We start from the raw sequence: 165,567 nt of genomic DNA on the forward strand, positions 1-165,567 counted from the left end.
CCCTAACCGGCGCTGTTTGGCATCTGTGGCGCGTTCTCCTTCCACCTTCGCCCAAGATGTCCCGCCCGCACCGGCAACGTCAATGGCGGAAACACCGGCTTCCATCAGTTTCTTCGCCATTGCTGCTGAGATGCCGTTCCCAACTTCTTTGGCAATTACAGGAATTGATATATCACTGCATAATTCGTTGATTTTGTCAAGCAATCCTCTAAAGTTTGTATCTCCGTTACTTTGAACGCACTCTTGCAGGGGATTGATGTGCAGAATTAGCGCATCTGCCTCTAATAAGTCGATGACACGCCGGCATTCATCAATGCCGTAGGTGTAGTTAAGTTGTACTGCACCTAAATTGGCAAACAAAAGAATATCAGGAGCAACAGATCGCACCGCAAAGGTGTCAGCAACTTGGGGATTTTCCACCGCCACCCGCTGAGAACCGACGCCCATCGCAATGTTATAATGCTGAGCGACTTCTGCTAAGCGATAATTAATCGTCTTTGCCAACTCTGTGCCGCCGGTCATGGAAGAAATCAGTAGGGGTGCACTCAGTTGTTTACCGAGAAATGTGGTTGTTAAATCAATTTCACTGCGGTCAAGTTCTGGTAAACAACAGTGAGTAAAACGGTAGCGTTCCAGTCCGGTTGTTTGGTGAAATTGTACGTCTTCCTCTAAACAGATCCGCAGGTGATCTGCCTTGCGATTTTGAGTTTCTGCCGGCAAGTTCATTAGATTTGGGATTTCGGATGGGGAATTTTCGATTGTTAAGTCGCTCATTAGTTGCCTGGATTTTGGATTTTAATCAGTATCGCCTAACCTAAAATCGAATGAGTTCCACTCCATCCCGTCCATCCATCTCTTGCAGATAAACTTTAACTTGTTCTTCCTTCGCTGTTGGAAGTTTTTTGCCGGTGAAGTCTGGCTGAATCGGCAACTCACGATGACCGCGATCTACTAATACCGCAAACCAAATCGCTGCCGGCCTACCATATTCACTCACCGCATTTAAAGCAGCTCGCACGGTGCGGCCTTTATAAATCACATCATCCACCAATACCACAGTCTTGCCGGTGAGATCGAAGGGAATTTCTGTTTTCGCCGGCGTTCTCATGCCAATTTGATCTAAGTCATCTCTGTAAAACGTAATATCTAATGCACCCACCGGCACGGATACTTGTTCAAGCGCTTGAATTTGACGTGCCAGCAGTTCGGCAAGATAAACGCCTCTGGTATAAATTCCCATTAACACCAGTTGGGAAGGATGTCCAGACTTTTCGACGATTTGGGAAGCTAAGCGAGTAATAGTGCGGCGCAGTTCGTCTGCTGTAAGGATCTCGACAATGTTGGAAGGCATAGGAAAATTTTAGATTTTAAATGAAGCTGCAAGGGCAAGGATTAACCAAATTAAAAAACAATAACGGGTTAATTTTAAAGCTTGGTGAATCGATTTTGGGGTAATGGGGTGAACCGGCAACCCTAATAACGGTTTTGGTTTGGCAACTCCCCGATAGTAGTTGATTCCTCCGAGTTGAACACCTAAAACTGCTGCATAGGCGCACTCACTCCAGCCTGAATTCGGACTGGGATCTTTTGTTGCATCCTGCCGGCACATTTTCCAAATATAGCGGGGTTTGCCAGAAATGAGTCCGAGGGTGAGTACCGTTAGCCGGCAGGGTAGCCAAGTCAGAACGTCTTCTAGCCGCGCACTAAACCATCCTAAATGAAGAAATGGTTCTTCTTTATACCCCACCATTGAATCAAGGGTACTGGCGGCTTTGTAAGCCAAGGCGAACGGGACAGCAGCCGATGCCGATATCACTGTTCCCACGATGGCATAAAATAGCGGAGCCATGACGCCATCTACAGCATTTTCGCTGACGGTTTCCAAGATGGCACGGAGAATTTCTGGTTCGGATAAATTTTGTGTATCCCTTCCCACGTAATAACTCAAGCGTTCCCGTGCTTTGGGGAGATCACCGACATTGAGGGGTTGCAAAACGTCTTCAGCGGCTGCTCTTAAACTGCGACCGGCAAAACAACTGGCGAGAAGAATACTTTCTAATGTTATCCCGACAAGGGGATGCAGCCGATGAGCGCCGTCAATGATTAACCAACTTACAACGGCGGTGCCGGTGATTAAACCGATGGCTAAAATTACCCCAGCCAGCCGGCGCATCAGGGGTGTCTGAGAAATTTTTAAGGCGATTTCACTGTAACGCTGAATTATCCAGCCCATAACCCGCACTGGATGCGGCCATCCCCACGGATCACCGATGAGATAATCTAAGAAGGCTGCCGGTGGCAAAACCGCAGCCGTAAAAGGCAACCGAGGCGCACTCAGGAAGCTAGAAAAAAGGCTGAAGTATGAAGCGTCAAATTTCAAAATAGTCACAATACTTGTCAAATTTTAGAATTTATGATTTTTACACTTCTTGCTGCAATCAGCAACCCCGCTATTAAGAGAATGGGCTGCCGCCATCAGATGTAAAATTTTTGCTAAAATATTGCCTTACTATCCATCTAATTCATAAAAAACAAACTAAATAAATTCAATATCTGCTGTTAACAACTATAAGCTTGTACAGCAATCTATGTTTGTTGAAAAATAGAGTTAAATCGGATAAAATAGGTTGATTTGCAAGCAATGAGCCAAAAAGATTTGCATGACTACGTTCTCGCTCATCGAGATAACAAAAAAGCTTTTTATGCTTATGTAAAGAAAATACATAAAGAAGTCAACTGGATTGAAATCCCGGCTTTAGAATCATTTTCGAGTAGGTTCTTAGGCATGAGATAATGCAGCCCAACACAGCCTCACACTACAATAATCAAACCGGCACCGGCACCGAGAAGATTCAACAGTGGGGCTTAACGACACAAATGCCTGAACAAACTCAACAGTGGCAAGTACAGCCACCGGCACAACCACCCGCCTGGTTACTTCAAGAAATCAGACGCCACGTCCCCGAATCAGCCGGCCACTATGCCGCCCAACTTCTGTGGCAGCGAGGAATTCGAGACCCCAAACAGCTAGCCGGCTTTTTAAATCCGCAAGCATTTCAACCGGCAAGTCCCTTTGAATTCGGGCAAGAAATGCACTCGGCGGTTGAGCGATTGCAACAAGCCAGAAATAACGGGGAAAAAGTTACCATTTGGGGAGACTTTGATGCAGATGGCGTCACCTCAACCGCAGTTTTGTGGGATGGACTTGGCCAGTTTTTTACCCAAAATGACCGGCTAACTTACTACATTCCCAACCGGCTAACCGAATCTCACGGACTCAATATTCAGGGGATTAACACCCTCGCCGAATCTAGAACTCAGTTAATCGTAACCTGTGACACCGGCAGCACAAATTTAGCAGAAATTGAGTATGCGAACCAACTGGGAATTGATGTTATCGTCACCGATCACCACACATTACCGGCAGATCGTCCCCCAGTCGTCGCCATTATCAACCCCCGCTATTTGCCTGTCGGCCATCAAATGGAACATCTCTCAGGCGTGGCAGTGGCATATAAGCTAGTAGAAGCCCTTTATTTAACATTGCCGGCAGTTCCCCAACAGCCATTAGAAAACTTACTCGACTTAGTTGCTATTGGTCTAATTGCGGATCTCGTGCAGCTTTCCGGTGAGTGCCGGTATTTGGCAAAGCAGGGAATTCAACGCTTGCAAAAGCAGCTAACAGAACGAACGCGGCCAGGAGTTGCCAAACTCCTAGAATTATGCAAGCGTAGCGGGGATCGCCCCACAGATATTTCCTTTGGAATTGGCCCGCGAATTAATGCTGTCAGCCGCATTCACGGAGATGCTTCATTTTGTGTGGAATTGCTCACCAGCCAAAATCAGCAACGCTGCGAGCACTTGGCAATGGAAACAGAATTAGCCAATACCAGGCGGCAATCTTTGCAAAAAGAAGTAACCCAGCAAGTGAAATTGCGGCTAGAACAAATGGATCTCTCCACAACCAGTGTCATTGTCTTAGTGGATGAGCAATGGGCGGCTGGTGTGCTGGGTTTAGTTGCCGGTCAAGTGGCACAAGAATACGGGCGTCCCACTGTCCTGTTGAGTTCAGTAGGAATGGAGGCAGAGGGAGAGGAGGAATCGGCGAACAGCCGCAACCTCGGCTCAGCACTCCATCTCGCACGGGGTTCTGCGCGTTCTGTCAATCAAATCGATTTGTACCAGTTGGTGAAAGCTCAAGCACATCTGTTGCACCGATTTGGAGGTCATCCATTTGCAGCAGGCTTGAGCTTGCCGGTGGGGAATATTCCGTTATTTATAGAGGCCATCAACCGACAGCTACGGGAACAGATCGCAACATTAGGAGTGCCGGTGTTACAGGCAGATTTAGTGGTGTCGGTGGCAGATTTAGGCCAACCATTATTTCGTGAGTTGAAACTTTTAGAACCTTGTGGCATGGGGAATCCTGCCCCAAAATTGTTAATTCAAAACTGCTGGTTTGAAAAAACTTGGCACCGCAACAATCAAGATTTAAAAGGGCGAAAAGTTCAGTATATTAAAACCGAGTTTGAAATTTGGGATAACTCAACAAATGTTGGATTTCCTGGCCTCTGGTGGGGACATTACAAAGAAGAAGTTCCTCAAGGCCGGTGTAATGCAATTGTTGAACTTGATTACAACACTTATAAAAATCGCTATGAGGTACGGTTGCTGGCGGTGCAATCCTGTGAAGCTAGCACCATTCAGGATACCGGCGGAATGTCTCTTCAAATTTTGGACTGGCGGGATGCGTCAATTTCTCAAATTACCAGTTCTGAATATAAAACAGAAGTTTTACCAATATCTCAGTGCCCAACGAGCTGGGATGAATTGCAAGTTTGGTTTCGACAGGCAATGTACCGGCAACAAAGCAACCAAGGAGAACTGCCGGCGCTTGCACTTGCCTATCCACCCCCACAAACGCTGTCACCTCTTCAAATTTGGCAACAATTGGTTGGAGTGGCTAAATATCTCAGTCGCACGGATCTGTTAGTCAGCCGGCGTCAACTGTGCGAGAAATTAAGTTTGAGTGATTATACATTACATTTGGGATTAGAAACTTTAGCCAAAGTAAATTTTGAAGTAATTTACCTGGCGCAAAACTTGCGAATTTCCCAGCACACTCAAGCTTTTGCAGCCGTTGCCGATGCCAAAGTTTCCGGTGCTATTGAGCAATTTCTGGCTGCTGTTCAAGAAGAACAATTCCGCCGGCAGTATTTTTATGAAGTGCCGGTTTCAACCGTTCAAGCAATCGCCAATTCCATTGCCGATGATCCCTTAGATTCCCACACCTAAATGCCTTTAACAATCCCCTACTGGCTCAGACACGCCTGATACTCACCTCACACTTGAAACCCTGACGATTCCACTTTTGCATATCTATAGATGTGAGCGGGATAACTGCCGGACATTGTGGCTGTTTGAAGTGACTGATAACGGCCCAAATTCCGCCGCGAGTAACGTCTAAGCCGGTTTTTAGCCATGACTCGCGATTTCCTGGAATGCCTTTTTCATATACCAGATCAAACTCAACCCAAATTCCGTGAGTACCTAACATAATCTGCGCCAGCCATTTTGCCCTCGGTAGATGAGTGATAGAGGTAATGAGTTTGACTTTATGAACCTGCCATTGCTGCAAGATGGGGAGAGAAAAATAAAAGTTGTCAAATGTAGACTGGGCGCACTTTTCTAAAAATACTTGTTGTATAGGAGCCTTGACTTGTTGAAAGATTAACCAAGTACAGGGATCTCGCGATCCTTGAGAAATCAAAACCGGCATTTGGGGATTGAGTTTGGCGAGTTCAGCCGCATAGATTTCTCGGTGAATACTTCCTCCCAAAACAAGCGTGGCATCCACCGGGCCGGTTTTAGCTGTTTGGAGAGCGATGTTATTGTTATACAGCCATCTGCCGGTGATCACGGTTAACGCCACCAGGCACAACAGTAAAGCCCACAAAATGAAACGCAAAACTTTTCGGGAAGCCAAGTTTTTCCAATAGCCTTGTGCTTGATTTAGCTTGCCTCTATTTTTTGGATTCATTTTCGCTTAATTACTGAAAGCACATCTGTCCCCATCCAGAAATTTTGCAGCAATAAAGCAAAGAAATATCATTTCGACTTAGAAGGCTTCTTTTTGGGAGGAATAAAGTAAATTTCTCCTTGATCATTGCGTTTGATCTGACCGCCTAGCTTGTAAATTTCTTGTTTAGCTCGCTCTTGAACTCTTTTATCTACTGCTTGGGAGTAAACCTCAGCCCAAGATCGAAACCGCACCTCAATGCTGTCAGGATCTTGTCTGAGAAACTCTGCGGTGTTCAGGTACAAGGGCGCCAGAGGACTGTAAGGAGTTCCCTGCACCCACTCAGCCGCCTTCTCGTGGGATTGAATCGCGCCCGGAATATCGCCGATCAGCAGTAGTTGATCAAGTCCTTTAAATCGCCATACGAGAAAGGCAGTGGAATTGAGCTTAGGGGAGAGAACCTTAGTTCCCCGGTTCATATATTGGACAGCCAGCTTTGGTTGGCCGAGATAGAAGGAAACGCTGCTAGAAAGATAGGGATAAACCTCAGCAAATCGGGGATCTCGCTGGGTAATCAGGTCAAAATAGTCAGCACTGAGGGAATAGCCGGTTTGAGTTCGCGCCTCATCATCCCCAAAATATTGCAGAAAGTTAATGAATGCCCAATCAGCAATTAAATTATCAAAACCCAAGGTCGGTAAACGTTTGAGCATTTGTAGCCGTAACCCTTCTTCTTGTTCAGCCTGTTTGGGATTTGCGGCTTTTTGCCCGGCGCGATCTAGCTGAGTCCACTGCATGGCAATCACCCCAGCCAAGGCGGCGGCAGTAATTGCCACATTTGCCAGCAGCTTCCACTTTTTGAAAGAGAGGTTGTTAGAGCTTAGTTCCACGGCGCATCCAGCTTTCTCCTGTGAAGACATCCTGTTAAAGGCTATTTTAGCTACACTAGAACGAGTAAGTTTTGATGGAGTTTGGGTTTGACTTTATAAATTTACCGGCTGATTGGCGGTTAGATTAACAGAAAGTGTGTAGCACCGGCATCGAAACCCTAGTGACTAAAGCCCTTTTTTTTAAATAATTGGGGCAATCTTGCAAACTGTCACAGAATTGCGTTATTTCTTGGCGCTGCTTGGGTATCTTGAAACTAAGAGTTTCAGGAGTAACGTATCCGGGGAATGCACTCACTGCCCGCTGTTTTGCCGCTGTTTCTCTTACCCAAGCTAAATGCGACCGCTGTTTGCGTCTGTTCCCGCTCAGCTTGATCGGGATGCTTCACTTCTTCCCTGACGCGATTACTAATGCATCTCGCTGTTACAGCGGCTTATTAGTTGTGATACTCAACTCGTTTTAGCCAACACAAAATGAATTTATTCCCAAGACGCTTCCTATTGCCCCAAGCCGGCCTATTTGGTGGGGCGCTCGCTGCAACTGCTACTTTATCTTTATTTGTTCCTGGTCTCAATAGCTCTGTGCGCGCCGCACTACAGGATAGCCCAAAAACGGTTTTAGATGAAGCGTGGCAAATTGTTAACCGTGACTATGTTGATGGCACGTTTAATCAAGTTGATTGGCAGAAAACCCGGCAAGAGCTGTTAAACAAAAACTATACATCTCGCGAACAGGCTTATGAAGCCTTGAAGACAGCGCTAGAGCAGTTGCAAGACCCCTACACCCGGTTTATGGACCCGGAGCAATATGAGGCGCTGACAAGCCAAACCTCGGGAGAACTGTCTGGGGTTGGTTTGCGGCTAGAATTGGATGAGAAAACTAAGGCGATTGCAGTTGTAGAACCGATTGAGAATTCGCCAGCAGTGAGAGCCGGCCTTCAAGTCGCCGATAAGATTTTGGCAATTGATGGCAAAACCACCCAAGGCATGAGCGTAGAAGAAGCGGCCAAGCTGATCCGGGGTCAGGTGGGGACTGAGGTAACGCTGCAAGTTTCACGGGAAGGCCGGGGTGTGTTTGATGTGAGCATGACGCGAGCTCGGATTGAACTGCCAGCGGTCCGTTACACCATGAAACAGGAAGGCAACAAGCGGGTAGGGTATATCCGTTTGCAAGAGTTTAGCAGCCATGCGGCAGAGCAAATGCACCGGGCGATTGAAAATCTCAGCGCTCAAAAAGCGGATGCTTTTGTGCTGGATCTGCGAGGAAACCCAGGTGGGTTGCTGTATGCGAGTATTGATATTGCTCGGATGTGGATGGAGAAGGGTTCAATTGTTCGCACTGTGGACCGTGTAGGACACAACGAGGAAATGAGCGCCAATCGCACCGCTTTGACGAATTTGCCGCTAGCAGTTTTGGTGGATGGTAATTCTGCGAGTGCCAGTGAAATTTTATCGGGTGCGCTGAAAGATAATGGACGCGCCACGATTATTGGGGATCAAACGTTTGGTAAGGCGTTAGTGCAGTCGGTTCATTCCCTGTCGGATGGTTCCGGTTTGGCTGTGACGATTGCTCACTACTACACGCCGAATGGAACGGATATCAGCCATAAAGGCATTACCCCGGATATCAAAGTTGAGATCAGCGACGCTCAAAAGCAAAAGTTAGCTACTAATCCAACTGCGATTGGCTCGAAAGACGATCCGATCTATACTCGTGCGGTCGCTGTCTTGCAAGCTCAGCTTCCCAATAAGCCGGTTGCTGCTCAGTAGAAAATTAAGGTAAAAAGGCAAAAGCAATAAAAATTATGCGATTGCGTCGGATGAGTGCCGGTGTGGTCGCATTTTTATGGGGGCAAAAATAAGAGTGTGATTGCATTCACCTGTCAAAAAATAAAAAGGCAAAAGTTAAGGAATAAATCCGAGCTTTTGCCTTTTATGTTTTAGATGAGTGCCGGTTATTGCAGCGCCGGCACCAAGCTCACAATCATTTGGATGTGCTCGGCAAACGCAGTCGTAAAGTGATGCGTCATCGGCAAACTATCCACCACCAAGCCGGCGCATAAAAGCATCAGGTAGAGGATAGAAAACTTAAACAGCGATTTCGCTACAACCCGATCCCCAGCATTGTGGGATAACTGCCAAGCCTTCTTCGCAAAAATCGCTCCTAGAAAAATCGCAATGCCGGCATAAACCGCACCCGCCGCATGAAGCGGATAAACCAACAACAGCGTCACCGGCAGCAATAACAGCGTATACAGCCAAATCTGACGCGCCGTTGTTTCATCCCCCTTAACCACCGGCAGCATGGGCACACCCACAGCCGCATAGTCATCACGAATCATCATGGCTAAAGCCCAGAAATGAGGCGGCGTCCACAGGAAAATGATCAGGAACAGTATCCAAGCCCCCCAGCTGAGATCACCTGTCACCGCCGCCCAACCCACCAAAGGCGGAATCGCGCCGGCAGCACCACCAATCACAATATTTTGCGTGCTGTGACGTTTCAGCCAATGAGTGTAAATCAGGACATAAAACACGATCCCAGACATTGCCAACAGCGCCGCTAATAAATTAGCAAAAACGGTGAGCAAGGTGAAAGAAAGACTTGCCAAAACAATCGCAAATAACAGCGCATCCCGAGGCTTGATCCGCCCGGAAGGAAGAGGACGCCAGCGCGTGCGCTCCATGATATAGTCGATGTCGCTGTCGTAAAGACAATTGATCGTATTCGCAGAGGCAGCCGACAAAGCCCCGCCGGATATCGTCACCAATAATAGTAGGGGATCGACTTGTCCTTTAGCCGCTACCCACATTCCCGCCGCTGTCGTGATCAGCAGCAGTAGAATAATTCGAGGCTTTGTTAGCTGATAATAACTTTGAATGACTTGTAAAAAGTTCTGATGATGGCGCTCAACATTTGTCCCAATGATTTCTTGCATGGATTCCTTTCCTTCCAGCCATCAGCCATTCAAGTTTCCGATTTTGGATTTTCGCTCAATCTAACCTTTAAAATCTAAAATCTAAAATTCCATTCGGCTGATAGCTGATAATTAAATTCACAACTCAAGACGCTTCTGATCTGCGTTCATAAAACTCAAAAATTTCTGCGCGATCGCGCAAAGCCAAAGCCGAGAACGCAACCAGCACTCCTAGCAAGGCCGCACCTGTGGCTTGGTGAGCGACGGTGAGCGGTTCTACCTGGAGGTGTAAGCGGAAGGTAGCCACGCCCAAAGCGATTTGCCATACTAACAAACCACCGGCCCAATTGGCTAGCTGGCGCAGGGTGGGGTGCAGTGCCGGCGTCCGCCATGATAGAAATACCAAAGCCAGTGTAGCAAGGCTGGCTGGCACCACACCGGCAATGTGGCTGTTCATCACTAAACACAATTGGCCGGCACCAAAGCACTGGTGCAAAGCCCATTGAGAGCCAACCAATCCGCCTAAAATGCTTTGCAAATATACCAGAATTGCAGCGCTCAACCCTACCCAAGGCAACTTCCCAACCGTGCCAATCGCGCGATAGGGCATTAAGGATACGCCGATTGCGAGTAGGGTGATGAAAAACAGGAGGGCACATCCTAGGTGAGCAGTAACGATGTCGAACCGCAGAAGTTCTGTTACCGTTAGTCCTCCCAAAACGCCCTGGAAAATAATTAAGCCGAGGGCGAAGGTGGATGCCCAGGGAAGCCAAGCAGGGAGGACTCGCCGATCCCACCAGGATAAGCCGGCCAACCCTATCGCACCGCAGCCGATCGCAGCAGCATCAAGCCGGTGAAACCACTCCAGAAACACTTGAAAATTCATTTGTGCCGTCGGCACTAACTCTCCATAACACAGGGGCCAGTCGGGGCAGGCAAGTCCCGCATTCATCACCCGCGTTGCACTGCCGACGGCCATCAAAAGCAGGGTCGCAATGGCTAGCTTCCAGACAAGGCGACGAATGCGTTCTGCCGATTGAGATTGTGTTGTAGAGGTGGCTGCGTCTTGATGCAGGATAGAGTTGGCCATGCGCTGTACCTCAGTTTTGATGGGAAATCAAGGTTAATCGAATACTGAGCGTTCGCTCATTTTTAAATCGACTCGTGACTTTTGCTAGGGTCGATCCTAGCAATTACTTTAATCATCCTGACTCCCATTCGCACTGGCTTTAGGAATTTCTTCCGATTGTTAGAAGCAATCACCCTTATATTACTTTTGCTTTAGAAAACTAAATAGATATTAACAAATCGCTATAATTTGGGGTGGGTCTTGCTGAAGACACCCAGCCGGCATGATTCTAAAGAAATCCCAAAAGGTGTCCAATGACAGCGAATTTGAATCATCACCTGCTTTAACGTAGGGATGTAAGCGGAACCAAAAAGTTGATGGCGACTGAGGTCTGTAACTAAACTGCAAGGCGTGACAAAGCACGCGCTTAGAGGCTGAATGCTGTTAGGCTCTAGCTAAGAGCCAACGTTTAAGAAATTTTGTCTGGAGGTTCCAAACCACCGTGAACATCCCAAACTCCATCCTCACCATGCTGGCCGGCATCGGACTGACCCTCGTCAGCCTATGGTACGGCCAGAACCACGGTTTACTGCCGGTGGCAGCCTCCGAAGAAGCCACCCATGTGGACAACTTGTTCAACACGATGATGACCATTTCCACCGGCCTGTTTTTGCTGGTGCAGGGAGTGCTGGTCATCGCTGCGGTTAAATATCGCCGGCGCAAGGATGACAACACCGACGGGCCGCCGATTCATGGCAACATTCCCCTAGAAATTCTCTGGACAGCGATCCCCGCTGTCATTGTGCTGGGCATCTCTGTTTACAGCTTTGAAATTTACAACGAAATGGGCGGCCTTGATCCCATGTCGTCCCACGATCACACGCTGAATGTCGCCCACAATATGCCCGGGGCGGCGATTGCAGCCCCCTTACCAGGAACGGAAGAAACCGCTTCACAGCCACAGCAAGCGCCTGAGCAAAAACTGATCGCCCTAGGCGTCGGCGCTTCCCCAGCGCATGAAGGCACCACAGCAGACGTGGTTGTCAATGTCACAGGCCTTCAGTTTGCCTGGATTTTCAGCTACCCCGACAGTGGCGTCACCTCTGGTGAGTTGCACGTGCCGGCCAATCGTGAAGTCCAGCTCAATATCGCTGCTAATGATGTGCTGCACGCGCTGTGGCTTCCCGAACTGCGCCTGAAACAAGATGCGATCCCCGGACGCACAACCGAGTTACGGTTCACGCCGGCCAAAGTCGGTGAGTACCCCGTGATCTGCGCTGAACTGTGCGGTAGCTACCACGGCGCGATGAAAAGTCGGCTAATTGTCCACACACCGGAAGAATTCGACAGTTGGGTTAAAAGCCAGCAAGAAGTTGCCAACCGCGAAGTGCTTGAACAAGCCGTGGCGGTTAATCCTGCCAACTTGTCTGAGGGCGAGTATTTGGCTCCCTATGCTGAAGACATGGGCGTTAACCCGCAAATACTGGAGCAGCTGCGCTCATCTCACGATCACGCCGCTCACAATTTTTAACGTTTTGTCATTTGTCATTTGTGATGGGTTGGTTGCCTCTGACCGATAACTAATGACCAATGACCCTACCTTTAGGTTGGCGTAGCCTTGACCAATGACCAATGACAACTTATGACTCAACAAGTACAGCTGCAAGAAAGTGCTAATCTTCCTGCTCGCGGTGAAGAACCGGGGCAAAGGAAGTGGCAAGATTACTTCACCTTTAATGGTGACCACAAGGTGATCGGGATTCAATACCTGGTCACGACGTTTATTTTTTACTTGATAGGTGGGATGCTGGCAACAGCGGTTCGCACAGAACTCGCCACCCCTGATGCTGATTTTGTCAGCCCGGAGCTTTACAACAGCCTGTTTACAGTCCACGCCACGATCATGATTTTCCTGTGGATCGTGCCGGCTGGAGCGGGATTTGCAAACTATATCCTTCCCTTGATGATTGGGGCGAAGGACATGGCTTTCCCAAAGTTAAATGCTTTAGCCTTTTGGATTATTCCACCGGCTGGTATTTTACTGCTGAGCAGTTTCTTGGTGGGCGCACCGGGGGCCGGCTGGACTTCTTACCCGCCCCTGAGCTTAATCAGTGGCAAAGCCGGTGAAGAAATTTGGATTCTCAGCCTTCTTTTGTTAGGAACTTCTTCAATTTTGGGCGCGGTGAATTTTGTTGTCACCATCTTCAAAATGCGAATTCCTGGCATGGGATTTAATCAAATGCCGCTGTTTTGCTGGGCGATGCTGGCAACTTCGGCACTGATTTTAATTGCGACGCCGGTTTTGGCAGCAGCTTTAATTTTGCTGTCCTTTGACTTGTTAGCAGGAACCGCATTTTTTAACCCAACCGGCGGGGGAGATCCGATTGTTTACCAGCATATGTTCTGGTTCTACTCCCACCCTGCTGTTTACATCATGATCCTGCCGTTTTTTGGCGTGCTCTCGGAAGTTATCCCTGTCAACTCCCGCAAGCCAATTTTCGGTTATAAAGCCATCGCCTACTCCAGTCTGGCGATTAGCTTTTTGGGCTTGATTGTTTGGGCGCACCATATGTTTACCAGTGGCACTCCTGGCTGGTTGCGGATGTTTTTTATGATCACCACGATGGTGATCGCTGTGCCCACCGGCATTAAGATATTTAGCTGGTTGGCCACCCTCTGGGGCGGTAAACTGCGGCTGAATAGTGCGCTGCTGTTTGCGATGGGTTTCATATCAACCTTTGTGTTGGGCGGGATCACCGGCGTTATGGTGGCTTCGGTTCCCTTCGATATTCACGTTCACGACACCTATTTTGTCGTTGCTCACCTGCACTACGTTCTCTTTGGCGGCAGTGTATTTGGTATTTACTCAGCTTTCTATCATTGGTTCCCGAAAATGACGGGACGGATGATGAACGAAACCTGGGGTCGCATTCATTTTGCCCTGACGTATATTGGCTTTAATGTTACTTTCTTGCCAATGCACGTTTTAGGTTTACAAGGAATGCCCCGGCGGGTGGCAATGTATGACCCAAAATTTGCCACACTGAATCTGGTTTGCAGCATTGGTGCCTATCTGCTGGCAGTGTCTACGTTCCCGTTTATTATCAATGCGATTTGGAGCTGGTCGAAAGGTCCGAAAGCCGGTGATAATCCTTGGGATGCGCTGACGCTGGAGTGGATGACAACTTCACCGCCACCGATTGAGAATTTTGACGCAACGCCGGTGTTGGCAACCGGCCCTTATGACTACGGTATGGGTAATCGCGACACGCAAGTGGGTGTGCCTTTTTCGGATGCGAAAGACCCAGCTTTGTCTGCCGGCCCGAGTTCTGCATTGCGTGCCGATCCCGATCCTGCGGTTGCCGCTCATCCAGATGACCGTCAAGGAGAAAGTCAAAACCGCGAATAGTTAGCTTTTAACTATCAGTTGTCAGTTGTTTTTATGACTGACAACTTCCTGAAGTTTGTACCTCTATTGGCATTAGAGTTTCATGCAAAGTCCAACAATCGATCCAGCGAAAGCTGAACTCAATTATCACCACAGCACTGAGGCGAAAGCCGATCACCACGAAGAACATCACGATTTTCGGATGTGGGGGGTGTTTGTCTTTCTGTGTGCGGAAGGAATGATCTTTTTCGGCTTGTTTGCCGCTTATTTGATCTATAAGGCAATGTCGCCGGTTTGGCCGCCGGAAGGCATCGAGCGAGAATTATTGGTGCCGGGAATTAACACCGTTATTCTGATTTCTAGCAGTTTTGTGATGAACAAAGGCAATACTGCAATTAAGAAGAATGATGTGGCCGGTTTGCGGCTTTGGGCGGCGGTCACTGCCCTGATGGGCGTCGTTTTCTTAGCCGGCCAGGTTTATGAATACAGCAATTTAGCCTTTGGTTTGACCAGCAATTTATACGCCAGCTCGTTTTATGTGATGACCGGCTTTCACGGTTTACACGTTTGCTTTGGTGTAATCCTAATTTTAGGGATGTTATGGCGTTCTCGCCTCCCCAATCACTACTCCAGTGAAAATCATTTTGGTGTGGAAGCCGCTGAAGTTTACTGGCACTTTGTTGATGTGATCTGGGTGATTTTGTTTGTGCTGCTGTATCTTCTCTAACTTGTTTATTCGGCATTGTTGCTGAGTGTTTCACCCCCAATTTGGGGGTTTTTTATTAGTTGAAGTGTAGCGGCAGAAGGGTGGAGAGTTGTTGCTATTTATGATTTAAATAAAATTAATAAGTTTATACAATGGCTGATTCTATTTCTAAAAATGAACATTAAAGCAATAGGGTAAATATTGATTTTGCCTAATAGAAATTAAAATTTGCTTCAAGTGACAGAAAAGCAAGAGTGTAAGGGTTCATCCTTAGGAAATATACTGGCGAGATGTGGAATACTTTCGTTCTGGTGCCGTCAAGAGCCGGTTGGGCATACGCCATCGATAAGTCAGGGCACTAATCATTAATTGAGAACAGAGACATAGAAAACGCTTGACGAGTAAAGCCAGGGTTGCATCAGCTACAAATTTCAGAATGTAAGATAGATAACAAGTGCCTGCGCTAAACTTAGATATGTCCCTTCCTGCTGTCTTACACCCAGAAGTTGTTGCGTTTATTCGTAAAATTCCCAAAAGTACCCTTCAGGAACAGATTTGGAATTGCATTCAAAAATTAAGACAGCAGCAATTTGACACCGGCTTACGCGTAAAAAAGCTCAAAGGGACTTCTAAGCGAGTTTGGGAAGCGAGAATTACCCAAGCAAGCCGGCTGATTTTTACCTACGAAAAATCGAGAAGTCCTGAAACGGGAAGCGCACAAGTTTATATTGCGGTTCAAGATATCTGTCTAGATCATGATGACGTTTCCCGAATTGCCAAAGCCAGAAAACGCACCCCTGATACAGAATGGCTGAATACTGAATTAATCGAAACAATAGGGAATATAGAAGGCGAAAGCAAAGCGTTTGATGCTGCCGAAATCTATGCGATCAAAAGCGCGATTGCTGAAGATTTAGCCCTGCCAACTGATTTTAAAGATGAACTTCTCAGTAATATTCCTTGGCAAGTTATCGAATCAGAAGCAGCATGGCATCAAGCCGTTATCCAGCAAAACGCTGAGTTGCCTCTGGAACTGACTCCAGAAGAATATCAACTGGTGAGATTGCCGGGAAATCTTCTGCTATCTGGGAGTGCCGGCACTGGTAAAACCACGGTTGCCCTTTATCGATTGCTCCAAAGTTTACAAGATTTTCCTTCGGAGAAACGTTTATATATTGCCTATAATCCCTTGCTAGTTAATAGCGCCCGCGAGCAATTTAAGCAGTTGGTGGGAAATAGTGTTGCGGAAGCTGACACCCTTTTTCAGTTTAAAACCATGCGGGATTTGAGCCTATAAATCCTTGAAAGCGCGGGACAATCCTATCTGGCTGAAGATGAAGTAAATTTCCATGCTTTCTGGCTAATTTATCGGGCGCACCCCAAACGAAAACAATACCCAACTGCTTTGGTGTGGGATGAAATTCGTAGCGTTATTAAAGGCTCTCAAGTGTCTGCTAATGCAGAAATGATGAGTGAAAAAGAGTATGAGAAGCTTAGCAAAAAAAGTGGCAGTGTCATTCCTCAAAATCAACGCCGGGAGTTTTATCAATTAGCTGAGTGGTATCAGAAAAAACTGAAACAGGATGGGCGGTTTGATGAAATTGATCTGGCGCGAAAAATCTTGCAAGTTCTGAGACAGAATGTGGCAGAGCGCTATCAGGTAATTGTTTGTGATGAAGTGCAGGATTTCACGAAATTGCAATTAGAACTATTATTGCAGTTAGGTGTGCCGGGAGGTCATTTATTTTTCGCCGGCGATTTACATCAAATGATCAGTCCCAGTGGATTTCGCTGAGAAGAACTTAAACAAAAGTTTTAACGGCGCAATCAAGAGGTTGTTGAACAAACCTTACAGTTTAATTTTCGTATTGTTGGCAATCTGGTAACTTTAGCCAATCAATTGCTGAAACTGCGCTCGAAATTTCTGAAACTTCCGCTAGTCAGTATTTCTGATCGTTATGATGTGGCAACCAGTTTAGCAGAGCCAGCCGGTTTGCAAAGAGATGAAAGCCAAAATCGCTTTTCTGGAGAGCCGGCTAGAGTCATTGCTGCACCCGTGGAAGCACTCAAGCAAACTTTGAAAGCGTTAAATCCTGGCGGTGCTATCTTGGTAAGAACCGATGAAGATAAAGATAAATTCTCTACAAGTTTTGAATCAAGTCTAGTCTTTACTGTTGAAGAAGCAAAAGGACTAGAATTTGATACGGTTTTTTTGATAGAATTCTTTGTGCCGGCACAAGAAATGTGGGATAGATTTTTTCGCAATGCTTCTGTTACCGAAAAAGAAATTCCCCAATTTCAGTTAGAACTAAATCTGCTTTATGTTGCTGTTACCCGTGCCCGACGCATCTTAAATATTTGGAAATCCACACTTCCCCAACTTTGGAGCCAACCCGAATTATCAGATTGCATCTTGCCCCTCAACCCTGAGTTAGTTCAGCAATCCCGGGTGGAACCTACTGCAGAAAGTTGGCGGCAACGAGGACTTTATTATCTAAAAGCAGAGTTTTACCAGCAAGCCATTAAATGTTTTGAAAAAGCCGGCGATGTTTTAGAGTTGCACAAAGCAAAAGCTAAAATGCTCGCGCAGCAGCGCCAGTATGCTGAAGCTTGCTGAAATGTTTGTTGAATTACAGGAATGGGCAACTGCTGCCTGGATGTTTGAAAAGCTAAAGCAGTGGACAAGCAGCTAAATTGTGGGCTAAGGCGGGCAATTTCAATAAACAGCAACTCTGTGAAATTTATGCACTAGAAGCTGTCCAAAAGTGGGAAGAAGCTGCTGAAAAATGGGAAGAACTTGCTCAACCTGAAAATGCCAAGCATTGCTGGCTAAAAAGTAACAGTGATCGGGCGATTGCTCGTTCTAGTTTAGGTGAACCTCATGCAGCAATTGAAGATTTAAATCAGGCAATTCTTCTAAATCCAAAGTTGGCAGCAGCCTACAACAACCGACGTGCTGTTCGTCGAGATTTAAAAGACACTCTAGGAGCGCTTGAGGATTAGAATCAAGCAATTAAAATTAATCCTAATTATGCTGATGCCTACTACAATCGAGGGGTGTCTCGTTCTGTTCTTGGCGATGTTGAAGGAGCGATTGAAGATTGGCAAGAGTCTGGAAAAATTAATCCTAAAAATCCTTTAGCTTATTACAACCTGGGAGTGAGTAAAATTCAAGAAGAAAATTACTTGGGGGCGCTAGAATATTATACTCAGGCGTTAAATAGCGCTCCCGATTTTGCTGAAGCTTACTTTGAGCGAGGGGTTACGCTTGATAAGCTTGGAAAGGTTGAGGAAGCCATTCAAGATTTCCATAAAGCTGCCAAAATTTACACTCGGCGCAAAAATATGGATCGCCACGAAGAAGCAATCGCTAATATTAAAAAGCTTCAGGGTGAGACGGCGGAATTAAACGAGCCGGCAGCTTAAAATAGGGATTAAATAGAAGGGCTGTTGGGTTTTGGTTGATTTGCAAGGTGCTTAAAAACTAAAGAATTTTGCTGGAAGTTTTAGAAATCCATCTAAACCTCGAAAATTAACTCGGACTCAGGTTAGTTAGCGATTCTGTGAATTAACAATTAATACCAAATCCTTTTTGGTATAACTCTTTTTACCCAAGCCAAAACCTTTGCTCCAAGAGGATTTTGTCAATCTGCAAGGTGTCTATCATAACCGGATTTGGTATAAAACCGTGACACCGGCATCTTGATCCAAACAAAACAAAAACCCCCAACCGGCAAGCGGCTGAGGGAAAAAACAGATTAGTAGAGTGTGCAGCGCACACCCCACTCACAACTCACTTCTAGCGCTTGTAAGGCACTACATTTTCGCCGAAATAGCGAGCATATTCAGCGCCGTTAACCAGTGCGGAAACGGCAGCCGGTAGCCCTTGAGCGCTCATTAGCTGCTCAGACTCCTGAACTTCCTCAGCACTCGGCATCCGTCCTAACAAGTGCCGACACAGCAACTCAGCAGACTTTGTAGCCGGGAAAGGCTTAACAAAGCGACCGTGATATGCGTCAGAGCTAGTTAGAGATTGGACAAACTCACGTACCGAAATTTCACCGGCACGCAGTTGAGCTTCCGCTTCAACTAAGCGGAACTCTACAGGGATTTCTTCGCTGTAGACATCCATCACCTGCCGGTAGATAGCCTCAATGGCCAAATTCATTTCCGTAGCATCGGTGCCTGGGGTAACGCGGTAAATCCGCGCTGCTTTGCTCACTGTTGTCGGCTTGACACTGGCAGCGGCAACCGAGCGGCCAACCCCAACCACATCAGGCTTTGGGGGCATGGAAGCCAATGCTTGCGCCGTCAGCGGCATCTTCGCAGCCACATCTCCACTAGAGAGATACGGCTCAAAAGACGGCACTACCAGATCGTCATTCTGCTTAGTGAGCTGGTTGTACAGCCGTTCCGTATTCGGGAAGTTGGCAGCAGGCAGGGTGGGGAAGCGGCGGTAAGGCACCACATCCTCGTTAAACACCTCCAGATACTCCATGCTATTCACCATTGCACCGATGAAGCCACGGATACCTTGAGAGGCCAAAATTTGGTTGTATTTGCGAATTTCTACCTGATCGCGGGGAGCGCGGCCCAAGAAATGCTTGGTGCCGAGTTCAATCACCTTCGTATTCGGATAAGGCGCGTAGAACTCACGGATGTAAAGGCTAGAACAACCCAACCCTTCAATAAACTCCTTAACGGTGATTTCCCCATTCCCCAGTCTGCTTTCCAGAACGCTGAATTCGTTCTTGATGATATAGGGGTTGAGATCGCGCTCGAAGATTTGCCGGTAGGCTGCTTGAATTAGGGTATTCAGCGCCACCTTGTCACCGCGATTTTCGAGCTTGAAGACCTTGGTTTGCTCACGCCGCTTTTGGACACCTTGGCTGACGCGATTTTCGATATCGGTTGCCGCACGTTGTGGCACAGCACCGAGTTCGAGATAGCGAGCCGTTTCTTCAACTTCCACCTTGAGGTTCTTATCGCCAATGCTGCCAACGCGCGTTGAACGCAGCGATTGACCGGCAGGCGTCACATAGCGCTCATAAGGAACCGTATCTTCCCCAAAGGCTTCCTCGTATTCCTTGCTATCGATAATCGCATCAACCAGAGCGTAGAAACCCTTCTTGGCGCAAATATCGAAGTAGGTATTGAGTTCTTGACGCCCGTAAGTCGGACGACCTAACAGCCGGCGGTGGATGTACTCAACCGCTTTACACACATAAAGCGATGTCCAGTACAAATTGCGGAATATATCCGACTTAGCCAAGGCGCGGATAAACTCCCGCATTGTGATGTCGCCGTTTTCCAGCTTAATTTCTGCTAACTTCTGGCGCTGACCTTCGTAAAGATCGCGGCCAAACACTTGCAGGTAAGCAGCGCGAATCACCGCTTGGGTCGAGCTTTCCGAGTATTTAACGCTGACACCTTGGACGGGGCGCACACCGCCACGTTTGCCATACTGGTTTTGGCCGCTGGGGATTTGATCCAGCTTGAACACCTTGGGACCCAAGGAACCAGGATTATTACCCCGTGCTGCGGGATTGCTCAATTGGTTTTCAATACCGGCACCGCGACGGATCAGGATGCGGCGAGTATCTTTACCAAACGGTGCAGGACTGCTGCTGGGGTTGCGCGTTTCTTTCGGGAAAATCGCACCGAACTGAATTTCCAAGGGGTCATTCCCACTACCATACGGGTGTTGGTCGGGTAGGGGCTGGTCGTAGGATGCAAACAGCGTGATAAACTGCGGCACCTTGCGGTATGGGGCGCTGTAGTTAAACAAATCGAACTGTGGACCCCAGTTGCGGCATTCTTGGGCTTCTTGACCCAGACCCCGCAGATAAGGCACAGTTTCTTCACCGAAGTAGTCAGAGTATTCTTGAGAATCGATCAAAGCGTCGATCAGCGCTGACAGACCGCCATCAGACACGATGGAGAAGTATTTTTGCACTTCTTCACGCGAAGATGGGGCACGACCTAAAATGTGGCGGAATGCCAATTCTAGGGCGCGGCTGTTGATAAACGGTAAGAAGAACTGGCTGCGGTAAAGCGGTGATTTAGCCAGCCGGCGGATAAACTCCTTCATGGAGATATCGCCGTTCTTGACTTTGGATTCGAGATCCGATATGCCTTGGCCGTATGCACGGGTGATGTCGCGCTCAAAGACTTGCCGGTAGGCTGCTTTGACGACGTCTTGCTTTTCCACACCAGACAAACCGGGCTTCATGACGAATTTTTGCCGGCGTTCTGCTGCGTTGAAGTAAGTCTGAGGCAGTTGCAAACCTTGCTGGTCATTAGAAGGGCGCTGCCGCACTTTGTCGGAAGGCGTCGGGGCTTTAAATTCTGTAATCGCCACCTCAAAGTATTGGTTGACGATGCTCCGTGCTTCCTCATCTTGCTTGAAATAACCCAAGGCTGCCGCCCGCATCTCTTGCATGGCTACGATGGTGGCAGCAGTAGAGCAGGCGTTTTCAATGATTTCCCGCAAGCCTCGGGTGTTCACTGCGATGATATTCGGGTCGCCGGCTACGATTGCATAGGTAATGTAGCGCAAGAACCAGCTCAAATCCCGCAGGGATTTGGTCATGTTGCTCGGCCCATAGCGCGAAATGTTGATCGGCTGGAACCCAAGGGGTGCCGGCCCACCGCTTGAGGCGCTAAACAACCCTCGCAAGCCTTCAAAAAAACCGCCCTTGGTGTCCACATACGTGACGTTTCCCAAGGCCGAATTTGGCCGAGTGTCCCCTGCGTTCGCCGCTCTCACGACGTTCTCCTGCTGCTGTGGCTTCTCTAAGTAAGCCATCGGAGAACCCCCCGTGAAAATACGGTTGGCAGCACGGGATACAATCAGTTCTGCATTCTTGGTTAGCGTCTCGGAAATATCCAGACGCTTCGCTCCTGATTTGAAATAGCTTTGCAGTTCAGTCAGTTCGCCCCGCTGCAGGAAGCGGTCTTGTTGTTCCGCTTGCGAAATGGTTGCGACTGGTACTGTTTGATATAGTTGTGGACGCGCCACTGAGCTTCCACCACTTGCTTTTACACTCATTCGATTTCAAAAGCTCCCAATAGTAATGATTACTGCGTTCGTTCAACTGCCACGCTAGTGTGCCACTTCGGAAGTCTTCAGGCTGAAGGAGCTACGCCGCCCGGCCACCTCTTCCCCTCGACCCCGCACCCCGCAGGGTGTTTCCGAGGAGGATGAATCTTGGAGAAGGCTGAAGGATTTCCGTGCTTTGCGTCCCCGTCCTTTTTAGGCGAAGCCTTCCCGAAGGGTTAGCTCAGGTCGGATAATTTTTTCTGCCTTCGGCCTGCTAGGTAAGATTTCTCCCCCGCCCTTGCCTTTTACCTTCCAAAACTGACTGCCCAATAGCCAATCAGCCCAGTCTTTAGATTAAAACGATTCGGTCTCATCACCCCGTTTTGTTAAAAATTGTGTCGAAATTATTTGCTTGTTACTTGGCGTCATCATATTAGATTGCCGTGTATTTTCTGAGAAGTGCTATAAGTTTTGTAACAAACCATCCGATTGTGCCGAATGCTGTAAGATCCGGTTGAACACGGTAACTAAGCCAAAAGATAAAAAAAGCTCAAAAAAATACTGTATCTACCTTACAGCATTTTGTATACCGCAAACATTCAAGTGCTACTGCTCCAAATCTCTTATCCCAACTTCCAAAAATCTAGACAGGGAATTCTTAGAGAATAGTCATTTAGTTTGCCAAAATCAAAGACTGAGACAGATAGGTTCAGCTCCGGCTTTATATCAATTAAAAGTAAAAAAGTAGACCTGAGAGAAAGGCAGCGATGCTTAAATCATTATTCACGTTTTCTCTATGTGTCCTGTCAGGGTTAGCCGGCGCAGTGGCGATCAGGCAGGCTGCTGTAGCTGATTTCCCCAAGACAAACTCTGGAGAAGTTTATATCAACTTCCCAGGTGCAACCGGCTACCCCATAAAAAGCGGCACAATGGTTGTCCCCGATCAGGACACTAGCCAAGCAGCCGCCGGCAGCCGGTTGAGCCGGTATGATGTTCAGATGGGCCGGATGATTGCACTCACGGCTTATTGGTGCGGTGAGGCTGACGACAATGGGGTTGAAGGGGTGGAGTGGAATTATATCGCCGATGGTGGCGAAGTTTTTATGGGCCGGTTTTCAATTCGCTGCAATCAGGCTCAAAATATTCTCAGCACTTATGGCGTTAAGCAACCAGAGCAAATCCGCATTCACTATCGGGGAAATCCGAGAGATGTGTCTGTGGCGTTTTTGGATTTGAATGAAGCGGAAATGTCCAAGTTTCAAGCGTTGGTGCAAACGTTTCGCCCACAATGCCTGGAAGATTCTCAAATTTGTCCGGGCGATCGTATGGAGTAAGCAGAGATTTCTGGCAAAAGAGTTTTTTTAACTACAGATAAACACAGATGTCTTGCCGGTTGGAGTGATAGGTATTGGCGATTGAGGATTTTTTTAAGGGGTTTAATAGCGCGGTGGTGATAGATTCGGTAAACTCGTGTAGCCGCAATTTTCCTCACTATGTCAGATTCTCAGGCGATTAGCGCTGCTGTTAGCAGGCTCTACGATACTTATCCATTTCCGCCGGAACCCCTTTTGGATGAACCGCCACCAGGGTACAACTGGCGCTGGACTTGGCCGGCTGCTTATAATTTTTGCACCGGCATGAAACCGCAAAATCTCGGTATTCGCATTTTGGATGCTGGCTGCGGTACAGGTGTTGGCACAGAATACTTAGTTCACCTCAACCCGCAGGCACACGTCACCGGCATTGATTTAAGTGCCGGCGCTTTGGAAGTTGCAAAAGAGCGTTGCCGGCGATCTGGTGCAGATCGGGTGGAGTTTCATCACCTCAGTCTGTATGATGTCGCGCAACTGGAGGGTGAGTTTGACTTAATTAACTGTGTTGGCGTCTTGCACCACTTACCCGATCCAATTCGCGGTATCAAGGCGCTGGCTTCTAAATTGGCTCCCGGCGGCTTGCTGCACATTTTTGTGTATGCTGAGTTGGGCCGGTGGGAAATCCAGCTCATGCAGAAGGCGATCTCGCTACTGCAAGGTGACAACCGCGGCGACTATAAAGATGGTGTTAAAGTCGGACGTCAGGTTTTTGCTTCTTTGCCTGAACATAACAGACTTGCCAAGCGAGAAAAAGAACGCTGGTCGATGGAAAATCAGCGGGATGAGTGCTTTGCGGATATGTATGTCCATCCGCAAGAGATTGACTACAACGTTGAGACGCTGTTTGAGCTGATTGATGCTGCCGGTTTAGAGTTCATTGGTTTCTCGAATCCAGACTACTGGAATTTAGAGCGACTTTTGGGGAAAGAAGCCGAGTTAATCAAGCGTGCTGAACAATTGGGTGAACGCGAACGTTACCGGCTGATTGAACTATTAGATCCAGAAGTGACTCATTACGAGTTTTTCTTAGGCCGAACGCCGGTTTCCAAGGCAGACTGGACATCTGATGAGACACTTTCATCAGCTATTCCAGAGGTAAGTCCCTGTGTCCAAGGTTGGCCCAGTGAGCAAGTATTTGATTACAACTATCAGATAGTTACTTTGTCGCCCGCAGAGTTTGCATTTTTGCAAGCTTGTGACGGCAGCCGAACGGTGGGGGATATTTTGACTTCTGTCGAGTTGGGGTTAGAGGGAGTGCGATCACTCCAGAAGAAACAACTGGTTTTGCTGACTGCCGGTTAAAACGTTAAGGCGCGATTATTCAAAAAGCGGTAATGCTGTGTGCCGGTTGGAATCGCGCCAACGTCTTCAAGTCTTGAAATACATCAGCGAATCATTAAGACATCAAGCTTGCAGATGTGCCGGTGTTGTGGGCATCAGTCAATTTCATTTCAGCCATTTCTTCAAGCCGGTAAGCAGCACGGTTCGTAAGCAAACAGTTTCGGAAATTTACAGGCATGATACCGAACCCCTACAGAGCGAACGAAACAACTATGTTTTTGTACACTAAGCTATCTAACGGCTCAAATCGTCGGCGGCAAGTACCCTAAAACTAAGCACGAGATATTCCGTCCTTCCGCTGCGCCGCAGACTCTTGATTACTTCAATAAAAACCGTAGTCTGTCATCCTTTGGATTAATGCCCCAAGTCTTTAATGTTGGTAAGGGATTTCCACCATTGCCGCCCAATCTTTGAATTTTTTGCTGTTCGCAGTCTAAGAAGTAAGCATCAGAATAGTATCGAGTAGGAACTTGAGGCTTACAGAACAGAATGTCATCTTTAGTTCGGATAAATAAAGGTTCTCTAGCATCATTGTCATCCTTTCCCATCCACTGCTCAAAAGCTTCTGATGGAGGCACATTTATAGAGTGGTCTGACTGTCCAGATAGTCTCATAGCCAGCGTCACCTTATCCGCTAATTCAACTGTAGTAGATGTCCAGAATCCCTTGCCAAGCATAGATTCTACTCGCCACTGCATATTTAATGTTGCATCGTTACAACCGTACAATCCTAAGCAAACAGCTTTGGATAATTCTTGAGCTTTACCATGCAAATCATCAAACGATGGATAGCTTGAAGCTGCTAAATGCTGAGCGCCACGAAAAAGAGCCAAGGTATAGAGAGATTCAAAAGTTCTTGGTGGATTATTACTATACAACTCTGGCATATAGCAACACCAGTTCTGCACGCGATCATCTTTGGATAGTGTTTCAATGAGCCTCAGAGTTTCTTCAAAACAAGCTGTTGAACCACCACCGTTAAAGTTACTTGTAGCTGGATGCTCTCCGTACGACCAAGGATGAGCTTGTCTAGGTTGTAGAAAAATCCAGTCCACATCCAGTGGGTGATGAGGATTCGGAAAAATCGCAAATAGCCAGTCTACAGTGTGTCCTCTATTTATAACGTCAAAGGCTGTATTTTTTCTATACCATCATTAATAACCGCTACAAAAGGAAACCAGCCATCCTCTATCATTTTTTTAAAGTTACTACTTTTTTCTAGAAATAGATACTGACTAAGATAAGCAAGCCTCCGATAATAGCATCCCATTTCTTTCAGAGCTAATTGACCGTTAAGATTTCCACTCAAATCAAAAAATAGATCAAAATTCCAGTTCTCACGGAATAGCCAAACAATTCTGTCTCCATCTTCTGGGTTCAAATCAATCACAATATCCTGAAAGAAGACTCCAACAATATCCGCCAAGTTGTTTTTGAAAACAGCTCGATATGGCTCAACAGGTGTTTTAGGAATAGCTGTTACACCAAAAGGAAACTTTTGATAGACATAAGCCTTATTATCAGGTTTTATAATTACTAAGATAGAATTAAGTGATGAACTAGGATCTACTCCAAGAATTGGAGATAATAGTTGTGTGGCAAATAGAGGAAAGTCTTCATCTAAAGAAGAAGTGAACATTTTCTGAATCACTTTTCCTTCTTTTCCAGGCAAGATTGTTTCGGCAGCAAGTCCAAATAACTGAAAATCGTTAATGATTTTAGGCTCATAGACCCCTTGCACTTGCATGATTTTATGTTTAGCCACAATGAACCTCCGATTGCTGTACCCCTAATAATTTTTGGGTAGCTAAGGACTCAGCATTATAATAACGTTTCTGTTGAATAGCTGCCGATTAGATAACGTCTTTTTGTTTCATGATGTTTCAGCCAGATTGTGTAGGAAAACTTGATATTTTGCATCTAACCGACCTGACCCGCAAAATAGATTTATTTATAAAAGTAGATTTTTTACATTCGCTTACAAACACACCCAGACAGGTACAGATAAGCCATCTGTGTTTATCTGTGTGCATCTGTGGTTTTAAATTCTTTTTCCAAAAATAAATGGGCTAATGGCGTAGACAGATTTGCTCAAGGCTACACCGGCTCCCAGTTGAGATAATACCCAAAGCCCCTGCAACCACCTCATGGGCCAATTACGCCTCGTGCCGGCAAGAAAGCAGCCTGGAGTGTATGAAGGCTAACCGGCACACCGGCTTTAAGCACGTAACACGCTTTGGATATGAGAAGCGCGTCCTGTCTGAGGCGGTTCTGCGCCGACCAAAAATGAAGAAAAATATTACAAAATATTAAGCTGTGATCGAGAGTGTAAACCTCATGCTGCAAAATATCCGTATTTGCAAAAGGTAGCTGGCGTCTGAAGTGTTGTGGGTGTCGCTTTCCCTTAAACTATTTGAGGGACATCTGGGGAAACTCAGAACGGGCCGGTTCCAGCAACTCTGACAACCGTAACGGCTGACACCCTTGCAAAAGAAACCCGGCAAACGACTGGCAAAAGCCAGATTCACTCTTATTTGGGAGGCAATCATTAAATGAGTATCGTCACGAAGTCCATCGTGAATGCAGATGCTGAGGCCCGTTATCTCAGCCCTGGTGAATTAGATCGGATCAAAGGTTTCGTCACCACCGGCGAACGTCGCGTCCGCATCGCCCAAATCTTGACCGAATCCCGCGAGCGCATCGTCAAGCAAGCCGGCGACCAACTGTTCCAAAAGCGTCCTGATGTCGTCTCTCCCGGTGGCAACGCCTACGGCGAAGAAATGACTGCTACCTGCTTGCGTGACTTGGACTACTATCTGCGTTTGGTCACCTACGGAATCGTCGCCGGTGATGTCACCCCCATCGAAGAAATCGGTGTTGTGGGCGTTCGCGAAATGTACAAGTCCCTCGGCACCCCCATTGATGGTGTTGTCGAAGGCGTCCGTGCAATGAAAGGTGCTGCCACCGCTCTGCTGTCTGGGGAAGATGCCTCTGAAGCTTCTGCATACTTCGACTACCTGATCGGTGCCATGCAGTAAGGTTTACCCCTACTGACAATTTGAACGAACGAACATTAGGCAGTGTAAGGAACAATAAACAATGCAAGACGCAATTACCGCAGTTATTAACTCTTCCGACGTTCAAGGTAAGTACCTTGACAACAGCGCTCTGGACAAGCTGAAAGGCTACTTCCAAACCGGCGAACTGCGCGTCCGCGCCGCCACCACCATCAGCGCCAACGCCTCCACCATCGTCAAAGAAGCAGTTGCCAAGTCTCTGCTGTACTCTGACATCACCCGTCCCGGTGGAAATATGTACACCACCCGTCGCTATGCAGCTTGCATCCGCGACCTCGACTACTACCTCCGCTATTCCACCTATGCCATGCTGGCCGGCGATCCTTCCATCTTGGATGAGCGCGTCCTCAATGGCTTGAAAGAAACCTACAACTCCCTGGGCGTGCCCATCGGTGCAACTGTACAAGCTATCCAAGCCATGAAAGAAGTCACCGCCGGCTTGGTGGGTCCTGATGCCGGTAAAGAAATGGGTGTCTACTTCGACTACATCAGCTCTGGCTTGAGCTAATAGCTGAGTCGGAGAGTCTGAATCAGAGAGTCCTGAGTTAAAAAAACTCAAAACTCGCTCATTCACAACTCAAAACTCTCATATTGTAAGGTCAGGGAAGTCCAGAGTGAGTGCTAGCTTGTCAAAGGCTTATTCACACCAATCAATGAGTTTTAACGATCTAACATTGACTCTTGATCTCCCGACCTTCAATACACTTCTCACCCCTGCGTGAATATTGGTAGTGAGAAGAAGGCCGAAATTATCGTAAAATACAAAATGTTCGTGGAAGCCGACGCCACGGATCTCAGCGATAAGCAGACAGGCACTACCTCAGATGGCGAGAGCCGGCGCTCATCGCATAGAAAAGACTCCACCGCACTCATCTCCCACTCGTACGGGTTCTGACCTGTTCCAGTGATTCAGGGCGTGTGTCAGCCGTCCGGCGATGTGTCAGACAGCCAAAATAGAATCATCATTAGCAGTGTTCTAAGTTGCGGCAGAGTCTAGGCGCAAGTTCCCGCTAAAATTACGAAGCAAGTTAGCGGTGAATAGTTGACATTAGATATTTGAATTCAGATTCCAAATTTTTCGCACCCCCCTCAGGAGAAACCATCCCATGAGAATGTTCAAAGTTACAGCCTGCGTTCCCAGCCAGACTCGTATCCGCACTCAGCGGGAATTGCAAAACACCTACTTCACAAAGTTAGTTCCCTACGATAACTGGTTTCGTGAACAGCAACGCATCATGAAAATGGGTGGCAAAATCATCAAAGTTCAGTTGGCAACTGGCAAACCAGGCACAAACGCCGGTTTACTCTAATTGCCGTTTAGATGGCATAAGGCATCTAAAAAGAGGTCGCAGCGGCCTCTTTTTTATTAGCATCATTCGCTTTAACTAAAAAACTTCCGGCTAGATAAGTTTTATAATAAATTCTAAAAATTTCTAAAATTCAACAGATTAATGATTAATAATTAAATACTAATTAAACGGATTTATAAAATTTACAAAAGGGAGCGAGTTTTAGCATTCACAGGTAAGACCTACTTATGTGCTAAAAAGTTCTAGTACCGCACCCAAAATAGCGACGCTCGTGGATATAAGCCGCTTGATTCCCATTTTCGATCCCTCCGTGCAGGAATGGGCTTGGGAAGCCCGTTTGCTGCGGTGGTTAACATTCCTGTGGTTGTTTGTGGGGTTAGTAGTGCTGTTCTCCGCCTCCTACCCCAGCGCCCATGATGATTATGGGGATGGGCTGTACTACGTCAAAAGGCAGCTAGTTGCGGTTGTGGTGGGCTTAATTGGCTTCAATATCCTGGTACACTCTCCCCTGCGTTATGTTTTGGGGATAGCCAACTGGTTTGTCATCCTGCTGTTGGGGTTGATTTGGTTGACTTTAGTGCCGGGACTGGGAAACACCGTTAATGGCGCGACCCGCTGGCTTGCTCTTGGGCCGGTGCCGGTTCAACCCTCGGAATTTATCAAACCCTTCCTAGTGCTGCAAAGCGCCCGCATTTTTGGACAGTGGAAAGGGATACCCAAGGCTGTTCGCATCACGTGGTTGGGAATTTTTGCAACGGTACTCTTAGGCATTTTGATGCAGCCAAACCTGAGTACAACAGCACTGTGCGGCATGACTTTGTGGTTAATTGCCCTTGCCGCCGGCATCCCCATCGCTCAACTGGGGGGAACTGCGTTTGCAGGGCTAATGCTGGCTACTTTAAGTATCACGCTAAAAGAATATCAGCGCCGGCGGATCATGTCGTTCCTCAATCCTTGGCACGATGCGATGGGGGATGGCTATCAGCTAAGTCAAAGTTTGCTGGCAGTGGGTTCTGGTGGCCCCTGGGGCACCGGCTATGGACTGTCCCAACAAAAGCTATTTTACCTACCTATTCAGTACAGCGATTTTATCTTTTCCGTCTTTGCTGAAGAGTTTGGCCTAATTGGTTGCTTACTGCTGTTGCTGTTGCTGGTAGCCTTTGGGACACTTGCCCTGAGAGTTGCTTTCAAAGCTAGCAACATCATGCACCAGCTCGTTGCAATTGGCACGATGGTGCTGCTGGTGGGGCAATCTCTCCTGAATATAGGCGTTGCCACCGGCGCTTTACCGACCACCGGCTTACCGCTACCGATGTTCAGTTATGGTGGCAGTTCGATGGTTGCGAGTTTGCTAATTGCCGGCTTGTTGGTGCGCGTAGCGCGAGAAAGTAGTGGTGCAGAGGTACTGTCTTTAGAAGAACGCCGTGTTCGCCGTCGTCGGCTGCGTTAGCCGGCAGAACAAAATAGCTTGAGAAAAAGTAGATTGTTGCCCACTGCGTCATGCGAGGTTGCCGATGTCTGCCGGCACTCCTATATTTCTCCCTCACAACTGGTCTGGATCTACCCCCATTTCTCGCAATCGAGCTTCCAGAACTTCCCGCCGCCGGCGTTCTTCCTCTAATAATGCCTCTGCCTGATTAGCTCGTTGTTGTTCTTGCTCTTTTTTTTGCATCAATTCCACATAAGAAGCAAATCGCTCCCCATCAGGCCGGTAAATCTGCAAATCTCCCTCAGAAATCTCAAATCTTACCTCTAACCTCGGACTCACCCACCCGATTATCTCCTCAATCACTTCTAACTGATTTTCCCTTCGCACCCAGCCACATAAATCTACTTTTTCAGGATCGTATAAATAATATTCTTCAACTTGATAGTGGTTATAAAACTCCTGTTTCTTTGCCATTTCTTTGATTGTATTTCCGGGAGATAATATCTCAAACACGACTTGCGGCGGGATATTCTCTTCCACCCACTGCTTATAGGAACCTCTATCTCCTTTTGGCCGGCCAAATACCACCATCACATCGGGGGCGGTGCAAATTGTGTTATTTCCCTCCACCGGATACCACAACAAATCGCCGGCAGTAAATACATTCGCATCGTCTTTGAAAAGTGCGTCGATTCCCCCTTGAATTGTCACAATCAAGCGGTATTGTTTCGTATTGTCTGCCATTGGTTTCCCGTCGCTGTCTGGGTAGATGATCTCTGGTTGTGCCGGCACTTGCACTTCTTGTACCATGCTGCCTTCTCTCCTTTATTTTTTTCTATTATTATTTTATCCAATTGCTCTTTAACTTCTCAACATTTTCACGAATTCAGTGAGATTATTGAACATTTTAAAAATTTAATAATGGATAATTTATCAAGATTTCTGGAGAGAATTTCACCCATTGATATAAGAGATGTGAGTGTTCAAGTTCAAGAAATATTTCCACCGGCAGCTACATAGCATTTCTCAAACAGCGTGCGTGAGTTACAATGCAAGCTGTTTGGGCATTTTACCGGCAGCATGATAGAAACACTTCAAACCCAGCTATATCAACTCCAGCAACTCGCAGATCAACTCGTCTCAACCCAGCTAACCCACCTTAGCTGGATGAGTGTCGGCATCATCTTCATCGCCGGCTTGCTCACTAGCCTCACGCCCTGTATGCTCTCCATGTTGCCAATTACCATTGGCTACATCGGCGGATACGAAGCCAAAACCCGTATCCAAGCTGCCGCACAATCAACTTGGTTTTCCCTCGGACTTGCTACGACGCTTGCCGCTTTGGGAATCCTCGCTGCAGTTGCCGGCCAAGTTTATGGTCAAGTTGGCATTGGCTTACCCATTATTGTTAGCATCATCGCTATCATCATGGGGCTAAACTTACTCGAAGCATTACCTCTACAATTACCCTCCTTCGGTGGCATGGAGTGGATTTCCAAAGATTTACCAGAAGGCGTGAGATCCTATCTAATCGGATTAACTTTTGGTATCGTTGCTTCTCCTTGTAGTACGCCAGTTCTTGCAACCTTACTTGCCTGGATTTCCACTACAAAAGATCCAATTTTAGGCAGTGTTTTACTGCTTTTCTACACAGCCGGCTACGTTGCTCCCTTGATAATAGCCGGCACCTTCACCGCGAGTATTAAAAAACTTCTAGAATTACGCCGATGGTCTGCTTGGATCACACCCGTCAGCGGTGCGTTATTAGTCGGATTTGGGGTATTTTCCTTGCTGTTTCGTCTGGTGCCGGCAGCCTGATGATTTGTTATTTTTCCTTGACAATTCGACGCATTTGTCCTTGACAAGCTAAAAATAATAGACAACTATAAAAAACAAGTTAATCGAACTTCACGCCAGAGCAATTCACAGACCAAAACTCATGGAATCCGTAAAAGAGTATTTGTCGAGTCTGACTGATAGCGAATTGAGGCCCACTGCATTACGCGTGGCTTTAGTAGTGGGTTCGATTTTGTTTAGCATCAATCACGGTTGGGCACTCACACAGGGTCAAATGAGCCGAGATCGTTGGGTAGCGGCTTCTATGACTTATATCGTTCCCTACATGGTCAATGTCCACGGCCAGTATATCAGTCGCACTCGCCGGCAAAAGCCCGTCACATCGCTCAAAACTTGATCGTGAGTGCGTCAACCCTTGATAAATCTCTGCGAATCGCTCATTGTTAAAGAGTTAAGGCTATAACTTTTCTACAATTAACAATAAGCAAATCGCAACAGAGGTAGACTGTGACGGCAGGACCGACAGATTCATTTTTAACAAAAATATTGCATTGGGGCACACTGCCAACCCGTTTTTTCCGGAAGGAGGTGTTGCCTCTGATAGCTGATTTGCGGCTGGCAATTCTATTGTTGTTAGCGATAGCCGCTTTTAGCATCTCCGGCACCGTCATTGAGCAAGGTCAATCTCTGGCGTTTTATCAAGCCAATTATCCCGAAAATCCCGCCCTGTTTGGCTTCCTAAGTTGGAAAGTGCTGCTCGCTATTGGACTTGACCACGTTTACCGGACTTGGTGGTTTTTGTCAATCCTGATTTTATTTGGGTCGAGCTTAACCGCCTGCACCTTCACCCGCCAATTTCCCGCCCTAACAGCAGCCCGCCGGTGGAAATTTTACGATTTGCCTCGTCAGTTTGAAAAATTAGCCCTCAGCGCTCAAATTGACACGGCTGTGGAAATGCGAAATACCGCGTCTCTAAATTCCTTAGAAGAGTTGTTGCAAAGCCGGCGCTATCGGGTGTTTCGGGAAGGCGAAACGCTTTATGCCCGTAAAGGAATAGTCGGACGTATTGGCCCGATTGTCGTCCACGCCAGTATGCTGATCATTCTCGCCGGCTCGATTTTGGGCGCGATGACCGGCTTCATGGCTCAAGAACTCGTTCCCAGCGGCAATAGCTTTCACATCAATAATATTGTCGATGCCGGCCCGTGGGCAGCGCCGCAAATTCCCAAAGATTGGTCAGTGCGAGTCAATCGCTTCTGGATTAATTACACACCCGATGGCAACATCGACCAATTTTACTCGGATCTCTCAGTCTTAGACCGGCAGGAACAGGAAGTTGATCGCCAAACGATTCACGTCAACAAACCTTTGCGGTACAAAGGCGTGACAATGTACCAAACCGATTGGGGAATTGCCGGCATTCAAGTGCAAGTCAACAAAAGCCCAATCTTGCAATTACCAATGGCTCAACTCGATTCCAAAGGGCAAGGGCGCATCTGGGGAACCTGGATTCCTACCAAGCCAGATTTTAGTGAAGGCGTATCCCTTTTAGCGCGAGACTTGCAAGGAACACTGCTGATTTACGATGCCAAAGGTCAACTCAGCACCACACTCCGCGCCGGCATGGCAACAGAAATCAATGGTGTCACCCTGAAAATCGTTCAAGTCATCGGCAGCACCGGCTTGCAAATTAAAGCCGATCCAGGCATCCCTCTCGTCTACACCGGCTTCGGTTTGCTCATGCTAGGCGTCATGATGAGTTACGTCTCCCACTCCCAAGTTTGGGCGCTGCAAAAAGACGGTCAACTTTACGTTGGCGGCAGAACCAACCGCGCTCAAGTTGCGTTTGAGCGCGAAGTGGTGGAAGTTTTAGATCGGCTTTCCGCAACCGAGGAAACCCGTCAAGTTGTTGTAGTTTAAACACAAAAAACAGAGGAACGCAACAGAAGTTATTTCTGTGCGTTCCTTTGCGTTGAAATTGCTACTTTGTTATGCCTCAACCGGCTTCTGATGATGCACTTCTATAACCGTGTGAACGTTGCCGCGAGGTGAAAAATCTCCCTTAATTGTGACCTCAAGCGGATCACAAGCGGCAACGAAATCATCCAAGATTTGATTCACCGATTCTTCGTGAGAGATGTAGCGATCACGGTAGCTGTTAATATACAGCTTGATCGCTTTGAGTTCCACCACAGATTGATCGGGTACATAAGTGATGTGGATCGTGGCGAAGTCTGGATAGCCAGAAAACGGACATTTGCAGGTAAACTCTGGCAAAGTAATGTTGATGTTGTACCGGCGTCCCACTCGTGGGTTGGGGAAAACAATCAGGTTTCCCTCGGCAATATTGCGTTCGCCGTACTTCATTTCGGGAGTTTGAGTGCCGGTGCTAGATTCCGGCGATAAATCTTGTTGGGTTAGGGAATGGCTCATATTGATTTTGAATTTTGGCTGGGCGGATTTTAGATGTAAATTTGACCGTTGTGAACAATCTCTAGCTTAGCTTTTAGCTTTTAATTAAGGCAATTAAAAATTATTAATTTTCCTGATTATTGCTCATAATTTATAAATCGCCTTTACTCCCTAGTTTCAATTATACAGTAATTAACAATTGCTTGTTGTCAGCAAAAATATAGAAGCTTTCAGGAACGCTAAGAAAACTTGTTTGATGATCTGAAACTTAAAGCAAATTTAAAAAAATATCTGAAGTTAATACCCAATATTACGAATTGTTTGACAATCTTGGCAATAACGGGCCGGCTTTAATAAATTTGACCAGGAGAAACCCATCAACGAAATACCGAACATTAAAATTAACTGCGCCTCAAGAAATCAGGAATCGACAAAACCGGCTGTGTAGTTCATCCAAACTAAATCTGAAAGGAGTTCACGATGAAAGATCGGCTTAATGCCTTATTCCAAGTCATTTTTTGGCTTTGGAATCTTACCTTTCTGTTGCTGACTTACCTAGGAATACTGCCCTTAATAGGGCCGGCATTGATCGAGGCAACCTTCACCGGCTTGATTCCCAGTGAATTCCTTATCACCCTCATTGCCCTAATTGCAGTGCCAACTGCCTGCACAGCCATGGGAGGGTGGCGTTTTCACAATCAACCCCTACAGCTAATGCGTCTATTTTATGGCGTAGAAGCACCGCTGTTTGCCCTGTGCCTGCTCCGCTTCTTTATTTTGCGCGAACTCACCCCTGCCAGCACCTTAATACTTGGCACCTTAGTTGTGTGTGTCGCAGCTTTCCTCCTCGAACTCCTCTATGGCTATGCTGAACGTCATCCAGCACTCGCTTGGGCGCAACTGATCGCCCACAGCTTGATGCTGATCGTCGGCCTCTATGCCGGCCTTTTGCTGCTATTTTATGCTGTGCCGGCAGCCCCTTTTGTCGTATTCGGTGTCTTCGGATTTTTAGGCGAACTTTGGCGAATACTCACTTCAGAACCCCTGCTTTTTTTAAACTACGCCTTTACCGCCTTTCTCCTGGTTCTCCTGTTTGGCATTACTTGTACCTTATTTCTTGCCATGCCCTCATTATTGGCAAGTTCCTACATTCAATCTGGCTATCGCATTTTACTCACCTTTGCCGGCCAAAATGGGCGAACCCGCGCTTTTGCCGGCTCTCTAGGCGTCGTCACAGCCTGGATGATCTTATTCATCTCATTTCAACAACAGCCACAAATACAGGCATTTGAACTACTAGATAAGCCGGCTGCGACTGACAACACGAGAGCAGAACTTGTAGCCAAATCCGATACCATTCGCACCGGCTTACTCAACGCTTACTTGTCTTCCTACCGCTATCTCAGCACAATCCAAGAAAGTAACCAGATTCGGGTGATGTATGAAAAGACCTTTAATACCCCTCAACCCGTCTCACAATTTTTACAAGATAGCTACAATCGGCTGATGTCACCGTTTTTGTACAACGGCTCTCGCCAAGATATCAAAAAAGCTGAAAAACTCTACGCCGATTTTTTTGACAAACCCATTCAAAAAGGCGAACAAGAAGCAGTTCTTCACGCCTTAAAATCTACCGTCAATCGGGACGAAGCCAAAGCAGGACTTCTGAATATTGGTCAGAAAAAAGTTTGGCTGCAAACCCAAGAAGTCACCGTAAAACCTCACGGCGATTGGGCAGATGTAGAACTTTACGAAGTCTATAAAAACCAAACGACAGATGTTGAAGAAGTTCTTTATTACTTCTCACTACCAGAAAGCGCCGTTCTAACCGGCGTCTGGTTGGGTGATACAAATGATCGAGCCAAGCGTTTCCCCTTCACCGTTTCACCTCGTGGGGCTGCTCAAAAAGTCTATAACCAACAAGTAAACCGCGCTCGGCCTGTCGATCCAGCACTTCTCGAACAAGTGGGGCCACGCCATTACCGGCTGCGAGCATTTCCAGTTCCCGCACCATTAACAACTTGGGAGCGTAACAACTCAACCCAGCGTCCAACCGAAATGAATTTGTGGCTGACTTATCAAGTGATACGAGAAGAAAAGGGTTGGCCACTGCCAGTTTTAGGAGAAAAACGGAATATCTTTTGGACGAAAAATACTCAGCGCATCCGCAATGGACAAACGGTTAAAGATTTCCAAGATAGCTGGCTAGAAGCTTATTTGCCGGCAGATGGACAGGACAAGCCGGCATCCCATCAAGTTAATTTACCAGATGGCTCCCGCATTACCGCAAAGCCGTTAGCAGAAAAAGATTACACTTTGCCTCAAGGGAAGCGCTTTGCAGTTGTTGTCGATACTTCGCGCAGTATGGCTGCTCATACTCAGCAGCTAAGCGAGACATTCAAGTGGTTAAAAGATCGGGGTTTTGCTGATAATAACGCTGCCAATAATGATGCAGATTTATATATAACTGCATCCACAGGTAAGCAACCCCAGCGCATCGACGATCTGCAAAAATTTGATGTAGGGAAGATGCCGCTTTATGGCACACTCCAACTGAAGGAAATGCTGCGGCAATTTGTACAATTGCGAGGCGATATTGCCTACGATGGCATTTTAGTTGTGACGGATGAAGGCAGTTATGAACTATCCGATGACAGTAAAGAAGTGCCGGTGATGCCGGCACCGGCATGGATGGTGCATTTAGGCGCAATGCCACCGGCTTATGATGATGCCACGTTAAAAGCTATTCAAGATAGCGGTGGAGGCGTTGCTACCAACCTGCCAGAAGTCTTAGAACGAATGGCAACCAAAGCCGCTTTAGGGCCATCTGCGGTGAGTGTGGTGGATGGTTATGCCTGGGTTAGGGAAAAGCCGGTGAGTGAAACCCCTAAGCCACAACCAGGAAACAAAGCTAAGGCGACACCAGAAAACAAAGCTCAGACGGCTTCAAACACCGGCTTTGAACCCCTAGCCGCGCGGCAGTTAGTTTTAGGGTTGAGCAAGACGATCAAGGGAAACGAAATTTCTCAACTTGATGCGATTCATGCAATCGCTAAAAACTTCAAGATAGTCACTCCCTACTCGTCGATGATTGTATTGGTCAACGATGAGCAACGCAAAGCGCTCAAAGAAGCTGAAGCCGATCTCAACCGTTTTGATCGGCAAGTGGAAGATGGGAATGAGCAGTTGGAGACACCAAACAATCCTTTAAACGCCAGTGTCCCTGAACCTGGAACAGTTATCGGTTTAGCTGCCGGCACAGTGATGTTGATTGTCGCGCGTCAACGACGCCGGTTCAAGTCACGGATATAAGTCCGTGAACTTCCCCCTCCTGTAACGAGGTGGAAGCTGAATAAATTTTTGTTTTTGTAAGGGGGAAGCAAGGTTCCCCCTTTCTTATTCCTTGCACAGAAGGGACCAGGGGAACACTCAGTTAGTTTTGCATTCAAGCCCAAGCCACTATATCTTAGAGATTTGTAGCGAATTGCTTGACGAATTGCGGTTCGGCTTGTTCTAATCTGAGTCATAGTTTTATAGACCGACTCTGCGTAAAAGCACTTCTGCTCAACTTCAGATGTTCCATTAAATTCTTAATCGTTTATGCGAAATGCAACCGCCTCTGGCAACTCGATGCCAACCGAACCCCAATCCTACTCTCCTTCTGTCCCCATTACCATCTACCGACAAATGGCAGCAGAGTTGGAAGCAACCAAGGCTCAGATGGACTCTGTCAACGCTCACAACCAGCACTTGCTCCAAGAAAATCAGCAGTTGCGTCTAGAAATTGACAAAGTTGTTCAATCAACCTATCGCTTGCAACAGGTTGTCCACTCATTCCAGGCTTACACGCCAACGGTTGCACCGCGCACTGCCGGTAACTCGACATTTGGGATGCAGCCTCCTTACCCAAGCCAGAGTTCTCATGGGGTTCCTTCTGCCGGCGCTGAGAGTGTGATGAACAACCCATTCCCGGTATTTGATCCGGATGCTGCGAACTCAGCCTTTGCACAGCCTTTGTTTACAGAACAACAAGAAGTTCGCCCTCGTCGCGGCCCGAAACCAAGACGTTCTTCTGATATGGGTGGAGTGTGGTTGGCTGTTACGATTTTTTTAATTGTGGTCGCTGCGTTTGGTGCCGGCTACTGGATTGTGCGTCCAATGTTGCTTAAGCGCTAGCCTCAATGTGCGAGTGAGAAGTCACAAGTTTCTTAAATTTTTAAGCACTTTTCACTTCTCACTTTGCGAATTTTTCTGCGTCAAAAGTTCATAAGTTGGGTTGAGGGACGAACCCTTTGCTTCACTTCGCCAAACATAGATTTTTACTCATTTTTGTTTAATTAATAAAACAATTAAATTTAAATAAAATGCTCAACTGATTTCACCCATCAACAAATTAATAAAAGCTCAAATATCTGAAACTTTCTGATAGCGTTCTCAGCACCGAATCCGAGCTAAGCACCCTCAATCAAAATACAAACAATCTCCCAGGCGAACACAGAGTTTTGAAAAAGCTCAACAACCCTTATCTTCTAATCTCAGCCATTCCTAAAAAAAGCAGAAAAAAGTTGGGTTCAGCTATGCGCCAAACCCAACTTCTTATCAGATATCAAGCTCAAAGGGTTATATTAACCTTGCGCCTCATCCTCTAATTAATTACACCGGCTTTAAGAGGAAGGGTCGAATAAGTTTCGGAACAAACAGGCTCTTCCATACCCATCTCTGGATAAAAGCCACGCGGGGTCTCTCGCATTGTTACCTGCTCAGCTTGAAGAGCGTCTTTGAGCACCTGCATCGCCAGTTTAGGCTCTCCTGCCCCACAGAAGAATAAATCAGCAGCAAAATATCCATATTCTGGCCAAGTATGGATGGCGATATGAGATTCAGCCAACGTGGCTGTTGCCGTGACACCGTGTGGACTGAACTGGTGAACACACATATCAATGAGAGTAGCGCCTCCAGCTGAAATCGCATCTATTAGGGCGCGGCGGATGCGTTCAGGATCGTTGAGAAGCTCTGCAGGGCACTGCCAAGCATCAACAACCAGATGGGTTCCCATTTGTTTCATTCTATCTGTAACACTCCACCCAAGTACATCGCAAACCTTTTAATCATAGCAGAATTTTAAATACTGCTCAAGGCGAAACTTAACTTTACAAACTCCATCCGCGATTAAGTTCATATAAAATTTTAATTTCTCCTGCGACAGCGCAAAAGTTGTGTTAAAAAAGGCGACCGTTAAGAAAACAATCGCCCTGACTTCTAACAGCAATCAGCCGGTCTAACTGTGAGTGGCTCCGTTCGGTAAGATTGCTCCACCAAGAATGGCCTCATGCAAGCAAGCACCACTCAGGTTTGCTCCTATCAAATTAGTTCCAGTCAGATTCGCCTGAGTTAAGTTAGCACCGCTGAGATAGGTTAGCAGCAAGCCGGCTCCACAAAGATTTGCCCGACTCAGGTTGGCATCCCGCAAGTCTGCTTCCAGTAGATTCGCGCCCGATAAATTCGCGCCTGAGAGATTGGCTAAACGCAAATCGGCTCGCGTCATTTCTGCACCACTGAGGTTTGTCCCACTTAGCAACAGTCCGCTCAGATTTGATCCAGTCAAGTTGCAACCGCGCAAGTCTACACCCCTGAGATTGGCTCCATTAAGATTCGCCATACTGAGATCGGCCCCGCTGAGATTAGCTCCACTCAGGTTCGCCCCACTTAAGTCAGCCTGCCGCAGATCCGCCTCAGTCAAATTTACCTGAGTGAGATTGGCACCCTTCAAATTGGCGCGACTCAAATAAGCCCGAATCATACTCGCTCTACTCAAGTTAGCCTCTGTCAAGTTAGCTTCACTGAACACAGCCCGATTTAGGTTTGCCCGACTGCCATTAACTCCAATTAAAATCGCTCGGCTTAAAGCGGCTGAAATCCAAACACTCTCGGTTAGGTTCGCTCCACTTAAATCCGCACCGACAAAGCTGGCACCTGTGAGAATGCTGTGGCTCAGGTCTGTTTTGTGCATGATAGCCCCACTCAGGCTAGACCCACTCAAGTCAGCTTGGATCATAATTGCCCCGCTCAGAATAGACCGGCACAGATTGGTTTCAATCATTTTTGCTTGAGACAGAATAGCCCCACTCAGATCAGCCTCGCTCAAGTTGGTGCCGACAAGTGTAGCCATTGTTAAGTTAGCAGCTTTGAGATTGGCTCCTTTAAGATTGGTTCGATTCAAATTAACCGCTCTGAAGTTGGCTCGCTGCAACTGCGCTCCTCGAAAATCTCGTTCTCCTTGTGCGTGGCGACTTAAAAGTTCATGAGCACTCACAAGTTCATTAGTATTCATAATTGATTTGCCTGATTTATCTTAATGTTTTGGACGTTCCAGGCTCTACATCAACTTTTTTGAAAAAGTTCATGTCTGAGTCAAACAATGGTTCAAAAAAAATGATTTCACTCGATGATGCCGCTGAACACTTCTAGTGTTGATGCCGGCCAAAAGCAGTGCAAAGACATCCATTAATCTCAACACTGTTTTGCCGGTTGCATCAAAATTTAGCAGTCATGCCGCTAGCAGGCACACCGACACTGATCTAGACCGCTAGGTGTATTCTGCTCTCCTAGCGGCAATTAAACATTCACGTCTTGGCATCCAGTGCTTGTGTTGCCGATTCGCACTCATGCAAGCTTTAAAGTCCTGTTGTTTTAAGCTTTAGTAAAAAGGTTATTTGCAACGGCACGGGGGCCGCCCAAATCAATCTGGACAATTATTTGGGATGTTTGTGGGGTTTCAAACCCCTCCTGCAAAACCGGCTGAATTCAGCCCCTGTCACCTCCCCTATCTTTTGCCGTCCAGGTGTTACCAAACAGGAAAAACTGATCTAGGAAAACATTGACTAAGTTAACTGGCCACTGCCGGTTTAACCGAGTTTGCGCCTCCTGATATGCACCCATTCTCTGGAGTCGCAAAAAAAGGCACCTCGCTCCTTTGAGCTTTGCCTCAGCATTCAGCAAGTCACACTGCCCATGACAGACGCCCTTTGACTCACCTTTAGCCGGCTTGCAAGCCCCCACCGGCACCCATAGCCGGTGCGCTTTGCCCACGCTTTGCGAACGAGCTTGACCTAGAACATCAGAAATTGACCGCCCCATCTTGGCAGGCGGTGATAGCTGTGGTCTGGTACGTGCCCCTTGCTCTTCCGTCAGGCGTACTCGGCGCATGGGGATATGGTAGCTCACCTCGTGTGGAGTGCAGAAGTTAACGACTCCATAATAAATAAAGATAATCGCTGCTGGCTTATCGACGCAAGCTCGCCACAGCAAAAAAGTCCCTCAACCGCTCTCGCTGTAGCCCCGGATTGCAAAACCTCACACTGGCTTGCTGAATCTTAAATTAATCCTAAGGAAAACCTTAAATTAATTTTTTTCTATCTAAAAACATTAAACTTTTATTTAAGCGATTGATTAGCGTGTTTCCTGACAAGTATTTCCTATTCTGTCGCTAGATTCGGTAAGCGATCCAGACTCAAAAACTGGCACAAGCTGAGTCCAAATTGCCACCTGCTAGACCTAAAAAATCCTTGAATGCAATTAAACTCATTGTCAGAAAAAAGACATATTCTGCGCGTTTCTGTCTTGTTAATCATAAGTGCAACCGGCTATAGAAGAAAAATACCTGGGTGAGCTGGCTTGCTGGCAGCACTGAAAATAGACATTTGATGAATTGCCATCGCGGTTGCAAATCAAAAGCAATCGAATAATTTAGATGTGCTAATGGACAAACCCGATCCGAGTAAAAATATTATGAACGAACTAGCCTTGACAGAGTCGGAATTAAAAGCCTTTTTCAACCTGTCATCAGATGTATTTTGTACGATCGGGCCGCACGGGTATTTCCAGACAGTCAACTGGGCGTGGGAAAGAATTTTAGGATGGACATCGGCAGACTGGCGTGAACAGCCTTGGATCGAGTTCGTACATCCGGATGATATAGCAGCCAGCTTAAGTGCGCTAGAAAAGTGTAGCACCGGCAGCATTTGCCACTTTGAAAATCGCTATCGCAACAAAACCGGCCTGTATCTGTGGCTGTCTTGGAGCGTCATGAGAGATGAAAATCAAATTCTTTATGCCAACGCCAGCGATATCACCGGCAGCAAACGATTAAAGCGGCAATTATCCGGACTTCAAGAACGCCTCAACGCATTTTTTGCCGCCGCCCCTGTCGGCTTAGCAATTTTAGACAAACAGTTGCGCTTTGTTCAAATTAATCAAACCCTAGCACAGCTCAATGGGATGCCGGTGAGCAAACATCTTGGCAAAACCTACCGGCAAGTCACGCCCCAACTCGCACCGGCTGTTGAGCCACTGCTGAAGAGAATACTCGCCAGTAATACCAACCTGATCAAAAGTGAACTCACCAGTGAATCCCTCAGCGATATTCAGCAAAAGCGTCACTGGCAAACCTCGATCTTTTCCATCGAAGACGGCGAAGGGGAACTCAGTGGCATTGGCACCATTGTCATGGAAATTACGGAAGTCAAGCAAGTCGAAGAACAGCTGCGTCACCGGCTTGCCATTGAAGAAATGATCGCCCGCATTTCCAAATTGTTCGTCTCGCCTCAAGTTAAACTCAATCAAGTTCTCCAACTGCTGGGAGAAGTGATCTGCGCCTCCCGCGCTCACATCTATCAAATTACCGAAGACGGCTGCAGAATGGACAGAACCTTTGAATGGCGTGCTGCCACAACTCAAGGGCAAATTGAGCCACTTCGCACGCTCAACACTGCCGAGTTTCCTTGGTGGATGCGGCAACTTAAGAGCCGGCAAATCATCATCATTCCAGATACGCTCACCATGCCGGCAGAAGCGGCTGCCGAACAAGAAATGTTGCGAACGCAACATATCCGCTCCCTGTTAGCCGTTCCCATCTATTCCACCACCGGCACGCTCATCGGCTTCATGGGATTTGATGACACCCAAAAAAAACGCACATGGTTGGCTGAAGATGTGCGGGCGCTACAAATTGTGAGTGAGATGATAGCCTGCGACTGGGCGCGAAAGCAGGCAGAAACAGAACTGCACCAAGTTAACCGCACACTTAGAGTCTTAAGCGCCTGCAACCAGGCAGTCGTCCGCGCCACCGAGGAAACCGAGTTACTAGACGATATCTGCCGGCTGATCGTAGAAGTGGGCGGTTATACTTCTGCGTGGGTAAGTGAGGAGAAAAAGCTCTTACCGGCTTCAGAAAAGCCAAGCAGTTCGGCCATTTATACCAGCCAACCTATGATTGTCAAAAATAACCCAAACACCCTTGATGACACAGCATCGAACTGGGAAGGGCACGATCGCAGCGATGCCGCACTTATTTCTCTGCCATTGATTGCCGGTGAACGCACGTTGGGAGCGCTTAACATTTACGCAGATCGAGCCGATGCCTTCGATGATGAAGAGTTACAACTACTAACAGAACTTGCCAGAGATTTAGCCTATGGCATCGTGTCACTGCGAACGCAAATTGAACACCGGCAAACCGAGGAAGCCCTTCGCAAAAGTGAAGCAGTGAATCGAGCTATTCTGACTGCCATCCCGGATGCCATGTTTCGCAGTACCAAAGATGGTACTTATATCGACTTCATTCCAGCGCAAAACTTCGAGATGTTAGCCCCTCCCCAGGCGTTTTTGGGCAAAAAAGTATCGCAAGTGTTGCCGGCTCAACTAGCAGAACAATTCACCCATAGCATCGAGCAAGTTCTGCAAACCGGCGAGACAGATATCCTGGAATACCAGCTGATGCAAAATGGCCTGATGCGGCATTACGAAGCGCGAACGGTTGTGAGCGGATATGATGAAGTTCTGTCAATGGTGCGCGACATTACCGAGAGCAAGCGTACCCAAGCAGCGCTGCAAGACTCAGAAGAACTTCATCGCATCACACTCAGCAACATTTCCGATGCCCTCTTCATCACCGATGACACCGGCACGTTGATCTATGTCGGTCCCAGTATTGCCCACACATTCAACTACTCTGTGTCAGAAGCTTATGCGTTAGGCAACGTTGCTAAGTTGCTGGGCGAGAATTTGTTCGATGTAAATCAGCTGGACAGCTTGGGAGAAATCCGCAATATTGAGCGCCAGATTAAAGATAAGTTCGGCAATTCCCATTTCATGCTTGTCAGTGTCAAGCGCGTTTCCATCAAACAAGGAACTGTGCTCTATACCTGCCGGGACATTACTGAGCGCAAACAGACAAAGCAAGCGCTTTTGCGCGTTAGAGCAGCCGTTGAAAGTGCCGGCGATGCGATTGCGATTTTTGATATTGCCGACACGCCGGTTTACCTTAATCCAGCGTTTGCCGAGCTATTTGAATACAGTTGCGAACAGCTAAAAGCAGCTGGAGGATCGGCAGTCGTTTTTGCTGAACCCTCCCTGGCAACTCAAGTATTTGATCGCGTCAGAAAGGGTAATTCTTGGCGGGGTGAAGTGCAGATGCACAGCCGCACCGGCACTCGTCATCCGGTTTTGCTTCGCGCTGACGCCATTAAGGATGAAACCGGCCAAATCGCCGGACTATTAGGGATTTTTACCGATATTTCCCAACGAGTCCGAGCAGAAGCCGCCTTGCGGCAAAGTGAGCGGCGCTTGAGTGCGGTGCTGGAGAATATGCCGGTGATGATGGATGCCTTTGATATATCGGGGAATATTATCGTTTGGAACCGCGAATGCGAACGAGTCACCGGCTACCAGGCATCGGAGATGGTTGGCAACCCGCAATGGCTAGAAATCTTGTGTCCAGATCCCGCCTATCGCGCCCTCATGATGGCCGAATGGCAACAACGTGGCAACAATTATCGAGACTGGGAGTGGAAATTTACCTGTAAAGATGGCAGTGTGAGAACGGTTGCGTGGTCTAACGTTTCTGAACAGGTTCCCCTTCCGGGATGGGTGGCTTGGGGTATTGGAGTGGACGTTACCGAGCGTCAACAAGCGGAAGCGGAAATTCGCCGGCTCAATGATGAACTTGAACAGCGAGTCATTGAACGCACGCGAGCACTGCAAGCCACCAACCAAGAGCTAGAAGCTTTTAGTTACTCAGTCTCTCACGATTTGCGAGCGCCCCTGCGGAGTATTAACGGCTTCAGTCAGGCGCTTTTAGAAGACTATGGGGAAACCCTAGATGCCACCGGCAAAGATTACCTCAGTCGTGTCTGTGCTGCCACTGCTCGAATGGGTCAGCTAATTGATGATTTACTGAGCTTGTCCCGTGTGACGCGCCGGGAACTTCATTTTTCACCCGTAAATTTAACCACTGTTGCCCAGAATGTGGCAGCAGAACTGCTGAGGACACAACCGCAACGCCCAGTCGAGTTTAAAATCGCAGAAGACCTCTTTACCAGTGGGGACGCTCAACTGCTGCGGGTGATGTTAGAAAACTTGCTGGGCAATGCCTGGAAGTTTACCAGCAAGCGCCCCCATGCTCGCATCGAATTTGGGGTTTGTCCGCTTTCCTGCGTTCCAGTTCTCCCCGCCATTGCGAATGACAACGGAGAAATAAGCCTTTGCCAATCGGTGTATTTTGTCCGCGACGATGGTGCCGGTTTTGATATGGCTTATGCAGATAAACTTTTTGGCCCTTTCCAGCGGCTTCATGCAATGGCTGATTTTGAAGGCACCGGCATTGGACTCGCAACAGTTCAGCGCATTATTCATCTTCACGGCGGTTTTGTCTGGGCTGAATCTGCGGTGGAGCAAGGCGCAACGTTTTATTTTACCTTGCAATGTGGGGTGTAAAGTCTGTGGAGATTGCCGCAATTGAAGGGAGATAAAATTTTCTGCCGGCAATGAATGAGTTGAGCAACATTAATTGTTTGGTCTTACTGAAGCTAAGACAGGGCAAGGAGTGAAGTTGTTATCCGTCAGGCAAAGCAGCTTTTGATCATGCCTGAAGCTCAACTCCACTCTCTAATCGCCTTTATTTGTGTAGAGTTTCTATTCAACGTTAACGCCCTCTGGCAGACGCGCACTTTCTAAATTGGCACTTTCCAGTGCTTGACTGGCGACATCAGCTTGCCGTAAATCGGCACTTAGCAAGTTAGCGTTATCAAGATTGGCATTGATCAGGTTGGCACCGATAAGGTTGGCGAATGACAGGTTGGCTTTCGAGAAGTTGACTTCCCTGAGATTTGCTTGATTCAATGACGCACTATTTAAATAGCTTTTGCTGAAATTCGCGCCCTCTAAATTTGCGTTCGTTAAATCCGCACCTTCTAAATTGGCAGATTCAAACGTCGCACCCTTAAGATTTGCCCCTCTTAAATCTGCGCCAATTAAGTGAGCACCGTTTAAATTAGCGCCGCTCAGATCGCATTGCTGACACAAATTTGTTTCCCGCAACTGTTTGACATGGGCGGGATTTTCTGCTTGCGCCGGCACTGCTAAACATAGCGTGAATATAAATGCTGTGGCATTTAAAATTACAGATTTCATTTGCCGAACCTCTCAGTGTTTGATAAATTTACTATGAGGCAATGCGAGTAAGTACAATGTAATCGAAATCTCAGGCAACTTGTGATAAAACGGATCAGGCTAAGTGAGCGAAGTCAGAAAGGGCTAGTGATTTAAATCAACTTTCTTAGTGTGATGACGCTCTGTTTATAATCAGATGATTTAGTTTCACCCAATCTTTCAGCCGCAAAGCACGCTTTCTTCACTTCGTATTCTGAGTTTTTCCGGCGCTTGCAAGAAGTTGTTAGTGAGTTGTCTATACAGTAGCCGATGGCGTATTCTCGACTCCACCGTCCGCACCCTTTTTAAAGAATTACCTCAAATCCATTCGTTAAGCATCAAGAGCGCTCTGTGCGGTCAAAACTGCGAGGAGTGCTTGTATGCCTTGCGTTTGGATTACTTCCACTATATTCAATTTGTTAAGGGGTAAGCCTTGACCCTTAGGTAGATTTAAGACTGAACTAAAGTTAAAGTTGATAACGTTTCGATCCCCGACTCTGTTTTAATCCCTAATCGCTGTGATATCCGCTACAGAGGCTACCTCCAACCCAGGAAAATTAGTAAAAACAAGTGAAAAAGAGAAATGAGTGGAACCTTTTTCCAGTAAAATGACTTTAGGTAACCGTGCTATTTCTAAGAGAAGTTCAAGACTTAATTGCTTAACAAAAAATGTGCTAACTCACAAAAACCCTCGGCTTCTACACCGGCAGTAATATAAGCCGGCAGATAGGTGAGTTCAGCGACATACTCCAATACATTCGCCACGCCCACAGAATGGGGAAAGATCGCACCATCAAATAAACTGGCATCATTCGGACTGTCACCCACCGTCACCACTTGCGCCGGCAGATATTGGGGAAAGTCATTCTGCAACACTTGCAGCACAGCCGCCGCTTTATCTTGTTCCAAGGGTTTGATGTGGCACTGCACAGAACTATAGGTAAAACCCCAACCCATCTGCCGGCATAACTCAGCAATCTGTTGTAAATCTGCCGGCGTCAGTCCCGCCACATCAAATGTCCAATCAGTAATCCGGAAACGATTGTCAACTGACTCCTGAATTCTGGGAAACCTAACTTTAAGTGAGTTAAACACCTGAGCCAACCTGTGCCGGTGTTCGGCAAGATCGGGAATCAGGGTTAAAGCCACCGGCACATCACAGCCGGCGCGATAAAATAACCCACCATTTTCCGCAATCGCACCGGCAACCGGCATTAAGCTACTTAGCCCACTCACCCAACCCGCAGAACGTCCCGTCACAATTAATACAGGAATGCCGGCAGCCGCTAAATTCTCTAACGCTTGTAGCAAATTTGGGGTAAACTTACCCCGCCATGTAAGCGTGCCATCCATATCAGTTGCAACAAAACGAATATTTCTAAACAAACCACCAGCTACAGCCTGAGATAAAGTGACAAAAGGCATGGCTATCCTCGCTCATCGCACGCTTGTTTATGGCTCAACTTTCACCAGATCAGCGCAATTATCTGTATCTTCAAGAAGCTGCAAGGGCCGGCATCCACAAGCCGATCTTGGCAGCACTTTACGCAGCGCACAACCAACCCACCCTGGCGGATGACGAAACCGGCTTAGGTGTCTCGCCGGCTAATCGGATTGCGCTGGAACAAGTCAGAACCCTAGGCGAACAAATTTACTATGCCGCCAATACGATCCGCAGTCTGAGTGAAAGTTTGGTTGCCCAGGGGTGGGCAGCCTCAGACTTATGGCACGCTGAAAAAGGTCGCTACACAGATCGCTTTATTCAAACCCTTGCTGTCGGCTACGCAGCGCCCGCCACTGATTCTACCGCTGCGCGGTTAGAAGCCTGTGACAAACAAAAATTGTTGCAAGCTTATGTGGAAGATTTCAAAATAGATTGTGAGATTGAAGACTTCCCGGAAAGTCAAGCTTATGTAGATCAAGCGCTGTTGGCACTGGTGAGTGAACTTTCCCGATATTACAACGGCTTGCCGGCTCAGCGCGATGCTTTGCTGGAAACAGCCCGGATTTGGAGCCGGTTGGACACGCGCGAAGCCACGATTGCCAAACTTCCTCAAGTGATTGCCTCTCTTAATATCCCGCAATCTGCGGATGCCTACGCTGAAAACTCCGATGAGTCCTATTTAGACGGGACTCTGCTGCAATTTGTCGAACAACTATCTCCCAACTACAGCGGCTACCCCCATCAACGAGAAGGACTGCTGCGACTGGTTCAAGTGTGGCGTCAGCTGGATTCCCGTGAAGAAGCCATTGTTTCTCTGAAAAAAAATACCTCTCCCGAACCTTTCCTCAAAATCCTCGATCCCGCCTTAATCGCCTTTGCGGGGCGTATTCCCCAGTATTATCGAGGTCAAGCCCATCAACGCAACGCCGTTACAGAAGCCGTCCGTATTTGGCGACAACTCGATTCGCGCACCGCAGCACTGATAAGTTTGGGAATTAAGGCGGAAAATTTAGAAGCCGGTAAAAGCGATCCCGCAGTTTTGGTGAAAGCCGCAGCGCAACTGGATCGAGAACTGCTGGCATTTGCGCGCCGGCTGTCAATTGAGTATAAGGAAGCGGATCACCAGCGAGAAGCCTTGATCGTCCTGGTTCAACGCTGGCGGCAAATGAGTACCAAAACTCAAGCGATTACATCATTATTTGATGACTTAAAACAAATGAATTTGGCACGTCGCGGCAGCCTGGAAGCTGCACCCGCGCCCTTAGTAATTGTGCCTAAGCCTCCTGAACGGTGGACTCCCAAAAACATTCAAATGTATGCCCCGATTATCCCAGATGGTTACTTTACCTGGGCAGAAGCCACCCACGGCGGCACGCGAATGCCGCCTGACCAAGCTACAGTAGATGCCATGATCCGCATCGCCAAACTCGCTCAGCGGGCGCGAGATCGCATTGGCCGGCCTTTGCGGATTACCAGTTGGTATCGTCCTGCTGAAATTAATCGCCGTGTGGGTGGGGTTTCTAACAGCCGGCATATCGTTGGAGATGCCATTGATTTTTATTGCGAGGGTCTCACGGGCAATCAACTTTACTGGTTTCTAGATCCCTGGTGGCCGGGAGGATTAGGCCGGTATTCCCGCTTTCCCTATCTCAGTCACATTGACGCTCGTAACTACCGATCGCGGTGGCTAAATTAGGATAGTGCTATGCAAGCTAGTTCTAATGTTGCAAAGCTATCGGTTTCCCAATCGATTTTAGATAAAAATAACCCTTAAATATTAACGGTGCGCCCTTATGTCAGTCTCAATCATCCTTGTTGATCCCTTGTTAGCGCAAGCCCCTGTTAAGCCGGCGGCTAAGGTGCAAAAACAATCTGCCTCTGTTAAACCGCCGGCTAAGGTGGAAAAACAATCTGCCGACCAAATGTGGATGGGGGTGTCTGGAGGACTTTTGTTTTTGCTGCTCGCTTTAGCCATCTTTGCCAAGCTGCAAATCGGTAACCTGAACAAAAAACTTAGGATGGAAGATTTTAAAAGTCGAGAGATGCAAAAGAAATACAAGCTGGCTCTCGGAACCCTCACGAAAATGGAAAAAAACCCAGACTTGGTTCACTCACGTGAGTTTAACTTAGATTATCTCAGAATGCGGATGGCAGAGGAAACGTTCCACTTTGCCATTGTTAATCAAATTAAAGTCAAGGTTAAAGATAAAATTTCTTTAGCCTTGCGTCCCACGCAAGAAACACGGGGGATGGGGCGTCAAGTTGATGAATTGTTTGATGTGGAATATGAAACCGGCGAAGGTGCGAAAATCACCAAGCGAGTTTTATTCCGCATTGAAATTAAATTAACAAAATTACCCACCCAACCGACCTCGGTAACCATTGGTCAAATTATTGACTGTATTGAAACCTACCTCAGCACATCCGAGGATCATGATACGTGGCAGCCAACGATTCAAGGTCGGGTTGCTTATATCCATTGGGATCAAAAGGCTAAACCTACGCCTATGCTGGTGCTAGAACAATCGAATGAAGGCGTCAACGTGACCTTCCGCACCCAACGACGCACAACCCCAACCTCCACCTCCGATCAGTCAGAAACCGAACAAATGCCTACCACAGGGCCGCAAACTTCTATCTCAACAGGGCGTCGTTCAACTTCTATAACCGGCGCACAGAAAACCTCTGGAAAGCCGGGTAAAACCGGCATCAACCCTCCCAAAAGCGACCAAACTTCCGGAAAAACTAGCGGGAAAAATGCCAAAACCGGCAAGCGTTAAGCATTAAATCTTAAAAACGAGATTTTTTTCTGCGGGTTTAGTTATTTTTAAATAACGTGCTTTCTACAGCTTGAGCGATACTTTCCTCCTGTCGCTATTTTTCTGTTTTTAGAAAAGATAAAACCTCCGGCTGGTTTGGAGACTGACACGGGGCGGGGATAATACTGTTTTTGCCATAGTCTTTTTATCAGAGGGATCAAGGGATCTACTACTTGCGATAGATAAGGCGGTTAATCACTTCGCTACTTGCGCTAGTGGTCTAGTGCCCAATGGATATGGTTTTATAAACTAAGTTAAATTGGCCGGCCAGCTTAAGTCTTGAACTAGGCTTGTTTGCTCAGCCGGCTGAATGATCAGATTAACTGTGACTCTCGGCTACCCAAAGCCAGTTAGGTGAAATCTCTTAGTTCTAAAACGATTTCCAGGGCATCTTTTATGCAAACCAGCAGCAAACAACACAAACGCGGAACCCTAGTTTCCTTAGAATTGATGAACCTTAACATTCACTTGCCGGAATTCCAGATGGGCTATAGAGATGGGTACACTCACCAATCCCAGCAATCGGATAATGCAGACTACAAAGTCGGCTATCTTCACGGTACGAGAGATCGAGTCTTCTATCGTGACTGTTAATCTAAAGCCGGCAAATTAAATGGCTGAAAGACTGGAAAGCAACAAATTTAAGATCACAGTCAATCAGCCACACTCAAACGTTGCCGGCTGTTCATATTTTTAAAATTATGATCAATCATAAAAATTATGCCTTAGATTTATGCTTTACCCGCAATGCCGGCAATTAGCTCACGATAGTTCTTTGACTTCCTTGAGAACAATTTGATAGTCTGCTTCGACCTCAATCCAATGAGTCTTAATGTAGGAAAAAGCCGCATTGATTTGCTTCTCACTCAAGTCAAACAAAGAACTTATAAACTTCGGGGCTAAGCTATCACCTTGGCAGGATAATCAGGCAATTTGAAGCGTACTCAGATGGGATAGCTTCACTTTCTGTTCTCCTGCAGAGTCAAACAAGATTGCAAATTTTACACAGCAGCCGGCATCGCGGTAATGACAAGTAATAACCTGTCGCTAACCTATCAGCAAGTAATTTGACGATATGCTGTAAGCAATCTCAAGGGGGATAGAGCAGATGTCGGGTGAGTTGACACTGATTGTCGAAATGGTGACAGTCTTAGGGGCTGCAACAACTGGGGGGTATTTCGCAAGCCGGTTACAACAGCCGGCATTGCTGGGATATCTATTGGGTGGTATTGTTGTCGGGCCGGCAGGATTGAAACTGATCTCTGCTGAAGGGGATATCCAGGTGCTATCTGAAGTTGGAGTAGCCCTGTTGCTATTTGCTTTAGGCGTTGAATTTTCGCTAAAAGAGCTGTTACGCGTTCGGAAAATAGCGCTGGGAGGGGGTTCCCTCCAAATCATTCTCACCATTCTTTTAGGCGGGGGACTCGCTTACCTGACGGGTTGGGTTGATACCGTTGCGACAGCAATTTTCCTCGGTGCAGTTCTTTCCCTCTCCTCTACCGCCGTTGTCCTCAAAAGTTTGATTGAGCGCAATGAAGTTCAGACGGCTCATGGTCAAGTGATGCTGGCAATCCTGATTGTACAAGATTTGGGTTTAGGACTGATGCTTGCAGTCCTTCCCGCCTTGACTCAACCAACCGAGGCGATTGGGATTGCGATTGCTAATGCGTTGTTGAAAGCCGTCCTTTTTATCGCTGGGGCAATTCTCGCGGGACGTTGGATCATCCCGTTTTTTATCCGCCTACTCGCTCAAACCGGCTCTCAAGAACTGTTTCTGCTGGGTATTTTAGTGCTTTGTTTAGGAATTGCCCTGTTTACCTCTGCCATTGGTTTAGGGATTGCAATGGGTGCATTTGTGGCAGGATTAATGATTTCTAATATTGAGTATGCCGATCATGCCCTGGATCGCATTCTGCCGATGCGAGATGTCTTTGCAACGCTGTTTTTTGCATCTATTGGAATATTAATTGATCCGGGTTTCTTGTTTGCCAATATCTGGATATTAACTGGATTAGTTGCGATTACGATGATTGGCAAAGCAACCATTGTGGCAATTATTGTTAACTTGTTTGGCTATCCCCTGAAAACAGCGTTAACAGTCGGGCTGGGCATCAATCAAATTGGGGAATTTTCCTTTGTATTAGCCGGCGTGGCTCAGAGTCAAGGACTTTTTTCAGAGAGACTTTATGGGCTGACTGTGGGAACAACGGCTGCGACTTTATTGATTACTCCTTTTTTACTGAAGGCAACACCCTCTTGGCTGCAGTGGTTGGAACAATTTCCCAGAATCAGTTCTCTCTTGCAATCGAACAATTCGCTTCACTTGGTTGAGTTTGAGGAAGAATTGACGAATCATGTGGTGGTGGCTGGGTATGGCAGAGTCGGGCAACCGCTGGTGCGAATGCTTTATTTTCAGGGACATCAAATTCTGGTGATTGATAATAATGAGGCATCTCTGCAAACGCTGCGAGAGCGAAAAATTCCTTACCTATTTGGAGATGCTTCGAGTCAGATGGTACTGGAAAAAGCGAATCTCAAAAAAGCAAAAGCAATGGCAATCGCGTTGCCAGATCCGATGGCAACCCGATTAACATTAAAGCGTGCCTTGAGTCTTGCCCCAGACTTAGATATTACGGTTCGTGCTCATATTAATGACGAAATTGATTCACTCTACCAATTAGGTGCTCAAGAAGTTGTTCAGCCTGAGTTTGAAGCATCTTTGGAAATGGGGGCACATCTGCTATTAAATCTTGGAGATTCGACGTATGATGTGCAGCAAGTTGTTAATCGTTATCGCAGTGGACGGTATCGGGATATTTTGCCAGAAAGGGCGGAATATTGGGGCGCGACTAATTTGGAGGCGGCAATTGAAGGATTACAACGAAACTGGTATGTGGTTCATCCAGACTCGCCTTTGCAGGGACTGACCCTTGCTCAATCTAAAGTGCGCCGGTTAACGGGTGCGACGATTATGGCAATTGAACGCAATAAGCAGCTTTATCGCTATCCGACAGGTGAAGTGATGCTGGAAGCCGGTGATCGATTATTGGTTGTGGCTAATCCTAAAGAGCATATTATATTTGCAAACCTGCTGAAAGGGGAACCTTAGGTGTTTTTAACATGGAGTTGACCTATTGTTCTCCTGATCTCCTTGAATGAGCATCTGAAATCGGCTATCTTCTCGGATGCTGTCAAAGTCAGATTCGGTTGCTGCCATTTGCCGATATTTGTCAGGGTTGAGTTGAATAGCCTGTTGGAGGTTTTTGAGGGCTAAGTCAGCGTTACCTTGTAAGGCGTAGCACCAAGCTTTGTTGTACCAAGCATAATGATAGTCCGGTTTAATGTTAACAGCTTTGTCATAGGAGGCAATCGCTTCTTCAGTGCGTCCTAAATTAGATAAGGCATAGCCCCGGTTGTTCCAGATCTCATGAGAGTCCGGTTTAATTTCAAGTGCTTTGTCGAAGGAAGCAATCGCTTCTTCATAGCGTCCTAAATTAGATAAAACAGCGCCCCGGTTGTACCAGGCTTCATGATCGCCCGGTTTAATTTCAAGTGCTTTGTCAAAGAAAGTAATCGCTTCTTCATAGCGTCCTAAATCATCTAAGGCACTACCCAGCCCGTACCAGGCTTTATGATCGTCCGGTTTAATTTTAACTACTTTATCGAAGGAATCAATCGCTTCTTCATAGCGTCCTAAATTAGATAAAACAGCGCCCCGGTTGTACCAGGCTTCATGATCGCCCGGTTTAATTTCAAGTGCTTTGTCAAAGAAAGCAATTGCTTCTTCAGCGCGTTCTAAATTACCTAAGACAGCGCACCTGATGTAACAGTCTTCATGCTTATCCGATGCAATTTCAATTGCTTTACTGATAATATCAATCGCTTCTTCAGTGCTTTTTGCATCAATAGAGAGTAATAATCTTCTAACAAAATACGCCAAATAAACTGCATCTTTAGAAGTTTGAGATAAAGTTTTTATTTCAATAAATTTTGCCTTTTGTTGTTGGTGACGAGGAAATTCAAAAAAACCAGAACGCCAGTCAAAAAAGTCGGGTGCGCGTTGAATGAAATACTTACTCCCAAATAAAGGCAACAGAAAGACAAAACAAACTGGAAAATGATCGCGGAGACGTTCCCGTTGCTGGTTCAGGTTCATTAAAACTCGCGGCACCCCTTCCCAACTATAGGAATATCGCTTTGAACTATCCCACCCACTTAATGCTTGATTCTGCTCATACTCATAAAAAGAATGCTCTAAGCCCTGAACGAATAAAATATTAATTTGTTCTCGATTTTGTAAATTTTTGACAACTTCATAAAAATTTTCAACAGCTTCTTTGAGCTGCAAAACTTCAATTGATTTTTGCGGAAGATCCCGTCTAACTTCCTCAATGAGTTTATTTCCTCGTGCCAGAGAACATTCCACAAACAGTAAGGCAAAGCCTTGGGTTCGCTTCAGCGTTCTGAGCAAAGCTTGATATTCTTCTTCTTCATCCGATTCTAAATCTTCATCCCATTCTGTCAGATCCATATTCATGATGGCAATTTCTTACAAGCGTTTTGAAATTCCTCAATGCCTTTAATCAGAGGATGAATATCGCTCCAGCGATGTAGTTCATCCTCACTGTCAAAATATTTATATTCTAAAAGACACCGATTAAATAACAACTTCCGGTATTTATGATCATTACGAATCTGCTTTGATTTTGCAACTTCTGCAAGCAGCATCCATTGGTCATCTTCAACCGTTCTGCGGTAAGTATCCCGTGCTTTTGTGATAGCCCTTTGCACAGCTTTTTTAGAAATTGGTAAGTCGCTTGTTTGCTCAATAGCCGATTTCATTAATAACAATAGATTTCGTACATGACCCCCACTCATTAAACATAATGCTTCCAGAGTTTTGGCACTATCAAAAATCTCAGTTTCCAGACATCGAGTTGGGGCAAACTGTCTAACTCGTTTCTCAATAACTTCCTTTATTTTGAGATAGCCAGGTTCATAAATTTGGCCCTCTGGAGTGTGCAGCATAATCATTGGCAACACTTGGGGATCGCTATAAATATCTCGTAAGTCTGCTGCACGACTGGAATACAGCAAAGAAATTGGCACTGTATAAACCAAATGACAATCTAATGCTTTGAGTTGTTCGTTACGATCTAAAAAGATTTCTTCATGATTGTTACGACCATTTTCATGAAAAATGGGGACAATTCGGTCTAAATTATCAGCAATCACGGCGAGTTGTTCATACCCAGAGGGTAAGTGTTTTTTAGCCTCATTAATAAATTGATTTAAGGCTTCAATTAATGTCACCGTATGGGGATTTACTTTTTCACGAATTTGATATCGTAAATCTGGAACACGTTTTAAATTACCTGTAATCTTTGCAAATAGTGCAATTTGACCTTCTACATTCAAACTTTCAAACTTAATTTCTGTCACTGCTAAATCTTTTAGCTCTTGCCAGCGAGATTTAAGCCACTCTAGTAATGGACTTGGGTTTGCCGTTTCCTTTAAATCTTCTAATAAATGCCGCGTACAAGCTAATAAAATATCTACATACTGAGCATCTTCTGGATGAATATCTTCCTCATCTGCTGCAAAATAAATTACCTTAATTTTATTTTCTTCTAAAAATTTTTTCAATCTCAGTAATTCCGTAGATTTACCTGCGCCCCGATGCCCTCCGTAAAGCTGGCACGTCATCCGGTTTGATCGCCGGATGCTGTTACCCAAGTCTTTCCGAATATCACCATCCCCCCGTACTTCTTCACAGTCCACATACACTGGATCGCCCGGTTGCAAAGGTTTATCTGGATCGAAAGCATTGTAGAGATTATCGAGTAATTCTTGATTATTAGTCATGAATAGCAAGCATAGAGTTTCTCAAATTTTACCCTGCCGGATTGAAATCCTGGTAGGGGCGGTTAGTCAGGACGGTGGGAAACCACATCTACACAAACCAAACTGGGTGCATCCCAGATTTACCCAAATATTGGGAGTAGGAGCATCTTGCTCCCTAAGTTGCCAACGGTTAATATGCCGGCGCGGATCTCAAAAAGCTAGCGCAGAGGGGTGCCGATTGCCTTTTAGGGGAATGAGTGCAGATTAGAAAGCGATTTGAGCGAAGTATTTTTTGTAATTAATAGCAAAGTGACCTCGCCGCTGTTGGCTTTAGATCCTCAGCTTCTTTTGCACAGATATATCTTAACTTTTTCTTCAGCCTCTTTTGGCAAATACATTCACCTCCACTCCAACAACTGCTCAACTGGATAACATTCGTCTATACAAGCTTACTAAATCAACTCTTTGAGACAAAGCAAGTGAGCTATAGCGCGAAATCGTTTGTTCAGTTTCTGGAAGATACAAACTCAAACCACAGAATTCTTTAATTTTAGAATTTTTTGAAAGGCGACGGTAAAGTTTTCCTCCTGTCTTGTAATGCGTAATAACTGATGAACGCAGAAATTCAGAAAACTCAGTCAACTCTTTTTGAGCTTGATTGTTGCTTCTTGAGAGATAGTCAAGTAAAACAAGTGCATCACAATGCTGTTCATCAAAATAGGGATAAGTTGAGAGTTCTGATAGCTTAACATCTGGTATCGGCTTATCCAAAATCTGCTGAACCACCCGTGAGAGTTTTTCTGGGAGATACTTAACAACTTGATTATCTACCAGAGTCAGCGTGTGGTACATATCAGCTCGCTCAGAATCCATAATCGCTATGGCTACTTCACGTCCATCAATCGATAATTTTTTTAGGCAATAAAAAAAACCTTCATAATAGTAATTTGGTGCGCCAAGATTAAGCTGAGAGGCAAGGGTATAGCGAGCGCAATTCCTAGCTTCGTACACAACTTCGAGTGTAGCTTTGTTACAGTTTTGAAAGAAAAGCAGCTCAACCCGTCCATTAGTCGATTGGTTAAAGCTGCTCACTGCATTAGCAAACTCGTCAACTCTCATCCAAGTTTGGGTTTGAGTCGTTGCTCTGTGGTCATCAGGACTAACTTCGTTAATCCTTCCCCCATGACCAACAATAATAACAGCCCAATGCTCTGCTTCAAACGTTTGATTTGCCCAAGCAAGGTACGCTGAAAAAGCAGATGCGTCGCTACTATCTTCCCCTTCTATATCAATCTCATTTATAGCTCCCTTTACAAGTAAGCGCCGGCGCATTTTTGGAGCGCCCCAGTAGTCTGACTGAACAACTACCACAACTTCAGAATTTTGTGTGCCATGACTTAGCATTTCAACGATTGGCTCACCAAAACTTGAAAGGTTGTTATCGTATGGCATCCAATACAAAACTACCCATTTATGGTGTGACTTAGTTTGGGAAGAGTTGGCACTCATAGCAAAGGTTAAATCCCTGCCGGCAACCCCAGCAAAACAAGCTGAACCCATTGCAATATATCGGCAGAAACTTCTTCGTTTCATAATGTAAAAAATAAGAACTTGGGCTTTGCAGTCTGTTGAAGCTAAATTAATATCGAATGCCAACAGGTAATGTTTCGGTTACTGCCCCACCGATAGATTAAGCGCTGCAACGATCTCTTTCATCGGCTGTAGATACATTTTTGCCCCAAACTGATCCTCTCTATAAGCGCTGTGCAACCAGATTGTTAGACATCAGGAACCAGCGGCAAGCGACGAATACGAATCCGGCTTGGCTCAACCGTAACTGCTGATCCTTGTGCCAACTCTTCCTCGCACTCAGCAATTACCATCAGCATCAGATCCGTTAATGCTTGGGCGCGTAACCTTTCAATCCGAATGCGAATGATCGAGGGAGAAGTTGCTTCATCAAGTGCTAGCAATGTATGAAAATCTGCATCGAGTGTAACAAGCACACGTTCCTCTTCCCCAGATATCTGGATGATTTCGGCATCTTCGGCTTCAAACATCCCAATTTCACTAACATGGATAGTATCGATGCCGGCATTCCGTAATAATGCTGTCGCAGAAAGGGGCAATCCCTGATCAAGCAACAGCTTCATCGCAGTTGGGTAGTTCAACGATTCGATCATCAAGATAAGAAGATACAAAAATTAGGGCTTGCCGGATATCTTCATCCTCTAGTTCTGGAAACTCTTGATGTAGTTCTTCTCGATCCGGATAAGTCGCTAGTAGCTCAATTACCCGACGAACAGTAAGGCGAAGATTACGAATACAGGGTTGCCCATTCATCCGGTTTGGGTTACTCGTAATACGATCCAGTTTCATTAGAGTAATTCCAATGTTTCATAATTATCTTAACCCTTAGCGAGCTTAAGCAATGCCTGAAAGAGAGGCTACACACATCCATTTCCCTAGGGGCAATCAAAGACTGCTGATACACTCAATGCGATTGATCAGCTTTTGAAGCCGGCATCCAATCCAGCGCCGTTTCTTGCCCAACAAAATTTAAAGCCGATGGCCGGATTTGAACCGGCGACCGTTCGATTACGAATCGAATGCTCTACCCCTGAGCTACACCGGCACGCACAATATTTAAGTATAGCATGATTGCTGGAATTTGTATCCAGCAATCAGCCAACAAATTTAAGTCGTCAAGGCAGCCTCTGTTTGGTTCGCGCCCATTGCGCCAGAACCGATTGCCCCGGAATAGACCAAGCCTCGCTGCATATCCAGCGTCAGAATGGCCCCATCCCGAATCACTCGCGTGGCATTCTTCACGCCCACAATCACCGGCAAGCCCAGCCGCAAACCGATAACCGCCGCGTGAGAAGTCATGCTCTCATCTTCAGTAATCACTGCTGCCGCCTTACGCATCGCCTCGACAAAATCAGCACTGGTGCGGGGGACAACCAAAATTTCCCCCGGGTTAAACGTCCCAATTTCCCCAGAACTGTGAGCCACCCGCGCCCGACCGCTGACAGCCCCATGCCCGATGCCGGTGCCCCGTCCTAGCACGGCAGTCACCACCTCAACTTTAACCAAATCCGTTGAGCCAGAAACCCCTTGCAACGTGCCGGCGGTCATCACCACCAAATCCCCATCAGAGAGCAATAGCTTCTCCTGAGCCACATTCAGCGCCGCTTGGAACGTCTGAGCCGTTGACGGCAAATCGAGAACCAACAACGGCTTCACACCCCACACCAACTGCAACTGCCGCGCCACATCCACATGAGGCGTCACCGCTAAAATCGGCGTTGTGGGACGGAACTTGGAGACATTACGGGCAGTTGAGCCGGTTTTGGTGAGGGTCATAATTGCCGAGGCCGTCAACTGCTCAGCAATTTGGCCCACCGCCTGACTGATGGCATTGGGAATCGACCGGCCGGTTGCTTCTATCTTGCCCATATTGGATCTGATTTGCTCTCGCTCAATCCGCATGGCAATTCGGGCCATCGTCTCCACAGCAGCAATTGGATATTTGCCCACCGCTGTTTCATTGGAGAGCATCACGGCATCCGTGCCATCAAGAATTGCATTCGCCACATCGGAAATCTCAGCCCGCGTCGGTCGAGGGCTGTTAACCATGCTATCTAACATCTGGGTGGCAGTGATCACAGGAATGCCCAAACGGTTAGAGGTGGCGATCAACCGCTTCTGTAGAATTGGCACGTCCTCCGCCGGCAGTTCCACCCCCAAGTCACCTCTGGCAACCATCACGCCATTACTCAGGGACAAAATCGCTTCCATCTGTTCGATGGCTTCGTGCTTTTCAATCTTGACAATCACCGGCACCTGCTTGCCGGCATTAGAAATAATTTCTTTGATTTCCAGCACATCTTCCGGGTTACGCACAAAACTCAGCGCCACCCAGTCCACACCTTGATCCAAACCGAACAGCAAATCCTGCCGGTCTTTATCCGTTAACGCCTTAATCGATAAGTAAACGCCCGGAAAATTAACACCTTTGTTGTTAGAAAGCGGGCCACCAACCACCACACGACAGTGCAGCTCATGGGCAGCGCGATCCACTTTTTCCACCCGCATTTCGACTCTGCCATCATCCAGCATAATCACCGCGCCAGCCGGCACTTCATCAGCCAGTGGCTCATAAGTCACCGAAGAAATATGCTGGGTGCCAGGGACTTGGCGACTGGTCAAAATGAAGGGATCGCCTTTTTCCAGCACGATTGGGCCGGTTTCAAAGCGCCCCAAACGAATTTTCGGGCCTTGCAAGTCTTGCAAAATGCCCACCGGCTGGTTGAGTTCAAACGACAGCTGCCGGATTAAGCGAATACTGCGCTGATGATCGTCGTGACTACCGTGGGAAAAATTAAGTCTTAGGGTTGTAGCACCGGCTTCTATTAACGCCCGCAGCACCTCTGGGCTACTTGTGGCAGGGCCAATGGTGGCGACAATTTTAGTCCGACGCAGGGAGTTTCGCAATTGCATGAATTCAAGTCCAGGGGGGGTAGATATAGAGTCGAAAGGTTCCCCTAATATTTGGCTAGTTTCTCATTATCAACCACACAGTTGATGCACTGGCAACAATTTATGCGGTTCTTGAGGGCAACAGCCTGCCGGTGGTTCCTCTCGATAGGGTGGGAAATCGAATTGGCTGACTTAACTGACAATCCTTGAGTTCTGACTCTCTTGGCAGCAGTGTTAAAATTTGTTAGGTAAATAGATGTACCAAATTTTTGGTCATCAACTCCACACATAAGCAACTTAGGGTTTACCCATAAACTCAAAGAATGCTCAACTTAAACTGGGTTGGCTGAGTTAGTGCAAATAACATTTTTAGGAACGAGTTCCGGTGTCCCGACACGCTCTCGCAACGTTTCGAGCGTCGCCTTGCGTTTGCCCCAACGGGCTGAAGTTTGGCTATTTGACTGCGGGGAAGGCACCCAGCACCAAATTCTTCGCAGTGATATCAAAATCAGCCAACTAACCCGCATTTTTATCACCCATATGCACGGTGACCACATTTTCGGTTTGATGGGACTACTGGCTAGTGTAGGACTTGCCGGTAATCCCAACCGAATTGATATTTATGGGCCAACCGGCTTAGAAGATTATCTCAGAGCTTGCCAGCGTTATTCTCATACTCATTTTTCTTACCCGATTAAAGTCCACAAGTCTCAGCCGGGATTACTCTATGAAGATGAAGAGTACACGGTGAGCTGCGGGCGCTTGGAACACCGTGTCACTGCCTATGGCTACCGGGTGACAGAAAAAGACCGGCCCGGGCATTTTAATGTCGAACAAGCTAAGGCGCTGGGTATTCCCTCTGGCCCTATTTACGGCCAACTGAAACGCGGAGAAACTGTGACGCTGCCGGATGGGCGAAAAATTAATGGCGCTGAACTTTGTGGGCCGGAACAAGTGGGTCGCAAAATTGCCTACTGTACTGACACGGTTTATTGTGAGGGGGCCGTCGAACTGGCACGGGATGCAGACGTTTTAATTCACGAAGCCACGTTTTCTCATCAAGATGCTCAGATGGCGATTGATCGCTTGCACTCAACTTCCACAATGGCGGCGCAAGTAGCTTTGGGGGCGCAGGCTAAGCAATTGCTGATGACTCATTTCAGCCCTCGTTACGCCCCTGGCAATAATATTGTGCTGGACGATTTGCTGCAAGAAGCCCGCGCTATTTTTCCGAATACGGCAATGGCTTCTGATTTCTTCACCTATGAGGTGCCGCGCCGGCAGTCTCTAGAATTGGCGGCAACCAAAAACTCCTTGTAATAATCATTGCCTCGGATTATCACCCGATGTGTTTGCCGGCACATTCATTTGACATTGTCAGTGTTTAATTGATTCGCCCTTCTGAAATAAAACTTAACAAATCTGCCTTCAGGGAGATCCAACAACCCGACTCTGTAGCTTATTAGGTAGAGATGCTTAAAAAAATACGTTCAGAGCGAGTCAGAGGAAACACCATGCGATTACTGCTCGGCGGACTGATTGTAAGCTTGGGATTGTGGGCAATGCCGGCACAAGCCCAAGTCTCAGATGCTCAAGTCGGGGCACTCGTAGAAGCCTTGCGGCAGGCAGCGCCCGATACTGGCACCGCAAATGATGGACTTTACAGCGCTTGGCAAATCAAGCCAGAGAATATCCCCCGGTGGTCGAGACTTTGCATCGGCAGGGAACTCACACCGACACAGTTTGAAACGAGTCCGGTGACAGCGCGCGGCATTTTGGTCTGTGTCATGCGAGATGTATTAAAAGACGAGTACCAAGCCGGCGGCCAAAATGAGTCAACTGCAGTGCTTCGCGCCGCCTCGTGGTGGATGACCGGCGACCCGACCCAGTACAGCAGCGCCACAATTTCCCCATACACCCAAAGAGTTCTGCAATTCTACCAGCAGCAACGCGCTCAAACACCGGCTAATTCAAATCCCACAGCGCCGGCTAACGCAAATCCCACAGCAGCGCCGGCAAACGCGAACCCAACAGCAGCGCCAGCAAACGCAAATCCTACAGCACCGGCCAATTCAAATCCCACAGCGCCGGCTAACACGAACCCAACAAGGCCGGCTAATTCAAATCCCACAGCGCCAGCAAACTCAAATCCCACAGCACCAGCTAACGCAAATCCCAACGCGAACCCAACAAGGCCGGCTAATTCAAATCCCACAGCGCCAGCAAACTCAAATCCTACAGCGCCGGCTAACGCAAATCCTAACGCGAACCCAACAAGGCCGGCTAATTCAAATCCCACAGCGCCAGCCAATTCAAATCCCACAGCGCCAGCTAACGCGAACCCAACAGCGCCGGCTAATTCAAATCCCACAGCGCCAGCTAACGCAAATCCCAACGCGAACCCAACAGGGCCGACCAATTCAAATCCCACAGCGCCGGCCAATTCAAATCCTACAGCGCCAGCTAACGCAAATCCCACAGCGCCAGCTAACGCAAATCCCAGCGCAAATCCCACAGGGCCGGCTAACCAACTACGCTAAAACATTGGAGGTGATCACACCGGCGATCGCCTCTCAAGCTAGTTATCTAGAACTGCCTTAATTACCATTACCGGGCAGGAAGTAACGCAACCGCCATTGACCTTGGGAACGCACAAAGCTCACCCGGTAATCATTTTCCTCATCATAGACGTACTGGTTCAAAATCCAGCCCTGCTGACCGTTCCGCAGCCTCACCGGCGTCCAACCGCTGAGTGGATCAGCTTGCATTCTTTCCGCCGTACATACCGGCAAACTGTTATAACCCTGAGAGTCAAACGCAACATAATCGTTAGACACAGAACCGATAATTCGGCCCCCCATTCCCGGCTCAGCTCGGACGTTAACATTTTGCCCGATAATCGCCAAGTGGCCGATATTAGGCCGATCAGGTCGGATCGACTGCTTCACCGGCTTGATATCTGGGCACACCCACACACTCGATCTCGGTTCGTTTTCAGGAATCTGCGCTTGGGAGTCAATGCCACATCCTTGATTCACCGCCTTGGTCATGTAACTCCAGAATTTAGACTGGTTGTTGTTAATGTTGTAGCTGTCCAGATTAAGCGTACCCCCGTAACTCCATTGAGTTTGGGGCATGACAAGTGCCTGAACAAATTCTGTATCTGTCCTCTGAATGGCATCTCCTAGGCGCTGGCGGAACTGGGAGAATTCACTTGCTTGAGACCTATTCTCTGACGAATTCTCCACAACTGCTATAAACGGTTCAGGGATTGGCTCTTCTGCCTTCGATACGGGTTTCAGGGTTTGAGCCTTCGGCGTTAGTTCTGTCGTGGTGCGGTAGGCAACACTTGCCATCGTGCTTGCAGCCATCGTTACCGCAGCAACCAGTGCGATCATCAAAATATGGTAGCGTTTCATCTTAGTTTTTTATGGAAGTAAATTGGGAGAAGTGCAGCCATCTTGTCCCATGCCATTGACTCTGGAATTCCTGAACGGTTGGAGCCGGCTGCTCCCCTATTCCTTAATAAAGGTATGCAATTTATCTAAGAAACGACTTCACCCACATTTCTCACCCAATCGGGTGATTTTTAAATTCTTAAAATGTGCAGTATTTGCTAAAAATGTTTTTATGACGTCAGATCTACTATCTAAAGAAACAAAAGTTCTTGCGATTTTCAAAACTTTTATTAACCGATTAGCTATGAATACTCTAATTTTCGCGCCAAGGTATTCGTATTTACACGGTAAAAGGATTTGAAGGTAATTTTTATAGCAGTGTTTGCTCGGTTTACTGCCGGCTAAAATTTGCAACCGACGCTAAACCGATTTAGGTGAGTGATCTTATTTTCTTTAAAAAGATTAAGATATTTTAATTTTTTAGAAAATTAACCCTGATTTCAATATTAATCTTTATTTTAGAATTAGATTAGTTTAAAATATAATGTCATTCTGTATCCAGAATGCAAAGTTCACTTCCTATATTCTTAGAAACTAGCAAAGTGGGTAAAGTACAGAAGCATCGGCTCTGAGTAAAGAGGTAGATACTTTAAACTGTCTCCTCAGGAGAAAAACGTGGTTGCCAACAACTTTTTTTTCAAGCCGGCCCTAAGTTCAGTGAACTTCTCATCCGCCCTTGAAACTACGTTTAAACGATCAAAACCTTTTTTCAATCTTTAAAAATCAGGCTTAGCAACAACTGACAGAATCCCAAGGCATAGTGGGTAGGAGCTGACACAGGCTCTCTATCTAATCATCTATAATAAAAGTTACACGAGCCGAATATAACATAACTTAGAGAAAAAAAGGCATCTCAAGTTTTCTCAAGTAAAGATGCACAAAAATAGTGATAACTCCTTAAAGCAAGCGAATTCAAATATCAATTGGCCAAGTCTTCAAATGACAAACAATGACGAATTATTAAAATTACATCAGCGGATAGCCGAGTTAGAGCAGACATTACTTGATCGCCGGCAGGTGGAGGACGCGCTGCATCAACGTGTGGAAACCTACGAACAGATTCTGGACGCTTTGCCTAATTTGGTAACGTGCAAAGACGCGGAATCTCGCCTGCTCTATGCCAACAAAGCATTTGGCGATTTTTATGGATTGACATGGGAACAACTTCGCAGTGCTGATTTAACAGCCGATCTCTTCAATAATAGTGACTTTACCCAAGAGTCGATTGTGGATGACACTTATATACTGGAAACCGGGCAAATAATTCACATCCCGGAAGACGCTGTCACCCGTTCCGATGGGCAAGTCCATTTGTTTAATACGATTAAAGTTCCTATTTTTAATGATGAAGGAAAAGTTGTCAGGATTGTTGACTCTTCTCACAAAATTTTAGCGACAAAACACCTAGAAACAGCGCTGGCAGAGATCAGTGCAGAGCCAGCAATTGGGGAGAATGAGCAGACAGCCCAATTAACCAATACAATCACTTATTTGAGTAGCCAGATTATTGAGCGCAAGCAGGCGGAAGAATCGCTTCAATCTCTGATCGCAGCAACTGCCTCAGTAACGAGCAAAGAATTTTATCCGGTATTTGCACAGTATCTCGCACAAGCGCTTGGGGTTCGCTACGTTATCGTGGCAGAAGCATCAGCCTGGGAGGGAGAGACGCCGGTTAGAGCCAAAGTTATTTCATTTTGGGCGACTGATCAGCTAGGGGAGAACTTTGAGTATGACTTAGTAAATACTCCTTGCGAAAGCATCTTTAGAAAAGAAACTCTGCAGGAAAAACAAGGAATTAGTTGCTACTCGCAAAATGTGCAATCATTCTTCCCTAAAGGTGAAGCATTGGCTGCTTTAGGCGGGGAGTCTTTCTTGGGAGTTGCCCTTATAGATTCAACCTCAGGTAAGTCAATTGGTCATATTTGCTTTATTGATGATAAACCCCTGATGCAAGAGGAACGGGCTAAAGCAATTATGGCTATTTTTGCCGCAAGGGTGACAGCAGAAATGGAGCGTCAACGGGCTGAGGAAGCTTTACAGCAATCACAAATGCAATTGCAACTCTCCCACCAAAAATTAGAAGATTATAACCGAACGTTAGAAGAAAAAGTGGAAGAGAGAACGCAACAGTTGCAGGAGCAAAATGCGCTTTTGCAACGACAGATTTGCGAACGGCAAAAAGCCGAAGAAGCTGCTCAATCTGCCAACCAGGCGAAAAGCCGCTTCCTTGCCAGCATGAGTCATGAACTGCGAACTCCTCTTAATGGCATCTTGGGTTACGCCCAAATTCTCAAACGAGATCAAACATTAAACGAGCAGCAAAAACATGGTTTAGGCATTATTCATCAGTGTGGTGAACACTTATTAACTCTGATTAACGATATCTTAGATATTTCTAAAATTGAAGCTCAGAAAATGGAACTTCATCCCAGTAATTTTCATTTTCTAGAATTTTTAGAAGGAATTGTAGAAATTTTTCGGGTTCGGGCTGAACAAAAAGGAATATCCTTGAGATACGAGCAACACGAATCACTGCCGGCAGGCGTCCAGGGAGATGAAAAACGGTTGCGGCAAATATTAATTAACTTACTCGGTAATGCCATAAAGTTTACTGATGCCGGTGAAGTTGCATTTCAAGTCAGCTATCAGGAAGACAAAATTCGCTTTCTGGTAAAAGACACCGGCATTGGGATGACACCTGAACAATTAGAAGAGATATTTTTGCCATTTCATCAAGTCGGACATTCTCATCGGCAAATAGAAGGAACCGGCTTGGGGCTGGCAATTACTCATCAATTAGTCCAAATGATGGGCGGCGAACTTAAAGTGAACAGTGTTTTAAATCAAGGCAGCGTATTTTACTTTGATTTAAACTTGCCAGAAGTTTCGGACTGGGTCTATTTCACCCAAGGAGATGAAGGAAAAATTATTGCGTATAAAGGCACTAAACAAAAAATTTTGGTAGCAGATGACCATGAAGAAATTAGAGCGCTTATGGTGAATATGCTCTCGCATTTGGGATTTGAAATATTGGAAGCTACCGATGGTCAAGAATGTTTAAACAAAGCGCTTGAAGTTAAGCCGGATCTGATTTTAATGGATTTGATGATGCCGGTGATGAGCGGTTTAGAAGCGACTCGTCGGTTACGAAATTTAACAGAACTCGCCGGCACGATCATCATTGCGACATCTGCCAGTGTTTTTGACTTCAACCGGCAAAAAAGTTTAGAGTCCGGTTGCAATGATTTTCTACCTAAGCCCATCCTCATTCAGGAGCTTTTAGAAAAATTACGGGTTCACTTGGCACTAGAATGGGTTTATGAAGAGAGAAGTGCTGCATCTGAGGTGAAATCCCCTTCGCCGACAATCGCGCCGGCAGAAGCTCTCATTGCTCCCTCAGCCGAAGAATTGGCTGTCCTGTTCGATCTTGCAATGATGGGCGATCTGAGAGGCATTATGGAGCGAGCCACTCAGTTAGAGGAAATGAATGAGGATTGGGTGCCATTTGCATCAAACTTGCGTCAATTAGCCAAAGGTTTTAAAGAGAAAAAGATTCTCTATCTGATCGAACAGTATATGAATCCGCAAAAAGTGTGAGAACTTCCATTTAGTTTATCCTCTTACGAGGGCTAGCTTAAAAATATTTAGGTTTATATCGGCTGAAGTTTACTGCGCGTCTGTGGACTTCTAGCAGCCGTTCTTAAAGAATTCGCATTGCCAGCCCCTCTCTACAGGATGAAAAGGCAGGAAGCTATCAAGGGCAAATCGCGAATGTTTAGTTTTATTTAGGTTTTGAGAATTTATATCTTCAGTGGGAATTCTAAAAAAACAACCGATTATGCAATGCTTTGGTTGCACTTGAGTTCTTTTATAAAAACAGTATCAGCACCGGCACTAACCGGGTGCATCGGGCAACAAAACACCCTTCTGTTTAAACCTTGAACTGATTAATGTAGCAAATCTTAACTGAAAATTTGGCTAACTTTAGCGTCCGCCAAGCAAAACTCGAAAATCAAAATTGTTCGCCATTGATAGGATTCTGTAGCCCCAGAGGAGGAAAGCTTGTGAGTGATGAAGTCAAGCCGGCAAAACCAAGAAACTGCCGGACAGAGGGCAAACAAATGGGGCTGGTTGCGGATTTGCCCCAAAGCTGGCATCGCACAGTTTTTCTCTTCCTCGCCTCCTGTGTGCCGGTGCTAATTTACTGGGGTTTAGGGCTAGTCGAGTTTTATCACACTTCTATCCGTTCACACCGACTGAGTGAGGTGTGTCAGTTTAAACCCGATATAATTTTTATAAACTTGGTGATGCGAGTAATCAACAGATTAACAGCTACCCAGCAGATGAGCTTGTTGGCGACATTCAACGGAGTTACCATTATTGCCCTTTCGGCTCGCGTTTTTGATTTCGAGCAGCAGCAGAGCCGGCACGCTGGTGATCACGGTTTTCTCTCCAAACCAGTGGTAAAAACCGATCTTTTAGAAACATTGCGTTCGCACTTAATGTTGGAATGGGTTTATCAAAAGCGAGAAAGCTCTAGCGTTTTTTCTTCTCTAGACTCAGGATTTGACAAGCAGCAATCAAGCGTCGCTTCGCCGGCACAGAAAGTTTCAGTGACGCTTGTACCCGCCTTCAGAGGCATTGTAGAGCGAGCTACCCGACGAGAGGCGAGGGATTATCAGCAAAGGCTGCCGGCTGTCACCCATCTTCGCCAACTCGTCAAAGGCTTTAAAGCGCAACAAATTTTAGAGTGTGTGACCTAATATTCGAGGCATCAATGAGTACAGACAGTTCCCGTAAAAATGTCATTTTAATTGTCGATGACACGCCGATAAATTTAGAGATGCTCTTTGATTTTTTAGTCAGTGCTGACTTTAAAGTTTTAGTTGCTTGTGATGGAGAAAGCGCAATTGAAAAAGCCCAATACGCTTTGCCAGATCTAATTTTGTTGGATGTCGTGATGCCGGACATCAATGGATTTGAAGCTTGCCGCCGGCTCAAAGCAGATGCCTCCACACGAGATATTCCCGTGATTTTTATGACCGCGCTTTCTGAGCCGGTGCAGAGAGTAGAAGGTTTAAGTTTGGGGGCAGTTGATTATATTACCAAACCGCTTCAACATGAAGAAGTTTTAGCGCGGATTAAGATTCATTTGAGCCTCCGTAATCTCTATAAAACCCTTCAAACGCAAAATCTGCGTCTAGAACAGGAAATTCAAGAACGCTTGCGCTCAGAAGAAAAAATTCGCGAACAAGCTGCCTTGCTGGATATCACAACCGATGCGATTATTGTGCGAGATTTAAATTACCAGATTCTCTATTGGAATCAAGGAGCGGAACGCCTTTATAAATGGAAAGCAGAAGAAGCGCTTGGCAAGAATGCCAAGGAACTTTTGTATCGAGCCGGTGTATCTCAGCCTCAAGATAACCTTAAAATCTTAGCTGACAAAGGAGAGTGGCAGGGTGAGTTGTATCAAGTCACAAAAGAGAGTAAGGATATCATTGTTTCGAGCCGCTGGACTTTAGTGCGCGATCCAGAGGGCAAGCCTAAATCTATTCTGACTGTTAATACTGATATTACAGAAAAAAAACAACTAGAAGCGCAGTTTCTCCGGGCGCAGCGGATGGAAAGTATCGGCACCCTGGCAAGCGGCATCGCTCACGATCTCAATAACGCCTTAACGCCTATTTTGGGCGCTGTTCAACTCCTAGCACACAAGATTCCGGACGAGCAAAGCCAACGGCTGCTAACAATTTTAGAGAAAAATACTAAGCGAAGTGCTGAATTTGTTAAACAAGTGCTGTCTTTTGCACGCGGGGTTGAAGGCGAACGCACCACGCTACAAGTGGGGTACTTGATTTTAGAAATTGAACAGATTGCTAAACAGACATTTTCCAGAGCAATTGAGATTTTTACAGATATTCCACTGTTGGATTTGTGGACGATATCGGGCGATGCCACTCAACTTCATCAGGTGTTACTGAACCTTTGCGTTAACGCTCGTGATGCCATGCCTAGAGGTGGAACTTTAGAAATTTCTGCCAGAAATATTTGGATTGATGAAAATTTTGCTCGCCTGAATATTGAGGCTAAAGTTGGGCCTTATATTGTGATGACTGTGTCTGATACGGGAATGGGAATTCCTAAAGAAATTATTGATAGAATTTATGAGCCATTTTTTACAACAAAAAAAATTGGAAAAGGCACTGGCTTAGGTCTTTCAACCGTAATAGGAATTGTTAAAAGTCACGGCGGTTTTATCAACCTGGTTAGTGAGTTAGGGATTGGCACAGAGTTCAAGGTGTACTTACCGGCAACCGATGTAGCAGCAACGGAATCTACACAAGATAATCCCCATGAAATTCCCTCTGGGCACGGAGAATTAATTCTTGTCGTTGATGATGAAGATTCAATTCGCGATATTACTAAAATTGCCCTGGAAGCCTATGGTTACAAAGTAATTTTGGCAAGTGATGGTGTTGAAGCGGTAGCGCTGTATGCCCAACACCAGGAAGAAATTAGTGTGGTATTAGTCGATATTATGATGCCGGTGATGGATGGAACCACTACGATCCGCACGTTGCAAAAAATGAACCCCCAGGTCAAAATTATTGCGGTTAGCGGGCTGATGTCAAGCACTAAGAAAATTGAAGTCAGCGGCAAAAGCGTCAAAAGTATTTTGCCAAAGCCTTATAGCTCTGAGGAATTGCTATTAAAATTACACAGTGTTATCAATAGTTAAAAATGTAAAAATATTTATAGATTTCCTAATTGGGGAGAGGAGGATCGTAGAATGAAAGAAATGTGAACAAGAAATTACGAAGCAAAAATGACTTTGCAACTGACCCGATTGAGCCAAAAGCTTAGAGTTGAACAGAATTTTTATTTTTTCAATAAACGTGGTGTCATAAATGAAGACTGAAAATGCCAAAAAAAGCGTTATCTTACTCGTGGATGACACGCCCACAAATTTAGGGGTATTGTTCGATTTTTTAGCAGATTCTGGCTTTAAAGTCTTAGTTGCTTGTGATGGAGAAAGCGCGATAGAGAAAGCAGAGTACGCATTGCCAGACCTGATTTTGCTGGATGTCGTGATGCCGGGGATAGATGGATTTGAAACTTGCCGCCGGCTCAAAACGAATGAGGCAACGAAAGATATTCCAATTATTTTTATGACGGCGCTTTCTGACACAACGGATAAGGTCAGAGGTTTGAATCTTGGCGCGGTAGATTACATTACCAAGCCGTTTCAGCAAGAAGAGGTTTTAGCGCGCGTGACGGTTCAGATGAGCCTGTGCAACTTAGCGAAAAAACTTCAGGCTCAAAATGAGTCTTTGCAGCACGAAATAAAAGAGCGAGCGGCTGCAGAACGAGCACTTTTAAATCTCACATTGGAATTAGAACAACGGGTAGAGCAAAGGACATCTGCGCTTTCTGAAGCGAATCGGCTGCTAACCCAATTTAATGAGCGCTTGCAACAGGAAATTCAAGAGCGTCTCAGTGCAGAGGCGGCTTTGCTGCAATCAGAAGCGCAATTGCGAACCCAGGCACATGATATAGAAACAGCTTTAGTTGAACTTCAACAGGCGCAATCCCAACTGATTCAAAGCGAAAAAATGTCAAGTTTGGGGCAGTTGGTTGCTGGCGTTGCTCATGAAATTAATAACCCCGTTAGCTTCATTTTCGGGAATCTCGATCACGCGAATCTCTATAGCTCTAGCCTGCTTGAGCTTTTGCATCTTTACCAAGCGCACTATCCAGAACCGGCTCTTGAAATTCAAGATAAAATATCAGAAATTGACCTAGATTTTTTAATTGAAGATCTGCCAAAGCTGCTGGCTTCCATGAAAATAGGGGCAGAACGCATCCGCGAGATTGTTTTGTCTCTACGGAAGTTTTCCAGGCTGGATGAATCGGATATGAAGCCGGTTGATATTCATGAAGGACTTGAAAATACCCTGCTAATTTTGCAAAATCGCATTCGAGATAAGGTGGGGCATTCAGGTCTTTTAATTGTTAAAGATTATGGGAATTTGCCGCAAGTTGAGTGTTACGCCGGCCAGTTGAACCAAGTATTTATGAATATCTTGAGTAACGCTCTTGATGCGCTAGATGAGTATGATCGCAAGCGCCCAGTAGAAGAGATTATACATAATCTCAGTACCATTCGGATTCATACGGCAGTTATCAACCCAGATCGAGTGACGATTCAGATTTCTGATAATGGGCCTGGGATGACTGAAGACGTGTGCCGCAGGTTGTTTGATCCTTTCTTTACGACGAAACCTGTCGGTTCTGGTACAGGTTTGGGGCTATCAATTAGCTATCAAATTGTCGTCAAAAAACACGGGGGCACCTTAAAGTGCGTTTCCAAACCGGGTGAGGGATCGCTGTTCTCGATTGAGATCCCCATTCATCAGCAAGCAGTGCGAACCGTACTCAGCCAAAGCAAAACCACCCAAAATCAACAACCTCTGGTTTCTAGCCCCAGAGAGTGACAAAATAATAGGTCTAACGATTGCTTGAGCTGGAAAAAGAGCTATGACCATCCATTCCCTACAACGTGCGTTCGACCAAGGCAGGGCGCTTAAAATTATCAGTGGTTTAACCAATTTTGACGCCGAGCGCGTGGCTGCCACGGTTCGGGCTGCAGAGTTGGGCGGCGCGACGTTTGTGGATATTGCCGCCGATGCAAATTTGGTGCGGTTGGCGCGTCAGTTGACAAGTTTGCCGATTTGCGTGTCCGCAGTGGAACCGGCAAAATTTGTGCCGGCAGTAGAAGCCGGTGCCGATTTGATTGAAATTGGCAACTTTGATGCGTTCTACGCCCAAGGACGCCGGTTTGAGGCAGCAGAAGTGTTGCAACTCACTCAGGAAACCCGTTCCTTGCTGCCTCACATTACCCTGTCTGTAACCGTGCCCCATATTCTGGCGCTAGACGAGCAAGTAAAACTGGCAGAAGAACTCGTCAAAGCCGGCGCTGATATTATCCAAACAGAAGGCGGCACCAGCAGCGCCCCCACCCACGCCGGCACCTTGGGATTGATTGAAAAAGCCGGCCCCACATTGGCAGCCGCTTATGAGATTTCTCGGGTTGTCTCCGTGCCGGTGTTATGCGCCTCCGGCATTTCCAACGTCACAGCACCCTTAGCCGTTGCTGCCGGTGCTGCCGGTGTTGGCGTTGGTTCTGCAATCAATCGCCTTGACAGCGAAGTTGCCATGATTGCAGCAGTTCGCAGCTTAGTTGAAGCATTGGCAACCGTGAGCCGGTCGTCGATCTACGCTTAATCTAACTTCTGAAGTTGTAGAGGCAAACTCAACTTTGTCTCTACAACTTTTCATTTGTTATTTATTTAAAATTAGTCATCACATCTTTCATTTATCTGTGTTTATCTGTGTTTACCAGTGGTTAAAAAAATCTTCCCTCTTCATCTATAAAACACACCTTACACACAGTTGAAATTATCACACCGGCAGCACTTCAGGACGCCACAAATACTCCCGCAAATTAACTTTTCCTTCAGCGCTAAACTTTATTCCTTCTTCTTCCAACAGCGTTTGCTGTAAGCAGTCCGTGCCATATCGCAAAGGCGACTGAGATATCTCTCCCTTAGCATTAATCACCCGATGCCAGGGAATATCTGACGAACGCATATCAACCCGATAAAGCGCATATCCCACCAAACGCGCTTTTCCGTAAAGTTCTGCCAAATCTGCCACTTGTCCGTAAGTTGCTACCCGACCATGCGGGATTTTGCGGACAATGTCATAAATATTATCGTAAGTAGACATTGGCTTTTCCTTTCCTACTTATCGCTGTGAATCTCGCATTTCCTGCCGGCGCATTGGCATCTCATCAATTTGATTAAAAATCACCTCTGGCGCAACCGGCTTCTGATCGCGACGCTTTGCAGTGCCATCTTTACCAATCAGGATAACCCGGAATTCTTCAGGAGCAACGTTAAATTCAGAACGCAAATTAGCAGCATCCGCTTCATTTAGTGTTTGCGTTTCTGCCTGACTAGTGTATTGTGCTAATAGTTCAATGGCGATTAAATCTCGCTCTTGGAAATCGGCAACTGTTTTTTGAATAAGTTGCATCTGCCGTTGGTAGTCGGGATTGTCTTTTGAAGGTGCAAAGATTAGCAAAAGCCGGTTTTTCCACTGGTATGTATTGAGATTGAATGCCATGTTGCTATTTTTTGCAGTTGCCACTAAATTTGTTGCCGGCGGCATTGAGATGGAGGTTTGCGGCATTAATGTGCCGGCTGCCGGTATCAGCATTAGTCCCAGAATTAACCAACGAGTCAGCATAATCAGCTATTTAGACTTTAACAATTCGCTTCAGCTTCTAGCCTAACGCACTTTTTTTATGATGATAATCATTAACTGAACTGGGAATGCCCAGAAGTCTTATTCTTTCGTGCCGGGTTCCTTTCTCCTGGGAAATAGTTATTTGAGCAAAGAACGATTACAATTGCAATATTCGCCTAAACGTGCATGAATTTGACCCAAAAAATATTTTAATAGGACAGACTTAATCATGAGTGCTTTAACTCTACAATTACCGCCGGTTCTTAAACTGACTGACGAGCAGTTTGAACAACTTGCTGCGGCTAACCAAGACTTGCAACTAGAACTCACAGCTAAAGGAGAACTGATTATCATGCCCCCCACAGGAGGAGAAACCGGCAACCGGAATCTGGATATAGAAGGACAGCTTTGGCTTTGGAACCGGCAAACAAAGCTAGGAAAAGCGTTTAATTCTTCGACTGGATTTAAACTTCCGAATGGTGCAACTCGTTCTCCTGATGCTTCCTGGGTGATACAGGAACGATGGGACGTTCTAACTCAGCAGCAACGCAAGAAATTTCTGCCGTTGTGCCCTGACTTTGCAATTGAACTGGTTTCGGAAACGGATGATGTGGAAGAAACCCGGAAAAAAATGCAGGAGTATATTAGTAATGGGCTGCGTTTGGGGTGGTTGATTAATCCCAAAATTCGCCAAGTAGAAATTTATCGCCAAAATCGAGACGTTGAGGTTTTAGATTCTCCGGCTACGTTATCGGGTGAAGATATTTTGCCGGCATTTATTTTAGATTTACAAGCAATTTTTGAATAAATGGATAGTTGAGTGGGATGCACTACAGCAAGATTCTCAGAGGCAGACAAGTCAGGCTAAATTAAGCTAAAATTCAATTCCAAAAACAAGGACTGATGCACCGCTGATTGAACGGCAAAGCGCGCATATAATAACCATACATGAATACACTGCTAGGGGGTAAATTATGGCAATTCTCACCATCGATAACCTACCAGATGATTTATTGGAGCAAATTCAGAAACTTGCGAACCAAAACCATCAACCTATTAACGAACAAGTCATCAACTTATTAAAACAAGCCCTACAAAAGCCCCAACCTCCTCTCAAATTCCTCATCTCCCCTGAAACAGATCCCACTTGGGAAGAACGCCGTAAAGCTACCCCGCAACTACTCGCTGAAATTGAGCAGCGGCTAGAACAGCGTCGTGTTGACAATGCTAATGTTGAATGGCCAGATAGCACGGCTTTACTTAGAGAGGATCGGGATAGATGACAACTCCTTTACGATGCGTCGTTGATGCGAGTGTGGGAATTAAGCAATTTGTTCCCGATCCCTTATCCTCAAAAGTTAAGCAACTGTTCGCCCACCTCGCCATTCCTGGGACAGAATTCTTTATCCCAGACCTGTTTTATATCGAAACAGCTAACATCCTTTGGAAATATGTTCGTGCAAGACTTTACGCTGCTGCGGATGTTCCGGCAGACTTAACCACCCTAAAAGGTATGTCTTTGCGCGTCATTTCCACGGCTGAGTTAATGGAAGAAGCGGTTAATATTGCCATAAATTACGGAATTTCTGCCTACGATGCCTCTTATGTTGCTCTTTCCCAGCGAGTCACGGCACCAGTGTTAACTTTAGATCAGAAGCTAGTGAATTCCTTAGCAATTGCACCTTATGATGTGCGGTTGTTTACTGACTTCTCTATTCCACCCTTGCCCTAATTTATGCCTCAGCAATGCCAAAGATAAAGGCAATTTTTGCCGCCGGCACCCATAACCGAAAAATAAATTGGGTAGCTGATAACCTGTGAGGCAAAATGCCACGATCATCAGCTACCCAAAGATTAGTCAAGCCGACATTATCTGGAAGTACCCTCGGCAATTTTCACAACCGGCACAACGTCCGACTGTGCAACCTTAGGAATTAAAAATCTCTTCGCATAAATCTGGGGATTTGCTTCTGCGATTTGGATATAAGATTGGCGAACCTGAGTGTTTACTGCAACTGTTTTGACATCGTACATTTGCATTCCCATATTTGGGTAGATGCCAAGGCCGATAATTAATACGAGAAAACAAGCTGCAATAAATACTTCACGAGGTCTGGCATCGGTAAATTCTGAATCGATAGGCAAGCTACAATTTGTACCAAAGCAAACCGGCGCTTGATTTCCTTGATTCTTCAAATCTACATCTGTTAGATCGCAGTTTGGTGCAATGTCGCAGGTGGGTATTTCACCAGAATTGTAAAAGACTTGTCGCAGCATCGAAAGCAGATAAACCGGCGTAAGAATGACTCCCACTGCCGCGAGTAAAACCGTTACGGTGCGGAAGGTTGAGCTGTAGATGTCGCTGGTTGTGATGCCAACGAAAACGGAGAGTTCACCGACAAAGCCACTCATTCCGGGTAATGCCAAGGATGCCATTACACCCATTGTAAATAGGGCAAAAACTGTGGGCATAGCTTGAGCAATTCCGCCCATTTCTTTCATTGCCATTGTGTGCGTGCGATCGTAAGTCACGCCGGCTAAAAAGAAGAGTAAGGAAGCAATCAAACCGTGGGAAATCATTTGCAGCATTGCGCCGTTGATTCCCAAGTCGGTAAAGGAGGCAATTCCCAACAGGACAAATCCCATGTGAGAAACCGACGAATAGGCGAGGCGACGCTTCATATTCGTCTGGGCAAACGAGTTTAGCGCACCGTAGACAATATTGATCACGCCTAGAATCGCTAAGATTGGCGCAAAGTAAACGTGTGCGTCAGAAAGCAGTCCTAAGTTGAGGCGAATTAAGCCATATCCGCCCATCTTCAGCAGGACGCCGGCTAATACCATTGAGACGGGAGAGGATGCTTCGCCGTGTGCATCCGGTAGCCAGGTGTGCAGGGGGAAAACAGCCAGCTTGACACCAAAGGCAATCAGCAAGCCGGCATAAAGCAGCAATTCTAAACCTAGTGGGTAATCCTTCAAGCCGAGTTCCACCATATCGAAGGTGAAATGATCGCCGGTGAATGCCATTCCCAAGCCGGCAACCAAAATAAAAATAGAAGCAGCAGCCGTATAAATTAAGAATTTCATCGCAGCGTACTGACGCTTTTGCCCTCCCCAAATCGAGACGAGGAGGTAGACGGGAATCAGTTCGACTTCCCACATAATGAATAGCAGCATTACGTCTTGCGCGACGAATACCCCGATCTGTGCCGAGTACAGCACCAGCATCAGGAAATAGAACAGGCGGGGTTTAAGATCGACTTGCCACGCTGCAAAAATCGAGAGTGTCGTGACTAATCCTGCCAGAAGCACTAGCGGGGCAGAAACGCCATCGACGGAAACTGACCAGTTTATGCCTAACTGAGGCACCCAGGCATATTGCTCGACGAGTTGAAATGCAGCGCTGCTGGGATTGTAATGATTCCAGAATACAAAGCACATTAAGGCAAAATCTGCAACAGCTACGCCCAGTGCATACCACCGCACGCGCTTGCCATCTTTATCGGGGAGAAAGGGGATTAGCATTGCCGCAACGAGTGGCAGCAGGACTATTGCAGTCAGCCAGGGAAATCGATCCGCTATCATGTGAGTCGCAAAAAATTAAGAATTTCTCAATGTCCTTATCTTATGCAACTTTGTAACATTTATTTATAAATATTTCCCCTAGTTAAGTATAAGTGGATCTACAGAGATAGCCGCTAAGAGCGCTGACGCGCGGAAGGAGGCTAACGCAGACGAGAGCGCCGGCTACCCTCCTCTACCTTGTGGCCTCTGCCTTCTGCTAAGACATTTGCGGACTGGATTAAATCATTGTTGTAGTTGAAGGGAATTGGCATTTTCTGAACCTAGACTTAATACAAATGATAGAGTAAGCACTTCGCCCCATGAATGAGAGCCGATTACAAGCATGTCTAAATTTAATCCAACAACTGCAAAGTTGCCCCAGTGGGGAAAGAGAGCAGATATTAGCAGATAACGAACACCTAATCGATAAATGGTTCCTGCTAGCCTATGAATTCCAGGCGGAAATGATGGCGAAGGAAGGGCAGGAAAATGGGGCAAATTTTTTTAGAAATTTGGTAGCACAGATAAGGGAAAAGGTGCCAGATTCGCTTGAATTTCCCGAAATTTACCGATTCTTGATACAGATACTCCTGACTACTTCAGACAGCAACCACAACTCCGCCGAAGTGTATCCCCTGCTGGAAGCGAACCTGGAAAAGCTAAATCCCATCTTCGCTCAACTGTTGCGTGATTGGGCCACCCAAACGCCGACGGCAGTCGAATCAACACAGGCACACATTAACGCAGTAAATATTGTCAACTTCAGCATCCTGATTCAACAATTCCCATTAGGCAGCAAGTCAAGCAATTTAGAAATTGCGATTGCGGGATATAAAGTTGGGTTGAGCGTCTTTACCCGTTTAGACTACCCCAACGAATGGGCAATGACTCAAACTAATCTGGGAACTGCCTACAGCGACCCAATTCTCGCCGCCGACAAACCCCAAAACATTAAATCCGCTATTGCCTGTCATAAAAAAGCTTTGCAAGTTTATAAAAGACAAGCATTCTCCCAACAATGGGCAATGACTCAAAATAATCTGGGAACTGCTTACTATTCCCCATTTCTCGGCGGCGACAGATCTCAAAACCTCAAATCTGCCATTGGCTGTTTTAAAAAAGCTTTGCAAGTTTATAAAAAACAAGCCTTTCCCCAACAATGGGCAAAGACTCAACACAATTTGGGAACTGCCTATAGTGAGTTAATTTTCGGCCGCGACAAACCTCAAAACATCAAATCCGCCATTGCCTGTTTTAAAAAAGCTTTGCAAGTTTATAACGGGCAAGACTTCCCAGAAAATCATGCAGAAATTTTATTTAATTTAGGGTGTACTTATCAAGAAAACCGCAAGTTTGAGCAAGCTTACAATACCTTTGTTTCTGCTATTTATAGCGTAGAATTTCTGCGAAGTGAAATTTACTCTGGAGATGAACGTAAGAAAAAACTAGCGGAAGAATGGAATAAACTTTACCGGCGCATGGTGGAAGTTTGCCTGGAGTTGGGCAAGTACACCGAAGCTATTGAATATGTGGAACGCAGCAAAGCACGTAACCTCGTGGAACTCCTTGCTATCCGCGACTTGTATCCCAAAGGGCAAATTCCTGAAGACGTGCGAACTCAACTGCAACACTTGCGGCAAAAAATTGAAGTGGAAAATCGCCGTCTCGCTGCCGACTCTAACCCCAACAACAGCCACCTCAACTACTTAAGGGAAGAATACAATCGACTGTTTCCCTTTCAACCCATCGATTATCCCCACATTCAAGAACTGCTAGATAATCGCACGGCAATTATTGAGTGGTATCTTCTGGGGGATGCGTTTCTCACCTTCGTGATAGCACCTGATTCAGTTTCCTCTGAAAAAAAATCTATATCTCATTTAAGAGGGACAGCAGGATCACTCAAAGTTTTACAATTCTTCAAAACCGACTTCGATGCTTTAATCGCTTGGGGAAATAATTACCTCAACCACTATCTAAGAAATAAAGAAGAATGGAAATATAAATTAGCTGCCCGCCTTCAGGAACTCGCGCTGATTTTGCATCTTGATGAGATTCTGGCTTGTCTTGCTCCAACGATTGATCAATTAGTTTTGGTTCCTCATCTCTTCATGCACGTGTTCCCCCTTCATGCGTTGCAAGGCACAAGGCAAAAGTCAAAAGGCAAAAGTAAAGAAGTGGAGACAGTTACCGGCTGCCTGCTTGACTTATTCGCTGGTGGAGTGAAATACGCCCCCAGTTGCCAACTGCTACAACAAGCACAAAGCCGACAACGCTCCAACTTAGATCGCCTCTTTGCCATCCAAAACCCCACTGAGGATCTTTACTTCACCGACATTGAAGTAGAATCGATCCAGCTACACTTCAATGCCGGTGAAGTTTGGAAAAAAAAGGATGCTTGCAAAACCAAATTTGAGCAATTACAAAACGCTTACCTGCCACAAACTCACTGCGCCCACTTTTCCTGCCACGGCTACTTTAACTTTAAAAATCCCCTGCTTTCCGCTCTGCTGCTGGCTAACTGCTATATTCCTATGCCAGAAAAACCCGATCCCAAACGCCATTTACCACTACAGGAGGGCCGCGCAATCGATCTGGCTCAATGTCTCACCCTCGCAGATATAATTTCCCTCGATTTAAGTGCTTGCCGGCTGGTTTTCCTCTCTGCCTGCGAAACCGGCATTACAGACTTATACTCCACGAGTGACGAATATATTAGCCTCTTGAGCGGCTTTTTGATTGCCGGTTCCCCTAGCGTGGTAGGTTCTCTATGGAAAGTCAATGACTTATCCACCGCCCTTTTAACCATCCGGTTTTACCAAAATCTCAAAGCCGGTTTGTCTGTAACCCTTGCCCTGAATACTGCCCAAATCTGGCTGCGGGATGCGACCAAAGAGAAGTTGCAGGAGTGGACGAGTCAACTATCACTTAATTCCGCTCAAAGAATACAGATCAAAGCTTTTTTGTATAAGATTGAATCTAATACCAAGCCCTTTGAGTCGCCTTACTTCTGGGCGGCATTTTGTGCGATCGGGCAGTAGGAGTTTAGCTATGTCATTCCACGAACAAAATCTCGCAGCATTCATTGAGTTATTAATCGACAAGCGCTCGTCGAGGCTATTTTCTCCGCAAGATCGGGCGGAACTCATGCAGTTAATAGATCCGTTACCGGACGATATTGAACAACTCTCAATCGCAATCGCCGATTGGTATGAAAATCGAGCGAGCATCCTTGACGCGCAACTAGAACTGCTCAACGATCTATCACGTGGGGCGATAAGGATAAACGGTGATAAAGCCCCAGGCAGCATTCAAGGCAATGTTCCCGAACCCAACCCTAAACTCAACAAACAAATGCTGGGAAATAGCATTCAAAACAGTTATGGTAAACAATCCCCGCCTGACAAAAATCGCTGATGAAAAATCCTCAATCGACTGAAAAAGTCAACAATCCTAAACTCACGCTATACGCTTTTCATTTGCGGAATAATTTGGCATTGGGTTTCGAGGAGCCGGTTGAAACGGCAAATCTTTTGTGGACAAAGTGTGAGGAGTTAGGAGAAAAATTACAAGTTCCTCGCCTCCAATTTCTGAGAGAACGCCTCACAAAAGAATGGGGAAGTTCTATTGGTGTTTCTCCCCATAACGAAAAACAGCCCAGTGACTATTTAGAACTTTTACCTATCAATGAATATGGAAAAAGATTACTTCATTTTTCCCCAATTACAGAATCAACTGATTTGAAAATGAGGGGAGAAATTTATGCGCTACAAATTCATGATACCTATGCAATTGATCTAACTCTACGTTATCCTTATCAAAATATAGACCTTGCGAAAATCCACAATCTAAATTACAAGGATTGCTTACTTTCCAATCAAATTCAAGCCTCTCTCGGACAAACTTTAGTTTTATTTACTCAACCTGCTAGTTCCATACAAAATTCCGAAACCTTGGCTAAAAACTGTGTAGAATTTCTGCTATCACCCTTTGAGGCAAACAAGCTTTTAAAGACTGCTCCTTATGCAGGTAAATTTTTAGGCAGCCCCATCTTTGAATATGAGAGTGGCGACGATAACCCAAGCCAAAATTTACACTTACTCATTTGGTTAAACTCTGACCCTGAAACTGAATCACTAGAAGCACAAGGTGATTACTGCCAACGGCTGATCAATCTCTTATATTGCCGCAGCAGAATCCTTTATACCTATTTTCAATCTCGTCAGTGCAATCAAAAAGCTCGCAGCATCTACAAAATTATAGAAACGAAATTTCAAGACTTTAAGAACCCACCTTCAACCTCAAATGAAAGATTAAAACAGTTTAAACAGTTATTAACAGAAATGCCTCAGCAAGCTTTTGATTATGCTAATCATTTACGAGATTTTGAAATTTATATTAACACCCTAGAAACAAACGCAAAAAACTACCGAGCCTGCCTTGAGAGATTGCAAGAAATTAGCTTAAAAGATAAAGATAACTTGGACTTCTTACAAAAGTTTTTAACTCGGACTGAAACGATGCTAATAGAACAAATCCGAGTAGACTTAGGTTATTTGATGCCAGCTCAAAAACTTTTCGATCAAATGATTTCTACGGTTCGAGGTATTGTTGAAATTGAACAAGCAGAAAGGGAAAAATCACTAGAAAGAACGATTCAAATTTTAGGAACAGGACTCGGTGCCGGCGGGATTATCGCTTCTGCAATTTCCGGTCATATTACCGTGCCGATGGTCTGGCCAAATCACCCAAAAGCTGATGAAATTCACCCAGCAATTCATACGACTGTGTGGAGTTTAGTTGCGTTTTTAGCCTTTGCAGGATTCACTGCTGCGATTAACGGTTGGTTTGCTGATAGGTTAGCTAAAAGAAAGCGGCAACAGCAAGAAAAATCTGCAAAGAAGCCGACAGGCATATGACGAATTAATCACAATTTTTCTAACTTAATTCTATTGTTACCGCTGAAACCATGCCGTTAAAGCCAAAGCTAACCCGTCAGCAGCATCATCAGGTTTCGGTAAAGTTTCTAAATTTAATTCCCTGGCAACGGCTTCTTGCACTTCCAATTTATCCGCATTGCCATAGCCGGTGAGTGCTTGCTTAACCTGTGCCGGCGTATATTCAACTAAAGGCACTTCACACTGCGCGATCACTAACATCACCACACCCCGCGCCTGTGCAACCAAAATTGTATTTGCCATGCGATAAAAAAAGAACTTTTCAATCGCAATTAAATCGGGTTGCAATTGTTTGATGACGGTGTGCAAGTCTTCATAAATGGTACAGAGTCGCCGCCCAATTTCCTCACCGGCAGGCGTCTGAATGACTCCAAAATCTAATGCAGAAACCGTGCCGGCAATGTTTCCGCCGGCAGCCGGTTCACAGCAAATTGCCCCAAATCCTAATTTGGCTAACCCTGGATCTATGCCGAGGATTCGCTTTTGCATGGGTTGTTATGGTTGAGTTTTTTAACCGCAGATAAACACAGATAAAAGCGTGATATTTGTGTGATCTGCGGTTGTTTTCTTAGCGTTTGCCGGCACCGTTTGCTTGTGCAACTTTTTCGTCTGCCGGTTCTGCTAATCCAAATACGCGGCAGAAAACTTTTTGCACTTTGTAGCCTGAATCAATCGATTCTAAAGGATCTTTCCGCAGCCGGTGACGCAGGCAAAGTGTAACCACTTGGCGGATATCATCAACCGTGACTTCTGTGCGTCCTTCAAAGGCAGCTAATGCTTTGGCAGCGCGATTTGTGACTAAATCTCCGCGCAATCCGTCCACATCTAATTCTGAGCAAACTTGCGAAATTTGCACCCGAAAGTCATAGTCAATTTGCACCGATTTAAGCAACTCTTGGGCATCTGCAAGCCGTTGTTGCAGGGCTTCTTGTTCATGCCGGTGCTTTTCTAAAAACTCTTGAGGATTTTGGTCAAAACCTGAGCGTTCCTCGACAATTTGCACGCGCAAGGTGGGATCTTTTACGGTGCGAATTTCTGCGTGCATCCCAAAGCGATCCAGCAATTGCGGACGCAATTCCCCTTCTTCTGGGTTGCCAGAACCCACAAGCACAAAACGGGCAGGGTGACGAATCGAAATGCCTTCCCGTTCTACGGTATTCCAACCTGAAGCGGCTGAATCTAAGAGCACATCGACTAAGTGATCGTCCAGCAAGTTGACTTCATCGACATAGAGGATGCCGCGATTGGCTTTTGCCAGTAACCCCGGTTCAAAAGCTTTCACGCCTTCAGACAGGGCTTTTTCAATATCAATGGTGCCGCAAACCCGGTCTTCTGTTGCGCCCAATGGTAAATCCACCATTTGCACTTTGCGATTTGCCACCGGCACGTTTTCTTCACGCCCCAGCCGTTCTCGCACGGCATCGCTCATCAAATCTGGATCGCTGGGATGGCTGTTGAACGGATCGTCTGCCACAACTTCAATTTCTGGCAGCAAGTCAGCGAGCGCCCGGATGGTGGTCGATTTGCCGGTGCCGCGATCTCCCATAATCATCACCCCACCGATTTTGGGGTCAATTACATTCAACAACAGTGCAAGCTTCATCTCTTCTTGGCCAACGATGGCGGTGAAGGGAAAAACGGCACGACGAGCAGTTAAGTTCGAGACAGGGCTGGCTTGTGCGGTCAGAGTCATAACGATTTTAGATTTTGAATGCGCGAATTTTTGATCTTATCTAAATTTGGCAGAACCTATAATAGGAAATAGTTTCAGCCGGCAGCAACGAGCCTCAAAAATAATAGTTATTAACCAAATTTGAGATCACGAGATTTCCGAGACGTTCAGCACTTTCAGATTGCCGTCTCTCATTTTACAGCCCAGCGTCAGGCCATTATCATGTACCCGCAAGATTAACCAACTTTCTCTAAAGCCGGCACGCCCAAAAGCCGGTTAATGCCGGTAATCCTTTTGCTGCCATACCCAACTGCCCTAAAATTCGCTAGGTGGCAACCGCGATATCTTTAGATGAAGACCCTGATCATCGGCTGCCGCCCCCTAACCCACAACCGCATTTCCAGATAAATTTATGAGCAGTAATTCCCCCATCCCTGTTGTTGTCAATGGTGCCGCCGGCAAAATGGGCCGCGAAGTGATCAAGGCAGTTGCTGAAGCGCCGGATATGACGTTGCTGGGCGCAATTGACCGAAATCCAGAATACTTCGGTCAAGATGCCGGTGAATTGGCCGGTATTGAACCCTTAGAAGTTCCCATCACCAACGATCTCGAATCGATGCTAGCTTTTGCCGCCCAGCAAAAAGAGATTGGCGTCATGGTAGATTTTACCCACCCGAAAACGGTGTATGATAACGTCCGCTCTGCGATCGCTTATGGCGTCAAGCCCGTGGTTGGCACCACCGGCTTAAGTCCAGAAAAACTGCAAGACCTCACTGAATTTGCCGATAAAGCCAGCACCGGCTGCCTGATTATCCCGAATTTCTCCATCGGCATGGTTTTGCTGCAACAAGCTGCCGTTCAGGCATCCCAGTATTTTGACCATGTAGAAATTATCGAACTACACCACAACCAAAAAGCCGACGCCCCCAGTGGCACAGCGATTCAAACCGCCCAATTACTCGCAGAATTAGGTAAAACGTTCAACCCGCCCCAAGTAGAGGAAAGCGAAAAACTTGCCGGTGCCAGAGGCAGTACCGCAGACGAAGGCATCCGCATCCACAGCATCCGCCTCCCTGGTTTAATTGCTCACCAAGAGGTGATTTTCGGGGCTGCCGGTCAAGTTTACACCCTGCGTCACGACACCAGCGATCGCGCTTGCTATATGCCCGGTGTCTTACTCGCCATTCGCAAAGTCCTCCAGCTCAAATCCCTCGTTTATGGTTTAGAAAAGATCCTTTAAGAGGATGTTTGAAACGTGATCATTGCAACCCGAACCGCCCCCTAAATCCCCCAATTCTGGGGGACTTTGAAGCGTAAGTCCTTAATCACCGACACAGGACACAGAACCAGGGACACCGGACAGAAGACACAACCCATGCTCATCCCAATAACTCGCAAAACCTTTGAACAGCTCATCCCCGCCGTTGCCACCGGCGCTCAATATGCTTACTATTCCGGCAAGTTTCCAGATTTCTTAAAGCGGCTGTTAATTTCTGTGGTTGCCGTCGTGGTGATTTCGCTGCTGGGACTTGCACTCGGCAACGGCGGTGGCGGCGGCCTGGTATTTTTATTAGGGATCACCGCAAGCCTTTACTGGCTGTGGGGTCCCGTTGCTGTGGCTAGTTTCCGCAATGTTGAATGCCGGCGTTATCAGTATGCTGGATTTTGGCAAGGACGAGTTCTGGATGTTTATTTCACAGATGATTTAATCGGTCAAGAGGAAACCGTCAATACAAGAGGAGACCTCGTGATCGTGGAAAATCGAGAGCGCCGGCTGAATTTAGAAGTCGGAGATAAAACGGGGTTTTCCACCCAAATGCAAGTGCCCCTGCGTAAAGAACACGAAAAGATCGTTAAAGGTCAAGTGGCGCTGATGTTGGTAATGTCCAATCAACCGGATTTAAGCCGAATTTCCAAATACTCAGACATTTACATTCCCAATAAGAATATTTGGGTGAGTGACTATCCTTACCTGCGGCGGGATGAGTTTATCGATATCAGCCGGCAGTTACGCGAAGCCAAGCGCAAGCGGCAATCAGGGACTAGGGATAGGGACTAGGGATGAGGGATGAATTGCACTCAATGCCCAATCCCCCATGCCCCATGCTCCATGCCCATTCCCTATATCTCATGACATTGCTGTATTCGTCTCTTGACCGTATGCCTGCCATGCCAGATCTACCAGTCCGTTAACAATGGCAACTGCAACCACCGCACTGCCTTTACGTCCCTCAATGCGAATGTGAGGAACTAGGGAGTCATTGAGACGCCCTTTTGCAACATCCACATCCACAAATCCAGAGGGCGTGCCAATAACTAGAGCCGGCCTGATTTCCTCGGCTTCAATTAATTCAACGAGTGTCGTCAAAGCCGTTTGCGCCTGTCCCACCACAAAAATTCCCTCTGGATAGCGTCTGGCTAGGGTTTCAATGCCCCAAGCCGCACGCGTTCTTTCTTTTTGAGGCCGCGTAATGGCTTCCATGCTGCAATACACGGGATTGGCAAAGGTCGTCTGAATCAGGGGTGCAATGCCAACCTGCACCATTGGCACATCCACCACAATAGTCGTGCGGGCCGCTAATGCTGCGGCACCGGCTTGCAGGGCTTGCTCAGAAAAGCCGATCAAAGACTTGTATTCAAAATCGGCGGTTGCGTAAATCACCCGACGCACAATTTCGTACTCTGCCGGTGAAAAAACGTGATCGCCTATTTCTCGATCAATAATTCCCAGACTTTGGGCGTCGCTTATATGCCATTCCATCTTGAATCGCGGCATGAAACTCGCGTTAAACCCTGCCGGGTTATAACGGCAGAGGGATGCCGTACCTCCAAACTAAAGTTTACGCGATTCCTTCGCAAAAGCTACACACTAACCCTACAGGATATACTTTTTGCTTAAATACGGTAGGTTATGGCTGTGGCTAAGACAATGTAGCGCCGGCGTCCCTGCCTGCCTTTTAAAGCCGGTGAAAGACTGATTAACTGATCAGTTTTCAGCAGCTCAAGTCATTCGGGACGCTCGGATCTACAGAGAGAGAAATCCTTTGCCGGTCTTGTGCGCCACACTGCCTCTAGGTTTCAGAATTTGCAGAAGACTGTCTTAGCATCGGCGTTAGGTAAGCCACCAAGGCACCCAGAACAAACCCAATAATATTGCGGAATAAAGGCAGCCACTCCGAGGTACGGGTGATCACCGGCCCGATCCCAAAAGCGATGAACAAGATGCCCCACAGCGGCGAGAAAATTAACGCCCACTGCCATGCAAATACTTTTCCATCACGGGGTTGAGCGGCAAATCCGCAGATAATCCCACCCAGTACGGAAGTAATCAGGGTGAGAATCCATTGCTCTCTAGGCAATCCCGGCACAACCCGACAGCCACCCTGACGCAAACAAGTTTCTATCGACGCTAAAGATTGAAGGATCGCTTGATCTTCGCCCTCCTCCCTGACAAAGAACTGATTGCCGAAGCGCGTTTGCAACTCGATCCAGAAAGTGCGCGGCAGCAGGGGGTAAAGTTCATCACCAACGTTAAAATTCAGCAAATTGCCGCCACGCGGATCGGCAACGAGCAGAACGCTTTTATTATCTAGATTCCAAAACTTTTTCACCGCACGACCCGGTGTCCGGTCATATTGAGTTAAAACTCTCAGTTTCCAGCCGGTTTCGGCTTCAAATTGCTCTAAGTCTTTGTCTAGTGTTGCTTCCTGATTGTCGGTGAGAGATTTGGCCAAATCAATCACGGCTGTCTGAGTGTCGGGCAGCAAGTCGGGATTTTCGTAAGCATAAGCAGCCGGTGCAAATGCCCAAACCGATAGAGCCAGGATGAATGCAGTGACAGATATTAAAAGTCTTTGAGGAAAACGTATTTGCATGGGAAGTTCTAAAGGAATCTCTAAGGTGGACGCTAATGCTTTGTTTTAAAGGTTAATAGAAAGATAACATTTCTTTACACTATTTTAATTTAGTCTCAAACACAGAACCCCGGCAAAATGCCGAAGCGCCCTAGATGCGGCAGAATTAAGAGCATTCCCATGCCCCACACCCTATGTCCGACGCCCAAAGATTTCGCACTTATCGCACCGTGATCCTTATCCTCTCGCTCCTGATGGTTCCTTTGGGATTGGCGACGAAGGTGTATCAAGGGCCATTCAGCGGATGGGTCTATGATTATGCCGGCGATGTTGTTTACGAAGCCTTCTGGATCTTGGTGGGAGTTTTCATTTGGCCCAAAGTGCTGCCGATGAAGGTCGCATCCGCAGTCTTTATCATCACCTCAGGGATCGAGTTCCTCCAGTTGTGGCAGCCGGCCTTTTTGCAAGCCTTTCGCGCAACAACTCTGGGCAAACTTCTGCTAGGTACAACCTTTGTTTGGTGGGATTTCCCGCACTACTTTATCGGATGTCTTCTCACCTGGTTGGCCGTGCGATATCTCAAATCGAAGCTTGTGCCGGTACGGGAAGAAACAACACCCACAAGCCGGTAGAGAAGCTCACTTTTCACAGCATTATTCAGATTGCTGTGGGAAAATGGCAGTTGTCCAGAACCTTCATGTTATTACTCGAATGTTGGAGCCAATTGTAGAAAATGTATAGGAAACAGGGGACATTGTACATGGACATAAATTTTGACCAATCAGAGTATGAGCTTCGTTGCGAGTGGGGTGAGCAAGGCGTTGTTAAGTTAGCTCCAGTTAGTGATGTAGTGGTCATTGTCGATATTTTGTCTTTTTCAACCTGCGTTGACATCGCAACTAATAATGGAGCCATAATCTTTCCCTACCGATGGAAGGATAAATCAGCCGTCGATTATGCTTTGTCTGTAAATGCAGAACTGGCAAGTTTTAACCGCAAATTAAAAGAAAGCTACTCGCTTTCACCTGTCTCCCTGATTGATATTCCGGCTGGAACTAAGCTTGTCTTGCCTTCACCCAATGGTGCCACTCTTACTTTGAACACAGGATCTACGACGACACTAGCCGGGTGCTTGCGAAACAGCAAAGCGATCGCACAGTTTGCGATGGCTCATGGAACTAGGATTGCTATTGTCCCAGCTGGTGAGCGGTGGCCTGATGGGAGTTTACGACCTGCTTTGGAAGACCTAATTGGAGCAGGTGCAATTCTCAACTTCTTGGATGGACAATTATCACCGGAGGCAGAAGCCGCTGTGGCAGTATTTCGCCGCTGGGAAGATGATCTTCTTACAGCTCTGAGAAGATGTAGTTCGGGTAAAGAGTTAACAGTGCGAGGATTTCCACAGGACATCGAGCTTGCTGCTGCGTTTAATGTCAGTAACTCTGTTCCCTTATTCACTCATAACGCTTATGTTAAAAGATTGGCCTAAAGAGTCTCAATCAAGAAGGATTCGAGAGAAGTAGTATTATAATTTTGCGCTTTTTGTAAAGTAATTTTACTGAATTGGCGTTCTAGCTGCCGGAGATTTTAACAAAAAATCTTTAGTTGTTAAGTGTAAAATCAATTAAAAATGTCATTAATATATTATTTTAAATTAAACTAAAATATCCTATCATTTGTCGAGTAAATAACATTAAAAATTTCTATTTTATTCTATCACCGCAAACGCCCCTTCAAAAAATCAAGCCCCCCTTTTTAAGGGGGGCTGAGGGGATCTTGAAAGGAAGGTTTCGAGAAAACTTCCTATCGGTAATCTTGCCTTTGAATATCTCGTAAACGAGCTTCAGGACGCTTAAACCGATCCATTTGCGCTTCAAAAAACGCCCGATTTGCCAGTAGGTGTTCTGGATCTGGATCGTCTAAAGGATGAAGCGTTGCAGTGCGTAATGCTTGAATCACCGCAGAGGTGACGCAATACATGGAACGCTGAAAAGTGATACCTAATTGGATTAACATATCTTCTTCACCTCGACAGTGCTGGCGATAGTAATCCACAAGGTAAGGGGGGAGGAAATGCAGCATATCCTGCATTAAAAGTGTGGGTGGGATGCCGGCAGTCCCCACGGGAAACACATCAGCATAAAGAATCCCATAATGGAAATCTTTCTGATCTTCTGGGACTTGGTTAGCTTGAGCATTGTAAGACTTTGTACCCCGGAAAGGGGCAGTCCGGTAAAACACCGCTTCTACATAAGGTAATGCAGCTTCGTACAGCCAGATAAACCCTTTAGATTTGGGGATAATTTCGTACATTTCACCGCGAATATAAACGTGGTGATAAATCGGACGACCGGCAACGGCAAAAATTCCATTAACCAGAAAATTCATCGCTTCTGGAACGCTGGTAATCTTTCCTTCATCATAAAGGTCAGACATTTCAAAAAAAACCGGAGCCATCACTTCCCAGAACAAGCCTAAATTGCTGTAATAAGACAGTTGCCGCACTTGTTCAATAAACATTTCTGGGAACAGTTTATACAGCCCCAGCATCACCGGATTGCCTTTGAAATAAGCTTTAATTGCCCGATCTGCATTAGCTTTATATTCATCGGTATCGAGATAAGGATCGAATTTACCGCCCATATCTCTGTGCCAAAACATGGCTCGCATACAAGCTTCGGCAAATTCCATATTCACCCGATCATGTAACAGGTGGCGAAATAACCGAGGCATTTTTGTCTTTATTTCCCCTTTTTCCATGAACTCTAAAAGTTCAGGATGAGCGGTGGCTTCTCCGCGCCAAACTCGCAAATCTGCATCGTCACCGGCATAGTGGTTATGCAGTTCTAAATACTCTTTTGGTAGGAAGTATTTAAAGAAGGGAAATGGGTCTAAAAATACGCGTTCTGCAATATAAAGTAAGTCGCGCCAGTAGAAATCCATCGGCACTGCATAAGCTTTATAAATGCCGATGATTTGCATGAGGTTTTCTGGGGTATCTGGTAGCATTGCCCCACCGGCTTCTAGGCGGTGGATGATGTTGGCAAATTCATGCTGGGAGGGCGGCAGTTTGGTAGCTTGTTGGGGAGGAGTTTGTACCATTGTTCTTTTCTCTTAAGTATAAGTTTCGATTTTTTAACCGCAGATGGACGCAGATTAACGCAGATGAAGATAACGTTTGTGGGTTGAGAGACAAATTTGATGGTTTTTGGATGGTTGTGAGAGGATTAGCTTTCTGTTGTTGGGGATGGAGAGTTTAGTTCATGGCGTAAGTTAATGGCGTGGTGGATACTTAGAACGTCATGTTTCCAGATGGGTAAAATTAGGGTCATGGCTATTTCTTCTAAGCTATGGATAATGCCAACAATGATGGCAAGCCAAAGGGTAATTCCTGCGTAATCAAAGCCGAACCAAGCAATTGTTGCAATGAAAAGAGTGATGCCCCAAATTTTGGCTGAGTAGGTGTGGTAGCTAGCAGGTTTGCCGTATTTGAGAAAGTTAACGATCCACCACATTAACTGTGCAAAAACTACGCTTAGCAATGGAATGCGGAAGGCTATGACTAAATCTTTGTGTACTAACCATGCGCTACTAAATACGCAGGCATAAAGGCAAAGATCGGCCCAACTATCCGCCTGACGTAAGCCGGCTGTGCTGATTTTGAGGCGTCTGGCAATGATGCCATCAAAGATATCTGATAGAAAGGCTGCCACGAAGCCGGCAATAAACCAAATGCTTGTTTGACCATCAAGTGCATCCCAAAGCAGAAATGGGCCAATTAGAAAGCGGAAAACAACCAGTGCGGCAGGAATGGAATTCATCACAGAGGTCGGTTTAGTAATGGGTAATAATAATTCTGACTATTACCGATTACTGGGAGGTTTTCCGAGACTGTAACATTGCTAAAAGTCGGGGGTGCCGGCAGATAGCTTTGTCCGTTGAAAACCCTGTTTTGTGATGACTCTGTTTCTGCAAAAATTACTTTTCTGGGTGAGCGTTTATGGCGATTTCTTGATGGCTATTATTTGAAATCGCTGCAACCATTGCTGTGGTTGTGGGTTCACTCCAGCGTACTAACCAATTCGGTTGAATTCCTAGTAAGATAATGGTAACAGCTAACACTAAAGCTGGAATGCGTTCTGGCCATTTAATTTTGGGATAGTAAGCCAAGTTGTTATCCAGTTTCCCAAAGCAAGTACGGTTCAGCAAAATGACAAAGTAGACGGCGGTTAAACCGGAGGCAATAACGCACAAAAGTGTGGGTACGGGAAAGACGGGGAAACTGCCTTGAAAGACGAGAAATTCTGCGATAAACCCGACGAGTCCAGGGATGCCGGCACTCGCCATTCCTCCTAAAATTAACAATCCACTCACTAGCGGTAAACCGCGAATGGGATTCATTAAGCCGTTGAGCAAATCTAATTCGCGGGTGCCGACTTTGTCCTCAATAACGCCAACCAAGTAAAAGAGAATTGCCAGAATTAAACCGTGGGCAACCATTTGGGAAACACATCCGAGAAGGCTAAGGGGAGTGCCGGCAGCCGCAGCGACTAAAATATAGCCCATGTGGCCGATGGAACTGTAAGCCACCATGCGTTTGATGTCTTTTTGAGCAATCGCGCTGAGTGCGCCATAAAGAACACTAACGACTCCAATAATTGATAGCCCTGGTGCTACAATTGTCCAAGTTTCAGGAAACAGTTGCAATCCAAACCGAACTAATCCATAAGCGCCTAACTTGGCGAGAATTCCACCGAGAAGAATTGCTATTGGCGGCGAAGCTTCAACATAAGCATCAGGCAACCAGGTATGCAGGGGAACCAGTGGAATTTTGATGCCAAAACCGATTAGCAGAAGGGTCAGCAGGATCAGTTGTGTCCTTAAAGGTAATCCTTGGGTGAGGATTGCCTCAAAATCAAAACTGGTAGAGTCACTCAGCCAAGTCATCCCCAAAAATGCTGCGAGAATTAAAATTCCCGATACGGCTGTGTAGATGAGAAATTTCATGCCGGCATAGCCGCGTTTGGAACCGCCCCAAATCGCAATCAAAAGATATAGGGGAATTAATTCCAACTCGTAAAATAAAACAAACAACAACAAATTTTGAGCGGCAAAAGCCCCAGCAATGCTGGCATTGACAAGAAAAATCAAAGAATAGTAAAGCCGGGGACGTTCTATGCCTTCGCCATTACCGTAAATAGCAACCCAGGTCAGCAGTCCGCTTAAAGCCAGCAACGGAAAAGATAAGCCATCAACCCCTAAGTTGTAGCTCAAACCTAATTGAGGAATCCAGGGTAAATACTCCTGAAATTGCAGCCCGGAAACGGTTAAACTAAACTGACTTCCCAACCAGAAAGTCCACAATAGGATAGCAGAAGCGATTGCTACTGCGATAAAACGCACCCGATTTGCATTGAGGTTTCCCGGTAACAATCCGACAATAGCAGCACCCACTACGGGCAGCCAGATCAGCGTGCTAAGCATAAAGTATCCTTTGTTCTTTGTCTGCTTGTCTTTTGTTAATCGTTAATGGCTAATTGTTTATTGAAAATTAATAATTAGCCATTAATTAATGAATCTATGTTTCTAACTAACTAGACTTACAACCCCCGTATCTAAATCATAATAAGCGCCCACAACTTTCAGTTTGTTTTCTTGAATTAACTGAGAAATAACAGGAGATGATTTCAGTCGCTCAGCTTGAAGCATCACATTTGCCTTACTGGCATTTTCTAGCCGATCACCAGATTTTCCTTCAGTCTCTTCTACTGCTGGTTTAATTGCATCAAGCAAGCTAGCTATTTGACCGGGAACTTGAGCGCCTTTGATCGTTGCTTCTACGGCTCCACATCTTTTATGGCCGACTACTACAATCACTTTTGTTCCTAAGACTAAGCTGCCAAATTCTAGACTGCCAATTTCCTCTGGTGTGGCAACATTACCTGCCACGCGGCAGACAAATAAATCGCCTAATCCTTGGTCAAAAATAATTTCTGAAGGGAACCGGGAATCCGCACAGCCAAGAATTGCGGCAAACGGCTTTTGACCTTTTGCAACTTCTGCAAGGCGTTCAAAGTCTTGGTTGGGGCTTTGGCGTTTTTTGTTAACAAAACGTTGGTTTCCTTCCATTAACTTTTCCAGAGACTGATCGGGAGTTAAGTCAGTTTTTTGTGCGACTGCCGGCTCTGGAAAGGTCAATTTGGAACCCAGTTGAGCAGCTAAGACCCCGGTGCCGACGGCCCCGGCACCTAACTTAATTAAATTTCTTCTTGACAAATTGTTCGTCTTAGCCTTTCTAGTCATTGTCCTTCTCTTCCTTCGAAATGTTTAAGATTTACCGAGCAAATTTGGGAAAGGTGTTAATAAAAGCATTCCGGTTGGGTGCCGATTGATGACTTTTTATAAACACCTTCAAAGACTCACAATTCTCATCCGATGGGCGATTGTTGATCAATCGGCCATCATGAATGAAAAATGAGACAGTAAGAATGGCCAGCCCATGAGAAGTCCTAAAACAGCGACTCCCACAAGAATTGTTAGGGCGTAAAACTGAGTCTGCCCGGAAACATTGTACTTTAAACCTTGACCGCTGAAAACTGTAGCTAAGCCCACCAAATTCACAAAACCATCAACGATATAGCGGTCAATCCAGGAAATAGTCTTGGAGACTAAATCAACCGCAAATACAATAGTCAGACGATACAGTTTTGCAGTGTAAAGGTCGTAAGCAAAAAAGTCTTGCAGTGCTTTTGAAGGCAATTGTACCGGCTTTTGCCAACTGTTATTCAGATAAATGAGTGACCCTGCACCGCAACCGAGTACGGTAGATAAAATTAGCAAACCGGCAGCTAATTGATTGACAATTGCCCAATCTGGTAACAGTGACCAATTCAGTAGCAACAAGGGAACGTGTAAGGTGAAGCCCGTCAAAATCAGCATCGGCAACATCATTGGCCAGTGAACTTCAGGCGATCGCACCGTCATTTGCTTGGGTTTGCCGGCAAAAATTAAACCAAACTCGCGGGTGACACTGAAGGCAGTTAAAGCATTAACTGTAAGCAAAACCCCAACTAACCACGGTTCCCTCTCCCACAAGTGATCAACCATTTGCAGCAGCGACCAGAAACCTCCTAAAGGCGGCATTGCAACCAAACCGGCAGCGCCAACTATATAGCACAATGCAGTAATAGGCCGGCGCGACCAAAGGCCCCCATATTGTGTGAGATCCTGAGTGATACTGTTCCAAACTATGGTGCCGGTGCTCATCACCAACAAAGCCATCGCTACCGCATAGGTGAACAGCAATCCCAGCGCGGTTTCGTCTTGCTGAGTTCCCACGGCGATAAACACCAAACCCATGTAGGCGCTAACCGAATAGGAAAGCGACCGCTTAATATCAATCTGGGCGATCGCAATTAAAGAGGCCCCCACCGCAGTCACCGAACCAATGAAGATGATGGCAATGGATGCCACCGGCGATAGCGCTAAAACCGGCTGCAGTTTAATCAGCACCCAAGCGCCGGTTGATACCACGACAGAATTCCGCAAAATCGTGCTGGGGACTGGCCCTTCCATCGCTTCATCTAGCCACAAATGCAACGGAAATTGAGCGCATTTACCTAGAGGGCCGGCAATTAAAGCCAGACTTAATAAGGTGGCAACCGTGGGGTCTAATGTGGCTGTTTTAGCCCATTCTGCTAATTCGGTATAGTTCCAAGTTCCGGCGATGGGCAACAAAGCCACGACTCCCATCAGCAGAACTAAATCACCCACCCGCTTGGTTAAAAAAGCATCGCGGGCACCTGTCACTACGAGAGACTGGTTAAACCACAACCCAACGAGTAAATAGGTTCCGAGGGTGAGGACTTCCAAAATTACATAGCTAAAGAATAAAGAGTTGCACAGGGCTAAACCGCACATCCCGGCTTCAAACAGTCCTAGCAACGCATAGAACCGTGCCCAGCCCCAGTCCATCTCCATGTAACCGACGGCGTAGATTTGGGCTAATAAATTTAACCCGGTTACCAACGCCATTGCCCCAATACTGACGACTGAGATTTCAAGGTCAATTGAGAGATTTAAACCGGCAGCACTTAGCCAGCTAAAAGATATCTCTTGTGGCCCATAATTCCAGGCTGCCGGTAGTGCAATTACACTGTGAGCGAATGCTGAGAATGTCATTAAAGCATTGAGATAGCCTGCCGGTCGTGGGCCGGTGCGGCGGATAATTCCCGGCGACCAAAGCGCACCGATTACCGCACCTATTAAGGCATAACAAGGGACAAACCAAACGCTCTGGAGGAGGAAATTACTCATCCACATTGCCTCTCAAATTTAAACAACAATTCTGCCCAAAGCACAGCCGGCCTGAAGTTCCACAGTTAACCCAGACATCTTGGCGAGTGCAAATTAATGTTTCTTTAATATTTCTATAATAGATTAACTTCAGATCGCTTCACTTGATCTTTTTGATCTCAAGGAATAAGCGATGGTAACAGTAATTTTTATTTATGATCGGGAATAAATACTTACGCTGGAGAGAGGCTCAAACGCGCCTGCTCAGCAGATCATTTGCTTGAACAATTGCTGGCATCGATTTTTATCTATAGAACCGACACAATTTTATTCAAATCTACTTTACTGCTTAAGCTGGTTGGGAAGTCAATAACTAGATTAAAAAAATTACAATAAATTTACATAAAGTGGCAAATAACTAATCTAAAACTTAATTGAACGGCGCAACTGTCACCGGCAGAGGCACGTCAGAGAATAAAGCAGAGTGCCCTCCCTCCATTCAAGTGCTGAGTGCTGAGTCAATTAGAGAGTGCTTTTAGTAGTGAAGGAGTGATTAACGCCTACTTGTATCTATTCCAATGCTGAGTTCTCAGTCAATTCGGGAGTGTTATTTTCCATCACCGACTACAACCCAAAATCTCCAAATCCCCGCGCTGCCGGCTCAAACCCAGTGATCAATAGACAAAGCAGACAAACACGCCGGCATCGGCAGTCTCAATCTCTGGGTAACCAATGGCACAACCAAAACCCGGACAGTGCCTATATATATAGAAAGACTGAATAGCGCCTATATATAGAAAGACTGAATTAAGAAACACGCCACACAACCGCAATTCCCCGCCTCTTGCTGCGGCATAGTAGCCGGGGAAATTGCCCCAACGTCTGATTTTTCTAACGGGTACATCGATCTCAAACCTCAACACGGTTGTGTGTGGGGTCATCCAGTTGTCAACCGCAGGGAGTGATTCATGCCAGACTTAATTCCTGAACAGCAATCTCAGCTTAACGGTCATTACCCGCAAGCCGCATCGCCTGATCTGCAACGAACCCAAGTACAAACCCCTGATGAAAATCTGGTTATTGAAGATGACACAAACTCAGATTATTTAGAACCGCACGGTATGAATTCGCTGGAGAAATTCGTTTTAGTGATTGCGCTCATTTTGCTATTCGTTGCCACAGTCAACGCCGGCATTGCGATTTATCGCATTGAACATCAAAACCAGCAAGAACTCCAGCAATAAAATTCCCCAGATTAAATAACGATTTACCAAGGACTGCCTACGATTGTAAAAGCCGCCCAGTAATAAGGATGAGATAAATTCGCATCACCCACCTTAGACAGTTCAGCCGGCAGAGGCACCCCTGAAGCCAAACCGGGAACGCGTAATTGAGCATTTTCTAAAAGAATCTCACCGTTCAGCATGGCAATTTGTGCCTGTCTCAGCGCCTCAGCTTTCAGCAGGACTTGATCCACTTGCCGGTAAAACTCAAGCATCAACGCCAAGCTGCCAAGATCACTCACGTACCACAGACTCGCCACAGCCGTTTTCACTCCACTTTGCACCGCCAAGTCGGCAAAACCCAACTCTGCCTGCTCATCTCCCAACGCAGTCCGACAAGCTCTCAGCACCAGTAAATCTTCCTGGGAACCATTCAATTTCAACTGTCGCAGCTCAAGCAGAGAATATCCTTAGATAGCCCGCTTTGATCGCCCTCGCCATTTACCGTATACTAAACGTTAAATCGACGAATTTTAAGCGACTAATCCGAAATTGTACTTCTAATCCGTAGCGTTGAAGTTTTGGCTTAGCAAAAAAACATTTCACAAAATTGCCTCTATTAGCACACTAAATCCATGCGTGAACAGGGGGGTATCTCATGCTTGTAAATATATATGGGGATTTAATTAAAAGATCCGGATAGTAATAACTTGTGTTAGAAGGGACTGAGAGTTTTTGAGAGGTTATTAAACAATGGTCAGGGATGTACGGTCTTACGATATTATCGGTTATGGCGATGAAGTTCCAGGCGTTCTAGCTTTGGTAGCGGCTGCTAGGGAATATCGTCGTAGAACGAATCGGTATCCGCGAGTTCTGTTAATGTCAAAAGGCAGCTTACAAGAGGGGATTGGGGGTCATTTAGTTAGAGGGGGGCTTGCTTATTTAGATAGAAGTCAGGTTAGCAGAGAACTGCAAAAATCTTTAGGTCTAGATACCTTTGGTTCACCGCCGACACTCTATAGAGAATTCTTGCAAAGATCCGGTGTAATAGGAATTGGGCTTGACCCCCGTAAAGCGAATGCAGCACTTAAAGAAATGCTGTTACAAGCTGGGGTCGATCTGCTCAGTAAAGTAGAAATTCAGGCAGTCAGTAAAGAAGGTCAAAAGATAGCAAGTATAACGACCTCTAGGGGGACGATCTATTCCGCAAAACAATTCATTGATGCAACAGTTAATGCGGAATTAGCGCAAGTTGCCGGCGTGAAAAAACTGAAAGGATTTCAAACCTTTGGGTTGCCTGAATCTGAACTTCCAGTTAGCCTAGTTTTTGAAACGCAAGGACTCAGTGTCAGACGGCTAAAAGAACTCGATTATACCTATCTCAAACGCTTCACCAATCTTGGCGATACCCAGGCTCAAAAATATCTGCTGCACGCTGCCGGCATGAATGCCAAGCTAGCAGAACAACTAAGGTTGGAAATGATAGAGCCTAGGGGTAATCTTAGAACACTTTGGGGGGGTCATGATTATATCGATGTGCGTTCGCCGGCGCTCTCTATAGCCTATCATTCATTCAGAGGAACGAAGCTGTCTTTTAGTGAGACAGGGATTATTTTAGATGAGGGAAATATAGCTATCCTTCCCGGTGAAAGACTGTCTTGGAATGCGCTTTTATTTGCCGTCACCGGCAGTGAAGCAGAAAGCTTAGCCAGAAGTGGCGGTAAACCTACGCCTAAAATGCTAGAAGAAATGTCTTTTGTCGCAACTTGGCTGAAGAGTTTGGGCGCGACTTCTGTCACTTCTGCCTCAGAACTTTATATCAGACACGCTGGCAATGTCACGGGAGTTGTAGAACCGCTAACCGGCGCAAAAATGCTCATGGGTGGCGTTCCAGAAAGTGAAGCTTTGGCGTCCTTTGCTTATCACTTTGATGTGCGCGGCGGCATTAAAGGAATGGGTGAGAAAGCCAAATCTCAAGGGTGGATGAATAGCCTCAGCTTTAAGCCTCCCGTGTTTAATGTTGGCATCCGGCACGCATTAATTAAAAATGTTCCTAATCTTGCCGTTGTCAGTCCGGGTTCTGGGTTTGAAGGGTTTTCTTCTTCTGCCGGCAGAATTGTTGAATTTAATGCCGCAGTCGGTCAAGGAGTGGGAATTGCGGCGATTAATGCCCTCCTCACGGGTAAAAACATGGCAGATGTGTCTAACCGAGAAGTCAGGCAAGTATTGGCTGAAACAGGCCAACTTCCTCGAATTTATGGCAGAGCACATCCTCAGGATGGATTCCTATTAGCGCAATTTGAATCGCTCGTGACAGGCGGCGCTGTTGTTGCCTAATTTAATGCCGATTTCTCGTATCCTAGGGGCGTTTTTATATCGCCCCTAGGATACGAGAGAAACCAAAAACTCAAAACTTAAGCTGCCGGCTTGCCACTTCCGACCATAGTAGGACGCTGCACCGGCGTTCGGAACAACCGTTTAAAAGCCGCCTCACGTTGAGCCGGTTTTTCTTTTGCCCAACTAGACAAACTTTCGTAGAAAAAGAACGACACCCCAGCTAACCCGCGCTCGCGAACAGCCTTCACTTGAGCTTGAATTTGTTCAAGGGGAATTGCGCGGCCTTTAAGACCTGTTAAAATGCCAATTCCTACAGGTACATGAGTATTGGCAAGCTGAATTTCTTCCCGATCTAACTCAGCAATAAATCGGTCGAGTTCGTTTCGATAGACTTGTACAACAATTTCTTCGACGAATCCCTTTCTTTCCCAAGTAAACCAGTCTTGTAAATGAGCCGGTAAAGCGTAATGCAAAGGATTGGGAGACACAGAAACAATACAATTTGGTTTCCGGGCTTTTACAGCTTGAAAAACTTGCCCCATAAAATCATTGATTTTATCAGCACGCCAGCGTACCCAGAAAGTTTCTTTAGGGTCAGTCGAAGGATCTTGACCAATTTCTTTTTTGTACATCTCAACCGTATAAGCATCGTAGCCAAATTCATTGGGCAACCCAAAATGGTCATCGAGTTGAATTCCGTCTACGTCGTAATTGGTGACAATTTCCGCAACTAAATCGATGATAAATTTCTGAACTTCTGGGTGAAAAGGATTCAACCAAACCCGCTGATGTATGCCTTCTTTCCAAGTCTTGGAACCGTCACGTCGGCTCGTTAACCAATCAGGATGGCGTTTAGCTAATTCAGAATCTGCCGGTGCCATAAACCCAAATTCAAACCAAGGCATAACTGTTAATTTTTTTTGATGCCCTAGTTCGATAACTTCCTTGAGCATATCTCGTTTTTCCACCTCCCAACTTGGGTCAAGAGATGCCTCTAAAGGCGTCACTAACCTCATGGAACTTCCGGTGGCTTTTTCTGCAACCTTGCTAGGATAAAGCGTATAACCCCAATTCCAAACTACTGGATAAATTGTGTTAAAATTCAGCTCAGCAAGACGTTGCACCGCTTTGGAAAGGTTTGCACGAGAAAATAGAACTTCACTGTCAATATTCGTCAGCCAAACCCCTCGAATTTCTCCATTTCTATTACTTGAACTGCCTCCAGCAGGAGTGGCTGGAATTGGCCTACCGGCCTGCGCGATATACTGCGAAGGAACTCCTCCTGAAATTCCCAGCGCTTGACATAAAAAACTTGCCACATCAGCTCGGCTTGCTAGCTGATTAGGGTTAAGTTTTTTAACATCAGGATAGTTGACAACAAGCTGTTTTTCTGTTGCAGAAGCAATGGCGGTTTTGGCATAGTCAGGAATTGCCGCAGCATCAGAAAACGCTGCCTGCAAAGTGTCAGATGCAGACCGAGCCGGCGCATATTTTAAGCCACTTGCTAGAGCGACTAAAGCTTGAACGCGGGGAATATTTTCAGCCGGCTTAAAAATCTGACCCGGATAACCGGAAAGAAAGCCGGTTTTGTAAGCACTGCGAATCGCACTGGCAGCCCAATGATTTGCCGGCACATCCACAAATTCAGAGCCGGTTCTGACAGCCGCTGCATTATGATAAACCGTGTCAACCATTGCTGCAAACTCAGCCCTGTTTACAGGTGCATCTGGCTTAAAACTGCCATCGGGATAACCATTAATCACCCGCTTTTGTGACAATTGTTCAATACACGGTTGTGCCCAATGCCCCTGAACATCTTTTAACCTTGATTGAGCAGATGCAGGAATTTGCGCTCCCGCAACTGTGACAAACAAAGCCAGCAAAAATGCAAATCCAAACCACCCTTTCCGAAAGTTAAACATCGTGTTAATTGCAAACTCCTCTCGTTAATATCCCAAATTTCTGGTTAAGCTCACCACTTTTTCAATGTAGTCGTCAGGGCGAAGCATTCGGGTTAATAATCTTTATTTAATTCGAGCCATTATAGATTGATCCGAATGCTATGCCCTATTGGGCACACTGCGCTATCGCCTCTAACGCCAAACTTGAACGCCTCTACCTGACAATGTACTGGCAAAAACCTCACCGTTCGGGCTAAACGCAAATGGCCCTCCACCCGGTTCAATGGTTTGTAGAACTCGCCCCGTTGCCAAACTCCACAAAACTGCCTGATTTCTACCGGCACCACCAGGCGGTTGAAGATAAACATAACCCGCGAGGATCTGCCCATCTGGACTCAACTGGGAAACCCAAGCACGTTGGTAAGCCGGCTCGTTACTCAAAGGAATCACCCGACCGGCCTTTAAATCCCACATTCTTAACGCTTGAACACTCTTTGGATCTTCAGCTTGGGCAAGACAGTCATAACCGCAAGTGCTGGCGAGGGTTTGGCCACCGGCAACAAAGGCAAGCGTTCCCACCGCCCCTCCATTATCTAACGTGCGAAGCGCTTGGCCGGTTCCGAGATTCCATACTTTAATGGTTTTATCTTGACTGCCACTAGCAACGGTTTTACCATCTGGCGATATCTTCACCGCCGTTACTGTGCCTGAATGCCCCGTTAAGGTGCGGAGGAGTTGGCCGGTTTGCAAGTTCCATAGTTTGACGGTTTTATCGGAACTGCCGCTAGCAAGGGTTTTGCCATCCGCACTAAAAGCGATTGTCCGAACCGCGTAGGTGTGTCCGGTGAGGGTAGACACTTCTGCGCCGGTTTGTACGTTCCAGATTTTAATCGTTTTGTTAGACAAGCCGGCAGCGACAGTCTTCCCATCTGGACTGAAGGCAATTGACCAAATAATATCGCCGGTTAAGCCTGCTTCAGGCTCCTGGGAGGAAGCTTCAAAAGAGTGACCGGCTCTCCCTTTAAACAAGGTACGCACCAACTGGCCGGTTTGCAAATCCCAGAGGGAAAGGGTACTCTCATTGCCGCCACCGGCTCGCTCCTGGTTGTGGCTACCAATGGCCAAAATTTGGTTATCGGGACTAATAGCCAGTGAGGTTATTGCCGTGTACAGATTGTTGGAGATCGCGCTATCCAAGGGCAGTGTGTGTACCAGTTTCGCTTGCTCCCACGCTTTCCCTGCCTCTGTTGTAGTTGCCTGGGCAATATACTGTGCCGGCAGTGTAGACGGGGAGTTGCCGGCTAAAGCTTGGCACAAAAACGTTGCCACATCTGCGCGAGTGGCTTGCTGGTTTGGCTTCAGTGAGCGCACACTGGGATAATTCACTGCTAGACGCTTCTCAGTGGCAGCAGCGACAGCATTTAAAGCATAGTTTGGGATGTCTGCGCTATCTTCAAACGTTGCATTTAAGGTGAGAGGGGCAAACCGGCTTGGCTGATATTTCAATCCATTTGCCAGTGCGACTAACACTTGCACGCGAGGAATATTTTGGTTGGGATTAAATACTTGATTGGGATAACCAGAAAGAAAGCCGGTTCGATACGCTTGGCGAATTGCAGAGTAAGCCCAGTTACTTGAACTGACATCGTTAAAGGAACTGGCATCGCGCACCGGCGCAGTATTTGAGTATGCCTTATTAATCAAAGCAGCAAACTCGGCTCTCGTCACCGGCGCATTGGGGCGAAAGCTGCCATCAGGGTAGCCGGCAATTACCTGCTGAGTTGTTAGCTGTTCAATACAAGGTTTTGCCCAGTGATTTTGGATGTCTGCAAATTTGGTTTGAGCGGATGTGGGGACACTCATCAGTGCCGGCGTGACGCTCAAGGTTAGGAGAAAAGCCGATTTACTCAACTTCATAAATAGTGTTGTGCGAAATCGAATGCAACGGTTTTGTATCATCAATAACGGCTTGTGTTTAAAGCCGGCTGTTAGGAGGTTGTTAAGATAGCAACTATTTTCCGCAGCTTTTACCCAATACCCGGTAATAAAGCAGTTATGTCTTCACCGCAAACAATCAGAACGATTCCTTGGTTGTGGCTCATAGGAGTGTTCCTAATTTACACCCTGATAGGTCGGTTTACAGCTTCGCATTGGGCAGTTACTTTGGCTTGGAGTTGGAGTTTATCTTGGGCTGTAATGGCGACTTGGGCTGCGAGTTTGGCATTAGCTTGGACTTCGATGTGGGCTTCGGCTCTCGTGTCGAGAGGGGTTTGGTTTTTGGTTTTTGCTGTGCTTTCGGCTTTGTTTTGGTTTGGAATTGGGATTTTGTCTTTGACGGGATTCTATTTTATAGACTACCTTTGGCCTTTGATTACAATTTGGATGTTATTTTGGGTGTTTGCTGCGGCTTGGGCTGTTGCTGCGGCAGGAAAAGATTTAAGGCAGTTCTTTAGCAAGGTTCACACGTTTCTCATTTTGGCCGGCACGTCTTGGTTAGGGTTGCTTTTGGGAGGTTTCTTGCGAACTTTATTTAGTGGATATCGATAATTTGGAATCAGAAGAGTTGGATTTTTTTAACCGCAGATAAACGCAGATGTTAGCGAATATCTGCTGTTAGGTAGCAGATGAGCGCAGATAGTTTATCTGTGGTTAATAGAATTATCTTGGATGGGATTTTGCAAGAGTTTCTGTGATGCCGGCTTAAAGTTTACATAATTCTGCAAACTGTGGAAATTCTTTCCCTCTTACCCAACCGATGGTTACTGGAAGATGTCCAATCGGCGGGTTTTTAAAGTTGGGTTGCATTCCGTCTTTATATTCCAACTTTTGGCTTTGCCGATTGAGTTCTTTATCAACCAGTCTTTTAAATTTTTGCCCTTTTAGATTTCCCCAGCCAACGTTGCTGTACATTCTTTGCCAATCTTGTCCCTGCTTTTTATAAATAATTTGCTGAGCGCTAAAGCCTAATTTTTTATCACTGGCTTCTCTCCACGCCTTATCGATTTTTCTTAATTCAGCGCAAGGTAAACTTTCGATTTCTGTATAATCTAGATAACCCCGTGATTGCGATTTTCCTCCACCTAGCTTCAGAACCAATTCATACGTTTCTCGATCTGCTGCTTTCCATTTTTTTTGCCGTAAAGAGTTTTTAAGGTTAGTTAGGTTTAAAACTGGCTTTATCGGCTTTAGCTTTGGAGCATCTGGCATATTAACAGACATAGAATCTGCGGCAACAATGACTCTGGTAGGATGTTCAGTTAAAGATTTGAGAGCCGGCGATAAAATGATTGTAAAAATTAAACATCCCAAAATTGTGGCCAATCCGAGCCGTTTCCATTTATAATTTCCTAGCTTCGACTTTTTAATCGTTGCTCTGTTAGCCACAAATTCAGGTTGATAAAAATTACTTTTGTCCTGAATAAAAGTTTCTGAAGGTTTTACCTGTTTTGGAACTGCCGGCTCGAAAGACTGCGAGTTTAATTCGGTATAATTGCCGGTGAAACCTGCGTCTGTCCTGTTTTTTGAAAAACCTTCTTGAGCTGGGAGAGTTGCAGGAATTGCTGCCGACACTTCGCTAGATAATTCTGAAGAATCGACATTTAATTGTTTAAGTTTTTCAGCTTTAATTTGCTCTTCTAAAAGGGATTGTTTTCTCACCTCATTTTGAATCAACTTATTCAAAAGGACTCTGAAATAAGTTACTCCAATTGTTCCCACCATTAAACCTAGAAGGGCTAGGGCTAAGTAAACGAAGATAGCATTCCCTGAAAAGTCCATAATTTCCCCGTTTAATAGATTTTACAAAAAAGACAGTTACTATTCCGTTTCAATTAAAGCAAAAAAGGAGACTGTAAAAGTTTTTAGCCGGCAACTTAACTCAATACTTCACATTGCAACTGACGCCAGGATTCTAAACGCCACTTGGCAAAGCGTTTCCATTTGTCCATCAAGGCTTCATGAGCTAAATCAACCCATTCGTCTTCGTTAATCACGAGCAAGTTTGCTTCAATCAAACGATCAAGTAGATCGCTGATGAGTTGCCGGCTGGCTGAATTGGTGCCGGCAAGTTCTAATAACTGAGATTTAGGGACGCGTCGCCGTATATCCTTAATATTTGTCCCAAAAGACACTAAGTTCAAGAAAATTCGCTTGAGCCAATCTTGCTCCTGCTGTGTCAAACTTTGATAAAATTGTTCGGCATATTGGTCAATCGCTCCTAAAACACCTCCTAACTGTCGGTCCTTATTTAATGTTAGCTGGTGACTTTGTTGATCTCGTTCTTCCCAAAGTTGGGTAAGGGTAAACTGCAATAGCGGTAAATAGTTTTTCTCTTTCGTAATATCTTGCAGTATTGTTTCTAGTAACCCGGATTCTAACTCATAACCTTGAAGAATTGCCGGTGCTGTAATCGCTTGCTCTAAATCTTTTCCAACTAAAGGCGGGATATAAACAGCCCAATCTTGTATAAGTTGAATCAAAGAGGGTTCGTGCAAGCAAAGTGCGATAAAATCTGCCTGCATCGTAATCACAATTGCAAGCTGTCTGGAGGAAATTTCAGCAACTTGAGTTAACAGTTGAATAAAGCGATTGCGGGTTGCCGGCTCAGAACAAACTGCAAACACTTCTTCAAAGCGATCTACGACTAATAAAACCCGTTCTGAAATCGGCAGATGTTTCATTAACCAGTCTAAATCGGGCGCTTTGTCAACTAGAGAATCAACTTTTTCGGCATCGCTTGCCGGCAGCAATTGGGAAAAGGTGCGTTTTAATTCTGCAACTGGCTCATTCCCCGGCAGCATTTCTAACACTCGCCAGCTACTTGTTTCTAATAAAGGAATCAAGCCGGCTTGAATCACTGAAGATTTGCCACTTCCCGAAGCTCCAATCACCGGCACAAAATTAGCAACCTCCAGCTTTTGCCGGATCATTTGAATCACCTCCCGGCGTCCGAAAAAGAAGTCGGCACTCGTGCGATCAAACGGCAGCAATCCTTGATACGGACACGTTTCACCGGCAGCCGGTGGTGTCTGCTTGGGCGGGTAGCTAACGATACTCAGCGAACGACCTGAACTCATCCAGATTGGTTGTTGATACTCACCTTCTTCTCTATGGAGGTTGATATCTTCCAGCTTGCGCGAAATAAAGCCAAACAGCTCATCAATGCTAACTTGTCCATCACTGCCGGCATTCTCTGGCAGCAATCCTTCCAGCAAAGCTGTCGTAAAAGCGCTGTATCCCTTGCCGTAGCTTCTGGCAACATCAACATTCGCAAAGCTGCGGCAAGCGGCAATTAAATGACAATCTGGCTTATAAGTAAAAACACTCAGGGTTTTTCTAATGGAATCGCCTTCTAAAAAGTAATCGGCGTGGCAGCAATCCAGCAGAACCACTAAACTGCTCAGATCGGCTTGAGAAATTACATAATTAAGGCTGTCAAGGGCAACGCCATGTTGCTGTGCGACAATTTGCTTGCCCTCCATTTTGATCGTGCAGTCGGAGGCGGCGAGATAGCCTTTCTGCCGATCAAGTTCATCAAAGACAGTGATGCCATGACCGCTAAAGTAAATTAGCGCATCACTTCCTGCAGCTTGCTTTTGCAGAAATTCTAGCAGGACGCGCCCCAACTGTTTGCCGGTGACTCGCTCTTGCGCGACTTCATAGCATTCTTTTTCCGGATTCCAGCGCTTTGGTAAGCGTTCGACTTGGAAATCCCCATGCTTTTCCAGTCGTTGTGCAACCGCTTCTGCATCCCGGATCGGCTTTGTCAGGCTGGGTAAGCCGTCATAATCAGTAATCCCAACGACCAACGCATACCGCGTCATAACTACCCCTCATTGGCTGTTCGCGAGTAATAAGCACGACTTCTCTTTCCCCGATATGCAAATGCCACTCCCAAGTGCATTTTAACGGCACTGAGCAAATTTGAAGCATTCCAGATATTTTGCCTCCAGGGCAAAGGGTTACTCAGTTTTAAATTTGATCCCAAATCTTCTGGAAATTTCTAATAACTGTAAACTTGTGTAAAGTTTAGCGTTCAGTTTTGACTATGATCTCCCGCCGCACGTTCTTGAGCGTTTTGTTTGCCAGTTGCCTGACTTTATTAAGTTGGCTCAATTTTGTGCCCGCTGCCACTGCCCTTGGAGGTAAGTTGCCTGCTATGAATCAGCCGGCACCTGAATTCACCCTGCCGACGAACACGGGCGATGGTGAGGTTTCTTTGTCTGATTATCGCGGTCAGTGGGTCGTGCTTTATTTCTATCCCAAGGATTTTACCTCTGGCTGCACGTTGGAGGCACGCCGGTTTCAGCAAGACTTACCCAAATATGTCGATAAAAACGCTCAAATCTTGGGAGTGAGTGCGGATTCTGTTGATTCTCACGCGGAATTTTGCGATTCTGAAGGGCTGAAATTTCCGCTGTTAGCAGATGCCGGCGGCAGTGTCAGCAAAGCCTATGGCTCTTGGAACACCTTTCTCTCGATGCGTCATTCGTTTATTATTGACCCAGAGGGCATCCTGCGCGAAACCTTTGTTGATGTCAGACCGGCCATTCACAGCACCGAGGTTTTAGCTCGCCTCGACGAATTACAAGGCGCTGCTTCATAATAACGGGCATAGGGCAAGGCTTCGCCAACCTAAAGGTATGGGCATTAACCAACGCTCAATATTTTGATTGAAGCTTGATGACCCTTGCCCATGAGTTATTAGCAAGTTCGCAATTAGCTATGGATTTTGAACTTCAACCCCAGCCGCCTGCAGCGCCAGAAATGCCGGAGTTTGCTGAACCTCCCATTCCTGAGTCTTTGGAGTTGCGGCTGCCAGATTCCGATGAAGTGCTATCACTCAAAGCGGTTGAGGGATTGGAACTCGCTGTTAAACCCGTGCCGGTGAGCGTAACTTTAGAGAGAAACTCGACAGCGGCGAAAGCGTTTCTCTCTGAGCTGGCCCAAATTGACCGTAAAAGCATTTCCGATCAGGAACTACAGCCGGCTCGCATTCAAATAGGCTTGACTTTTGTTGGGTTTAGTGCATTGGCGATGGTTCTGTTGCTGTTGCATATCAGCAGCCTGCATCCAGGTTACAGCCTGGTAGAACGAATTGAGGCGTACTGGTATCAATACATTTGGTTTGTTTGCATGGGGGTTGCCGGCATGATGATGTTGGGAAGGGAGTCACTTCGGCAGCCGGTGATCGAGCGCCCCGATTCAGATCAGCCAAAACCTGAGTAATTTTAGCGCTGTTTAGCCGGCATATTGATACATGGAAATCTTAATTGTTGAGGATGAACTTGAAATTGCACGGCTAATACAGCATTCTCTAGAAGCAGAAGGTTTTTCCTGCCGTAGTTGTCGAGATGGCCTTAGTGCATTGCAGACGTTTCGAGAGCAACCGCCAGATTTGATTGTTTTAGACTTAATGATTCCGGGCTTGGATGGCTTGGAAGTATGCGCTCGAATTCGCCAAAAACCCGGCGAGAAAGACCCTTATATTTTGATGCTGACAGCTAAAGGTGAGGAAATTGATCGCGTCATTGGCTTATCCACCGGCGCTGATGATTATTTAGTGAAACCCTTTAGTCCAAGGGAATTGGTGGCTAGGGTTAGAGCACTATTGCGGCGTAGTATGCGGCAAACCGGCCAGACGCAAATTTACCGCACCCAACATTTCACAGTCGATGTAGACCGGCACACAGCCAGCCGGCATCTCACTGCCGATGAATCGGAAAGTTTAGATTTAACGACATTAGAATTTAATTTACTCACGACTTTTATCAGTTATCCGGGTCGGGTTTGGAATCGATCTCAGCTCATTGAGAAATTGTGGGGCGATGACTTTTTTGGAGATGAGCGAGTTGTTGATACTCATGTGGCAAGATTGCGTAAAAAAATTGAACCTGACCCAGCCAATCCGACTTTTATTAAAACGGTAACTGGTGTCGGTTATAAGTTTGAAGATTTAGCCTAAAGATATGAATGAGTTTTGGGTAAAAGTATCTGACAAATAAAAGGATTCACCTATTGGTAGTCAGAATCAATAATTGTGTCTAAAGTTAGTCTGCACTCACGCTTATTTTTATCACACCTCCTCGTGATGATGGTTGGGGTAGGCAGCTTTGTTGCGATTGCTAAAGTGTCTTCCCCTCGCTTTTTTGTTAGGCAACTTGAACAATTAGAAGGGCCGGGATTTACTTTACGCTATGCTCGAACTCAACTGATTCAAGGGTTTGATGTTGCCTGGAACCGGGGCACATTTTGGGCAGTGCTGGTAGGTGCTACGGCTGCCGGCGGCTTGAGTTATTGGGTGGCTAAACGGATTACCCAGCCTTTAACCCAAATCGAACAAATTACTCAAAAGTTTGCCGCCGGCAATTTGGATGAACGGATGCCGGCTAGTGAAATTCCAGAACTCAACCAATTGGGTGCCAGTTTTAACCGCATGGCGTCGAGTTTAGAAGGGGTGGAACAGCGACGCCGGCAATTAATTGGAGACTTAAGTCATGAGTTGCGGACTCCGCTAACCGTCATGCGGGGTTATTTAGAAGAGTTAGCCGATGGCAGAATTGACCCGTCTCCAGAAATTTACTTGCGACTGGTAACAGAAACACGGCGTTTAGAGCGGTTAGTTAACGATTTGCAAGAACTTTCTAAGGCTGAGGCTGGGTATTTGCCGATTAATCTTCAGCCGGTGAATTTGTATCCGTTATTAAAATCACTGGTAGAAAAATTTGCTGATCAACTGCTCGAAGATGGGCCGGTTTTGCAATTAGATTGTGCCGTGCAAGTGTTGCCGGCGTTAGCAGATATTGACCGCACCGAGCAAATTATGGTCAACTTGTTGGGTAACGCACTACGTCATACCACAGTCGGCTCTATTACTGTTCGTGCTTGGAATGAAACCGGCAAAGTTTGGATAGAGGTGATCGACACCGGCACCGGCATCGCACCCGAAGATTTGCCTCATGTTTTTGAGCGATTCTGGCGGGCTGATCGGTCGCGTTCTCGCCATTCTGGTGGCACCGGCATCGGTTTGGCGATTTCCCGCCGGCTGGTTGAGTTGCAAGGAGGTCAGATTCAGGTAGAAAGTCGGTTGGGAAAAGGAAGTATTTTCCGATTTTTCCTCCCCCAACCTTAAATACGTTGGGCTATAAACAAATCCTAAAAATTGCTTTGTGAATTAATCTCTACAACAGATCGACACAAAGTTTTCATACACCTGTCATATTGGGGTGTTAATTTACACCTGAAGGGGTAACAAGAGAGCTAGAAGATAAAGCAGATCTGAAGGGGTAACAAGAGAACTATAAGATAGAGCAGATAATGGTTTCTGCCCTTATACCTCGTTGATAAAAGTGGCGTTTATGGGAGGATTTACTGGTTAATTCTGTAGCCCATTGGTGATATTCTTCCAAGTTTTTTACCCAGATTTCTCCATCTAACCCAACACCAAAGGTGCTGCGTCTTCGAGAGATTCTCCCGGATTCTTTGGGACGACAGACATATTTTTGTCCCTGATGTCTGTTGATTTGACCCCCGGACATGGTTGAGTGTAAATAAGCCAGAGACATCACCAAAATCATTGCGTTCAATCGCTCTCCTCTTAATCCAGTACTTTCTAGGTTATAGCCCCACTTTTACAGTCTCGGAACATCTCTATGCCTAACAGCAGGCTTCGCCAACAATGCCCATTCTTCTTTTCTACACTTGGATGGCAACCGTTAAGCTTCCCAGATTTGTCAAAATAAACTAAGGCCCTTTTGTGATTTGACCCCGGGAGTTTCTTTTCCATTTCGCTGCTAGGGCAAATCCTGAAACTGGCTCGGTTTTCCGGATTCTCTTCCCTTGATAATATAAAGCAACGCCCGGTTTAATTGATAACTCATCCAATCGCTGCCAAATTTGATTTTCGACTTCCACACACGTATTCTTTTTCAACTTTAAGCAAAAGCCGACATTCCTTGTCTGGAGATATTCAGCTAAATCTAGGGAAGAAAACTCTCGGTCTCCTAACCCCACTATTTCATATTCTTTGAATATTGCTAAAACTGGGGCAAGTACACTTTCTTGTTCCTCGAAGTTACTATTGCCTAAGTGGGGCAGTAATCTCCAAGCTAAGGGAATGGCTCTTGTTGACCAAATCACGCTCACCATCAGCAAGTTGATATTTTTCCACTGGCTGCGGTCAATCGCTAGGTATAACTTCTGTTTCGACTTTTTTGGCACCGAGTTCTCAAGCCAATCACTAATGATGGGCCACAGTAAGCGACTGATTGTTAAGCCCGCTAAGTCCAAGAATTTTTGTAACTTTCTGCGCCGGCCTTCACAAGTTATTCACAGTGGAAAGACTCTCGCTATGGTTTCTAGTCTGACTTCTTTTTCGGCTTGAATGATGTTGATTAGAATTAGCAACATCAGGAACTGGGCGAGGCCCAGTTGCTTCTCGAGATGCTCGTGATAAAATTGCATTAGTATTTTTTTGATTTTTGGGTTTGCTTGTCACTATAGCCGACACATCTTTTTTTGTTGAACAAGCTCTGAGCCTTTTGTGTCAAGGTTTCAGCTTCCTTGTTACCTCCCAGTGTGGATAGCAACGCTTTAAACACCCAATCTATCATTATTGTCGGATAGTTATAATACAATTTTAGTTCTGATGAGGCTGGAGAGATTACTAAAGCTTCTAAAGCCGGCTACATTCTTAGCTATTAGCCTAAAAAATCATTAATTACATCACTAAATTTTCTAATAATTAGAGAAATGAGCGCCTTCTTATATAAGTTTTGCTTTTTTTATTCTATTAAACTTAAGTTTAGGCATTATTAAACGCAGAATATTATTTTGAAAATTTTAGTACAACTCAACTTAAAAAAATTTTTTAATTATTAGATAAATTTAAGTAGTATTTAAAACCTTGCTTTCCTAGATTTTTGAAGATTTAGGTCTAAAAATATCATGTTAACTTTCTTTGATGAATGTTACAGTTCCTTACAATTTTTTCGCTTTAGTCCTAAAGATTGATGCGAGTAAAGGCATTAGAACGAAAGAATATTCCTGTAGCGAGAAATAAATTTACATCCTTCTCATAAGCCGGTTTATGCCAGCTCTAACATTAAACACGGACTAGACAGGGAAGCTGAAGAGCAGGCAAATCTGGTCATTGTCCCGCTCGTTTACAAAAGTAGAAATTGCTAAGTTCATAAGCAATCTCTAGGATAGCAAACTATTTGTAGCGGTTGCTTATTATTCCTTGGCAAAGTTTTTATCTTAAGGTTCGTTTCGTATAGATAAGCGAACCGAAATCAATTTAGCTGTGTATTTGATAGGAAAATCAACCAATGAGGATTGATAACAAACCAGTTATTCATAAAGCCAACACATCCTATGTGCTAATGCTGGCACTGGTGGCGGCTATTGGCGGCTTTTTGTTTGGTTTTGATACGGCTGTGATTAATGGTGCAGTAGGAGCTTTGGGAAGAGCTTTTCAGGCGAATAGTGTGGAAGTAGGATTGGCAGTTTCCTCGGCATTACTGGGTTCGGCGGCGGGAGCTTTTTTCGCCGGCCAACTCGCTGATCGTTACGGGCGGGTAAAAACCATGATCGTTGCCGCCGGCCTGTTTTTGCTCAGCGCCATCGGTTCCGGGATTGCCTTTGGTATTTGGGATTTCATGTTTTGGCGATTGGTGGGCGGCTTAGCTGTGGGTGCTGCCAGCGTAATTGCCCCTGCCTATATTGCTGAAGTCTCACCGGCACATCTACGCGGACGGCTGGGTTCTCTCCAGCAGTTGGCGATCGTTACCGGCATCTTCGTCGCCTTACTAAGCGATTACTTCATCGCTGTGGGTGCCGGTTCTGCTGATGCTCCTTTTTGGTTTGGAGTGCCGGCTTGGCGTTGGATGTTCTGGACTGAAGTACCACCGGCTATCCTCTACGCGGTTGGGGCGCTGATGATTCCAGAATCACCCCGCTATTTGGTTGCACAAGGACGGGAAGCGGAAGCGGGGGCTGTTTTAGCGCGGGTTCTAGGTGGGGATGTTCAGGCTAAAATCGTGGAGATCCGGCAGACAGTCTTGCGGGAACGCAAGCCCCAAATGTCCGATCTTGTAGGCCGGCATGGTCTTCTGTCCATTGTCTGGATCGGTACTGGGCTATCCGTCTTTCAACAGTTGGTGGGGATTAACGTGATTTTCTACTACAGCAGTGTGCTGTGGCAAGCAGTGGGTTTTTCCGAGCAAAATTCCCTCTGGATTACTGTAATTACCAGTATCACCAATATTGTAACGACGCTGATAGCGATCGCTTTTGTAGACAAGTTTGGACGCAAACCTCTGCTGATCTTGGGTTCGATTGGCATGACGCTGACCCTAGGAACACTCGCGACAGTCTTTGGCAGTGCGACACTAGACGCTGCCGGCAACCCCGCCTTAACTGGAAACGCCGGCATTATTGCCCTGCTAGCTGCTAACCTCTACGTCTTTTGCTTTGGCTTCTCTTGGGGTCCCGTGGTTTGGGTGATGTTAGGAGAGATGTTTAACAATAGAATTCGAGGTGCTGCCCTATCCGTTGCTGCTACTGCCCAATGGATTGCCAACTTTGTCGTCTCTACGAGCTTTCCCCCTCTCAAGGAGGTGGGATTGGGTTTTGCTTATGGTTTATATACGACTGCTGCCGCGATTTCTCTATTCTTTGTAATCTTTTTGATTAAGGAAACGAAGGGTAAAGAACTGGAAGAAATGTAATAAAAGCCGGCTTCCAGTTAACAGAAAATACCATTGTCGGATTGGGGATAATTTTACTTAGATAAGTTCCCCAATCCGTTGTTGTGTTTGCGGTCAAGTTACAATATCAGCTATCCGTAGCGGAGGTGCCATGATGAGCCGGCTACAAGCTAAATTACAAATTGATACTTGGGTGAATGCCACTTGGGAGGAATACCTTCTGGTTATCAGCGATCCTGCCTATGAAAAAGCTAGAGGCTATTACTATAACGGACGCATGAGGTTGGAAATGTCTCCACTTGGTAATCCCCATTCCCGCGATCATTTTATTGTTATTGCGGCGATTGCTCTGTTTGCAAGTATTCGGGGCATCGACTTGGACGGACACGACAACTGTACTTACCGCAAAGCCGGCAGTGAGGAAGCGCAACCGGATGTCTCGTTTTATCTGGGTGAGAATGCAGAGATTGTACCTTGGGAAGCAACCATCATCGATCTGGATACTTACCCAACCCCAGATTTAGTGATTGAAGTTGCTTATTCTTCTCTGGCTGATGACAAAGGGGAGAAACGTTTACTTTACGAATCACTTGGAGTTCGTGAGTATTGGATTATTGACGTGCAAAATGTTCAAGTAATTGCATTTGAGATTCAAAATCGAGGCAGTCGCAGAATTGAGCAATCTCAGGTGCTTGCCGGGTTAGAAATTGCGGTTTTAGAGGAAGCTTTTCGACGGAGCCGACAAATGAATCATGGTAAAGTAAGTGCCTGGTTGCTGTCTCAGTTTCAATCTTGATGACTGCTGCGGTTTATCCTCTGCATCTATGAGCGCGGTTGCTCATCACTGAAACTCCTGCTTCTGCCTACTGACTGTTGTTAGATTAATTGTTTAAATAGATCAGCTAAGAATAGAACTGCAAAAATTACTGAAAACCTATGAGCCATGAGACTGGAGTATCAATCACCAAGCCTGTTGGAGTTTTGAAGAAATCCATCAAGGTCAATTTCAGAGATATATTCAAAGCACTGGGTAAAGCTGGAGTTGATGCTAGCTTTGGCAAGTGGGACAGCCTTGCAGGAGACGGAATCGAGGTTCTTGCAGCACTGGGACTGTCGGCAGGAGTTGGTGAAATTGCTTGGTTGCTAGTCTACCGCTCACTACTTCAGGCAATGCAGAATTTGGTGGAAGAGAAGACAGAGCTGGAGAGTGAGCGATTTAATGTTAAGGCGTTACACCAGCAGGTTAACGCAGCTTTAGAGAACAGCAGCCTAACTATCAACAAGAAATTTTTTGACCAGCCTGAAAAAGATTCTCTCCTTAATGCAGTGCAGCCTCCCTTTGTGGAGTGGCTACAGAGTTCTGGACTGAGTGAAGCAGAGGCACAGGCGCTCAGTTATCGGTTACCGATTTACTTTGCAATGGCGCTACATAATGAATGGGGTAATCGCCCGAAAGATTATGCAGCACTCAAAGAAAAACTGGATACTCCCTTTATCCAGGCTAATGAGCGAGCACAAGGAAGGTTGCGCTACTCAACCTGGCTTCAGAAGCAGGTGGAAGAGCCGATGTTTTTGGAAGCCTTCAGTTTGAAACAGGTCTATGTGCCACTACGAGCCTACTACAGCCGCAAATGTGAAGGTCATAAAGGCGATGAATTAGAAGCACGAATTAGAGGGAGTAGGGAAGAGGATAAAATTGTTGTTGATTTGGCAAACGAACTAGAAGACTGGCTTACCAAGCCTAAGAAAGATGATGCGATTCGGTTGATTAGTGGCGATCCAGGGAGTGGTAAGTCCTCCTTTGCCAAGTTTTTTGCTGCAAAGCAGGCAGAAAAAGGAACAATTCCTGTTTTGTTTATTCCACTACATCATTTTGAGCCATCAGATGATCTAGTCGATGCCGTAGGGCGATTTGTAAAAGCAGATGGGTTTCTTCCTCACAATCCGCTTGATTCAGAGACTGGCGAGTCTCGCTTGCTAATTATTTTTGATGGATTAGATGAACTTGCCATGCAGGGCAGGGTTGCCGAAAAAACTGCTCAAGACTTCGTGCGAGAAGTTCAACGAAAAGTTGAACGGTTCAATATGCGTGAGCCTCGCTTGCAGGTATTGATTAGTGGTCGCCAACTGGTTGTTCAAGCAAACAGTACCGACTTTCGTAAAGAGGGGCAAATTTTCCATGTTTTGCCTTACTTTATTTCAGAAAATGATCGCAAGGGCTATGTTGATAGGGAAGAGCTTTTAAAACAGGATCAGCGGCAGCTCTGGTGGCAGTATTACGGTAAGGCAAGTGGTTTGGGGTATGAGGGCTTACCTCCTGAACTAGACAAGGGCAATCTGACCGAAATTACTGCTCAACCGCTGCTGAATTATTTGGTTGCTCTCAGTCTCAAGCGAGGCAAACTTGGATTTTCTGAAGAGACAAACCTAAATGTAATTTATGATGACTTGCTGAAAGCAATCTATGAACGTGGTTGGGAAGGACATCAACATGCCGCAACTCAAGGAATCGAAGAAAAGGATTTTGTTCGCATCCTAGAAGAAGTTGCCTTAGCTGCGTGGCATGGAGATGGGCGAATAACTACTGTTCGAGCTATCGAAACGCATTGCGACAATAGTGGCTTAAAGAATCTACTACAGCGGTTCCAGGAAGGATTTAAGGAAGATTCTAAAGCTAGTGTGACGCGACTACTCACGGCTTTCTACTTCCGGCAAAGTGGCTATAAGGAAGGGGAGAAAACTTTTGAATTCACTCACAAAAGCTTTGGTGAATATCTGACGGCAAAACGCATTGTTCGAGAAGTTCGCCTCATCCATAAAAAACTTCAGGATCGGAAGCGTGATCCTGATGATGGTTGGGATGAACGTGACGCTTTACATCGCTGGGCATTACTCTGTGGCTCCTCTAGAATGGATGAATATTTATTCAACTTTGTTCTGGATGAAATGCGGTTGCAAAATTTACCAGATGCAGATGAATGGCAGGAAACCTTTTGTCATCTGATTGGATTTATGCTGCGACATGGAATGCCAATGGAACGGCTAAATCCTAGACCTGAGTTTCAAGAGGAGAATCAACAAGCACGTAATGCAGAGGAAGCATTACTAGCTGTTTTAAATAGCTGTGCACGTATAACTGAAAAAATTTCGAGGATTGAAGGATTATCTCTAATATCGTTTGGTTCACTGATTTCAAGAATTCAACAACAAAGGTTTGGGCCTAAAAATTCACTTATTTTTGATTGTCTTAGCTTTTTAGATTTAAGTAATTACCTTTTCGATATGCGCGATTTTTATCGTGCAAATTTGCAAAAATCCGCTTTTATTGGCTCTAACTTACATTATGCAATGCTTTTTGGGGCAAATCTTTATGAATCAAATTTAACACGTACTCAACTGCCGTGGGCAAATCTCGAAAATGCTAATCTCGAAAGAGCGAATCTTTCAGAGGCTAATCTCGAAGGAGCGAATCTTTCAGATGCTAGTCTTAAAGAAGCGAATCTTTCAGATGCTAATCTTGAAAGAGCGAATCTTTCAGATGCTAGTCTTGAAGGAGCGAATCTTTCAGATGCTAATCTTGAAGGAGCGAATCTGACAGAAGCAAATCTCGAAGGAGCGAATCTTTCAAAGGCTAATCTCGAAGGAGCTAATCTTTCAGATGCTAATCTCGAAGGAGCTAATCTTTCAGATGCTAATCTCGAAGGAGCAAATCTCGAAGGAGCAAATCTCGAAGGAGCAAATCTCGAAGGAGCAAATCTCGAAGGAGCAAATCTCGAAGGAGCAAATCTGAGAGAAGCAAATATCGAGGGAACAGATTTAAAGGGGTTAATTTGAAAAATGCTAAATTGAAAGGGGCTAATTTGAAGGAGCTATTCCTGAAGAGTTCCGTCGCAAAGATCGTATTTCAAAGGCAAATTTTGAAGAAGCAAGTCTAAATGAAGCAATATTTAAAAGCAAAGTGATTATTAGATCGAACGAAAAATCAGATTAAGATTCTGGAGAAATTTAATATTAGGTGTTGTCTAAACTAATGTACATGGGCAGTTTCCTATTCGGAGGTGCTATGTGAGTGTATTGAAAAAGATGACGGGAATGGTACTCGCAATTGTAAATGAACAGAACGATTAGTTGTGTAAGTTGGTTTAGGCTGCACGTTAGTACAGGTAAAAAGTCTCCTGAACCAGCAAAGTTGAACGCACTTTTGTTTGATGTTAGGTGAAGCACTCCCCAAGCATTAACCGTAGCGAATGAGCGAACACGAAAATTTGACCACCGCAACAGGTTGTCCAATTGCTGATAACCAGAATTCGCTAACCGCCGGCCCTCGTGATCCCTTGTTGATGCAAGATGTGCAGCTTCTAGAGCAGATGCAGCACTTCAACCGGGAGCGAATTCCAGAACGGGTGGTTCACACCAAGGGATCTGGAGCCTACGGAACGTTCACCGTAGCTAAGGCAATTCCTGAATATATGAAAGCAAAGTTTCTCTCGGAAGTGGGTAAGCAAACGGAAGTCTTTCTGCGCTTCTCAACCGTCGCCGGCGAAAAAGGTGCAGCAGATACAGACAACTGTGAAGCAGTTAGGTGCAGCGATTTGTTATGCTGCAAGCTGGGCGGTTTGAGCGGTGCAGCATCAAATCGTGTCTGAGCGAGAAAGATTTATATTTTCATGAAAAAGCTAAAAAATCAATTTAGCCACCTCACGGCAATCGAAAGAATTAATCTATCATTTCCCGCACAGTTGTTATTGGATAAAAATCTAATTAAAGGTAAAGCCTTAGATTTTGGCTGTGGCTTCGGTAATGACGTTAAATTACTGCAACAAAAAGGATTTGATGTTACCGGCTACGATCCTTATTATTTTCCCCAACACCCTATTGACAAATTTGACACAATCATTTGTTTTTATGTCTTAAACGTTTTGTTTCCTGAAGAACAAGCGAACGTTCTCATGGAAGTCTCACATTTATTGAAGCCGGGAGGGAAAGCTTATTATGCAGTCAGAAGAGATTTAAAAAAAGAAGGCTTTCGAGAACATTACGTTCACAAAAAGCCTACCTATCAGTGTATGGTCAAGCTTCCTTTTAAATCAATTCATTCAGATGAGTATTGTGAAATTTATGAATACATTCATTATAACTATCAAAGAAACTCAGAGAATAAGTGCATATTCTGCAATCCCTATAAAAGTCTAACGCTGGTAACAGAATCAGCCACCGCTTATGCCATGTTTGATGGTTATCCCGTAAGTAAGGGTCATGTTTTAGTTGTCCCCAAGCGCCATATCACCAATTATTTTGAACTACCATTTAAAGAGCAATCGGCTTGCTGGTTTATGGTCAACAAAGTTCAAGAAATTTTAACTGAGCAATTTCATCCCGCCGGCTTTAATGTGGGAATGAACATTAATCGAGCTGCCGGCCAGATGATGATGCACGCGAATATTCATATTATCCCTCGTTACCCAGGTGATGCCGGCACTGCTAAAAGTGGCATGAGAAATGTGATTCCTAAGAAAAATTAGAAATAAAAAATATTGCTTTGAGCTAAGTAAACCGGCAACGGCAGTCCTGAAAGCCATAACCTACACTAGAAGGCAGAAGTATTTAGATAATGACCTGGTTAAACTGCGTATGAAGGCCGCTCCTCGTCCGAATTGGCTGCTCAAGGGCATTATCATTTTGCTGCTAGCGCTCGCTTACTACTTTACTGCTGAATTAGGACGAAGACTGGCTTCCACTCCCCAAAATGTTACTCCAGTTTGGCCGCCTGATGGCTTTGCCTCCGCCGGCATCTTAATATTTGGATATTGGGTTTGGCCGGGTGTTTGGCTTGGCTCGTTTCTCGCTAATGTTTGGGCTTTCTTTGATAAATCCAGTACGATTGCCGGCGTAATTTCTATTGCGAAAGCATCAAGTATTGGCATTGGTACAACTTTAGGAACCCTACTCGGAGGATTTCTCCTGCGGCGCTCAATAGGAAACCGCAATCCCCTCAATCATCCGCAAGATGTGTTCAAGTTGATCTTCTTCACCGGCATGGTAGGGCCAATGGTAAATGCGAGTGCCGGCGTCATCACGCTTTGTTTAGCCGGCAATGTGCCTTGGGCAATTTTCCCAACCGTTTGGCTAACTTGGTGGATATCTAATGTTGCGGGAATTTTAATTTTTACACCGTTCTTAATTTGCTGGAGTTACGCCTTACCCAGCTCCAAACAGCAAATAAGTGCCGGCTGGCAGCGAATTAAAAAATTTAGAAAGCTATTTAACTCCAACTTTCTCCTGAAATTCACCAAATCTTTAGCCGGTCAACGCGTTGGTGAAGCAATTCTTCTACCTGGATTCGTGTTAGCCCTTAGTTTAATTCCTTTCTGGCAAGGCACACCTGTAGAATATATGCTGATTCCCGTCTTAGTCTTAGCAGCATTTCGCTTTGGGCAAAGAGGGGCTACTTTACTGATTGTTTTAGTTGCAGCCGTCGCAGTTTTGGGAACCGTTAACGGTCAGGGTTCCTTTGTGCGAGAAAACTTTAACGACTCTCTTGTACTTCTGCAATCATTTATTGGGGTTATTGTCTTAACCACGCTAACACTAACTGCTGTAATTACCCAGCAACGCAAAGCAGAAAATACCCTGCGTCAGTCAGAAGCAGACATCCGTCAAAAATCCCACGATTTGGAATATGCGCTGAGCGAACTCAAACGCACACAAGTGCAATTAATTCAAGGCGAAAAAATGTCGATTTTAGGTCAACTGGTTGCCGGAGTTGCTCACGAAATCAATAACCCAGTTAATTTCATCACCGGCAATCTTGACCACGCCAATGATTATATTGAGGACTTGCTCGATTTAATCGATTTATACCAAGAACACTATCCCCATCCAGTTCAAGCAATTGAAGATAAAACTGAGGAAATTGACCTTGATTTTTTACTCGAAGATTTACCCAAACTGCTTTCTTCAATGAAGATAGGAGCGGATCGCATTTGCAAAATTGTCGTTTCCCTCCGGACTTTCTCGCGAATTGATGAAGCTGAATTTAAAGCCGTTGATATTCACGCCGGCATCGATAGTACCTTACTGATTTTGGAAAGCCGGCTCAAAGCGAAACCGGAACGCCCAGCAATTCAAATTATTAAAGAATATGGCAATTTATCACTCGTTGAATGTTATCCTGGACAACTCAATCAAGTCTTCATGAATATTCTAGTGAATGCGATTGATGCCCTAGAAGAACGGGATAAAGAGCGAGCATTTGCAGAGATTCAACAACTGCCTAGTGAAATTTGCATCAGTACCAAAATCACGAGCGAGCATCGAGTTGCGATTAAAATTTCCGATAATGGGTCAGGAATCCCCGAACAGGTCAAACAACGAATTTTTGAACCATTTTTTACAACCAAACCTGCCGGCAAAGGGACAGGAATGGGAATGTCAATTAGCTATCAAATTATTACCGAAGCGCATGGCGGGCTGCTTAAATGTCATTCATGGCCAGGAAAGGGGACAGAATTTGTGATTGAAATTCCCTTGCAAAAGCAGCAACCCAACGACAAAACTTTACAAAGCTAATCACCGGCCTGTTAATCGGTTTTCCCAATATTATACCGCTTACAGAATTAGGATAATTCTGCTTTTGGTAGGGTAACAATCAATACCTTAATATCCCTTATCCGTCTGCTTTCTTTAACTCAAGCGCTGGCGAAGCCACAAAGCAAACAGAGGCAGAGCCAGTCGGTAGCCTTGTTCAGAACCATAAATCAAGCCTTTGTGCTGCAATCCCGCGATCGCGCCTTGGAGACTGCCCCCTCTGGATAAGTAATGCTTGTGAATGTAATCTCGACTTTGTGGCTTGTCAGTCGGGTCTAACGCCAGAGACTCCAACAGATGCGCCTGATTGGCTGGTAGCAGCATCAGTAACGACTCGAAGACCATTGATAAGTCGGCTAGTAATTCTTGGATAGCCTGCTGCACGTGCCAATCGCGAATTAGCCCGTCAGACACTCGTGCCGACTTGAGGCGTCGCACCAGTGCCGAAGCATCGCCTAAGTGTCCCTGCACCGCATTGACAAAGAGTTCCAGCGCTTGCGATCGCGGATCGAACCTCAGCGCTTCAGTATGCAAGACTTCCTGAACCCAAGCAGCAACCACATCATCAGCTAAGGGAGCCAGCTGCACGATTTCCAAATTATTGCCCAGTTCATCGGGATGAATGCAGGTTTCTGCGATTGTTGCCACCAGTACATAACTCACCTGAGTCTGACGCTCAATCTCTTTCCGCAAAAATTTTTCCCAAACCCCATTGCGATCCCAAGAGCGGATATGGGGAAAGCTTTCTAAAATCAGCACCACTGGTTCGCCGGAAGATTCCGCTAAACTCTGCAGGAGAGGGAGTAAGCGCTCAAATGCTCTCCATTGCTGCTCTTGGCTCTGAGTCCGAACAGGTTTGAGCCGCTGTCTGCCACTTCCTTCGTCGTTCAGCACGAATAATTCCGCTGCCTTGCGTTCAATCCACTCTGCTATCAGCGCTTGAGCAGCTGCACTTTGAAAAGCCTGCTCTATGCTCTCGCACAGCAGTTGCACGAAGCGCTGACCATCGGTAACCCGAATGCAGTCAACCTCCAGGATTTTAACTCCAACTTCCTGAGCCGCCCGCCGCACCAGAGTTCGCCGTCCGCTTCCCGGCACTCCAGCAATTAGTAGGTCGCCATCACGGGCTAAAACTTGGGTAATTCGCTGGAATTGCGCTTGCCGGCCAACTAATTCAAACGGTGCAGATATATCCAAAAGATTGACTATATCGGTGGGCGAGTCAGGGCTAAAGTTAAGCATTGATTTGCCAATCGGTTCTCTTATCCGGCTATTGCGTGTTTCATCCTACCCGATCTCAAGCTCAAACCAACGGCTTGGTATGGCATGAGTCTATCGTTTCCCTTGGCACTTTTCAATAGTGTTGATATGTGCTAGCACTATTAAAAAGTGCTATATATGTTTTGGCACCGTTTATTAGGTATTTACTCATAGGCAATTCCCGTGTTAGAAGCATTTGTCTTCGCAACAATCTTGTGCGGATTTCTCGGCATTATCCTTAAAAAGAACCTAGTTATGAAGATCATTTCTATGGATGTCATGAGCACAGGCGTTATCGCCTATTACGTGCTGATTGCATCGCGAGATGGTTTATTCACGCCCATTATTTCAGACGCCGCAAAAGGGGATTACGCCGATCCGGTCCCCCAGGCGGTCATCTTGACAGGGATTGTGATTGGCTTTTCGATTCAGTGCTTAATGCTGGTCGGTGTCATGAAGTTGGCACGGGATAATCCCACCCTGGAAACCAACGAGATCGAGAAGAGCAATACCCCATGAATACCATTACCCTGGCATGGATCGCACTACCATTTTTCTTGGGGTTCACCATTTATCTGTTCCCCAAACTTGACAAAACCCTCGCATTGTTCACCGCATTTGCCTCTGCTGCCTATGCGTTGCAGCTATTTGTCGAACAGTCGCCACTGAAACTAGAGTTACTCGATCATTTCAGCGTCACATTAATAGTCGATCAGTTAAGCGGCTACTTTATCTTGACCAATGCGCTGGTAACAGCCGCAGTCATCCTCTACTGTTGGCACAGCGATAAGACGACTTTCTTTTATGCACAAGCCATCATTTTGCATGGCAGCCTCAATGCCGCGTTCGCCTGTGCCGACTTTATCAGTTTATACGTGGCGCTAGAGGTCAGCGGGATTGCCGCGTTTCTCTTGATTACCTATACTCGCACCGATCGCTCGATTTGGGTTGGCTTGCGCTATCTGTTTATCAGCAACACGGCAATGCTGTTTTATCTGGTGGGCGCGGTGCTTGCCTATCAGACCAATCATTCGTTTAGTTTTGCAAGTTTGCGCGGGGCACCTCCAGAGGCGCTAGCCCTGATCTTTCTGGGACTCTTAATTAAAGGGGGAATCTTTGTATCGGGATTGTGGCTACCGTTGACCCACTCGGAATCGGAGACGCCGGTATCGGCATTGCTGTCGGGAGTTGTGGTCAAAGCCGGCGTCTATCCGCTAGTGCGTTGTGCGCTAATGGTGGATGAACTCGATCCACTCATCCGGATTTTCGGAGTAGGGACAGCCCTGCTAGGTGTGTTCTATGCCGTCTTTGAAAAGGATGCCAAGCGGATGCTGGCGTTTCACACGGTTTCGCAGTTAGGCTTTATCCTCGCTGCCCCAGCCGTAGGTGGCTTTTATGCACTGACTCACGGCTTGGTCAAATCGGCACTCTTCCTGATTGCAGGTGCTTTACCGAGCCGAAACTTCAAGGAACTCCAAAACAGGCCGATCAATACAACAGTCTGGATTGCTCTGGTCATTGCCAGTTTCTCGATCTCAGGCTTTCCCTTGTTGTCCGGCTTTGGGGCGAAGGTGTTGACGACGAAAAATTTACTGCCCTGGCAAGCGATCGCCATGAACGTTGCGGCTTTAGGAACAGCAATCTCGTTTGCCAAATTCATATTCTTGCCGCATAAAGCGGACGGCGAGGAGGTAGTAAAGCCCGGTTTCTGGCCGGCAACGATCCTGCTGCTCGGTGGTCTGTTTGCGGCAAACGTTGTCTATTACGAGGCGTATACCCTTGAGAATATCGTGAAACCACTGGCAACTATCGGCCTGGGTTGGTTAGCGTATCTTTTGATTTTCAAGCGATCCGTACTCAAGCTGCCCCGTGTTATGGAGCAATTTGAGCATCTGATCGGTGGGATGAGTCTAATGTTAATCCTGCTCTTCTGGATGGTAATGGCATGATTGGCTATCTGAATCTGATATTGCGACTGACCATCTGGTTTTTGCTCACCGCTAATCTGAGTCCGGCAAATATCATCATCGGTGTCAGCATCGCACTTCTATTACCAGGACGCCCCAAAGCCCCAGGACGATTGAAGGACTGGCTGCGGGCGCTGTGGGAAACCCTCGTGGCGATTCCGCAGGCATATATGGAAGCCTTTGAAATGATCGTCCGTCCCCATAATTACGAAGAGGTGACGATGGAACAAGTCAAACCCGGACGGACACCTGGACTCATCTTTCTGGATATCTTTCTGATCACCTTTACGCCCAAAACCATTGTCTTGAAGTACCACGAAAATGGCTGGTACGAAGTCCACTGGGTACGAAGGAGGAGAAAAGCATGAACTTGGCACTGAACTGGGCACTGGTTGCAATGATTCTGGCTCTGCTCATACCCATGTACGAGGCTTGGCAGGATGATGATATTTGGCAAAAGATGTTGGCATTTGCCAGTGTTGCTACCAAAGCATCAATCATACTCCTGGTTGTATCGGTCTTACGGGATGATTGGATGCTCGGTGTTGTAGGCGTCATCATCCTGAGTGTGGGTAATGCCGGATTAATGTTGTTGGCACAAATCCTTAAACGCCTGAATGAAGTATGATCACCGCACTTAGTTACACCTGCATCGGTATAGGAATTTTCTTCTGGTTTTGGGGAACCTTCCCCCTAATCGGAGATCGCTCGGTATTATTCAAGCTGCATACTCTTTCGGTTGCAGATACGCTCGGCTCGATGCTGATCATGGTCGGACTGCTGCTTCCAAAAGTACCTAGCGAATGGCCATTGCTCATCCTTGGCATTATCACTTTAGCAATCTGGAATACAGTGCTGGGGTATGTGTTGGCATACGGTTCCAGCAGTGGAGGGAATCAATCATGAATGATAGCTATATCTATGTCATAACCGCGCTGATGCCGTTGTCCGCGCTCATGCTGCTACTTCAGACCAATCCATACCATGCCCTGGTAATCCAGGGAATACAGGGAGCGGTAGCAACATTAGTATTTGCGGTTTTAGGGGCGGCGGATGTTGCTTTGACGCAAGCTTTGATGGGTACGCTGCTTGCGATTACGCTTTATGCGATCGCAGTGCGTTCATCCCTGGTGATGCGTCTTGGTGTACTCGAAGACGGGGCGAGCAAGACAGATGACGAGTCCCATTTAGGGCAACTGATGAATGAGTTACGAACAATTTTCGGCAAACACTATATGCGTCTTGAGGTAGTCCCGTACACGAATACACAGGCTTTGCACCGGGCGCTGATGGATAAAGAAATCCATGCGACCTGTGCCAGACGAGAATACGATAATCAAGACCTCGTAGCGAGTCAGGACGAACAGCAACCCTATCACACCACAACTAGGGTTCAACGCCTCTATGAGATCATGCGAACCGAACTTTCGTCACCAGCAATAAACCTAACCTATGTAAATGCACCGGATTCAGGGGAGAAACATCTATGAAATGGGTCTACATTGCGGCGGGAATAGCGCTGTTCGTCAAATTCCTCGTGATGCCGAATCCGGCACCGGACTTATCGCTGTCGATTGTCCAAACGCTTGTACAAGAGAGCGGAGTACCTAATGCAGTTACGGCTGTCATTCTCAGGAATCGGTTATATGACACGATCTTTGAAGTGGTGGTATTTACAATCGCGGTAATGGGTGCCCATTATCTACTGGCGAACGAACGACCATTCTGCGCGATCTATCAGTTCACCGATCAACCCTCGATTATTATGGCGCGTCTGGGAGCAACCATTGCCGCGTTAGTGGGTATCGAACTGGCGATTCGGGGACATCTGAGTCCTGGCGGTGGTTTTGCAGCCGGCGTGGCGGGTGGAACGGCGATCGGCCTTGTTGCGATTACCTCATCAACCGAGTGGATGCAGGAGATTTATAAGCGCTGGCACGCTGCTACATGGGAAAAGATTTCGGTTCTTATTTTCATTGTCTTGTCGGTTATCACTCTAGCCGGCTTAGAATTACCGCACGGAGAATTAGGCACTCTTTTCAGCGGCGGAGTTATTCCCCTGCTCAATATTTTAGTGGCAATAAAAGTCGCGTTGGGTTCTTGGGCAGCAATTTTGGTTTTTATTCATTATCGAGGATTGTTGTGAGAGATGGAATGCTGGGGAATGACACTCAGCAATTCTCATTTGCAATTCCATCCAATTCCTATCAGCGCTTTGCTCAAGCAGTGCTGGAATGACGCGAACCAACCCTAGTTTTTTCTTAACCTCAAGTAGCGATCAGACTGCCGGCATAGAGGGATGAAGGGATGCAATAATCGGTGATTCTGTGGAAAAATTGGGGAGGATCGCCCTACTACTAAAGACTTCCAAATTAAGGAAGTGGCAATAATTGCAACAGAAGCGATCACTCTTCTGGGCCTAAATTAAAGTGACTTTTCCCGTATCCAAATCATACCGGCCTCCAACAACTTTGAGTTTTTCATCCAGTAATCGTTGAGTGATGATCGCTGAATTATGTTTTAATTTCTCAATTTGATAATGAACATTGGCAGTCACGGCGTTATCAACCGGATCACCGGCTTCATCTTTGATCTTGGCAAGTGCCGGTTTAATTGCTTTAACAAAAGAACCAATCTGACCTGGAAGCGCTTCCCCCTCTACAGCAGCAGTGACAGCACCGCAGCGTTCATGACCTAAAACCATGATCAGAGGCGTGCCCAGCATCGCCACAGCGTATTCCAGACTGCCCAGCACCTCGGGAGTCACGATATTACCGGCAACGCGGATATCAAATAAATCACCGAGTCCTTCATCAAACAAAATTTCTGGAGAAACTCGTGAATCCGCACAGGTTAACAGCGTTGCAAAAGGGTGTTGTCCTTGGGCAATTTCTTTAATTCGTGCCGGCGATTGATCGGGATGCGTACCCTTTTCTTGGACAAATCGTTGATTGCCGTCCATTAACCGTTTTAGGGCAGCATCAGGACTAGGAGACTCAAGAACAGCAGCGTTCGCCCGGTCTGATTGCAAGTTCCAGAATGCACTGCCGGCAACAGCAGCCATCAGTGCGATTCCACCTTTGCCGGTTAAATTCAAGAAATTGCGACGACCCATCAACCCAGTGTTTTGATTCATGGCTATTGAAAAGAAGTAAAATTTGCAGATGAAAAATTAAAATTTGAAACGGTAAGACAAGACTGCCTCTGGCTTTGACTGAAGCTTTTTTATTAATTTATTCAGATTTCGCCGGAGACAGAATTTTATTATCTTACAGTGAGGCAACACATCTGGTTGAGCGAATTTCCATCGCATCGGAAATGTAACAGGTGCCACCAAACTTGTTGAGGATGGGTCGAATCAGTTCCACAACCGGCTTAATTTTTTCTGGGTCGCAAAACGCGATGATACAGACATTATCCAGCATGGTCATGTCTAAATCTTCGGAGCCTTGTCTAAACCCCTGCCCAGCAATGTTTCGGATCACCAGATAACCTGTTACATCCGGATGTTTTAAGGCAGCTAAAATTTTGCCAAGTTCAAATGAATTCGCAACGATTTCTATTCGTTTAACTGAATGCACGGTCTTACCTCCAGAACATATCAATTGCGTACAGATAAACAGGAATTCCCACAATGATATTGAAAGGAAACGTTACAGCCAGAGCCGTAGAAACGTACAGGCTGGGGTTGGCTTCCGGAACCGTTAAGCGCATGGCAGCGGGAACGGCGATATAAGAAGCACTTGCACTCAACACTGCAAACAACAGCGCGTCACCCTTAGGCATTCCGATAAATTTTGCAATTAAAATCCCAAGCACTGCATTGACGATTGGGATCAGTATCGCAAAAGAGATTAGGAACGTGCCGGTTTTTTGCAAATCCTTAATTCTTCTGGCAGCAACCAGTCCCATGTCGAGCAAAAAGAACGTCAGGACACCGTAGAATAGCCCCTGAGTAAACGGTTCCAAAACTTGCCAGCCGTGTTCTCCGGTTAGGACTCCAATAATGAGGCTGCCAACTAGCAGAAATACCGAACTATTCAGGAAGGCATCTCGCAGCACTTCGGGCCAGGAAAAGTCCCGATCTCCCTGGTCGGCTGTGAACAGATTGACGAGAATCAGCCCGACGATGATTGCCGGTGATTCCATGAGCGCTAGAGCTGCAACCATATATCCATCATACTCAATCCCTAATTCGCTTAAGAAGGCTCCGGCGGTGATGAAAGTGACGGCACTGATGGAGCCATAGGTTGCGGCGATGGCGGCGGCATCGTAGGTATCGAGCTTGAGGCGAAGAATGAAAAACGTATAAATCGGCACAAAACACGCCATCAAAATAGCTGCCAGGAGGGTAAAGACCACTTCCTGAGTAATGCCGCTTTTAATGAGTTCCACTCCACCCTTAAAGCCAATGGCAAATAGCAGATAAAGTGACAGTAACTTTGGAAAAGGAGCCGGTACTTCAAGATCCGATTTAACGAAAACAGCCACCATCCCTAGAAAGAAAAAAAGGATTGGTGGGTTCAAGATATTAGAAATGATCAAACTTGCATCCATATCTACTCCTTATGCTAAACAGCAAAGAATTTGCAACAAATTTTAATCATGACTGAATTGATGCGGTTAAATGTAAAGCATCATAGATTGCGTAGAACCACTGTATGCCAATTGAGCGAATAAAAACCTATATGGAATTGTTATAAGCCTCATAAGAAAGACTTTTGTTAGCCCAGAAGTGCTTTGGGTAGAGGGTTTTACAGTCAGAGAAGGCTCGCTCCAGGAGGGCGTCCGGTGGTGGGTTGCGATCGCTCCTAGACAAAAGTCTGAATGCAAACATTGTTTGATCAGCTTAGAGCCGGCAATTTATCAAGTGAGGTTGTAGTGCCGGCACATTTCAAGCAACTCTTGTTTAACGGCCTCACAGACGTTATCCGGGGAGATGACCGCGCAATCTTGCCCGTAGCGCAGAACTTCTCGAACCAGCCAGAAGGGGTTAGTGACGCGTCTAACGACTTGGCGCACCTCTCCAATGACTTCATCTTGAATATCATTTTGCCTGGGTTCGTAGGCTTTGACCAGACCGCGACAAAAGTGTAAATGCACTTCAAGAGAATCCAAGCCTTCCTGTCGCCATGTGCCGGTGATGGGTAAGATTGCTTGGATACGGTCAAAACGTAGACACCGATTGTGAATGAGTTCAGGATAGGGGGTATCTTTGATGTCATCGGTTTCGTCGCACCACATTTGCAAATAAAACCGCTTTTCCTCAAAGGAAATCTCGGCATAGCGGACAGTATAGGTTAGATTTTGCCCCTGGCTGTCGCAGTAGAGCAGATGAAAGGGTTGGTGATTTTGGCGGTGCCGGTCAACTTCCAGACGCCATGCTTGGTTAGGCTGGCTGACTTGTTGCATGATAATTTGACGCTGTTGAGAGTTGAGGTTTCCCCGCTCTAATGCCAACGCTGCCAAGATTTCAGCATCTCGCAGGTGGCCGGCATCTATCAAAGCTTTTGTGGCTTGCTGTATGGAGTTGACTTGCTCTGGAGTCAGGCTAAAGGACTGCCCAACTTCCACGTTTCCTTGGGCGATGGCAACAATTAGCCCGGATGGACTAGGTTTTTTGCCCCACAGGATATTGAGTCTAGAGGCAATAGCTTCTAATTTCTCCTTGGTGCCTGGAGGAACGGATATTGTAAATGCTTCTGTTTTTCTAGACATAAATTTATAAATACACTGTTGACAGCTTCTACTATTGTAGGTACAGTTTAAATGTACATGGCGTGTTCAAGGAAATCCAGCCGTGGCAGATTACTCTATTTCTTTGAAGCCGGTTTATTCTCGCCTTGCTGACTCGCTGCCGGCGGGTGTGAGGCTGCCGAGTAATTGGCCTTCGCTTTCCTGGCATCAAGTGAAAACCTATGAAGCGATCAGCGATCCGGCGATTGACGTGGTATTTAATACAGCGATAACCGGCGATGGTAAGAGTTTTGCGGCTTATCTAAAACCCCTGGTTGAAAATTGCTATGCGATGGGGCTTTACCCAACAAACGAACTCGCCCGCGATCAGGAAAAGCAAATTCAGGGGTACATTCAACAATTGAAATCACCTTATGAACCGCGTGTAAACCGGCTCAGTGGGGCTGATTTGGAAATTTACGCAGAGAATGAAGGACTGAGGAAATCAGCGGCGATTGATACTCGTGCCGGCCAATCGGAAATTTTGCTATCGAATCCAGATATTTTTCACTACTTGCATCAAGGCGCTTACTTAACGGATAAAGACAGTCCTGATAAGCTTTGGGGGAAAATTGATAAATATTTTAATTTGCTGATTTTTGATGAATTTCATATTTTCCAAGCCCCACAAATTGCTAGTGTGCTTAATACCATGCTGCTAATTAAGCACACAAATAGGCAAAATAAATTTCTTTTTCTTTCAGCGACTCCCAATGATCAGCTTATCGAAAAATTAGAGATAGCTGGATTTCGCTGCCGGCACATCGATCCCTTGAAGGAAGGGAAATATCAGTTTCCAGAATCCGCCGATCAAGGCAAGCAATTAATACAAACCGGCTGGCGGCAAATCTTGCGGGATGTTTCTCTTCACTTCATCTCTCTAGAGCCGGCTTTTCAAGCTTCTGAAAATTGGCTGAAAGAAAACAGCCAGCTCGTTTTAGCTCATTTTCAACAGTATCCGGGTAGTAAAGGGGCAATTATCCTAAATTCAATTGCTGCGGTGAAGCGGCTTACTCCGTTTTTTAAAGAACTGTTCAAGCCTCATGGGTTGGTGGTTGGAGAAAACACCGGCTTATCGGGTAGCCAAGAAAAGGCAAGTTCCCTAGAGGCAGATTTAGTGTTAGGAACGAGTACGATTGATGTCGGGGTAGATTTTAAAATAAATTTTCTGATTTTTGAATCCGCAGATGCCGGCAACTTTATTCAAAGATTAGGCAGATTAGGCCGGCATGAGGGTTACGAACGCAATGGTGAAAAAGTCACGTTTGAGAATTTCACCGCCTACGCTTTGGCTCCAAACTTTTTGATAGAGCGTTTATTTCTGGGAGATAACGCACCTTTAGAAGCAGAGGAAACTTACAATCGGCCATTTTTTAACAATCAAATTGAAGACAAGTACCGCAAGATTAATAACTTTGAAGGATATTATGGCCGGTGGGGTGCGGTGCAATCGCTTCTGCTTTGCAGCAAGCTAGGACATAAGACTATCAAGCAACAGTATAAAGATAGCCACTTAGCCTTTCGCAAAGCTTGCGAAGAAGTCTTCAAAACAAAGCTTTGGGGTGTTGCAGAGAAAGTTAAGCAATGGAAAGAAGAATGGCAGGATTTATCAGGTAACAAAACCGGCAATCCCGTTGCTGAGGATGCTTCTAGTTTCAGGGGTTCGAGTTCGCTTCAGTGCGGAATTTACGATTTAACAGAACCGAATGAGGCAGATAGGTTTAAAACTTATGATTTACCGGGAATTTTGAGCAATTTGGAAATTGAAGTGATAACAAAAGCAGAGTTTATGCGGCTGTTGGAACAAACAGCCGATCGCCTCGGACAACCCATCCCCAAGGGACGCTACGAGTACAGTTTGGCATTTATGAAATTACGCGCCTACCGGCAAGAACGGTTGAACTGGAAGTTTACTTATACGGGTGATTTGCTGCCGGTGGCGGATGCGTGGAAAGTGCAAGTGCTCACCGGCATCCAAGTTTGGCAGCCTGAAAATTACTGGATTAACGACATTAATAAGCGGCTGAAAAAGCAGGGACTTGTGAGTTATGCACTCAGCAAGCCGGTGACTGAGGTGCGACCGCGTCTACGGTTGCCAATGCACTTTCAGATATATCCCATCAGCGATAACTACAGCATTCACGATGCCGGTGCGCCTTATTCCATCGCGTTTGGTCAATCGGCACTACTGGTTGATACGCTAGCCGGCTGGCTGAAATGCAACGGGGGTGAGATATGGATAGCTTAAAGTTTCAATCCCTGATAGGGATTCATTTGAGTGTGACGGAGAGGTGGCAGCTTACGCCACTAAGTCCAGACCTATTTATTTCAATCCCTGATAGGGATTCAATTGGGGTCAAAGTCCGTCCAGATTTAACTTTACCACAGAACATCAAGTCTTGACGGATTTGACTGGTTAAATATGTCTGTATGCGATTCCTTGACCTGTTAATTGGCAGGTGTTAGCGTCAAATTGTCCAGAATTTAACAAGGAGAGCTATATGAGCATCAAAAAGCGTGTCCACGAACTTTTGTCAGACGGACAACCTCACTCAGTCCCTGAGCTAGTGGCAGTTTCTCATCGGTTTAGCGCTGCTATTTTTTCACTTCGTGAGGAAGGATATATGATTCACACAATCCGGGTTGGCCACAACCAGTATCAATATCAAATGCCACAAGAACAGAAGCAAAGCGCTTAGTTTTTTTTGGGACTCTCTATTTCTTAGAGAGTCCGCACATCAAGCGGGTAAAAAGGGAAGCCTATCAGTAGCTTGCGGCATTAAGTTCAGGCGTAGGTAATCTCAACCCCCTGACGCTATAAAGGAAAACTTGATAGCAGACGGCTGGTTAAGTCACTTAGCAAAATAACTTGAATGTTCTCAAACGTTCTGTTTTTTAATAGCTTCCCTTTTCTTTATAATTTTGGTTTTTTAGTTTAATATTTAGGGAGACAATCGCCTATTTTTAAAGCTTTATAGCAATACCCTTTCTATGCGCGAGAAATTACTAATTACTTAAATTTTGTTGAGATTAAAAATGGCTAAAAAAAGCAAAAAATTAAACGAAGAAGTACATCAGCTATCTTTGTTCGATCAAGACCCAGAAATAGATAATAATCTAGCCGAGGAATCAGAAGATAACTGGACACCCGATGAAAATGAAGATGATGGGTTTGGTGAACCCTCAGAGCGCACGGTTGAACCGGCTCGGACTGAGTTACTAACTCTGCAACTCTTGCGGGAAGCTATTCAGGCGCAAAATCCTGATGATCCGGTAATGACAGACTTTGCAGAATATGTATTGCCAAATTTGCTGCGAGTTGCGATTGGTGTAACTGCCAAAGGTGGTAAGTTTTTTGATGAGCTAGATCGCCAGCGTGAAGCAGAAGGGAAAGATAAAGTCAGACGGGATAATGCTGCGGATCAATCTCTCAATACTCACTTGCTGAATGGGTTATTTCCTGCCAATTTAATTGAGCAACGCTTGGAAAAAATGGATACCACTGTGCGGCGGGTGGTGCGAGAGCGAGAACGCCGGCTCTTGGTTGCGGGATTTATTTTGCATGATTTTGAGAAATTCCCAGGCGTCCCAGACAATTGCCGGCAGCTTTCGATTGAACAGCATCGGCAAATAATTGATGAAAAGGTGCAGCAATTAGGTTTAGATAGCTTCATCAACCCTGACGATACCGCAGCCTACAAAAACTATCTTGACGATTTACTCTGTCTGGCTTACAACGCTCAACGTCGGTGGGATACTAACTGGAATTTTTCAGAATTTGGATTAAATCCTGTTTTGAGTGATCGGACGCTTGTATGCCTTTGCAATTTAACTTGCTTGGCTGATTCTCTTGCCTCTATTATCAAGCACCCACAAGATGCAGAAAACACCCGATTGTACGAACTAATTCACGCGTTAAGTGATGGCAAATTGAAATTTACTTATCACAGCATTGCAGAAAATCGAGGCGTCCTGACAAATGTCGTGAATAATGCCTTGATGGAAGCTCACACCGATTTAAATTCTAATGATTGCACTTACTACGAGCCTTTGCTGTTTTTAACAACTGGTGTGATTTATTTAGCGAGAAAAGACGCGCCGCCGGTGCCGGTGGAAACCTTACCAGAAAGAGTGGTAAGCAAGATTAAGCAATTATGTGCTGGTCAGTTACAGCGACGGCAAACCGGCTTCGGCAGGGATGGGAAAGGCATGAAATATGCCGAATACTACAGCTTGTTTTTTGATGACGCAGATTTAATGCAAGTGGCGTTAGATGCAACTTTGCGAATTCTCAATCCTAAAAAAGATTCGGTTGCGGAAAGCCGTAGCGAAAACTTGATAAAATTCCAACAAATGGGGGTTTTGCCGGCAGATTACGATTTTTCTTTTACTGATGACATCCGCATCGATCAAATCGCAGAATTTGGCGACTTATTGAGCCGGAAGATTTGGGGAGAACGAGTCAATAAAATCGAAACTGCTTGCAAGCAAGATAAAAAGTTATCTAAACTCCCCGACCTAGATTTAGTTGTTGAAATTGCTAATTTCTGGAATCTCTCAGAATACTTACCCCAAATTCGAGAAATTCAGCGAATTAACGAAAGCCTGAAGGAACAAAAACTCAAAGGCAATACCGGCGGCGTTCCTTACGAATGGTATTACCTGGCAGCAAAATATCTCGAACAGCATCCAGGGGTAGATGATGTGCGGGAGATTTGCGAACCCACGATCACCCATGTCGCACAGCTTATTGCACCGCTTGTCTCATCGTATCAATTGCCGGATGGTTGGGATGACTTGCGCCACTGGGTAGAGCGAGTCGTGATGCTTCTGGGAAAAGCAGAATTAAATACTTTGCTGGCAGAGATATTTCTGAATGAGCTAGCCTTCTATCAAGCTGCCAAAAAATCTGGACGGGGACGACAGTTAATTTGCTCAATTTCTCATTCCCCGTACACGGTTACCGAGCAAATGGAATCATCGGTTTTGTTCACTCCGCAAGTTTATACCAATAAACAAACGCTGCGAGGATCGAACGCGAAACGCAATATCTCCAGCATTGCCGGCATTGAAATGATGCTGAGGCAAATTTTGATGAACCAAACTCAGGCAGTGGGCAAAAAATTTGAAGATAGTAAGTACCGCTATCTCTACTTTTATCCCACCTATTACTTCACTCCAGAAACTAACAAATTTCTGCAAAAAGCCTACCAAAATATTGCCCAAACTCGGTTTGATACAAAGCTTCGCAATCACTTTATCAGCAAGGATTTGCAGGCTAATTTTGAAAAACACCATTATCAAAGAGTCGATGGCTTTATCATTGATGAAAAAATAGATCCCAGCAAAGACCGTACTTTTAAACTCTCCTACCCAGAAGACCAGCCTTTGACCTTCTATTTCATGGCAATGCCTCCGGGACGAGATGGAACGGATACAGAATCTTGGGTGATGCCGGCTTGGTTAGCCTTTGCTTTTCCGATGATTCTAGATGTAAAAACTGTAGTTTCTGAATCGCCAATTCCGCCGTTTAATGATGGTTCTGAATTCGAGGAAAGTGTATTTCTTGACAGTGCGCCCCAAGCCTTCAAAGTTCTGATAAAAGGTGAGCGGTTCCGTTTAGATTACATTCTTGAAGGCTGGACAGATGGCGATAGACAATACCCGGCACCTTTAAATGTTCTCACTGCTGCTTATGCTATTCATCTGGATGTCAACGCTCGCCAGGGGAAAACTGGTTATGACCCTAACTGGGGGAAATTTTCTGAACTGGCTAAGGATCTTGAAACCAGTCCGCTTTACGTTTTTGCGTATCTAAATCGATGGGTTCGCAATCAAGGAGTTGAAACGGCTCGGATTGAGAAAATCAAACTCTATGCCCATCGCTTTTATCCTTGTTTCGATCCTTACGTTGAATTGGACAAAAAAGATGCAAAGTTAAAGGTAAAAAATGAGGTGAAATCCAGCATGAACCATCCGAAAAAATTGACGGAACTATATCGTCTATTTTACCGTGCTAATAAGCGCTACAATCCCAAGGCAAATGCGGTTTTAAAACCGATAGATGTGGCCGCAGAGACCCTTCTCAAAGCCGATCCAAGTTTTGAAGGCGAGGCATTAGTTCATGTAGTTGCGGCAGAAGTATTTAAGTTAATGGATCGCGTGCGCGCTTCGCGTGCGGAAGGCTTTGCGGCGATAAGCAACCGAGAGGAAGAACGCGAAGCGATTTTAGACTTTGCTCGCTACTTCGTTGTGGATGTGTTTGAGCAAGCCTTTGCCGGCGATCGCGCTCGTTTAGCTGGCCGTCAGCTTAACTTGTACAAAGATACGTGCGAATTTTTATATCGTTTGGAGAACGATAGAGAGAATAAAGTGCACGGCAACAAAAATGCCGAGGAAGAATCCGAGGCAACAGAGGAATAGTAGAGATGCAGCAATGCGGTGTCTCTATCCAAAGAACACGCTTGAAAATTTTTACTCAAAAAATATCAATTCATTAGAGGTAAATTATGGCTTTGCTAAAAACTGTTGATTCTAAAGCTTTTCATGTCGAAATTCCCTACAAACCAATGGGAAAATACGCTCACTTCTTGACTGTGCGCGTCACAGAATCTTACCCGCTGTTTCAAACGGACGGTGAATTAAATAAAGCGCGAGTGCGTGCCGGCATTCAAGAAGCCAAACCTATCAGCCGGCTCACCATGTTTAAGCGGAAACAATCCACGCCAGAGCGTTTAGTCGGTCGGGAATTGTTGCGTAATTACGGCTTGATGACAGCCGAAGACTGCGAATATAATGTTAAATTCGCTATGAATAATCCCGATTGCATTATTTACGGGTTTGCCATTGGTGACTCTGGTTCTGAGAAATCTAAGGTGGTTGTTGATACAGCGTTTTCAATCACAGGTTTTGATGAATCGCACGAAACTTTTACGCTCAATGCCCCTTATGAAAATGGGACAATGGCATCTAAAGGGGAAGGAGATTCAAAAATCGGTGAAGTAACTAGCCGAATTAACCAGCAAGATCACATTAAACCTCAAGTTTTCTTTCCCAGCATTGTCACTCTAAAAGATCCAACCGAAGCTGGCTTTTTATATGTTTTCAACAACATTCTTCGCACTCGTCATTATGGCGCACAAACAACCCGGACAGGTCGTGTGCGAAATGAATTGGTAGGAGTTATTTTTTCGGATGGGGAAATTACAAGTAACCTGCGCTGGACTCAGGCAATTTACGATCAGTTGCAAAGTGAAGCAAAAATCAACTCTGCCGATCCGCTGAATGAAGATGATGCGATAGCTGCTGCCAGAAATACAATTCAAACCTTAATGTCTGAGGAATTTATTGTGCATACAGATTTTTTGGGAGAGCAATTTTCTCCTCTGTTAAATGAAGTGAAAGCGCTCACCGGCAGTGAAGCCGGCGTTCAAGCGATTTTGCAAAAAGCCGATGAAGAAGCTAAAGCTTATGCGAAAAAACATATCAAGCAAAAGCCTGAAGGGGAGAAAACAAAGGCTGGCAAACCAGGGAAGTGAAGGTAACAAAGATGGCTTTTATTTACCGATGTCAATTAGAACTTCACGACAGCCTTTACTTTGCCACTCGTGAAATTGGCCGGCTTTATGAAACCGAGCCGGTGATTCACAACTACGCGCTGTGCTATGCGCTGGGAATTGTCGATAGCGAAACCTACGCGACTACTGTTGCTGAAGAACATTCTTATCGCTATTTTTGCCCAGAACAAGTTCCCAAATATCAGGAACACTTGACTCCGCTGAATCAAGCCGGCATTTATATCACTCCCGCTCGTTCTCTTAACCATACGGCAGTTTTGCATACCTGGAAATATGCCAACAATAACTATCATGTTGAGATGGAAAAAACTCAGAAGAATATTCCGAGTTTTGGACGTGCAAAAGAAATTGCAGCGGAGAGCAAGTTTGAGTTTTTTGTCATCAGCCGGCAAAAACCTCTGAAATTCCGTCGCTGGATTCGGTTGGGAAAGTGGGCGAGTAAGGCAGAAGTGAAAGTTGAGGAAACACAAGAGGTGAATGCCTCAAAATCTGAAGAAAATTTTTCCTTTTCTTTTCCGCTCAATCCCCTGGATGTGATGTTTTCTCATCAAGTTTTGACTTACGACACTGTGAATATGCCGCCGGTTAGTTTAATTCAAAATGTCAGAATGCGGGGATATTTTTACCGCTTTAATGACAAGCTAAAACTGCCGGCACTCATGGAATATCGCTTTACAGCTTAATCGTGTGGGTTGGGTTTCTCTACCCAACCTACTGCACTTCAAAGAAGATAGATTAATATGCCTCACAGTCTTGTTCTGAACTTACTTCCTCAATCACCGATTTCCCCGCAATTCCTCACAGGCAGGCACCTGCACGCCCTATTTCTTACGCTTGTTAGCGCTGTCGATCAACAGCTTGGTGACAGTTTGCACAACGAAAAAAGTGAAAAAGCTTTCACCCTCAGTCCTTTGCAAATTAACGGACACCAGCGATTATCTCACGGGATTTCTTCTCTGGAATGGGAATATCATAAACCCATTCCCGCCGGCACTCCTTGTTGGTGGCGTGTTTCCCTATTAGATGATACTTTATTTAGCCGGCTGACTCCCTTGTGGCTAAATCTTAATCCTCAACAACCTTGGCACCTGGGACCGGCAGATTTACAGATCACCGGCATCCTCGGTACTCCCCGATCTTCTCAGCCTTGGGCAAATGCGACTACCTACGCTCAATTATACGAGCAAGCATCTGAGGTAGATCGCCAAATTGCCCTGACAATTTGTTCCCCAGCCGGCTTCCGTCAAGGACAGTATGATTCTGCTTTACCGACGCGAGAATGTGTTTTTGGTAGTCTTTTACACCGCTGGAATAAGTACAGTGGCATTGAGTTTTCTGGGGAATTTTTGGAAAACGTTTTTCCGAGTTTTTTCGATATTCGGACAGAAATGGTTGCGGATTCTCGGAGTAAATTTATCGGCTGTCTCGGAGAAATTAGCTATCGAATTTTAGGGGATGTAGAACCGCAAGCGATTAAGCAAATTAATGCGCTTGCAGATTTTGCACTTTATTGCGGAATTGGGCGAAAAACGCCGATGGGAATGGGAATGATCCGTCGGGTAGGGGTACACGCAAAAGTACGCCCCTAGGGTAGGCGATAACCAACGTCTATTAGGGAACGATTAATTATGAATGATTTGAATGAAATTCCAATTGCAGCGCTGAATCAATTTAGCTACTGCGCTCATCGCTGCTGGCGAATGTTTTGCGCCGGCGAATTTATTGATAACCATTACACGATTGAAGGAACGAGTTTACATCAGCGAGTTCACACCCTGGGAGAGGGACACCGGCAGGAAGTTTGGCAAGTGCGAGCAATTTGGTTGAAATCAGAACGCTATCAGTTAATTGGTAAGGCAGATTTGATTGAAGAAAGTGAGGGTTGCTTTTATCCGGTGGAGTACAAACGCGGGCAAACCGGCGATTGGGAAAATGATGAATTGCAAGTTTGCGCTCAAGCTTTGTGTTTGGAAGAAATGACCGGCAAGACGGTTGAACGGGGGTATGTTTACTACACGCACTCCCATCAAAGGGTGCCGGTGGAAATTACGGAAGAAATGCGAAAAATGACGGTGGAAACGATTGAGGCGGTGCGGCAATTGTTGGAAACCGACACAATGCCACCGGCAGTTTACTCCCAGCGCTGCAAGGGATGCAGTTTGTATCAGCAATGTTTGCCTCAAGCGGTGGCGAAGGTGAGCCGGTATCAGGAAGTGAGTTAATAAAAAAGGAGGAAGTCATGGGAACGCTCTACATTACGAAAGAAGATGTGTTTATCGCTAAGGTTGATGAGCGGTTGTGCGTGAAATTGAATAAGGAAATCCTACAGGATGTACCGCTAATTAAGGTTGATGGGGTGGTGATTTTGGGACGGGCGACAATTTCACCGGCAGCGATAATAGAATTGTTGCAACGGCATATTCCGCTTTCTTATATGACCAGGAGCGGACGTTATTTAGGCCGGCTGGAACCGGAAGTGACGAAGAATATTTTTGTTAGAAAAGCGCAGTGGCAGGCTGCGGGAGAGTCGGAAAAAGCAATTCAGGCGGTGCGGGCATTTGTGCGGGGAAAGTTGAAAAATTATCGCCATGTTTTGCTGAGATCCCAGCGAGAAAATTCTACTTTGGATTTGAGTAAGGGAATTGAGCGGATAGAAACAGCGATCGCACCGATTAATAAAACCGATTCGATTAATTCCTTACGGGGGTTAGAAGGTGCCGGCAGCGCCGCGTATTTTGGCTGTTTTAACCGGCTGATCCGGGCGGATGGGTTCAGTTTTGAAGCGCGACGCCGCCGCCCTCCCACTGATCCGGTGAATTCCCTGTTGAGTTTGGGATATGCTTTGCTGCGCCACGATGTGCAGGGGGCGGTGAATATTGTTGGGTTTGATCCGTATTTGGGATATTTGCACGTCGAACGCTATGGGCGTCCCTCTTTGGCGCTAGATTTGATGGAAGAATTTAGGCCGGTGGTGGATGGGGTGGTGCTGGGTGCGATCAACAAGCGTGTGATTTCCCCCAATGATTTTACCGTTGAACCGCTGAGTGGGGCAGTTTCTCTGACGCCTGAAGGGTTGCGGACGTTTTTGCGCCTGTATGAACAAAAGAAACAATCGAAATTTAAGCATCCGGTGATGGCTTACCAGTGTACTTATCGAGAGGCGTTTGAAATTCAATCTCGCTTACTGGCGAAGTACCTGATGGGAGAGATTGAGAAGTATCCGCCACTGATGTTGAAGTAGGGGGTGAGGGGCTGTGTTTGTTCTAGTCTCCTATGATGTTTCTGAGGATAAGCGGCGCACCAAAATCCACAAGGTGCTGAAGTCTTACGGGCAATGGGTTCAGTATTCAATTTTTGAGTGTGATCTGACGGAGACACAGTATGCTAGGCTGCGTTCGCGTTTAGCTAAGTTGATTAAGGCACCGGAAGATAATATTCGATTTTATTTTCTGTGCGCTTGCTGTGCCGGCAAGGTGGAAAGGATCGGGGGCGAGCCGGTGAGGGATACAACTGTGTTTTTTGCTTGAGATAATTGCGCGGATGGGTTGGTGTTTAGCAGAGATCGGGTGGAAAATCCAAGCTGAGTTCCTATCCGGTAAGGGTTTGAGGGCACTCATTGCCCTCAGCCGATTCGCGCAATCGCTGCAATCCTTATTAGTATGAGGTTTTAGCTGAGTGCCGGTGATGATTTTGTTGACGCAAATCGGGTTGATAAATTATGATAAAGACGATTCACGCAACCGCACCTTGAAAACTAAATACAGCAGGGTTTTCAGACTCGCGCCCTTGAAATTCACTTGAATCCCTATCAGGGATTGAAACAAGGATGCCGGCAACCGAATCAAAGATTTTATTGAACTTGAAATTCACTTGAATCCCTATCAGGGATTGAAACGGGAAGTAGCGCTTGTGCTCTAGCCACACAGAGCGCTGCTGGATTACTTGAAATTCACTTGAATCCCTATCAGGGATTGAAACCAGAGTAAAAGAGCGTTTGAACTGCGCTCGGCTGCTTGAAATTCACTTGAATCCCTATCAGGGATTGAAACGAAATCTAGCACGAAATCTCAGTTCATTATTAGGGGCTTGAAATTCACTTGAATCCCTATCAGGGATTGAAACAAGTTCCGGGAAGGACGCCAGGAACAACGCGCCCACCCGCGCTTGAAATTCACTTGAATCCCTATCAGGGATTGAAACAACAATGCTGCGTGTGTGTTCTGTGATTTGGTGGGCTTGAAATTCACTTGAATCCCTATCAGGGATTGAAACAAGGCTCTCCCCGGTTGAGAGCCTTTGCTTTTGAGCGGCTTGAAATTCACTTGAATCCCTATCAGGGATTGAAACCTGCATCGGTTCAGCCTGTGCCTAATGCTGTTTCCTTGAAATTCACTTGAATCCCTATCAGGGATTGAAACGGCAGCTGTAACCCTATAGGTTTAGCTTATATGAAACTTGAAATTCACTTGAATCCCTATCAGGGATTGAAACTTCCGTCATCTTTCTTTTTTTCGTGTTCTTTTAGGACTTGAAATTCACTTGAATCCCTATCAGGGATTGAAACTAATCCTTCAAAACGGCAAGAGCATAGCTTGCTCCTTGAAATTCACTTGAATCCCTATCAGGGATTGAAACGATAGAGAAGGAAATCCTTGCCGTAAAACTATTAAAATCCTTGAAATTCACTTGAATCCCTATCAGGGATTGAAACTACAGGTTTTCTATATACAGCCCTTTCTACTTTTCAGCTTGAAATTCACTTGAATCCCTATCAGGGATTGAAACGAAAACTTCGTCTTTGTCCCAATCTGGTAACTGCTCTTGAAATTCACTTGAATCCCTATCAGGGATTGAAACGGAAAACTTCAATATCAGGTATGGGTAGATATTAGCTTGAAATTCACTTGAATCCCTATCAGGGATTGAAACAGATGGCCAGCAGGTTATCGCCGTACAGCGCACCGACTTGAAATTCACTTGAATCCCTATCAGGGATTGAAACTTGCAAGTATTGGAGGTGAGGCTTTAAAAACCAGCTTGAAATTCACTTGAATCCCTATCAGGGATTGAAACAAGACTAGAAACAACCGGAGTGAGATGAGCGTAACTTGAAATTCACTTGAATCCCTATCAGGGATTGAAACAGGAGGAAATTCGCCCCCATCAATCCACTCACCTTTAGGACAAGTCTTGAAATTCACTTGAATCCCTATCAGGGATTGAAACAAGAAATTGACAAACTAAAAAGACAACGCTCAACCCTTGAAATTCACTTGAATCCCTATCAGGGATTGAAACGTAAGTGCTTGTTAGTTACATAAAAAGCTATGTAACTTGAAATTCACTTGAATCCCTATCAGGGATTGAAACCTTCAGTTGCAACTTGATAGTTCCTGAACCCTTGACTTGAAATTCACTTGAATCCCTATCAGGGATTGAAACATCTAAGAAGCACACCTTCACGACCAGCTATCACCTTGAAATTCACTTGAATCCCTATCAGGGATTGAAACAAAGCATTTCGATGCGGAACTCGCAGCCCAGGAGTATGACTTGAAATTCACTTGAATCCCTATCAGGGATTGAAACGAGTTGGATGGAGGGCACGGGATAGTTCTAAATGGACAAGACCGCCTTGAAATTCACTTGAATCCCTATCAGGGATTGAAACGAGTTGGATGGAGCGGGACTCTAGCGCTTGGCCCTGTCTTGAAATTCACTTGAATCCCTATCAGGGATTGAAACCGATGTTGGGGCAAAGATGGCCGGCTTCACCCCCATCCTTGAAATTCACTTGAATCCCTATCAGGGATTGAAACTCTCTTCGGCAACTGGTTATTTAAAGGTAGCTAACCTTGAAATTCACTTGAATCCCTATCAGGGATTGAAACTCAATCCTATCGCTGTCCTGTCTTTCACCTGTAACCCTTGAAATTCACTTGAATCCCTATCAGGGATTGAAACGAATCTGCTTTACTGAATAATCAAACTTTTGTAACATCGGCTTGAAATTCACTTGAATCCCTATCAGGGATTGAAACGTTTATGATGTTCTGCCCCTGCCGGCGAAAGCTATCAGCTTGAAATTCACTTGAATCCCTATCAGGGATTGAAACAAACTGGGCAATCTGTTCAGCAGTGAGTTCCTTGCCTTGAAATTCACTTGAATCCCTATCAGGGATTGAAACGCATTTCAGGTTATGGCTCAAAGTCCGATAGAGCCTTGAAATTCACTTGAATCCCTATCAGGGATTGAAACAGACATTAATAATGACACATCCTGTCTACAGCGAACAATACTTGAAATTCACTTGAATCCCTATCAGGGATTGAAACGCGTGTTAATTAAGTAGCTGCCTAAAAAAACTTCTGCTTGAAATTCACTTGAATCCCTATCAGGGATTGAAACATCTCTCGCCCTCCCCGGCTGCTTCTTTAGCTTGGCTTGAAATTCACTTGAATCCCTATCAGGGATTGAAACGTGCTTTTTGTACTAACATATCAATTCCTGAAAGCCTTGTCTTGAAATTCACTTGAATCCCTATCAGGGATTGAAACCTGTACTTAGTAGTTAGTGGTTGATTGAGGGTGGCTTGAAATTCACTTGAATCCCTATCAGGGATTGAAACCTATCAGTTAGCAATTGCTATTATGATGTACTCAGCTTGAAATTCACTTGAATCCCTATCAGGGATTGAAACGATTTATGGCAATCAAGCCAAGGGTTTAAGCATACTTGAAATTCACTTGAATCCCTATCAGGGATTGAAACAACTTTCAGAGCTAGATAATCATATTTATGAGCCACATTCTAAACTTGAAATTCACTTGAATCCCTATCAGGGATTGAAACTCCTTCTGTTAATAACATACCCCGATTTTTAGGGCTTGAAATTCACTTGAATCCCTATCAGGGATTGAAACACACTCCCCCCCCCTGTTGAGAGATTGCCACACGGCTTGAAATTCACTTGAATCCCTATCAGGGATTGAAACGGTTCAACATAGCAGATAGCGTTCTTATCTGCTGGGCTTGAAATTCACTTGAATCCCTATCAGGGATTGAAACGTAGATGGCCTCGCAAAACAAAGACAGGTAAACCTTGAAATTCACTTGAATCCCTATCAGGGATTGAAACTACACAGCTGTATATACAGCCCTCTCTGCTTTTCAGACTTGAAATTCACTTGAATCCCTATCAGGGATTGAAACATTAATTGGTGTGAAATGGTTAATACAGAGTTTAAAGCTTGAAATTCACTTGAATCCCTATCAGGGATTGAAACCAGAAATCTTTATCAATTCTCTCCATCGGTTCGGCAGGCTTGAAATTCACTTGAATCCCTATCAGGGATTGAAACATATTAAGAGTTTTGAAGTTACACAACCTAACAGCTTGAAATTCACTTGAATCCCTATCAGGGATTGAAACACGACATTTTTCCTGGGATAAGTTTATAAATTTTAACCACCTTGAAATTCACTTGAATCCCTATCAGGGATTGAAACCTTAAAAATCTGCGCTTACGTTTTCATGCTGATTGACTTGAAATTCACTTGAATCCCTATCAGGGATTGAAACAACGTGTCTGCCCGTGTATCGTGACAAGCTAGGTAGCTTGAAATTCACTTGAATCCCTATCAGGGATTGAAACTGGTCTGACCGCAAATTTGATATAAGGATGGCTGCCTTGAAATTCACTTGAATCCCTATCAGGGATTGAAACGGCACTGATGAATTAAAGGCGACGGACAAACCAGATTAAACTTGAAATTCACTTGAATCCCTATCAGGGATTGAAACATCATTAATCCCTTTATCAACTAGCCGCTCTAAACTTGAAATTCACTTGAATCCCTATCAGGGATTGAAACTGCTTTCATTGCCCGTTCAGCTTTCGGTGTTGGCCTTGAAATTCACTTGAATCCCTATCAGGGATTGAAACCTTTGCTGCTGAATCTGTCCCCGGTGGTGATCTCTTACTTGAAATTCACTTGAATCCCTATCAGGGATTGAAACAAGAATCACTCGTAGAATGTTCCCGAAATCTGCGCTTGAAATTCACTTGAATCCCTATCAGGGATTGAAACTTAGCTGCTCCTATTGTCCCTCGTTCTATTCCTAACCTTGAAATTCACTTGAATCCCTATCAGGGATTGAAACTTCGTACTTCTTGCCTTGTCGGTCATGATAGAAGCTTGAAATTCACTTGAATCCCTATCAGGGATTGAAACTGACACGCTTGCCATTTCCTTGGAGCGGATAGAGGCTTGAAATTCACTTGAATCCCTATCAGGGATTGAAACTGAAACCATCCTTGGATTTGCACATGGTCATCGCCTTGAAATTCACTTGAATCCCTATCAGGGATTGAAACTTATTGCTTTCTAGCTCAGTTGCAAGCTTCATAATTCTTGAAATTCACTTGAATCCCTATCAGGGATTGAAACATCAACTGGTGAAGACTTCAAGCTAGGTGTAGGACCTTGAAATTCACTTGAATCCCTATCAGGGATTGAAACAAATTAAATCCCGTGGGTGCGGCGCAAATTATTGAACTTGAAATTCACTTGAATCCCTATCAGGGATTGAAACCCTTGTGTTGCTATTTGACGGGTTGCGTGAGCCTCTAAAACTTGAAATTCACTTGAATCCCTATCAGGGATTGAAACAAAAAGCACATTGATCACGGTTGGCCGGTTGTTACCTTGAAATTCACTTGAATCCCTATCAGGGATTGAAACAGCAAGGTTAAAATCACCGATCAGTGTTCTTGGCCTTGAAATTCACTTGAATCCCTATCAGGGATTGAAACGGTTCGATAGTAGATCGTAATTGGCGTAAACGATCCTTGAAACTTGAAATTCACTTGAATCCCTATCAGGGATTGAAACATTACGATTCCGCCTACAGAGCGCGGCGTTTTTGCTTGAAATTCACTTGAATCCCTATCAGGGATTGAAACTGTAGACCCCAAGAGAGCGGAACCGACCCTCTTCCACTTGAAATTCACTTGAATCCCTATCAGGGATTGAAACCCGTCGTGGTTGTCTGTGGCTGTTGTGCTGTAATCTTGAAATTCACTTGAATCCCTATCAGGGATTGAAACCTCAAAAGTGAAGACAGGGAAAACATCACAGAATATGTTGAACTTGAAATTCACTTGAATCCCTATCAGGGATTGAAACTAATTATCGCTCTGGCTCGATGTTCCGTATTGAATCTTGAAATTCACTTGAATCCCTATCAGGGATTGAAACTTCTTGGCAAAACTCGCGGTGGATATCTAAATCAACTTGAAATTCACTTGAATCCCTATCAGGGATTGAAACTCAGTTAATAATAATGACTCAATCAATAGGAGACTTAGCTACTTGAAATTCACTTGAATCCCTATCAGGGATTGAAACAACTCTTTCTCCTATTCCCTGTGAATTTTGTTTGCTTGAGACTTGAAATTCACTTGAATCCCTATCAGGGATTGAAACCACAGTGAAGGTGAATGGCTGGGTGGTGGAGTCAATCAACTTGAAATTCACTTGAATCCCTATCAGGGATTGAAACTAAAGACTATAAAGGTAGAGTTCGCACAATTGAACTTGAAATTCACTTGAATCCCTATCAGGGATTGAAACAACCCTAGGTAATTACAGCGATATAACAAAAAATAAGACTTGAAATTCACTTGAATCCCTATCAGGGATTGAAACTATAGTAGAAAGTCTATACAAAAAGCCCTCCATTTCTTGAAATTCACTTGAATCCCTATCAGGGATTGAAACTCGACGTTCCGCGCAGAGCTGGAAAAAGAAGGACTACTTGAAATTCACTTGAATCCCTATCAGGGATTGAAACACTTAACGGTTGTTGAGCCTAGGAAGTTCATTAGCCTTGAAATTCACTTGAATCCCTATCAGGGATTGAAACAAATCATTTTCCTGTAATACCTAAGAGCAAGAAGCCTTGAAATTCACTTGAATCCCTATCAGGGATTGAAACTCTGTGGTGTGTGCGGCTCAGGAATATGGATATCCTTGAAATTCACTTGAATCCCTATCAGGGATTGAAACTTTAGTTACTGCGCTCTGGAAGCTAGCGCACTATACTTGAAATTCACTTGAATCCCTATCAGGGATTGAAACTTCAAAGTAAACTTCTTGCTCATCGGGATATTGTCCTTGAAATTCACTTGAATCCCTATCAGGGATTGAAACATAAAACCGAGAAGTCTCTAAGAGCAGGAAACAACTTGAAATTCACTTGAATCCCTATCAGGGATTGAAACATCTATGCGTATCACGCGCGCTAAAGCCTTACCCTTGAAATTCACTTGAATCCCTATCAGGGATTGAAACTTAAATGTCGCACCCTACGATTTCACTACAGACTCTTGAAATTCACTTGAATCCCTATCAGGGATTGAAACGCATATTTCTCAGGTTTGCGGTGTTGATATGTGGCTTGAAATTCACTTGAATCCCTATCAGGGATTGAAACTTGGATCGACAGAAAAGTTAGAGAAGAAGCCGAAAACTTGAAATTCACTTGAATCCCTATCAGGGATTGAAACATCAGTGATTGCATAGAGAGACTAATTTATTCAGACCTTGAAATTCACTTGAATCCCTATCAGGGATTGAAACACGAGAGCTACGAGAGGAGGTGCCGGCATGACAGACTTGAAATTCACTTGAATCCCTATCAGGGATTGAAACATCGATACATAAAGCTCTCGGTTGGTGTTAGCGTAATCATCACTTGAAATTCACTTGAATCCCTATCAGGGATTGAAACACCCCAGAATGCACTTTGGAATATTGGGAAGGCAGCTTGAAATTCACTTGAATCTCTATCAGAGCAGGCTAATCATTTACCAATGGGAGAACCACTAATGTTTGATAGTAAACCGGCACAAGATAAATCACCGGCTTCTATGCTAACGCCACCGGCAGGACAGATATCCCACCAGTCAACCGGCTGACATAGCCAATTCTCTTACAAATTAACGCGTCTGCCCTTAATAAAATAAGTCTGCATATCTCCTTTACCCTTAACAGAAATAATTCCCCGATCTTCAAAAAGATACTTCTTTTGGATGTGGTGATAAGTTGTCTCGGTGATCTGAATGCAGCCGGCAGCGCCGTGAGATTCCATGCGGCTAGCCGTATTCACCGTATCTCCCCACAAATCATAGATGAACTTTTTCGTGCCAATCACCCCAGCTACAACGGTGCCGGTGTTAATCCCAATTCGCAAGGAAAAATCTGTGCCTCGCTTAATATTGAAATCTTCAATACTCGAGTGCATATCCAGCGCCATTTCCGCAATCGCTTCTGCATGGTTACTCTTCGGTAGCGGAACCCCACCGGCAACCATATAAGCATCCCCAATTGTCTTAATCTTCTCTAACCCGTGCTTTTCCGTCAGGCAGTCAAAGATTGAGAAAATTTCATTCAGTAAAGCAACCAATTCAGTTGGAGAAATTCGGCTTGCCATTTGGGTAAAATTAACCAAATCCGCAAACAGAACACTCACCTCATCAAAGCTATCCGCAATGATGTTTTCTTCCTGCTTTAAGCGGTCGGCAATCGGCTCTGGTAAAATATTAAGTAATAGCCGCTCCGATTGTCCTTGCTGATAGCGCAGCGCTTCTTCTACTACCTTGCGCCGGCTGATATCGTGAGAAAAAATAGATAAACCTTCATAAGAAGGAAACGCTCGAACTTCAAACCATCTCTTTGTCGGCCAGTAGAAATCTTCAAAACTCACGCTCACTTGTTGAGCAACCGCTTTATGGTACTGCTCATCGAACACTGAACCCACAATTTCCGGCAGAGTTTCCCATATATTCTGACCCAAAAGTTCGTCAGCATTTCGCTGCAAAATTTCAGCAGCTTTTTGATTAACATAGGTAAATCGCCACTGAGGATCAAGGGCGAAAAAAGCATCTGTCATACTTTCCAGCAAATCCACAACTTGCTGATCAGATGCTCGCAATTTTGCTTCCACTTGCTGATATCTCGCGAGTTGGCGCTCTAACCGGCTCACATTCAGCCGCAACTCCATCTGAGTAATCACCTGCCGGCCTAAAACCTGTAGCGCGTTTAGCTGTTCTGGCGTAAGATTGCGGGGAATTCGATCCAGCACACAAAGCGTGCCAATCGGAAACCCATCCGGCGTAATTAAAGGGTTGCCGGCGTAAAACCGGATATCTGGAGCAGAAGTCACCAACGGGTTGCCCGCAAAGCGATCGTCTTCTGAGGCATCGGGGACGATCATTACCTGATCTGGGTTGAGGATAGCATGAGCGCAGAAAGCATCCTCTCTGGGTATCTCTTGCGAGTCAATTCCAACTTTTGACTTAAACCACTGTCGGTTGCTAGCGGTGAGGCTGACAAGAGCGATAGGGGTGCCACAAACCGACGCTGCCAAGCGAGTTAAATCGTCAAAAGCTTCCTCTGCCGGCGTGTCGAGAATCTGATACTCATTCAGCGCCTGGAGTCTCTCCTCCTCGTCGCTGGGTTTGGCAGGCGCTTGCATGGGTGGTATTGTCGAAGGAGGCCGGCGCTTAGGAGAGCGATTTAGCGAACTTTGTAAGCCTTTAACTAGCTTCGTCAGCCAGCCGGCAAGCCGCCTCACACTTTTATAAAAACCTTTTTGACGAGTTTTTTTATAGAAAGCCGGTTTAGACAAAACTCCATACTCCTTAAAAACGCCAAACTTCATATTTTTGAGGCACTCTCCTACTAAACCTTCTCTACCCAATCGCAACAAACAGGCTAAATTCAGCAAACTGTAGAACGATTCATACGCTTAGCCTAGCGAATTTTCACATAAAACCACAACAGACTATTGTTGGTGACTTGTCAACGTGCCGGCAAATTTTTTCCCTTTCAAAGCAAACTCCTGAATATTCACTGTAGCGCTAGAAAGTGAGAAACTGCGAGGGGTTTTTTCTCGCCTAGCTGCTTCGCACTCACTCGTGTTATAATTACTAGACAAAAAGTTTTAATCAAATTTAAATAAAGTCATTTTATACTTTCCTAAAGGCAAAACACTTGCCTTCAGATATGTTTTTGAACCCGTGCAGGCAACAAGTTTAGTCTGTCTAGCCGCCATTTGCAATCGCTATTTGTCAATTTGGCGTGCGGGCAAGATGCCGGCTAGCTGTTATCTCAGGGAGCCAAATGCTGCCACTCCTAATATTTTTGCTAAGTGGGGTACACCCTAGGTTTTCTTATTTTAACAGAAGTTAACTTTTCCTGAAACACCTTAAAATTTAACTCGTTAACTCTTTGTTAAGCTCGCTTAATTAACTTGAGCAATTTTATAAAAAAGTTAGGTGTTTTCTCGGAGGTATGTTTTCCCGCTATTTGACAAAAATTGTAGCGATTAACTACTTGTCACGACGCTTTCCATACACTCGAAAGCTGATAACCGACAAATTCCTTAATTTTTAACTTGTCTGACAGCGCCCAAAGGGATTATATGGCTAAAAAAAGTATTGCTTCCTACTTGATCGAACGTTCCAGCGCCAAAAAACAAAGTATTGCTTCCTACTTGGTCGAACGTTCCAGCGGCAAAAAACTGAGAATCAATGGCTGCCTTCCCTCCCAGAAAAAGCCACCCAAATCTAAGCATTATACAGCCAGCCGGTTTAGCGCTGCCGAGTTGCCCATAAGGGTTGATCTGCGCCATTACTTAACGAACGTAGAAGATCAGGGACAAGTCGGTAGCTGTACCGCAAACGCGATTGCCGGCGCTTACGAATACCTAGCGAAACGCGCAATGGGAGACGCCGGAGATGTTAGCCGGCTATTTATCTATTACAACGCCCGAAAATTCGATGGACTTGAAGGCGACGTAGGCAGCAGCATCACCACCAGCATCCGAGTGTTGCAAGAAATGGGCGCTTGTACAGAAGCCACCTGGCCCTACGATCCGCAACTGTGGGATGAACAACCCTACACTGAAGCTTACGACGAAGCCACAAGATTTTTAATCGAAGAAGCAGAGGAAATTGATGTCAATCTGTTCGCCATGAAACACTGTCTGGCAGAAGGCTATCCCTTTGCTTTTGGTTTAAGGCTTTTCAAATCTTTTGATAAAGCCGGCCACAAAGGAGGAGTCCCCATGCCGGATCTGAATCACGAAGATGGCCGCGAAGAACACGGCAATCACGCAATGCTATGTGTCGGTTATTCTGACCCCTACAAAGTATTTGTGGTGCGTAACTCTTGGGGTGAAAATTGGGGAGATAAAGGCTATTGTTACATCCCTTATGAGTATATGACTAATCCTGAATATTGCTGGCAATGCTGGACAATTCGGGGTGTCAGTGACCTTGATTTTAGTGCCGGCGTCTGGGCGGAAGATGATGAGGATTTCTACTACTACGACGAAGAGGACGAAGAGGAAGAATACACTTACGAATACTACTATGAGGAAGAAGAGTATGAATATGAAGAGGAGGAAGAGTCAGAGGACGTAGAAAACTCTTACGAAGAAGAGAGTGAGGAAGACGAAGAAGAATATTACGAGGAGGAAGAAGAGTCAGAGGACGTAGAAAACTCTTACGAAGAAGAGAGTGAGGAAGACGAAGAAGAAGAAGATTACGAGGAAGAAGAAGGCGAAGAAGAAGAGGAAGATTACGAGGGAGGAGAAGACGAAGAAGAGGAAGATTACGAGGGAGAAGAAGACGAAGAAGAGGAAGATTACGAAGAAGAGGAAGACGAAGAAGAAGAGTAATTTTTAGTTCTTCCGGTGCATCCCAGATTGGCGAAAATCTTATAAGTGGGAGCATCTTGCTCCCTGAAAAAATCTTAGCTGCCTGAGATGACAGCCAGCCGGCAAGATGCCGGCGCTAAAAGCTGTTCAGAGAAATTTTCAGTTAAACTAAAATATCTTTATTCTTCGTCGTCATATTCTTCTTCCTCAGCAAACACTTCATCGATAATTTCCTGCATTTCCTCTTCAGAAAGCCCTAAAGCTTCACCGAGAAGTTCAGCATACCCTGCTTCATCTTCGGTAATTGTTCCATCACCGGCAGCAATATAAAGTGCTAACTGATAAATGTCTGGAACCAGTTCTTCAGGAGTCGCTGCCACCGCTGCATTAAACAAAGCCCCCGCCCCTTCTCGCTTAGCAATGCCGTTGATTTTTTCTATCACCGCATCGAGTTCAGCTTTCTCTACCAGTTCCGCACCTTCCAGATATGAATTTAACAGTTCAATTTCTTCATCCGAAGGTTCACCATCCGCATACATTGTCATCATACAGATAGCAACACCGGCTTCTTCTGGTGTCAGTTCCTCTGATATTTCCGCATCACTCTGAAAAATTACTTCGTACCGGCCCATAGATTTTAAAGGCTTAAAGGTGAGCGGTCAGAATTCTAGCATCGTTTTATCTGTTGCCGGCTACTAATTTAATTCTTTCTTAATTAACTGATTTTGAGTAAAAATTAATATTTGGTTAAGGAAATGTTGATTTTAAATTAGGCATTTATTACTCTACTCAATCATTTATAAAAGGTCAAGTAGAAAGCTTGTCTTGAAAGTAACTGCTTTAGATAATAGAGTGGGAAAAGCCCACCCTATTATTAGGTTAGTCAATTAACTTTGAGCCACCGGCTCTTTCGCCAAAAACTTCTCAAGTTCTGTCAAAGCATCCGCATCAACCTTCGTCTGCATTGGGCAGAATTTAGGGCCGCACATTGAACAGAATTCAGCGGTTTTATAGATATCCGCCGGCAATGTTTCATCGTGATATTCCCGTGCGCGTTCGGGGTCAAGTGATAACTCAAATTGCCGGTTCCAGTCGAAATTATAACGGGCGCGAGAAAGCTCATCATCGCGATCGCGTGCGCCGGGACGGTGCCGTGCAATATCCGCAGCATGAGCCGCAATTTTATAAGCAATCAACCCATTCCGCACATCTTCTGCATCCGGCAGTCCTAGGTGTTCCTTCGGCGTGACATAACACAGCATTGCCGTGCCATACCAGCCGGCCATCGCCGCCCCAATTGCAGAGGTGATATGGTCATAACCGGGAGCGATATCCGTTACCAATGGCCCAAGCACATAGAAAGGCGCTTCCGAGCACTCTTCCATTTGCTTCTTGACATTAAACTCGATTTGATCCATCGGCACATGACCTGGCCCTTCCACCATCACCTGCACGTCATCTTCCCACGCTCTGCGGGTTAGCTGTCCGAGGGTTTTGAGTTCAGCAAGTTGAGCAGCATCTGAGGCATCGTGAGCACAACCGGGACGCAGAGAGTCGCCTAAGCTGAAGGAAACATCGTATCTCTTGAAAATCTCGATGATGTCGTGGAAGTGGGTATAAAGCGGGTTTTGCTTGTGGTGATGTAGCATCCAGCGTGCGAGGATGCCACCGCCGCGAGAGACAATGCCGGTGAGGCGGCTTTTCACCAAAGGCAAGTGTTCGATCAGAATGCCGGCGTGAATGGTTTGATAGTCAACCCCTTGCTGGGCGTGCTTTTCGATGACGTGAAGAAAATCATCTGGGGTCAACTTTTCAATCGTGCCGTGGACGCTTTCCAGTGCTTGGTAAACCGGCACTGTGCCGATGGGAACCGGCGAAGCGTTGATGATTGCCGTGCGAATTTCATCCAAGTTGCCGCCGCCGGTGGACAGATCCATCACGGTATCCGCACCGTATTTCACCGCTAACTTCAGCTTATCGACTTCTTCATCCAGGTTAGAAGAGTTCGGCGATGCGCCAATATTTGCGTTGACTTTGCACTTAGAGGCAATGCCAATACCCATCGGCTCTAAATTAGTGTGATTAATATTGGCAGGGATAATCATGCGTCCCCGCGCCACTTCTGCCCGAATTAAGTCAGCCGGCAGGTTTTCCCGTTGGGCGACATAGTGCATTTCTTCGGTAATCACACCCTGACGAGCGTAGTGCATTTGAGACACATTTTTGTGCCCATGCCGCTTGGCAATCCATTCTGAACGCATATTTCATTCCCTCAATAAACAGCTTCCCTCCGCCGGTATTAGCCGGACTCAGGTTCTAAGGGTCTAATCTCAGCCTGACTATCCAGGCACCCCTAGCTTGGTTGAGAATTGTATCATTTTGATTTGCTCCAGATTGGCTAAACTCAGCAAATCTTAATGGGTTGGGTAAATAAGAGACTGCAAGTAATCGCTAATTTTCCCAAGCGATCACAGCCACACGTAACCTTGAACGCTGCCGGCACTCTTTAAAAAATCTTTCTCTCTACCCTTGCCGGTTGAGCCGTCCTCTGAATGAAAACGCTGTTTTGCGGATTGCTCTGCTAAATTCCGTATTTCACAAATTTTTTCAATGCCAAACAACGTGTATAACCCCCCAGTAAGGCTACTGGGAGGCTATCTAGGGTTTAACTTTAAAAAATCTTACAAGTTTATCCGTATTATCTCTGCGCTACGGAAACTGAACAAGCAAATTCTAAAAGCTTTGTTTGATATTCAGAAGATTGGCTCCAAGGATAATTCAGCTCTTTGTAAGAGGCAACAGAGGGAATATCAAAACCTCCTAAGCGCAAAGTCCGAGTCTCTTGGGTTTGGCAATTTGCGATATTCCGACCATATTCACCATCAGGAATTACCACATCATAAACCACTAAATCTCCATCCCTTTGCAGAGTGTTGAGGTTAATATGTGCGGCTCCACCCCGTGGAGATTCTGTTTCTGGCACGGCGCTCCAAGACGCCTCTGAAAAATCTGCAACCTTAAACCCACCCGTTGATGCGTATGCGCTCTGCGCCACTAAGGCTGCTGCGGCACAGCTTGCAATAGACAGGATTGCGGCACATCGTTTCATGGGTTGTTTCTCCTCTGATTGAGTTCGGTGCGTTCCCGTGGGAATCGCTTTTAAGCATTTAGGGGAGATTATTTTCTCTGCATTTCCCCTCTTTTTTACTAACAACAATTATTGTGTTGCTATCCTACATTTGTTTATATCTGGTTGGAGCCGGCTCAAACATCACCCCAAGGTTGTAAGTCAGGGGTTTACCGATAATCCCACCATAGGATGATTTGAGAAAGGTTTTTTTAGTTAACTTTTCTGCGAATGAACACGAAAAACCCCGATTTCTTTAAAAAACCGGGGTTCTCTTCCTCACGATAGGGTGGCTTACAAGTTTCAGACAGTTGCTTTTATTTGCTCATCAGAAACCCAAATTCCGTGAAAGCCATAAGGCACACGATGGGGAATAATCACCCGTGCCACCGGCTCAGATTTCATATCTTGAGCATTAACAACTACCAATTCAGAAACATCGTCTTTGGCATCATAAACAAACGTTACCAACCAGCCGGCATCCTCATCGGTTGCACCCGGCTGCGGCACAAACACAGCCTCACCGCCAAAGCGTTGCTGTCCGAATTCATGGGTTTCGGAACTTCCAGAGTTGAGATCGTACTTAATCAAACCATCAAACACCGGCATGGGAGTGGGTGCCATTTTTCCTGTGTAACCGTAGCGATGAGATCGCCCCATGAATTGTTCATTTAACCGAGGAAAATCTGAAGGGCGATCGTCCAACCTCTCCTCTTGCACCGTGCCGGTTTTGAGATTAAACCGCCAACGGTATAAACGAGCAAATTCTCCCTCAGTTTCAGTGGGTGCCGCTTCTGACACCAATACACTGGTAGAATTCATGCGACAGGCAAGCAATACGACTTCATCCCCCTCTTCATAAGCATTTAGGGTATGAAATACGAAACAGGGCGGACTTTCAAACCAGCGAATATTGCTATTATCTCCATGACGCGGCACAATCCCAAACCGGCTGGGACGATCTCGCTCAAACATCAAACCCGGTTGACCTTTTTGCATTCGATCCATGCGGAAAGTCAGGGGCAAATCCATAAAAATTGTGTAGTTTTCCGTGATGGCAAAATCGTGCATCATCACCCCCACCGGCAGCTCAATCGGCACTGTTCGCAACAGTTCACCTTCTGCTGAAACCACACTATATTTTACGTAGGGTGGAGACATGATCGAGTAGCCAAAAAACATCATCTCACCCGTTACCGCGTCTACTTTAGGATGCGCCGTAAACGCAGAAACCAGCTTGCCATCAAAATTATAGGTGCCGGCAGTCTCTAAACCTGGCAACTCAATTGCATGAGGTTCACCCCCCTCCCAAAGTGCCAACAGGCGACCATCATGCCAGATTAAAGCAGTATTTGCCGTATTTTTTCCTGGGCCGTGGGGATTATTCGGTTGCGGCGGTTCAAATATCCCACTCCAAACTGCCTTGCCGGCATCGCGTTCAATTTTATACCCCCGCGTCTGGACATAGCGATTGCAATAGGAAGCTTTGCCGTGGCTAATTTGCACCCCATGCAACATCCCATCCCCATCAAACCAGTGATAGCGACCAATAGGTGGGAATTGCGGATTCGGGCCATTTCGCACAAACATTCCAGATAACTCAGGAGGCAACTCGCCAATCACCTTCAAATTATCTGCTGTGATTTCCTCGCGCACTGGCGCAAAATTGCCCTCTAAAAAGGGATCAACTGCTGTTACAGTCATTCTGTCTGCTCTGATTATAGATATCTCTTTATTTAGAGCTTAGCTAAAAACAGAAAATCTAGACTCACTCTATAGGGTAGTTATAAAAATGTAGATACACTCTATATATAAATTAGGCATCGAATTCTGGGATCTCGTTCAAGCCTTGGAAATGATGGGGCAATTAACCACCGAGTTTTTCACGGAATCAAAAGCGGTTTTCGCTCTTTGCTACCCTTCAAAGAATGTTGGGAGAAATACCGGAAAGATGCCGTTTCGCCAAGGTTATTACAGAACTTTATTGTTTTCTTTAGCGAATTGATGCTCTATTAGTTGTTAATATCTTTTTTATCCTCTTCAAAATATTTATGACTTTTAGAAGTATTATCTATCAAGGGGCCATCCCATTTTTCGATAACTTCAGTTATTTTGTCGTTGACTTCAGCCAGACGCGTCTTCATTAAAACTTCTGAAATTTCTTTGGTAGTTTTTATGACCGCTAGTCTCAGCTTTTGAGAGTATAATTTATCCCACATGATAACGTCTAAAGTTTACAGCTTGTAAATTGCAGGTCACGCTGTGAAAATTATAAAGAGTCAATGAGACTTCGATCTTCACTCTTTAGATGGATATATTAGAGGAACGAAAAGCGCAAATACAGATAGCGATGCCTCTGCTGTTTTACCGGACGCTGCTGTTGGGGCAGCGTACTAGATTTCGCTCAGTGGTGATATCGGCAGTGATGTTTAAAATATTAAATAAATCTGTAGAAAAATTCATCAGGATTTATATCGCTGACGCTGGCAGGCTGCTCAACGTGCCGGCTGCAGAGAGTTAGCACACAGACCTTGTACTAATTTAATACTATGCATAAAATTACGCAACTGCTCAATTAAACCTATCTGCGAAGTCTTCAACGTCTCAGGCGTGTTCAAAAAAAGCGGACTCAACTGAAATCTATTTAATAATTTATATATAGCATTATTATGCAATTGCCAAGAATAGCTTTGATCGCGCTCATCAGCCTTTTTTGCACTAGCTCAATGTCTGTCACGGTTAGCGCATCGAGTCAAAAACTGTCTGGCGCAGCAAACTCCAACAGCCAAAATCAGCTTGCTCGTACCCTTTCGGGACATTCAGCCGTTGTCATCAGTCAAGCTGTCGGCACAAAAAGTGAAGCGCCGGTGATCGCGGGTGTTAGTCGTGATAAAACTATCAAAATTTGGAATTTGAATAGTGGCGAGGTCATTCACACCCTTGCCGGTCATTCTCTGCCAATTTTGGCATTGGCAATGAGCCAGGATGGGAAAATTTTAGCCAGTGCCGGCCATGACAAAACGATTAAGCTGTGGAATGTTAGAACCGGCCAAGAAATTCGCACATTGATCGGTCATGCAGAATGGGTGGAATCTTTAGCCATCAGCCCGGATAGTCAGTGGTTAGCGAGTGGTAGCGGTGACAAAACGATTAAAATTTGGCCCCTGCACTCTTCCTCTAAAAAGATTGCCAATGTTTTGCCGCGCACTTTAGCCGGTCATTCAGATGCCATTGATGCGCTTGCAATTAGTCCAGATAGCGAAATTTTAGTGAGCGCTAGTTGGGATGAAATTAAACTTTGGAACTTGAAAACCGGCAAAGAAATCCGCACTTTACCCGGACATTCTTTGGGCACCAATGCTGTGGCGATTAGTCCCAATGGCCAAATTCTCGTGAGTGCCGGTGGCGATAAAACGATTAAGATTTGGGATTTGCACACCGGCAGTCTGCGTCAAACACTTGCCGGTCATTCAGCAAGCATCCGTTCCCTCGCCATCAGTCCTGTTCGTGGATCGTCGGCGGAGATGGGCCAAACTTTAGCCAGCGGCGGCTTAGATAACACCGTAAAAATCTGGCAGCTAGACACCGGCAAGGAAAGTCTGACGTTCCCCAGACAAAGCAGTATCGTTGAATCGGTTGCCATTAGCCCGGATGGCCAAACCCTAGCCATCGGCTGCTGGGGCAACATTATTAAACTCTGGAACTTGAAAACCGGCCAGGAAATTCGCCAACTGTCTGAGTCGGGGGGAGTTTCGAGTCCTGAGTCCTGAGTTCTGAGTTGGGGAGTTTTGATCACCGACTTCAGTTTGGTGCTGGCAACCAGACGGACAGCCACTCAAGGGGTGTGACCCTCGCTTGGCTCAACCCCTCGACTTGAATGTAAAAATGTTTTAGTCTATGAGCAGTGTACTATCATTTTTAATAAAAAATCTGTACAAACCCCATTAAACGCAGCTATCCTATCACAATATTTTGTAAAGATACAGCGCTAACCCTCTTATAGAAAAGCGCTTGAAAATACATTTTCAGCAAAATCAATGATGAGATTGCAGGAAAAAGTGGGTTGATTTGAGCAGAGTCCTCACTCGTAAAAGGCTGAACTATTTTTAATAAGTTGGATGGATTTAGCCGAAGCGGACAGGCGAATCAGGCGCTAAGAGCAATCGGGGTTTACCGATAACGATGGTTGTTAAGCCCAGACAGAAAAGAAAGGCAATCAAACCTCTGAATTGCCATTGTTAACTTTTTGAAATCCAGCTATTAAGAGGGAAGCAGGTTGATTGAACAGCAAACCGAAAAACTTTTCCGCCCTGATCTCGACCCGTGTGGCACCATTCTTTCAGGGCTTTGAATCCAGACCATCGGTGATTTCTCAATTTTTTCGCCGGCTTCGTCATAAAACACCTGATTTAACGGGCCTAGGGGCAGTTGTCATCGCCTCCCTGTCTGTAACCGGCGCAGTGCTGCTAGCGCGGCAGTTGAGCTGGCTGCAACCTGTAGAACTGGCGGTTTTCGACCGGATGGTGCTACGCAGGGCAGATGAAGGCCCAGATCCCCGGCTGCTTGTCGTCGCCATCACAGAAGATGATATTCAAACACTTAAGCAATCAACGATCTCGGATCAGTTCGTGGCGCTAGGGCTGGAGAAATTGCAGCAATATAAGCCGGCAGTCATCGGTTTAGACATCTATCGAGATATTGCCCAAGGAACCGGAATCGAGCAGCTTGAGGTACAGCTGAAGCAGACCAATGTTATCGCCATTACCAAAATGGGTCTGTCTAATACCGGCACACTGGAAGTGCCGCCGCCGCCAAGTGTGCCGGTAGAACGCATTGGGTTTAACGACATCGTGCAAGATGCAGACGGCGTTGTGCGTCGCAGTTTGTTGTTTGGCGACCTCACCCCAGACACCGTTCTTTACTCCTTCGCCTTCCAGGTAGCCTCCAGCTATTTAGGACAGCGCGGGATCGAGCCTCAAAACAGCAACAGCGACCCTTCCCTCTTCTATTGGGGAAAGGCAGCATTTACGCAGCTAAAGCCCAAATCTGGGGGCTATGAAAAGCTGGATGCCCAAGGTTACCAGGTCTTGCTGAATTATCGATCTCCTCGCAATGTTGCACGCGTCGTCAGTCTGACACAGCTGTTGTATGGCCAGATCGAGCCGGCCTGGATCAAAGACAAAATCGTTCTCATTGGCTACACAGCGCCGAGTAGAAGAGACCTATTTTTAACGCCCTACAGTCCCAGCCAAAAGCAGGAACCCAAGATGGCTGGGGTATTGGTTCACGCCCAAATGGTTAGCCAAATTCTTACGGCAACCTTGGGGGAACGCCCTTTGTTCTGGTTTTGGCCAGAATGGGCAGAGGTGCTGTGGGTTGGGTTTTGGGCAATTGTTGGGGGAACTTTGGCTTGGTGTGTCCGCCATCCCGTGGGGCTGGTTGTGAGTGTAACGGGGGTGGTGGTGATCGTGTTTGCCACCAGCTTTTACCTGTTCACCAGTGCCGGTTGGGTTTCCACCGCAACGCCGGCTTTAGCCATCTTAGTCGCAGGTGGTTTGGTTCTCGCTTACCGGGGCTATCAAGCCCAACAGCAGCAACAAATGGTGATGAAGCTTTTGGGGCAAAATACTTCCCCCGAAGTGGCTGAAGCGCTTTGGAACAGTCGTGATCGCTTGCTCAAGTCGGGAAAGCTTTCCGGACAAAAGCTGATCGCCACCATGATGTTTACAGACCTCAAAGATTTCAGCACGATCTCAGAACAAATGCCACCAGAAGTTTTGCTGGAGTGGCTAAACGAATATCTCAGCGTTTTGAGTGAGACGGTGCAGGCTCATAAAGGCATTATCAATAAGTTTACCGGCGATGGGATCATGGCCGCGTTTGGAGTGCCAATGGTTCGCAGCAGCGATACGGAGATTGCCGAGGATGCGCGTCATGCGGTGTCCTGCGGGGTGGCATTTGGAGAACGCCTCAAGGAGATTAACGCGGACTGGCAGCGGCGAGGGTTGCCGGTGATTCAAATGCGGGTGGGGATTTTTACCGGCCCGGTTGTTGCCGGCAGTTTGGGCGGCAAAGAACGGATGGAATACGGCATCATTGGCGATAGTGTCAACATTGCTTCCCGATTGGAAAGTTGCGAAAAAGACCGGCAATCTAGCATTTGCCGGGTTTTAATTGCTAAGGAAACGTTGGTTCACATTGAGGATGAGTTTTTGGTAGAACACTGGGGTCCACTGGCTTTGAAGGGTAAGCAGCAAACGGTTGATGTTTACCGGGTGGTTGGCCGCCGGTCTGTGAGTCCAAGTCAGTAAAAGTTTTTGCCGGCATCTAGGATTTTTTTAACCGCAGATAAACGCATATATGATACTAAATCCGGTTAAAGTTGGCGACTGAATAACCCTTGCCTAAGTCCTTGAACATTAAAATTTTCCTCTTCAACCCCCGGCTGTCACCGTCCCCGTTAGTAAGCGGGACTACAGGGTTAGATTGGTTCTTCGGCTTTAAACTACATCTGGTTTGTAATGACCTTGGGGAACTGCTGAATATGGCTGTCACTGCTGGCACCATAGATGACCGTAAGCCTGTGCTCACTCTACTCAAAGGGTTGTCTGGTAAGGTGATAGCTGACTGAGGCTATATATCCCAAAAGTTGTTTGAGTAACTGTTAACCCATATGGGGATTCAACTGCTTACTAAGCCAAAGCACAATATGAAGAATAAGCTAATGCCACTGATAGATAAGCTGCTTATCCGCAAACGCTCCATAATTTAGACAATTATCGACCAATTGAAAAACATCTCTCACATTGAGCATTCTCCCGTCGCAGTCTGGTCAATTTCTTGGTGAATTTGGTCTGTTGATTAATTGCCTATTCCCATCAGCTCAAGAAGCCCTCTCTCAATATCAATGCGTTTTTCCTTCCTTCTGCTTAACCCGAAGTCAGATTAATCTAACAGTGCATTAATCCACTTAATAGTTAGACAACTATGAAATTATCCCCGCTTTCGTTATGGATTTTCTTGGTATCGCTAACGCTGCGTGTCCTGGAAATTACGATTCCCTTAAATACCGATGAAGCGTTGTGGCTATCTCGCGGAACCCTCTTTTTCAAGAATCTGTTTGATGGGAACCTAGCAAAGACGTTTCTCCGCCATCATCCAGGAGTCACCAATATGTGGCTCACTGGCAGCGGCATGATATTTAATTGTTGGTTAGACAAGCTGTTTCCAGGTTTGTTAAACATGAATCCTTCTCCAAACCTAAACGCTTGTTTGAACACAATATAGCGTTTCTCAAATAGATGAAGTACAGTAACAGCAGTGAGTAAACCAATTAAGAAGGTCCTGAGAGGACACTTGTTGGTAGGCTAGTGTAATCGCTTCATCCAAGGCTCGATAAGTTCTTGCTCCTATCGTCCGCAATATCCCTTTGATTTTTGACCAGCAATTCTCGATGGG

The 165,567-nt window shown here is 45.8% G+C and carries 133 protein-coding genes, 1 tRNA gene, 3 pseudogenes, 1 CRISPR repeat array and 1 riboswitch (1 of these 139 running past the window's edge); of the genes and pseudogenes, 79 read left to right on the forward strand and 58 right to left on the reverse strand.

Annotated elements, in window-relative coordinates:
• The 3 genes from fni to cbiB all read right to left on the reverse strand — a co-directional run.
• Positions 1–726, reverse strand: the 5' portion of a protein-coding gene (gene fni / locus H6F56_RS18190) for a type 2 isopentenyl-diphosphate Delta-isomerase (RefSeq protein WP_190671213.1). Its footprint begins 309 nt before the window's first position; 726 of the gene's 1,035 nt are visible here — the first part of the coding sequence; the start codon lies at positions 724–726; its stop codon lies off the left edge, out of view.
• An 88-nt stretch (positions 727–814) separates the two neighbouring features.
• Complete coding sequence (pyrR, locus tag H6F56_RS18195; protein ID WP_190670946.1) at positions 815–1,351, reverse strand: bifunctional pyr operon transcriptional regulator/uracil phosphoribosyltransferase PyrR; 537 nt, start codon at positions 1,349–1,351, stop codon at positions 815–817.
• Positions 1,352–1,360: 9 nt separating this feature from the next.
• Positions 1,361–2,338 (reverse strand): adenosylcobinamide-phosphate synthase CbiB, encoded by a 978-nt coding sequence (gene cbiB, locus H6F56_RS18200; protein WP_416361000.1) that lies wholly within the window; start codon positions 2,336–2,338, stop codon positions 1,361–1,363.
• 303 nt (positions 2,339–2,641) lie between these two features.
• Between cbiB and H6F56_RS27375 the strand changes: the two genes are divergently transcribed.
• Positions 2,642–2,794 (forward strand): DUF6887 family protein, encoded by a 153-nt coding sequence (locus H6F56_RS27375; protein WP_416360998.1) that lies wholly within the window; start codon positions 2,642–2,644, stop codon positions 2,792–2,794.
• An 83-nt stretch (positions 2,795–2,877) separates the two neighbouring features.
• Positions 2,878–5,295 carry a single-stranded-DNA-specific exonuclease RecJ gene (gene recJ / locus H6F56_RS18205; protein ID WP_190671216.1) on the forward strand — a complete coding sequence of 806 codons (2,418 nt, stop codon included), beginning with the start codon at positions 2,878–2,880 and terminating at the stop codon, positions 5,293–5,295.
• Between the two features lie 25 nt (positions 5,296–5,320).
• Here recJ and H6F56_RS18210 read toward each other — a convergent pair whose 3' ends face one another.
• The gene (locus H6F56_RS18210) at positions 5,321–6,040 is read right to left on the reverse strand and encodes a YdcF family protein (protein WP_190670948.1); all 720 of its coding nucleotides are present in this window, start codon (positions 6,038–6,040) and stop codon (positions 5,321–5,323) included.
• Positions 6,041–6,108: 68 nt separating this feature from the next.
• Positions 6,109–6,909, reverse strand: a complete 801-nt coding sequence (locus tag H6F56_RS18215; protein ID WP_190670950.1) for a hypothetical protein — start codon at positions 6,907–6,909, stop codon at positions 6,109–6,111.
• A 471-nt stretch (positions 6,910–7,380) separates the two neighbouring features.
• Here H6F56_RS18215 and ctpB point away from each other — a divergent pair, with 471 nt between their 5' ends.
• Positions 7,381–8,676 carry a carboxyl-terminal processing protease CtpB gene (gene ctpB, locus H6F56_RS18220; protein WP_190670953.1) on the forward strand — a complete coding sequence of 432 codons (1,296 nt, stop codon included), beginning with the start codon at positions 7,381–7,383 and terminating at the stop codon, positions 8,674–8,676.
• Between the two features lie 185 nt (positions 8,677–8,861).
• Here the strand turns inward: ctpB and H6F56_RS18225 are convergent, their stop codons facing one another.
• Positions 8,862–9,845 (reverse strand): heme o synthase, encoded by a 984-nt coding sequence (locus H6F56_RS18225; protein WP_190670955.1) that lies wholly within the window; start codon positions 9,843–9,845, stop codon positions 8,862–8,864.
• Positions 9,846–9,969: 124 nt separating this feature from the next.
• A complete protein-coding gene (locus tag H6F56_RS18230) occupies positions 9,970–10,914 on the reverse strand; it encodes a COX15/CtaA family protein (protein WP_190670958.1) in 945 nt (314 codons plus the stop codon).
• 481 nt (positions 10,915–11,395) lie between these two features.
• On the opposite strand from H6F56_RS18230, the gene H6F56_RS18235 reads away from it, so the two are divergent.
• The 8 genes from H6F56_RS18235 (at position 11,396) to H6F56_RS26465 (ending at position 18,413) form a co-directional block, all read left to right on the forward strand.
• The gene (locus H6F56_RS18235) at positions 11,396–12,424 is read left to right on the forward strand and encodes a cytochrome c oxidase subunit II (protein ID WP_190670960.1); all 1,029 of its coding nucleotides are present in this window, start codon (positions 11,396–11,398) and stop codon (positions 12,422–12,424) included.
• Positions 12,425–12,535: 111 nt separating this feature from the next.
• Positions 12,536–14,302, forward strand: a complete 1,767-nt coding sequence (gene ctaD / locus H6F56_RS18240) for a cytochrome c oxidase subunit I (protein ID WP_190670962.1) — start codon at positions 12,536–12,538, stop codon at positions 14,300–14,302.
• 82 nt (positions 14,303–14,384) lie between these two features.
• The gene (locus H6F56_RS18245; RefSeq protein WP_190670964.1) at positions 14,385–15,008 is read left to right on the forward strand and encodes a cytochrome c oxidase subunit 3; all 624 of its coding nucleotides are present in this window, start codon (positions 14,385–14,387) and stop codon (positions 15,006–15,008) included.
• Between the two features lie 454 nt (positions 15,009–15,462).
• Positions 15,463–16,284, forward strand: a complete 822-nt coding sequence (locus tag H6F56_RS18250) for a hypothetical protein (protein WP_190670966.1) — start codon at positions 15,463–15,465, stop codon at positions 16,282–16,284.
• Positions 16,285–16,395: 111 nt separating this feature from the next.
• On the forward strand, positions 16,396–16,782 hold the full coding sequence (locus H6F56_RS18255; protein WP_206753415.1) for a UvrD-helicase domain-containing protein: 387 nt from the start codon (positions 16,396–16,398) through the stop codon (positions 16,780–16,782).
• 105 nt (positions 16,783–16,887) lie between these two features.
• A complete protein-coding gene (locus H6F56_RS18260) occupies positions 16,888–17,604 on the forward strand; it encodes a 3'-5' exonuclease (RefSeq protein ID WP_190670971.1) in 717 nt (238 codons plus the stop codon).
• 77 nt (positions 17,605–17,681) lie between these two features.
• Entirely contained in the window at positions 17,682–17,990 is a 309-nt protein-coding gene (locus H6F56_RS18265; RefSeq protein ID WP_190670973.1) for a hypothetical protein, read from the forward strand.
• Between the two features lie 15 nt (positions 17,991–18,005).
• The gene (locus tag H6F56_RS26465; RefSeq protein WP_309236572.1) at positions 18,006–18,413 is read left to right on the forward strand and encodes a tetratricopeptide repeat protein; all 408 of its coding nucleotides are present in this window, start codon (positions 18,006–18,008) and stop codon (positions 18,411–18,413) included.
• A 373-nt stretch (positions 18,414–18,786) separates the two neighbouring features.
• On the opposite strand, the gene H6F56_RS18275 is transcribed toward H6F56_RS26465, so the two are convergent.
• On the reverse strand, positions 18,787–22,038 hold the full coding sequence (locus H6F56_RS18275) for a phycobilisome rod-core linker polypeptide (protein ID WP_190670978.1): 3,252 nt from the start codon (positions 22,036–22,038) through the stop codon (positions 18,787–18,789).
• Between the two features lie 758 nt (positions 22,039–22,796).
• Here H6F56_RS18275 and H6F56_RS18280 point away from each other — a divergent pair.
• Both H6F56_RS18280 and H6F56_RS18285 read left to right on the forward strand, forming a co-directional pair.
• Entirely contained in the window at positions 22,797–23,363 is a 567-nt protein-coding gene (locus H6F56_RS18280) for a hypothetical protein (protein ID WP_190670980.1), read from the forward strand.
• Between the two features lie 159 nt (positions 23,364–23,522).
• Positions 23,523–24,704, forward strand: coding sequence for a class I SAM-dependent methyltransferase (locus tag H6F56_RS18285; protein ID WP_190670982.1), 1,182 nt, complete (start codon positions 23,523–23,525; stop codon positions 24,702–24,704).
• Positions 24,705–24,798: 94 nt separating this feature from the next.
• Here the strand turns inward: H6F56_RS18285 and H6F56_RS26945 are convergent, their stop codons facing one another.
• The 3 genes from H6F56_RS26945 to H6F56_RS18295 all read right to left on the reverse strand — a co-directional run bounded on the left by H6F56_RS26945 (position 24,799) and on the right by H6F56_RS18295 (position 26,508).
• Entirely contained in the window at positions 24,799–24,921 is a 123-nt protein-coding gene (locus tag H6F56_RS26945) for a hypothetical protein (protein WP_255513742.1), read from the reverse strand.
• Positions 24,922–25,060: 139 nt separating this feature from the next.
• Entirely contained in the window at positions 25,061–25,798 is a 738-nt protein-coding gene (locus tag H6F56_RS18290) for a hypothetical protein (protein ID WP_190670984.1), read from the reverse strand.
• 62 nt (positions 25,799–25,860) lie between these two features.
• Entirely contained in the window at positions 25,861–26,508 is a 648-nt protein-coding gene (locus tag H6F56_RS18295) for a hypothetical protein (protein WP_190670986.1), read from the reverse strand.
• Between the two features lie 787 nt (positions 26,509–27,295).
• Here H6F56_RS18295 and apcA point away from each other — a divergent pair.
• The 4 genes from apcA (at position 27,296) to H6F56_RS18315 (ending at position 30,580) form a co-directional block, all read left to right on the forward strand.
• Complete coding sequence (gene apcA, locus H6F56_RS18300; RefSeq protein ID WP_190670987.1) at positions 27,296–27,781, forward strand: allophycocyanin subunit alpha; 486 nt, start codon at positions 27,296–27,298, stop codon at positions 27,779–27,781.
• Between the two features lie 61 nt (positions 27,782–27,842).
• Complete coding sequence (gene apcB / locus H6F56_RS18305; RefSeq protein ID WP_190670988.1) at positions 27,843–28,328, forward strand: allophycocyanin subunit beta; 486 nt, start codon at positions 27,843–27,845, stop codon at positions 28,326–28,328.
• 598 nt (positions 28,329–28,926) lie between these two features.
• Positions 28,927–29,130: a phycobilisome linker polypeptide gene (locus tag H6F56_RS18310; protein ID WP_190670989.1), complete on the forward strand. Its 204-nt coding sequence runs from the start codon at positions 28,927–28,929 to the stop codon at positions 29,128–29,130.
• A gap of 271 nt (positions 29,131–29,401) precedes the next feature.
• Positions 29,402–30,580 (forward strand): FtsW/RodA/SpoVE family cell cycle protein, encoded by a 1,179-nt coding sequence (locus H6F56_RS18315; protein WP_190670990.1) that lies wholly within the window; start codon positions 29,402–29,404, stop codon positions 30,578–30,580.
• 93 nt (positions 30,581–30,673) lie between these two features.
• Here H6F56_RS18315 and H6F56_RS18320 read toward each other — a convergent pair whose 3' ends face one another.
• Positions 30,674–31,369, reverse strand: a complete 696-nt coding sequence (locus tag H6F56_RS18320) for a Uma2 family endonuclease (protein ID WP_190670991.1) — start codon at positions 31,367–31,369, stop codon at positions 30,674–30,676.
• Positions 31,370–31,639: 270 nt separating this feature from the next.
• Between H6F56_RS18320 and H6F56_RS18325 the strand changes: the two genes are divergently transcribed.
• The 3 genes from H6F56_RS18325 to H6F56_RS18335 all read left to right on the forward strand — a co-directional run bounded on the left by H6F56_RS18325 (position 31,640) and on the right by H6F56_RS18335 (position 34,276).
• Positions 31,640–32,377 (forward strand): cytochrome c biogenesis protein CcdA, encoded by a 738-nt coding sequence (locus H6F56_RS18325; protein WP_190671218.1) that lies wholly within the window; start codon positions 31,640–31,642, stop codon positions 32,375–32,377.
• Positions 32,378–32,498: 121 nt separating this feature from the next.
• Entirely contained in the window at positions 32,499–32,753 is a 255-nt protein-coding gene (gene nrtS, locus H6F56_RS18330) for a nitrate/nitrite transporter NrtS (RefSeq protein WP_190670993.1), read from the forward strand.
• Positions 32,754–32,863: 110 nt separating this feature from the next.
• Positions 32,864–34,276, forward strand: coding sequence for a cytochrome c biogenesis protein (locus H6F56_RS18335; protein ID WP_190670995.1), 1,413 nt, complete (start codon positions 32,864–32,866; stop codon positions 34,274–34,276).
• A gap of 69 nt (positions 34,277–34,345) precedes the next feature.
• On the opposite strand, the gene queF is transcribed toward H6F56_RS18335, so the two are convergent.
• The gene (gene queF, locus H6F56_RS18340) at positions 34,346–34,789 is read right to left on the reverse strand and encodes a preQ(1) synthase (protein ID WP_190670998.1); all 444 of its coding nucleotides are present in this window, start codon (positions 34,787–34,789) and stop codon (positions 34,346–34,348) included.
• Between the two features lie 459 nt (positions 34,790–35,248).
• Between queF and H6F56_RS18345 the strand changes: the two genes are divergently transcribed.
• Both H6F56_RS18345 and H6F56_RS18350 read left to right on the forward strand, forming a co-directional pair.
• Positions 35,249–38,080: a TIGR02921 family PEP-CTERM protein gene (locus H6F56_RS18345; RefSeq protein ID WP_190671000.1), complete on the forward strand. Its 2,832-nt coding sequence runs from the start codon at positions 35,249–35,251 to the stop codon at positions 38,078–38,080.
• 288 nt (positions 38,081–38,368) lie between these two features.
• Positions 38,369–38,944, forward strand: coding sequence for a hypothetical protein (locus H6F56_RS18350; RefSeq protein WP_190671002.1), 576 nt, complete (start codon positions 38,369–38,371; stop codon positions 38,942–38,944).
• A gap of 469 nt (positions 38,945–39,413) precedes the next feature.
• Here H6F56_RS18350 and speD read toward each other — a convergent pair whose 3' ends face one another.
• The 3 genes from speD to H6F56_RS18365 all read right to left on the reverse strand — a co-directional run bounded on the left by speD (position 39,414) and on the right by H6F56_RS18365 (position 42,076).
• Positions 39,414–39,833: an adenosylmethionine decarboxylase gene (speD, locus tag H6F56_RS18355; RefSeq protein ID WP_190671004.1), complete on the reverse strand. Its 420-nt coding sequence runs from the start codon at positions 39,831–39,833 to the stop codon at positions 39,414–39,416.
• A 213-nt stretch (positions 39,834–40,046) separates the two neighbouring features.
• Positions 40,047–41,099 (reverse strand): pentapeptide repeat-containing protein, encoded by a 1,053-nt coding sequence (locus H6F56_RS18360; protein WP_190671007.1) that lies wholly within the window; start codon positions 41,097–41,099, stop codon positions 40,047–40,049.
• Between the two features lie 473 nt (positions 41,100–41,572).
• Complete coding sequence (locus tag H6F56_RS18365) at positions 41,573–42,076, reverse strand: hypothetical protein (protein ID WP_190671010.1); 504 nt, start codon at positions 42,074–42,076, stop codon at positions 41,573–41,575.
• Between the two features lie 450 nt (positions 42,077–42,526).
• Between H6F56_RS18365 and H6F56_RS18370 the strand changes: the two genes are divergently transcribed.
• A complete protein-coding gene (locus tag H6F56_RS18370) occupies positions 42,527–46,540 on the forward strand; it encodes a PAS domain S-box protein (protein ID WP_206753416.1) in 4,014 nt (1,337 codons plus the stop codon).
• Between the two features lie 198 nt (positions 46,541–46,738).
• Here H6F56_RS18370 and H6F56_RS18375 read toward each other — a convergent pair whose 3' ends face one another.
• Positions 46,739–47,236 (reverse strand): pentapeptide repeat-containing protein, encoded by a 498-nt coding sequence (locus tag H6F56_RS18375; protein WP_190671015.1) that lies wholly within the window; start codon positions 47,234–47,236, stop codon positions 46,739–46,741.
• 669 nt (positions 47,237–47,905) lie between these two features.
• Complete coding sequence (locus H6F56_RS18380; protein ID WP_190671017.1) at positions 47,906–48,679, reverse strand: HAD family hydrolase; 774 nt, start codon at positions 48,677–48,679, stop codon at positions 47,906–47,908.
• 29 nt (positions 48,680–48,708) lie between these two features.
• Between H6F56_RS18380 and H6F56_RS18385 the strand changes: the two genes are divergently transcribed.
• The 4 genes from H6F56_RS18385 to H6F56_RS18400 all read left to right on the forward strand — a co-directional run bounded on the left by H6F56_RS18385 (position 48,709) and on the right by H6F56_RS18400 (position 54,626).
• Entirely contained in the window at positions 48,709–50,394 is a 1,686-nt protein-coding gene (locus H6F56_RS18385) for a D-Ala-D-Ala carboxypeptidase family metallohydrolase (protein WP_190671020.1), read from the forward strand.
• Between the two features lie 97 nt (positions 50,395–50,491).
• Positions 50,492–51,478, forward strand: coding sequence for a hypothetical protein (locus H6F56_RS18390; protein ID WP_190671021.1), 987 nt, complete (start codon positions 50,492–50,494; stop codon positions 51,476–51,478).
• Between the two features lie 435 nt (positions 51,479–51,913).
• Entirely contained in the window at positions 51,914–52,111 is a 198-nt protein-coding gene (locus H6F56_RS18395) for a hypothetical protein (RefSeq protein ID WP_190671023.1), read from the forward strand.
• A gap of 514 nt (positions 52,112–52,625) precedes the next feature.
• Positions 52,626–54,626 (forward strand): cation:proton antiporter, encoded by a 2,001-nt coding sequence (locus H6F56_RS18400; RefSeq protein WP_190671026.1) that lies wholly within the window; start codon positions 52,626–52,628, stop codon positions 54,624–54,626.
• Between the two features lie 6 nt (positions 54,627–54,632).
• Here the strand turns inward: H6F56_RS18400 and H6F56_RS18405 are convergent, their stop codons facing one another.
• From H6F56_RS18405 to pyk, 7 genes are all read right to left on the reverse strand, one after another.
• Entirely contained in the window at positions 54,633–56,054 is a 1,422-nt protein-coding gene (locus H6F56_RS18405) for a tetratricopeptide repeat protein (RefSeq protein WP_190671028.1), read from the reverse strand.
• Entirely contained in the window at positions 56,051–57,382 is a 1,332-nt protein-coding gene (locus H6F56_RS18410; protein ID WP_190671031.1) for an AAA family ATPase, read from the reverse strand. The genes H6F56_RS18405 and H6F56_RS18410 overlap by 4 nt, the downstream gene beginning before the upstream one ends.
• A gap of 399 nt (positions 57,383–57,781) precedes the next feature.
• The gene (locus tag H6F56_RS18415; protein WP_242032071.1) at positions 57,782–59,017 is read right to left on the reverse strand and encodes a clostripain-related cysteine peptidase; all 1,236 of its coding nucleotides are present in this window, start codon (positions 59,015–59,017) and stop codon (positions 57,782–57,784) included.
• Positions 59,018–59,139: 122 nt separating this feature from the next.
• The gene (locus H6F56_RS18420) at positions 59,140–59,514 is read right to left on the reverse strand and encodes a DUF5615 family PIN-like protein (protein ID WP_190671033.1); all 375 of its coding nucleotides are present in this window, start codon (positions 59,512–59,514) and stop codon (positions 59,140–59,142) included.
• Positions 59,498–59,740 (reverse strand): DUF433 domain-containing protein, encoded by a 243-nt coding sequence (locus H6F56_RS18425; RefSeq protein ID WP_190671036.1) that lies wholly within the window; start codon positions 59,738–59,740, stop codon positions 59,498–59,500. Before H6F56_RS18425 ends, H6F56_RS18420 begins: the two co-directional genes overlap by 17 nt.
• 184 nt (positions 59,741–59,924) lie before the next feature.
• Positions 59,925–59,996, reverse strand: a tRNA-Thr gene (locus tag H6F56_RS18430).
• 62 nt (positions 59,997–60,058) lie between these two features.
• A complete protein-coding gene (pyk, locus tag H6F56_RS18435; protein WP_190671038.1) occupies positions 60,059–61,864 on the reverse strand; it encodes a pyruvate kinase in 1,806 nt (601 codons plus the stop codon).
• Positions 61,865–62,197: 333 nt separating this feature from the next.
• Here pyk and H6F56_RS18440 point away from each other — a divergent pair, with 333 nt between their 5' ends.
• Both H6F56_RS18440 and H6F56_RS26470 read left to right on the forward strand, forming a co-directional pair.
• A complete protein-coding gene (locus H6F56_RS18440) occupies positions 62,198–63,163 on the forward strand; it encodes a ribonuclease Z (RefSeq protein WP_190671040.1) in 966 nt (321 codons plus the stop codon).
• 194 nt (positions 63,164–63,357) lie between these two features.
• A complete protein-coding gene (locus H6F56_RS26470; protein WP_242032072.1) occupies positions 63,358–64,383 on the forward strand; it encodes a hypothetical protein in 1,026 nt (341 codons plus the stop codon).
• A 57-nt stretch (positions 64,384–64,440) separates the two neighbouring features.
• Here the strand turns inward: H6F56_RS26470 and H6F56_RS18450 are convergent, their stop codons facing one another.
• On the reverse strand, positions 64,441–65,262 hold the full coding sequence (locus H6F56_RS18450) for an SH3 domain-containing protein (protein WP_190671042.1): 822 nt from the start codon (positions 65,260–65,262) through the stop codon (positions 64,441–64,443).
• Positions 65,263–66,240: 978 nt separating this feature from the next.
• Between H6F56_RS18450 and H6F56_RS18455 the strand changes: the two genes are divergently transcribed.
• From H6F56_RS18455 to H6F56_RS18475, 5 genes are all read left to right on the forward strand, one after another.
• A complete protein-coding gene (locus tag H6F56_RS18455) occupies positions 66,241–68,898 on the forward strand; it encodes a PAS domain-containing sensor histidine kinase (RefSeq protein WP_190671043.1) in 2,658 nt (885 codons plus the stop codon).
• A gap of 467 nt (positions 68,899–69,365) precedes the next feature.
• Positions 69,366–70,064 (forward strand): response regulator, encoded by a 699-nt coding sequence (locus H6F56_RS18460; RefSeq protein ID WP_190671045.1) that lies wholly within the window; start codon positions 69,366–69,368, stop codon positions 70,062–70,064.
• A gap of 14 nt (positions 70,065–70,078) precedes the next feature.
• Positions 70,079–72,043, forward strand: coding sequence for a response regulator (locus H6F56_RS18465; protein ID WP_190671048.1), 1,965 nt, complete (start codon positions 70,079–70,081; stop codon positions 72,041–72,043).
• 169 nt (positions 72,044–72,212) lie between these two features.
• Positions 72,213–73,799 (forward strand): response regulator, encoded by a 1,587-nt coding sequence (locus H6F56_RS18470; protein WP_190671050.1) that lies wholly within the window; start codon positions 72,213–72,215, stop codon positions 73,797–73,799.
• Positions 73,800–73,842: 43 nt separating this feature from the next.
• Positions 73,843–74,589 (forward strand): DUF561 domain-containing protein, encoded by a 747-nt coding sequence (locus H6F56_RS18475; RefSeq protein ID WP_190671052.1) that lies wholly within the window; start codon positions 73,843–73,845, stop codon positions 74,587–74,589.
• A 177-nt stretch (positions 74,590–74,766) separates the two neighbouring features.
• Here the strand turns inward: H6F56_RS18475 and H6F56_RS18480 are convergent, their stop codons facing one another.
• Positions 74,767–75,093, reverse strand: coding sequence for an MGMT family protein (locus tag H6F56_RS18480; RefSeq protein ID WP_190671054.1), 327 nt, complete (start codon positions 75,091–75,093; stop codon positions 74,767–74,769).
• Between the two features lie 18 nt (positions 75,094–75,111).
• The gene (locus H6F56_RS18485; RefSeq protein ID WP_199313032.1) at positions 75,112–75,615 is read right to left on the reverse strand and encodes a DUF4174 domain-containing protein; all 504 of its coding nucleotides are present in this window, start codon (positions 75,613–75,615) and stop codon (positions 75,112–75,114) included.
• A 229-nt stretch (positions 75,616–75,844) separates the two neighbouring features.
• Here H6F56_RS18485 and H6F56_RS18490 point away from each other — a divergent pair, with 229 nt between their 5' ends.
• The 3 genes from H6F56_RS18490 to H6F56_RS18500 all read left to right on the forward strand — a co-directional run bounded on the left by H6F56_RS18490 (position 75,845) and on the right by H6F56_RS18500 (position 77,347).
• Positions 75,845–76,423 carry a Uma2 family endonuclease gene (locus H6F56_RS18490; protein WP_190671057.1) on the forward strand — a complete coding sequence of 193 codons (579 nt, stop codon included), beginning with the start codon at positions 75,845–75,847 and terminating at the stop codon, positions 76,421–76,423.
• Positions 76,424–76,589: 166 nt separating this feature from the next.
• Positions 76,590–76,898 carry an Arc family DNA-binding protein gene (locus H6F56_RS18495; protein ID WP_190671059.1) on the forward strand — a complete coding sequence of 103 codons (309 nt, stop codon included), beginning with the start codon at positions 76,590–76,592 and terminating at the stop codon, positions 76,896–76,898.
• Positions 76,895–77,347, forward strand: a complete 453-nt coding sequence (locus H6F56_RS18500; protein ID WP_190671061.1) for a type II toxin-antitoxin system VapC family toxin — start codon at positions 76,895–76,897, stop codon at positions 77,345–77,347. Before H6F56_RS18495 ends, H6F56_RS18500 begins: the two co-directional genes overlap by 4 nt.
• A gap of 137 nt (positions 77,348–77,484) precedes the next feature.
• Here the strand turns inward: H6F56_RS18500 and H6F56_RS18505 are convergent, their stop codons facing one another.
• On the reverse strand, positions 77,485–79,200 hold the full coding sequence (locus tag H6F56_RS18505) for an NAD(P)H-quinone oxidoreductase subunit 4 (RefSeq protein ID WP_190671062.1): 1,716 nt from the start codon (positions 79,198–79,200) through the stop codon (positions 77,485–77,487).
• Positions 79,201–79,499: 299 nt separating this feature from the next.
• Here H6F56_RS18505 and H6F56_RS18510 point away from each other — a divergent pair, with 299 nt between their 5' ends.
• Genes H6F56_RS18510 through H6F56_RS18520 form a run of 3 tightly spaced genes read left to right on the forward strand, consistent with a single transcriptional unit; the run spans position 79,500 to position 84,098 of the window.
• Positions 79,500–82,220 carry a CHAT domain-containing protein gene (locus H6F56_RS18510; RefSeq protein ID WP_190671064.1) on the forward strand — a complete coding sequence of 907 codons (2,721 nt, stop codon included), beginning with the start codon at positions 79,500–79,502 and terminating at the stop codon, positions 82,218–82,220.
• Positions 82,221–82,230: 10 nt separating this feature from the next.
• Positions 82,231–82,596 (forward strand): hypothetical protein, encoded by a 366-nt coding sequence (locus H6F56_RS18515; protein WP_190671065.1) that lies wholly within the window; start codon positions 82,231–82,233, stop codon positions 82,594–82,596.
• Positions 82,596–84,098, forward strand: a complete 1,503-nt coding sequence (locus tag H6F56_RS18520; RefSeq protein WP_190671067.1) for a hypothetical protein — start codon at positions 82,596–82,598, stop codon at positions 84,096–84,098. Before H6F56_RS18515 ends, H6F56_RS18520 begins: the two co-directional genes overlap by 1 nt.
• A 36-nt stretch (positions 84,099–84,134) precedes the next feature.
• Here the strand turns inward: H6F56_RS18520 and ruvC are convergent, their stop codons facing one another.
• Together ruvC and bchI are read right to left on the reverse strand one after the other, a co-directional pair.
• Positions 84,135–84,626, reverse strand: a complete 492-nt coding sequence (ruvC, locus tag H6F56_RS18525; protein ID WP_190671069.1) for a crossover junction endodeoxyribonuclease RuvC — start codon at positions 84,624–84,626, stop codon at positions 84,135–84,137.
• A 79-nt stretch (positions 84,627–84,705) separates the two neighbouring features.
• Positions 84,706–85,830 (reverse strand): magnesium chelatase ATPase subunit I, encoded by a 1,125-nt coding sequence (bchI, locus tag H6F56_RS18530; protein WP_190671071.1) that lies wholly within the window; start codon positions 85,828–85,830, stop codon positions 84,706–84,708.
• Positions 85,831–86,221: 391 nt separating this feature from the next.
• On the opposite strand from bchI, the gene dapB reads away from it, so the two are divergent.
• Both dapB and H6F56_RS18540 read left to right on the forward strand, forming a co-directional pair.
• Positions 86,222–87,049, forward strand: a complete 828-nt coding sequence (dapB, locus tag H6F56_RS18535; RefSeq protein WP_190671073.1) for a 4-hydroxy-tetrahydrodipicolinate reductase — start codon at positions 86,222–86,224, stop codon at positions 87,047–87,049.
• A gap of 135 nt (positions 87,050–87,184) precedes the next feature.
• A complete protein-coding gene (locus tag H6F56_RS18540; protein WP_190671076.1) occupies positions 87,185–87,868 on the forward strand; it encodes a phosphate ABC transporter permease in 684 nt (227 codons plus the stop codon).
• A gap of 69 nt (positions 87,869–87,937) precedes the next feature.
• Here the strand turns inward: H6F56_RS18540 and H6F56_RS18545 are convergent, their stop codons facing one another.
• Together H6F56_RS18545 and H6F56_RS18550 are read right to left on the reverse strand one after the other, a co-directional pair.
• Complete coding sequence (locus H6F56_RS18545) at positions 87,938–88,570, reverse strand: precorrin-8X methylmutase (protein WP_190671224.1); 633 nt, start codon at positions 88,568–88,570, stop codon at positions 87,938–87,940.
• Positions 88,571–88,880: 310 nt separating this feature from the next.
• Positions 88,881–89,684, reverse strand: coding sequence for a TPM domain-containing protein (locus H6F56_RS18550; protein WP_190671078.1), 804 nt, complete (start codon positions 89,682–89,684; stop codon positions 88,881–88,883).
• Positions 89,685–89,857: 173 nt separating this feature from the next.
• Here H6F56_RS18550 and H6F56_RS18555 point away from each other — a divergent pair, with 173 nt between their 5' ends.
• Together H6F56_RS18555 and H6F56_RS18560 are read left to right on the forward strand one after the other, a co-directional pair.
• On the forward strand, positions 89,858–90,295 hold the full coding sequence (locus H6F56_RS18555) for a DUF2809 domain-containing protein (RefSeq protein WP_190671080.1): 438 nt from the start codon (positions 89,858–89,860) through the stop codon (positions 90,293–90,295).
• Between the two features lie 128 nt (positions 90,296–90,423).
• On the forward strand, positions 90,424–91,152 hold the full coding sequence (locus H6F56_RS18560) for a 2-phosphosulfolactate phosphatase (RefSeq protein ID WP_199313034.1): 729 nt from the start codon (positions 90,424–90,426) through the stop codon (positions 91,150–91,152).
• A gap of 314 nt (positions 91,153–91,466) precedes the next feature.
• On the opposite strand, the gene H6F56_RS18565 is transcribed toward H6F56_RS18560, so the two are convergent.
• The 6 genes from H6F56_RS18565 to H6F56_RS18590 all read right to left on the reverse strand — a co-directional run bounded on the left by H6F56_RS18565 (position 91,467) and on the right by H6F56_RS18590 (position 98,899).
• Positions 91,467–92,765 (reverse strand): CO2 hydration protein, encoded by a 1,299-nt coding sequence (locus H6F56_RS18565; protein ID WP_190671083.1) that lies wholly within the window; start codon positions 92,763–92,765, stop codon positions 91,467–91,469.
• A 125-nt stretch (positions 92,766–92,890) separates the two neighbouring features.
• Positions 92,891–93,484, reverse strand: coding sequence for a CDP-alcohol phosphatidyltransferase family protein (locus H6F56_RS18570; RefSeq protein WP_190671086.1), 594 nt, complete (start codon positions 93,482–93,484; stop codon positions 92,891–92,893).
• A 157-nt stretch (positions 93,485–93,641) separates the two neighbouring features.
• Positions 93,642–95,147 (reverse strand): NADH-quinone oxidoreductase subunit M, encoded by a 1,506-nt coding sequence (locus tag H6F56_RS18575; RefSeq protein ID WP_190671087.1) that lies wholly within the window; start codon positions 95,145–95,147, stop codon positions 93,642–93,644.
• Between the two features lie 102 nt (positions 95,148–95,249).
• A complete protein-coding gene (locus tag H6F56_RS18580; protein WP_190671089.1) occupies positions 95,250–95,966 on the reverse strand; it encodes a carbonic anhydrase in 717 nt (238 codons plus the stop codon).
• Between the two features lie 147 nt (positions 95,967–96,113).
• Positions 96,114–97,979 carry an NAD(P)H-quinone oxidoreductase subunit F gene (locus H6F56_RS18585; RefSeq protein WP_190671091.1) on the reverse strand — a complete coding sequence of 622 codons (1,866 nt, stop codon included), beginning with the start codon at positions 97,977–97,979 and terminating at the stop codon, positions 96,114–96,116.
• 653 nt (positions 97,980–98,632) lie between these two features.
• Positions 98,633–98,899 carry a hypothetical protein gene (locus H6F56_RS18590; RefSeq protein ID WP_190671092.1) on the reverse strand — a complete coding sequence of 89 codons (267 nt, stop codon included), beginning with the start codon at positions 98,897–98,899 and terminating at the stop codon, positions 98,633–98,635.
• Between the two features lie 27 nt (positions 98,900–98,926).
• Between H6F56_RS18590 and H6F56_RS18595 the strand changes: the two genes are divergently transcribed.
• The gene (locus H6F56_RS18595) at positions 98,927–99,202 is read left to right on the forward strand and encodes a hypothetical protein (protein WP_190671094.1); all 276 of its coding nucleotides are present in this window, start codon (positions 98,927–98,929) and stop codon (positions 99,200–99,202) included.
• Between the two features lie 23 nt (positions 99,203–99,225).
• On the opposite strand, the gene H6F56_RS18600 is transcribed toward H6F56_RS18595, so the two are convergent.
• Positions 99,226–99,642, reverse strand: coding sequence for a CHAT domain-containing protein (locus tag H6F56_RS18600; RefSeq protein ID WP_190671228.1), 417 nt, complete (start codon positions 99,640–99,642; stop codon positions 99,226–99,228).
• Between the two features lie 292 nt (positions 99,643–99,934).
• On the opposite strand from H6F56_RS18600, the gene H6F56_RS18605 reads away from it, so the two are divergent.
• Positions 99,935–101,518: an FAD-dependent oxidoreductase gene (locus H6F56_RS18605; protein WP_190671095.1), complete on the forward strand. Its 1,584-nt coding sequence runs from the start codon at positions 99,935–99,937 to the stop codon at positions 101,516–101,518.
• A gap of 77 nt (positions 101,519–101,595) precedes the next feature.
• Here the strand turns inward: H6F56_RS18605 and H6F56_RS18610 are convergent, their stop codons facing one another.
• Together H6F56_RS18610 and H6F56_RS18615 are read right to left on the reverse strand one after the other, a co-directional pair.
• On the reverse strand, positions 101,596–103,440 hold the full coding sequence (locus H6F56_RS18610) for a glycoside hydrolase family 10 protein (protein ID WP_190671096.1): 1,845 nt from the start codon (positions 103,438–103,440) through the stop codon (positions 101,596–101,598).
• Between the two features lie 171 nt (positions 103,441–103,611).
• Positions 103,612–105,336 carry an S-layer homology domain-containing protein gene (locus H6F56_RS18615; protein ID WP_190671097.1) on the reverse strand — a complete coding sequence of 575 codons (1,725 nt, stop codon included), beginning with the start codon at positions 105,334–105,336 and terminating at the stop codon, positions 103,612–103,614.
• A 138-nt stretch (positions 105,337–105,474) separates the two neighbouring features.
• Between H6F56_RS18615 and H6F56_RS18620 the strand changes: the two genes are divergently transcribed.
• On the forward strand, positions 105,475–105,966 hold the full coding sequence (locus H6F56_RS18620; RefSeq protein ID WP_190671098.1) for a hypothetical protein: 492 nt from the start codon (positions 105,475–105,477) through the stop codon (positions 105,964–105,966).
• Positions 105,967–106,119: 153 nt separating this feature from the next.
• Here the strand turns inward: H6F56_RS18620 and H6F56_RS18625 are convergent, their stop codons facing one another.
• Together H6F56_RS18625 and H6F56_RS18630 are read right to left on the reverse strand one after the other, a co-directional pair.
• Positions 106,120–107,139, reverse strand: a complete 1,020-nt coding sequence (locus tag H6F56_RS18625) for a GUN4 domain-containing protein (protein WP_190671099.1) — start codon at positions 107,137–107,139, stop codon at positions 106,120–106,122.
• Between the two features lie 152 nt (positions 107,140–107,291).
• Positions 107,292–109,241: a caspase family protein gene (locus H6F56_RS18630; RefSeq protein ID WP_190671101.1), complete on the reverse strand. Its 1,950-nt coding sequence runs from the start codon at positions 109,239–109,241 to the stop codon at positions 107,292–107,294.
• 224 nt (positions 109,242–109,465) lie between these two features.
• Between H6F56_RS18630 and H6F56_RS18635 the strand changes: the two genes are divergently transcribed.
• The 4 genes from H6F56_RS18635 (at position 109,466) to H6F56_RS18650 (ending at position 112,549) form a co-directional block, all read left to right on the forward strand.
• Positions 109,466–110,023: a peroxiredoxin gene (locus tag H6F56_RS18635; RefSeq protein ID WP_190671103.1), complete on the forward strand. Its 558-nt coding sequence runs from the start codon at positions 109,466–109,468 to the stop codon at positions 110,021–110,023.
• A 119-nt stretch (positions 110,024–110,142) separates the two neighbouring features.
• Positions 110,143–110,646, forward strand: a complete 504-nt coding sequence (locus tag H6F56_RS18640; RefSeq protein WP_190671106.1) for a hypothetical protein — start codon at positions 110,143–110,145, stop codon at positions 110,644–110,646.
• Positions 110,647–110,677: 31 nt separating this feature from the next.
• Entirely contained in the window at positions 110,678–111,382 is a 705-nt protein-coding gene (locus tag H6F56_RS18645; protein WP_190671108.1) for a response regulator transcription factor, read from the forward strand.
• A 75-nt stretch (positions 111,383–111,457) separates the two neighbouring features.
• Positions 111,458–112,549: a HAMP domain-containing sensor histidine kinase gene (locus H6F56_RS18650; protein WP_309236570.1), complete on the forward strand. Its 1,092-nt coding sequence runs from the start codon at positions 111,458–111,460 to the stop codon at positions 112,547–112,549.
• Positions 112,550–112,715: 166 nt separating this feature from the next.
• Here H6F56_RS18650 and H6F56_RS26475 read toward each other — a convergent pair whose 3' ends face one another.
• Positions 112,716–113,003: a hypothetical protein gene (locus H6F56_RS26475; RefSeq protein WP_242032073.1), complete on the reverse strand. Its 288-nt coding sequence runs from the start codon at positions 113,001–113,003 to the stop codon at positions 112,716–112,718.
• Between the two features lie 157 nt (positions 113,004–113,160).
• The gene (locus H6F56_RS26480) at positions 113,161–113,637 is read right to left on the reverse strand and encodes a hypothetical protein (protein WP_242032074.1); all 477 of its coding nucleotides are present in this window, start codon (positions 113,635–113,637) and stop codon (positions 113,161–113,163) included.
• 1,109 nt (positions 113,638–114,746) lie between these two features.
• Between H6F56_RS26480 and H6F56_RS18660 the strand changes: the two genes are divergently transcribed.
• The 6 genes and pseudogenes from H6F56_RS18660 (at position 114,747) to H6F56_RS18685 (ending at position 123,695) form a co-directional block, all read left to right on the forward strand.
• Entirely contained in the window at positions 114,747–116,147 is a 1,401-nt protein-coding gene (locus H6F56_RS18660; RefSeq protein WP_190671110.1) for a sugar porter family MFS transporter, read from the forward strand.
• 133 nt (positions 116,148–116,280) lie between these two features.
• Complete coding sequence (locus tag H6F56_RS18665) at positions 116,281–116,922, forward strand: Uma2 family endonuclease (protein WP_190671231.1); 642 nt, start codon at positions 116,281–116,283, stop codon at positions 116,920–116,922.
• Positions 116,923–117,062: 140 nt separating this feature from the next.
• Entirely contained in the window at positions 117,063–119,960 is a 2,898-nt protein-coding gene (locus tag H6F56_RS18670; protein WP_190671112.1) for a pentapeptide repeat-containing protein, read from the forward strand.
• A 413-nt stretch (positions 119,961–120,373) separates the two neighbouring features.
• Positions 120,374–120,691: pseudogene (locus H6F56_RS18675) on the forward strand (catalase); the annotation flags it as partial.
• 102 nt (positions 120,692–120,793) lie between these two features.
• The gene (locus H6F56_RS18680; RefSeq protein ID WP_190671114.1) at positions 120,794–121,648 is read left to right on the forward strand and encodes an HIT family protein; all 855 of its coding nucleotides are present in this window, start codon (positions 120,794–120,796) and stop codon (positions 121,646–121,648) included.
• Between the two features lie 109 nt (positions 121,649–121,757).
• Positions 121,758–123,695: an MASE1 domain-containing protein gene (locus H6F56_RS18685; RefSeq protein WP_190671117.1), complete on the forward strand. Its 1,938-nt coding sequence runs from the start codon at positions 121,758–121,760 to the stop codon at positions 123,693–123,695.
• Between the two features lie 114 nt (positions 123,696–123,809).
• Here H6F56_RS18685 and H6F56_RS18690 read toward each other — a convergent pair whose 3' ends face one another.
• Entirely contained in the window at positions 123,810–124,955 is a 1,146-nt protein-coding gene (locus H6F56_RS18690) for an ATP-binding protein (RefSeq protein ID WP_190671119.1), read from the reverse strand.
• Between the two features lie 201 nt (positions 124,956–125,156).
• On the opposite strand from H6F56_RS18690, the gene H6F56_RS18695 reads away from it, so the two are divergent.
• From H6F56_RS18695 to H6F56_RS18725, 7 genes are read left to right on the forward strand one after another with little or no spacing between them, the layout of a single operon-like run.
• Positions 125,157–125,492, forward strand: a complete 336-nt coding sequence (locus tag H6F56_RS18695) for a cation:proton antiporter subunit C (RefSeq protein WP_190671122.1) — start codon at positions 125,157–125,159, stop codon at positions 125,490–125,492.
• Entirely contained in the window at positions 125,489–126,922 is a 1,434-nt protein-coding gene (locus tag H6F56_RS18700; RefSeq protein WP_190671124.1) for a cation:proton antiporter, read from the forward strand. The genes H6F56_RS18695 and H6F56_RS18700 overlap by 4 nt, the downstream gene beginning before the upstream one ends.
• Positions 126,919–127,308 carry a Na+/H+ antiporter subunit E gene (locus tag H6F56_RS18705; RefSeq protein ID WP_190671126.1) on the forward strand — a complete coding sequence of 130 codons (390 nt, stop codon included), beginning with the start codon at positions 126,919–126,921 and terminating at the stop codon, positions 127,306–127,308. Before H6F56_RS18700 ends, H6F56_RS18705 begins: the two co-directional genes overlap by 4 nt.
• Positions 127,305–127,568: a hypothetical protein gene (locus tag H6F56_RS18710; protein WP_242032075.1), complete on the forward strand. Its 264-nt coding sequence runs from the start codon at positions 127,305–127,307 to the stop codon at positions 127,566–127,568. The genes H6F56_RS18705 and H6F56_RS18710 overlap by 4 nt, the downstream gene beginning before the upstream one ends.
• Entirely contained in the window at positions 127,565–127,846 is a 282-nt protein-coding gene (locus tag H6F56_RS18715; protein WP_190671128.1) for a monovalent cation/H(+) antiporter subunit G, read from the forward strand. Before H6F56_RS18710 ends, H6F56_RS18715 begins: the two co-directional genes overlap by 4 nt.
• On the forward strand, positions 127,843–128,430 hold the full coding sequence (locus H6F56_RS18720) for a DUF4040 domain-containing protein (protein ID WP_190671130.1): 588 nt from the start codon (positions 127,843–127,845) through the stop codon (positions 128,428–128,430). The genes H6F56_RS18715 and H6F56_RS18720 overlap by 4 nt, the downstream gene beginning before the upstream one ends.
• Positions 128,427–129,086, forward strand: a complete 660-nt coding sequence (locus tag H6F56_RS18725) for a Na(+)/H(+) antiporter subunit B (protein WP_190671133.1) — start codon at positions 128,427–128,429, stop codon at positions 129,084–129,086. The genes H6F56_RS18720 and H6F56_RS18725 overlap by 4 nt, the downstream gene beginning before the upstream one ends.
• Before the next feature lie 273 nt (positions 129,087–129,359).
• Here the strand turns inward: H6F56_RS18725 and H6F56_RS18730 are convergent, their stop codons facing one another.
• The 4 genes from H6F56_RS18730 to H6F56_RS18745 form a co-directional block, all read right to left on the reverse strand.
• A complete protein-coding gene (locus tag H6F56_RS18730; protein ID WP_190671135.1) occupies positions 129,360–130,076 on the reverse strand; it encodes a carbonic anhydrase in 717 nt (238 codons plus the stop codon).
• Positions 130,077–130,209: 133 nt separating this feature from the next.
• Entirely contained in the window at positions 130,210–130,521 is a 312-nt protein-coding gene (locus H6F56_RS18735) for a P-II family nitrogen regulator (RefSeq protein ID WP_190671138.1), read from the reverse strand.
• A gap of 4 nt (positions 130,522–130,525) precedes the next feature.
• Positions 130,526–131,497: a sodium-dependent bicarbonate transport family permease gene (locus H6F56_RS18740; RefSeq protein ID WP_190671141.1), complete on the reverse strand. Its 972-nt coding sequence runs from the start codon at positions 131,495–131,497 to the stop codon at positions 130,526–130,528.
• 309 nt (positions 131,498–131,806) lie between these two features.
• The gene (locus H6F56_RS18745) at positions 131,807–132,658 is read right to left on the reverse strand and encodes a helix-turn-helix transcriptional regulator (RefSeq protein ID WP_190671144.1); all 852 of its coding nucleotides are present in this window, start codon (positions 132,656–132,658) and stop codon (positions 131,807–131,809) included.
• Positions 132,659–132,740: 82 nt separating this feature from the next.
• Between H6F56_RS18745 and cas3 the strand changes: the two genes are divergently transcribed.
• From cas3 to cas2, 9 genes are all read left to right on the forward strand, one after another.
• Entirely contained in the window at positions 132,741–134,924 is a 2,184-nt protein-coding gene (gene cas3 / locus H6F56_RS18750; RefSeq protein WP_190671145.1) for a type I-D CRISPR-associated helicase Cas3', read from the forward strand.
• A 253-nt stretch (positions 134,925–135,177) separates the two neighbouring features.
• A complete protein-coding gene (locus tag H6F56_RS18755) occupies positions 135,178–135,375 on the forward strand; it encodes a hypothetical protein (RefSeq protein WP_190671147.1) in 198 nt (65 codons plus the stop codon).
• Between the two features lie 337 nt (positions 135,376–135,712).
• Positions 135,713–139,099 (forward strand): type I-D CRISPR-associated protein Cas10d/Csc3, encoded by a 3,387-nt coding sequence (gene cas10d, locus H6F56_RS18760; protein WP_190671149.1) that lies wholly within the window; start codon positions 135,713–135,715, stop codon positions 139,097–139,099.
• 86 nt (positions 139,100–139,185) lie between these two features.
• A complete protein-coding gene (cas7d, locus tag H6F56_RS18765; RefSeq protein WP_190671151.1) occupies positions 139,186–140,214 on the forward strand; it encodes a type I-D CRISPR-associated protein Cas7/Csc2 in 1,029 nt (342 codons plus the stop codon).
• An 11-nt stretch (positions 140,215–140,225) separates the two neighbouring features.
• On the forward strand, positions 140,226–140,936 hold the full coding sequence (gene cas5d / locus H6F56_RS18770; RefSeq protein WP_190671153.1) for a type I-D CRISPR-associated protein Cas5/Csc1: 711 nt from the start codon (positions 140,226–140,228) through the stop codon (positions 140,934–140,936).
• 57 nt (positions 140,937–140,993) lie between these two features.
• Positions 140,994–141,842: a CRISPR-associated endoribonuclease Cas6 gene (gene cas6 / locus H6F56_RS18775; RefSeq protein ID WP_190671155.1), complete on the forward strand. Its 849-nt coding sequence runs from the start codon at positions 140,994–140,996 to the stop codon at positions 141,840–141,842.
• Positions 141,843–141,881: 39 nt separating this feature from the next.
• Positions 141,882–142,475: a CRISPR-associated protein Cas4 gene (cas4, locus tag H6F56_RS18780; protein ID WP_190671157.1), complete on the forward strand. Its 594-nt coding sequence runs from the start codon at positions 141,882–141,884 to the stop codon at positions 142,473–142,475.
• Positions 142,476–142,492: 17 nt separating this feature from the next.
• Positions 142,493–143,494, forward strand: coding sequence for a type I-D CRISPR-associated endonuclease Cas1d (gene cas1d, locus H6F56_RS18785; RefSeq protein ID WP_190671235.1), 1,002 nt, complete (start codon positions 142,493–142,495; stop codon positions 143,492–143,494).
• Positions 143,495–143,507: 13 nt separating this feature from the next.
• Positions 143,508–143,780, forward strand: coding sequence for a CRISPR-associated endonuclease Cas2 (gene cas2 / locus H6F56_RS18790; protein WP_190671159.1), 273 nt, complete (start codon positions 143,508–143,510; stop codon positions 143,778–143,780).
• A 258-nt stretch (positions 143,781–144,038) separates the two neighbouring features.
• Positions 144,039–151,049: a CRISPR direct-repeat array (repeat unit 37 nt; unit sequence CTTGAAATTCACTTGAATCCCTATCAGGGATTGAAAC).
• A gap of 201 nt (positions 151,050–151,250) precedes the next feature.
• On the opposite strand, the gene H6F56_RS18795 is transcribed toward cas2, so the two are convergent.
• Positions 151,251–152,795 (reverse strand): adenylate/guanylate cyclase domain-containing protein, encoded by a 1,545-nt coding sequence (locus tag H6F56_RS18795; RefSeq protein ID WP_416361001.1) that lies wholly within the window; start codon positions 152,793–152,795, stop codon positions 151,251–151,253.
• A 948-nt stretch (positions 152,796–153,743) separates the two neighbouring features.
• On the opposite strand from H6F56_RS18795, the gene H6F56_RS18800 reads away from it, so the two are divergent.
• Positions 153,744–155,003, forward strand: a complete 1,260-nt coding sequence (locus H6F56_RS18800; RefSeq protein WP_190671163.1) for a C1 family peptidase — start codon at positions 153,744–153,746, stop codon at positions 155,001–155,003.
• Positions 155,004–155,161: 158 nt separating this feature from the next.
• On the opposite strand, the gene H6F56_RS18805 is transcribed toward H6F56_RS18800, so the two are convergent.
• The 5 genes from H6F56_RS18805 to H6F56_RS18825 all read right to left on the reverse strand — a co-directional run bounded on the left by H6F56_RS18805 (position 155,162) and on the right by H6F56_RS18825 (position 160,328).
• Positions 155,162–155,614 carry a tellurite resistance TerB family protein gene (locus tag H6F56_RS18805; protein WP_190671165.1) on the reverse strand — a complete coding sequence of 151 codons (453 nt, stop codon included), beginning with the start codon at positions 155,612–155,614 and terminating at the stop codon, positions 155,162–155,164.
• A gap of 255 nt (positions 155,615–155,869) precedes the next feature.
• Positions 155,870–157,243 (reverse strand): phosphomethylpyrimidine synthase, encoded by a 1,374-nt coding sequence (gene thiC, locus H6F56_RS18810; protein ID WP_190671167.1) that lies wholly within the window; start codon positions 157,241–157,243, stop codon positions 155,870–155,872.
• Positions 157,244–157,250: 7 nt separating this feature from the next.
• Positions 157,251–157,347, reverse strand: a riboswitch (TPP riboswitch).
• A gap of 333 nt (positions 157,348–157,680) precedes the next feature.
• Positions 157,681–158,091 carry a hypothetical protein gene (locus H6F56_RS18815; protein ID WP_190671169.1) on the reverse strand — a complete coding sequence of 137 codons (411 nt, stop codon included), beginning with the start codon at positions 158,089–158,091 and terminating at the stop codon, positions 157,681–157,683.
• Between the two features lie 321 nt (positions 158,092–158,412).
• A complete protein-coding gene (locus tag H6F56_RS18820; protein ID WP_190671171.1) occupies positions 158,413–159,813 on the reverse strand; it encodes a carotenoid oxygenase family protein in 1,401 nt (466 codons plus the stop codon).
• A gap of 308 nt (positions 159,814–160,121) precedes the next feature.
• Positions 160,122–160,328, reverse strand: a complete 207-nt coding sequence (locus H6F56_RS18825; protein ID WP_190671173.1) for a hypothetical protein — start codon at positions 160,326–160,328, stop codon at positions 160,122–160,124.
• Positions 160,329–160,417: 89 nt separating this feature from the next.
• Between H6F56_RS18825 and H6F56_RS18830 the strand changes: the two genes are divergently transcribed.
• The 5 genes and pseudogenes from H6F56_RS18830 (at position 160,418) to H6F56_RS18855 (ending at position 165,396) form a co-directional block, all read left to right on the forward strand.
• Positions 160,418–160,630 carry a hypothetical protein gene (locus H6F56_RS18830; RefSeq protein WP_190671175.1) on the forward strand — a complete coding sequence of 71 codons (213 nt, stop codon included), beginning with the start codon at positions 160,418–160,420 and terminating at the stop codon, positions 160,628–160,630.
• Positions 160,631–160,835: 205 nt separating this feature from the next.
• On the forward strand, positions 160,836–161,879 hold the full coding sequence (locus H6F56_RS18835) for a WD40 repeat domain-containing protein (protein WP_190671176.1): 1,044 nt from the start codon (positions 160,836–160,838) through the stop codon (positions 161,877–161,879).
• Positions 161,880–162,389: 510 nt separating this feature from the next.
• Complete coding sequence (locus H6F56_RS18840; protein ID WP_242032076.1) at positions 162,390–164,420, forward strand: CHASE2 domain-containing protein; 2,031 nt, start codon at positions 162,390–162,392, stop codon at positions 164,418–164,420.
• 101 nt (positions 164,421–164,521) lie between these two features.
• A pseudogene (locus H6F56_RS27380) lies at positions 164,522–164,881 on the forward strand (transposase).
• A 215-nt stretch (positions 164,882–165,096) separates the two neighbouring features.
• Positions 165,097–165,396: a hypothetical protein gene (locus H6F56_RS18855; RefSeq protein ID WP_190671182.1), complete on the forward strand. Its 300-nt coding sequence runs from the start codon at positions 165,097–165,099 to the stop codon at positions 165,394–165,396.
• Between the two features lie 6 nt (positions 165,397–165,402).
• On the opposite strand, the pseudogene H6F56_RS26485 reads toward H6F56_RS18855, so the two are convergent.
• Positions 165,403–165,567, reverse strand: a pseudogene (locus H6F56_RS26485) (IS630 family transposase); the annotation flags it as partial.

Origin of the sequence: Microcoleus sp. FACHB-672 (assembly GCF_014695725.1) — a bacterium.
Lineage (GTDB): Bacteria > Cyanobacteriota > Cyanobacteriia > Cyanobacteriales > Oscillatoriaceae > FACHB-68.

Coding starts and splice junctions, on each gene's coding strand:
- pyrR (WP_190670946.1), bottom strand. CDS start 1,351: ATGCCTTCCAACATTGTCGAGATCCTTACAGCAGACGAACTGCGCCGC.
- H6F56_RS27375 (WP_416360998.1), top strand. CDS start 2,642: ATGAGCCAAAAAGATTTGCATGACTACGTTCTCGCTCATCGAGATAAC.
- recJ (WP_190671216.1), top strand. CDS start 2,878: ATGCCTGAACAAACTCAACAGTGGCAAGTACAGCCACCGGCACAACCA.
- H6F56_RS18210 (WP_190670948.1), bottom strand. CDS start 6,040: ATGAATCCAAAAAATAGAGGCAAGCTAAATCAAGCACAAGGCTATTGG.
- ctpB (WP_190670953.1), top strand. CDS start 7,381: ATGAATTTATTCCCAAGACGCTTCCTATTGCCCCAAGCCGGCCTATTT.
- H6F56_RS18225 (WP_190670955.1), bottom strand. CDS start 9,845: ATGCAAGAAATCATTGGGACAAATGTTGAGCGCCATCATCAGAACTTT.
- H6F56_RS18230 (WP_190670958.1), bottom strand. CDS start 10,914: ATGGCCAACTCTATCCTGCATCAAGACGCAGCCACCTCTACAACACAA.
- ctaD (WP_190670962.1), top strand. CDS start 12,536: ATGACTCAACAAGTACAGCTGCAAGAAAGTGCTAATCTTCCTGCTCGC.
- H6F56_RS18245 (WP_190670964.1), top strand. CDS start 14,385: ATGCAAAGTCCAACAATCGATCCAGCGAAAGCTGAACTCAATTATCAC.
- H6F56_RS18250 (WP_190670966.1), top strand. CDS start 15,463: ATGTCCCTTCCTGCTGTCTTACACCCAGAAGTTGTTGCGTTTATTCGT.
- H6F56_RS18275 (WP_190670978.1), bottom strand. CDS start 22,038: ATGAGTGTAAAAGCAAGTGGTGGAAGCTCAGTGGCGCGTCCACAACTA.
- H6F56_RS18280 (WP_190670980.1), top strand. CDS start 22,797: ATGCTTAAATCATTATTCACGTTTTCTCTATGTGTCCTGTCAGGGTTA.
- H6F56_RS18285 (WP_190670982.1), top strand. CDS start 23,523: ATGTCAGATTCTCAGGCGATTAGCGCTGCTGTTAGCAGGCTCTACGAT.
- H6F56_RS26945 (WP_255513742.1), bottom strand. CDS start 24,921: ATGCCTGTAAATTTCCGAAACTGTTTGCTTACGAACCGTGCTGCTTAC.
- apcA (WP_190670987.1), top strand. CDS start 27,296: ATGAGTATCGTCACGAAGTCCATCGTGAATGCAGATGCTGAGGCCCGT.
- apcB (WP_190670988.1), top strand. CDS start 27,843: ATGCAAGACGCAATTACCGCAGTTATTAACTCTTCCGACGTTCAAGGT.
- H6F56_RS18310 (WP_190670989.1), top strand. CDS start 28,927: ATGAGAATGTTCAAAGTTACAGCCTGCGTTCCCAGCCAGACTCGTATC.
- H6F56_RS18320 (WP_190670991.1), bottom strand. CDS start 31,369: ATGGTACAAGAAGTGCAAGTGCCGGCACAACCAGAGATCATCTACCCA.
- H6F56_RS18325 (WP_190671218.1), top strand. CDS start 31,640: ATGATAGAAACACTTCAAACCCAGCTATATCAACTCCAGCAACTCGCA.
- nrtS (WP_190670993.1), top strand. CDS start 32,499: ATGGAATCCGTAAAAGAGTATTTGTCGAGTCTGACTGATAGCGAATTG.
- queF (WP_190670998.1), bottom strand. CDS start 34,789: ATGAGCCATTCCCTAACCCAACAAGATTTATCGCCGGAATCTAGCACC.
- H6F56_RS18345 (WP_190671000.1), top strand. CDS start 35,249: ATGAAAGATCGGCTTAATGCCTTATTCCAAGTCATTTTTTGGCTTTGG.
- H6F56_RS18350 (WP_190671002.1), top strand. CDS start 38,369: ATGCGAAATGCAACCGCCTCTGGCAACTCGATGCCAACCGAACCCCAA.
- speD (WP_190671004.1), bottom strand. CDS start 39,833: ATGAAACAAATGGGAACCCATCTGGTTGTTGATGCTTGGCAGTGCCCT.
- H6F56_RS18360 (WP_190671007.1), bottom strand. CDS start 41,099: ATGAATACTAATGAACTTGTGAGTGCTCATGAACTTTTAAGTCGCCAC.
- H6F56_RS18370 (WP_206753416.1), top strand. CDS start 42,527: ATGGACAAACCCGATCCGAGTAAAAATATTATGAACGAACTAGCCTTG.
- H6F56_RS18375 (WP_190671015.1), bottom strand. CDS start 47,236: ATGAAATCTGTAATTTTAAATGCCACAGCATTTATATTCACGCTATGT.
- H6F56_RS18380 (WP_190671017.1), bottom strand. CDS start 48,679: ATGCCTTTTGTCACTTTATCTCAGGCTGTAGCTGGTGGTTTGTTTAGA.
- H6F56_RS18385 (WP_190671020.1), top strand. CDS start 48,709: ATGGCTCAACTTTCACCAGATCAGCGCAATTATCTGTATCTTCAAGAA.
- H6F56_RS18390 (WP_190671021.1), top strand. CDS start 50,492: ATGTCAGTCTCAATCATCCTTGTTGATCCCTTGTTAGCGCAAGCCCCT.
- H6F56_RS18395 (WP_190671023.1), top strand. CDS start 51,914: ATGCAAACCAGCAGCAAACAACACAAACGCGGAACCCTAGTTTCCTTA.
- H6F56_RS18400 (WP_190671026.1), top strand. CDS start 52,626: ATGTCGGGTGAGTTGACACTGATTGTCGAAATGGTGACAGTCTTAGGG.
- H6F56_RS18405 (WP_190671028.1), bottom strand. CDS start 56,054: ATGAATATGGATCTGACAGAATGGGATGAAGATTTAGAATCGGATGAA.
- H6F56_RS18410 (WP_190671031.1), bottom strand. CDS start 57,382: ATGACTAATAATCAAGAATTACTCGATAATCTCTACAATGCTTTCGAT.
- H6F56_RS18420 (WP_190671033.1), bottom strand. CDS start 59,514: ATGAAGCTGTTGCTTGATCAGGGATTGCCCCTTTCTGCGACAGCATTA.
- H6F56_RS18425 (WP_190671036.1), bottom strand. CDS start 59,740: ATGAAACTGGATCGTATTACGAGTAACCCAAACCGGATGAATGGGCAA.
- pyk (WP_190671038.1), bottom strand. CDS start 61,864: ATGCAATTGCGAAACTCCCTGCGTCGGACTAAAATTGTCGCCACCATT.
- H6F56_RS26470 (WP_242032072.1), top strand. CDS start 63,358: ATGCGATTACTGCTCGGCGGACTGATTGTAAGCTTGGGATTGTGGGCA.
- H6F56_RS18450 (WP_190671042.1), bottom strand. CDS start 65,262: ATGAAACGCTACCATATTTTGATGATCGCACTGGTTGCTGCGGTAACG.
- H6F56_RS18455 (WP_190671043.1), top strand. CDS start 66,241: ATGACAAACAATGACGAATTATTAAAATTACATCAGCGGATAGCCGAG.
- H6F56_RS18465 (WP_190671048.1), top strand. CDS start 70,079: ATGAGTACAGACAGTTCCCGTAAAAATGTCATTTTAATTGTCGATGAC.
- H6F56_RS18470 (WP_190671050.1), top strand. CDS start 72,213: ATGAAGACTGAAAATGCCAAAAAAAGCGTTATCTTACTCGTGGATGAC.
- H6F56_RS18475 (WP_190671052.1), top strand. CDS start 73,843: ATGACCATCCATTCCCTACAACGTGCGTTCGACCAAGGCAGGGCGCTT.
- H6F56_RS18480 (WP_190671054.1), bottom strand. CDS start 75,093: ATGTCTACTTACGATAATATTTATGACATTGTCCGCAAAATCCCGCAT.
- H6F56_RS18485 (WP_199313032.1), bottom strand. CDS start 75,615: ATGCTGACTCGTTGGTTAATTCTGGGACTAATGCTGATACCGGCAGCC.
- H6F56_RS18490 (WP_190671057.1), top strand. CDS start 75,845: ATGAGTGCTTTAACTCTACAATTACCGCCGGTTCTTAAACTGACTGAC.
- H6F56_RS18495 (WP_190671059.1), top strand. CDS start 76,590: ATGGCAATTCTCACCATCGATAACCTACCAGATGATTTATTGGAGCAA.
- H6F56_RS18500 (WP_190671061.1), top strand. CDS start 76,895: ATGACAACTCCTTTACGATGCGTCGTTGATGCGAGTGTGGGAATTAAG.
- H6F56_RS18505 (WP_190671062.1), bottom strand. CDS start 79,200: ATGATAGCGGATCGATTTCCCTGGCTGACTGCAATAGTCCTGCTGCCA.
- H6F56_RS18510 (WP_190671064.1), top strand. CDS start 79,500: ATGAATGAGAGCCGATTACAAGCATGTCTAAATTTAATCCAACAACTG.
- H6F56_RS18515 (WP_190671065.1), top strand. CDS start 82,231: ATGTCATTCCACGAACAAAATCTCGCAGCATTCATTGAGTTATTAATC.
- H6F56_RS18520 (WP_190671067.1), top strand. CDS start 82,596: ATGAAAAATCCTCAATCGACTGAAAAAGTCAACAATCCTAAACTCACG.
- ruvC (WP_190671069.1), bottom strand. CDS start 84,626: ATGCAAAAGCGAATCCTCGGCATAGATCCAGGGTTAGCCAAATTAGGA.
- bchI (WP_190671071.1), bottom strand. CDS start 85,830: ATGACTCTGACCGCACAAGCCAGCCCTGTCTCGAACTTAACTGCTCGT.
- dapB (WP_190671073.1), top strand. CDS start 86,222: ATGAGCAGTAATTCCCCCATCCCTGTTGTTGTCAATGGTGCCGCCGGC.
- H6F56_RS18540 (WP_190671076.1), top strand. CDS start 87,185: ATGCTCATCCCAATAACTCGCAAAACCTTTGAACAGCTCATCCCCGCC.
- H6F56_RS18545 (WP_190671224.1), bottom strand. CDS start 88,570: ATGGAATGGCATATAAGCGACGCCCAAAGTCTGGGAATTATTGATCGA.
- H6F56_RS18550 (WP_190671078.1), bottom strand. CDS start 89,684: ATGCAAATACGTTTTCCTCAAAGACTTTTAATATCTGTCACTGCATTC.
- H6F56_RS18555 (WP_190671080.1), top strand. CDS start 89,858: ATGTCCGACGCCCAAAGATTTCGCACTTATCGCACCGTGATCCTTATC.
- H6F56_RS18560 (WP_199313034.1), top strand. CDS start 90,424: ATGGACATAAATTTTGACCAATCAGAGTATGAGCTTCGTTGCGAGTGG.
- H6F56_RS18565 (WP_190671083.1), bottom strand. CDS start 92,765: ATGGTACAAACTCCTCCCCAACAAGCTACCAAACTGCCGCCCTCCCAG.
- H6F56_RS18570 (WP_190671086.1), bottom strand. CDS start 93,484: ATGAATTCCATTCCTGCCGCACTGGTTGTTTTCCGCTTTCTAATTGGC.
- H6F56_RS18575 (WP_190671087.1), bottom strand. CDS start 95,147: ATGCTTAGCACGCTGATCTGGCTGCCCGTAGTGGGTGCTGCTATTGTC.
- H6F56_RS18580 (WP_190671089.1), bottom strand. CDS start 95,966: ATGACTAGAAAGGCTAAGACGAACAATTTGTCAAGAAGAAATTTAATT.
- H6F56_RS18585 (WP_190671091.1), bottom strand. CDS start 97,979: ATGAGTAATTTCCTCCTCCAGAGCGTTTGGTTTGTCCCTTGTTATGCC.
- H6F56_RS18590 (WP_190671092.1), bottom strand. CDS start 98,899: ATGACCCCACACACAACCGTGTTGAGGTTTGAGATCGATGTACCCGTT.
- H6F56_RS18595 (WP_190671094.1), top strand. CDS start 98,927: ATGCCAGACTTAATTCCTGAACAGCAATCTCAGCTTAACGGTCATTAC.
- H6F56_RS18605 (WP_190671095.1), top strand. CDS start 99,935: ATGGTCAGGGATGTACGGTCTTACGATATTATCGGTTATGGCGATGAA.
- H6F56_RS18610 (WP_190671096.1), bottom strand. CDS start 103,440: ATGTTTAACTTTCGGAAAGGGTGGTTTGGATTTGCATTTTTGCTGGCT.
- H6F56_RS18615 (WP_190671097.1), bottom strand. CDS start 105,336: ATGAAGTTGAGTAAATCGGCTTTTCTCCTAACCTTGAGCGTCACGCCG.
- H6F56_RS18620 (WP_190671098.1), top strand. CDS start 105,475: ATGTCTTCACCGCAAACAATCAGAACGATTCCTTGGTTGTGGCTCATA.
- H6F56_RS18625 (WP_190671099.1), bottom strand. CDS start 107,139: ATGGTGGGAACAATTGGAGTAACTTATTTCAGAGTCCTTTTGAATAAG.
- H6F56_RS18630 (WP_190671101.1), bottom strand. CDS start 109,241: ATGACGCGGTATGCGTTGGTCGTTGGGATTACTGATTATGACGGCTTA.
- H6F56_RS18635 (WP_190671103.1), top strand. CDS start 109,466: ATGATCTCCCGCCGCACGTTCTTGAGCGTTTTGTTTGCCAGTTGCCTG.
- H6F56_RS18640 (WP_190671106.1), top strand. CDS start 110,143: ATGGATTTTGAACTTCAACCCCAGCCGCCTGCAGCGCCAGAAATGCCG.
- H6F56_RS18645 (WP_190671108.1), top strand. CDS start 110,678: ATGGAAATCTTAATTGTTGAGGATGAACTTGAAATTGCACGGCTAATA.
- H6F56_RS18660 (WP_190671110.1), top strand. CDS start 114,747: ATGAGGATTGATAACAAACCAGTTATTCATAAAGCCAACACATCCTAT.
- H6F56_RS18665 (WP_190671231.1), top strand. CDS start 116,281: ATGAGCCGGCTACAAGCTAAATTACAAATTGATACTTGGGTGAATGCC.
- H6F56_RS18670 (WP_190671112.1), top strand. CDS start 117,063: ATGAGCCATGAGACTGGAGTATCAATCACCAAGCCTGTTGGAGTTTTG.
- H6F56_RS18680 (WP_190671114.1), top strand. CDS start 120,794: ATGAAAAAGCTAAAAAATCAATTTAGCCACCTCACGGCAATCGAAAGA.
- H6F56_RS18685 (WP_190671117.1), top strand. CDS start 121,758: ATGAAGGCCGCTCCTCGTCCGAATTGGCTGCTCAAGGGCATTATCATT.
- H6F56_RS18690 (WP_190671119.1), bottom strand. CDS start 124,955: ATGCTTAACTTTAGCCCTGACTCGCCCACCGATATAGTCAATCTTTTG.
- H6F56_RS18700 (WP_190671124.1), top strand. CDS start 125,489: ATGAATACCATTACCCTGGCATGGATCGCACTACCATTTTTCTTGGGG.
- H6F56_RS18705 (WP_190671126.1), top strand. CDS start 126,919: ATGATTGGCTATCTGAATCTGATATTGCGACTGACCATCTGGTTTTTG.
- H6F56_RS18710 (WP_242032075.1), top strand. CDS start 127,305: ATGAACTTGGCACTGAACTGGGCACTGGTTGCAATGATTCTGGCTCTG.
- H6F56_RS18715 (WP_190671128.1), top strand. CDS start 127,565: ATGATCACCGCACTTAGTTACACCTGCATCGGTATAGGAATTTTCTTC.
- H6F56_RS18720 (WP_190671130.1), top strand. CDS start 127,843: ATGAATGATAGCTATATCTATGTCATAACCGCGCTGATGCCGTTGTCC.
- H6F56_RS18725 (WP_190671133.1), top strand. CDS start 128,427: ATGAAATGGGTCTACATTGCGGCGGGAATAGCGCTGTTCGTCAAATTC.
- H6F56_RS18730 (WP_190671135.1), bottom strand. CDS start 130,076: ATGAATCAAAACACTGGGTTGATGGGTCGTCGCAATTTCTTGAATTTA.
- H6F56_RS18740 (WP_190671141.1), bottom strand. CDS start 131,497: ATGGATGCAAGTTTGATCATTTCTAATATCTTGAACCCACCAATCCTT.
- H6F56_RS18745 (WP_190671144.1), bottom strand. CDS start 132,658: ATGTCTAGAAAAACAGAAGCATTTACAATATCCGTTCCTCCAGGCACC.
- H6F56_RS18755 (WP_190671147.1), top strand. CDS start 135,178: ATGAGCATCAAAAAGCGTGTCCACGAACTTTTGTCAGACGGACAACCT.
- cas10d (WP_190671149.1), top strand. CDS start 135,713: ATGGCTAAAAAAAGCAAAAAATTAAACGAAGAAGTACATCAGCTATCT.
- cas7d (WP_190671151.1), top strand. CDS start 139,186: ATGGCTTTGCTAAAAACTGTTGATTCTAAAGCTTTTCATGTCGAAATT.
- cas5d (WP_190671153.1), top strand. CDS start 140,226: ATGGCTTTTATTTACCGATGTCAATTAGAACTTCACGACAGCCTTTAC.
- cas6 (WP_190671155.1), top strand. CDS start 140,994: ATGCCTCACAGTCTTGTTCTGAACTTACTTCCTCAATCACCGATTTCC.
- cas4 (WP_190671157.1), top strand. CDS start 141,882: ATGAATGATTTGAATGAAATTCCAATTGCAGCGCTGAATCAATTTAGC.
- cas1d (WP_190671235.1), top strand. CDS start 142,493: ATGGGAACGCTCTACATTACGAAAGAAGATGTGTTTATCGCTAAGGTT.
- H6F56_RS18795 (WP_416361001.1), bottom strand. CDS start 152,795: ATGCAAGCGCCTGCCAAACCCAGCGACGAGGAGGAGAGACTCCAGGCG.
- H6F56_RS18800 (WP_190671163.1), top strand. CDS start 153,744: ATGGCTAAAAAAAGTATTGCTTCCTACTTGATCGAACGTTCCAGCGCC.
- H6F56_RS18805 (WP_190671165.1), bottom strand. CDS start 155,614: ATGGGCCGGTACGAAGTAATTTTTCAGAGTGATGCGGAAATATCAGAG.
- thiC (WP_190671167.1), bottom strand. CDS start 157,243: ATGCGTTCAGAATGGATTGCCAAGCGGCATGGGCACAAAAATGTGTCT.
- H6F56_RS18815 (WP_190671169.1), bottom strand. CDS start 158,091: ATGAAACGATGTGCCGCAATCCTGTCTATTGCAAGCTGTGCCGCAGCA.
- H6F56_RS18820 (WP_190671171.1), bottom strand. CDS start 159,813: ATGACTGTAACAGCAGTTGATCCCTTTTTAGAGGGCAATTTTGCGCCA.
- H6F56_RS18825 (WP_190671173.1), bottom strand. CDS start 160,328: ATGTGGGATAAATTATACTCTCAAAAGCTGAGACTAGCGGTCATAAAA.
- H6F56_RS18830 (WP_190671175.1), top strand. CDS start 160,418: ATGGATATATTAGAGGAACGAAAAGCGCAAATACAGATAGCGATGCCT.
- H6F56_RS18835 (WP_190671176.1), top strand. CDS start 160,836: ATGTCTGTCACGGTTAGCGCATCGAGTCAAAAACTGTCTGGCGCAGCA.
- H6F56_RS18855 (WP_190671182.1), top strand. CDS start 165,097: ATGAAATTATCCCCGCTTTCGTTATGGATTTTCTTGGTATCGCTAACG.